Origin of the sequence: Actinocrispum sp. NPDC049592, assembly GCF_040675465.1 — a bacterium.
Classification (GTDB): domain Bacteria; phylum Actinomycetota; class Actinomycetes; order Mycobacteriales; family Pseudonocardiaceae; genus Kibdelosporangium.
The window spans coordinates 225,888-455,982 of sequence record NZ_JBFAPA010000001.1; the positions used below are offsets into that span (position 1 = coordinate 225,888).

At 68.6% G+C, this 230,095-nt stretch carries 213 protein-coding genes, 3 pseudogenes and 2 riboswitches (2 of these 218 only partly in view); of the genes and pseudogenes, 92 read left to right on the forward strand and 124 right to left on the reverse strand.

Annotation, left to right across the window (positions count from 1 at the left end; translation table 11 throughout):
- Positions 1–1,921: the 3' portion of a BTAD domain-containing putative transcriptional regulator gene (locus tag AB0J95_RS01050; RefSeq protein ID WP_364750540.1), read on the forward strand. The gene continues 1,430 nt to the left of window position 1, outside the view; the window shows 1,921 of its 3,351 coding nt (coding positions 1,431–3,351); the start codon falls outside the window, past its left edge; its stop codon occupies positions 1,919–1,921.
- 75 nt (positions 1,922–1,996) lie between these two features.
- On the opposite strand, the gene AB0J95_RS01055 is transcribed toward AB0J95_RS01050, so the two are convergent.
- From AB0J95_RS01055 to AB0J95_RS01075, 5 genes are all read right to left on the reverse strand, one after another.
- Entirely contained in the window at positions 1,997–2,524 is a 528-nt protein-coding gene (locus tag AB0J95_RS01055) for a hypothetical protein (RefSeq protein ID WP_364750542.1), read from the reverse strand.
- 104 nt (positions 2,525–2,628) lie between these two features.
- The gene (locus AB0J95_RS01060) at positions 2,629–3,894 is read right to left on the reverse strand and encodes a sensor domain-containing protein (RefSeq protein ID WP_364750545.1); all 1,266 of its coding nucleotides are present in this window, start codon (positions 3,892–3,894) and stop codon (positions 2,629–2,631) included.
- Positions 3,895–5,003: 1,109 nt separating this feature from the next.
- Complete coding sequence (locus tag AB0J95_RS01065; RefSeq protein WP_364750547.1) at positions 5,004–6,935, reverse strand: biotin carboxylase N-terminal domain-containing protein; 1,932 nt, start codon at positions 6,933–6,935, stop codon at positions 5,004–5,006.
- Positions 6,936–6,940: 5 nt separating this feature from the next.
- A complete protein-coding gene (locus tag AB0J95_RS01070; RefSeq protein ID WP_364750549.1) occupies positions 6,941–8,536 on the reverse strand; it encodes a carboxyl transferase domain-containing protein in 1,596 nt (531 codons plus the stop codon).
- Entirely contained in the window at positions 8,533–10,218 is a 1,686-nt protein-coding gene (locus AB0J95_RS01075) for an acyclic terpene utilization AtuA family protein (RefSeq protein WP_364750552.1), read from the reverse strand. Before AB0J95_RS01075 ends, AB0J95_RS01070 begins: the two co-directional genes overlap by 4 nt.
- Positions 10,219–10,288: 70 nt before the next feature.
- Here AB0J95_RS01075 and AB0J95_RS01080 point away from each other — a divergent pair, with 70 nt between their 5' ends.
- Positions 10,289–10,612, forward strand: coding sequence for a hypothetical protein (locus tag AB0J95_RS01080; protein ID WP_364750553.1), 324 nt, complete (start codon positions 10,289–10,291; stop codon positions 10,610–10,612).
- Here AB0J95_RS01080 and AB0J95_RS01085 read toward each other — a convergent pair.
- On the reverse strand, positions 10,609–11,280 hold the full coding sequence (locus AB0J95_RS01085) for a hypothetical protein (RefSeq protein WP_364750555.1): 672 nt from the start codon (positions 11,278–11,280) through the stop codon (positions 10,609–10,611). The genes AB0J95_RS01080 and AB0J95_RS01085 overlap by 4 nt on opposite strands.
- A gap of 335 nt (positions 11,281–11,615) precedes the next feature.
- Between AB0J95_RS01085 and AB0J95_RS01090 the strand changes: the two genes are divergently transcribed.
- Positions 11,616–12,101 carry a hypothetical protein gene (locus AB0J95_RS01090; protein ID WP_364750558.1) on the forward strand — a complete coding sequence of 162 codons (486 nt, stop codon included), beginning with the start codon at positions 11,616–11,618 and terminating at the stop codon, positions 12,099–12,101.
- Here the strand turns inward: AB0J95_RS01090 and AB0J95_RS01095 are convergent.
- Genes AB0J95_RS01095 through AB0J95_RS01135 form a run of 9 tightly spaced genes read right to left on the reverse strand, consistent with a single transcriptional unit; the run spans position 12,098 to position 21,257 of the window.
- Complete coding sequence (locus AB0J95_RS01095) at positions 12,098–12,883, reverse strand: TIGR03084 family metal-binding protein (protein WP_364750561.1); 786 nt, start codon at positions 12,881–12,883, stop codon at positions 12,098–12,100. The genes AB0J95_RS01090 and AB0J95_RS01095 overlap by 4 nt on opposite strands.
- A 20-nt stretch (positions 12,884–12,903) precedes the next feature.
- Positions 12,904–14,283 (reverse strand): amidase, encoded by a 1,380-nt coding sequence (locus AB0J95_RS01100; RefSeq protein WP_364750564.1) that lies wholly within the window; start codon positions 14,281–14,283, stop codon positions 12,904–12,906.
- Complete coding sequence (locus AB0J95_RS01105) at positions 14,283–15,056, reverse strand: SDR family oxidoreductase (RefSeq protein ID WP_364750566.1); 774 nt, start codon at positions 15,054–15,056, stop codon at positions 14,283–14,285. The genes AB0J95_RS01100 and AB0J95_RS01105 overlap by 1 nt, the downstream gene beginning before the upstream one ends.
- Complete coding sequence (locus tag AB0J95_RS01110; RefSeq protein WP_364753381.1) at positions 15,053–16,486, reverse strand: aldehyde dehydrogenase family protein; 1,434 nt, start codon at positions 16,484–16,486, stop codon at positions 15,053–15,055. The genes AB0J95_RS01105 and AB0J95_RS01110 overlap by 4 nt, the downstream gene beginning before the upstream one ends.
- Positions 16,483–17,247: an ATP-binding cassette domain-containing protein gene (locus AB0J95_RS01115; RefSeq protein WP_364750569.1), complete on the reverse strand. Its 765-nt coding sequence runs from the start codon at positions 17,245–17,247 to the stop codon at positions 16,483–16,485. Before AB0J95_RS01115 ends, AB0J95_RS01110 begins: the two co-directional genes overlap by 4 nt.
- The gene (locus tag AB0J95_RS01120; protein WP_364750572.1) at positions 17,244–18,014 is read right to left on the reverse strand and encodes an ABC transporter ATP-binding protein; all 771 of its coding nucleotides are present in this window, start codon (positions 18,012–18,014) and stop codon (positions 17,244–17,246) included. Before AB0J95_RS01120 ends, AB0J95_RS01115 begins: the two co-directional genes overlap by 4 nt.
- Entirely contained in the window at positions 18,011–18,841 is an 831-nt protein-coding gene (locus AB0J95_RS01125) for an ABC transporter permease (protein ID WP_364750575.1), read from the reverse strand. The genes AB0J95_RS01120 and AB0J95_RS01125 overlap by 4 nt, the downstream gene beginning before the upstream one ends.
- The gene (locus AB0J95_RS01130; RefSeq protein WP_364750578.1) at positions 18,841–19,785 is read right to left on the reverse strand and encodes an ABC transporter permease; all 945 of its coding nucleotides are present in this window, start codon (positions 19,783–19,785) and stop codon (positions 18,841–18,843) included. The genes AB0J95_RS01125 and AB0J95_RS01130 overlap by 1 nt, the downstream gene beginning before the upstream one ends.
- Complete coding sequence (locus AB0J95_RS01135; protein ID WP_364750581.1) at positions 19,785–21,257, reverse strand: ABC transporter substrate-binding protein; 1,473 nt, start codon at positions 21,255–21,257, stop codon at positions 19,785–19,787. Before AB0J95_RS01135 ends, AB0J95_RS01130 begins: the two co-directional genes overlap by 1 nt.
- 72 nt (positions 21,258–21,329) lie before the next feature.
- Here AB0J95_RS01135 and AB0J95_RS01140 point away from each other — a divergent pair, with 72 nt between their 5' ends.
- Entirely contained in the window at positions 21,330–22,067 is a 738-nt protein-coding gene (locus AB0J95_RS01140; RefSeq protein ID WP_364750584.1) for a FadR/GntR family transcriptional regulator, read from the forward strand.
- Here the strand turns inward: AB0J95_RS01140 and AB0J95_RS01145 are convergent.
- From AB0J95_RS01145 to AB0J95_RS01165, 5 genes are all read right to left on the reverse strand, one after another.
- Complete coding sequence (locus AB0J95_RS01145) at positions 22,064–22,669, reverse strand: response regulator transcription factor (protein ID WP_364750586.1); 606 nt, start codon at positions 22,667–22,669, stop codon at positions 22,064–22,066. The genes AB0J95_RS01140 and AB0J95_RS01145 overlap by 4 nt on opposite strands.
- Positions 22,666–23,796: a sensor histidine kinase gene (locus AB0J95_RS01150; RefSeq protein ID WP_364750589.1), complete on the reverse strand. Its 1,131-nt coding sequence runs from the start codon at positions 23,794–23,796 to the stop codon at positions 22,666–22,668. Before AB0J95_RS01150 ends, AB0J95_RS01145 begins: the two co-directional genes overlap by 4 nt.
- A 12-nt stretch (positions 23,797–23,808) precedes the next feature.
- Positions 23,809–24,483 (reverse strand): ABC-2 transporter permease, encoded by a 675-nt coding sequence (locus AB0J95_RS01155; RefSeq protein WP_364750591.1) that lies wholly within the window; start codon positions 24,481–24,483, stop codon positions 23,809–23,811.
- Entirely contained in the window at positions 24,480–25,166 is a 687-nt protein-coding gene (locus tag AB0J95_RS01160; RefSeq protein ID WP_364750594.1) for an ABC transporter ATP-binding protein, read from the reverse strand. The genes AB0J95_RS01155 and AB0J95_RS01160 overlap by 4 nt, the downstream gene beginning before the upstream one ends.
- 70 nt (positions 25,167–25,236) lie before the next feature.
- Positions 25,237–25,974 (reverse strand): SDR family oxidoreductase, encoded by a 738-nt coding sequence (locus AB0J95_RS01165; RefSeq protein ID WP_364750595.1) that lies wholly within the window; start codon positions 25,972–25,974, stop codon positions 25,237–25,239.
- A gap of 38 nt (positions 25,975–26,012) precedes the next feature.
- Here AB0J95_RS01165 and AB0J95_RS01170 point away from each other — a divergent pair, with 38 nt between their 5' ends.
- Positions 26,013–26,462, forward strand: a complete 450-nt coding sequence (locus tag AB0J95_RS01170; RefSeq protein WP_364750598.1) for a hypothetical protein — start codon at positions 26,013–26,015, stop codon at positions 26,460–26,462.
- A gap of 1,144 nt (positions 26,463–27,606) precedes the next feature.
- On the opposite strand, the gene AB0J95_RS01175 is transcribed toward AB0J95_RS01170, so the two are convergent.
- The gene (locus AB0J95_RS01175) at positions 27,607–28,650 is read right to left on the reverse strand and encodes an SGNH/GDSL hydrolase family protein (protein ID WP_364750600.1); all 1,044 of its coding nucleotides are present in this window, start codon (positions 28,648–28,650) and stop codon (positions 27,607–27,609) included.
- A gap of 234 nt (positions 28,651–28,884) precedes the next feature.
- Here AB0J95_RS01175 and AB0J95_RS01180 point away from each other — a divergent pair, with 234 nt between their 5' ends.
- The 3 genes from AB0J95_RS01180 to AB0J95_RS01190 all read left to right on the forward strand — a co-directional run bounded on the left by AB0J95_RS01180 (position 28,885) and on the right by AB0J95_RS01190 (position 33,751).
- Positions 28,885–29,886: an asparaginase gene (locus AB0J95_RS01180; protein ID WP_364750602.1), complete on the forward strand. Its 1,002-nt coding sequence runs from the start codon at positions 28,885–28,887 to the stop codon at positions 29,884–29,886.
- Between the two features lie 181 nt (positions 29,887–30,067).
- Positions 30,068–31,864 carry an AMP-dependent synthetase/ligase gene (locus AB0J95_RS01185; protein WP_364750604.1) on the forward strand — a complete coding sequence of 599 codons (1,797 nt, stop codon included), beginning with the start codon at positions 30,068–30,070 and terminating at the stop codon, positions 31,862–31,864.
- A gap of 213 nt (positions 31,865–32,077) precedes the next feature.
- On the forward strand, positions 32,078–33,751 hold the full coding sequence (locus tag AB0J95_RS01190; RefSeq protein ID WP_364750607.1) for a substrate-binding domain-containing protein: 1,674 nt from the start codon (positions 32,078–32,080) through the stop codon (positions 33,749–33,751).
- A 78-nt stretch (positions 33,752–33,829) separates the two neighbouring features.
- Here the strand turns inward: AB0J95_RS01190 and AB0J95_RS01195 are convergent, their stop codons facing one another.
- From AB0J95_RS01195 to AB0J95_RS01205, 3 genes are all read right to left on the reverse strand, one after another.
- The gene (locus AB0J95_RS01195; protein ID WP_364750609.1) at positions 33,830–34,927 is read right to left on the reverse strand and encodes a helix-turn-helix domain-containing protein; all 1,098 of its coding nucleotides are present in this window, start codon (positions 34,925–34,927) and stop codon (positions 33,830–33,832) included.
- A 50-nt stretch (positions 34,928–34,977) separates the two neighbouring features.
- A complete protein-coding gene (locus tag AB0J95_RS01200) occupies positions 34,978–35,436 on the reverse strand; it encodes a hypothetical protein (protein WP_364750612.1) in 459 nt (152 codons plus the stop codon).
- 83 nt (positions 35,437–35,519) lie between these two features.
- The gene (locus AB0J95_RS01205) at positions 35,520–36,083 is read right to left on the reverse strand and encodes a TIGR03086 family metal-binding protein (protein WP_364750614.1); all 564 of its coding nucleotides are present in this window, start codon (positions 36,081–36,083) and stop codon (positions 35,520–35,522) included.
- 80 nt (positions 36,084–36,163) lie between these two features.
- Between AB0J95_RS01205 and AB0J95_RS01210 the strand changes: the two genes are divergently transcribed.
- Together AB0J95_RS01210 and AB0J95_RS01215 are read left to right on the forward strand one after the other, a co-directional pair.
- Positions 36,164–37,591, forward strand: coding sequence for a PLP-dependent aminotransferase family protein (locus AB0J95_RS01210; protein ID WP_364750617.1), 1,428 nt, complete (start codon positions 36,164–36,166; stop codon positions 37,589–37,591).
- A 9-nt stretch (positions 37,592–37,600) separates the two neighbouring features.
- On the forward strand, positions 37,601–38,224 hold the full coding sequence (locus AB0J95_RS01215) for a hypothetical protein (protein ID WP_364750619.1): 624 nt from the start codon (positions 37,601–37,603) through the stop codon (positions 38,222–38,224).
- Between the two features lie 61 nt (positions 38,225–38,285).
- Here the strand turns inward: AB0J95_RS01215 and AB0J95_RS01220 are convergent, their stop codons facing one another.
- The 3 genes from AB0J95_RS01220 to mihF all read right to left on the reverse strand — a co-directional run bounded on the left by AB0J95_RS01220 (position 38,286) and on the right by mihF (position 40,685).
- On the reverse strand, positions 38,286–39,125 hold the full coding sequence (locus tag AB0J95_RS01220; protein ID WP_364750621.1) for a PhzF family phenazine biosynthesis protein: 840 nt from the start codon (positions 39,123–39,125) through the stop codon (positions 38,286–38,288).
- Positions 39,126–39,135: 10 nt separating this feature from the next.
- Positions 39,136–40,245, reverse strand: coding sequence for an isochorismate synthase (locus tag AB0J95_RS01225; protein WP_364750624.1), 1,110 nt, complete (start codon positions 40,243–40,245; stop codon positions 39,136–39,138).
- A 128-nt stretch (positions 40,246–40,373) separates the two neighbouring features.
- The gene (gene mihF, locus AB0J95_RS01230) at positions 40,374–40,685 is read right to left on the reverse strand and encodes an integration host factor, actinobacterial type (protein WP_364750626.1); all 312 of its coding nucleotides are present in this window, start codon (positions 40,683–40,685) and stop codon (positions 40,374–40,376) included.
- A 419-nt stretch (positions 40,686–41,104) separates the two neighbouring features.
- Between mihF and AB0J95_RS01235 the strand changes: the two genes are divergently transcribed.
- The 9 genes from AB0J95_RS01235 (at position 41,105) to AB0J95_RS01275 (ending at position 50,386) form a co-directional block, all read left to right on the forward strand.
- Complete coding sequence (locus AB0J95_RS01235) at positions 41,105–42,751, forward strand: long-chain fatty acid--CoA ligase (RefSeq protein WP_364750629.1); 1,647 nt, start codon at positions 41,105–41,107, stop codon at positions 42,749–42,751.
- A 117-nt stretch (positions 42,752–42,868) separates the two neighbouring features.
- Positions 42,869–44,587, forward strand: a complete 1,719-nt coding sequence (locus AB0J95_RS01240) for a TIGR03767 family metallophosphoesterase (protein WP_364750632.1) — start codon at positions 42,869–42,871, stop codon at positions 44,585–44,587.
- A 144-nt stretch (positions 44,588–44,731) separates the two neighbouring features.
- Positions 44,732–45,316, forward strand: a complete 585-nt coding sequence (locus tag AB0J95_RS01245; protein WP_364750635.1) for a PadR family transcriptional regulator — start codon at positions 44,732–44,734, stop codon at positions 45,314–45,316.
- Positions 45,317–45,725: 409 nt separating this feature from the next.
- The gene (locus AB0J95_RS01250) at positions 45,726–46,952 is read left to right on the forward strand and encodes a C39 family peptidase (protein WP_364750638.1); all 1,227 of its coding nucleotides are present in this window, start codon (positions 45,726–45,728) and stop codon (positions 46,950–46,952) included.
- 28 nt (positions 46,953–46,980) lie between these two features.
- Positions 46,981–47,358, forward strand: coding sequence for a helix-turn-helix domain-containing protein (locus AB0J95_RS01255; RefSeq protein ID WP_364750641.1), 378 nt, complete (start codon positions 46,981–46,983; stop codon positions 47,356–47,358).
- Positions 47,355–48,329, forward strand: coding sequence for a gamma-glutamylcyclotransferase (locus AB0J95_RS01260; protein WP_364750644.1), 975 nt, complete (start codon positions 47,355–47,357; stop codon positions 48,327–48,329). The genes AB0J95_RS01255 and AB0J95_RS01260 overlap by 4 nt, the downstream gene beginning before the upstream one ends.
- A gap of 83 nt (positions 48,330–48,412) precedes the next feature.
- Positions 48,413–49,045: a DUF4232 domain-containing protein gene (locus AB0J95_RS01265; protein ID WP_364750646.1), complete on the forward strand. Its 633-nt coding sequence runs from the start codon at positions 48,413–48,415 to the stop codon at positions 49,043–49,045.
- Between the two features lie 54 nt (positions 49,046–49,099).
- Complete coding sequence (locus AB0J95_RS01270) at positions 49,100–49,498, forward strand: hypothetical protein (RefSeq protein ID WP_364750649.1); 399 nt, start codon at positions 49,100–49,102, stop codon at positions 49,496–49,498.
- A 30-nt stretch (positions 49,499–49,528) separates the two neighbouring features.
- Entirely contained in the window at positions 49,529–50,386 is an 858-nt protein-coding gene (locus tag AB0J95_RS01275; protein WP_364750651.1) for a hypothetical protein, read from the forward strand.
- A 109-nt stretch (positions 50,387–50,495) separates the two neighbouring features.
- Here the strand turns inward: AB0J95_RS01275 and AB0J95_RS01280 are convergent, their stop codons facing one another.
- On the reverse strand, positions 50,496–52,085 hold the full coding sequence (locus AB0J95_RS01280; RefSeq protein ID WP_364750653.1) for an FAD-binding oxidoreductase: 1,590 nt from the start codon (positions 52,083–52,085) through the stop codon (positions 50,496–50,498).
- Between the two features lie 16 nt (positions 52,086–52,101).
- Here AB0J95_RS01280 and AB0J95_RS01285 point away from each other — a divergent pair, with 16 nt between their 5' ends.
- Positions 52,102–52,686 (forward strand): TetR/AcrR family transcriptional regulator, encoded by a 585-nt coding sequence (locus AB0J95_RS01285; protein ID WP_364750655.1) that lies wholly within the window; start codon positions 52,102–52,104, stop codon positions 52,684–52,686.
- Positions 52,683–54,170, forward strand: coding sequence for a glycerol-3-phosphate dehydrogenase/oxidase (locus AB0J95_RS01290; RefSeq protein ID WP_364750658.1), 1,488 nt, complete (start codon positions 52,683–52,685; stop codon positions 54,168–54,170). The genes AB0J95_RS01285 and AB0J95_RS01290 overlap by 4 nt, the downstream gene beginning before the upstream one ends.
- On the opposite strand, the gene AB0J95_RS01295 is transcribed toward AB0J95_RS01290, so the two are convergent.
- From AB0J95_RS01295 to AB0J95_RS01305, 3 genes are read right to left on the reverse strand one after another with little or no spacing between them, the layout of a single operon-like run.
- Positions 54,112–54,879 carry a hypothetical protein gene (locus tag AB0J95_RS01295; RefSeq protein ID WP_364750661.1) on the reverse strand — a complete coding sequence of 256 codons (768 nt, stop codon included), beginning with the start codon at positions 54,877–54,879 and terminating at the stop codon, positions 54,112–54,114. The two genes, AB0J95_RS01290 and AB0J95_RS01295, sit on opposite strands and share 59 nt — an antisense overlap.
- A complete protein-coding gene (locus tag AB0J95_RS01300) occupies positions 54,876–55,190 on the reverse strand; it encodes a type VII secretion target (protein WP_364750664.1) in 315 nt (104 codons plus the stop codon). Before AB0J95_RS01300 ends, AB0J95_RS01295 begins: the two co-directional genes overlap by 4 nt.
- A gap of 12 nt (positions 55,191–55,202) precedes the next feature.
- Positions 55,203–55,655 (reverse strand): YbaB/EbfC family nucleoid-associated protein, encoded by a 453-nt coding sequence (locus AB0J95_RS01305; protein ID WP_364750665.1) that lies wholly within the window; start codon positions 55,653–55,655, stop codon positions 55,203–55,205.
- 126 nt (positions 55,656–55,781) lie between these two features.
- Here AB0J95_RS01305 and AB0J95_RS01310 point away from each other — a divergent pair, with 126 nt between their 5' ends.
- Positions 55,782–56,693, forward strand: a complete 912-nt coding sequence (locus AB0J95_RS01310; RefSeq protein WP_364750668.1) for an ATP-binding cassette domain-containing protein — start codon at positions 55,782–55,784, stop codon at positions 56,691–56,693.
- Positions 56,690–57,889, forward strand: coding sequence for an ABC transporter permease (locus AB0J95_RS01315; protein ID WP_364750670.1), 1,200 nt, complete (start codon positions 56,690–56,692; stop codon positions 57,887–57,889). The genes AB0J95_RS01310 and AB0J95_RS01315 overlap by 4 nt, the downstream gene beginning before the upstream one ends.
- Before the next feature lie 113 nt (positions 57,890–58,002).
- On the opposite strand, the gene AB0J95_RS01320 is transcribed toward AB0J95_RS01315, so the two are convergent.
- The 3 genes from AB0J95_RS01320 to AB0J95_RS01330 all read right to left on the reverse strand — a co-directional run bounded on the left by AB0J95_RS01320 (position 58,003) and on the right by AB0J95_RS01330 (position 61,784).
- The gene (locus tag AB0J95_RS01320) at positions 58,003–59,295 is read right to left on the reverse strand and encodes a deoxyribodipyrimidine photo-lyase (protein WP_364750673.1); all 1,293 of its coding nucleotides are present in this window, start codon (positions 59,293–59,295) and stop codon (positions 58,003–58,005) included.
- A gap of 64 nt (positions 59,296–59,359) precedes the next feature.
- The gene (locus AB0J95_RS01325) at positions 59,360–60,676 is read right to left on the reverse strand and encodes a citrate synthase (RefSeq protein ID WP_364750676.1); all 1,317 of its coding nucleotides are present in this window, start codon (positions 60,674–60,676) and stop codon (positions 59,360–59,362) included.
- A 205-nt stretch (positions 60,677–60,881) separates the two neighbouring features.
- The gene (locus tag AB0J95_RS01330) at positions 60,882–61,784 is read right to left on the reverse strand and encodes a carbohydrate kinase (protein ID WP_364750679.1); all 903 of its coding nucleotides are present in this window, start codon (positions 61,782–61,784) and stop codon (positions 60,882–60,884) included.
- Between the two features lie 67 nt (positions 61,785–61,851).
- Here AB0J95_RS01330 and AB0J95_RS01335 point away from each other — a divergent pair, with 67 nt between their 5' ends.
- On the forward strand, positions 61,852–62,997 hold the full coding sequence (locus AB0J95_RS01335) for an acyl-CoA dehydrogenase family protein (protein WP_364750682.1): 1,146 nt from the start codon (positions 61,852–61,854) through the stop codon (positions 62,995–62,997).
- Between the two features lie 159 nt (positions 62,998–63,156).
- Here AB0J95_RS01335 and AB0J95_RS01340 read toward each other — a convergent pair whose 3' ends face one another.
- Together AB0J95_RS01340 and AB0J95_RS01345 are read right to left on the reverse strand one after the other, a co-directional pair.
- Positions 63,157–64,368 (reverse strand): amidohydrolase, encoded by a 1,212-nt coding sequence (locus AB0J95_RS01340; protein WP_364750684.1) that lies wholly within the window; start codon positions 64,366–64,368, stop codon positions 63,157–63,159.
- 14 nt (positions 64,369–64,382) lie between these two features.
- Positions 64,383–66,698, reverse strand: coding sequence for a hypothetical protein (locus AB0J95_RS01345; RefSeq protein ID WP_364750686.1), 2,316 nt, complete (start codon positions 66,696–66,698; stop codon positions 64,383–64,385).
- Between the two features lie 94 nt (positions 66,699–66,792).
- On the opposite strand from AB0J95_RS01345, the gene AB0J95_RS01350 reads away from it, so the two are divergent.
- Positions 66,793–67,950: a DUF2786 domain-containing protein gene (locus tag AB0J95_RS01350; RefSeq protein ID WP_364750689.1), complete on the forward strand. Its 1,158-nt coding sequence runs from the start codon at positions 66,793–66,795 to the stop codon at positions 67,948–67,950.
- Here AB0J95_RS01350 and AB0J95_RS01355 read toward each other — a convergent pair.
- The 16 genes from AB0J95_RS01355 to AB0J95_RS01430 form a co-directional block, all read right to left on the reverse strand.
- Positions 67,947–68,480 (reverse strand): TetR/AcrR family transcriptional regulator, encoded by a 534-nt coding sequence (locus AB0J95_RS01355; protein ID WP_364750692.1) that lies wholly within the window; start codon positions 68,478–68,480, stop codon positions 67,947–67,949. The genes AB0J95_RS01350 and AB0J95_RS01355 overlap by 4 nt on opposite strands.
- 78 nt (positions 68,481–68,558) lie before the next feature.
- Positions 68,559–69,362 (reverse strand): serine protease, encoded by an 804-nt coding sequence (locus AB0J95_RS01360; RefSeq protein WP_364750694.1) that lies wholly within the window; start codon positions 69,360–69,362, stop codon positions 68,559–68,561.
- Positions 69,363–69,497: 135 nt separating this feature from the next.
- Positions 69,498–69,899 carry a cytotoxic translational repressor of toxin-antitoxin stability system gene (locus tag AB0J95_RS01365; RefSeq protein ID WP_364750697.1) on the reverse strand — a complete coding sequence of 134 codons (402 nt, stop codon included), beginning with the start codon at positions 69,897–69,899 and terminating at the stop codon, positions 69,498–69,500.
- Complete coding sequence (locus tag AB0J95_RS01370) at positions 69,896–70,303, reverse strand: prevent-host-death protein (protein WP_364750699.1); 408 nt, start codon at positions 70,301–70,303, stop codon at positions 69,896–69,898. The genes AB0J95_RS01365 and AB0J95_RS01370 overlap by 4 nt, the downstream gene beginning before the upstream one ends.
- 69 nt (positions 70,304–70,372) lie before the next feature.
- Positions 70,373–71,260: an aldose 1-epimerase family protein gene (locus tag AB0J95_RS01375; protein WP_364750702.1), complete on the reverse strand. Its 888-nt coding sequence runs from the start codon at positions 71,258–71,260 to the stop codon at positions 70,373–70,375.
- A gap of 113 nt (positions 71,261–71,373) precedes the next feature.
- Entirely contained in the window at positions 71,374–72,735 is a 1,362-nt protein-coding gene (locus AB0J95_RS01380; RefSeq protein WP_364750704.1) for an APC family permease, read from the reverse strand.
- Between the two features lie 140 nt (positions 72,736–72,875).
- A complete protein-coding gene (locus tag AB0J95_RS01385; protein ID WP_364753384.1) occupies positions 72,876–74,144 on the reverse strand; it encodes an MFS transporter in 1,269 nt (422 codons plus the stop codon).
- A gap of 91 nt (positions 74,145–74,235) precedes the next feature.
- Positions 74,236–74,820 carry a lytic polysaccharide monooxygenase gene (locus AB0J95_RS01390; RefSeq protein WP_364750707.1) on the reverse strand — a complete coding sequence of 195 codons (585 nt, stop codon included), beginning with the start codon at positions 74,818–74,820 and terminating at the stop codon, positions 74,236–74,238.
- A gap of 127 nt (positions 74,821–74,947) precedes the next feature.
- Entirely contained in the window at positions 74,948–75,619 is a 672-nt protein-coding gene (gene pdxH, locus AB0J95_RS01395; protein WP_364750710.1) for a pyridoxamine 5'-phosphate oxidase, read from the reverse strand.
- 114 nt (positions 75,620–75,733) lie between these two features.
- Complete coding sequence (locus AB0J95_RS01400) at positions 75,734–76,441, reverse strand: urease accessory protein UreD (RefSeq protein WP_364750713.1); 708 nt, start codon at positions 76,439–76,441, stop codon at positions 75,734–75,736.
- The gene (ureG, locus tag AB0J95_RS01405) at positions 76,438–77,130 is read right to left on the reverse strand and encodes an urease accessory protein UreG (RefSeq protein WP_364750716.1); all 693 of its coding nucleotides are present in this window, start codon (positions 77,128–77,130) and stop codon (positions 76,438–76,440) included. The genes AB0J95_RS01400 and ureG overlap by 4 nt, the downstream gene beginning before the upstream one ends.
- Complete coding sequence (locus AB0J95_RS01410) at positions 77,120–77,785, reverse strand: urease accessory UreF family protein (RefSeq protein WP_364750719.1); 666 nt, start codon at positions 77,783–77,785, stop codon at positions 77,120–77,122. The genes ureG and AB0J95_RS01410 overlap by 11 nt, the downstream gene beginning before the upstream one ends.
- A complete protein-coding gene (locus AB0J95_RS01415; RefSeq protein ID WP_364750722.1) occupies positions 77,785–79,500 on the reverse strand; it encodes an urease subunit alpha in 1,716 nt (571 codons plus the stop codon). Before AB0J95_RS01415 ends, AB0J95_RS01410 begins: the two co-directional genes overlap by 1 nt.
- Positions 79,481–79,795 carry an urease subunit beta gene (locus AB0J95_RS01420; protein WP_364750725.1) on the reverse strand — a complete coding sequence of 105 codons (315 nt, stop codon included), beginning with the start codon at positions 79,793–79,795 and terminating at the stop codon, positions 79,481–79,483. Before AB0J95_RS01420 ends, AB0J95_RS01415 begins: the two co-directional genes overlap by 20 nt.
- Before the next feature lie 8 nt (positions 79,796–79,803).
- The gene (locus AB0J95_RS01425; RefSeq protein ID WP_364750727.1) at positions 79,804–80,106 is read right to left on the reverse strand and encodes an urease subunit gamma; all 303 of its coding nucleotides are present in this window, start codon (positions 80,104–80,106) and stop codon (positions 79,804–79,806) included.
- A 61-nt stretch (positions 80,107–80,167) separates the two neighbouring features.
- The gene (locus AB0J95_RS01430) at positions 80,168–81,112 is read right to left on the reverse strand and encodes an ornithine cyclodeaminase family protein (protein WP_364750730.1); all 945 of its coding nucleotides are present in this window, start codon (positions 81,110–81,112) and stop codon (positions 80,168–80,170) included.
- A gap of 83 nt (positions 81,113–81,195) precedes the next feature.
- Here AB0J95_RS01430 and AB0J95_RS01435 point away from each other — a divergent pair, with 83 nt between their 5' ends.
- From AB0J95_RS01435 to serC, 11 genes are all read left to right on the forward strand, one after another.
- Positions 81,196–81,588: a GntR family transcriptional regulator gene (locus tag AB0J95_RS01435; RefSeq protein ID WP_364750732.1), complete on the forward strand. Its 393-nt coding sequence runs from the start codon at positions 81,196–81,198 to the stop codon at positions 81,586–81,588.
- Complete coding sequence (locus AB0J95_RS01440) at positions 81,585–82,451, forward strand: ABC transporter ATP-binding protein (protein WP_364750735.1); 867 nt, start codon at positions 81,585–81,587, stop codon at positions 82,449–82,451. The genes AB0J95_RS01435 and AB0J95_RS01440 overlap by 4 nt, the downstream gene beginning before the upstream one ends.
- Positions 82,448–83,425 (forward strand): ABC transporter permease subunit, encoded by a 978-nt coding sequence (locus AB0J95_RS01445; RefSeq protein ID WP_364750738.1) that lies wholly within the window; start codon positions 82,448–82,450, stop codon positions 83,423–83,425. The genes AB0J95_RS01440 and AB0J95_RS01445 overlap by 4 nt, the downstream gene beginning before the upstream one ends.
- A gap of 180 nt (positions 83,426–83,605) precedes the next feature.
- Complete coding sequence (locus AB0J95_RS01450) at positions 83,606–84,748, forward strand: citrate synthase 2 (protein WP_364750741.1); 1,143 nt, start codon at positions 83,606–83,608, stop codon at positions 84,746–84,748.
- A gap of 46 nt (positions 84,749–84,794) precedes the next feature.
- A complete protein-coding gene (locus tag AB0J95_RS01455) occupies positions 84,795–86,639 on the forward strand; it encodes a protein-arginine deiminase family protein (RefSeq protein ID WP_364750744.1) in 1,845 nt (614 codons plus the stop codon).
- A 248-nt stretch (positions 86,640–86,887) separates the two neighbouring features.
- Positions 86,888–87,721: an ABC transporter ATP-binding protein gene (locus AB0J95_RS01460; RefSeq protein WP_364750747.1), complete on the forward strand. Its 834-nt coding sequence runs from the start codon at positions 86,888–86,890 to the stop codon at positions 87,719–87,721.
- A complete protein-coding gene (locus tag AB0J95_RS01465; protein WP_364750749.1) occupies positions 87,718–88,512 on the forward strand; it encodes an ABC transporter permease in 795 nt (264 codons plus the stop codon). The genes AB0J95_RS01460 and AB0J95_RS01465 overlap by 4 nt, the downstream gene beginning before the upstream one ends.
- On the forward strand, positions 88,473–89,669 hold the full coding sequence (locus AB0J95_RS01470) for a sensor histidine kinase (RefSeq protein WP_364750751.1): 1,197 nt from the start codon (positions 88,473–88,475) through the stop codon (positions 89,667–89,669). The genes AB0J95_RS01465 and AB0J95_RS01470 overlap by 40 nt, the downstream gene beginning before the upstream one ends.
- Positions 89,666–90,286: a response regulator transcription factor gene (locus tag AB0J95_RS01475; RefSeq protein ID WP_364750754.1), complete on the forward strand. Its 621-nt coding sequence runs from the start codon at positions 89,666–89,668 to the stop codon at positions 90,284–90,286. The genes AB0J95_RS01470 and AB0J95_RS01475 overlap by 4 nt, the downstream gene beginning before the upstream one ends.
- A 59-nt stretch (positions 90,287–90,345) precedes the next feature.
- Complete coding sequence (locus AB0J95_RS01480; protein ID WP_364750757.1) at positions 90,346–91,701, forward strand: serine hydrolase domain-containing protein; 1,356 nt, start codon at positions 90,346–90,348, stop codon at positions 91,699–91,701.
- 64 nt (positions 91,702–91,765) lie between these two features.
- On the forward strand, positions 91,766–92,902 hold the full coding sequence (serC, locus tag AB0J95_RS01485) for a phosphoserine transaminase (protein ID WP_364750759.1): 1,137 nt from the start codon (positions 91,766–91,768) through the stop codon (positions 92,900–92,902).
- A 126-nt stretch (positions 92,903–93,028) separates the two neighbouring features.
- On the opposite strand, the gene AB0J95_RS01490 is transcribed toward serC, so the two are convergent.
- The 4 genes from AB0J95_RS01490 to AB0J95_RS01505 are packed head-to-tail and all read right to left on the reverse strand — an operon-like array spanning position 93,029 to position 96,583.
- Complete coding sequence (locus AB0J95_RS01490) at positions 93,029–94,243, reverse strand: ABC transporter permease (RefSeq protein WP_364753386.1); 1,215 nt, start codon at positions 94,241–94,243, stop codon at positions 93,029–93,031.
- Between the two features lie 8 nt (positions 94,244–94,251).
- Positions 94,252–94,932 (reverse strand): ABC transporter ATP-binding protein, encoded by a 681-nt coding sequence (locus tag AB0J95_RS01495; protein ID WP_364750762.1) that lies wholly within the window; start codon positions 94,930–94,932, stop codon positions 94,252–94,254.
- Positions 94,929–96,023, reverse strand: coding sequence for a peptidoglycan-binding protein (locus AB0J95_RS01500; RefSeq protein WP_364750765.1), 1,095 nt, complete (start codon positions 96,021–96,023; stop codon positions 94,929–94,931). Before AB0J95_RS01500 ends, AB0J95_RS01495 begins: the two co-directional genes overlap by 4 nt.
- A complete protein-coding gene (locus AB0J95_RS01505; protein ID WP_364750768.1) occupies positions 96,020–96,583 on the reverse strand; it encodes a hypothetical protein in 564 nt (187 codons plus the stop codon). The genes AB0J95_RS01500 and AB0J95_RS01505 overlap by 4 nt, the downstream gene beginning before the upstream one ends.
- 89 nt (positions 96,584–96,672) lie before the next feature.
- Between AB0J95_RS01505 and AB0J95_RS01510 the strand changes: the two genes are divergently transcribed.
- A complete protein-coding gene (locus AB0J95_RS01510) occupies positions 96,673–97,329 on the forward strand; it encodes a response regulator transcription factor (RefSeq protein ID WP_364750770.1) in 657 nt (218 codons plus the stop codon).
- Positions 97,326–98,498 carry an ATP-binding protein gene (locus AB0J95_RS01515; RefSeq protein WP_364750772.1) on the forward strand — a complete coding sequence of 391 codons (1,173 nt, stop codon included), beginning with the start codon at positions 97,326–97,328 and terminating at the stop codon, positions 98,496–98,498. Before AB0J95_RS01510 ends, AB0J95_RS01515 begins: the two co-directional genes overlap by 4 nt.
- Positions 98,499–98,704: 206 nt before the next feature.
- Here the strand turns inward: AB0J95_RS01515 and AB0J95_RS01520 are convergent.
- Positions 98,705–99,526, reverse strand: a pseudogene (locus AB0J95_RS01520) (glycosyltransferase 87 family protein); the annotation flags it as partial.
- A gap of 229 nt (positions 99,527–99,755) precedes the next feature.
- Between AB0J95_RS01520 and sepH the strand changes: the two are divergent.
- Positions 99,756–100,844 (forward strand): septation protein SepH, encoded by a 1,089-nt coding sequence (gene sepH, locus AB0J95_RS01525; protein ID WP_364750775.1) that lies wholly within the window; start codon positions 99,756–99,758, stop codon positions 100,842–100,844.
- A 40-nt stretch (positions 100,845–100,884) separates the two neighbouring features.
- Here sepH and AB0J95_RS01530 read toward each other — a convergent pair whose 3' ends face one another.
- From AB0J95_RS01530 to AB0J95_RS01540, 3 genes are read right to left on the reverse strand one after another with little or no spacing between them, the layout of a single operon-like run.
- A complete protein-coding gene (locus AB0J95_RS01530) occupies positions 100,885–101,865 on the reverse strand; it encodes a hypothetical protein (RefSeq protein ID WP_364750778.1) in 981 nt (326 codons plus the stop codon).
- A gap of 5 nt (positions 101,866–101,870) precedes the next feature.
- Positions 101,871–102,455: a SigE family RNA polymerase sigma factor gene (locus AB0J95_RS01535; RefSeq protein ID WP_364750781.1), complete on the reverse strand. Its 585-nt coding sequence runs from the start codon at positions 102,453–102,455 to the stop codon at positions 101,871–101,873.
- A complete protein-coding gene (locus AB0J95_RS01540; RefSeq protein ID WP_364753388.1) occupies positions 102,443–104,077 on the reverse strand; it encodes a glycosyl transferase in 1,635 nt (544 codons plus the stop codon). Before AB0J95_RS01540 ends, AB0J95_RS01535 begins: the two co-directional genes overlap by 13 nt.
- 165 nt (positions 104,078–104,242) lie before the next feature.
- On the opposite strand from AB0J95_RS01540, the gene AB0J95_RS01545 reads away from it, so the two are divergent.
- Together AB0J95_RS01545 and AB0J95_RS01550 are read left to right on the forward strand one after the other, a co-directional pair.
- Positions 104,243–106,015, forward strand: coding sequence for an ABC transporter ATP-binding protein (locus tag AB0J95_RS01545; protein WP_364750782.1), 1,773 nt, complete (start codon positions 104,243–104,245; stop codon positions 106,013–106,015).
- A complete protein-coding gene (locus AB0J95_RS01550; protein ID WP_364750784.1) occupies positions 106,012–107,835 on the forward strand; it encodes an ABC transporter ATP-binding protein in 1,824 nt (607 codons plus the stop codon). Before AB0J95_RS01545 ends, AB0J95_RS01550 begins: the two co-directional genes overlap by 4 nt.
- A gap of 91 nt (positions 107,836–107,926) precedes the next feature.
- Here AB0J95_RS01550 and AB0J95_RS01555 read toward each other — a convergent pair whose 3' ends face one another.
- From AB0J95_RS01555 to AB0J95_RS01565, 3 genes are read right to left on the reverse strand one after another with little or no spacing between them, the layout of a single operon-like run.
- Positions 107,927–108,580, reverse strand: coding sequence for a biliverdin-producing heme oxygenase (locus tag AB0J95_RS01555; protein WP_364750787.1), 654 nt, complete (start codon positions 108,578–108,580; stop codon positions 107,927–107,929).
- Between the two features lie 43 nt (positions 108,581–108,623).
- On the reverse strand, positions 108,624–109,196 hold the full coding sequence (locus AB0J95_RS01560; RefSeq protein ID WP_364750790.1) for a TetR/AcrR family transcriptional regulator: 573 nt from the start codon (positions 109,194–109,196) through the stop codon (positions 108,624–108,626).
- 9 nt (positions 109,197–109,205) lie between these two features.
- The gene (locus tag AB0J95_RS01565) at positions 109,206–110,702 is read right to left on the reverse strand and encodes a glutamate--cysteine ligase (protein WP_364750791.1); all 1,497 of its coding nucleotides are present in this window, start codon (positions 110,700–110,702) and stop codon (positions 109,206–109,208) included.
- Positions 110,703–110,889: 187 nt separating this feature from the next.
- Here AB0J95_RS01565 and AB0J95_RS01570 point away from each other — a divergent pair, with 187 nt between their 5' ends.
- The 3 genes and pseudogenes from AB0J95_RS01570 to AB0J95_RS01580 all read left to right on the forward strand — a co-directional run.
- Entirely contained in the window at positions 110,890–111,684 is a 795-nt protein-coding gene (locus AB0J95_RS01570; RefSeq protein ID WP_364750793.1) for an RNA methyltransferase, read from the forward strand.
- An 8-nt stretch (positions 111,685–111,692) separates the two neighbouring features.
- The gene (locus tag AB0J95_RS01575) at positions 111,693–112,262 is read left to right on the forward strand and encodes a DUF2537 domain-containing protein (protein ID WP_364750796.1); all 570 of its coding nucleotides are present in this window, start codon (positions 111,693–111,695) and stop codon (positions 112,260–112,262) included.
- An 8-nt stretch (positions 112,263–112,270) separates the two neighbouring features.
- Positions 112,271–112,348, forward strand: a pseudogene (locus AB0J95_RS01580) (superoxide dismutase); the annotation flags it as partial.
- A gap of 214 nt (positions 112,349–112,562) precedes the next feature.
- Here the strand turns inward: AB0J95_RS01580 and AB0J95_RS01585 are convergent.
- The 5 genes from AB0J95_RS01585 to AB0J95_RS01605 form a co-directional block, all read right to left on the reverse strand.
- The gene (locus tag AB0J95_RS01585) at positions 112,563–113,450 is read right to left on the reverse strand and encodes a hypothetical protein (RefSeq protein WP_364750799.1); all 888 of its coding nucleotides are present in this window, start codon (positions 113,448–113,450) and stop codon (positions 112,563–112,565) included.
- 13 nt (positions 113,451–113,463) lie between these two features.
- Positions 113,464–114,417 carry a hypothetical protein gene (locus tag AB0J95_RS01590; RefSeq protein WP_364750801.1) on the reverse strand — a complete coding sequence of 318 codons (954 nt, stop codon included), beginning with the start codon at positions 114,415–114,417 and terminating at the stop codon, positions 113,464–113,466.
- The gene (locus AB0J95_RS01595; RefSeq protein ID WP_364753391.1) at positions 114,414–115,682 is read right to left on the reverse strand and encodes an MFS transporter; all 1,269 of its coding nucleotides are present in this window, start codon (positions 115,680–115,682) and stop codon (positions 114,414–114,416) included. The genes AB0J95_RS01590 and AB0J95_RS01595 overlap by 4 nt, the downstream gene beginning before the upstream one ends.
- 87 nt (positions 115,683–115,769) lie before the next feature.
- Entirely contained in the window at positions 115,770–116,219 is a 450-nt protein-coding gene (locus tag AB0J95_RS01600; RefSeq protein ID WP_364750804.1) for a MarR family transcriptional regulator, read from the reverse strand.
- Between the two features lie 32 nt (positions 116,220–116,251).
- Entirely contained in the window at positions 116,252–117,709 is a 1,458-nt protein-coding gene (locus AB0J95_RS01605) for an NCS2 family permease (RefSeq protein WP_364750807.1), read from the reverse strand.
- Between the two features lie 18 nt (positions 117,710–117,727).
- On the opposite strand from AB0J95_RS01605, the gene AB0J95_RS01610 reads away from it, so the two are divergent.
- Positions 117,728–118,006: a DUF2530 domain-containing protein gene (locus AB0J95_RS01610; protein WP_364750809.1), complete on the forward strand. Its 279-nt coding sequence runs from the start codon at positions 117,728–117,730 to the stop codon at positions 118,004–118,006.
- Between the two features lie 217 nt (positions 118,007–118,223).
- Here AB0J95_RS01610 and AB0J95_RS01615 read toward each other — a convergent pair whose 3' ends face one another.
- From AB0J95_RS01615 to AB0J95_RS01630, 4 genes are read right to left on the reverse strand one after another with little or no spacing between them, the layout of a single operon-like run.
- On the reverse strand, positions 118,224–118,982 hold the full coding sequence (locus tag AB0J95_RS01615) for a class I SAM-dependent methyltransferase (protein ID WP_364750812.1): 759 nt from the start codon (positions 118,980–118,982) through the stop codon (positions 118,224–118,226).
- Positions 118,983–119,018: 36 nt separating this feature from the next.
- Positions 119,019–120,896 (reverse strand): ABC transporter ATP-binding protein, encoded by a 1,878-nt coding sequence (locus AB0J95_RS01620; protein WP_364750813.1) that lies wholly within the window; start codon positions 120,894–120,896, stop codon positions 119,019–119,021.
- 38 nt (positions 120,897–120,934) lie between these two features.
- Positions 120,935–123,787 (reverse strand): hypothetical protein, encoded by a 2,853-nt coding sequence (locus AB0J95_RS01625; RefSeq protein ID WP_364750816.1) that lies wholly within the window; start codon positions 123,785–123,787, stop codon positions 120,935–120,937.
- A complete protein-coding gene (locus tag AB0J95_RS01630) occupies positions 123,784–124,533 on the reverse strand; it encodes a DUF3027 domain-containing protein (RefSeq protein WP_364750818.1) in 750 nt (249 codons plus the stop codon). The genes AB0J95_RS01625 and AB0J95_RS01630 overlap by 4 nt, the downstream gene beginning before the upstream one ends.
- Before the next feature lie 43 nt (positions 124,534–124,576).
- On the opposite strand from AB0J95_RS01630, the gene AB0J95_RS01635 reads away from it, so the two are divergent.
- From AB0J95_RS01635 to AB0J95_RS01645, 3 genes are read left to right on the forward strand one after another with little or no spacing between them, the layout of a single operon-like run.
- A complete protein-coding gene (locus AB0J95_RS01635; protein WP_364753393.1) occupies positions 124,577–125,341 on the forward strand; it encodes a glutaminyl-peptide cyclotransferase in 765 nt (254 codons plus the stop codon).
- 45 nt (positions 125,342–125,386) lie between these two features.
- Positions 125,387–127,186 carry an MFS transporter gene (locus AB0J95_RS01640; RefSeq protein WP_364750819.1) on the forward strand — a complete coding sequence of 600 codons (1,800 nt, stop codon included), beginning with the start codon at positions 125,387–125,389 and terminating at the stop codon, positions 127,184–127,186.
- A gap of 30 nt (positions 127,187–127,216) precedes the next feature.
- On the forward strand, positions 127,217–127,669 hold the full coding sequence (locus AB0J95_RS01645; RefSeq protein ID WP_364750822.1) for a DUF2771 family protein: 453 nt from the start codon (positions 127,217–127,219) through the stop codon (positions 127,667–127,669).
- A gap of 150 nt (positions 127,670–127,819) precedes the next feature.
- Here AB0J95_RS01645 and AB0J95_RS01650 read toward each other — a convergent pair whose 3' ends face one another.
- Positions 127,820–128,206, reverse strand: a complete 387-nt coding sequence (locus AB0J95_RS01650; RefSeq protein WP_364753396.1) for a cold-shock protein — start codon at positions 128,204–128,206, stop codon at positions 127,820–127,822.
- 147 nt (positions 128,207–128,353) lie between these two features.
- Between AB0J95_RS01650 and AB0J95_RS01655 the strand changes: the two genes are divergently transcribed.
- Complete coding sequence (locus AB0J95_RS01655; protein WP_364750825.1) at positions 128,354–128,545, forward strand: hypothetical protein; 192 nt, start codon at positions 128,354–128,356, stop codon at positions 128,543–128,545.
- Here the strand turns inward: AB0J95_RS01655 and AB0J95_RS01660 are convergent.
- Positions 128,517–129,134 carry an HAD hydrolase-like protein gene (locus tag AB0J95_RS01660; RefSeq protein ID WP_364750827.1) on the reverse strand — a complete coding sequence of 206 codons (618 nt, stop codon included), beginning with the start codon at positions 129,132–129,134 and terminating at the stop codon, positions 128,517–128,519. The two genes, AB0J95_RS01655 and AB0J95_RS01660, sit on opposite strands and share 29 nt — an antisense overlap.
- A gap of 84 nt (positions 129,135–129,218) precedes the next feature.
- Between AB0J95_RS01660 and AB0J95_RS01665 the strand changes: the two genes are divergently transcribed.
- The 3 genes from AB0J95_RS01665 (at position 129,219) to AB0J95_RS01675 (ending at position 132,114) form a co-directional block, all read left to right on the forward strand.
- Positions 129,219–129,833: a TetR family transcriptional regulator gene (locus AB0J95_RS01665; RefSeq protein WP_364750829.1), complete on the forward strand. Its 615-nt coding sequence runs from the start codon at positions 129,219–129,221 to the stop codon at positions 129,831–129,833.
- Positions 129,830–130,798 carry a R2-like ligand-binding oxidase gene (locus AB0J95_RS01670; RefSeq protein WP_364750832.1) on the forward strand — a complete coding sequence of 323 codons (969 nt, stop codon included), beginning with the start codon at positions 129,830–129,832 and terminating at the stop codon, positions 130,796–130,798. Before AB0J95_RS01665 ends, AB0J95_RS01670 begins: the two co-directional genes overlap by 4 nt.
- A gap of 77 nt (positions 130,799–130,875) precedes the next feature.
- On the forward strand, positions 130,876–132,114 hold the full coding sequence (locus AB0J95_RS01675; protein WP_364750835.1) for an Nramp family divalent metal transporter: 1,239 nt from the start codon (positions 130,876–130,878) through the stop codon (positions 132,112–132,114).
- Here AB0J95_RS01675 and AB0J95_RS01680 read toward each other — a convergent pair.
- Together AB0J95_RS01680 and AB0J95_RS01685 are read right to left on the reverse strand one after the other, a co-directional pair.
- Entirely contained in the window at positions 132,093–133,070 is a 978-nt protein-coding gene (locus AB0J95_RS01680) for a Gfo/Idh/MocA family oxidoreductase (protein ID WP_364750838.1), read from the reverse strand. The genes AB0J95_RS01675 and AB0J95_RS01680 overlap by 22 nt on opposite strands.
- A gap of 9 nt (positions 133,071–133,079) precedes the next feature.
- Positions 133,080–134,726, reverse strand: coding sequence for an AMP-binding protein (locus tag AB0J95_RS01685; protein WP_364750841.1), 1,647 nt, complete (start codon positions 134,724–134,726; stop codon positions 133,080–133,082).
- 72 nt (positions 134,727–134,798) lie between these two features.
- Between AB0J95_RS01685 and AB0J95_RS01690 the strand changes: the two genes are divergently transcribed.
- A complete protein-coding gene (locus tag AB0J95_RS01690) occupies positions 134,799–135,980 on the forward strand; it encodes a DUF1444 family protein (RefSeq protein ID WP_364750843.1) in 1,182 nt (393 codons plus the stop codon).
- Positions 135,981–136,212: 232 nt separating this feature from the next.
- Here AB0J95_RS01690 and AB0J95_RS01695 read toward each other — a convergent pair whose 3' ends face one another.
- On the reverse strand, positions 136,213–137,016 hold the full coding sequence (locus AB0J95_RS01695; protein ID WP_364753399.1) for a metallophosphoesterase family protein: 804 nt from the start codon (positions 137,014–137,016) through the stop codon (positions 136,213–136,215).
- A 26-nt stretch (positions 137,017–137,042) separates the two neighbouring features.
- Positions 137,043–137,822 (reverse strand): HAD-IIA family hydrolase, encoded by a 780-nt coding sequence (locus AB0J95_RS01700; protein ID WP_364750846.1) that lies wholly within the window; start codon positions 137,820–137,822, stop codon positions 137,043–137,045.
- A 136-nt stretch (positions 137,823–137,958) separates the two neighbouring features.
- Between AB0J95_RS01700 and AB0J95_RS01705 the strand changes: the two genes are divergently transcribed.
- Positions 137,959–138,198 carry a hypothetical protein gene (locus AB0J95_RS01705; RefSeq protein WP_364750849.1) on the forward strand — a complete coding sequence of 80 codons (240 nt, stop codon included), beginning with the start codon at positions 137,959–137,961 and terminating at the stop codon, positions 138,196–138,198.
- A 53-nt stretch (positions 138,199–138,251) separates the two neighbouring features.
- On the opposite strand, the gene AB0J95_RS01710 is transcribed toward AB0J95_RS01705, so the two are convergent.
- Positions 138,252–138,650, reverse strand: coding sequence for a TOBE domain-containing protein (locus tag AB0J95_RS01710; protein ID WP_364750852.1), 399 nt, complete (start codon positions 138,648–138,650; stop codon positions 138,252–138,254).
- Entirely contained in the window at positions 138,643–139,140 is a 498-nt protein-coding gene (locus AB0J95_RS01715; RefSeq protein ID WP_364750855.1) for a MarR family transcriptional regulator, read from the reverse strand. The genes AB0J95_RS01710 and AB0J95_RS01715 overlap by 8 nt, the downstream gene beginning before the upstream one ends.
- Before the next feature lie 99 nt (positions 139,141–139,239).
- Between AB0J95_RS01715 and AB0J95_RS01720 the strand changes: the two genes are divergently transcribed.
- Positions 139,240–140,868 carry an MFS transporter gene (locus tag AB0J95_RS01720; RefSeq protein WP_364750858.1) on the forward strand — a complete coding sequence of 543 codons (1,629 nt, stop codon included), beginning with the start codon at positions 139,240–139,242 and terminating at the stop codon, positions 140,866–140,868.
- A 19-nt stretch (positions 140,869–140,887) separates the two neighbouring features.
- Here AB0J95_RS01720 and AB0J95_RS01725 read toward each other — a convergent pair whose 3' ends face one another.
- Both AB0J95_RS01725 and AB0J95_RS01730 read right to left on the reverse strand, forming a co-directional pair.
- A complete protein-coding gene (locus AB0J95_RS01725) occupies positions 140,888–141,472 on the reverse strand; it encodes a TetR/AcrR family transcriptional regulator (protein WP_364750861.1) in 585 nt (194 codons plus the stop codon).
- Between the two features lie 5 nt (positions 141,473–141,477).
- Positions 141,478–142,329, reverse strand: a complete 852-nt coding sequence (locus tag AB0J95_RS01730; protein ID WP_364750864.1) for an alpha/beta hydrolase — start codon at positions 142,327–142,329, stop codon at positions 141,478–141,480.
- 45 nt (positions 142,330–142,374) lie between these two features.
- On the opposite strand from AB0J95_RS01730, the gene AB0J95_RS01735 reads away from it, so the two are divergent.
- Together AB0J95_RS01735 and AB0J95_RS01740 are read left to right on the forward strand one after the other, a co-directional pair.
- Entirely contained in the window at positions 142,375–142,650 is a 276-nt protein-coding gene (locus AB0J95_RS01735; protein ID WP_364750867.1) for a MoaD/ThiS family protein, read from the forward strand.
- 382 nt (positions 142,651–143,032) lie between these two features.
- On the forward strand, positions 143,033–143,662 hold the full coding sequence (locus AB0J95_RS01740; RefSeq protein WP_364750870.1) for a transglycosylase family protein: 630 nt from the start codon (positions 143,033–143,035) through the stop codon (positions 143,660–143,662).
- 203 nt (positions 143,663–143,865) lie between these two features.
- Here the strand turns inward: AB0J95_RS01740 and AB0J95_RS01745 are convergent, their stop codons facing one another.
- Genes AB0J95_RS01745 through AB0J95_RS01755 form a run of 3 tightly spaced genes read right to left on the reverse strand, consistent with a single transcriptional unit; the run spans position 143,866 to position 146,384 of the window.
- Positions 143,866–144,789 carry a molybdenum cofactor biosynthesis protein MoaE gene (locus AB0J95_RS01745; protein ID WP_364750873.1) on the reverse strand — a complete coding sequence of 308 codons (924 nt, stop codon included), beginning with the start codon at positions 144,787–144,789 and terminating at the stop codon, positions 143,866–143,868.
- Positions 144,786–146,171, reverse strand: a complete 1,386-nt coding sequence (locus AB0J95_RS01750; protein WP_364750876.1) for an NAD-dependent malic enzyme — start codon at positions 146,169–146,171, stop codon at positions 144,786–144,788. Before AB0J95_RS01750 ends, AB0J95_RS01745 begins: the two co-directional genes overlap by 4 nt.
- Before the next feature lie 27 nt (positions 146,172–146,198).
- The gene (locus AB0J95_RS01755) at positions 146,199–146,384 is read right to left on the reverse strand and encodes a hypothetical protein (protein WP_364750879.1); all 186 of its coding nucleotides are present in this window, start codon (positions 146,382–146,384) and stop codon (positions 146,199–146,201) included.
- Between the two features lie 83 nt (positions 146,385–146,467).
- On the opposite strand from AB0J95_RS01755, the gene AB0J95_RS01760 reads away from it, so the two are divergent.
- On the forward strand, positions 146,468–148,738 hold the full coding sequence (locus tag AB0J95_RS01760) for a helicase-associated domain-containing protein (RefSeq protein WP_364750882.1): 2,271 nt from the start codon (positions 146,468–146,470) through the stop codon (positions 148,736–148,738).
- A 185-nt stretch (positions 148,739–148,923) separates the two neighbouring features.
- Here the strand turns inward: AB0J95_RS01760 and AB0J95_RS01765 are convergent, their stop codons facing one another.
- Entirely contained in the window at positions 148,924–149,814 is an 891-nt protein-coding gene (locus tag AB0J95_RS01765; protein WP_364750885.1) for a patatin family protein, read from the reverse strand.
- Between the two features lie 158 nt (positions 149,815–149,972).
- On the opposite strand from AB0J95_RS01765, the gene AB0J95_RS01770 reads away from it, so the two are divergent.
- Complete coding sequence (locus tag AB0J95_RS01770) at positions 149,973–150,719, forward strand: patatin-like phospholipase family protein (RefSeq protein ID WP_364750888.1); 747 nt, start codon at positions 149,973–149,975, stop codon at positions 150,717–150,719.
- A 63-nt stretch (positions 150,720–150,782) separates the two neighbouring features.
- Here AB0J95_RS01770 and AB0J95_RS01775 read toward each other — a convergent pair whose 3' ends face one another.
- The 4 genes from AB0J95_RS01775 to AB0J95_RS01790 are packed head-to-tail and all read right to left on the reverse strand — an operon-like array spanning position 150,783 to position 155,723.
- Entirely contained in the window at positions 150,783–151,391 is a 609-nt protein-coding gene (locus AB0J95_RS01775; protein ID WP_364750891.1) for an ATP/GTP-binding protein, read from the reverse strand.
- The gene (locus AB0J95_RS01780) at positions 151,372–152,148 is read right to left on the reverse strand and encodes a DUF742 domain-containing protein (protein ID WP_364750894.1); all 777 of its coding nucleotides are present in this window, start codon (positions 152,146–152,148) and stop codon (positions 151,372–151,374) included. The genes AB0J95_RS01775 and AB0J95_RS01780 overlap by 20 nt, the downstream gene beginning before the upstream one ends.
- A 24-nt stretch (positions 152,149–152,172) precedes the next feature.
- Positions 152,173–152,598, reverse strand: coding sequence for a roadblock/LC7 domain-containing protein (locus AB0J95_RS01785; RefSeq protein WP_033390388.1), 426 nt, complete (start codon positions 152,596–152,598; stop codon positions 152,173–152,175).
- A complete protein-coding gene (locus AB0J95_RS01790) occupies positions 152,595–155,723 on the reverse strand; it encodes a nitrate- and nitrite sensing domain-containing protein (RefSeq protein WP_364750898.1) in 3,129 nt (1,042 codons plus the stop codon). Before AB0J95_RS01790 ends, AB0J95_RS01785 begins: the two co-directional genes overlap by 4 nt.
- Positions 155,724–157,225: 1,502 nt before the next feature.
- Between AB0J95_RS01790 and AB0J95_RS01795 the strand changes: the two are divergent.
- From AB0J95_RS01795 to AB0J95_RS01815, 5 genes and pseudogenes are all read left to right on the forward strand, one after another.
- A pseudogene (locus AB0J95_RS01795) lies at positions 157,226–157,555 on the forward strand (ABC transporter permease subunit); the annotation flags it as partial.
- 340 nt (positions 157,556–157,895) lie between these two features.
- Entirely contained in the window at positions 157,896–158,930 is a 1,035-nt protein-coding gene (locus AB0J95_RS01800) for an ABC transporter substrate-binding protein (RefSeq protein ID WP_364750900.1), read from the forward strand.
- 305 nt (positions 158,931–159,235) lie between these two features.
- The gene (locus tag AB0J95_RS01805) at positions 159,236–160,021 is read left to right on the forward strand and encodes an ABC transporter permease (RefSeq protein ID WP_364750903.1); all 786 of its coding nucleotides are present in this window, start codon (positions 159,236–159,238) and stop codon (positions 160,019–160,021) included.
- Positions 160,018–160,830, forward strand: a complete 813-nt coding sequence (locus AB0J95_RS01810; protein ID WP_364750906.1) for an ABC transporter permease — start codon at positions 160,018–160,020, stop codon at positions 160,828–160,830. The genes AB0J95_RS01805 and AB0J95_RS01810 overlap by 4 nt, the downstream gene beginning before the upstream one ends.
- Before the next feature lie 5 nt (positions 160,831–160,835).
- Positions 160,836–161,711 carry an ABC transporter ATP-binding protein gene (locus AB0J95_RS01815; RefSeq protein ID WP_364750909.1) on the forward strand — a complete coding sequence of 292 codons (876 nt, stop codon included), beginning with the start codon at positions 160,836–160,838 and terminating at the stop codon, positions 161,709–161,711.
- A 24-nt stretch (positions 161,712–161,735) separates the two neighbouring features.
- Here AB0J95_RS01815 and mdlC read toward each other — a convergent pair whose 3' ends face one another.
- Complete coding sequence (mdlC, locus tag AB0J95_RS01820) at positions 161,736–163,319, reverse strand: benzoylformate decarboxylase (RefSeq protein ID WP_364750912.1); 1,584 nt, start codon at positions 163,317–163,319, stop codon at positions 161,736–161,738.
- A gap of 165 nt (positions 163,320–163,484) precedes the next feature.
- Between mdlC and AB0J95_RS01825 the strand changes: the two genes are divergently transcribed.
- Both AB0J95_RS01825 and AB0J95_RS01830 read left to right on the forward strand, forming a co-directional pair.
- Positions 163,485–164,516, forward strand: a complete 1,032-nt coding sequence (locus AB0J95_RS01825; protein ID WP_364750915.1) for an ABC transporter substrate-binding protein — start codon at positions 163,485–163,487, stop codon at positions 164,514–164,516.
- Between the two features lie 206 nt (positions 164,517–164,722).
- The gene (locus AB0J95_RS01830) at positions 164,723–165,724 is read left to right on the forward strand and encodes an ABC transporter substrate-binding protein (protein WP_364750918.1); all 1,002 of its coding nucleotides are present in this window, start codon (positions 164,723–164,725) and stop codon (positions 165,722–165,724) included.
- A gap of 46 nt (positions 165,725–165,770) precedes the next feature.
- Here the strand turns inward: AB0J95_RS01830 and AB0J95_RS01835 are convergent, their stop codons facing one another.
- The gene (locus AB0J95_RS01835; RefSeq protein WP_364750921.1) at positions 165,771–166,310 is read right to left on the reverse strand and encodes a hypothetical protein; all 540 of its coding nucleotides are present in this window, start codon (positions 166,308–166,310) and stop codon (positions 165,771–165,773) included.
- Between the two features lie 134 nt (positions 166,311–166,444).
- Here AB0J95_RS01835 and AB0J95_RS01840 point away from each other — a divergent pair, with 134 nt between their 5' ends.
- From AB0J95_RS01840 to AB0J95_RS01850, 3 genes are all read left to right on the forward strand, one after another.
- Positions 166,445–168,106 (forward strand): DNA repair helicase XPB, encoded by a 1,662-nt coding sequence (locus tag AB0J95_RS01840; protein WP_364750923.1) that lies wholly within the window; start codon positions 166,445–166,447, stop codon positions 168,104–168,106.
- A 167-nt stretch (positions 168,107–168,273) separates the two neighbouring features.
- Positions 168,274–168,846, forward strand: a complete 573-nt coding sequence (locus tag AB0J95_RS01845; protein WP_364750926.1) for a DUF4253 domain-containing protein — start codon at positions 168,274–168,276, stop codon at positions 168,844–168,846.
- Positions 168,847–168,860: 14 nt separating this feature from the next.
- Positions 168,861–169,274 (forward strand): DUF5655 domain-containing protein, encoded by a 414-nt coding sequence (locus tag AB0J95_RS01850; RefSeq protein WP_364750928.1) that lies wholly within the window; start codon positions 168,861–168,863, stop codon positions 169,272–169,274.
- 4 nt (positions 169,275–169,278) lie between these two features.
- Here the strand turns inward: AB0J95_RS01850 and AB0J95_RS01855 are convergent, their stop codons facing one another.
- The 8 genes from AB0J95_RS01855 to AB0J95_RS01890 all read right to left on the reverse strand — a co-directional run bounded on the left by AB0J95_RS01855 (position 169,279) and on the right by AB0J95_RS01890 (position 178,251).
- On the reverse strand, positions 169,279–170,439 hold the full coding sequence (locus AB0J95_RS01855; RefSeq protein WP_364750931.1) for a CapA family protein: 1,161 nt from the start codon (positions 170,437–170,439) through the stop codon (positions 169,279–169,281).
- A 12-nt stretch (positions 170,440–170,451) separates the two neighbouring features.
- On the reverse strand, positions 170,452–171,108 hold the full coding sequence (locus AB0J95_RS01860) for an SRPBCC family protein (protein WP_364750933.1): 657 nt from the start codon (positions 171,106–171,108) through the stop codon (positions 170,452–170,454).
- 21 nt (positions 171,109–171,129) lie between these two features.
- On the reverse strand, positions 171,130–171,981 hold the full coding sequence (locus AB0J95_RS01865) for a xanthine dehydrogenase family protein subunit M (protein ID WP_364750936.1): 852 nt from the start codon (positions 171,979–171,981) through the stop codon (positions 171,130–171,132).
- Positions 171,978–174,350: a xanthine dehydrogenase family protein molybdopterin-binding subunit gene (locus AB0J95_RS01870; RefSeq protein WP_364750939.1), complete on the reverse strand. Its 2,373-nt coding sequence runs from the start codon at positions 174,348–174,350 to the stop codon at positions 171,978–171,980. Before AB0J95_RS01870 ends, AB0J95_RS01865 begins: the two co-directional genes overlap by 4 nt.
- On the reverse strand, positions 174,350–174,886 hold the full coding sequence (locus AB0J95_RS01875; RefSeq protein ID WP_364750941.1) for a (2Fe-2S)-binding protein: 537 nt from the start codon (positions 174,884–174,886) through the stop codon (positions 174,350–174,352). Before AB0J95_RS01875 ends, AB0J95_RS01870 begins: the two co-directional genes overlap by 1 nt.
- A 175-nt stretch (positions 174,887–175,061) precedes the next feature.
- Positions 175,062–176,183 (reverse strand): XdhC/CoxI family protein, encoded by a 1,122-nt coding sequence (locus AB0J95_RS01880; RefSeq protein WP_364750943.1) that lies wholly within the window; start codon positions 176,181–176,183, stop codon positions 175,062–175,064.
- The gene (locus tag AB0J95_RS01885; RefSeq protein WP_364750946.1) at positions 176,176–177,270 is read right to left on the reverse strand and encodes a VWA domain-containing protein; all 1,095 of its coding nucleotides are present in this window, start codon (positions 177,268–177,270) and stop codon (positions 176,176–176,178) included. The genes AB0J95_RS01880 and AB0J95_RS01885 overlap by 8 nt, the downstream gene beginning before the upstream one ends.
- Before the next feature lie 96 nt (positions 177,271–177,366).
- Positions 177,367–178,251 (reverse strand): MoxR family ATPase, encoded by an 885-nt coding sequence (locus AB0J95_RS01890; protein WP_364750949.1) that lies wholly within the window; start codon positions 178,249–178,251, stop codon positions 177,367–177,369.
- A 92-nt stretch (positions 178,252–178,343) separates the two neighbouring features.
- Between AB0J95_RS01890 and AB0J95_RS01895 the strand changes: the two genes are divergently transcribed.
- The 5 genes from AB0J95_RS01895 to AB0J95_RS01915 all read left to right on the forward strand — a co-directional run bounded on the left by AB0J95_RS01895 (position 178,344) and on the right by AB0J95_RS01915 (position 181,942).
- Positions 178,344–178,550: a PspC domain-containing protein gene (locus tag AB0J95_RS01895; protein ID WP_364750952.1), complete on the forward strand. Its 207-nt coding sequence runs from the start codon at positions 178,344–178,346 to the stop codon at positions 178,548–178,550.
- A 76-nt stretch (positions 178,551–178,626) separates the two neighbouring features.
- Positions 178,627–179,676: a C1 family peptidase gene (locus AB0J95_RS01900; RefSeq protein WP_364750955.1), complete on the forward strand. Its 1,050-nt coding sequence runs from the start codon at positions 178,627–178,629 to the stop codon at positions 179,674–179,676.
- Between the two features lie 523 nt (positions 179,677–180,199).
- Positions 180,200–180,805, forward strand: coding sequence for a sigma-70 family RNA polymerase sigma factor (locus AB0J95_RS01905; protein WP_364750958.1), 606 nt, complete (start codon positions 180,200–180,202; stop codon positions 180,803–180,805).
- Positions 180,802–181,278, forward strand: a complete 477-nt coding sequence (locus AB0J95_RS01910; RefSeq protein ID WP_364750960.1) for a carboxypeptidase regulatory-like domain-containing protein — start codon at positions 180,802–180,804, stop codon at positions 181,276–181,278. Before AB0J95_RS01905 ends, AB0J95_RS01910 begins: the two co-directional genes overlap by 4 nt.
- Before the next feature lie 82 nt (positions 181,279–181,360).
- Entirely contained in the window at positions 181,361–181,942 is a 582-nt protein-coding gene (locus tag AB0J95_RS01915) for a hypothetical protein (protein WP_364750962.1), read from the forward strand.
- A 137-nt stretch (positions 181,943–182,079) separates the two neighbouring features.
- Here the strand turns inward: AB0J95_RS01915 and AB0J95_RS01920 are convergent, their stop codons facing one another.
- Positions 182,080–184,254, reverse strand: coding sequence for an AAA family ATPase (locus AB0J95_RS01920; protein WP_364753402.1), 2,175 nt, complete (start codon positions 184,252–184,254; stop codon positions 182,080–182,082).
- A 135-nt stretch (positions 184,255–184,389) separates the two neighbouring features.
- Here AB0J95_RS01920 and AB0J95_RS01925 point away from each other — a divergent pair, with 135 nt between their 5' ends.
- Positions 184,390–184,707 carry a hypothetical protein gene (locus AB0J95_RS01925; protein ID WP_364750965.1) on the forward strand — a complete coding sequence of 106 codons (318 nt, stop codon included), beginning with the start codon at positions 184,390–184,392 and terminating at the stop codon, positions 184,705–184,707.
- Here AB0J95_RS01925 and AB0J95_RS01930 read toward each other — a convergent pair.
- From AB0J95_RS01930 to AB0J95_RS01945, 4 genes are all read right to left on the reverse strand, one after another.
- The gene (locus AB0J95_RS01930; RefSeq protein WP_364750968.1) at positions 184,704–185,276 is read right to left on the reverse strand and encodes a nucleotidyltransferase family protein; all 573 of its coding nucleotides are present in this window, start codon (positions 185,274–185,276) and stop codon (positions 184,704–184,706) included. The two genes, AB0J95_RS01925 and AB0J95_RS01930, sit on opposite strands and share 4 nt — an antisense overlap.
- 226 nt (positions 185,277–185,502) lie before the next feature.
- Positions 185,503–187,125, reverse strand: a complete 1,623-nt coding sequence (gene groL, locus AB0J95_RS01935; RefSeq protein ID WP_364750970.1) for a chaperonin GroEL — start codon at positions 187,123–187,125, stop codon at positions 185,503–185,505.
- A 203-nt stretch (positions 187,126–187,328) separates the two neighbouring features.
- The gene (locus AB0J95_RS01940) at positions 187,329–188,567 is read right to left on the reverse strand and encodes a protein kinase (RefSeq protein WP_364750973.1); all 1,239 of its coding nucleotides are present in this window, start codon (positions 188,565–188,567) and stop codon (positions 187,329–187,331) included.
- 58 nt (positions 188,568–188,625) lie between these two features.
- Positions 188,626–189,258, reverse strand: a complete 633-nt coding sequence (locus AB0J95_RS01945) for an AIM24 family protein (protein ID WP_364753405.1) — start codon at positions 189,256–189,258, stop codon at positions 188,626–188,628.
- A gap of 89 nt (positions 189,259–189,347) precedes the next feature.
- On the opposite strand from AB0J95_RS01945, the gene glp reads away from it, so the two are divergent.
- The 6 genes from glp (at position 189,348) to AB0J95_RS01975 (ending at position 198,226) form a co-directional block, all read left to right on the forward strand.
- Complete coding sequence (gene glp, locus AB0J95_RS01950; RefSeq protein ID WP_364750975.1) at positions 189,348–190,568, forward strand: gephyrin-like molybdotransferase Glp; 1,221 nt, start codon at positions 189,348–189,350, stop codon at positions 190,566–190,568.
- Between the two features lie 186 nt (positions 190,569–190,754).
- Positions 190,755–191,462, forward strand: coding sequence for a phosphatidylserine decarboxylase (locus AB0J95_RS01955; RefSeq protein WP_364750978.1), 708 nt, complete (start codon positions 190,755–190,757; stop codon positions 191,460–191,462).
- A 4-nt stretch (positions 191,463–191,466) separates the two neighbouring features.
- Positions 191,467–192,474: a CDP-diacylglycerol--serine O-phosphatidyltransferase gene (gene pssA / locus AB0J95_RS01960; protein WP_364750980.1), complete on the forward strand. Its 1,008-nt coding sequence runs from the start codon at positions 191,467–191,469 to the stop codon at positions 192,472–192,474.
- Positions 192,475–193,986: 1,512 nt separating this feature from the next.
- Entirely contained in the window at positions 193,987–194,370 is a 384-nt protein-coding gene (locus tag AB0J95_RS01965) for a MarR family transcriptional regulator (protein ID WP_364750983.1), read from the forward strand.
- Complete coding sequence (locus AB0J95_RS01970; RefSeq protein ID WP_364750984.1) at positions 194,367–195,995, forward strand: MFS transporter; 1,629 nt, start codon at positions 194,367–194,369, stop codon at positions 195,993–195,995. The genes AB0J95_RS01965 and AB0J95_RS01970 overlap by 4 nt, the downstream gene beginning before the upstream one ends.
- Positions 195,992–198,226, forward strand: coding sequence for an AAA family ATPase (locus tag AB0J95_RS01975; RefSeq protein ID WP_364750987.1), 2,235 nt, complete (start codon positions 195,992–195,994; stop codon positions 198,224–198,226). Before AB0J95_RS01970 ends, AB0J95_RS01975 begins: the two co-directional genes overlap by 4 nt.
- Positions 198,227–198,602: 376 nt before the next feature.
- On the opposite strand, the gene AB0J95_RS01980 is transcribed toward AB0J95_RS01975, so the two are convergent.
- Complete coding sequence (locus AB0J95_RS01980; RefSeq protein ID WP_364750990.1) at positions 198,603–199,172, reverse strand: peptide deformylase; 570 nt, start codon at positions 199,170–199,172, stop codon at positions 198,603–198,605.
- 143 nt (positions 199,173–199,315) lie between these two features.
- On the opposite strand from AB0J95_RS01980, the gene AB0J95_RS01985 reads away from it, so the two are divergent.
- From AB0J95_RS01985 to AB0J95_RS01995, 3 genes are all read left to right on the forward strand, one after another.
- A complete protein-coding gene (locus tag AB0J95_RS01985) occupies positions 199,316–199,612 on the forward strand; it encodes a DUF3263 domain-containing protein (protein ID WP_364750994.1) in 297 nt (98 codons plus the stop codon).
- A complete protein-coding gene (locus AB0J95_RS01990; RefSeq protein WP_364750996.1) occupies positions 199,609–200,226 on the forward strand; it encodes a LytR C-terminal domain-containing protein in 618 nt (205 codons plus the stop codon). The genes AB0J95_RS01985 and AB0J95_RS01990 overlap by 4 nt, the downstream gene beginning before the upstream one ends.
- A 93-nt stretch (positions 200,227–200,319) precedes the next feature.
- Entirely contained in the window at positions 200,320–201,219 is a 900-nt protein-coding gene (locus AB0J95_RS01995; protein ID WP_364750998.1) for a trypsin-like peptidase domain-containing protein, read from the forward strand.
- A gap of 146 nt (positions 201,220–201,365) precedes the next feature.
- Here the strand turns inward: AB0J95_RS01995 and AB0J95_RS02000 are convergent, their stop codons facing one another.
- Positions 201,366–202,253, reverse strand: coding sequence for a TIGR03619 family F420-dependent LLM class oxidoreductase (locus AB0J95_RS02000; RefSeq protein WP_364751001.1), 888 nt, complete (start codon positions 202,251–202,253; stop codon positions 201,366–201,368).
- 10 nt (positions 202,254–202,263) lie between these two features.
- Positions 202,264–202,869 carry a hypothetical protein gene (locus AB0J95_RS02005; protein WP_364751002.1) on the reverse strand — a complete coding sequence of 202 codons (606 nt, stop codon included), beginning with the start codon at positions 202,867–202,869 and terminating at the stop codon, positions 202,264–202,266.
- Positions 202,870–202,930: 61 nt separating this feature from the next.
- A riboswitch (TPP riboswitch) is annotated at positions 202,931–203,062 on the forward strand.
- Here AB0J95_RS02005 and thiC point away from each other — a divergent pair.
- The 3 genes from thiC to AB0J95_RS02020 all read left to right on the forward strand — a co-directional run bounded on the left by thiC (position 203,056) and on the right by AB0J95_RS02020 (position 206,390).
- A complete protein-coding gene (gene thiC, locus AB0J95_RS02010; RefSeq protein WP_364751005.1) occupies positions 203,056–204,741 on the forward strand; it encodes a phosphomethylpyrimidine synthase ThiC in 1,686 nt (561 codons plus the stop codon). It overlaps the preceding riboswitch by 7 nt.
- On the forward strand, positions 204,738–205,559 hold the full coding sequence (thiD, locus tag AB0J95_RS02015) for a bifunctional hydroxymethylpyrimidine kinase/phosphomethylpyrimidine kinase (RefSeq protein WP_364751008.1): 822 nt from the start codon (positions 204,738–204,740) through the stop codon (positions 205,557–205,559). The genes thiC and thiD overlap by 4 nt, the downstream gene beginning before the upstream one ends.
- A 21-nt stretch (positions 205,560–205,580) precedes the next feature.
- Positions 205,581–206,390 (forward strand): ion transporter, encoded by an 810-nt coding sequence (locus AB0J95_RS02020; protein ID WP_364751011.1) that lies wholly within the window; start codon positions 205,581–205,583, stop codon positions 206,388–206,390.
- A 43-nt stretch (positions 206,391–206,433) separates the two neighbouring features.
- Here AB0J95_RS02020 and AB0J95_RS02025 read toward each other — a convergent pair whose 3' ends face one another.
- The 4 genes from AB0J95_RS02025 to thiO form a co-directional block, all read right to left on the reverse strand.
- On the reverse strand, positions 206,434–206,862 hold the full coding sequence (locus AB0J95_RS02025) for a MarR family transcriptional regulator (RefSeq protein ID WP_364751014.1): 429 nt from the start codon (positions 206,860–206,862) through the stop codon (positions 206,434–206,436).
- Between the two features lie 28 nt (positions 206,863–206,890).
- Positions 206,891–207,646, reverse strand: coding sequence for a thiazole synthase (locus AB0J95_RS02030; protein WP_364751017.1), 756 nt, complete (start codon positions 207,644–207,646; stop codon positions 206,891–206,893).
- A 1-nt stretch (position 207,647) separates the two neighbouring features.
- The gene (gene thiS, locus AB0J95_RS02035; protein WP_364751020.1) at positions 207,648–207,848 is read right to left on the reverse strand and encodes a sulfur carrier protein ThiS; all 201 of its coding nucleotides are present in this window, start codon (positions 207,846–207,848) and stop codon (positions 207,648–207,650) included.
- The gene (gene thiO / locus AB0J95_RS02040; RefSeq protein WP_364751023.1) at positions 207,845–208,906 is read right to left on the reverse strand and encodes a glycine oxidase ThiO; all 1,062 of its coding nucleotides are present in this window, start codon (positions 208,904–208,906) and stop codon (positions 207,845–207,847) included. The genes thiS and thiO overlap by 4 nt, the downstream gene beginning before the upstream one ends.
- Positions 208,900–209,011, reverse strand: a riboswitch (TPP riboswitch). It overlaps the preceding gene by 7 nt.
- Before the next feature lie 26 nt (positions 209,012–209,037).
- Between thiO and thiE the strand changes: the two genes are divergently transcribed.
- A complete protein-coding gene (thiE, locus tag AB0J95_RS02045) occupies positions 209,038–209,682 on the forward strand; it encodes a thiamine phosphate synthase (protein WP_364751025.1) in 645 nt (214 codons plus the stop codon).
- 52 nt (positions 209,683–209,734) lie between these two features.
- Here thiE and AB0J95_RS02050 read toward each other — a convergent pair whose 3' ends face one another.
- Positions 209,735–210,622 carry a S1 family peptidase gene (locus AB0J95_RS02050; RefSeq protein ID WP_364751028.1) on the reverse strand — a complete coding sequence of 296 codons (888 nt, stop codon included), beginning with the start codon at positions 210,620–210,622 and terminating at the stop codon, positions 209,735–209,737.
- 1,157 nt (positions 210,623–211,779) lie between these two features.
- Here AB0J95_RS02050 and AB0J95_RS02055 point away from each other — a divergent pair.
- Positions 211,780–212,733 carry a threonine/serine dehydratase gene (locus tag AB0J95_RS02055; RefSeq protein WP_364751031.1) on the forward strand — a complete coding sequence of 318 codons (954 nt, stop codon included), beginning with the start codon at positions 211,780–211,782 and terminating at the stop codon, positions 212,731–212,733.
- Here AB0J95_RS02055 and AB0J95_RS02060 read toward each other — a convergent pair.
- Both AB0J95_RS02060 and AB0J95_RS02065 read right to left on the reverse strand, forming a co-directional pair.
- Positions 212,690–214,201: an MFS transporter gene (locus AB0J95_RS02060; RefSeq protein ID WP_364751034.1), complete on the reverse strand. Its 1,512-nt coding sequence runs from the start codon at positions 214,199–214,201 to the stop codon at positions 212,690–212,692. The genes AB0J95_RS02055 and AB0J95_RS02060 overlap by 44 nt on opposite strands.
- A 47-nt stretch (positions 214,202–214,248) precedes the next feature.
- Positions 214,249–215,010: a GntR family transcriptional regulator gene (locus AB0J95_RS02065; protein WP_364753406.1), complete on the reverse strand. Its 762-nt coding sequence runs from the start codon at positions 215,008–215,010 to the stop codon at positions 214,249–214,251.
- 167 nt (positions 215,011–215,177) lie between these two features.
- On the opposite strand from AB0J95_RS02065, the gene AB0J95_RS02070 reads away from it, so the two are divergent.
- Positions 215,178–216,221: an SIS domain-containing protein gene (locus AB0J95_RS02070; RefSeq protein ID WP_364751037.1), complete on the forward strand. Its 1,044-nt coding sequence runs from the start codon at positions 215,178–215,180 to the stop codon at positions 216,219–216,221.
- A 1,257-nt stretch (positions 216,222–217,478) separates the two neighbouring features.
- Here AB0J95_RS02070 and nagA read toward each other — a convergent pair.
- Entirely contained in the window at positions 217,479–218,666 is a 1,188-nt protein-coding gene (gene nagA / locus AB0J95_RS02075) for an N-acetylglucosamine-6-phosphate deacetylase (protein WP_364751040.1), read from the reverse strand.
- A 163-nt stretch (positions 218,667–218,829) separates the two neighbouring features.
- On the opposite strand from nagA, the gene AB0J95_RS02080 reads away from it, so the two are divergent.
- On the forward strand, positions 218,830–219,780 hold the full coding sequence (locus AB0J95_RS02080; RefSeq protein WP_364751043.1) for a BadF/BadG/BcrA/BcrD ATPase family protein: 951 nt from the start codon (positions 218,830–218,832) through the stop codon (positions 219,778–219,780).
- Here the strand turns inward: AB0J95_RS02080 and AB0J95_RS02085 are convergent.
- The 5 genes from AB0J95_RS02085 to AB0J95_RS02105 all read right to left on the reverse strand — a co-directional run bounded on the left by AB0J95_RS02085 (position 219,681) and on the right by AB0J95_RS02105 (position 223,452).
- Positions 219,681–220,394 (reverse strand): DUF3159 domain-containing protein, encoded by a 714-nt coding sequence (locus AB0J95_RS02085; protein ID WP_364751046.1) that lies wholly within the window; start codon positions 220,392–220,394, stop codon positions 219,681–219,683. The two genes, AB0J95_RS02080 and AB0J95_RS02085, sit on opposite strands and share 100 nt — an antisense overlap.
- 38 nt (positions 220,395–220,432) lie before the next feature.
- On the reverse strand, positions 220,433–221,173 hold the full coding sequence (locus tag AB0J95_RS02090; RefSeq protein ID WP_364751049.1) for an ESX secretion-associated protein EspG: 741 nt from the start codon (positions 221,171–221,173) through the stop codon (positions 220,433–220,435).
- A complete protein-coding gene (locus tag AB0J95_RS02095) occupies positions 221,170–221,358 on the reverse strand; it encodes a hypothetical protein (protein WP_364751051.1) in 189 nt (62 codons plus the stop codon). The genes AB0J95_RS02090 and AB0J95_RS02095 overlap by 4 nt, the downstream gene beginning before the upstream one ends.
- A 1,060-nt stretch (positions 221,359–222,418) precedes the next feature.
- Entirely contained in the window at positions 222,419–222,976 is a 558-nt protein-coding gene (locus AB0J95_RS02100; protein WP_364751054.1) for a DUF3558 family protein, read from the reverse strand.
- The gene (locus tag AB0J95_RS02105; protein ID WP_364751056.1) at positions 222,973–223,452 is read right to left on the reverse strand and encodes a hypothetical protein; all 480 of its coding nucleotides are present in this window, start codon (positions 223,450–223,452) and stop codon (positions 222,973–222,975) included. Before AB0J95_RS02105 ends, AB0J95_RS02100 begins: the two co-directional genes overlap by 4 nt.
- Before the next feature lie 225 nt (positions 223,453–223,677).
- On the opposite strand from AB0J95_RS02105, the gene AB0J95_RS02110 reads away from it, so the two are divergent.
- Positions 223,678–224,454, forward strand: a complete 777-nt coding sequence (locus AB0J95_RS02110; protein WP_364751058.1) for an SGNH/GDSL hydrolase family protein — start codon at positions 223,678–223,680, stop codon at positions 224,452–224,454.
- A 155-nt stretch (positions 224,455–224,609) separates the two neighbouring features.
- On the opposite strand, the gene AB0J95_RS02115 is transcribed toward AB0J95_RS02110, so the two are convergent.
- From AB0J95_RS02115 to AB0J95_RS02125, 3 genes are all read right to left on the reverse strand, one after another.
- Positions 224,610–227,369 (reverse strand): BTAD domain-containing putative transcriptional regulator, encoded by a 2,760-nt coding sequence (locus AB0J95_RS02115; RefSeq protein ID WP_364751060.1) that lies wholly within the window; start codon positions 227,367–227,369, stop codon positions 224,610–224,612.
- Positions 227,370–227,650: 281 nt separating this feature from the next.
- Entirely contained in the window at positions 227,651–228,679 is a 1,029-nt protein-coding gene (mgrA, locus tag AB0J95_RS02120; RefSeq protein WP_364751063.1) for an L-glyceraldehyde 3-phosphate reductase, read from the reverse strand.
- Positions 228,680–229,637: 958 nt separating this feature from the next.
- On the reverse strand, positions 229,638–230,095 hold the 3' portion of the coding sequence (locus AB0J95_RS02125; RefSeq protein ID WP_364751066.1) for a hypothetical protein. The gene runs 277 nt beyond the window's last position; only the last 458 of its 735 coding nucleotides appear in the window; its start codon lies off the right edge, out of view — the gene reads right to left on this strand; its stop codon occupies positions 229,638–229,640.

Genomic DNA, 230,095 nt, shown 5'->3' on the forward strand with positions numbered 1-230,095 from the left:
CTTGGAGGACGAGGGCCGCAGGCTGGACGAGCTCGCGGTCAGCGACCTGGCGGTGCGGGCCAGCCTGACGATGAGCTACGCCTCGCTCAGCGAGTCCGCGCGGATTGCGTTGCGGCGCTTAGGAAACATCGATACGGTCGACATTCCCGAGTGGCGGGTGGTCACCCTGCTCGGCGCACGGGAGGCCGACGACGCCATGGAGGACCTGGTCGAGTCCGGCCTGGTCGAGCCGATCGGCATCGACGAGACGGGTGAGCCGCGGTACCGGATGCACAGCCTGGTGCGGGTGTTCGCGATGGAGTGCACCCGCGCCGAGGACGACTGGGACGCGCGGATGGCCCAGGCGCAGACGATCATCGACGCGATGCGTGGCATCGCGGACGTCGCCGCGCGCAAACTGCCGTGGACGCTGCCGTTGCCGCGGCTGGGCGAGCTGGACCGGCCACAGCCGTTGCCGCCGGATCTGGTCAAGCGCCTGACCGCAGACCCGCACGCGTGGTTCGCCACGGAACGGACGAACCTGCTCACCGGAATGTCCAAAGTGGCCGCGCACGGCTGGGAGCGCGAAGCCATGCAGCTGATGGACCGGCTGGCGGTCTACTTGTGGCTGCACGGTCAGTACGCGGACATGCGGCTGGGATACCAGTCACTTGCCGAGAGCACGGACGAACGCGTGGCTGCCCAGGCGAGGTCGGCCCTCGCACTGCTGCGGCACGCCCGTGGCCAGTACGAGCGGGCGATCGAGGAGTACCGCGCATCCGCGAAGGAACTCGACGCGCTGGGCGAGCACGAGGCGCTCGGGTGGGTCCAGCACAACCTCGCGTCCTGCCTGATCGCGGTGCGCCAGCCGGAAGAGTCGATCGAACTCGCTGAGGCGGCCCGAACACACCTCAGTAACGACCCATACGCGCTCGGCATGGTGCTGCACACTCTCGCCACCGCGCTGAACCGGCTCGGCCGCACCGAAGAGTCAGCGCGGATCGAGGACGAAGCGCTCACCCTCGCCCGGAAGTCCGGCGAGTCGCGCCAGCTGGCGATCGCCCTCCACGACCGCGCCTGGGGCTTCGTCCTGGCCAACTCCACCTCCAACCGCACCGAGCCCGCGCCCACCGACCACATGGGACACACGGGGGTGGAGCGGCCCGACCTTGCCCACGTACGGGAGTCGGTCGCGGAAGGCCAGCCCACCGCTGATGCAGACAAACGAAGCAGCCTGACGCAGTCGCAGGAATCAGCTGCCGAAGACCGTCTTGTCACTGGCACACCGGACTCGCGGGTAGACAATCGAACCACTGTGACGCGGGAGTCAGCCACAGAAGACCGGCCTCTCGCCAGTACGCCCGAGTCGGGAGCGGACAAGCAAAACAGCCTTACGCAAACGCAGGAATTGGCCCCAGAAGATCGACCTGTCGCCAATGCATCCGAGTCGGGCGCGGATGACCGGGCCGCTCTGGTGCGGGCGCGCGAGCTGGCCGAAGAGGCAATCGCACTGCTGCGCAAGGAGAATTCACGGTCCGCACTGGCAAAGGCGTTACGCACGCTGGGTGCAATTTGCGCGGGGATCGATGATCGCGAGGCGTCGATGGCGGCGTTCCGGGAGGCGCGGGATATCGCCCGGGAACTCAGTGAGCTGCCCCGTGAACTGTCGTGCACCAGGGCGATCGCGGCGGGGTGGATCGGCGAAGGCAAGGCGGTGGAGGCGATCCCGGTGCTGCGTGACTGTCTACGCACGTACCGTGAGATGGGCAGCACTTCGGCGACGGCCATCACGCTTCACCTCCTCGCCGCGGCTTATGAGTCGACCGGGAAGGCGCGTGATGCTGGGTTCGCCCGCGAAGAGGCGGAGCGGCTCGGCGATCCCCGCGACAGCAACACGTCGACGTTGCTGAGGTTGTTGCTCAGCCTCACCAGACCCGGCTGAGTATTTCCTTCTGACTCTAGTGAACCAAGTCGGGCGTACCCCTAGTACGCCCGACTTCGTTCAAGCGGGAACATTTCAGCCCTTCTTGACGACCTTGGCGTACCGGCCGTTCGGGCCGAGCCAGGTCACCACGATGGTGACGATGGCGCCGAGCGCGGCGGCCCAGCCGAGGCCCTTCATCAGCGAGGTCGCGACGTCGAGGGCGACGATGGCCGACGCGCCCAGGGTCAGCACGGCGCCGATGGTGACCATGACGCGCGCCCAGGTGGCGGCCTTGCCCATGGCCAGGCCGAACAGCAGCATCACCGCACCGGCGAAGATCACCAGGTACGCGCGGGTGTGGACGGTGCTCTCGATCTGGTTGAGCTCCGTCTCGAGGAACGAGCCGCCGAGGTCCTTGGCCTGGTCCACGGTGACGCCGGCGAGGTCGGCAACGCCTTGCACGACAAGGTCCTTGGCCAGCTGTGCGCCGCCGGCCAGCATCATGGCGCCGTTGGCGATCGCGGCCGCACCGGACACAACGGCGAGGACGATCGCGGCCATCAGGGTGCCCGGCTTCTTGGCCGGAACGGTGCCCGCCGGGGCGGTCGAATACGTGCTCACGACTGTGGTTCTCCCTCTGATTCGCGTGATTCCGGGCGACTTTGTCGGGGGTCACCCAGGCGCAGGACAGTAGGAATCAGGACCACACGGAAGGAACACACGATTTAAGACGACTGTGTAGAGATCAGTTCACTGGGGACGTTCATCACCACGACGGTCGGCCCGCCCAGCGGACTGGTCACCACCAGAGTGCCATCAAATGCCGACAAGCGCCGCTCGATGCCGCGCAAACCCGTGCCACCGCTGGGATCCGCGCCACCCTTGCCGTCGTCGCCGACGAGGATGTTGAGCTGGCCTTCCTCGTATCCCAGCCGAATCCACGCTTTACTGGCACCGGCGTGTTTGACCACATTGGTCAGCGTCTCGGCGACCGCGAAATATGCGGCGGACTCAACCGGGGCGGACAACCGGCCGGGAATGTCGATCTCCACGTCGATCGGCATCGAGTGCGCCAGCACGAGCGCGTGTATCGCGCCGTCCAGCCCGCGGTCGGCGAGCACCGGCGGGTGGATGCCGCGCACCAGGTCACGCAGTTCGGACAAGGCCTGCGAACTGGCCGCCCTGGCCTCGGCGAGCAGTTCCCGCGCGGCCGCCGGGTCACGCAACACGGTCTCCTCGGCCATCCCGAGGCTCATGCCCAGGGCGACCAGCCGCGCCTGTGCCCCATCGTGCAGGTCTCGTTCGATCCGGCGCAGTTCGGCGGCCTGGGTGTCCACTGTGTCCGCTCTGGACTCGGTCAGCTGCCGCACCCGGTTGGCCAGCCGGGACCGTTCGGTCGGCGCGAGCAGCCATCGGGCCAGCAACGCCTGCGCCCGCATGAGGTGCGGCGCCGCGTACCACCAGAAGGCCAGGTACACGAGCCCCAGGGTGCCGGCGATGTAGACCGCCGACGCCTCGGAGTTGACCGAGAGGAACCCGATGAGGTCGACCTCGGCGTCTTCAGGCAGTGCCCACCACCAGGTCCACAGTGTCAGGTGGCCGATCGCGCCGAGCAGCATGCCGATCTGGGTCACCGCCAGCGTCAGCCCGGCGGTCATCTGCACGAACAGGAATGCCACGTCCCGCCAGGTCGCCGGATCACGGAGGATGTCGAAGACGCGGACGATCAGCCCTCGGTCCGACCGCTGCCGGTAGGGCCGCTCGATCGTGGTCCCGAGGATCCACCCGGCCCGCCGCCTGTGCAAGTTGGTGAACTTCCGGACCAGCGCGACCACACCGAGCACGAGCGGGAACCCGATCCAGATCGGGATGAGCCCGAGGGACAACGCGGTGAACGCGACCAGCAGGTAGTTCGGTACCTCCAGCGGTACCAGCGCGACAGCCCAGCCGAACAGCTGGCGACGGGTCGGTGTCTGGGGCGGTGCGCTCATACCCCCATTCTGTCGTGCGCGTGGCCGTCGGCCAGTGGACCTAACACCACTCCTCCAGGCCCTGACACCACCACACCGAAACTCCCCCGCAAATCTATCCCCACCCACCCCCAACCATCATTCCGAGCCCCACCTGACCAGCCAAAAAAAAGATCAAACCGCCCAGAGCACCCCTCGAAAATCCAAGTTACCAGGCGGGGCGGACGGGGCGGGGCCATGAAGATCGACTTCGGCGGAGTTGTCCACAGGCGCGGCTCGGTTGCTATGGGCGCGACGCTCTGAAGGTTGTGCGCCGAGGTCGGCAAGGAACGGGTCAAAGTGAAGACCCAGGGGCCAAGGCAAACAACGCTCCGAATTCGAGGCCTCTTGGCTGAGGGCCAAACCAGAGCCGCAACAGGCCAATCCGAGACCCACCTGGCCACAAGCAAGGCAATGCCTCGGGGTGGCAAGCCCAGATGGGGGGCACCAAAACCGGCATGGAGCGCGGCGAAACGTAGGTAGGCCAAGACATGCAGCGCCCGGATCTGACCGGCCCTGAAAGGTGACCAGGGACAAAGCTAGCCAAACCGAGACTCCACGGCAGGGTATCGCCCGGGTCCGGCTGGTCTCAGGGCTGAGCGCCAGAGCCTGACGCAAAGGCCCCGCCTCGCCACACGACACGAGAGCGCCCCGGGTCCCACGAGTCCCAGCGCTAAGCGCCACAGCCTGAGACGAACGCTCCGCCTGGCCACACCACACGACAGGGCAGCGCTCCGGGTCCAACCGGTCTCAACGCTAAGCGCCAAAGCCTGACGCAAAGGCCCCGCCTCGCCACACCACACGGCAGCGCTGTGCACCGCCGTCGTCGGGCGCCACGGGCCGGACGGTGTGCGAGGCGAAGGCTCTGTCCGCTTACCGACCAGGTCAGCTCTGGTCCTGGTCAGGGCTGCGCCCAGCAAGCCAGACGGAAACCGGTGGCGAAGACCCACTCCCCTCGTCGGGCCCGCCAGGGCTGGACAACCGCAGGCCGGACCAGCCCGTGGCGAAGACCCCTGGCCACACCGCACGAGAGCGCCCACGCGCGGTCGGGCTGGCACCAGAACCAACGGGCCGACGGCCACGGCGAGGGGTCAGTCGGTGGGGGTTACTACGGCGAGGATTGTGCCTAGGTCTACTTGTTGGCCTGGTTTTACCGGCAGTTCTGTGAGGGTGCCGGGGGTGGGGGCGGTGATTTTGTGTTCCATTTTCATGGCTTCGAGCCAGAGGAGGGGTTGGCCGGCGGTGACGGTGTCGCCTTCGGTGGCGGCTACGCGGATGACGGTGCCGGGCATGGGGGCGAGGAGGCTGCCGGGCGCTACTTGGGTTGAGGGGTCGGTGAAGCGCGGCACCGGGGTCAGAGTGACTGGGCCCAGGGCTGAGTCGACGCAGACGACATCGGGATACCGGGCCACGGTGAAGGTTCGGCGGACTCCCTCGACCGTGAGCGCCACCTCCGTCGCGGTGCCTTCAACCACGGTGACGTCCGGGAAGGCGTCGGCGATCAGGCCCGTGCGGGTGTGGCGGTAGGTGATTTCGTGGTCGCCTTCGCCGGAGCGGTACGCCTTCCGCTGCGGTTGGGATGGGACGTTGCGCCAGCCGCTGGGGAGGTTTGTCTGGCGGCTCGCTGCGTCGGCGAGGGCAGCGGCGAGGGCGCTGAGGTTGACGGCGTCCTTGTCGGCCAACGGGGTTGTGAGGGCGTGGCGGGCCAGGAAGGCCGTGTCGGTATCCCCGGCCAGGAATGAGGGGTGGCGCAGCACGCGCACCAACAGGTCCCGGTTGGTGACCAAGCCATGGATCTCAGCGCCCGCCAACGCGCCCGCAAGGCCCAGGGCGGCCTCGGTGCGGGTCGGTGCGTATGCGATGACCTTGGCGAGCATGGGGTCGTAGTAGACGCCGACCACGGAACCGTCCGAAACGCCGCTGTCCAGGCGGAGTCCGTACCGAGCAGGCACCTCAAAGGCAGCAGCCACACCGGGAATGGACAGCCGGTGCAGGGTTCCGCTCTGCGGCCGCCAGTCCTGGGCCGGGTCCTCCGCGTACAGCCGCACCTCGATGGCGTGCCCCTGCGCGGAAGGAGGTGTGTCGCTCAGCGGAACGCCTTGGGCGACAAGGAGTTGCAGGCGGACCAGGTCCTCACCCGTCGTGCACTCGGTGACGGGGTGCTCCACCTGCAGGCGGGTGTTCATCTCCAGGAAGAAGAACCGGCCCTGCTCGTCGGCGAGGAACTCCACCGTGCCCGCGCCTGTGTAGCCGATCGCGGAGGCGGCTGAGCGGGCAGCCTCGAAAAGGCGTGCACGCATGCCCGGGATCCGGGTCACCAAAGGCGAAGGCGCTTCCTCGATGACCTTCTGGTGCCGCCGCTGGATGGAACACTCGCGCTCGCCCAGCGCCCACACGGTTCCGTGGGTGTCGGCCATGACCTGGACTTCGATGTGCCGGCCGTTCTCCAGGTACGGCTCGCAGAACACCGTCGGGTCGCCGAAAGCCGACGCGGCCTCCGACTGTGCCGCCTCCAGCTCAGCAGGGAGGTCGGCAAGGGTACGCACAACCCGCATGCCCCGACCGCCGCCACCCGCGGAAGCCTTGATCAGCACCGGGAAATCCGCGTCGGACACAGGCTCCACAGAGGACAGCGTGGGCACGCCCGCCGCGGCCATCAGGGACTTCGACTCGATCTTGGACCCCATCTGGGCGATCGCCGACGGCGGCGGGCCGATCCAGACCAGCCCAGCGTCCAGCACTGCCTGCGCGAACGAGGCGTTCTCCGACAGGAACCCATACCCGGGGTGGATCGCGTCCGCGCCCGCCCGCAGAGCGGCCTCGATCAGCAACGATCCCCGCAGGTACGTCTCGCCAGGTGTGTTGCCCGGCAGGCGAACCGCGGCATCCGCCTCGCGGACGTGCGGCGACGAGGCGTCCGCGTCGGAGTACACCGCGACACAGCCGATGCCCAGGGACCGGCAGGTGCGGAACACCCGGCGGGCGATCTCCCCGCGGTTGGCGACCAGAACACTCGTGATCATCGCTCTCACATCCGGAAGACGCCGAAGCCGTCCGCACCCGCGACCGGCTGAGTGTGGATCGCCGACAAGCACAGCCCGAGCACGGTCCGCGTGTCCCGTGGGTCGATCACGCCGTCGTCGTACAGCCTGCCGGACAGGAACATCGGCAGCGACTCGGCCTCGATCTGCGCCTCGACCATCGCGCGCATGCCCGCGTCGTGTTCCTCGTTGTACTCCTGCCCGCGCGACTGCGCCGCCGCTCTGGCCACAATGGACAGCACTCCGGCCAGCTGCTGTGGGCCCATGACCGCCGACTTCGCCGACGGCCAGGCGAACAAGAACCGGGGATCGTAGGCGCGGCCGCACATCCCGTAATGCCCGGCGCCATACGACGCGCCCATCAGGATCGAGATGTGCGGGACCTTCGAGTTGGACACCGCGTTGATCATCATCGCGCCGTGCTTGATGATCCCGCCCTGCTCGAAGTCCTTGCCCACCATGTACCCGGTGGTGTTGTGCAGGAAGATCAACGGGGTGTCGGTCTGGTTGGCCAGCTGGATGAACTGCGCGGCCTTCTGGGATTCCTCGCTGAACAGCACGCCGCGGGTGTTCGCGAGAATCCCGACCGGGTAGCCGTGCACGGACGCCCAGCCGGTCGCCAAACTGGTGCCGTACATGGGTTTGAACTCGTCGAAGTCGGAACCGTCGACCACCCGGGCGATCACGTCACGCGGGTCGAACGGGATCTTGAGGTCCCCGGGCACGATGCCCAGCAGTTCCTCCTCGTCGTACAGCGGCGGCACGACCGGTCCAGGGTGGACACCGCGTTTGCGCCAGTTCAGCCGGGCCACGATCCGCCGGCCGATCCGGATGGCGTCCTGCTCGTCCAGCGCGAAATAGTCGGCCAGGCCGGACTTGCGGGCGTGCATCTCGGCCCCGCCCAGCGACTCGTCGTCGGACTCCTCACCGGTGGCCATCTTCACCAGCGGCGGCCCGCCGAGGAACACTTTGGACTGTTCCTTGACCATCACCACGTGGTCGGACATGCCTGGCACGTAAGCACCACCGGCGGTCGCGTTGCCGAACACGAGAGCGATCGTCGGGATACCGGCGGCCGAAAGCCGGGTGAGATCCCGGAACAGCCGACCGCCCGGGATGAAGATCTCCTTCTGCGAAGGCAGGTCCGCGCCACCCGACTCGCCGAGGTTGATCAGCGGCAGCCGGTTCTCCAGCGCGATGTCCATGGCGCGGAACGTCTTCTTGACCGTCCACGGGTTGCTCGACCCGCCGCGCACGGTCGGGTCGCTGGCCATGATCATGCACTCGACGCCCTCGACCACGCCGATCCCGGTCACCACACTGGCGCCGACCGTGTAGTCGCTGCCCCACGCGGCGAGCGGGGACAGCTCCAGGAACGGCGAGTCCGGGTCGATCAGCAGCTCGATCCGTTCGCGGGCCAGGAGCTTGCCGCGCTTGCGGTGCCGTTCGACGTACTTCGGACCGCCGCCCGCGATCGCCTTGGCGTGCTCGGTGTCCAGCTCCGCGAGCTTGCCGAGCATCGAGTCGCGGTTGGCCGCGTAGTCCGGCGACGATGTGTCCAGTGTGGACTGCAACGTCGTCACAGCAGTACCTCCGGGATGTCCATGTGCCGCGCCCGCAGCCATTCGCCGACCGCCTTGGCCTGCGGGTCGAACCGCGCCTGTGATGCAACGCCGTCGCCGAGCAGCCCGGTGACCACGAAGTTCAGTGCGCGAAGGTTGGGCAGAACATGCCGCGTGACCGGCAGCGAAGCCGTCTCGGGCAGCAACCGCTGGAACTCTTCGACAGTCAAGGCGTTCGCCAGCCAGCGCCAGGCCTCATCGGTCTCGACCCACACGCCGACGTTCGCGTCCCCGCCCTTGTCACCGCTGCGAGCACCGGCAACGAGCCCCAAAGGCGCAAGCCGTGTGGGACCAGTCAAGGGAGCGGGCAAAGGTGGCGACGCAACCGGAGCAAGCTCCAAAGTCTCCGCAGCGGGTGGGATCGCGATCCGGGAACCATCCACAATGGCCACCTGCTCGACCAGCTTGGCGTCCACGAACCCGGGCGTGAACAGGCCGTACGGCGAAGCGTCACCCGGCGGCGCGGTCACGTGGAACCCCGGATACGAAGCCAAAGCGATCTCGACAGCCGCGCTGGAGAACGCCCGGCCGACCACCTTCTGGTCCGGATCCTTGACCGCGCACCGCAAGAGCGCGCTGGCCTCCTCCTCGACCGAGGCGTCCGCGTGGTCGGTCCGCGCCAGCGTCCACCGGACCTCGGCGGGCGGCCGATCGCCGAAAGCGTCCGCCATCTGCTGTTCGACCAAAGCGGCCTTGGCCTCGATGTCCAACCCGGTCAGCACGAACACCATCTCGTTGCGGAAACCACCGAGCGTGTTCAGCGACACTTTCAACGTCGGCGGCGGAGCCTCGCCACGCACACCCGAGATCCGCACCCGGTCAGTGTCCTCTTGCGACAGAGAAAACGAGTCGAACCGGGCGGTCACATCGGGTCCCGCGTACCGGGCGCCGGAGATCTCGTAAAGCAGCTGCGCGGTAACGGTTCCCACGGTCACGGCACCGCCAGTGCCGGGATGCTTGGTGATCACAGAGGACCCGTCGGCCTCGATCTCGGCGATCGGGAATCCCGGACGCCGAATGTCGTGCCGCGAAAAGAAAGCGTAGTTCCCACCAGTGGCCTGGGCACCGCACTCGATCACATGCCCGGCGACAACCGCACCGGCAAGGGCATCGTACGAAGTCGGCGTCCACCCGAAGTGCGCGGCAGCGGGCCCGACAATCACGGAAGCATCCGTGACCCGGCCGGTGACAACGACATCCGCGCCGGCGCGAAGGCATTCCGCGATGCCCCAAGCACCGAGATACGCGTTGGCCGTCAACGGCGTGCCCAGCCCCAGTTCGGCGGCCCGGTCGAGCAGGTCATCGCCCTCGACGTGCGCGATCCTGACCGTCAGACCGAGCCGGGAAGCCAGCTCCCGCAAGGCGTCCGCGAGCCCGGCCGGGTTCAGCCCGCCCGCGTTGGCGACGATCTTGACGCCGCGGTCGAGCGCGAGCCCGAGACCCTCCTCCATCTGCCGCAGGAACGTCTTGGCATACCCCAGCCGCGGGTCCTTCATCCGGTCGCGGCCGAGGATCAGCATGGTCAGCTCGGCGAGGTAGTCGCCGGTGAGCACGTCCAGCGGTCCGTCCGTGAGCATCTCGCGCACCGCGGCGAACCGGTCCCCGTAGAAACCGGACGCGTTGCCGATCCTGATCGCCGACATGGCAGCCAGCATGCCAGCCATCGAGAAAACAAGCAAGCGTGCTTGTTTTCACCTCGGGCAAGATGGCGGCGTGCCCAAACTCCAGCCCCACCACGTCTGGCTGATCGGGATCCCGCTCAACCTGCTGCTGTCCATCCCGGCGTACTACGTCGTCGTGTTCGTCGGGCTGGCCGGCGTGGTGATCGGCGGCGAGTTCGGCTGGACCACGGTGGATCCGACCCTCGTGGACGACGGCGTTGGCATCCCCATCGGCATGGGGGTGGCGGCCCTGGTCTTGGGCACCGCCATCGTCGTGAGCCTGAACGCGTTCGCCTTCCGTTCGGGCGTGAACCACCGCAGCTACTGGCCCGCGGTCTTCGCCCTGGTCGTGGTCCCGAACCTGTTCCTGCTCTAGCGGATCTTCACGACGACCTCGCCGTCGTCATCGGGATCGTCGGGTTCGTCCTCGTCGCCGCGCAGGAAGTCCAGCCGGGTCTGCGGCGTGCGAGGCCGGTCGCGGTCCCACACCTCGGCGCGTTCCTCACCGGTCAGCTCGGCCAGCCCTTCCTCGATCCGGCCGAGGTTGGTGCTCAGCGCCGAGGTGAACTCCAGCGTCCGGAACACCTCACGGACGTTGCGCCGGCCCGCGAGGACGTCGTTGACCAGCCGGTTCACGTGTGGACTGCCGCTACGCCGGGCGAACACCGCCAGGTTCGCACGCAGCTCGCGGGCATCACGCTCGTCGCCGTGCACGAGCCGCGCGATCCCCGACTCCTCATCCTCCTCGCTGGCCGACCAGGCCCAGTTCCAGTAGCCAACCTTGTGGACGGCCTTGATGACCTTGGTGACCCGCCAGGCGCCGATGATGTCCATCAGGATGTCGAGGCCGGGAACCTCCAGCAGGCAACCGGCCGCGGCGATCGCCCCGGTGATCAGCCCCTCAAGCGCGGACGCGCATTGCTGGATACCGACCAGCACGTCGTTGTACTTGTCCGCCAGCTGCCGGAGCGCGAAATTGCGGCCTTCGATGGCGTTGGCCAGCTGGTCGAAGTGGCTACCGGCGCCGTCGGCGGCATTGCCCATCCCATGACATCCAGCCCGCATCGGGGCGTTGTCATCGACTTTGAAATCGAGTTTCGTGATGCCACCGGGATGGTACTTCGAGTCGAGGTTCTGCCCGGTACTCCGGTGGTTGTGCCGATAGACCGGCGCGAGGTGGCCAGCTTCGAGTTTGACCTTTTCTTGAATGCAAAAGGACGCTGAAACCTGCCATTTTGCCCTCCCCTCGCGGGCATAGTGCAAGCCGCAGGCGGTTACCGCCGAGGAATGACGAACAATACCTTTTGGGCGATTCACGAATTGCGGGGCTGTGGCACTATATCGACGTGCAACCGAGCGAGTCGCGAGTTGTCTGGCGTATGCCCACCGCACTGCGAATTCTCGGCGTGACCGGGTGCGTGGTGCTGGAGCTGGCGGCCATCTTCGGGCCCAGCCGGGTGCCTGAGGATCCGGTGAACTGGGCGCCGGTCGCCGGGCTCACCCTGGTCCTGGTGGTCACTGTGGCCTTCGCGCGGCGCAGTTGCGTGCTCGATCACGACAAGCTCATCGCGAAAGGCCGGTTCGCCACGCGCGAGGTGGATCTGAAGGACCTTCGGCAGGCGGCTGTCGGACTGGGGCAGAGCATCTGGGTGCAGACCCACCACCCGCTCGACGACCGCGGCGGGGATGTGCTCTGCCTGCGGACGATCCCGAAGTCGAAATTCACCCTAATGGGTTTACCTGGCGGCGAGGGCGCGGTGCGGTTGATCAGGGCGCGGGCTGAGGAGGCCGGGGCGCGGCTGGATCCGCCGGTGCGCAACCCCACGCGGGCGCCGAGCAAGAAGCCGCTCGTCTTCAGTATCTAGCCGGGCTGACGACCAGGGCCGGGCACACCGGCGAAGGCCTGCGCGATGTCCAGCCAGGCGTCCGCGTCCGCGCCCTCGGCCTTCAGATCGGTGTCGTCGCGGTGGCGTCTTTGGGTTGATACCAGGGAGAAGTCGAGGGCGCTGCCGACGATCCGCTGGACGGCGTCCTCCGGGCCCCATGCCCAGGTGGTGCCGTCCGGTGCGGCCAGTTCGACGCGGAACGGTTCGGCTGGCGGGGTGCGGCCGTTGATGTTGAACGCGAAGTCCCTGGTGCGTACTGAGATGTGCGCGACGTGGCGCAGCCTGGCGGTGGCCGGGCGGGAGATGCCGAGGGCGTCGGCGACGTCGAGGCCGTGCGCCCAGGTCTCCATGATCCGCGCGGTGGCCATGGACATCACGCTCATCGGCGGCCCGAACCACGGCAGCTTGGTGCCCTCCGGCACGGCGGCGAGGACCTCGACGAGACGCACCCGGGTGCCGCGCCACCACTCCAGCAGGTCGGCCGGATCGCGCTGCGCACCGGCTTGAGCGGCGTCGTCGGCGAAGGTCGTGGGCGCTTTGAAGGCCTCGGTGAGCACGGCCTGGAACCCGTCCGCGTCGGTCGCGGCCAGCACCGAGGCCTCGTCCGTCCAGGCCAGGTGCGCGATCTGGTGCGCGATGGTCCAGCCCTCGGCCGGGGTCATCGTGGCCCACTGCTCGGCGGGCAGGTCGGCGACGAGCGCTTCGAGCGAGTCACCCTCGGCGCGCAGATCGTCCAGCAGGCCCTTCAGCTGCGACGGCATGCCGACAGACTGCCACTCGGTCAGGAAGCAAGCAACCGCGCTTGTTTTGGCCTGACCTTCTCGAACAACGCGGCCATCCGCAGCACGCCGAGGTCGTCGAACCGCCGCCCGGTGATCTGCAGCCCGATCGGCTGTCCCTCGGCGGTGAACCCGGCGTTGATCGACACCGACGGCTGGCCGGACATGTTGTACGGCACGGTGAACCCGATGTGCTCGAACGGTCTCGCCGGATCGTTCACCGGCGACGCCCAGTCCGCCGGGAACGCCGAGACCGGGGAGGTCGGCGAAAGCACGAAGTCGAACGGCTCGGTGGCGCGCAAAGCCGCCACCGTCATCGCGTCGATCTGTGAGAACCCGCGGTAGACGTCGACGCCGGAAGTCGAAGCGCCGCCACGGGCCCATTCCAGGATGTACGGCAGCACCCGGGACCGGCGCTCCTCCGGCAGGGCAACGAGATCCGACCACAGACGGGTCCGCCAGAACAGGTCCAGACCGTTGAGCATCTCCCTGGTGACAAAGGGATCCACCGGTTCGACGACCGCGCCCTCGAACAGCTCGGCGGCGTCGGTCACGGCCTTCCTGATCTCCGGCTCGACGTCCAGGCCCACACCGGCGTCGAGGTGCAGCCCGATCCGCACTCCCTCGGCCGAGAAGTCCAAGGACTGCCAAGGGATGTCACTGGGCGGCAGGCTCATGTGGTCGCGACTGTCCGGTTGGGACAGAACGCTCATCAGCAACGCGGTGTCCGCAACGGTTCTGGTCATCGGACCCACGACCCGCCCGATGTACGGCGGGTTCACCGGCACCCGGCCGAAACTCGGCTTCAACCCGACCAGCCCGCAGAAGGCCGCGGGCAACCGGATCGAGCCGCCGATGTCGGTCCCGATGTGCAACGGGCCGTAGCCGGCGGCGGCCGCGGCACCGGCGCCCGCGCTCGAACCGCCGGGGGTTCGGTTGGTGTCCCACGGGTTGCGGGAGGCTTCGTGAAAGCTCGACAGGCCGGAAGTGAGCATTCCGTAGTCGGGCATGGTCGTCTTGCCGAGCAGCACCGCGCCGGACTCCCGGATCCGGGCCGCGGCAGGCGCGTCCTGCGATGCAGGCGTCAGGTCGGTGGCGGCGGTGCCCAGTGGGACGGGCGTGCCCTCGGTGGCCACGTTTTCCTTGATGGTCACCGGAACGCCATCCAAAGTCCCTTGTGGACTTCCGGATCGCCAGCGCTGCTCCGACTCCTTGGCCGCCGACCGCACCTCGGCGGGATCGTGCGTGTAGAACGCCTTGAGCACCGGTTCGCGGGCCTCGATCCGGGCCAGCACGGCCTCGGCCACCTCGACCGGCGACAGGTCACCCGACCGGTACCCGGCGAGCAGCTCCACTGCGGTCAGTTCGGTGAGATCGGTCATCATGCCCCTCCCGGCGGGTCGAACCGGCCGTCCACAGCGGTCCAGCCACCGTCGACGGCCAGCACCGCGCCTGTCACGAAACTCGAGGCGTCCGAGGCGAGGTACACCACCGCGCCGGCCATCTCGGACGGCTGCGCCCACCGGCCGAGCGCGCCCTTGTCCGCATATGCCTGGTACCACTCGGGATCCGACTTGATCTGCGCGGTCAGTGGCGTCTCCACCACCCCGGGCGCGATCGCGTTCACCCGTACCCCGGACGGGCCGAACTCCGCCGCCGCGGTCCGCAACAGTTGCACCAGCCCGGCTTTGGTGGCCGCGTAGACGCTTTGCCCTGGTTCGACCACCGAACCACGAATCGAGGAGAAGCCGATGATGCTGCCCCGGCCGCGCTCGACCATGCCCGCGCCGAACGCCCGCACCACGTCGAAGGTGGCGCCCAGGTTGAGCGCCACCACCTTGTCGAACTCCGCGCGGCTGTAGTCAAGCAGGCGCTTACGCACGTTCATCGCGGCCGTCAGCACGACCACGTCGATCACGCCGAGCCCGGCGGCCAGTTCCTGGACCCCCTCGGTGTCCAGGACGTTGACCTCGCGAGCCTCGGCGTCGATCGCGGACGCCGTTTCCCGCGCAGCGGGAAGGTTCACATCGGCACAGACGACGGTCGCCCCGTGGGCTGCCAACGCGTACGCGGACTCGCGGCCGATCCCACTACCGGCACCGAGCACGATAGCGCGGCGACCGTCCAAACGGAACAGTTCACGGTAGTCGTTCACGGCCGGATCACCGCCATTCTCGTCACCGTCAGCTCCTCGACGGCGAACCGGGGGCCTTCCCGGCCCACACCGGAGTCCTTCACCCCGCCGTAGGGCATCGTGTCCGACCGGAACCCGGGCACCTCGTTCACCACCACACCACCGACTTCCAGCACGTCCAACGCACGGAAAGCGGTCTCCAGCGACCGCGTGAACACCGAGGCGTGCAGGCCATAACGGGAGTTGTTGACCACCGCGAAGGCGTCTTCCACAGTGGACACCGTGCGTATGCAGACCACCGGCCCGAAGACCTCCTCGTCCCAGCAGGGTGCGCCATCCGGCACATCGGCCAGGACGGTTGGCATGATTACGCCACTTTCGCTGCCGCCGCCCGCGATGACCCGCGCCCCAGCGGAAACGGCGTTCTCGACCCACTGCAGCACCCGTGCTGTCGATCTGCCGTCGATCAACGCCGAGACCCGGGTCGCCGGGTCTCGCGGATCCCCAACGACCACTTCCTTCATACGAGTCTTAAGCAGAGTCGTGAATTCCTCGGCGACCGAGTCCACGACGATCACCCGCTGGACCGAGATGCACGCCTGCCCCGAGGCATAGAACCCGCCGCGCAGCACGGCATCGGCCGCTGCCGCGAGATCGGCGTCGGCGGCGACGACGAGCGCCGCGTTGGAACCCAGTTCCAGCAAGGTCTTCCGGGGAGCGGCATCCCGAGCGATCTGGTGACCGACCGCGGCCGAACCGGTGAAGGACACCGCACCCACGCGCGGATCGGTGACGAGCGTCGACCCGACCTCGGCGTCCCCGGTGACCACCTGGACGATCGCTTCCGGCGCGCCGGCCTCGACCGGGGCCTCGCGGAGCAGGTGGGCCAGCCACAGGGTCGCCAAAGGCGTTGCGGGAGCGGGCTTGCACACCACCGGGCAGCCCGCGGCGATCGAGGGCGCGATCTTGTGCGCCGCCAACAGCAACGGGTAGTTGAACCCGGCGATCCCCACCACCACACCGATCGGCCGCCGGGTCCAGAACCCCACCAGCCCATCCCCGGACGGCAGCAGGTCGAGCGGAACGGTCTCCCCGTGCAGCCGCGCCACTTCCTCGGCGGCCGCCTGCAGGGTGACCAGAGTCCGGGCCACCTCGACCTTGCAGTCCACCAGGGGTTTGCCCGTCTCCGCGACCAGGAGTTGTTCGAACTCCTCGCGGTGGGCTGCCAAAGCACGGCCAGCCGACGTCAGGATGTCCCGGCGGATCCGGGAAGGCAGAGCCGCGACCTCGGCCTTGACCGCAACGGCTTCGTCGATCGCCAGCCTGGCCAGTTCTTTCGTGCCGACCGGGGCTTCGGCCACAACGCTGCCGTCGTACGGGAACGTCACGGGCTCGGTGCCGGTCTCGATCCACTTCGGACCGATCGGGAGTCCGGCTGGGTGGGACATCAGGATCCTCCCTGGAACCGCGCGAGCGCGCCCTGCAGCGTCGGCACCGCCGCGATCAGTTCGCGTGTGTAGGGATGGTTCGGGTAGCGGTAGATCTGTTCCACGTCACCGATTTCGACGATCTGTCCACGCCGCATCACGGCGACCGTGTCACACACCCGCCGGACCACCGCGAGGTCGTGCGAGACGAAGACGAGCGTGAGGTCATACCGCTCCACGAGTTCGTCCAGCAGGTTGAGGATCTGCGCCCGGACCGACACATCCAGCGCGCTCACCGGCTCGTCCGCCACGAGAACCTTGGGATACGGCGCCAAAGCCCGCGCGATCGAGATCCGTTGCCGTTGACCGCCGGAGAACTGGTGCGGGTAACGCGTGGCCGCGTTCTGGGGCAGGCCAACGGCATCCAGCAGCTCGCGCAGGCGTTCGCTGCGGTCGTAGTCGCGGTCCAGCGGTTCACAGATGATGTCCTTGACGCGCATCCGCGGGTCCAGCGAGCCCATCGGGTCCTGGAACACGATCTGCAGGTCGTTGCGCAGGAACTTGAGCTTGCGCTCCGGCAGGGTGTCGATCCTGGTGCCACGGAACCGGATCAGGCCGCCGGTCGGGCGGTCCAGCGCGGCCAGCAACCGGACCAAGGTGGACTTCCCGGAGCCGGACTCGCCGACGATCCCGAACCGCTGCCCCGCGTTCACCGTGAAGGTCACGCCTTTCAGGGCGTGCACGTTGCGGCGGTAGGTCCGATGCAGGTTGTTGACCTCGATCATGCCGTCCCCAGTTCCGAGAACGTCAGCAACTGTTGGGTGTAACGGTGTCTGGGTGCGGTGAACACGTCCTGGACGAGCCCGCCTTCGACGATCCGCCCTTCGTACATGACAAGCACGCGGTCACACACCGACGCGACCACCGCCAGATCGTGCGTGATGAACAGCAGCGCCGACCCCCTTGTCCCGGCGACGATCAGCTCCAGGATCTGCTTCTGGACAGTGACATCCAGCGCCGTCGTAGGCTCGTCGCAGATGAGCAAGGACGGGTTGTTCGCCAGGGCCATCGCGAGCATCACCCGCTGCCGCTGACCGCCGGAAAGCTGGTGCGGGTAGGCCTTCGCGGCCCGGCGCGGTTCCGGGAGCCTGACCAGCTCGAGGAGTTCGACCGCGGCGGCCCGGGCCGAACGCCGGTCGCGCTGGGTCCGGTGGATCAGCATGACCTCGGCGACCTGCTTGCCCACCTGCATGGTCGGGTTGAGCGCGGTCATCGGCTCCTGGAACACCATGGCCATGTCCCGGCCGCGCAGCCGCGCCAAATCCCGTTCCCGCGCGCCCAGGATCTCCTTGTTACCGAACAGAACCGAGCCCGACGCGGTCAGTTCATCGGACAGCAGGCCCATCACGGCCGCCGCGGTGAGCGTCTTGCCGGAACCGGACTCGCCGATCAGCCCGACCCGCTCCCCTTGACCGATCTCGAAGGACACATGATCGACCAGGTGGGTGTCCCCACTGGACACTCCCAGGTTCTCCACGGTCAGCACGGTCATCGGCGGCCTGCCAGTTTCGGGTCGAGCCGGTCTCGCAGCCCGTCGCCGAGCAGGTTGAAGCCCAGCACGGCGATCGCGATGGCCACGCCCGGCACGAGCGCCAGCCTTGGTTGCACGGCAAGCAGTTCCTGCGACTCCTGGAGCATCCGGCCCCATGACGGTGTCGGTGGCCGGGTGCCGAAACCGAGGAAAGACAAGGCCGCCTCGGACAGCACGGCGATCGCGAAGGACACCGAGCCCTGGACGATCAGCAGCCCGGAGATGTTCGGCAGCACGTGCCGGACCGCGATCCGCAGACCCCGGCGGCCGGCCGCTCGGGCCGCGAGCACGTACTCGGTGCTCATCACCTGCAGGGTCCCGGATCTGGCGATCCGCGCGAACGACGGCACGGTCGCGATGCCGATCGCGATCATCGCGGTCAGCGTGCTCGCCCCGAACACCGCGCCGAACATGATCGCCAGCAACAGCGCCGGGAACGCCAGCACCAGGTCGTTGACCCGCATGATGAACTCACCGAGCCAGCGGGTCATCCCGGCCAGGATCCCCAACGGCGTCCCGATCAGCGCGGCCACGCCGACCGCGACGATGCCGACATACAGCGTGGTGCGGGCGCCGACCATGATCTGGCTGACCATGTCCCGGCCGAACTTGTCCGTCCCCAGCAGGTAGTCGCCGGACGGGCCCATCAACCGGATCGAGGCGTCGACGCGCAGGGCGTCGTGCGGCGTCCAGATGAACGAAACCAGCGCGGCGAGCACCACCAGCACGACCAGGATCGTTCCCACCACGAGGGTCGGCGTGCGGCGGCGGGTCTCGGTGGTGACCATCAGGACCTCCGCAACCGTGGGTCGATCACCGTGTACAACAGGTCGACCACGAAGTTGACCAGCAACGCGGCCACCACAAGGACCAGCACGATCCCCTGCACTGTCAGCAGATCACGGGCCGCAACCGAGTCCAGCAGCATGCTTCCCAGGCCAGGCAACACGAACACGCGCTCGACCACCACCGCGCCGATGAGCAACGTCGTCAGCTGCAGACCCAGCACAGTCACCACCGGCACAGCGGCATTTCGCAGACCGTGACGCCGTAGCGCCTGGCCAGGTCTGAGACCTTTCGCCCGGGCGGTGCGCAAATAGTCCTCGTTCAACGTGTCCAGCACGGCCGAGCGCACATACCTTGTCAGCACAGCGCCTTGCACCAGACCGAGCGACGACGCGGGCAGGATCAGACCACGGACGAACTCGCCGAAGTTCTGGTTCGGCGGCGTCCAACCGCCGGAAGGCAACAGCTTCCACTGCACGGCGAACAACTGGACGAGCAGGATCCCGGCCAGGAACGCCGGAATGGCAACACCCAGCTGGGACAGGCCGGAGATCAAGGTGCCGCTGGCCTTGCGGTGGCGGACCGCGGCGAACGAACCGAACGGGATCGCCACGATCAGCGCGACCACCATCCCCGCACCGACCAGCCACAACGTCACGCCAAGCCGGTCGACGAGCTGCGGCCCGATCAGGTCACGCGTCACATACGAACGGCCGAAGTCGCCGGTGACCACACCGCGCATCCAGTCCAGGTACTGAGTCGTGAGTGGACGGTCGATGCCGAACTCGTGCCTGGTCTGGGCCAGCAGCTCTGGAGTCGCGTTGACGCCCAACGCGACCTGCGCCGGGTCGCCGGGCAGTACGGCCATGAACAGGAACACGGCGATCGAGGCCACCGCCACGCTGACGACGAAGATCGCGGTCCGGCGGAGGATGCGCAGCGCCATCACGCACGCCCCAGCCCGGTCAGGTCGAACGACTCGGACACCTGGTTCTGGGTCAGTCCGGTGACCTTCTTCTTGGCCGCCACGATGTTCGGGAACAGGAACAGCCAGTCGGCCGCCGCGTCCGCGTTGATCGTGCGCGCGACCTCTTTCATGGCGGTGATCTGCTGGTCCGGCGTGCCGGAGTCGCCCTGGGTGATCAGTTCCTGGACCTTCGGGTTGTTGTACCCCCAGTAGTACTTGGGGTTGCCGAAGGTGACGATGTCCCGGGGCTCGACGTGCTGGATGATCGACATGTCGTAGTCGTGGTCGGTGAACACCTGCTTGAGCCAGACCGCCGGGAAGTCCAGGGGCTCGATGCTCACCGAGACACCGACGTCGTTGAGCTGGGACGCGACGACTTGCGCCGCCGACACGGCGTACTGCAGGTTCGGGATCCGCAGGCGCAGCCGGAGGTTGCGGCCGGCCAGGATCTCCGCGGCCTTGCCCGGGTTGTACGAGTACACAGTGGACAGATCCTCGTACCAGGGATCGGTCGGCGGGACCATGCTGCCGATCAGCGTTCCCCGGTCCGCGGCGACCGTGGACATCACGGCCTTCCGGTCGATCGCGTACATCAGCGCCTGGCGGATGTTCTTGTCGTCCAGCGGCGGCCTGGCGTTGTTGAACGCCAGCGTGACCTCGGAGTTCGTCGTGCCCTGCAGCACGGTGAACCGGGTGTCGGTCTCGAACTGGCCGACCGAGTCCGGGGTGGTGATCGCCGAGATCACGTCGATCCCGTTGCTCAGCAAGGCGTTGTTGAGCGCGGTCGGGTCCTTGAAGTACTTCAGGTACACAGTGGCGTAGGCGGGTTTCCTGCCCCAGTAGTCCGGGTTGGCGCGCAACACGATCGAGTCGCCGCGCTTACGGCTGGAGAACATGTACGGCCCGGTGCCGACCGGCGTGTTCGCCAGATCGGCCACTCCGGACTGGCTGAACATCGCGCCGACCCGGGTGGTCATGTCGAACAGCCAGTTGTTGCTCGGACGCTTGAGGACGACCCGGGCATGCGTGGGATCGACGACCTCCACCCGGTCCACGACGTCCATTTTGGACTTGAGCGAGATCGTCCACGCGGTCTTCACGCGTTCGATGGAGAACTTCACGTCACTCGCGGTGAACGGCTGGTTGTTGGTGAACGTGACGTTCGGTTGCAGCTCGAAGTCGTAGGTCTTCCGGTCCGCGCTGACTGTCCAGCTCTTGGCCAGCAACGGCACGATCCTGCCCTGGGTGTCGAGTTTGACCAGGCCCTCGTACACGTTGGTCAGCAGAGCCTGCGGAATCGCGGCACCATCGGTACGGGTGAAGTCGAGGTTGGCCGGCTCCGCGGTGAACCCGATCGAGATGGCGCTCGTGTCATTGGGCGTGGCGGCCGTCTGACCGGCGGAGCAAGCAGCCACCAGGGCGACTGCCACCAAGAGCACCCGCACTGGCATCACCACCTAGTATGCTGGTCTGACCAGTAGACTGACACCGGTCCGGCGCGTTGGTCAAGAGGAGCGGTCGGGATGTTCTCACCGGTCAGCCCGGTCCGGGCTTATGAGCGGGTGGTCGAGCAGATAGAGGCCGCCGTGTTCGGCGGGCAGCTGCCGCCCGGCTCGCACCTGCCCAGCGAACGGGACCTGATGACCCAGTTCGGCGTGTCGCGGTCCACCGTCCGCGAGGCCCTGCGGGTGCTGCAGTCCAACGGCATGATCCAGTCCCGCGCGGGCGACCCCCGCGGGCCGCTGGTCCTCGCCGCCTCGCCCGTCGCCCTGCACAAGTCGATGACCCGCCTCGCCCGCACCTCGTCGATGAGCCTCGGCGAGTTGCTGCAGTTCCGGATGCTGCTGGAGGGCTCAGCGTATTTACTGGCCGCCCAGCTGCACACCGCTTCCCAGCTGGCGGAAATCTCCGCGGCCCTCGACACCATGACCACCGCCACGGACTACACCGCGTTCAGCGACGCCGACGTCGCCTTCCACGACGCCGTCGCGCGCGCGACCCAGAACACCATGATCATCGTGTGCAGCACTGTCGTGCGTGGGGTTGTCCTGGACCTCATCGAGGACCATCTGGCCCACGCCACTGACCGGCAGGCGCTGATGACTCGGTACCTGAAGCACCACACCGAGGTGTTGGAGGCTTTGCGGGCGCGCAACGGTTCGCTGGCTTCGCAGCTGGCCCGCCGCGCGCTGTACGACAGCTACGCCTCTTACCTCCCGGAGGCCGACCGCGCCATGCTCACCCCACTGCTCGAGAACTAGAGCCAGCCTTTGGATTCGGCGATCTGAAGGGCTTCGGCGCGAGTTCGGGCGCCGAGCTTCTGGATCGCGGCGGACAGGTGGTTGCGGACCGTGCCTGGGGACAGGTGCATGCCTTTGGCCATCTCGGCGATGGTGCCGTGGCCTCGGGCGGCGGCCAGGACCTCGGTCTCGCGTGGGGTCAGCGGGCTGGCGCCTTCGCTCAGCGCGGCCAAGGCCAGGGAGGGGTCGACGACTCGTTCACCTGCGGCGACCCGGCGGATGACGACCGCGAGTTCGGTGACCGGCGCGTCCTTGAGCAGGAAACCCGCGACACCGGCGTCGACGGCCGAGCGGAGGTAACCGGGGCGGCCGAAGGTGGTGAGGATGACGACCTTGGTGGCCGGTACCCGGGTGCGGAGGTGGCGGGCGGCTTCGAGGCCGTCCATGCCCGGCATCTCGATGTCGAGCAGGGCGATGTCCGGGCGGAACGCCTCCGCGGCACCCACGACCTCGTCGCCGCGGCTGAGTTGCACGACGACTTCGAGGTCCGGTTCGAGGTCCAGCAACGTGGCCATCGCCCCCCGGAACATGGTCTGGTCCTCGGCCAGCAGCAACTTGATCATGCGGGAACCTGCACGTGGACGATGAACCCGCCGTCCGGACCGGCAGCACCCGACGACAGCGAGCCGCCGAGGGCCTGCACGCGTTCGGTCAGGCCCACGAGGCCGTTGCCCCGGTGGTCCGGGTCGGTCGGGCCGGTGCCGTCGTCGACGATCTTCAGCGAAGCCGACGCGCCGCCGATGGACAGTTGGATCCGGCAGGTGGCGGCGCGGCTGTGGCGCAGCACGTTGGTCACTCCTTCGCGGACGGTCCAGGCCAGCGCGCCATCGACGGGCAGCGGCAGGGACCAGCTCTCCGGTGAGTCGACACGGCAGTCGATCCCGGCCGAGGCGGCGGCACGCCGGGCGGACGCCAGCTCGCCGGCCAGGGTGGGCTGCCGGTAGTTGGTGACGGCCTGGCGCACCTCGGCGAGGGCGCGCCGGACCACGGTATCGATGTCGGCCAGCTCGTTCTCCGCGCGCTCCGGGTCGGCGGTCACCAGCCTGCGGGCGAGCTCGGTCTTCACCGCGATCACCGACAGGCTGTGCCCGACCAGGTCGTGCAGGTCACGGGCGATCCGGTCGCGTTCGTCGGCGACGGCGAGCCGGGCCCGTTCCCGCCTGCTGGCCTGCAGTTCGGCGAACATGTCGAACTGGGTGCGGGCCTGCGAGGTGAAGAACCCGACAATCACGCCGACCAGCGCGAGCCACAGCACGAGCGCCTTGTCCTGGTGCTGCCACCCGGCGATCAGCCCGAGCACGGTGCCGATGCCGAGCAGCCGCAGGGCGACCCAGCGGCCGCCGAGCCAGCCGGTCGCCGCGCTGAGCCAGGCCGCGTTGAACGCCCACTCCGAACCGGCGACGGCGGGCAAGCCGAGACACAGCACGAGCAACGTGAAGTACGAGGGCCAGAACGGCAGCCGGGACAGCTTGCCGAGGGTGAGGTCGAAGGTCGTGCGCATCCCCAGGATCGCGCTGGCGACCGCGGCGACGACCACGAGCACCATCTGCCAGACCGGGTGGTGACCGGAGAAGTAGATCACCGACGACGATGCCATTCCCAGGTACATCAGGACGAACCGCGACCACAGCCGGCGGTTCCACATCGTCCGTACCCGGTCGTCGTCCGCGAGATCCACTTCCGCCGTCACGTCGCCCATTGTTTACGCCCTGCGCCACCGCAGCAGCACCGCGACGCCGGCCAGCGCAGTCCATCCGCCCAGGTTGAGCAGGTAGCCGCCGCCGATCGGCTGACCCTGCGAGATCTGAATGCCCGCCGCCAGCAGGTTGTAGGTGGGGGTGACCGAGCCGCCGGGGATGGTGGTGTTGCCCGCGATCACGCCGCCGATGAACATCAGCGCGAAGAACACGAGCATCAGCGCGACCGTGGCGGTCTTGCCGCGGAACAACATCCCGAAGAACACGCCGATCAACGCGAACGGCAACGACCCCAGCAGGAACAGCGCCGCGAGCCCCAGCCACTTGGTCGCTGCCAGTTCGACGTGTCCGGTGAAGACGGCGACGACGCTGACGATCAGGACACCGGGGATGACGGTCAGCACGCCTTGGACGATCTTGCCGGTGAGCCAGGCGCGGTCGCTCAACGGCGTGACCCGCAACTGCCGGATCCAGCCGGTGAACCGGTCCTCGGCGATCGTGTTCCCGCTGCCCAGCAACGCTCCCCCGCACGCCGCGTACACCGACATCGCGACCATCGCGGCGGGCCCGCCGGTGCGGCCCCAGAGCAGGTAGAACACCACCGGCATGACCACGAGGAACGCCAGGTAGCGGATGTTGCGCAAGGTCCGGACGACCTCGAAACGCACGAACGCGGTCATCGGCCTTCCTCCGTCAGCTCCAGCAGTGCGTCTTCCAGGTTGGCGTCGCCCTTGATCTGCTCGGGCGTGCCCTCGGCGACCACCCGGCCGCGGTCGATCACGATCACGCGGTCGGCGTACGCGTCCGCCTCGTCGAGGTAGTGCGTGGCGAACACGACGGTCTTGCCCTGCGCCTTCACCGCCTGCCAGAACTGCCGGCGGGCACGGAAATCCATGGCCACCGTGGGTTCGTCGAGGAAGAGCAGGTCCGGCTGGCCGGCCATGGCGACCGCGAACCGCACCCGCTGCTTCTGCCCGCCGGACAAGGCGTCCGTCTTGCGGTTGCCGACCTCGGTAAGACCCGCGAGGTCGAGCAACTCCTTGAGGCTGCGGCGTTTCCCGTACAGCCTTCGGGCGAGGTCCACCACGTCGGTCACGGTCGCGTCCGCCGGGAGGCCACCGGTCTGCAGCATCGCGCCGACGCGTCCTTTCGCGACCGCGTCCTCGGGCCGTCCACCCAGGACGGTGACCTTGCCCTTCGCGGGTTTGCGCAGGCCGAGCATCAGGTCCACTGTTGTCGACTTACCGGCCCCGTTCGAGCCCAGCAGCGCGACTGTCTGTCCCTCGGGCACAGCGAAGCTGACCTCGGTGAGGGCCGGGGTGCGCCCGTAGCTGAAGCTCACCCGCTCGAATACCGTCTCCATGCGTTCAACGGTAGGAATCCGCAGGTCATGGGGTAAGTGTCGGCGATCGCGACTTCACCCATGACGACCGTCACCCCCGGCCGACGAACGGCATGTTCGTGGCCATCACCGTCATGGTCTGCACGTTGGCGTCCAGCGGGAGGTTCGCCATGTAGTGCACCGCCGCGGCCACGTGCTTCACGTCGAACACCGGCTCGGGCATGACCTCACCGTTCGCCTGCGGCACGCCCTTGGCCATGCGGCCGCCCATCTCCGTGGCGGCGTTGCCGATGTCGATCTGTCCACACGCGATGTTGAACTTGCGGCCGTCCAGGGATATCGACTTGGTCAGGCCGGTCATCGCGTGCTTCGACGCTGTGTACGCGGGGCTGTTCGGTCGCGGCGTCATCGCGGAGATCGAGCCGTTGTTGATGATCCGGCCACCCATCGGGTCCTGCTCGCGCATGATGTTGAACGCCTCCTGCGCGCACAGGAACGCGCCGGTGAGGTTGGTGTCGATCACCTTGCGCCACTTGTCGAGGGGCAGGTCACCGACGTTCCCGGCGAGGCTGAGACCCGCGTTGTTGAACAGCAGGTCTAGACGTCCGAATGCTTGTTTCACCTGCTCGAACAGGTTCTTGACCTGCTCCGGTTCCGCGACGTCGGCCGGGACCACCAGCGACCGGCCCTGACTCAGCGCCGCCGTCTCCGCCAACCGGTCCGCGCGCCGCCCCGCCAGCACCACCGACCACCCGGAATCGAGCAGATCGACGGCCACCGCCCGGCCGATCCCCGAACCCGCCCCAGTGATCACAGCAACCTGTTCCATACCTCGATTATCCCCGCTGCTTACCCCACAATGCGGGCATGTACCGCCTCGAAGCGATCATCGCCAGCGACCCCACACTCCGCTCTCTGGCCATCTCCGGAGCCCACATCGTGCCCCTTGACCAGGGCCTGTCGCTGTTACCCATGACCGACGCGTTGTTCTCGGCGATCACCGGGGATGCGAAGCTCGACGGGTTCTGGAAGGCGCCCACTGGTCTCGGCGACGTGCTCGCGGCGTGCCCGGGTCCGGTGGCCTACATCGAGGCGGAGTTCTTCGGCGGTGATGGGATGCAGAGCGCGCAGGTGTGGCACGACGGCGAAGTCGTCCTCGGCCCACTGCACCAGCCGGAGGGCGAACCGCCGGACGAGGCCGGAAGCCCTATCTCCCAAGCACTTCAGCACCTCGGCGTCAGCAGGGGTGACCACTTCGACGAGTTCGACGCCGTCGGCCTGGACCGCCACCGCGAAACCGAAGACTGGCTGGACTGACTCCTGCTGGGCTGCGGTGACCGCAGTGGCCGGACCCTCAGGCGACGTTGAGCGCTCCCGCGAATGTCGGCCCTGGCACGCGATGGTCCAATGTGGAACATGGGTTGGGTCGACGTGGAACCCAGGCTGGGCGGACCTGCTGTGCGGGTGCGGGAGGTCGACCTTCGGTACGAGGGTGATGTCGATCTTCGGCGCGGGGGTAGGTCGCGTGGAGACTTCCGGGTGGCAGAGGCGCGGGCGTGGGTAGGCGGGAAGTGCGGGTGCGCAAGGCCGAGGAGGAGAGCGAGAAGCTCACCCGCAGGTGCTGGCGCACATGGACTTCGTGTCCCTTGTTGCCGCACCGAGCAGCTGCACCGAGGCATCGGCGCCAACCAACCGGCCCTATCGAGTGTGAGGTGATCACGGCCCATCACCGGCACGCCCTGGACGGTCGGGTGGTGTGCGTGGACGAGTTCGGCCCGCTCAACCTCCAGCCCCACAAAGGAAAGCCTGGCGTACCGCGTCCTGACTCAACTGGGTCGAGGCTGAGTTCGCCGCACTGCGCTCCTTCGCGCTCAACGGCACCCGAAAACGTGCGAGCACCCAACGCGGGACACAACCCCCACGAACGTGGGACACGGGGGCGACGAATGTGGAACACGGCCCCCGCGAACGTGGAACACGGGGGCGGCGAACGTGGGACACGGGGGCGGCGAACGTGGGACACGGACACCACGAATGTGGAACACGGCGTCCATGAATTGGGGACACGGCCCCCGCCAGTGTGGAACACAGACCCCGCGAACATGGGACACGCCGCTCCCCCGAGTGGGGCGGGGACGCCCACGTGCGACACGGACCCGTGAGTGTGGAACACAGACCCCGCGAACGTGGGACACGGACACCACGAATGTGGAACACGGCGTCCATGAGTTGGGGACACGACCTCCGCGAGTGTGGAACACGGACACCGTGAGTGTGGAACACGGCCCCGCGGGGGTGGGACACGGCCCTGCGGGGTGGAACACGCTGCTGCCGAGTGGGGCGCGGGCGTCCACGTAAGACACGCCCCCGCCAGTGTGGGACACGACCTCCGTGAGTGTGGGACACGGCCCCCGTGGGTGGGGATACGGGGGCCGTGGGTGTGGGGATGTGTTGGGGTGGGTTAGAGGGTGTGGGTGGGGAGGGTTAGGGCCATTTTGTGGTAGCCGGCGGCGGAGGGGTGGAGGTGGTCGCCGCTGTCGTAGGCGGGGTCGAGGGTGGTGGGGTCGGTGGGTGAGGCGAGGGCGGCGTCGAAGTCGGCGACGGCGTCGTACTCGCCGGAGGTGCGGATCCAGGTGTTGAGCTCGGAGCGGGTCTTCTCGCCCGCGTCGGTGTAGTAGAAGGAACCCTTGAAGGGCGTGAGGGTCCCGCCGATGATGCGCACGCCGGCGGCGTGGGCCTGACGGATCAGCTCACGGTGCCCGGCGATCAGCTGGGCGGTGGTGACGACGGGATTCGGCTGGGCACAAGGGAACGACGAATCGAACTCGGGGAACCCGATGTCGTTGATGCCCTCCATGACGATGACGGTCCGCAGATGCGGCTGGCTCAGCACGTCCGCGCGGAACCGTTTGGTGGCACGGTCGCCCAAGCACTCCGAGTCGTTGAGGACCCGGTTGCCGCCGATCCCGGCGTTGAGCACGGCGAACCGGCCATGCGTCAGCTCCGCCAGCTCATCCGGATAGCGAGCGTTGAGATCGACCCCGGAGAAAGCGCCATCGGTGATGGAATCCCCGAACGCCACAACGACATCCCGCCGCGGCGAAGGATCGAGAACGTCCACACCGGACAGCGCGTACCACGAAGTCGAGGTCTCACCGAACGCCGAACCCGAAGCGTCCGAACGGTGGTCCCCCGCGGCCCGGTACGTGGTCGCTTCGGAGTCGGCGTGCACGGTGACCGAGCCCGTCTTCCCGGCGAAGTACAGGGTTATGGTCACGCTTTCCAACGGCCGCACGGGTAACAGGACGGCGTCCGAGGCGGCCTCCCGGCCCACCGGGATGATCACCGAGCGTGCATGACCGAAAGTCAACGGCCGCAAGCCATTCACCGACGCACCCGAACCCGAGCGGCCGATCGTGCCACCGGTGACCGCCAGAGGAGCCGAGCCGTAGACGTTCGTCAGCCGGACGCGAAGCGCCGCACCGCCCTCGGAAACCCGAACCACTTGACGTACGGACTGGTCGGCGAACCCATCGAGCGACCAGTTCGGTGTGAAAGCCGCGGTCGGCCGCTGCGGCGAGGCCGTCCACGTGCCTTCCCAACCCCCAAGCGGGCTTGCGACAGCGGGAAGCCCAGCTGCCACCAGACCGAGCACTGTTGCCAGTGTGAGAAGAATTTTCCTCATACGGGCACTCAACCACAAGGGTCTGACAATTCCGGGACAGTACCCTCTGACCTCGTGAAACACAGGATCTCGATGCTCACCCTCGGCGGCACGATCGCGATGACCCCGGGCGCCGCGCAGGGCGCGGTCGTGCCCAAGCTGGACGCCGCCGACCTGCTGCGGGCCATCCCCGAGCTGGACCGGCTGGACATCGAGCTGACCGCGTTCGACTTCCGCAGGCTGCCCAGCCCGGACATCGGTTTCGCGGTGCTGGCCGAGCTGGCCGACCTGATCGAGCGCGAGATCCAGGCCGGCGCCACCGGGATCGTCGTCACCCAGGGGACGGACACGATCGAGGAGACGAGCTACTTCCTCGACCGCACCATCGGCGGCGACACCCCGATCGTGGTGACCGGGGCGATGCGGCATCCCAGCCAGGCCAGCGCGGACGGGCCGGCCAACCTGCTGGCCGCGATCCGCGTCGCCGCCGACCCGAAGGCCCGCGGTCTTGGCTGTGTCGTGGTGATGTCCGACGAGATCCACGCGGCCCGCTACGTGCGCAAGTCGCACAGCACCAGCACGGCCGCGTTCACCTCGCCCAACGCCGCCCCGATCGGTCTGATCGTCGAGCAGGAGCTGGTGCTGCTCAGCCGCCCGAGGCCGTGCCCTCCGCTCAGCCGGGGCCCGAAGCTGCCGGACACCTCGATCGGCATGATGCACGCGGCCCTGGGCGACAACGGCGAATGGCTCAAACCGTTCGCCGAGCACACCGACGGGCTCGTGATCGCCGGATTCGGTGGCGGGCATGTGCCGTCGAGACTCGTGCCGACGCTCGCCGAGCTGGCCCGGGCGAAACCAGTTGTGCTGGCCTCCCGCACCGGCTCGGGTGCCGTTCTGCGGAGAACGTACGGATATCCCGGTTCGGAACAGGATCTTCTGTCCCGCGGCCTCATCAACGCGGGATTCCTTGACCCGTTCAAGGCGCGGGTACTGCTGCATGTTCTGGTCGCGGCAGGCGCCAGTCACGCGGAGATCACGAGAGCATTTCACGAGTCCGGTGAGATCCAGGTGAGTTGACCCGGCGACATTCCCGGCGCGCATTTCCGGTGTGACCAGGAAAACGTTTACCAGGCGTCCGGCCAGGTAACGGGAGTGCCCGGAACGTACCGATTCGGCAGCGACCTCTGGTCGTTCCGGCCCTGAAGAGGCAATATGTGTCCCTGGTTACCGTGTAGTAACAGGTCGGAGGAGTAGAGGTATGCGCGAGATCGCAGTCGCCCCCTTGGTGGAGCCCTACGGCGGTGGACTGGCCGACCTCATCTACACCAACGCGGCGGAAGTGCCGAATGCCGTCGTGTTCAGCCGCAAGATCGGCGACAACTGGCAGGACGTGACCGCCAGGCAGTTCCTCGACGAGGTCGTCGCGGTCGGCCGGGGCCTGATCGGCTCGGGCGTCAACCCCGGCGACCGGGTCTCCATCCTGGCCGCGACCCGCTACGAGTGGACCCTGTTCGACTTCGCCGTCTGGGCGGTCGGCGGTGTGCCGGTGCCGATCTACGCGACCTCGTCGAACGAACAGGTCCAGTGGATCCTCTCGGACTCCGGCTCGGTCGCGGTGGTCGTGGAGAACGACGCGCTGCAGGCCAGGGTCGACGCCGTGCGCGCCGGGGTCCCCTCGCTCAAGCACGTCTGGAACCTCGAGCACGGCGCCGTCGAGGAGGTCGTCGCGGCCGGGGCGAACGTGACCGCCGAGGAGGTGGACGCGCGCCGCAAGGCCGTCAAGGCCGGCGACCTCGCCACGATCATCTACACGTCCGGCACCACCGGCCGGCCCAAGGGCTGCATGCTCACCCACGCCAACTTCCACTCCGAGGGCGGCAACGTCGTGGAGATGCTGGCGCCGGTGTTCAAGGGCCTCGGTGTCGAGGAGACCTCGACCCTGCTGTTCCTGCCGCTCGCGCACGTCTTCGGCCGGATGGTCGAGGTCGGCGCGGTGATGGCGCGGGCCCGCCTCGGGCACACCGCCGACATCAAGCAGGTCACCACCGACCTCGCCGGGTTCAAGCCGACGTTCATCCTGTCCGTGCCCTACGTGCTGGAGAAGGTCTACAACGGCGCCCGGCAGAAGGCGCACAGCGAGGGCAAGGGCAAGATCTTCGACATCGCCGCGGCCACCGCGATCGCCTACAGCGAGGCGGGCGGCAAGGCCGGGCTGGGGCTGAAGGTCAAGCACGCCGTGTTCGACCGGCTGGTCTACTCGAAGCTGCGGGCCGCGCTGGGCGGCAAGGCCAAGTACGCCATCTCCGGTGGCGCCGCGCTGGGCCTGCGCCTCACCCACTTCTTCCGCGGCGTCGGGCTGACCGTGTTCGAGGGCTACGGCCTGACCGAGACCTGCGCGGCCGCCACGGTGAACTCGCCGACCCGGTTCAAGCCGGGCACGGTCGGGCACCCGCTGCCCAACACGGCGGTCCGGATCGCCGACGACGGCGAGATCCAGGTCAAGGGCGGCCAGGTGTTCCCCGGCTACTGGCAGAACGCCGAGGCCACCGCGGGCGCGATGACCGAGGACGGCTGGTTCGCCACCGGTGACCTCGGCGAGCTGGACGACGAGGGCTTCCTGAAGATCACCGGCCGGAAGAAGGAGATCCTGGTCACCAACGGCGGCAAGAACGTGGCGCCCGCGGTGATCGAGGACCGGATCGCGGCGCACCCGCTGGTCGGCCAGGCCATGGTGGTCGGCGACGGGCAGAGCTACATCGCCGCGCTGATCACCATCGAGGCCGACTACTTCGCCTACTGGAAGTCCGCCAACGGCAAGCCGGCCACCGCCTCGGTGGCCGACCTGGTGGAGGATCCGCAGCTCAACGCCGAGATCCAGCTCGCGGTGGACGACGGCAACAAGGCGGTGTCCAAGGCCGAGTCGGTACGCCGGTTCCGCATCCTGACCACCGAGTTCAGCCCGGAGTCCGGGCACCTGACCCCGTCGCTGAAGCTCAAGCGGGCGGTGATCATGAAGGACTTCGCCGCCGACGTCGAGGCGCTGTACACCAAGTGACTACGATTTGTGACGGCTTGGCTCCGCGACAATGAACTTTGTCGCGGAGAACAACCCTCCAAATGATAACGATCATGCCGGTTGAAACGACAATCATTGACGAAACCGGTGTTGCTGCACACGGCGTATTCGACAACGCCATTAGAGGCAGTACATTCCAGGTGACTTCGTGATTGGCCGGAAAATGCCGGCGAACTCTTGGAGGGAAGACGGATGGGCCGGCACGGTCTCACACAGCCGAGGTGGCGCAACGCGGTACTGACGCTGGTCGTCGTGCTGATCGGCGGCGCGGTCGCCGGGGTGGCGTGGTTCACAGTGGACCGCCTGCAACAGCCCGAGGCCAAGTGCGCCAACCCCGTGGTGCTCAACGTGGTCGCCGCACCGGACGTCGCTCCGGTGGTGGACAAGGTCGCGGGCAGCCTGAACCCGGAGGACATCAACACCTGCTACCGGGTGGAGATGGTGGTCCGGGACTCCTCGGCCATGGCCGATCAGCTGGCCAGGGCCAACGGCGCCAACATGCCGAACGTGTGGCTGCCGGACTCCTCGGTGTGGCTGCGCCGGGCCAGGGAGAAGGGCGCCACGATGGTGCCGGACACCGGCTCCTCGGTCGCCAGCTCGCCGGTGGTGATGGCGCTGGCCGAGCAGGAGGCGTCCAAGCGGGGCTGGCCGCAGAAGCAGCTGACCTGGTCGGACGTGCTCGGCGCGGGTGGCGCTGACCTCAACGTCGGGATGGCCGACCCCTCGGTGGACTCGGTCGGTGTGTCCGCGCTGATCGCCATCCGCGCGGTCACCACGCTGACCACGGACCCGCCCGCCAACAACGTGGCCATCCTGCGCAAGCTGTCGCCGAATGCGGCATCCGGCGCATCCGAGTTGTTCGAGAAGGCGGACGCCAAGGGGCAGGGGAACACCGCTCCGCTCACCGCGTTCCCCACCTCGGAGCGGGCGCTGCTGGACAACAACGCCAAGCGCAAGGACGAGCCGCTGGTCGCGGTCTACCCGGACCCGCCGGCCCCCTCGCTGGACTACCCGTACGCGGTGCTGCCGTCCGCTGAGGACGCCGCCATCGCCGCGGCCAAGTTCCGCAGCGCGCTGCTGTCGCCGAACATCGGCGACTCCCTGGCCGGCGCCGGTCTGCGGTTCCCCGACGGCCGCGTTCCGGGCACCCCGCCCGCCGACAACCGGACCGTCGTGCGCCTGCTGCGCCCGGTCCCGGCGCCGCGGACGGCCGAGCTGGACCAGGTGCTCAACGTCTGGGCCGGTATCACCCGGTCCTCGCGGATCCAGGCGGTGCTGGACGTGTCCGGCTCGATGAACGGCGTGATCCCCGGTTCCGGCAAGACCCGGATGCAGGTCACGCTGGAGGCCTCCGAGCAGGGCATCAAGCTGATGAACCCACGGACCAAGCTGGGCATCTGGGAGTTCTCCACCGAGCTGGACGGCGACAAGGACTACCGCGAGGTCATCCCGGTCGCCCCGCTCAACGAGGCGATCCCGAACGGCGCGCTGGAGAAGCTGCGGGCGATCAAGGCCACGCCGAACGGCCAGACGGGTCTGTACGACACGACCCTGGCGGCCTACCAGTCGGCGCGGCAGAACTGGGAGCCCGGCCGGATCAACCTGGTGCTGGTCCTCACCGACGGCCGCAACCAGGACAAGAAGAGCATCGACCGGCCCACGCTGATCGCCGAGCTGGCCAAGCTGCAGGACCCGAACCGGCCGCTGCCGATCGTGTTCATCGGTATCGGCCCGGACGTGGACACCTCCGAGCTGGCCGCGATCGCCAAGCCGACCGGTGGCCAGCAGTTCAGCACCGCCGACCCGAACAAGATCAACGAGATCTTCTTCCAGGCCCTGAGCCGGGTCATCTCCGGTAAGTCCTGACGGCAGGGATGGCCGGCGGCACACCCGCTGGCCATACTCCCGGGTAGATATGCCCGCGATGCCGTGTGTCGGAAAAAGTTACAAACCGAGCCGGACCGCCTGCAGCGCCAGATAGAGCTCGGCTACCGACTGTGGACGGTCGAGATCCCGTCCGGTGAGGTCCTCGATCCGCCGCATCCGGTAACGCACGGTGTTCGGGTGTACGTACAGGACCTTGCCCGCGTTCTTGGCCGAACCGCCCTCCGCGTACCAGGCCTCGAGCGTGTTGAGCAGAATGTCCTTTTCGGCCTCTGGCAACGTCAGCACCCGGGCGAACAGCTCCTGCGCCAGCTCGTTGGCCAGTACCGGCGCACCGGCCACGAGGGCCGCCACCGGCATGTCCCCGAACACCACGACACCGCCGGATTCCCTTGGTACACAACGGCGGGCGATCCGGGCGCGGTGCAGTGCGGCCGGTGCCTCGCCGAGGTCGGTGAACGGGGTGCTCACGCCCACCGCGCCGGGGCTCCCGGCCAGTGTGCGCCGGACGAGGTCGAGGGACAGCGCGGTGATCCCCGCATTGCGCCGCCAGACCGCTTGTGTGCCAAGGACATCGGCGACGGCCGGATCATCCGACACGAGGACGACCAGTTTGGCCGGTGCGGGCAGGCCCAGCGCGCGGGCGGCCTCGTCGAGGTCGTCGGCGCGTCCTTCGAGGACCTGATCGAGCACATCGGACCGGTCCAGGCCGTCGACCTCGCGGTAGGCCGCGGTCAGCGCCTCGGAGAAGGCGTCGATGATCCGCCACACGGTCGTGCTGGTCTGCAGCATCTGTTCCGGGGTGAACACCGCGCCGGACACCAGCAGCTCGTACATGTACGTGCCGGCAAGGCGATACCCGCGCAGCGCGTCCGGCAGCGTGATCCCGATCCGCGCCTGGGTGCGCCCGGTCTTGAGCACACCGGCCAGTTCCACGTCCCGGGACTCGATCAGCGAGTCCAGCGCGGTGCGCAGGTGCCGTTCGCAGACCAGCTGCAGCTCGTCGGGGTACTGGTGGGCCACCCGCCGGTAGCACTCGGTGCGGCTGCTGAGCAGCTCGACCAGCGCGACAGCAAGGCGTTTGACCTGGGCCCGCTGGGATCGGGCGAGCGCGAGCAACTCCTCCGGCAGCGGCGTAGCCACCAACCGAGTACCCATGGTGCGCCAGGGTAGTCCGCTAATTGATCGACATATAACCGCCGTTTGCCTCAGTCGGCGGTCTGGGCCCGCTGCGAGCCGCGGAAGGCGAGGAACCCGGTCACCAGCGAGACGATCGCGGCGCCGAGGCCGAGGTACAGCCCGAAACCGGCGACCAGGGCCGGTTCACCGCCGGATTTCGGCACGGTGATCCAGCGCAGCAGGATCATCACCACGCCGAGGACCGCCAGGGTCATCCACAGCGAGGTGAGCATCTGGATCTGCCTGCCGAACAGCTGCGCCATGATTAACACCGACACGGCCAGCAGGGCCACGACCGGGAACCAGCCGAGGAAGTTCATCTGCCAGGCCGTCGTCGAGGTCGGCGCACCCGGCGCGGCCCGGCCGACGAGGTTGTCGGCGAGGCGGTACCACGGCAGGAAGCTCGCCACGAGCGCGACGATCCCGGCATCCACGCCGATCCATTCCACCAGGGTGAACCGGTGCCGAGTGGCCGGCTTGTCAGTCACGGGTTGCCTCCGCTGTCCACGTTTGGCGGACAGTATGCCGGGTGGCGGGCCGCAGCGGACCCCCAACACCGCTGCGGCCGGGTCTACTGTGGATCGCGGCCCACGTACGCGAGGAACTTGTCCAGCTCGGAGGCGTCGTCCGGGATCGGGACCATGACGTCGAACGCCACCGTCGGGCGCTCGCTGGGGAACCGCTTCATCACCTTCAGGGCCATCGCGGCGAGCTGTTCGTCCGGTTCGTACGGAACGCCGATGGTCTTGGCGACGTCCCAGCCGTGCGCGACCGAGTCGACGAAGTGCATGGCCACCGCGGTCGATCCGGGCACGACCCCGAACACGCCGATGCGCATCTCCCGCTCCAGCACCGAGTCCGGCACGAACGAGTCGAGGTACAGGTCGGCGGCACGGTGGTAGTCGGCGACCGGGTCCGGCCCGATCCGGCCCGCGTTCCAGTCCACTTCGGACGGATCCGTGCCCGCGGCCGTCGCGGCGGCGAACCCGAGGTTCTCGCTGATCAGGTGCCGCAGCAGGCCGTGCAGGGTCCAGTCGGCGCACGGTGTCGGCAGACGCAGCTGCTCCGGCCGCACCTGGGAGACCACTTCACCCGTCAGCTTCATGGCCTGCCGGTCCAGTTCACGCAAGTCCACGCAACCGACCCTAGGAAGCCGATTGGCACCCCGGAAGGTCCAATCTCGCCCCAGTTCGACTGGGCCAATACCATGGACCGGTGGAGTTCCACGTCAGCCTGGTCGGCCGGGACGACCTGACCGGTCAGATCTTCCAGCAGGTCAGAGCCGCGATCCTGGACGGGCGGCTGCGGGCGGGCGATGCCCTGCCGCCGACCAGGGAGCTGGCCCAGCGGCTGGCTGTGTCGCGCAACACCGTCAGCGCGGCCTACGACCGGCTCACCGCCGAGGGGTTCCTGGAAGCGCGGACCGGGTCGGGCACCTTCGTGCGGGAGGCCGGGCTGGGCCGCCAGCCGGAGCCGGCCCGCGGCCAGGACCTGCGGGCGCTGCCGGTCTGGGACACCATCTCGCCGCCACGGCCGGAAGACCGGCGGTTCGAGTTCGACTTCCGGATCGGCATCCCGGACATGCGGCTGTTCCCGTTCGCCAGCTGGCGGCGGATCCTCGCGCGGCAGTTCACGCCCGCCGGGATGGAGGTCGTCGTGCACGACAGCGCCGCTTCGCACCCGGCGTTGAGCGCGGCCCTGGCGCGGCACATCGGGGTGTCCCGGGCGGTGCGCGCCTCGGCGGACGACGTGCTCGTGACCAACGGCGCCCAGCAGGCGGTGGACCTGGTGGCGCGGATCCTGCTGGAGCCGGGAACCGTTGCGGCGGTTGAGGATCCCGGGTACATCGGGCCTCGGGACGTGTTCCGTTCGCAGGGCGCGACGGTCGTCGGCGTGCCGGTCGACGACGAGGGGATCGTGGTGTCGGCGCTGCCTTCGGACGCCCGGCTCGTGTATGTCACGCCGTCGCACCAGTTCCCGCTCGGCATGCCGATGTCGTTGTCCCGGCGGACCGCGTTGCTGGACTGGGCCGAGCGGACCGGCGCGGTGATCATCGAGGACGACTACGACAGCGAGTTCCGGTTCGGCGGGCGGCCGATCGAGCCGCTGCAGAACCTCGACCGCAGCGGGCGGGTGGTCTACGTCGGCTCACTGTCCAAAGTGCTCATGCCGCCGCTGCGGATGGGCTTCCTGATCGCGCCGCCGAGCCTGCGGCCCGCGTTGCGCGCGGCCAAGTACGTCAACGACTGGCACTCCACCCGGCCGATGCAGGCCACACTCGCGGAGTTCATCGACGAGGGCCTGCTGGCCCGGCACATCCGCCGCACCCGCAGCGAGTACCGGGCCCGGCACGAGCTGATCACCGCGATCTTCCGGCGGGACTTCGCCGACGTGCTCACCCCGGTCCCGGTCGTCGCGGGCATGCACGTGTCCGCGTACCTGACCGACGGACCGGACGATGTGGACATAGTGAAGGCGGCCCGCCGGGCCGGGGTCGCGGTGCATGCCTTGTCCCCCTTCAGCCATCAGCTGCCCGGCCGGACCGGGCTCGCGCTCGGCTACGGCGGCATCCAGCGCGACTCGATCGAGGAGGGGCTGCGCCGGTTGAGGGCCTGTATCTCCAGTGTCCGGCGGGCTGGCTAATATTCGCCGGTGATCCGTCGCCCGGTGTTGATCGCCGCCGCCTTCTTGCTGGCCGGATGCTCCTCTTCCGGCACCCCCGCGCCCGCCGCGTCCACTCCCGTCCCTTCCCCGGAGTCCGACACGCCCGTCGCCGAGCAGGTGAAGGCGGAGCCGCTGACCCCGGAGAAGCTGCAGACCCTGTGGTGGAGCTGGGCCAGTTCGGCCGAGCCGGGCCAGAACCCGGTCGAGGACCAGACCGGCCAGTACTGCGGTGACAGCCAGCCGTTCGGCGTGTGGCTGGTGGCGGGCACCAAGGGCGGGACCGCGGACCGGCACTGCCAGGTGCCGTCCACGCTGCCGCTGGCCGGCCCCGCGGTCAACATGATCGCGCCGGATGCCGCTGCCTGTAACAAGTTCCTGAACGCGGCCAAGGGCGAGGCGCTCGTGGACGACAAGCCGCAGCAGCTCGAGAAGATCGAGCCGATGAAGATCACCTACGACTCGGAACAGGGCCCCCAGCAAGGGTTCGGCTGCGGCCTCTGGGTCCGGGTGAACCCGCTGGCGCCGGGCGAGCACACGCTGACCTTGCGCGGCAGCAGCGGATCCATGACCACAGAAGCGAACTACGACCTCACCGTCGTCAAACTCCCGTGACCCCTTCGTGAGTGGTTTCGGCCGTCAGGACGGCCGAAACCACTCACGAGGGCGAAAGTCCTTACAGGGCAAGGGTTCCCTGGGAGACGATGACGGCTGCGCCGGCGACCTCGACGGACTCGATCGCGTCGATGGAGCCGTTCACGCGGGCGTGCAGGGTGCTGGGGCGGTTGATCTCCTCGCCCTGGCTGATCTCTATCTCCTGTCCGAACTGGACTTTGCCGTGCCTGGCCAGGTGCACCACCAGCAGGCCCGCGGCCGAGCCGGTGGCCGGATCCTCCGGCACGCCAAGGGAAGGACCGAACATCCGGGTCTTCCAGCGCTCCCCGGACCCGGCGAAGCAGCTCACCCCGATCCCCGGCAGGTCGGCCAGCAGGCTCAGGTCCGGCTTGAGGCGGCTCACCACGTCGAAGTTGTCCAGCATCACGAAGCAGTGCCTGGCCCCGTTGTCGTAGACCTCCACCGGCAGCACCGAGTAGCGCACACCCAGCGCGTCGAGCAGGTCCTCGGCGCCGATGAACTCGCGCCAGGTGGGGATCGGCTGCGACATCCGGCCCGACACGATCGCGCCGTCGGCGGACCGCTCCAGCGCGACCGGCACCACACCCTTGCGGGTCTCCAGCCGGATCACGTCCGCCGTCGACGACTGGCCGAGCACGTACGCCGTACCGAGGATCGGATGCCCGGCGAACGGGAGCTCCACGGCCGGGGTGAAGATCCGGACAGCGGCGTCGGCGTCGCCCTCGGGCGGCGACACGAACACGGTCTCGGACAGGTTCATCTCGCGCGCGATGGCCTGCATGAGGTCGGCCGGCACGTCCTGGCCCGCGGTGAACACCGCGACGGGGTTGCCCTTCAGCGGCCGCGAGGTGAAGACGTCGGCCACGACATACGGATGCATGTGGGAGAACCTACAGCTTCAGGTCGAGCCCCATGCCACGCAACAAGGTCTGGAACTTCGCCGAGGTCTCGGCGAGCTCGAGGGCCGGTTCGGAGGCGGAGACGATCCCCGCTCCCGCGTACAGCCGCACCGACTGGTCGGTGACCTCGGCGGACCGCACCGCGACCACCCACTCGCCGTCCCCGGCCGCGTCCACCCAGCCGACCGCGCCGGTGTAGAAGCCCCGGTCGAACGACTCGATCTGGGCGATCGCGTCCCGGGCCGCCCGGGTCGGCGACCCGCAGACCGCCGGGGTCGGGTGCAGGGCCGCGGCCAGGGTCAGCGCGGTCACGCTGGGGTCGATCAGCTCGCCGGTGATCCGGGTGCACAGGTGCCACATGCTGGGCGTAGAGGCCAGGGTGGGCGCCGGGGAGACGTCCAGGCGGCGGCAGAACGGCCGCAGCGCCGCCACCTCGGCCTCGACCACCCAGCGGTGCTCGTCGTGGTCCTTGCGGGAGGCGAGCAGCTCCTGGGCGTTGGCGCGGTCACCGGCCGGCTCCTTGCCGCGCGGCCGGGACCCGGCCAGCGGCTGGGACAGGAACTTCGACCCGCTCCGGCGGACCAGCAGCTCCGGGCTGGCCGACACCAGGGTCGTGCCGGGCGACGGCAACGGCGTGGCGAACGTGTACCCGTGGCTGTTGATCGCGGTCAGGTTGCGCAGCATCCGGCGCATGTCGGCGGGCGCGTCGAGGTCCAGCAGCAGCGTCCTGGCCAGCACCACCTTGCCCAGGTCACCGGTCCGCAGCAGCGGCAGCGCCCGGGCGACCTGCGCCTCGTACTCCTCCGGCGCCGGGGACTGGGTCACCCGGTAGCCCGGCAGGAACGGCTCCTGCGTCCCCGCCCGCGCGGCCCCGCCCCACAGCACCGACCGGGGCAGCAGGACGTGCGCCTCACCCGTGTCGTCGTAGGGCAAGGCACCGACCGCGATCCCGCCGTGCTCGGCCAAAGCGTCGCTGACCTGCACGGACAGCGCGTCGGTGTTCTTCTCGGAGAGCACCTGGCGGGGGTCGCTCGCCAGCAGGGTGTGTTCGGGGGTGGCGAAGTAGAACGAACCGGGTTTGTAGTCGGTCAGCAGCTCCACACCATCGCCTCTCGTCGGCCCGCCCCTTCAATCGTGCACCCTCGGGTACCCCGAAACTGCGGAAGGTGGCCCTCATCATGTGAGGACCACCTTCGGCAAACGTTCCAGCCCCGGCTAGCGGGACCCTGTCACTTGAGCGCGTCGATCAGGGCACCGCGCTGACGGTCGCCCAGGCCCGCGGCGCGGCGCTCGGCGTCGATGCCGGCCTTCTCCAGCAGCGCGGAGACCTTCACGGCACCCAGACCGGGCACGGCCATCAGCAGCTGCTTGACCTTGGTCTTGCCAATGGTCTTGTCTTCCTTGGCCTTGGCCAGCACCTTGTCGATGGTGGTCTTGCCGGCCTTGATCGAGGCGAGCAGTTCCGAACGCGCCTTGCGCGCCTCGGCTGCCTTGGCCAACGCTTCAGCGCGCTGCTCGGGAGTCAACGTAGGCAGAGCCAACGTGCTGTCCTTCCTATGTCGAGGTCTGGTGTCGCCGACGCGATTTCCCGCACCGCCCCTTTTTGGGACTCGGCCACGCCTCACGACGCGCCCAGTAAACGACACCCACCTGCGGAACATACCCCCGACACGCGGGACTTTCCGCCGGACATCCCGCGTTCGACCAGCGACAACCCTCAGTAATTCACCCTCTCGGGGTGTTTTCGGCACGACACGCCGGGCAATCCGGGGCGACACTCCGGTGAATCCCATCCATGTTTTTTGGCCTCTTCCTGCCGATCCTTCGAAAATCCCCGGCTACCCCGAGTTATCGCCGATCGCAACCCGTGGCCCCGATCCGGAGACTCACCTACTCGGGGTAAGACCATCTACTGTGCAGTCAGGTGCACGGTGCGGTGACGCAGGACACAGGAGCGGCCATGTTCAGCACGATGCAAGACGTCCCCCTCACGATCGGCCGGATCGTCCGGCACGGGACCGGCCTCCACGCCGCCAGCGAGGTCGTCACGTGGATGGGGACCGAGGCGCGGCGGGAGAGCTTCGGCCAGGCCGGGCGCAAGGCCGCGCAGCTCGCGCACGCCCTGCGGGACCTGGGCGTCACCGGGGACCAGCGGGTCGGCACGCTGATGTGGAACAACGCCGAGCACCTGCACGCCTACCTCGCCGTGCCGGCCATGGGCGCGGTGCTGCACACCCTCAACCTGCGGCTGTTCCCCGAGCAGCTGACCTACGTCACCAACCACGCGGCCGACCACGTGGTGATCGTCGATGCGACCGTCGCCCCGCTGCTGGCCCGCGTGCTGCCGGACCTGACCACGATCAAGCACATCGTGGTGGCCAACGGCCCGAAGGAGGCCATCGAGGTCCCGGCCGGGATCGAGCTGCACTCCTACGACGAGCTGCTGGCCGGGCGGCCGGAGGAGTACGACTGGCCGGAAGTGGACGAACGCACCGCCGCGGCCATGTGCTACACGTCCGGGACCACCGGCAACCCCAAGGGCGTCGTCTACTCGCACCGGTCGATCTACCTGCACTCGATGCAGGTCTGCATGTCCGACTCGATGAGCCTGGCCACCACCGACAAGTCGCTGCTGATCGTGCCGATGTTCCACGCCATGTCGTGGGGCCTGCCGTACGCGTCGATGATGGTCGGCGCCTCGCTGGTGATGCCGGACCGGTTCCTGCAGCCCGAGCCGCTGGCCGCGATCATGGCCGCCGAGAAGCCGACCTTCGCCGGGGCGGTGCCGACGATCTGGCAGGGCCTGCTGGCGCACCTGGACGCGCACCCGCAGGACATCTCGTCGCTGCGGGACGTGGTCGTCGGCGGCTCGGCCTGCCCGCCCGCCTTGATGCGCGCGTTCAACGACCGTTATGGCGTGCACATCACGCACGCGTGGGGCATGACCGAGACGTCCCCGCTGGGCAGCGTGTCGCGGCCGCCCGGCGGGCTCACGCCTGAGCAGGAATGGGAGTACCGGTTCACCCAGGGCCGCCCGCCCGCGTCGGTGCGGGCGCGGCTGATCAACGACGCCGGCGAGGAGGTGCCGTGGGACGGCGAGAGCGTCGGCGAGCTGGAGGTCAGCGGGCCGTGGATCACGGCGTCGTACTACCGCCAGGACGAGGACACGACCGGGGACAGCGGAGCCGAGAAGTTCCACGACGGCTGGCTGCGGACCGGTGACGTGGGCGCGTTCACCCAGGACGGGTTCCTCAAGCTGACCGACCGGTCCAAGGACGTGATCAAGTCCGGCGGCGAGTGGATCTCCTCGGTGGAGCTGGAAAACCAGGTCATGTCGCACCCGGCGGTGGCCGAGGCGGCGGTCGTCGGCATCCCGGACGAGAAGTGGGACGAGCGGCCGCTGGTCGCCGTCGTGTTGCGTGCGGGACAAGAGGTTTCGCCGACCGAGCTGCGGGAGTTCCTGGAGGGCAAGGTCGCGCACTGGCAGGTGCCGGAGAACTTCACCTATATCGATGAAGTGCCCAAGACCAGCGTGGGCAAGTTCGACAAGAAGCGGATCCGGGCCGCGTTCGCCGAGGGCAAGCTCGATGTGACACATCTCGCGTAACAGTGTGGAGTGACGCTGTTATGTCCTAAGTAGACAGCCAACGGCGGCGGAAATGGGAAGTGAACAGAACTTCCGGAGTAGTGACTTTTCTTCACGCCCTCCGGCAGGATCGCGTTCATGGTCAACCTCAGCCGCCGCCGTCTGCTGCAAGCCACCGGGGTCGCCGGTGCACTGGGTCTGCTGCCGGGAACTCCGGCACAGGCGCTCGACCGGGCCCTGCGCGAGACCATCAAGCGCACCGTCAGCCCGCTCGGCACGACGCTGGAAACCGTAGGCGTCGCAACGGGAACGGGGTACCGCAGACTCACCGCCGGCCCGGGGTGGCCACTCGTCGTCCGCGGCGACCTCGCCGCCGCGCAGAGCGGGCGGGACGACCGGCGCACCGCGCTCACCTCGTTCGTCCAGTTCACCGACTTACACCTGATCGACGCGCAGAGCCCGGCCCGGGTGGAGTACCTGCACCCGTTCATCTCCTCGGCGCACCGTCCACACGAAACACTGTCCACCCAGGGCGCGACCGCGCTTGTCAACCGGGTCAACAGGTTGACCGGCCCGTACACCGGCCGCGCGTTCGACTTCGTGCTGTGCACCGGGGACAACACCGACAACCACGAGACGATCGAGCTCGAGTGGTTCATGCGGATCCTCAACGGCGGCACCATCACCCCGAACACCGGTGACGCGTCGGCGTTCGAGGGCGTGCAGAACTCACGGGCGACGCTGTACTGGAACCCGGGCGACAGCACCGCGGACATGTACAAGGCCAAGGGGTTCCCGCAGATGCCGGACCTGCTTGCCAACGCCATCAAGCCGTTCAGCAGCCCGGGCCTCAACCGGCCGTGGTTCAGCGTGTTCGGCAACCACGACGACAGCGTGCAGGGCACCATTCCCAGCGGCCTGCCGCTGGTCGACGACCTGTACACGAGCGGGATCAAGATCGAGGGCTTCTCCTCCCCCGCGGCCGCCGAGAAACTGGCCAGGGCCATGCGGACCTCGCCGCTGTCCGCGGTGAAGCAGCTGCTGGAGTTCTCCGGCCCGATCCGCCACGTCACCCCGGACTCGCGGCGCAAGCCGTTCTCCCCCAAGCAGTACGTGGCCGCGCACCGCGACCCGGCGAACACCGGTCCCGGACCGGTGGGGCACGGCTTCGGCCCGGCCAACGCCGCGGGCAAGGACCTGTACTACACGTTCCAGGTCGCGCCCGGCATCGTCGGCATCGGCATGGACACCACCAACCGCGCCGGTCTCGCGGACGGATCACTGGGCGACGGTCAGTTCAAGTGGATCGAGAGGACCCTGCAGGCGGGCAGTTCGCGGTACTACGACAGCAAAGGCACGCTGGTCCGCACGAGTGCGGCCGACACGTTGTTCATCCTGTTCAGCCACCACACCAGCGACTCGATGGGCAACACCGTTCCGGATCCGGCGAACATCTTCGAGAAGCGGCACGACGGGCCCGCGCTGGTCGCGTTGCTGAACCGGTTCCCCAACGTCGTCGCGTGGGTGAACGGGCACACGCACCACAACGCCATCACCGCGCACCGCGGCGCCACCCCCGCGCAGAGCTTCTGGGAGATCAACACCGCCTCGCACACCGACTACCCGCACCACGCGCGGGTGATCGAGCTGACCGACAACGGCGACGGCACGCTGTCGCTGTTCACCACATTGATCGAATCAGACAGTCCTTACGCGACGGACTTCGGCGCGTCCAGCCCGACCGGCCTGGCGTCGCTGTACCGGGAGATCGCGGTGAACGACATCCACGCCGACCCGGCCCGGCTGGGCGGCCCGGCCGACCTGAACACCGAGCTGGTGCTGGCGAAACCCTTCTGAGGCCGGGCAAGGGAATCACCGACACCGGCGGCTTCGGGCAAGCTCACCCATTAGCGGTCTGCCCGCTCCCCCACGGACCTAGTATTGGTCCGGGGGGAACAGCAGAACCGCACGGTGATCGCTATGGTCGAGTAGCGATGACCAATGGGGAGGTGCCCGCTGCCCACCGACCAGGCCGAGCCGCTCGACGGCCGGTCCCGCAAGCTGAACGCGACGTCGTACGTCGTGCTCGGCATGCTGTCCTACGGCCCGGCCACCAGTTATCAGCTCAAACAGCGGATCGGCAGCACGATCGGCAACTTCTGGGCGTTCGCGCACTCACAGCTGTACGACGAGCCGGCCCGGCTGGTGACCGCGGGCCTGGTGAGCCAGTCGATCGAGACCGGCGGCAGGCGCAAGCGCACCTACTCGATCACCGAGGAGGGCCGGCGGGCGCTGGCCGAGTGGCTGGCCGAGCCCACCCTGGAGCAGACCGAGGTGCGTGACACCGGTCTGCTCAAGCTGTTCTTCGGCTTCGGCGCGGCCCCGGGGGACATCCGCCAGCTGGCCAAGGACCGCTACGAGTCGCATCGCGCCCGCGCCGACGGGTACGACGAGCAGCGGACCGAGATCGAGGGCCGCGCCGACCGCTGGCAGCTCAAGACCCTGGAGCTGGGCCTGCGCTACGAGCGCACCGTGGAGCAGTTCTGGAAGGACTTCCTCGACGAGCTCGACACCAACCCGCCCTGACCCCCGCCGCGCGGAACCTGCGATCCGCACTGCCCGGCCCGCACCAGGTACCGCCCCGCCCCCACGATCGGCACCGCCCGGATCCACCATCGGCACTGCCTCGGACCCAGGGTGGGCACCGCCCGGATCCGCACTGGTCACCGGCTCGGACCTGCGCTGAGCACCCGCCCGGACCTGCCCGGACTTGCGATGGCACCCCCGGATCCGCCGGATTTTGTGCGGGGTGGCGGCGCACATACGCTTTCCGGCGAGGCAGGGCGCCAGCCCTGACCGCGCCTTTCCTCCTGCCTGTGCGCGCAGGGGCCCCGCACCAATTCCGGCAGATCCGCGCACACGCACCTCGGACAGCGGTTTACACGATCATGCGTCATGGTGAAAATATCTCCCGACACGTCACTAGGGAGTTGCCATGCCCCGGATCGCCCTGCTCGTCCTAGCCACCCTGCTCGTGTTACCCGCGACCCCCGCCGCCGCGGCCACCACCGCTCCCGTCGACTTCCACTCGTGGCGGGGCACGGACTTCCTGGTCAAGGGGACCCGGGACGGCACGTTCCCGACCCTGCGCGGCCTGCGGATCGGCCGGCCCGCTGGCACGGTCGAGCACACCGAGCCGTCCGGCACCCGCACGTATGAGTACGGCACCTGGACCTCGCCGTTCTACCGCCAGGGGTTCGACGCCACCCAGCTCGTGGCCTCCTGGAACGCGACCACGCCGAAGGGCACGTGGCTGCGCGTGGACATGCGCGGCACGACGACGACCGGCGACCAGACCATCTGGTACGGCATGGGCCAGTGGGCGTTCGGCGACGAGGACGTCACCCGGACCAGCCTGCCCAACCAGAGCGACGCCAACGGATACATCGACGTCGACACGTTCGTGGCCGGCAAACCCATCGTCGGCTACCAGCTCCGGGTGACGCTGTACCGGTTGCAGGGCACCAGGGCGACGCCGAATTTGACCATGCTCGGTGCGATGACGTCCAACATCCCGGACCGGTTCACCGTGCCCATCAGCGCGGGGAATGGCGCGTGGGGCAAGGAGCTCCCGGTCAAGCCGTACGCCCAAAACATCCACATTGGACAGTACCCGCAGTACGGCGGCGGCGGGGAGGCGTGGTGCAGCCCGACGTCCACCGAGATGGTCGTCGAGTACTGGGGAAAGCGGCCCTCGCACCAGGACCTGTCCTGGATCGATCCGTCCTATGCGGACCCGACGGTCGACTACGCGGCCCGGTTCATGTACGACAAGGACTACGACGGCACCGGCAACTGGCCGTTCAACACCGCGTACGCGGCGAGTTTCGGGCTCAAGGCGCATGTGACGCGGCTGCACTCGCTGGCCGAGCTGGAGACGTACATCAGCCGGGGCATCCCGGTGATCACCTCGCAGTCGTTCCTGGCCAGTGAGCTGGACGGGGCCGGGTACGGCACGTCCGGGCACATCATGGTGGTCATCGGGTTCACCAAGGACGGCGACGTGATCGTCAACGACCCGGCCGCGAGCAGCAACGACCGGGTCCGCAACGTCTACAAGCGGGCCCAGTTCGAGACCATCTGGCAGCGGACCAAGCGGCACCGCGCGGACGGTTCGGTGGCCGGTGGCCCGGGCGGCGTCGTCTACATCATCACGCCCTAAAACTAACCAGGCGACTTATACTGGCGAAATGGAAAGTACTGCCCAGGTCATCCTGTTCGACCCGAACTGCCCCCAGCGGGCGGTGATGGAGCACCTGGCCAGTCGCTGGGGCGTGCTCGTGCAGATCGTGCTGCTGCGCGGCACGCACCGGTTCAACGAGCTTCGCCGCGAGGTCGGCGGCGTCAGCGAGAAGATGCTGTCGCAGACGTTGCAGGCGCTGGAGCGGGACGGCGTGGTGCACCGGCTGGTGCACCCGGTGATCCCGCCGCACGTCGACTACAGCCTCACCGAGCTGGGCGTTCAGGCCGCGACGGCGATGCAGGCGCTGTTCGAGCTGATCGGGGCGCGCTGGGAGGACTTCGCTGCCGCCCAGCGGGCCTACGACGAGCGCAAGGGTCGTGCGTGAGCACGTTCCCCGACGCGGACTACCCGGATCGGCCTTACCCCGGGACGCGCCCGCCCCGTTCGTACGTCCACCTCGACGGCAAGGGGCATGAGCTGGAGCCTGCCTGGACGGTCGACGGCGAGGACCTGGACGACTGGCTGATCGCCAACCAGGCGGCTCCGTTGTCCGAACGTGTGCCGGTGCTGACCTACGGCTCCAACGCCAACCCGAGCAAGATCACCTGGTTGCGCGAGAACCTGGGCCTGACCGGACCCGTTCCGGTGATGCGTGCCCAGTGCGCGGGTCTCGCCGCGGTGTGGGCGTCCGGGTTCCGGGTCGTCGACACGCAGCGGCCGGTGACGCTCGCCGCGATGAACGGCACCGAGACGCACGCCCTCTGGTTCGCCGACGCGGCGCAGGTCAAGGTGCTGGACGTGTGCGAGGGCCGCGGTGACCGCTACCACCTCGCCAGAGTCCACACCGGACACGTCTCGCTGGAGGACGGTTCGGTGTGGGACGCGCCGCTGGCGTACACCGCCCATGCCCAGATCCGCCTGCCACTCCACATAAACGGACAACCCGTGCGAGCGGCCACAGTGGACCAGGCGGCAGCACGGGAACTGGTGGGCACCCCTGGGCCAACCGGGCTGTCAGTGTCCGTTGTAGACGGCTCACCGCGCCCGGAAGACTTCCCTGCAAGGGTTTTCGTGTACGGCACACTCCGGCCTGGGTCCTCCGCATGGGAGCTGGTCGCCCCGCACGTGCTCGGCGAGCCCTACCCGGCGACGATCAGGGGCACGGTATTCGACACCGGGTTCGGTTACCCGGGTCTATTGAACGGCGCTGGCGAAGTGTCCGGATGGGTTCTGCCACTGCGGGATCCGGCCATCGCACTGGCCACTTTGGATTCTTATGAAGGCGGGGAGTACCGCCGGGTCCGCGTGGTCACCTCCGGTTCCACTGTGTGCTGGGCGTATCGCTGGATCGCCTGACCAGGTGAGCGGACGCAACCCACCGGGCGGCCATCCGTCTTTCCTGATAGGACCCTGGGGGACGACGTTCGAAGGGTGGATCCATGGTTCGGCACAGGCTTTTGCTGGCGGGGGCCGCGATCGCTGCACTGGGCACGGTTGCCGCGTGTGGCAACAGTTCGCCAACCGCACAGTCCCCGCAGACGGTCACGGTGACCAGCACTCCCAGCGCCCCGGCCACATCGGCGAACTCGGGCAACGGCGCCGGCGAGTCCGGGCCGACCAGTGCGGAACGCCCGGAAAGCGTGAAGAGCGACGCCACCCCAAGGTGTACTGCCGCCACACTCAAGGGTGAGATCACCGGTCAGGACGCGGGCGCGGGCAACCGGTACGCCAAGCTCGTCGTCACCAACACCGGCAAGGCGAACTGCACCCTCTACGGCTACGGCGGTCTCGCGCTGGCCAACGCCAGCGGCGCCGACCAGCCGACCAAGCTGAGCCGCTCACTCGACCCCAAGCCCTCGTTGATCACCCTCGCGCCCGGCCAGAAGGCGTCCAAGAACCTGCACTGGGGCGCGGTGCCGGACGGCACCGAGCCGACCACCGGACCGTGCGAGCCGGCCTCCGCGGGCATCAACGTGATCCCGCCGGACGAGAAGCAGCCGTTCGCTGTCAAGTACGACTTCGGCTCGGTCTGTGAGCACGGCTCGGTCGACGGCAGCGCGTACTACAAGTAGCGAATTCGCCGGTTCGTTACCCACAAGCCGGGAAAAAGAGGGACGCTTGCGCGCATGTCGCAGACGTCCCTCGAACCCGCTCCGCGGCCCGCTGACCAGGCGGATCCGCTCGCGAAGGTGACCATCGCGCCGCGCGCGTACGTCGCGTTCCTGTTCGTGGCCGCGCTGGTCGTCGGCCTGGTCCTGGTGCTGGTCCCGCTGCGGGTCTCCACCCTGGACACCACCAAGACCGTGAAGGTCAGCTGCGGCAACATCCTCGGCGGCGTCGAGACCCCGCAGCTCGCCGAGGCCCTCGGCCATCCGTCCGACGAGGTCGTGCTGGCCCAGTACGTGCACATGTGCGAGGACTCCATCAACGCCCGCACCTACCCCGCCTGGGGCCTGTTCTTCACCGGTCTGCTGGGCATTGTGTGGCTGGGCGCGGGTCAGCGCCGGAAATCAAGGCTCGAATAGGTATAGACCACTGCCGTAGCATCACGGTGTATGAGGATACGACTGCACTCTGTGATTGTCGCCCTGCTCCTCATAGCTGGCTGTAGTTCGTCCGACAACCAGCCGGAGACCAGCGGCACCGCGGCCGCGACACCGGACGAGTGGGCGTCGATGCGTGCCATCGACGCCTGCGCGATCCTCGACGAGTCCGCGCTGGCCGCGCTGGGCAAGACCGGGGACCGGAAGTACGCGGGCGCCAACAGCCACACCTGCGTCACCACGATCACCGCCCCCGACGGGACCGCGACCGTCGCCCGCGCGTATGTGGGCGAACGGGTTCAGGAGGGTGCGAAGAAGATCGACCTTGGCGGCGTGGACGGGTTCCAGGACACGTCCTGCGCGGTGACGGTGAAGATCGCCGGGGACAGCGGGATCAGCATCTCGGTGGAGGGCTACGAGTTCGAGAAACAGTGCGGCCAGGCCGAACAGATAGCCAGAGCCGTGCACACCCAGCTCAAGTCCCCACCGCAGAACCCCTACGCGTCGCCGTTCCACAACAAGGACCCCTGCCAGCCCACCGACCAGTTCGCCGCGCAGATCGGCACCCTGAAGTCGATCCGCCGGCCGACGATCATCAACTGCGAGATGACCGGCACCCAGGGCACCCTCCTGGTCAGCCAGGAGATCGAGTCGATGACCACCCACGTGCACGGCGAACCGGTGACCGTGGCGGGCAAGGAGGCCATGCGCCACCAGGAACCCGACCAGAAGGACCGCTGCATGATCATGGTCCTGCTCAAGGAGGCCCCCGAGGACGCCTGGTTCACCATGCACTACGAAGTGGCGTCCCCATCCGACCCCTGCGGAAAGGCCAGCAAAGCCGCCAACGCCTCCACCACCGCCAGCTGACCCGCACACACCGAGCTCGTCCGCGGGGCAGGTCACCAGACCTGCCCCCGTTTCGGCCTGCCCGTGCGCCGCAGGGGTCCCCGCACAAAATCCGGCAGATCCACTCACGTCACGACAGGAGTTTGGCGGGGTTGAGAATGCCGGTGGGGTCAAGCACCTTTTTGGCCGCCGCCAACACCTCCACCCCCAGATCGCCGATTTCGCCGGGCAGGTAGGGCGCATGGTCGACGCCGACGGCGTGGTGGTGGGAGATCGTGCCGAGCTTGGCGATCGCCTCGCTGGCGGCCTTCTTCGCCCGCTTCCACTGCCCCATCGGGTCCCGCAGGTCACGCGGCACAATTGCCGTGAAGTACAGCGAGGCCCCGGTCTCGTAAGCGTGCGAAATGTGGCACATCACAATGGGTTTGCGGCCCTCAGCGGTCAGAGTCCGAGTCAACGCCGCCCGCACCGCCGACCGCAACTGGCTCAGCGAAGACCAATGCGTCGCGGTCTCAATGGTCTCAACACAGACACCCATCGCCATCAACGCATCCCGTTGCCGAGGACCGTTGAATCGCCCATGCCGCCAGACCTCCCCCAACGGAGTCCCCAGCCGCACGGCGCCCTGCAGCGCCTTGAGGGTCGCCGACCGGTCCCGGCCCTCCCAGCCGAGGATCAACAGGCACGGCTCCTTGATCCCTCGTGCCTTCAGATATCCCTTCAAAGCCGCCGTCTTCAGCCCACCAGCCAACGAGAACGACACCCGGGTCTCGTCCATATCGGACAGACGGGTGATGTCGGCAAGCACGCGGCGCTGCGCGAGTTCCCGCACCACAGCGACACCGCGGTCCCACCCATCCACCACAAAGCCTTCATACCGGCGAACCTCAGGCAACGGCCGAACCCGAACGGTCACCTCCGTGATGACCCCGAGAACCCCTTCGCTCCCAACGACAAGCTGCCGCAAGTCCGGCCCCGCAGCGGAAGCGGGCGCGACCCCAAGCCGCCACTCACCACGAGGAGTAGCGACCCGAACCGCCTCGACCATGTCCTCGAACCGCCCATATCCCGACGAAGCCTGCCCAGCAGACCGCGTCGCGGCGAACCCGCCAATAGTGGCCCGCTCAAAGGACTGCGGCACGTGCCCAAGCGTGAACCCGTGCTCCGCCAATGCCTTCTCCGCATCCGGCCCCCGCACCCCCGCCTCGAACACGGCCAGATGTGACACGGGGTCCACCGAAACCAGCCGGTCCAGCCGAACCAGGTCCAGCGCGATCACGGACTCCTTGTCCCCGCGCATCGCCGCGACCCCGCCGACCACGGAAGTCCCACCGCCGAACGGAATGACCGCGATCCCCCACTCCGCACACACCCGCAGCACGGCGGTGACCTCATCCGGCGACGCGGGCACGACGACCGCGTCCGGCGCCGGGATCAGCCCAGGCTGGTAGCGCGCCAACAGGTCCAGGTACGACAGCCCGCCCGCGCGCCCCAGCCGCGCCTCGTCGGAGGTCAGCACGTAGCTGTCGCCGACGACCTCGGCGAGCAGGTCGCGCGCCTTGTCGGTCAGCGTCGACTCGGTCGGGCGGGCCTCGCGCGGGTGGGTCACGACCTCGGTCAGGCCGGTCTCCGCCTGCAGCCAGCGCAGCGCGTGCGCGGGCAGTTCGGCCTGGTCAGCGGTCCATGCGGTGCGCAGGAGGTGGTCTTCCCGGTTCGCCATGGGTACAGTGTGACACATGACGTCACAACGTCACACCAATCGCGTGGACGACGACCTGCTCCTCGACGCGGCACGCGCCTGCGTGCTGACCATCGGGGTGAGCCGCACCACACTGACCGAGGTCGCCCGCCGCGCGGAGGTCAGCCGGATGACCCTCTACCGGCGGTTCCCGGATGTCCGCAGCCTGATCGCGGCCCTGATGACCAGGGAGTTCGGCGGCCTGCTGACCACCACGCCGGTCGACGCGCCCACCGCGCGCGAGCGGCTGGTGCGCACGGTCATCGCGGGCATCCGCGCGCTCACCGAGAACCCGATCATGCGCGGCATCCTCGACACCGAGCCGGAACTGCTGCTGCCGTACATCGTGCAGCGCCTGGGCAGCACCCAGCGGTTCGCCGAGGAGTACCTGCGCGAAGAGGTGAAGGCCGGTCACGCGGACGGCTCGATCCGCGCCGGCGACGTGCCCACGCAGGCTCGCGCGCTGCTGCTCGTGCTGCAGTCGTTCGTGCTGTCGCTGCGACCCGCTTCGTCCGATGTGGACAGTGAAGACCTGCTGGCCGAGCTGGCCGGTCTGCTCGACAGGGCCTTGGAGGTCCGGTGAACACCTCGCTCAACGCCCGCCGCCGCGCCCGGGACATCGAAGCTCTGCCGAACGAGATCGTCGATGTGCTTGTCGTCGGCGGTGGGGTGACCGGCGCCGGAGTCGCCCTGGACGCGGCCTCCCGCGGCCTGTCCGTCACCCTGGTCGAGGCCCATGACCTGGCCTTCGGCACGTCCCGCTGGTCCAGCAAGCTGATCCACGGCGGCCTGCGCTACCTCGCGCACGGCGATGTCGGCCTGGCCTACGAGAGCGCGGTCGAGCGCGGGATCGCGATGACCAGGACCGCCCCGCACCTCACCCGCACGCTCCCCCAGCTGGTTCCGTTGCACGACAGCCTGTCCGGCGGGCAGGCCGCGTTCACCCTGACCGGCCTGCACGCCGGCGACCTGCTCCGGCGGTTCGCCCGGACCCCGTCGACACTGCTCCCCCGTCCCCGTCGCATACCCGCGGCCGAAGCACTCGCGCTGGCTCCGGGACTGAAACGCGAAGGCCTGCGCGGAGGCCTGCTGTCCTACGACGGTCAACTCGTTGACGACGCAAGGTTTGTCGTCGCGCTGGCCCGGACCGCCGCGGGCCTCGGCGCCCGGATCATCACGCGTGCCAGGGCAATCGACGTCGATCGCACCAGCGCAAGGATTCTGGACACACTGGCGAACCAGGAGTTCGAGATCCGCGCCCGCCGGGTGATCAACGCGACCGGCGTCTGGGCCGGAAAGCTTGTGCCGTCGGTGAAACTCCGGCCTTCTCGGGGCTCACATGTGGTGATCGACGGCACGGGGTTCACCGACACCGCTTTGACCGTACCGATTCCCGGTGAGCGCAGCCGGTTCGTCATCGTCCTGCCGCAGCTCGACGGTCGCGTGTACATCGGCCTCACCGACGAACCCGTCGACGAGATCGAGGACGTGCCAACCGCACCCGAGTCCGATGTGGACTTCCTGTTGGAGGTCGCTTCCTCTGTGCTGGCACGGAAACTCAGTCGCGCGGACGTCCTTGGCTCGTATGCGGGTCTGCGCCCGTTGCTCGACGCGGAAGGTTCGAGCGCGGACCTGTCCCGCAAACACGCCGTTCTCACCGCGCCCAACGGCGTTCTCACGGTCGTCGGCGGCAAGCTCACCACCTACCGGCGGATGGCCGAGGACGCCGTCGACGCCACCGGTCTGGCGTCGGCTCCCAGCCGTACCAAGGGCCTTCCGCTCGTCGGCGCCGCGTCCCGGCAGGAACTCGCCAGGATCAACGCTCCCGCTCGGCTCGTGGCCAAGTACGGGACGGAAGCCGCCGAGGTCGCCAAGGGCGACCCCGAGCAGCTCCATCCGCAGCTCACCGCGGCCGAGGTGGCCTGGGCGATCGAGCACGAGGGCGCACTGGACGCCGACGACATCCTGCACCGCCGTACCCGCATCGGCCTGGTCCCCGCCGAAGCAGTCAGGCTTTCGCCGGAGCGGTTGTGGCCTGGTTCCCCAACTGCTCGATCATCGCCTTGACGGTCTTGAAGATCTGCACCAGCTTGACCACCAGCTGAAAGACCTTCTGCAAGGACTGCAGCAGCTTGACGAGTTTGCCGAGCAGTTTCGTCGCGGTCGAGACAGCGGTTTGCACGATCTGCACGATCGCGGTGGCGATGCTGGCGCCGAAGGTCGCCCAGGACGCGGCCAGCGCCTGGATGATCTGCATGATGATCTTGTTCACCGCTTGCGAGATCAGGTCCATCACGACCTTGCGGATCTCGGCCACCAGCTGGCCCGCGCCGGTCATGGCGGCGGACAGTCCCTGACTGGCTTGTGCGAACCCCTCGATGCCGTTCGCGTGGTTCTGGCTGACCGCGCGGTAGCCGTCGGCGGCCGCGCCGGTCCAGGTCGTCGTCTCGCGAACGGACGCGTCGCGGTACTGCTGGGCCACGTTCGTCAGCTGGGCGCCCGCGCTGGTCCAGCTGGCGGCGTTCGAGGTGATCGACTGCGGGTTCCCGAACAGCATGTCGAACGGCTCCCGGAGGAACGAAACGTGCTGTACCGCCCAGCCGAATCCGGCGCCCGAGATCGCGGCCAGCGGATCGGCCGAGATCCCGATCACATCCAGCGCGGTCTTGGCGATCCCGCCGGCCGCGCCCATCCAGTCGCCGCTCTCGATCGCCGAGACGGCCGACTTCACGTCGCCCAGTAAGGCGGCGCCCGATTTGTCAGCTGTGGTGGTCACTCGGCCTCCCTCTGGATGGCGCGCAGGAAGGACGCGTGCCGGGTGTCGGTGGTCTGGTAGGCCCGCGCGGTGGTCCGCAGGCCGGTGTTGACCTCGGAGACCGTCTGGGCGGCCTTCTCCAGGCCCTGTTTGGCCTCCCCGGTGGCCTGCAGCAGCAGCATGGCCAGGAACTGGCCTATGACGCCGAACGAGTCGCCGCTGAGCGCCGCCTGCGCCGTGGCCGCCGCGTTGCGCGCGTCGTTGGCCAGCTTGAGGACATGGTCGGCGTGCGCCAACAGCTTGTCGATCTCCACATCGAACGAACCGGACATGGCACCCCTTGCTTAGCTGATCACGTCGGGCGGGTTGTCGAAGTAGTCGTCATCGGCCCTGGTGTCCCGCCGTTGCGGCGCCGGAGGTGCCTCCTCGGCCACGGGCACGGGCCGCGGCAGGTGGCTCTTGACGAACTCGAGCCCCTCACCCTCGCCCATGAACTCCCGCATGGTCTCGACCACCTTCGTGCCGACGTCACCCTGGGCCTGCTGGGTCGTGCGCAGGATCAGCCGGGCGAGTTCCTCGGGGTCCATGCCGCGGGCACCCGCCCGCAGCTCCAGCCCCGTGGTCGCGCCGCTGGCGTTGACCCGCACGGTCACCAGACCGTCTGGCGAGCTGGCCTCGCCACCGATCTGACGCAGCGCCTGGTCGGTTCGTTCCGCGCTGGCCGCGGCCTGTTTCAGCGTCTCGCCGTACCGGGCCAGCAGCTGCTCCGGGTTGACCGATGGTCCGTCCTGGATCATTGCTCGAACATATCCGCGCCACCGGCATTTCGTGCCAAAGTGACCGAGTCGAGACCTCCACTGCGCGGAGTTCACAGACCAGCCTGGATACTCGTGGCAGACACGTCCAGCGAGGAAGGATCGATGGTGCCTCAGGCGGGACTGGAGATCGACAACGTCTCCAAGCGCTATGGCGATGTCGTCGCCCTGTCGGACATGACATTCGAGGTGCGGCCGGGTGAATTGTTCGGGTTCGTCGGCAGCAACGGCGCGGGCAAGACGACCACCATGCGGATAGCCCTGGGTGTGCTGGCCGCCGACTCCGGCGAGGTGCGCTGGGCAGGCGAGCCGATCACGCTCAGCACCCGCCGCAGGTTCGGTTACATGCCTGAGGAACGCGGCCTCTACCCGAAGATGAAGGTGCTCGACCAGCTGGTCTATCTGGCCCGGCTGCACGGGTTATCGGTGAACGAGGCGCACCGGTCCGCGGAGGACTGGATCGCCCGGCTGGGCCTCAAGGCCCGGCGCGAGGACGAGGTGCAGAAGCTCAGCCTGGGCAACCAGCAACGCGTGCAGCTGGCCGCGGCGCTGATCCACGACCCCTCGGTGCTGGTGCTCGACGAGCCGTTCTCCGGGCTGGACCCGGTGGCGGTGGACGTGATGAGCCAGGTGCTCAAGGAGAAGACGGCGGCGGGCATCCCGGTGGTGTTCTCCAGCCACCAGCTCGACCTGGTGCAACGGTTGTGCGACCGGGTCGGGATCGTCGACAAGGGCCGGATGGTCGCTTGTGGAACGGTCGACGAGCTGCGGGCCGGTGCCCCGGCGGACCTGATCGTGCACGCACCCCAGGCCCCACCCGGATGGGCCGCGGGCATCCCGGGCGTTTCCGTTGTGTCCGAAGAGGACGGCCGAACCGTGCTGCGCGCAGGCGACGATGTGGACGACCAGGCGGTGCTGAAGGCAGCACTGGCCACCGGGCCGGTGCACGAGTTCAGCAGGCGCCGCCCCGCGCTGACCGAACTGTTCCGCAACGTGGTGACCGAGGAGGGCGTCCGTTGAGCACCACCGAACTGAAGCCCGTCCAGGCCGTGCTGCTGGTGGCCGGCCGCGAGCTGAACACCCGGCTGCGCACCCGCGCATTCCTGGTCAGCACGGTGATCTCGATCGTCGTGCTGGGCGGGTTCCTGCTGCTGCAGGGCGGATCGTTCGGCGGCGAGGCCAAGGCCAAGGTCGGCCTGAGCGGCCAGGCGACCGCGTTGAGCACCCAGATCGTCCAGGCATCCAAGGCGCTGGGACTGGAAGTCACCATCTCGGACGTGAACGACCAGGACTCGGGCGAGGCGCAGGTACGCAACGGGGATCTGGATGCGTTCGTCACCGGGCCGGTGGGCGCGCTTCAGGTGCAGGTCAAGGACAAGCTCGCGCCCGAGTTGCAGAGCGTGTTGAACGGCCTGATGCGCCAACAGGTTCTGACCTCGCAACTGGCGGCGAACGACCTGGACGCCAAGCAGATCCTGGCAACCGCCGAGCAGAGCCACATCACCCTGACGCAGCTGGAGCCGCGAAGTGGCGACGACGGTCAGCGGCTCGCGATCGGGCTTGTGGTGGCTTTCCTGCTGTACATGGCTTTGATGATCTACGGGCAGACCGTGGCGCAGGGCGTGATCGAGGAGAAGTCCAGCCGGGTGGTCGAGATCCTGCTGGCTACCGTCCGGCCTTGGCAGTTGCTTGGCGGGAAGGTGTTGGGGCTTGGGCTGGTTGGGTTGATCCAGTTCGCTGCGATTGCGTGCGTGGGTCTCATCGCGGGGCTTGCTACTGGTGCGTTGACTGTGTCTGGGGCTGCTGTTGGTGGTGTGCTGATGGGGTTGCTGTGGTATCTGCTTGGGTTCTTCTTTTATGCCACCATCTTCGCTGCTGTTGGGTCGCTGGTTTCGCGGCAGGAGGATGCTCAGGGGGTGTTGACTCCCGTGACGCTCGTCATCGTGATCGGGTTCATCTTCAGTATCAACCTGTTGGTGAGCAATGATTCTGGGACGTTGACGACCGTTATGGCTGTGCTGCCTCCGTTTGCGCCCATCTTGATGCCTGGGTTGACTGCCCTCGGGGTGGCTTCGATCTGGTTGCAGGTTTTGGCGATCGTGTTGACGCTGGGCGGGATTGCTTTGGTGGCTTGGGTTGGGGGGCGGATTTATCGCAATGCCGTGTTGCGGACGGGGAGCCGGGTGAAGTTGAAGGACGCTTTCCGGGCTGCTTGAGTGGGGCGGCGCCTTGATGTGGGCTGGGGTGGTTCGACTTGGTTTCCCGGCCCCTGCGGCACACGGGCCGGGAAACAGCGGGCAGGGCTCCGCGAGCCCCGAGGCCCGGGTCCCTAAGCCTTGATGGCGTTGTAGCGGGCGAGGGCTACTTCGCGTTCGTCGGCGTGGTCGACGATCGGCGGGGCGAAGCCGTGGTCCCAGGGGCGGTGGGCTTTCTTGCCGGGGAGGTCACGGAGTTCGGGAACCCAGCGGCGCACGTAGTCCCCGTCGGGGTCGAACTTCTCGCCTTGGGTGGTGGGGTTGAAGACGCGGAAGTAGGGGGCTGCGTCGGTGCCGGTGCCTGCGACCCATTGCCAGCCGTGTTGGTTGGATGCGAGGTCGCCGTCGACGAGGTGTTTCATGAAGTGCCGGGCGCCCCACCACCAGGGGAGGTGGAGGTCCTTGACGAGGAAGCTCGCGACGATCATGCGCACTCTGTTGTGCATCCAGCCGGTGGCCTGGAGTTGGCGCATGCCCGCGTCGACGATGGGGTAGCCCGTCTTTCCTTGGCACCAGAGGTCGAAGGTGTCCTGGTCGTGGTCCAGTTCGATCTTGTCGAACTTGCGGTCCAGGTTCTCCCGGGCGCTTGATGGGTTGTGCCACAACACATCCGCGTAGAACTCGCGCCAGGCCAACTCGGTGCGGTAGGCGCCGGGTTTGAGGTCCGCGAGCATTGTGCGGGGGTGGATGCAGCCCCATCTGAGGTAGGGGGACATCCAGCTGGTGCCTGGTTTGTCGGGGCGGTCGCGGAGGTCCGGGTAGGTGGCCAGGCGCTCGTCACGGAAGGCTGCCCAGGCGTGGAGGGCGGCCTGTTCGCCCGCCGCGGGGAGGTCACAAGAGAAAGGGTCCGCGGGGATGTGGCTCTTCCGGTGTGGGGCGATCCAGTCCACAGTGGACGCGTTGGTGTCCGCGGGTTTGCGCCAGCCGTGGTCGGCCCAGGCGCGGGAGAATGGGGTGAAGACCTTGTACGGGGTGCCGTCCGGTTTTGTCACCCGTCCGGGTGCGACGGCGTATGGCGAGCCGGAGCGGACGAAGTCGATGTCCCCCAACGCCTTCTCGACGTCGGCGTCCCGGGAACGGCCGTAGGGACCGGCATCCGCGGACACGTGCACGCTGGAGGCCCCGACCTGTGCGGCGATCCGCGGCACCAGTGCGACCGGATCACCTTGGACGACGAGCAACCGGTCGTCCAACTGCTCGTTCAGCTCCCGCAGGCACCGGTACAGGAACGCCAGTCTGGGCGCGCCCGCCGGTTCGGTGAGGCGCTTGTCGAGCACGAACAGACCGAGCGCCTGGGGATCCGCGGACAGCAGCGTGGGGAGGTCCCTGGTTCGCAGGTCGCGCCGGAACCAGACGACGGAGACCATCCCCGGACGCTACCGCCTGAGGGGCACGCGTGCCGGACACGCACCCCTCAGCGGCAGCGATGGCTCAGCGACCGTCCATCGGGACGTAGTCGCGCTCCTTCGGTCCGATGTAGACCTGGCGCGGGCGGCCGATCTTGGTGGCCGGGTCGTGGGTCATCTCGCGCCAGTGCGCGATCCAGCCGGGCAGCCGGCCGATGGCGAACAGCACGGTGAAGAACTTCGTCGGGAAGCCCATCGCCCGGTAGATCAGGCCCGTGTAGAAGTCCACGTTCGGGTACAGCTTGCGCTGGACGAAGTAGTCGTCGGCGAGCGCGTGCTCCTCCAGCTGCTTGGCGATGTCCAGCAGGCTGTCGTCGCCGCCCAGCTTGCCGAGGATCTCGTCGGCGGTCTTCTTGATGATCGCGGCGCGCGGGTCGTAGTTCTTGTAGACCCGGTGGCCGAAGCCCATCAGTTTGACGCCGTCCTCCTTGTTCTTCACCTTCTTGACGAAGGAGTCGACGTCGCCGCCGGAGTCCCGGATGCCCTCCAGCATGTCCAGCACCGCGCTGTTCGCGCCGCCGTGCAGCGGGCCGAACAGGGCGTTGATGCCCGCGGAGATGGACGCGAACAGGTTGGCCTCGGACGAGCCGACCAGCCGCACGGTCGAGGTGGAGCAGTTCTGCTCGTGGTCGGCGTGCAGGATGAACAGCAGGTCCAGCGCGCGGGCCAGGTCCGGGTCCACGTCGTAGGGCTCGGCCGGGAAGCCGAAGGTCATCCGCAGGAAGTTCTCCACCAGGCCCAGCGAGTTGTCCGGGTAGAGGAACGGCTGGCCCACCGACTTCTTGTAGGCGTAGGCCGCGATGGTGGGCAGCTTGGCCAGCAGGCGGATGGTGGAGATCTCGGTCAGCTCGTCGGTGACCGGCCGGAGCGTCTCCGGGTAGAACGTGCCCAGCGCGGAGACCGCGGAGGACAGCACCGGCATCGGGTGCGCGTCCCGCGGGAAGCCGTCGAAGAACCGCTTGAGGTCCTCGTGCAGCAGCGTGTGCCGGCTGATCTTCTGGGTGAAGTCGGCGAGCTGGGCCTGGGTGGGCAGCTCACCGTAGATCAGCAGGTAGCTGACCTCGATGAAGGTGGAGCGCTCGGCCAGCTGCTCGATCGGGTAACCGCGATAGCGCAGAATGCCGGCGTCGCCGTCGATGTAGGTGATTTCCGAAGAGCATGCGGCGGTGTTCACGAAGCCGGGGTCCAGCGTGACCAGTCCGGTCTTCGCCAGCAGCTTGCCGAGCTCGATGCCGTTGGAGCCCTCGGTGGCGGGTACTACCGCCATTTCGAGCTCTCCGCCGTCGTGGTGAAGCGCGACGGTACGAGTACCGGATTGCGGCGCGGTCGTCGCGTCGGGCATGAACGTCCCTCTCCCGATCGGTCTGGGCGGTGTTTGGCGAATCAGGCCACGTGCGTGCCGGTCGAAACTCCTCGCCGCACCGCAGCACCGCCCCATTGGGGTCCTGTCAACCCCCAACGCTAGTGCTCCGGCGGCGAATCTCCCAGTGCGCCGTTACGTAGGACACGGCTGGTGGGACGCTTCTCACATCGATTCACAGAACGATTCAGTTGTTCAAGGCCAGCTCGGCCGCAAAGGGCGGCTCGGCACCAGCCCGCGACACCGTTATCGCCGCCGCGGCACCCGCGAAACTCAATGCCTCCCGCCAGTCATTCGCAGCAAGGCCGCGCAATTGTTCGACGGTTCGGATGTCTTTTGTATACAACCAAGCGAGCAGTGCGCCGTGCACGGTGTCGCCCGCACCGATCGTGTCCACCACCGTCGCGGCGGTCGCGGGGACTTCGACAAGTTCACCCGCATCGGTGACAACAGCGAGCCCATTGCTGCCCCTGGTGAGCACCACCGGACCCGGCCAGGCACGCGCGGCCTCGATCGGGTCGCCCTGCGCGATCCAGGCGGCGTCCTCCTCGGACAGCTTCAGCAGGCTCACGTACGGCAGCCAGCTCGCGAAGCGCGCCCGGTAGGCGGCCGGGTCGGCGATCAGCACCGGCCGGATGTTCGGGTCGAGCACGGTCAGCACGTCCGAGCGGCGCATCAGCTCCTCGTACGCGCTCGCCCCTGGCTCCAGGACCAGCGACAACGTACCCAGCGAGAGGATCGTCGTCTCGGGCAGCTCGGCGGGCACCTCGAACAGCCGGTCCGCGGTGCCCTCGACGTAGAAGGTGTACTTCGCCGAGCCGTCCGCCGCCACACTGGTCAGCGCGAGCGTCGTCGGCTCGGGACCGCGCTGCAGCCACCTTGTGTCCACATTGGACTCTCGCAGCCGCTGGACCAATGCCTCACCGAACTCGTCGGCCGAGATCCGGGACAGGAACGCGGTGGGCACGCCGAGCCGACCGGCCGCCACGGCCACGTTGTAGGGACCACCGCCCAGCCGAGGCAGCAACGCGCCAGGTTCGCTCTTCGAGGGCACCAGGTCGACCAGGGCCTCACCACCGACAACGATCACCGGCACAACCTACCCCGGCTAGTAGTGTGAGCAGGTCCAATGCACTGTTTATAACGGAGAACCCGCGATGGCAGTCGAACGTTTGCTCCCGGACACCGAAGCTGAGGACCTCATCGCTCTGGTCCGGGAGATCGCCACTGATGAACTGAAGCCGCTGGCCGCCGAGTACGAGGAGAAGGAGCGCTTCCCGCGCGAACAGTTCCGCCTGCTTGGCCGAAGCGGCCTGCTGGGACTGCCTTATCCCGAGGAGTACGGCGGCGGGGGCCTGAGCTACGAGGTGTACCTGCAGGCGCTGGAGGAGATCGCGGCGGCCTGGCTGACCATCGGCGTCGGCCTTTCTGTCCACACCATGTCCTGCTACGCCCTGGCCAACCACGGCACCGATGAGCAGCGGTCGACCTGGCTGCCGGACATGCTGGGCGGCGACCTGCTCGGGGCGTACGCGCTGTCCGAGACCAACGCCGGGTCGGACGCGGCCGCGCTGTCCACCCGCGCGGTGCTGGACGGCGCCGACTACGTGATCACCGGGACGAAGGCGTGGATCACCCACGGTGGCGAGGCGGACTTCTACACGACCATGGTCCGCACCTCCCCTGACGGCAGCCGCGGTATCAGCTGCCTGCTGGTTCCGGCGGACACCCCCGGGCTGTCGGCGGGCGCGCCCGAACGCAAGATGGGCATGACCGGGTCGACCACCGCGCAGATGATCTTCGACGGCGCCCGGGTGCCCGCGACCCGGCTGGTGGGCGCGGAGGGCGACGGGCTCAAGCTCGCGTTGACCGCGTTGAACTCCGGCCGGCTCGGCATCGCTGCGTGCGCGGTCGGCCTGGCGCAGGCGGCGTTGGACGAAGCCGTGGCGTACACCAAGCAGCGCACCCAGTTCGGGCGTCCGGTGATCGACTTCCAGGGCATGGAGTTCCTGCTGGCGGACATGGCCTCGGCCGTGGACTCCGCTCGGGCGACGTACCTCGATGCGGCGCGCCGGCGCGACCGCGGGCTGCCTTTCAAGCGCCAGGCGTCGATCGCGAAGCTCGTGGCGACAGACGCGGCGATGAAGGTGACGACGGACGCGGTGCAGGCTTTGGGCGGGGCCGGTTACACCAAGGACTTCCCGGTGGAGCGGTACATGCGCGAGGCCAAGGTGCCGCAGATCTTCGAAGGCACGAACCAGATCCAGCGAATGGTCATCGCCCGCGAACTCAAGAACGCGTAGTTCCGGGGCGCCGTCCTTGGGGGCGGCGCCTTCCCGGCTTTGCCTCCGGCCCCCCGAAATCCAGCCTACCGATGGGCACCGACAAAACCGGGCCGCAGCGGCCCGGTTGTCCACAGTCGCCGTCCAGCCGGGGAGGGCCGGTTGTCCACAGCTGGGTGTTTACTCCGCGTACCAGGGGGATTTGGTGATTCCCTCGTTGGTTTCGTCGTCGTAGTGGTAGACCTCTTCGCCGTTGACCCAGACTCGCAGCGCGCGGCTCATCACGTCCAGCGGGTCGCCGGACCACAGCACGATGTCCGCGTCCATACCGGGGGCGAGGGCGCCGACACGGTCGTCGAGGCCGAGGATTTCGGCGGGGTTGATGGTGATGGCTTTCAGGGCGGTGTCGGTGTCGAGGCCTTCTTTCACCGACAATGTGGCTTGGTGCACCAGGAAATCGATGGGGACGACCGGGTGGTCGGTGGTGATGGCGATTTTCACGCCCGCGCGGGCGAGGATTCCCGGGTTGCGCAGCGAACGGCGGTTCACCTCGACCTTGCTGCGGCTGGTGAACAACGGGCCGATGATCACCGGGATATCCCGTGCCGCCAGGGTGTCCGCCATCAGGTGGCCTTCGGTGCCGTGGTTGACGACCAGGCGGTAGCCGAACTCGTCGGCCAGGCGGATGGCGGTGGCGATGTCGTCGGCGCGGTGGGTGTGCTGGCACCACGGCACTTCGCCGCTGAGCACGCGCGCGAGGACCTCGTAGGTCGGGTCGCGGTCGAACGGCTTGTCCTCGGCCGCCGCGTGATCACGCTTCTTGACGTAGTCCTGGGTCTTGACGAACGCGTCGCGGATGACCGCGGCGACACCCAGCCGCGTCGACGGGAGCTTCTTCTGGTCCCCGTACACGCGTTTCGGGTTCTCGCCGAGCGCGCTCTTCACGCTCGCCGGCGTCTTGATCAGGATGTCCTCGACCGTGCGGCCCCACATCTTCACCGCGGCGGTCTGGCCGCCGATCGGGTTGCCGGACCCCGGCTTGCACACCATGGTCGTGACGCCGCCGGCCAGCGCGTCGCGGAAGCCCTGGTCGTCCGGGTTGATGCCGTCGATGGCCCGCAGCCGCGCGCCGTTCGGGTCGGTCATCTCGTTGTAGTCCCGGCCCTCCCAGCCGATCCCCTCCTCGCCGACGCCCGCGTGCCCGTGCGCCTCGACGAACCCGGGCAGCACCCACGTGCCGGCGGCGTCGACGATCTCGGCGTCGTCCGGCACCTCGACGTCCGCGTCGGCCCCCACAGCGACGATCTTCCCGTTCTCGATCAGCACGATGCCGTTCTCGACGGCCTCACCCTTGATCGGAACGACGTACCCACCAGTGATAGCGACTGTCACAGTTGGACACCGTACTAGGGCAGACCCCACGGTGTGGTGATGGTTTCCGCCGCAACGTCCCGGGGGCGCAGGTCAGGGCTGGTCCCGGCGCTGGTCACGACGGCGGCCGAGCCGCGCGGCAGGTCCACCGCGATGGTGTCCGCGGCGAGGATCCGCCAGGGCAGGGTCCTGCCGTGATCGTCCCGGACGTCCAGGTCGCCGGTCATCCCGTGGCGCAGCACGAGCGGTTCGCCCGCCTCGCTGCGGACCTTGATCCACTCGGTGCGGCCGTCCCGCCGGGACGCGTCGACGAGGAACGCGCCCTGGGTGCGCAGCCCGGCGATCGAGGCGTCCGGCCACGGGATCGCGGGGAACACCTTGACCACGTTGGGATCGCTGTCGATGAGCATGTCCAAAACGGACTGTGCCGCGGTCAGCGGGCTCTCGATGGCGAGGTTCGAGCCCTCCTTGTACATGGTGTTCGGCATGATCTGGGCCACGCCGATCACGTTGCGGTCCAACAGGAACCGCAGGAAGCTCAGCGCCTGCGCGGGCTGGCCCATCAGCGAGCTCATCGACGAGGCAGCCGGGTAGCTGTACCCGGCCCATGCCGAGCGCATGCCGGACCAGTGCTCGAAGCTGCGCCGCATGATGTCCCGGTCGGCCGGGTTGTCCCAGGTCCGCTCGCGCAACGGATGCATCCACAGCAGGTGCGAGAAGTGCCGGTGCGACTCGGTGAGCGCCACCCCGTCGCCGATCATCACCCCGTCGGCGTTCTCGTGGTACGGCGTCAGCCTGGCCGCGACATCCCGCCACCGCGGGATGTTCGGGTCGTTCGCGGGTGCGATCCGCGGCAGCAGCGTGCTGGCCCAACGGATCAGTGACAGGTCGTACGTGCAGTCGGCCGCGTCGGCGTATTCCGGCGAGCGCGTCAACGGCAGGTGCAGCTTGCCGTCGTTGCCCTCGACCAGGAACTTCAGGTAGAAGTTCAGCGCCTTGGACAGGATCGGGTAGAGGACCTCGTCCCGGACCCGGCGATCCATCGTGTGCCGGTACGAGACCCACACGCTGTGTATGGCCCACAACAGGTTCCCGGTCTGATCGGTCTTTGTGGACGTTCCCGGCACGCCGACCGTCGCGTTGCCCGGGATCGACGACCCCAGCTTGGGACCGCCGGACCTCAGCGTGCGATCGCCCGGGTGCGAGAGGGCGTAGGTGTTGCCGTCGCGGTAGTCGGGCGGGACGGACAGCGCCAGGTTTTCGTGGTAGCGCTGGAAAGTCGCGGTCACGGCATCGAGCTCGGGATGGTTCGAGCCGTTGATGAACGGGTACGCGACCTGCACGTTGAGGTTCCACCAGACCGCGGTCCAGCTGCCGCCGCCGTCCGGGAACCACGGGCCCCACTCGGTCACGACCGGCGCGTTCATCCTGGTGGCGCAGGCCATCTTGTACAGCTGGATCCAGTAGAACCGCTGAACCAGCTTGTCCGGCACGGACACCAGGCTGCGCGTGTAGAACTGGTTCCACCAGGCGCGGTGGCCGCGGACGAGCATCTGCAGCGGGGCCGCCAGCACACGCCGGATCGTCGTGATCGCGTCGGACAATCCAGTGTCGTCCGGGTATCCATAGGAGACGGTCGCGGCCAGGAGCCTCTGTGTGCCAACCTGTTTGGTCTGCCACACCGTGCTGTAGCCACCGCCTGCCACCAGCGGTTGTTCGGTGAAGTGGGCGTCGCCCGCGGTGCCTGTGTTCGGCGTGGGGTTGGCCGTGTACTCCGGTGGGACGCGGATGGTTCTCGTTGTGCGCGAGGGCATCGGGTGGAAGCCCCAGTCCGCGTCGCCGGTCGTGGACACGAGCAGGGTACTGCGGTCGTTGTGCACCAACGCGGTGAACCTCAGGCTGCCCTGGGTGGTGGTGACCGTGCCGGTGAGCTCGGCGTTCCACAGGTCCAGGGTCCAGTCCACGGCCGTGATCGCGCCCGGGAAGCTCAGCGTGAGGTAACCGATCGGCAGCCGGGACAGGCCGACCGCGGCCTCCCACTGCGCTCTTTGGTCCTGCACAAGGCTGTGGCTGAGCATGAACCGCAGGACGTTGGGCTCGGCGCCCTTGTAGACCTGCACACCCAGGAAACCGTTGCCCAGGAAGGGACTGTTGTCCCAGCCGGTCGGGATCCGGCGCCAGACCAGGTTCGCGTCCCGCACGATCCGCTCGTGCAGGCTCTCGTTCCCGGCCGGATCCGCCAGATCCGCCGTGTCCGCCCACGCGACCGGAGACCCGGCCACCCACGTGCCGCCCAGCGCCGCCACCGTCGAGGTGCCGCGCAGAAATGTCCGCCTCGACAAGTCCGCCACGAGGCAAACATACGATGTATACGTCTTCAGCGCCAGCAGTTCATGGATGGAAACCGGCCATACATCCGATGACTCGGCACTCTAGGCTTTTGTCATGCGCCTCCCCGAGGTCGCCCGCGTGATCCGAGAAGCGTCGACGGCGACCCCACACACCAGCGCTCAGCTCGTCACGGCGCTGGGCGCGCTGCCCCCGTCCGTGGTCGACGCCGCGATGGGCCTGGCGCTGTGCGAGGAGCTGACCTTCGCCTGGGAACGCGGCTGGCTGCCCTACGACATCACCAGGATCGTCCGTTACCGTTGGGACGACACGGCTTTGTCCCTGGTGGTCGACGCGATCGCCGCGGAGTCCGAGGCGTACGCACCGTCCACAATGCACCACCGCTGGCGCGCCCAGCTCGACGAGATCGGCGCAGTAGTCTGGTGGGACAAGGGAAAGCCGCATCTGCCCCAGTGGGCTACGCGCAACTCGCTGTCCTCGGCCGAGGCGTTCAAGTGCGCGCTGGGCGTGTTGCGGCGGTTGATCCGTCTGCACCGGGTGCCGTTGATCCTGCCGTTGCCAGGTTCGACCGCCCAGCCCGAGCGTGCGGTCGACGCCGGTGTGGATCACAAGGTGCTCGCGCGAGTGCGGGCGTTGCTGGCCAAGGCCGAGTCGACGCAGTTCCCGGACGAGGCGGATGCGTTGTCCGCCAAGGCACAGGAGCTGATGAACCGGCACGCCTTCGACCGCGCGCTGCTGCACGTCTCGGAGCACGTGCCGGAATCCGCCGAGTCGCGCCGGCTCTGGCTGGACAGTCCGTACCTGCGCGCGAAGTTCCAGCTGGTGAACGTCGTCGCGCACGCCAACCGTTGCCGCGCGGTGTTCTATCCCGACCACGGGTTCGTGGGTCTCGTCGGCGACTCCCTCGACCTGGAGATCACCGAGCTGCTGTCGACATCGTTGCTGGTGCAGGCGACCAAGGCGATGGTCGTGGAGAAACCGTTGCCGTCGCGGGTGAAGTCCTACCGCCAGGCGTTCCTCGTGGCCTACGCGGGCCGGATCGGCGAACGCCTGCGCGCCGCCGTTCCCGCCTCCGAGAAGGCCCTCGTCCCGGTTCTGGCCGAACGGTCCGAAGTGGTCAATCGCCTCTTCGACACCTTGTTCCAGAACACGGTGACCAAGTCGGTGTCGGTCAGCAACTCGGCCGGCTGGGGCGCGGGCCGGGCCGCCGCCGACCGAGCCAACCTCACCGTCGACCGCGCCGCGATCCGTTAGCCCAAGGACTTCAGGTACGCGCCGACCTGCTGCAGCGGCGCGGTCGAGCGCTGGGTTCGGGCACGCAGCAAGGCGCCTTCGATCATCGCCAGGATGACCGGGGCGAGATCGTTGGCGTTGGGCACGTTCCGGGCCGTGAGCGCGTCCGCGATCATCCGTTCCCACATGGCGTACGCGGACTCGCAGGCCGCGCGGATCTGGTCGCTCTCGCTGGCGACGTCGAGCGCGACCGTGGCGACCGGGCAGCCGTCCCGGAACCCGGACGCCTCGAGCCGGTCGCCGAGGACTTTCAGGGCCCCGTCCAGGCTTCCCGCGGTGCGCAGCTCCTGGCCGAACTCGGCGGCGGACAGCTGCAGCGCCTCGACGGCCAGCTGTTCCTTGCCGCCGGGGAAGTGGAAGTACAGGGAGCCTTTGGGCGCGCCACCTTCGGCCAGGACCTGGTTCAGGCCGGTGGCGTGGTAGCCCTGGGCGCGGAACAGGGTCGCGGCGGTGCGCAGGACCCGGTCGCGCGTGTCGGTCTTCTTGGGCACTCGCCAACTGTACAGACTGGTCTACTAGACCCCGGCACGATTGGGCCCCCTCGTGCGTCACGAGGGGGCCTCTCGTTTCTACCTGGGCAGGGTGCATCCCGGCAAGGTCAGCGTGAACTGGTTGCCGGTGCCGATGCAGGCGGAGATGTTGTAGATCTCCTGGGCGTAGTTGATGCCCTGGCGCACGGTCACCTGACCGGTCTGGCTGACCTCACACGGGTTGTTCAGCGTGCAGCGGCCGCCGTCCTCGTTGCCGGTGTTGTTGATCGCCACGACCTTGCCCGTGCCGTCCAGCACCGGGGAGCCCGAGGTGCCGCCGATGGTCTGGCAGGCGGAGGTGTAGCGGACCGAGTCCTTCCAGGTCCAGGACGACTCCTTGAGCTGGTAGACGAACCCGTCGATGTTGCAGGAGTAGATCGTCTTCCAGTAACCGGAGACGACCTGGATGGCCGTGCCCTGGGTCGGGTGGGTCGTGGACAGCTGCAGGGCGCGGGCGCCGAAGCGCGACTGGATCTGCGCGTAGGTCTGGGTGAGCTGGTAGAAGGAGACGTCGGTGTCCTTCATCGTGGCGTACGCGATCTTCGAGGCCCGCAGGGTGCCGAGCGACGCGCCGTTCGGCCCGCTGAGCAGGGTGAAGGTCCGGCTGGACGCCTGGTTGCGGATCACCTCGTTGGCGCCCATCAGCTTGACGCAGTGCCCGTTCGACATGACCAGCGCCGGATCGGTGTCCTTGGCCTGCGGCGGCCGCACAACCGAGCCCGAGCAGTTGCTCAACGCCACAATCCCGGTGAAATCGGCCTGCACCGCCTGGGCCGCCGGCGCCGCGAACACCGAGCCGGCCAGCAACGCGGCGAACAGCGTGCCGACTACACGCTTGATCATCATCCGGATCCTTCCAATCGCAGGGCCCCCACCCCAGCGTCTGCGGTGGCGGTCGCGCACACCACCCGCCGTTCGACGGCTTTGCTTCCCATGTTTCAGCGGGCACCCCGAGCCCAGCTAACAGCCGCGTGCAACCTAGGTGGGGTCTTGCGTCCAGTAAGTGGTGAGGTGGGTGATGGCTTCTTTGCGGGTGAGGGTGGCGATGGTGGACTTGGGCAGGCCGAGGCGGTGGATGAGGAGGTAGACGAGGTCGAGGGGGAGGGCGTCGGGGCGGGCCTGGGGGATGCCGCGATCCGGCTTTTCGCCGTCCTTGACGCACGACCAGAACGCCTTCTGGTCGACCTCCAGTTCGTCGTGGAGGATGTGCTGCCAGAGGTCGGGGCCGTAGGCGGGGCGGTCGGAGATGCGGGTGCGCAGCACGCGGCCATCGGGCAGGCCCAGCTCGTAGGTGACCCGGGGGCCGGCGCCGCGGACTTCCGTCCAGCCCTCGGCCTGGCAGAACCGGTCGTGGTCGGCGGGGGTGGGCTCGTCGCTCACTCGGCCGCTCCTACGAGCCACTCGCGCAGCTGGGTGTCGTCGCTCAGGCCGATCAACTGGACGAGCCCCCAGTTGTCGCGGTGGTTGGGTGTGTCGAGCAAGTGCTCCTGCCAGTCCTCGGCGTACTCGCGTAACGAGGTGATCATCCCGGCGACCGCCTCGTCGAAGGTGGGCCCGTCGGCCGAGACGGGCAGCCCCGGGATGAACACCGACCAGCCATCCGCCTCGGCGACCACGTGCGCGCGCGGCCGGGTCATGGTGACCAGAACATGTTGCAGGCGAACGACATCCACGACCGCGGTGCGCGCGTGGTCGCGCCGGATCGTGGCCACCCGCCCCTTCTCGGCCGCGTCCAGGATGTCCTTGAGATGGGTGCGGGCGTCGGTGTAACTGTCGAAATGCATGACGTCCCCTCTTGCTGGCTCCGGTCCAGTTTCCCGGAGATTCAAGAGTACGTCAAGTACTTCACGTACTTATCGTGGGGTGATGCCCCACCGGCCCGCCCAGGACTCCCCTGGCTGCAACACGATCAGGTCGACGCCGGAGTTCAACGCGTCCGGCGGGCAGGTCATCGGCTCGATCGCGATCGCCCGCCCACGGCCGGGGAACTCCCCGGGCGTGAACACCTGGACCCACTTGAAGTCCGGATCGGCCCACAGTTCTACGCCGCCCGAAGGGGCAGCCAGCACGTGCCTCACCAAACCGTCCTCGCCCGGCTCGCACCCACCGAACGGCGTGTCCAGCTGAACCTCCGAGAGCGGCCGGGCCGAGGTGAAGTCGAACTCGGTCCCCGCAACGGGAATGGCGGGACCGCTGGGGGTCATCGACGTCGGATCCAGTGGCAGCACAGTGGTCGCGGCCAGCCGCAACGAGCACGAGTCGGTCGAAGCCTTGCCGGCCCGGGGATACGGGTGGGTGCCCACCCCGAACGGCACCGGTTGCTCGCCGAGGTTCTGCACGCCGTGCGTCACGGTCAGCCCCGAGTCGTCCAACGCATAAGTGACCGTCGTACGCACCGGCACCGGCCACCCCGGCTGCGGCACGATGTCGACCGTCAACGAAACCGAGGACGTCGTGTGCTCCAGAACTGTCCACTGCAGACGTCGGACCAGCCCGTGGATGGCGTTGCCCCGGGCCGGTTCGGTCGGCTCGAGCTCCTGCACCGCGCCGTCGAACGTCCAGCGGGCCCCGGCGGTCCGGTTGGGCCACGGGATCAGCACCATGCCCGCGCCCAGCGGCGGCGTCTCGCCCTCCCCGAAGGTCTCGACGTACGGCGCCCCGTCGACCGCGTAGGCCCGCAGACCGGCACCGGTCTGCGTGATCAGGGCCCGTGCGGCGCCGTGCGTGATCTCCAGGCTCATCTGAACTCCGATCCAGCGACGTGTGCAGTGCGGCGATTATCCCGGTCGGCCGAAGCCGGCCTCAGTCAGCCAGAACTCGGACAGCCGCGCATCCCCCTCGACATCACGTCTGGCTAGTCGCTCTTGGTCAGCGCCTCCGGATCGAGCTCGGTCCGCTCGCCGATCGCCCGGCTGACGAAGTGGTTGATCACCCACAGCACCAGGCCCGCGCCGAGCAGGACGGCCGCGACGACGTAGTCCCGCGCCGGACGCCCGGACAACGGGCTGGCCAGGTACAGGCACAGGAACGCGGCGACCACCGGGATCGCGGTCGGCGTCCGGAAGTGCTTGTGCTCAACCTTGTCCTTGCGCAACACCAGCAAGGCGATGTTCACCACGGCGAACACCACGAGCAACAGCAGCGCCGTCGTCCCGCCGAGGACGCTGATGTCAACAGTGGACACGAGAATGACCGCGATCAGCGTGGTGAACACGATCGACACCCATGGCGTGCGGCGGAACGGATGCACGGTGCCTAGCTGACGCGGGATGATCCGCTCGTTGGCCATGCCGTAGAGCAGCCGGCTGGCCATCATCATGTTGATCAGCGCCGAGTTGATCACCGCGAACAGCCCGATCGCGGAGAACACCACGTGCGGGAACCCGGGCGCGCCCACGTCCAGCACCTTCAGCAGCGCCGAGCTCCCGGCCTCGCGCAGTTCGTCCGCGGGAACCAGCAGGGACGACGTGACCGACACCAGGATGTAGATGGTCGCGGCCACGACCATGCCCCACAGCATCGCGCGCGGGAAGATCCGCACCGGGTCGTGGCACTCCTCGGCCATGTTCACCGAGTCCTCGAACCCGACCATCGCGAAGAACGCCAGCGAGGTCGCCGAAGTGATGGCCACCAGCCAGGTCTGGTCCTGCGTGTCCACCTGCGTCAGCCGGCCGGGGTCGCCGTCGCCGCCTGCCACCGCGAACACCCCTACGCCGATGATGATCACCAGACCGGACAGCTCGATGCAGGTCAGCACCACGTTGGCCTTGACCGACTCGCTCACGCCCCGGAAGTTGATCGCCGCGATGAGCAGCACGAACGCGATGGCGATCGGCGTGACCGGCACCGAGGACGCGCCGATCAGCGACTTCAGGTACGTCCCGCCGAACGCGATGGCCGCCGACGACGCGGACGTGATGCCCGAGCACATCACCGCGAACGCCACCATGAACGTCAGGAACTGGATCCGGAACGCGCGGTGCGTGTACAGCGCCGCCCCGGCCGCGCGCGGATACTTCCCGACGAGCTCCAGGTACGAGAACGCGGTCATGAACGCGACCACGAACGCGATCAGGAACGGCACCCACAACGCACCGCCGACTCGCCCGGCGACCTGGCCGGTGAGGGCGTAGATCCCGGTGCCGAGGATGTCGCCCACCACGAAGAACAGCAGCAACTTCGGGCCGATCGCCCGCTTCAGTTCCGGTTGGGTCATACATCCGGAGTGTGCCTGATCACACCCGTTGTCCGAAACCGCTCGGGTGGATTATTTCTCAGCCGAGACCGAACCCGTGGCACGGCAACCAGTCGGGTGCTCGTGGGCCATCGAGCCTGTCCAGAAGACCCACCCGGCGGTCAGGCGGTGTCGGGAACCTTGTCTTCGGTGATGGGTGGGGAGTCCGCGGGGGAGACGGCGGCGCGGTAACGCCAGAAGACGGGGATCATCAGGGCCGCGACGACCGTGAGGATCACGACGAGGATGCCGCCGCCGGTGGCTGCGACGGCGGTACCCGCGGCTGCGGCGGTCCAGCCGTGGGCGAGGTCGGCGAGGCGGGGGCCGCCGGCGACGACGACGGTGAAGACGCCCTGCATCCGGCCGCGCATCTCGTCGGTGGCAGCGGTTTGCAGGATCGACATCCGCCAGATCGCGCTCACCATGTCGGCCGCGCCCGCGATGGCCAGGAAGATCGCGGCCCACAGGATGGAGGTGGACAGGCCGAAGCCCGCCACCGCGACACCCCAGACGATGACGGCGATGATCACGCCCGCGCCGTGCCGGTGGATCCGCGAGATCCAGCCCGAGGACAGCCCGCACAGCATGGCGCCCAACGGGATCGCCGCGTACAACCAGCCCAGCGCGAGGCCGCCGCCGGGTGGGTCGCCGAAGGTCCGCTCGGCCATCTCCGGGAACAACGCCCGCGGCATCCCGGCGACCATCGCGATGATGTCCGCCAGGTACGAGGCCAGCAGGACCTTCTGGGTCAGCAGGTAGGAGAACCCGTCGACCACATCCCGCAGACCGGCCTTGCGGACCACGCCGTCCAGTGGCGGCAACGGTGGCAGCCGCCAGACCGAGTACAGCGCGACCACCAACGCGACCGAGTCGATCAAGTACAAAGTGGACAGTCCGAGCACCGGCAGCAGCGCACCGGCCAGCAGCGGCCCGAGCACCGAACCGAACGTGAACACGGTGGACCCCAGCGCGGCCGCGGCCGGGAGCAGGTCGGCCGGGACGAGCCGGGAGATCACCGCGCTGCGGGTGGGCATGTTCACCGCGAAGAACGACTGCTGCACCCCGAGCAGCACCAGCACGGCCCACACCGAGTGCAGGCCGACGAAAGCCTGCAGCCACAGCAGAACCGAGCTCACCGCGATGCCGATGTTGCTGATCAGCAGCAGCTTGCGGCGGTCCATCACGTCCGCGATGGCCCCGCCCCACAGCCCGAACACCAGCAGCGGCACCAGGGCGACGATGCCGGTCAGCCCGACGAAGCCGGACGAGCCGGTCAGGTCGAACACCTGCTTGGGCACCGCGACGGCGGTCAGCTGGCTGCCGATGGCCGTGATCGCGGTGGTCGCCCAGAGCCGGCGGAACGGCGCCACGCGCAGCGGCCGGACGTCCATCACCAGGTCACGGATACCCACAGTTGGTTAGCTTAGGTCAAGTAACGATCGGCCGGGACCGGTTTTCGCGGTCCCGGCCGACGTCACACGCCTAGTAGGTCACGTCGATGCACGAGTAGAAGGCATTGCCCGTGTCGGCGATGTCCCACACGGCCAGGATCAGCGCCTTGCCGCTGCCCGCCGGGATGCTCACGTTGTGCGTTTCGGTCGCACCCGGGCGGGCACCATTCTTCTTGATGTCCGTGATGGGCGTCAGGTTCAACGCGGACCTGGTCAGTTTCTGCGTGCCGGTCCACCCCGGTTTGGTGATGAAATACCGGTAGGACGTGGTGGCGTGCATGGCGGTGAAGTTCCAGGTGAACTGCCGGGTGCCCTGGCTGATCTTCGCGCGTGGCCACGCATAACCCGTCGGGTTGTCCAGCTCGGCGAACTGCGACAACCCGCCGGAGCAGATCTTGCCGTCGGCCGGGCCGCCGTTGGGGAAGTTCTTGGGCCCTTCGACGCTCTGCGGCTCCCACTGGATGGCGCCGCACGTGTGGTTGTTCTTGCACCAGATCTGACGGCTGGACGGCGAGTTCACGTAACCGTGCGCCGACGCGACAATTGTCGAGGAGAAAATGGAAACGAGGGCAAGAGCGAGGATTCCGATTCCCCGCTTTGTCCGGGTAGCAAGCATTGCTGCCCCTTCCACGAATTTTGGCCTAATGCAGGGTTTGGCCGTCGTGGACGATGCAGTCGCGCCCCCGCCGCGTCACGACCTTTCGGACATTAACACGGCGGGTAGTTGTGGTCTAGACCTCCGATCACGGGCCGAGACGCTCGACCTTCCAGCCGTCCCGGACCTGGCGGTAGCGCAGCCGGTCGTGCATGCGGTTGCGCCGGCCCTGCCAGAACTCGACCACCTCGGGCCGGATCCGCCAGCCACCCCAGTGCGGCGGAACGGGTACCACGTCCGCGTCGGCGAACTGCCGCTGGATGTTCGCGAGGGAGGCGTCGAGGGACGCCCGGCCGGACACGACCACGGACTGCGGCGAGGCCCACGCGCCCAGCTGCGACTCACGCGGCCGGCTCGCCCAGTAGGCCGCGGTCTCGGCGGCGTCGACCTTCTCGACCGTGCCGCGGACGTGTGCCTGGCGCTGCAAGGAGTACCAGGGGAACGTGGCGGAGGCGTACCGGGTGGCGGACAGCTCGTGGCTCTTGGAGGACGTGTAGTTGGTGAAGAACACCACCCCACGGGAGTCCAGGCCCTTGGCGAGCACTGTGCGTGACGACGGGCGGCCCTCGGGGTCCGCGGTTGCCAGCACCATCGCGTTCGGCTCGATCACACCCAGCCGCGCGGCCTGGTCCAGCCAGTACTGCAGCTGCTCGTGCCAGGTCGGCAGCAGCTCCGACGCGTCCAGGGTGCCGCCCTCGTAGGAGGCCCGCATGGTCGGCAGGTCGAGCGTGATGTTGGACGTGATGTTGGCGTCCGTCATGCCAGTCACCCTCCGCGGCTGAATTCTGTGGGGTCCCAAGGACGTTACGGGCTGCCAACGCACGGGGAAACAGCGTGGAAGGTGATTACACCCACGCGGAGTCACATAGATCGATCAACCAGATCGATCAAGTTGATCCAGCAGCCGCTGCGCCGTGACCGCGTCATGGGCCAGGGCGGTACTCAGTGAGCCGCCCGCGGCCAGCGGAACCAGCGAGGCCCAGTCCGTTGTGACCGGTTCCGGCGGATCTTGTTGGCCCACACGGAGTTCCGTGGCCAGTACACGCCGCCCGGCGAGCACGGCCGGACTCGGTTGCACACCTCCGATGTCCAGCCGCTGGTTGAGCACCGGGCGGCCGTCCCGGCGCACAATCGTTGAGGTGCAAAGACGTCCGGGCGTCTCGCCGGCCCGGCCGAAGACGAGCACCTCGCGGGCGACCAACCGCGAACCGGATGCGAGCGACGCATGCAAAGCGGCCTCGTGGTCGGCACGTCCGGTCACGATGGCCGCCTCGGGCCGGTACTCCACAGTGGACTCCGCGGCCGCCTCGACGCGGACGGTGAACCTGCTCACGGCGGGCCGGTGACCAGGCAGGATCAGGCTCGCCGCCACCCCGATGACCCGCAGCACCGCACCGGGCCCGGCGACCAGAGTGAGCTCCAGCTCATCGCCGCCGAGCGGGGCCGTCGCCGACGAGACCAGGTGCACGGTGCCGGGGTTGCGGCGTTGCGGGACGAGGATGAGCGGGGCCACGGATCGCAGCTCCCGCAACACAGTCTGCCCATCACGCAACTCCGCGACGACCCGGGCGTGCGCCTTCACCCGGCGCGCACCGGCAACTGAGCCCGCACCCATCCGGCGACCGCGGGGGCATCTGGGGTCTCGGTAAGGGATTGGGCGATCACCGGGAGCGCGCCGCGCATGCGGGCCGCGTCCGAGGTCATCACCCCGAGGTCCGCGCCGACGAGCGGGGCGAGGTCGGTTTTGTTGATGACCAACAGATCCGCGGTCGTCACGCCCGGGCCGCCCTTGCGCGGTACCTTGTCTCCCCCGGCCACGTCGACCACGAAGATCTGCCGGTCGACCAGGCCTCGGCTGAACACGGCGGTCAGGTTGTCGCCGCCGCTCTCGATGATCACCAGATCCAGCCCGGGATAACGGTGTTCCAGGGTCTCCACCGCGTCCAGGTTGGCCGTGATGTCGTCCCGGATCGCGGTGTGCGGGCAGCACCCGGTCTGCACGGCCTCGATGCGCGAAGCGTCCAGGACCCCGGCCCGGCGCAGAAAATCGGCATCCTCGGTGGTGTAGATGTCGTTGGTCACCACCGCGAGGTTGATCTCGGTGCCCAGGGCCCGGCAGAGGGCCGCGACCAACGCGGTCTTGCCGCTGCCGACCGGACCGCCGATCCCGATCCGGAACGCCCTGCCGTCCTCGGGAGCCGACTCGAAATGATCATGGCTCGTCACCGTCGGGTCGAAGCTGATCGGATGGGTATGAGGCTCAGCTGGCAAAGAGACGCACCTCTTCCTTGTGATGACGCACATGCGCCTCGGCGAGCAGGTCCAGGCCCGGCGATCCGGGCGCGGGCAGGTCGGCGGGCGGCAGGCCGGACGACGCCACCGCACGCGCGGCGACCGCCTCGATCGCGGCCGCCAGTGAGGTGACCGAAGCGTTGACGGCGAAGGGATCCAGGCCCAGCAGCCGGATCGCCGCGCTCGCCGGTCCGCTCACCGAGAGGTAGGCCGCGGTGATCGCGGCATCGCCGGATGATCCCCCGGCGATCCCGGTCAACGCGCCCAGAACCACGGCGTGGTGCGGTCTTGGCGTCGCCGCGAGCAAGTCGTCGAGCACCGGCGAGGGCCAGGCCCGCCTGCCCGCCCGCGCGGTCGCCCGGCCCTGGGCCCGAGAGGCTTCCCGCTGAGCGGGTGACGGCGTCCTGGCGTCCAGCTCACTGTCCAATTCGGACCACTCATGGCATTTCACCGCGGCAGCGGCGAAGACCGCGGCCAGCTCCCCCGCCGTGCTGAGCCGCCCGGACAGGAACAAGTGCAGGCTGGCCACATCGGTCACCAGCCCACGCGCGGCGGCCTCCTCGAGGCCGCCGGAGTGCACGTGCCCGCCGCCCGGGAACCGGGAGTCGGCCAGGACCAGCGCGATGACGTCCATCAGAACAGGAAGTACCGCTGGGCCATGGGCAGGGTGTCGACCGGTTGCGGCTCAACGAGTTCACCGTCGATGTGCACGGCGAAGCTGTCCGAGTCCACCTGGACGTCCGGCACGGCGTCGTTCAACACCATGTCCGCCTTGCCTCGCTGACGTGTGTCCGCCACCGGAACGAGCTTGCGCGCGATGCCGAACCGCTCCGCCACATCGGGATCCATCTGCGGGGACACGAAATGCAGGCTGCTGTCGACCGCGACCGAAGGCGCGGCGCCGTACATCGGCCGCATGAACACCGGCTGCGGCGTGGGAATCGACGCGTTCGCGTCCCCCATCTGCGCCCACGCCACGAACCCGGCCTTGAGCACCACGGACGGCTTGACACCGAAGAACTTCGGCTCCCACAACACCAGGTCGGCCAGCTTGCCGACCTCGACCGAACCGACGTACGAGTCGATGCCGTGCGCGATCGCCGGGTTGATCGTGTACTTCGCGACATACCGGCGGGCGCGCAGGTTGTCCGCGTGCGAGTCGCCGGGCAGCGCTCCCCTGCGGTCCTTCATCACGTGCGCGGTCTGCCAGGTCCGGATGATCACCTCGCCGATCCGGCCCATCGCCTGCGAGTCCGAGCTGATCATCGAGATCGCGCCCATGTCGTGCAGGACGTCCTCGGCCGCGATGGTGGTCGGCCGGATCCGGCTCTCGGCGAACGCCAGGTCCTCGGGCACGGACGGGTTCAGGTGGTGGCACACCATGAGCATGTCCAGGTGCTCGGCCAGGGTGTTGGCGGTGTGCGGGCGGGTCGGGTTCGTCGACGACGGGAGGATATGGCTCAGCGAAACGACTTTGATGATGTCCGGCGCGTGCCCGCCGCCCGCGCCCTCGGTGTGGTACGCGTTGATCGACCGCCCGGCAATCGCGTCCACAGTGGACTCAAGGAACCCGGCCTCGTTCAACGTGTCGGTGTGGATGGCGACCTGAACGCCGGACGAGTCGGCCACCGTCAGGCACGCGTCGATGGCCGCGGGCGTGGTGCCCCAGTCCTCGTGCAGCTTGAACCCGCCCGCGCCACCGCGCAGCTGCTCCCAGAGCGCCTCCTGGCTGACCGTGTTCCCCTTGCCCAGCAACAGAACGTTCACCGGCTGAGCGTCCATGGCCTGCAGCATGCGGCCCAGGTTCCAGGCACCCGGAGTGACCGTCGTGGCCTTGGTCCCGTCGACCGGGCCCGTGCCGCCACCGATCAACGTGGTCAGCCCGGCGGCCAGGGCGGTGTCCGTCAACTGTGGACAGATGAAGTGCACGTGACAGTCGATCCCGCCCGCGGTCAGGATCTTCCCGTTGCCGCCCAGCACCTCCGTCGATGGGCCGATGACCAGAGCCGGGTCCACGCCGTCCATCACGTCCGGGTTGCCCGCCTTGCCAATGCCGACGATCCTGCCGTCCCGCACACCGACGTCGGCCTTGACCACGCCCCAGTGGTCCAGGATCACCACACCCGTGATGATCAAGTCCGGCGCGCCCTCGGCCCGGGTGGCCATGCCCTGGCCCATGGACTCGCGGATCACCTTGCCGCCGCCGAAGATCACCTCATCGCCCGCGCCGGTACCACGGCTGCGGTCCTCGGTGACCTCGATCAGCAGGTTCGTGTCGGCCAGCCGGACCCGGTCGCCGACCGTCGGCCCGAACAGCTCGGCATAGCGCTCACGGTCGATCGAGGTCACCGGACCACTCCTTCCGCAACCCCGGAACCACCCGGCGGCCCGCAAGAGGCACCAACGAGACTTCTCTTTCGACACCAGGCTCGAACCGCACCGATGTCCCGGCGGGAATGTCCAACCTGTGTCCCCACGCGGCTTCCCGGTCGAACTCCAGGCCCGGGTTGACGGCCGCGAAGTGGTAGTGCGAACCGACCTGCACCGGCCGGTCGGCAGTGTTGCGAACGACCAGCCGCACGCGCGGCCGGCCCGGGTTCAGCTCGACCGGCTCGCCGGCCGGGATGATCTCGCCTGGACGCATCGCGCACCTCACACGATCGGGTCATGCACGGTGACGAGCTTCGTGCCGTCCGGAAACGTGGCCTCGACCTGCACCGCGTCCACCATCTCGGGGACACCGTCCATGACCTGTTCCCGGGTCAGCACGTGCCGCCCGGTGGACACCAGCTCGGCGACCGTCCGGCCGTCCCGCGCACCCTCCAGCACGTGGTCGGTGATCAGCGCGACGGCCTCCGGGTAGTTCAGCCGCACGCCGCGCTCCAGCCGCTTGCGGGCGACGTCGGCGGCCACGTGGACGAGCAGCTTGTCCCGTTCCTGCGGGGTCAGGTGCATGACACGAAGGTCTACCACCTCGGGGCGGTCCGGCCTGGTCAGGAAACACAGGTGTAACCCGTCAGATGGGTGCCTCCACGCCGATGCCCAGCTCGATGGCCCGCCGCACGGCGCTCTCGGCGGCGTAGAGGTCCTCGGCCGCGATGCCGAGCGACCGGAACACCGTCAGCGCGCCGGCCGAGCTGCGGCCGGACGCCTTGCCGACGAGGACCTCGCCCAGCTCGCCGCGCAGGTGCTCGGGCCGGACGTCACCGGACTCGGCCTCGACCGACTCCCGCGCGTCCGCGTAGACCTCAGCGTTGGCAACGGTTTCGTCGTCCAGCTCGCGGTCGGTGGGGATGCTCGACCCGATCGCGTTGACGTGCGCGCCCGGCTTCAGCCAGCCGAACGAGAGCACCGGGGTCTTCGAGGTCGTCGCGGTCACCACGATGTCCGCATCCCGCACGGCTTCCTCCGCCGAGGCGGCCGCCGACAACGAGAACGGAACGTCCATCCGGTCCACCAAAGCCTGCGCGGACCGGGGCGAGTACACCTTCGCCGACGCGATCTCGCGCACGAGCGGGATGGCCTGGAGGTGCGCCTCCGCCTGGACGCCCGCGCCGATGATCGCCAGGGTCGAGGCGTTCTCGTTGGCCAGCACACGGGTTGCCAACGCCGACACCGCGGCCGTGCGGATGGACGTGATCGCGGAGGCGTCGAGGATCGCGCGCGGCTCCCCCGTGACACCGTCGTACAACGCGGTGATGCCCTGGTGCGTGTCCAGGCCGCGCGATGGGTTGTCCGGCACCAGGAACAGCAGCTTGGTACCGAGCATCGGCCGGTCCCCGCCGCGGTAGACCGGCATCCACACGCTCAGCCGTCCGCCGGCGGTCGGCGGGGCGTACGCGGTGCGCAGCGGCTGTTCCACGTCTCCGGTGGCGCGGGCGGCGAGCGCCTCGGCCATCACGTCGATGCAGTCACTCATGGGCAGCGCCCGGGCCACGTCGGCCGCCGACAGGATCCTCATGACCGCCATCGAACCAGGGCCGCGCGCTTCCCTATCTAGCTATGACCCTATAGTGCTATGGAACTAGATAAATGGAGAAAGTCATGATCGAGTTCCAGCTGAGCAGCAGGTCGGCGGTGTCGCCGTACCAGCAGCTGGTCCAGCAGGTCCGGCACGCGCTGCGGCTGCGGGTACTGCGGCCGGGCGACCAGTTGCCCAAGGTCAAGGACGTGGTGGCACGGCTCGCGATCAACCCGAACACCGTGCTCAAGGCCTACCGGGAGCTCGAGCACGACGGGCTGGTGGCCGCGCGGCCGGGCGTCGGCACGTTCGTGGTCGCGACCCTGCCCGGCGTCTCGCTGGCCGCGCTCGGGCCGCTGAGCCACGAGCTGCGGCAGTGGCTGGCCAAAGCTCGCCGCGCCGGGCTCGACGAAGAGGGGATCGAGGCGTTGTTCATGACCACCTTCCGGACCGCCCCCGAGGAGGACACCGCGTGACGACGGTGCTGAGCGCCCAGGACCTGGGCAGGAGATACGGCCGCCACCGGGCGCTGGCCGGGTGCACGCTGGACGTCCCGGCCGGGCAGGTGACCGGCCTGGTCGGCCCGAACGGCGCGGGCAAGACCACGTTGCTCACCATCGCCGCCGGGATCCTGCCGCCGTCCGAGGGCCGGATCGAGGTGTGCGGCGGCGTGCCGGGCAGCGGCCCGGCACAGCTGGCCAAGGTCGGGTTCGTCGCCCAGGACACCCCGGTCTACGCGGGCCTGACGGTCGCCGAGCACCTGCGCATGGGCGCCCGGCTCAACCCGGGCTGGGACGAGGCCATGGCCCGCAAGCGGATCGAGCACCTCGGCCTGGACCCCGCGCAGCGCGCCGGGAAGCTCTCCGGCGGGCAGCGAGCCCAGCTCGCGCTGACCATCGCCATCGCCAAGCACCCGGAGCTGCTGCTGCTCGACGAGCCGGTGGCCGCGCTGGACCCGTTGGCACGCCGGGAGTTCCTGGGCGACCTGATGCAGTTCGTCGCCGAGTACGGCACGAGCGTCGTGCTGTCCTCGCACCTGATCACCGACCTGGAACGGGTCTGCGACGAGCTGGTCGTCCTGGTCGGCGGGCAGGTGCGGCTCGCCGGTGAGGTGGAGAGGCTGCTGGCCACCCACCACCGGCTGACCGGCCCGCGCCGCGAGGCCCCGCTGCCGCCCGGCCAGCACGTCGTGTCCGCCAGTCACACCGAACGGCAGACCACCCTGCTGGTGCGGACCGAGACGCCCATCATCGATCCACAGTGGACTGTGGACTCCCTCGGCCTGGAGGACCTCGTGCTGGCCTATCTGAGCCGTCCGGCCCTGGAGGTGCTGCGGTGATCTGGTTGACCTGGCGCCAGTTGCGCGCCTCCGCCGTGGCGGTCTACGCGCTGGTCGCCGCCCTGTGCGTGGCCTTCCTGGTCACCGCCAGGCCCAGCGAGCCGGTGCTCGACGGGTTGCAGGACCTGTTGTACAACCAGGGCACGATCTCGGCGGTGTACCTGCTGCCCGCGCTGATCGGCGTCTTCTGGGGTGCGCCGATGGTCGCGCGGGAGCTGGAGGCAGGCACCCACCGTCTGGTGTGGAACCAGTCGGTGACCCGGTCGCGGTGGCTGGCCACGAAACTGGCCGTCGCCGGGCTGGCCGCTGCCGCCGCGGCGGGCCTGTACAGCCTGGTCGTCACCTGGTGGACGGCGCCGGGCGAGGGGAAGGGCCTGACCATGGCCCTCAACTCCACCGGCCGCATCACGCCGTTCCTGTTCAGCGTCCGCGGCTTGGTCCCGGTCGGCTACGCGGTCTTCGCCCTCGTCCTCGGCGTGGTCATCGGGGTCCTGCTGCGGCGCACGGTGGCCGCGATGGCCGCCGCCCTGGCGATCTACATCGCCGTGCAGATCCTGATGCCGTTGTTCGTGCGACCGCACCTGATTCCCCCGGTTCAGCAGACCGTCGCCATCACGGCCGAGAACACGGTGTCCGTCGGATTCACCGGCCCGGAGGCGACGCAGGTGACCTCGATCAAAGTGCGCGAGCCCGAAGGCGCCTGGATCCTGACCGACGAAACCGTCGACGCCACCGGCGCCAAGGTCGATTCCCTGGCGGCCGGGCTCGGAAACTGCCCACCGCCGAGTCCGGGCGTGAACATGATGGACTGTTATGCGAAAGCCGCGAGCGATCATGGTTACCGGCAGCTGCTGGAATATCAGCCGGCCGGCCGGTTCTGGGCCCTGCAAACGCTGGAGACCGCGATCTTCCTGGCCCTGTCCGGCCTGCTGACCTGGCTCTGCTTCCGGCTGGTGCGCCACCGGGTGTCATGAACCAGACGAATCGCTAGCATACTGAATCGTTCACGGAATCGTGACCGAAGCCACGGCGCGGGCTCGTTGCGATGCGGATAAATGGGGTGAACGCTTGCACCAAGCCCGCGCAGTGCCGCCTGGCTGATCCGCCGTGTTCTGCGCGATGTCGGGGTTGATTTTCGAAAGAGGCGATCGCGCATGTCGACACCCACGGTGAACCCGCCGGAGTCGCAGTTGGACGACGGTTACAAACCAGGCCTGGAGGGCGTGGTCGCGTTTCGTACGCAGATCGCCGAACCGGACCGGGACGGCGGTGCGCTGCGTTACCGCGGCGTGGACATCGAGGATCTGGTCGGCCACGCCACCTTCGGCAACGTCTGGAGCCTGCTGGTGGACGGCCGGTTCGGGCCGGGGCTGCCGCCCGCCGAGCCGTTCCCGATCCCGGTGCACACCGGCAACGTCCGGGTCGACGTGCAGGCCGGGCTGGCCATGCTCGCGCCGATCTGGGGTTTCGAGCCGCTGCTGGACATCACCGACCTCGAGGCCCGCGCGCAGCTGGCCCGCGCCTCGGTGATGGCACTGTCCTATGTGGCGCAGTCCGCTCGCGGCATCCACCGGCCCGCCGTGCCGGAGACCCGGATCAACGAGGCCCGCACGATCACCGAGCGGTTCATGACCCGCTGGCGCGGTGAGCCGGATCCCGCGCACATCAAGGCGATCGACGCCTACTGGGTGTCCGCCGCCGAGCACGGCCTCAACGCGTCCACCTTCACCGCCCGCGTGATCGCGTCGACCGGTGCGGACGTGGCGGCGGCGCTGTCGGGCGCGGTCGGTGCGATGTCCGGCCCGTTGCACGGCGGCGCGCCCGCCCGGGTGCTGCCGATGATCGAGGCGGTGGAACGGGACGGCGACGCGCGCAAGTACGTCAAGGGCATCCTGGACCGGCACGAGCGGCTGATGGGCTTCGGCCACCGGGTCTACCGGGCCGAGGACCCACGGGCGCGAGTCCTGCGCCGCACCTGCCGGGAGCTGGGCGCGTCCCGGTACGAAGCCGCCGCGGCACTGGAAGAGGCCGCCCTGGCCGAGCTGCGGGAGCGCCGCCCGGACCGCGCGATCGAGACCAACGTGGAGTTCTGGGCCGCGGTGATCCTGGACTTCGCCGAGGTGCCGCCGCACATGATGCCCGCGATGTTCACCTGCGCGCGGACCGCCGGCTGGTGCGCGCACATCCTGGAGCAGAAGCAGACCGGCAAGCTGGTCCGGCCGTCCGCCAAGTACGTCGGCCCCGCGCCCCGCCGTCCCGAAGAGGTCGAGGGCTGGGACACCATTAACCACTACTGACCGGACGCACACAGGAATCTGACATGTTCCTGTGAGTGTGCGGCCCATGACAGGACGCACACTGTTCGTTCTCGCTGCCGTGTCGGCGGGCGTGACCGGTTTCGCACCGGCCGCGTCCGCCGACATCGTGCAGTTCCGCGCCGACGCGCCGGTCTTCCTGGCCAACATCGACGACGACGCCGGGGTCTGCAAGGCGCGCGCGGTGCAGGCCGCCGCCGACGCGATCCCGCGTGAGCAGGCCGACGACGAGGCGTTCAACAAGCGCCGGGAGGAGCTCGTCGAGCTGGCCAAGACCGACCCGGTCGGCGCCGAGCAACAGTTCCAGGAGCTGCAGCGGACCCACCGGTTGTCGGAGTACCAGGCCGAACGGGAGATGGCCGCCTGCAACGACGCCGCCGACACGGTCGTCAACGGACCGCAGGACGAGAAGGACCTCACCCGGCTGCACGCCTGGTCTCCTTGGGGCGCAGGGAAGATCGCCGTTCCGCCGCAGGTGCACGTGTTCGTCAAACGGCAGACCTGGGAACTGGTCAAACCTTCCACGCAGCTGTCGGCGGACGAACTCCGCCATGGCGTCACGCTGGGTGTCGAGGGCGTGGACGTCATCCGCGATACGAAGGTCTGGGACGGCAAGGTCACCCTCAAGCTGACCGTCGGCGACCAGACGTCCACAGTGGACCTTCGGGAAGCCCCTGTGGTCATGCAGAACAACACCCAACGCGTGCAGGACGTGCTGATCGCCGACCAGCGGTCGTCGGACGCGGCGTTCGACAAAGCCATGGCGGGCGCAGTGAACCAGCCACTGCACCGGGTGAACACCAGCGGCGACGACTGGATGCAGGACGTCTTCGAACCCGCGTACATGAGCATCCCGGGCAGCAGCATGCGCGTGCTGATCCCGTCGGTGAACAACTCGCGGCGGATCGGCGCGCGCACGGCGTGGACCGAGTTCGCCGGGCCGGACGTGGCCGCGATCCACGTGCCGCACGCGTTCACCCTCAACGAGCACGAAAGCCTGGACTCCATGGGGAACCTGGAGACCGTGCCGCCGCGGCCGGGGTCGCCGCTCGGGCGGATCATCGTCGGCGAAGGCGAACCTGGCGAGGGCCCGGCCCCGGAGATGCTGACTTTCCTGCGGTCCCAAGGGGTGCAGAACCCGCTCGTGCTGGACACCTCGTGGCTGGACGTGGGACACGTGGACGAGTTCATCCAGTTCCTGCCCGCGCCCGGCAGCCGGCTCGGCTGGAAGGCGGCCGTCGCCGACCCCCGGTTGGGCCTGCAGCTGCTGCGCAACGCCGGTCACCGGGACCAGATCATGCACGGTGACCTGCCGCCGCTGGAGTGGCCGTACGACCTGCACATCGAGACGCGCACGATCGGCGAGTTCCTGGCCGACGAACAGTTCGTGCGCACCAACGAGAACGCGGCCGCCAAGATCGACGCGAACGTGGCCAAGCTCGGTCTCACCGAGGCGGACATCGTCCGGGTGCCGGGGCTGTTCTCGTACAAGTCACTGGACTGGAACTTCCTCAAGCAGGACATCGACCAGATGCAGCCGGGCCCGGAGCGGGACAAGAAACTGGCCGAGCTGCACGCGATGACAACCGCGATCGCCGAGATCCCCAACGCCGTCAACGGCCTCGTCCTCAACGGTGCCGAATCCAAGAGTGCCGAATCCAAGAGTGCCGACTCCAAGAATGGCCGCTACATCGCCCCGAAACCATACGGCCCGATCATCAACGGCAAGGACATCTTCGCCGACGCGATCAGCAAAGCCTTCCAGGGCATCGGCTTGCAGGTGAAGTACGTCGACGACCTGCTGGGCGCCCACTTCTCCGGCGGCGACATCCACTGCGTCACCAACACCCTCCGCACACTCCCCACCCCCTAACCCCCGTGTCCCACATTCGTGGCCCCCGTGTCCCACGTTCAAGCACCCCGAGTTCCACATTCGTCCGGGACGAATGTGGAACACACCCTGCGCGAACGTGGGACACGGGGTACGCGAATGTGGGACACGGGGGCCGTGAGTGTGGGACACGCGGGGGTGGGGTGTAAGCCGTGTCCACCGTTCGGTGGACAGCCGGGTTCAGTCGCGCGGTCGTCCCGGTAGGCGGCCGCGCGGCTGAGTATTGGGGCATGACCGCGATACAAGTCAGGGGCTTGCGAAAGAGCTACCAGGATCACGTGGCGGTGGCCGGGATCGACCTGGAGGTCGCCCAGGGGGAGGTCTTCGCGCTGCTGGGGCCGAACGGGGCGGGCAAGACCACCACCGTGGAGATCCTGGAGGGCCACCGCGGCCGCGACGCCGGTGAGGTCGCCGTGCTCGGCCAGGACCCCGCCACCGGGACCAGCGCGTGGCGCGCGCGGCTGGGGATCGTGCTACAGACCGCGACCGACGCCGCCCAGTTGTCCGTTCTCGAAACCGTCCGGCACTTCGCCAAGTACTACCCCAGGCCCCGCAACGTCGACGACGTGATCGACCTTTGTGGACTCACCGAGAAGGCCAACGCCCGCGTCAAAAGCCTGTCCGGGGGTCAACGGCGAAGGCTCGACGTGGCGCTGGGCATCATCGGCACCCCCGACCTGGTCTTCCTGGACGAGCCGACCACCGGGTTCGACCCCGAGGCGCGCCGCCAGTTCTGGGGCCTGATCGAGAAACTCGCCGCCGACGGCACGACCGTCCTGCTCACCACGCACTACCTGGACGAGGCCGAGGCGCTGGCCAACCGGGTGGCGGTGCTGGCCCGCGGCCGGATCGTCGCCGAGGGCACGCCCGGCACGCTCGGTGGCCGCGCGACCGCCGAGGCGATCGTGCGCTGGACCGACCACAACGGCCCGCATGAGGTGCGCACGGCCACCCCGACCGCTCTGGTCCGGGAGATGTCCGGCAACGGCGAGCTCAACGGGCTCACGGTGACCCGTCCGTCCCTTGAGGACGTTTACCTCAACCTGGTGGGAGACGAGAAATGAGCACGGTGGCACTGGGTCTGGCCCGTGGCGGGATCGAGGTCAAACAGTTCTTCCGGTCCCGCGAGCAGGCGGTGTTCACGTTCGCCTTCCCGCTGCTGATCCTGACGCTGCTGGGGTCGATCTTCAACCGCGCCTACGAGGGCACCGGCGTGACGGCGGCCCAGGTGTTCACGGCCAGCATGGTCGGCGCGGGCATCATCTCCACCTCGTTCGTGAACCTGACCATCAGCGTGGCCGCCGACCGTGAGAACGGCACGCTGATGCGGCTGCGCGGCACGCCCCTCTCGGCGGTGTCCTACTTCATGGGCAAGATCGTGCTGGTCGCGGTGGCCAGCCTGGGTCAGGCGATCCTGGTGTTGGGCATCGGCGCGCTGCTCTACGACGTGCACCTGCCGACCAGCCTGGACAAGTGGCTGACGTTCGGGTGGGTGTTCGTGCTCGCCGTGGTGAGCTGTTCGATGCTGGGCATCGCCACCAGCGCGATCGCCCGTTCCGGCCAGGGCGCCGCGGCGGTGGCGAACGTGCCGTACGTGGGCCTGCAGTTCATCTCGGGCGTCTACGTCGGACCGATCACCACGCTGCCCGTGGGTATGGTCACGGTGGCGTCGTTCTTCCCGATCAAGTGGGTGTGTCAGGGGTTCCGGTCGGTGTTCCTGCCGGACGCGATGGCGAAGTGGGAGATGGCCGGGACATGGGAACTGGGCAGGACCGCGGCCGTGCTCGGCGCCTGGTCCGTCGCTGGGCTGGTGCTGTGCCTGCTGACCTTCCGGTGGACCAGCAACCGCACGTGACCGACCGGGCCTTCTGGTACTGGGACGTCTACTTCGCGGTGGTCTACCTCGCGGTGACCTACCTGATCCTGTCCCCGATCGGCCCGGACTCCGCGGCCCGCCGGTTTGGCGCGGCCGCGGCGTTCGCGGTGATCGCCCTGCTGTACGTGTTCATCGGCCGCCGCCTGCTCGTCGGCAACCACCACGACTGGCGGGCCATCACGTACGCCGCGGCGAACATCGTCCTGGTCACGGTCGCGATGTGGCTCGCGCCGGTGAGCCAGTGGTCGCTGTTCGGGGTCTCGCCGATCCTGTTCATGAGCGTGCGGCTGCTGCCGGGGATGTTCATGGTGGCCACCACCATGTTCGCCCCGGTGATCCTGACCATGGTGCAGGACGGCCCCACCCCGGCCCTGTTGCGGACGGTGCTCCCGGTGGCCGCCATCGGCACCGGGTTCTCGGTGCTGATCGGTGTCTGGATCACCCGGGTGGTCGCGCAGAGCTTCGAACGGGCCGAGCTGATCACCAGGCTGGAGGCCAGCCAGGCCGAGGTCGGGCGGCTCTCGCACGAGGCGGGCGTGACCGCCGAACGGGAACGGCTGGCCGGCGAGATCCACGACACCCTGGCGCAGGGGTTCACCAGCATCGTCACGCTGGTCCAGGCCGCCGAGTCGGAGCTGGGCCGCGACGAGGCCCAGGTCCGCAAGCACCTCTCGCTCGCGTTGCGCACGGCCCGCGAGAACCTCGCCGAGTCAAGGGCTTTGGTCGCCGCACTGGCGCCAGAGGAGCTGACCGAGAGCTCGTTGACCGACGCCATCCGCCGTCAGGCCGCCCGGTTGACCGAGGAGACCGGCGTTGCCGCGGATTTCGACGTTCAGGGCGACAAACGGCCGTTACCGACCGGCGTCGAGGTGGTGCTGCTGCGAACCGTGCAGGAGTCGTTGTCCAACGTCCGCAAGCACGCCCAGGCCTCGTCCGTCGAGATTGTACTGTCCTATCAGGACTCATCGGTGGTGCTGCTGGTGACCGACGACGGCGTGGGGTTCGACACCGCCGGGCCGGCTTCCGGCTTCGGGCTGCGGGGAATGCGGTCGCGGGTCGAGCACATCGGCGGGTCGGTGTCGGTCTCCAGTTCGCCGGGCGCGGGCACCACGGTAGAACTGGAGGTGTGGGCGTGATCCGGGTGATGCTGGTGGACGACCATCCCGTGGTGCGCGAAGGCCTGCGCGGGATGCTGGAGGCCGAGCCGGACCTGACCGTGGTCGGCGAGGCCGGGTCGGGCGCCGAGGCGGTCGCGCTCGCCCAGGCCGCCAAGCCGGACGTGATCCTGATGGACCTGCGCATGCCGGGCCTGGACGGGGCCGGCGCGACCGAGAAGATCATGGCCGCCTCCCGGGAGATCCGGGTGATCGTTCTGACCACGTACGAGTCGGACGCGGACATCCTGCGCGCGGTCGAGGCCGGCGCGGCCGGGTACCTGCTCAAGGACGCCTCGCGGACCGAGTTGGCCGGCGCCATCCGGGCCGCTACCCGCGGTGAGACCGTGCTGGCGCCGTCGGTGGCCGGCCGGCTGGTCCGCCGGATGCGTGAACCTGTGGCGCAATCGTTGTCCGCGCGCGAGGTGGAGGTGTTGCGGCTGGTCGGGCGCGGCATGACCAATGCCGAGGTCGGCGCCGCCTTGCACATCAGCGAGGCCACGGTGAAGACGCACCTGCTGCGGGTGTTCAACAAGCTCGGCGTGTCCGACCGAACGGCCGCAGTGACTACTGCGATGGAGCGTGGCCTGCTCACATAGCGGTGAGTGATAGCAGACGTCACCGCACACTGGTCTAGCGGACAAGACAGAATCTGAGCATGCTGCCTACCACTGAGCTGGCCCTGCTCCGCCGACTCGCCCACGAGCAAGCAGTCGGCCGCGCCCCCTCGTTAGTCGCCGCCGTCGTGCGTCCCGAGGGGATCGTGTGGTCTGGCGGCCGCGGTCAGGTCGACGGCGCCGTGCCGAGCGACGACACCCAGTACCGGATCGGCTCGATCACCAAGACGTTCGTGGCCACGATGGTCATGAAGCTGCGCGACGAGGGCAAGCTGGACCTGAGCGACCCGCTGGACAAGCACCTGCCCGGCACGGTCGTCGGCGACCGCACCATCGCGCAGCTGCTCTCGCACACCAGCGGCCTGACCTCCGAGTCGCCGGGCGTGTGGTGGGAGCGTTCTCCCGGCGCGGACTGGACGGCTTTGAAGGACAGCCTCGTGCCGTCGACGGTGGTGCTGCGGGCGGGCAGCCGGTTCCACTACTCCAACCCGGGGTTCGGGGTGCTGGGCGAGCTGGTCGCGCGGCTGCGGGGAGCGTCCTGGTTGGACGTTGTGGGCGCGGAACTGTTGGTACCGCTGGGGATGTCCCGCACGACGCCGATGCCGTCGGCGCCGCACGCGTTGGGCTGGGCGGTGCACCCGCATGCCGACGTGCTGCTGCCCGAGCCGGCTCCGGACGCGGGGGCGATGGCGCCCGCGGGCCAGTTGTGGTCGACGCAGAACGACATGTCCCGGTGGCTGCGGTTCATCGGCGGTGACACCGGAGACGTGCTGCGGGCCGACACGATGGCCGAGATGCGGGCTCCGGCGGTCGTGGACGACGGGGACAACTGGACGATGGGGTTCGGGCTGGGGCTGCAGCTGTTCCGCGACTCCGGGATGCGGCTGGCCGGGCACACCGGGTCGATGCCCGGGTTCGTGGCCACGGTGATGACCACGCCGGGCGGCACGGGCGCGATCGTGATGGCCAACAGCACCGCTGGTGTCGGGATTGTCGGGCTCGGGCTGGACCTGATCAAGACCGCGGATTCACTCGAACCGGTGCTTCCCACCGAGTGGAAGCCACTAACGAGCGTTAACCAGGACCTTTTGGACTTGACGGGCACCTGGCACTGGGGTCCGACCCCTTACACTCTGCGACTGCAGTCGTCCGATTGGCTGGAGTTGGTTCCAACGAACGGAGTAGGCCGCGCCTCGCGGTTCCGGCCGTCCGGCACGGACACCTGGACCGGCGTGGATGCCTACTACGCTGGGGAAACACTGCGGGTCTGCCGGGATGCGGCGGGTGCGGTGACGCATCTGGACCTGGCCACGTTCATCTTCACCCGGTTGCCGTACGCACCCGCGGGCCCGGTACCCGGAGGTGTCGACCCTCACGGCTGGCGTGGTGTCTCTTGATGCGAGACTTGTAACGTCCCGGCAACGTCGCCGTTCACCTCCTGTCTACTTCTGAGGATGCGCCATGACGCAGACAGTTGACCCGACCACGCTCCAGTTGCCGGCCGACCTCAAGCCGTCCGACGGCCGGTTCGGTTCCGGCCCGTCCAAGATCCGGCCGGAGCAGCTCGCTCACCTGGCCACCTCCGGCGCGGCGCTGATGGGGACCTCGCACCGGCAGAAGCCGGTGAAGAACCTGGTCGCGCAGATCCGGGCGGGGCTGCGGTCGCTGTTCACGTTGCCGGACGACTACGAGATCGTGCTGGGCAACGGCGGGACCACGGCGTTCTGGGACGCCGCCGCGTTCGGCCTGGTCCGGTCGAAGGCCCAGCACTTCACGTTCGGCGAGTTCTCCTCGAAGTTCGCCACGGTGACCCAGAAGGCGCCGTTCCTCGAGGACTCGATCGTGGTGAGTTCCTCGCCAGGCACCGCGCCCGCCCTGGACTACGCGGAGGGCGCCGACTTCGTCGCCTGGGCGCACAACGAGACGTCCACCGGCGTGGCCCTGCCGGTGCTGCGTCCCGCGGGTTCGGGTGACGCGCTGATCGCCATCGACGCCACCAGCGGCGCGGCCGGCCTCCCGGTCGCGGCCGCGGACTACGACGTGTACTACTTCGCGCCGCAGAAGAGCTTCGCCTCCGACGGCGGCCTGTGGATCGCCCTGATGTCCCCCGCCGCGCTCGCGCGCGTGTCGGAGATCCACAACAGCGGCCGCTGGATCCCCGAGTTCCTCTCGCTGAACACCGCGCTGGACAACTCGGTGAAGGACCAGACGTACAACACCCCCGCTCTGGCCACGTTGTTCCTGCTCAACGACCAGATCGAGTGGATGAACAGCAACGGCGGCCTGGACTGGACCGTCGCGCGGACCCTCGACTCCTCCACCCGCCTCTACACCTGGGCCGAGAAGACCGCGTACACCACCCCGTTCGTCACCGACCCGGCGCACCGTTCCCAGGTGGTCGGCACCATCGACTTCGACTCCTCGGTCGACGCGGCCTCCATCGCGAAGGCCTTGCGCGCCAACGGGATCGTTGACGTTGAGCCGTACCGCAAGCTGGGCCGCAACCAGCTGCGCGTGGCCATGTACCCCGCCATCGACCCCGAGGACGTCACCGCGTTGACGAACTGCATCGACTGGGTCGTCGAAAAGCTGAGCTGAGTTTTGGCGAAGAGGCCGTGCACCCCCGACGGTGCACGGTCTCTTCGCGACCAAACCCCACTAGAGCGTCCCCTCAGCCAAGCGCCCCTAAACGTCCAGCCCGGAGATCACCGTCCTCCAACGACATCACGCCAGAGCCTCCGTGGGTGTGAGGCGGGCGGCGCGCATGGCGGGGTAGGCGCCGGCGATGGCGCCGACGACGGCGGCCACGGCGACGCCGCCGAGGAGGGCTTCCGGGGGAATGACGGCGGGCCAGTGTTGGCTGAGGGCGTAGATGGCGGTGACGCCGACGCCGAGGACCACTCCGACGAGGCCGCCGAGGCCCGAGAGGATGACGGACTCGGCGAGGAACTGGCCGCGGATCTGGCGGCGCGTGGAGCCCAGGGCGCGGCGGAGGCCGATCTCCCTTCGGCGCTCCAACACCGAGATCACCATGGTGTTCGCCACGCCGACACCGCCGACCAACAGGGCCACGCCGCCGAGCGCGAGGAACAAGGCGCTGTAGGACTGCTGCGCAAGGCGTTGCGCCTTCAGGGCTTCCGAGGGCAGCTGCACCTCGACCTCGTTGGGGTGCTCCGGGCTCGCGGTCGCGGCGAGGACGCTGCGGACCTTCTCCACCTGGGAGTCGACGGCCCGCACGTACACGGTGCCCGGGTGGCCGCCGAAGCCGAGGTGGTCGGCCGCCGCCTGCCAGCCGACGAGGGCCGAACGTTCGATCTCCGGTGCCAGCGGCATGGCGTCGAGCACTCCGATCACGGTGAACCACTGCCCGCCGATCCACACCTGGCGCGGCGACGAAGGATCGACGGAGGTGATCCCCAATCGTTGAGCCGCGACAGAACCCAGGACCACCGTCGGGAAGCCGGCCGAGGCCTGGTCGAACCACTTTCCACTGTGGACAGTCCCGTGCAACACCGACAGCAGGGTGTTCTCCGCCGCGTACACAGCGAGCCCGGAGGTCTCGCTCGCGTCCACGTGATCATTCCGGCGAACCGAGGCGTCGACCACCCCGGTGGCCGCGGCACCCGTGACCGGCTTGATCCGCGACACCATGGGCACCGCGGACTTGGGCAGCGGCGCGTCATCCCCGAACAACGTCTTGCCCGGCTTGACAACCAGCAGGTTCGGCCCCAGAGCCGCCAACTGGTCGGCCAGTGCCTTGGACGAGGACGCGGGGATGCTCACCACGGCGATCATCGCCGCGATGCCGATCGCGATCCCCAACGCCGACAACACCGCCCGCAACGGACGAGTCCGCATCCCATGCGCACCAAGGCGAAGCACGTCACCAGGCCCGAACCGCCGCGGGGTCGGCAGTGGCTCGGCGGCTGGGCGATCCATCAACACGGTCATGCCGCCACCCCGGTGTCCAAACGCAACAGCCCGTCCCGCATCTCCACCCGCCGCGGCATGGACCCGGCGATGTCGTTGTCGTGCGTGATGACCACGACGGTGGTCCCCGCGCTGTTCAACTCCCCCAGCAGCCGCAGGATCCCCGCCCCCGTGGAGGTGTCGAGGTTTCCGGTCGGCTCGTCGGCCAGCAGGATCGCCGGGCGGTTCACGACAGCGCGGGCTATGGCCACGCGCTGCCGCTCACCACCCGAGAGTTCCGAAGGCAGGTGCCAGGCCCGTGACCCGAGCCCCACCTGCTCCAACGCACCCAACGCGATGCGCTGGCGGCGACGGGCCGACACCCCCGCGTACATCAGCCCGGTCGCCACATTGTCCACTGCGGACAGTCCCTCGGTGAGGAAGAACTGCTGGAACACGAACCCGATCCAGCGCGACCGCAACGCCGACAACCGCCGGTCGTTGAGCTGCGACACGTCGTGCCCGCGGACCTCGACCACCCCGGTCGACGGCTTGTCCAGCGTCCCCATCAGGTGCAGCAACGTGGACTTGCCCGATCCCGATGGCCCTACGATCGCCAGGATCTCCCCCTGCTCGACGAAAAGCGAGACGTCACGAAGGGCATGCACGCCACCGGGGTAGGTCTTGCCCGCGTTGCGCACCGCGAGAACCGGAGTCACGACGTGGTCACCACCTGCATGCCCGCCCGCACGTCCGGCCCGCTGATCTCCACCTTGCCGTCCGAGAACAGCCCGGTCTTCACCGCCACCAGCCGGTGCTTGTCCCCTTCGACGACCTCGACCGCGTACCCGCCCTCGGCCAGCGCGAGCAACGCCCCCACCGGCACGGCGAGCACGCCGCTGCGGCTGTCCGCGGTGAACCGGACGTCCACCGAGGTGGCGTCCGCGGCGGTGATCGCGGCCGGATCGTCCAGCGCGATCGACACGTTGATCTTGGTCTCGTCGGACTGTCCCGGCATCGGGTTGCTGTCCGGCGGGGCCTCGGCCTGTGCCGTCACCGTCCCGGTCGCGGTCTGGCCACCGACGCTGACCGATACCTTGTTGCCCACCTTGGCCATTTCCCGCTGCGAGGCCTTCACCTGCACAGTCACCCCACGGTTCACGCCGGTGTACTTGAACAGGTCGCCGCTGCCCGGGGCGCCGAGCTGAGCCGTCACCGACGAGACCCGCAGCGAGCCGGTGGTGATGATGACATCACCGACGTTGACCGTGCTGTTCTCCTCCAGCTTCAACGACTTCTGCCACTTCTTGATCGCGGCCGCGGTGGCGTTGGTGAACTTCTCGTCCGGCGTGCCGAACCCGCCGAACCCCAGCGCCTTCAGGTTCTCCTCGATCACCTTCACGTCCGGGCCGTCGGTCACCCCGGGCCCGACCGGCCGGTACAGCGGGATGTCCCCGTAGAACAGGGGAACCGGCTTGGCGTCCACTTTGTACACAACGCCGCCGCGTGAGATCACCGTTCCCGACGCGGGAAGCCAGGTGATGGTGCCCTGTTTGTGCCCGGCGAGCGAGGTTTCCGTGCCATACCCCAGCTTCCCGCTCACGCTCCGCCGGTCCGCCAGGTCGGTCTTGACGACCGGGGTCGTCTCCGCGGGTGCGGGGCCCTGCGGCGGGGCGGCCACCGAACCCGAGCTGACCCGGGTCAGCACCACGACCGTCCCCACCGCCGCGGCCACGATCACGGCCGTCCCGGCGATCACCCATCGTGCGCGGCGCCGCCGGTGCAGCCGCTGTGGTCCCGCATCGGTCACTTGCCACCGCCGGTCGTGCCACTGTCGCCGCCGTTGACGGCGGCCCGGCCGGGCATCATGTCGCCCATCCCGCATTCCTTCATGGCCTTGTCCATCTTGTCCTTGTCACCGTCGGCGCCGAGCGTGATGGCCATGCCGGGGTTGTTCGGGTCCGGGTCGGGCATGTCGACGCCGTGGTCGCGCATGCACTTGGCGATCTTGCGCTGCTTGTCCAGCTCCTCCGGGCTCAACGGCTTGGGCTTGCCACCGTTGGGCAGCAGCGACCGGCACGCCTCGTCGGCCTTCTGCATCTTGTCGCCGTCCCCCGGCCCACCCGCGGCCCTCGCCTCGATCCGGCCCTCCGGCCCCGGGTCGGGCATGTCGACGCCGTGGTCCCGCATGCACTTGGCGAAGTCGCGCATCTTGTCCTCATCGGACTTGTTGTCCGACGCCTGTGCCTGGTTCGACTGCTTGTCGCTGCCGTTCAGCGACGCGACGCCGTCGTCTCCAGAACCGTTGTTCGAGCCACAGGCCGCGAGCATCAGCAGTGCTCCAGCGACCATCGTGAGTCGTAGTCTCATGCCGGTCAGTTGTAGACATCGGGCGATTCGGACCCGCTAAGCGAAAGCGCTTATGCGGCGCTTATCCGTTCGTGCGGGACACTGGGGTCATGCGGGTTCTCGTCGTGGAAGACGAACGGTTGCTCGCCGACACCCTGGCCGAGGGGCTGCGTCGGCTGTCCATGGCCGTGGACGTCTGCTACGACGGCGCCGCCGCGCTCGAACGCGTCGGTGTGCACGGGTACGACGTGGTCGTGCTGGACCGCGACCTGCCGGAGGTGCACGGCGACGACGTGTGCCGGGCCGTGCTGGACGCGGGCGGTGAAGCGCGGGTGCTGATGCTCACCGCTGCCGGGGAAGTCACCGACCGGGTCGCGGGACTGCGCCTCGGCGCGGACGATTACCTCACCAAGCCGTTCGCGTTCGACGAGCTCGTGGCCCGGGTCCAGGCGCTGGGCCGGCGGGCCCGGCCCGCCCTGCCGCCGGTGCTCGAACGCTCCGGGGTGGTCCTCGACCTGCCCCGGCACCAGGCGTCGCGGGACGGCCGGCACCTGGCGTTGTCACCGAAGGAGTTCGCCGTGCTGGAGGTGCTGATGCGGGCCGAGGGAGCGGTGGTGAGCGCCGAGGTGCTGCTGGAGAAGGCCTGGGACGAGCACGCGGACCCGTTCACCAACGCGGTCCGCGTGGCGGTGATGACCCTGCGGCGCAAGCTCGGTGACCCTCCGGTGATCGACACGCTGCCCGGCGCCGGCTACCGGCTCGCGTGATGCGCTGGTCCGCGCGCGGCAAGATGACCGCCATGTACGGCGGGGTGTTCCTCGCCATCGGCCTGGTCCTGCTGCTGATCAACTACCTGATCGTGCTGGCCATCCTGCCCAGCCCGGCGGCGGCCGTCGCCCGGGCCGTACCGGCCCTCCCCGGCGACGCGTTCCCGCTTCCGCAGGGGAACACGACGTTGATGTACACCGCCGGGGAGATCGCCGACGACTTCCGGTCCACCACGGTCAGCACCGTGCTGTGGGCGTCCGGTGTCGCGCTGCTGATCGGCGGGGTGATCGCCACGTTCGCGTCCTGGTACATGGCCGGCCGGGTGCTCCAGCCGGTGCACACGATCACCGCGACCGCGCGGCGGCTCGGCGCGGAGAACCTGACCCGGCGGATCAACATGGACGGCCCGGACGACGAGCTCAAGGAGCTCGCCAACACGTTCGACGGCATGCTCGACCGGCTGGCGTCCGCGTTCGACAGCCAGACCCGGTTCGTCGCCAACGCCTCACACGAGCTGCGCACGCCGTTGGCCGTCCAGCGGACCCTGGTCGAGGTCGCGATGGCCGACCCCGCGGCCACCCCGGAGCTGAAGAAGCTCGGCCAGCAGCTGCTGATGACCAACGAACGCAGCGAACGGCTGATCGAGGGCCTGCTCGTGCTCGCCCGCAGCGACCGCGGCCTGCAGGGCCGGGTGGCTGTGCGGCTGGACGAGGTGGCCGAGACCGTGCTGACCTCGAGCGCGGGCCTGGCCAAGGAACACGAGGTGAGCGTGCACAAGGTGATCCGGCCGCGCACGGTGTTCGGCGACCCGGTGCTGCTGGAGCGGCTGATCACCAACCTCGTGCAGAACGCGATCCGCTACAACTACGGCGGCGGCTCCGTGCTGGTCGAGGTCGGCGGTTCACCCGCGGTGCGCGTGGTGAACACCGGGCCGGTCGTGCCGGTCGAGGCGCTGCCCGGGTTGTTCGAACCGTTCCGGCGCCTGGAACGCACGTCCACGTCCGGCGGTTCGGGTTTGGGGCTGTCGATTGTGCGTTCGGTGGTCCGCGCGCACGACGGGTCGGTCGGCGCGAGCGTGCGGGCCGAGGGCGGGCTGGACATCCGGGTCGACTTCCCGCCCGCGTACAGCGTCATGACCACCAGCAACACGATCCCGGCGAGCACGTAGCTGTCGCTGACCGCCTGCTGCCACACGCCGTCGCTCCAGCCGCCGAACTCGAACCGCCAGATCGGTGTGCTGATCGCCACCGCGGCCGCGAGCACCACAGCGAGCCCCATCCCGATCCGCCGTTCGGTGACTGCGATCCAGCCCATCACGACCAGCACCGCAACCAGCCAGACCCAGTGGTGCACCCACGAGACCGGCGACACGACCAACCCGCACAACGCCGTTACGGCCACCCCGGTGGGCAGGTTCACCCGCCGGATCACGAAGACTGTCAAGGCAAGCACGACGACCGCGACCAAGATCCACAGCGACTCGTGGGAAAGCCGCGCGAACGCCCCGCGCAACGACTGGTTGCCAACGTGTGCGGGCGGCCCGATTCGGTCCCCGGCGAACACGAGCTTCGTCCAGTACTCGGCCGAGGGCCCTGGTAGTACCACAAACGCCAACGCGGTCGCGGCGACGAAGGTCACACCGGCCCCGGCCGCCGCGCGATAGTTCTTGCGTATCAAGAAGAACAGGACGAACACGGCAGGCGTGAGCTTGATCGCCGCCGCGAGTCCCACCAGGATCCCGCGGGGTTTGCGGCTCAGGCAGTCCAGCGCGACCATCGCCATCAGCACCATGTTGATCTGCCCGTAACCGAGCGTGGAGCGCACCGGATCGCTGCCGGCGGCCAGCAGCTGGACGCCGATCGCCACCAGCGCGGGCAGCACCAGCCCGTTTTCCCGGCCCCGCAAGGCGACCAGGAAGCCGAACACCACCGCGAACAGCAACAACGTGGAGATCACTGTCAGTACAAGGAAACCGGCGCGGGCGGACAGCAAAGCCGTGGGCACGAAAGCGAGGACCGCGAACGGCGGATAGGTGAACGGCAGGTGTTCGCCACGACTGGTGGCGGGCAATACTCCATATGGGTCGTCTCCGCGCAACCACGCCAGAGTGCCCAGCCGGTAGATCTCGAAATCCAGGCCGTCCAACACCTTCAGCCCGACGATGAGCGCCACCGCGGCCAGCTCGGCCAGCACCACCAGGACGACCGTCCGCTTCCGCAGCAACCTGTTTCCCTTCTGTCGCGTCTGACAAACTACCTATTAGGGAGTGCGGATCGGCTTGGGATGCGGGAAGATCAAGGCTGGATCTCGCTGAGGCGCGGCGAGCCTCCCTCGTCAAGGAGGCGCGCCGTAATAACGTCAGTTGGGTGGGGGCCGTGTCGGCCTTCAACCAGTCAGTGAGGTGACTCAGTTCGGGAGGCTTGCGGTGCGCGCGCTCAGGGTGGTGGGACTCGGCGAGGACGGGACGACCGTCATCCTCGAGGACCCGATCCGCGGCGAGCGTTTCCAGCTGCCGGCGGACGAGCGGCTGCGAGCGGCCGCCCGTGGCGACGTCACCAGACTCGGCCAGATCGAAATCGAGCTGGAGAGCCAGATGCGCCCACGTGAAATCCAGGCCCGCATCCGCGCGGGAGAGTCGGTCGAGCAGGTCGCCGCGGCCTCCGGGCTGCCGGCCGACAAGGTCGACCGGTTCGCCTACCCGGTGCTGCTCGAGCGGTCGCGCACGGCCGACCTGGCCCAGCGGGCTCACCCGGTCCGTGAGGACGGCCCGGACGTGCAGACCCTCGGCGAGGTGGTGGCGCACGCGTTCGGCCTGCGCGGCCAGGAGTACGCCGAGGCGTCCTGGGACTCGTGGAAGGGCGAGGACGGCAAGTGGGTGGTGCAGCTGCGCTGGACCGCGGGCCGTTCGGACAACCACGCGCACTGGTCGTTCCACCCGGGTGCGCACGGCGGCACCGTGACCCCGCTCGACGACCACGCCCACGACCTGCTGGACCCCAACCCCCAGCGGTCGCTGCGGACCGTGCGCCCGGTGACGGAACTGGCCAGGCAAGCGCTTGCGGTCGAGGCTCCGGCCCGCCCGCAACCGGTCGCCCAGCCGCAGCCGCAGCCCGAGCCGGTGCACCAGCCAGAACCCGCGTACCGCCAGCCCGAGCCGGTCTACCGGCAGCCGGAACCGGTGTACGCGGAGCCGCCGGTGTACGTGCGGCCCGAGCCGCCCATGCAGCCGGTCCCGCAGCAGGCGCCGCCGCCACCCCCGGCACCGGAGCCCGAGCCTGAGCCCGTCGTGGCCCAGGAGCCCGCTCCGGCACCCGAGCCCGAGCCGGAACCCGTCCCCGAGCCCGCTCCCGCGGCCGCGACGGTGACCGAGCCGGTGCAGGAGTCGCTGGTGGAGGCGGAGGAGCCGAAGCCGGAGAAGCCGGCCCCGGCCCGCCGGGGCAAGGGCAAGAAGAATCACCCGATCGTGCCCTCCTGGGAGGACGTCTTGCTCGGCGTCCGCTCCAACCGAGGCTGAATCCCCTCGTGGGTGGTTGGGCACCACTCACGAGGGGCGATCACCTGACTGGGGCGTTGGTCCAGCCGCCGGGGACCAGGTCGATGGTCGCGGCCAGGGCCTTGAGCCGGTCCGCGCCGAAGTCCTCCAGCGGGGTGTCCACGTGCAGCTTGAAGCTGTACCCCTCGACGTCCCGCAGGATGATCTCGCCGGGGGACACCGCCGCCGCGTGACCGTTGATGACCTCGTTGGTCGTGATGCTGGGCGCCTGGGGCGTCGCGGTGATGGTGACCTGCGGGGTGCGGCCCAACGGCTCGAAGGACAGCTTCACCACGCTGGTCTCCGGCGGCGACAGCGGCACGGTGTTCTGGATCTCCAGCAGGTTCGACGGGAGCCCCGCCTCGGTGGGCGAGATGGTGAACGGCAGCTGCACGTCGGCCGAGGTGAACGCGACGCTCTCGGCGACGTGGTACACCCGGTTCCGCAGGTCGGGCTGGTCGTCCTCGATCGTGACCTGTACCCAGCGGTCCGTTCCGTACTCCATGACCAGGGTCGGCGTGGCCTCACCGGGCATCCAGAACACGCGGCGCCCCTCGATCGGCGGCTGGGCCGCCGGGAAACCGGCCGCCGCCGGATCGGGCTGGAAGCGGGTTCGCGGGTACATGCTCACCTCGCCCGTGCCGGGCCTGCCGTCCGTGCGCACCAGGCTCACGGACGCCTTGACCCGCATCACCGAGTACATCAGCGGCTTGTAGCCACCGGCCGTGCCGACCTGCAGCGGGAACGAGCGCATGTCGAACAGGGTCGGGTCGGCCAGGCCGGTCGCCGGCGGGTTCTCCCGCAGCCCGCTGACCAGGCCCGGCGCGACCAGCGCGGACAACCCCAGCACGGCCACCACGCCCACGGCCGCGACCACCAGGCGGCTGCGCCGGCGGCGCCGTCCGGTCTTCACCGCGCGGGTGACGTCGACGCCGGACCGCAGATCCGGATCCACGTCCCGCAGGGGCGCCAGCAGCCGGGCGCCGTCCTCGAAGTGGTCCATCCTCGTCACCTCCCGCCCAACAGGCTCAGATTGTGTTCACCCAGATGTTTTCGCAGGGCCGCGAGGCCATGCGAGGTCTGGGACTTCACGTTCCCGGACGAGCAGCCGAGGATGCCGGCCACGTCGGCCACCGGCAGGTCGTACAGGAACCGCAGCACCAGCACGGCCCGTTGCTTCGGAGGGACGCGGGCGAGGGCGGCGTGCAGGACCTCGGTCGTCTCCACGTCCGGCCCTGCGGGAATGGGCTGGTCAGGGGTCTCCCGTACCAGCCGGACCCGGGACAGCCAGCCGGTGCGCTGTTCGTTGAGGAACGTGCGGACCACGATCGTGCGCACGTAGGCGTCGATGTTGTCGGCGGCCTTCGCCCTGGCCCAGTGGATGTACAGGCGGGTGATCGCGTTCTGCACGATGTCGTCGGCCCGGTGGCTGTCGCCGCAGAGCAGGTAGGCGATCCTGCGCAGGGTGGGCAGCCTCGCGGTGACGTACTCGGTGTACTGCTCCTCGTCGGTCGCGCGCACGGCCCACCCCCTTCGCCCTGGAGACAGTCCCAGCAGGGCGACCGGTTGTGTGACGGTAGTCACATAGTCCACAGCCAGACTCCTTCAACATAACGACCGGGCCCGAACAGCGCCTCGCAGGCGGCCAGCAGCACGTCCTGGTGCTCATGCGGGCCCAGGACCACCGCTCCGGCGTTCCAGAACTCCAGGTCACGCTGGGCCTGGTCGCGTTCGGCCGGGCCGATGGCCGGGAGCTCGCCGGTCTTGGCAGCGTTTGCAAGCAGGGCGGAGGTGGGCGTGCGGACCGCGCCGTACTGGCCACGACCGGACCGGCCGGGGCCGACGAAGTACCCCTCGGCCAGCGGGAACCGCAGACCGCCGTCGACCTGCCAGTGCAGCGGCAGCGAGTTCTCCGAGGACGCCAACGGCACCGTCACCACGGTCTTCCCGGCGGTCACGTAGTTCTGCCAGTGGGTGAAGAACCTGGGGGTGTCGGGACGGGTGACGACGTCCTTGGGGATCGGCACGATCGGCAGCAAGGCGGCGGTGAGCGCGCCGAACCACAACAGCCGCAGCGGCACGTGGGTGGCGTGCGCGGCCAGTGTCAAGATCCGTTCAGACCCCATGGCCAGCAGGATCCCGATCACCGGGACACAGGCCATGGACAGCCGCGAACCGATCACCGAGTCGTACAACGGCAGCTTCGACACGACCAGCCAGGGCAACGGGATCCAGGTGTGCACGCCCGCAACGGTCAGCTCCCAGCCCAGGGACAGCACGGCCAGCACAGCGGCGGTGATCGTGAGCGCCCGTGCGGCCGCCACCCGCCACAGCCAGATTCCCAGCACCACCACCAGAATCACCAGCGGCCAGCCGAGATACGCGTTCACCTCGGTCGGGTTGGCCGTGAACTCATCCGGCACAACGAAAGCGGCGAGGTCGTTGCGCGCGGGCCCGTGTTCCATTCGGGAATAGCTCTGCGGCCCGAAGAACTGCATCCACAGCGGATAGGCGACCAACGGCAGCGCGACCAGAGCGGCCACGCCCAATCCGCGGAACAACTCCCTGGTGAACACCTCACGCCGGACCAGACCGTAGACGAGCAAAGCGGTTCCCGCGATCAGCAACGGCTCCTCACCCAGGAAAACCTGGTACGCCAGCAGAAACCCGAGCACGATCCCGCTGCCGCCGTGCCGGATCCGGATGAGCTGAGCGATGATCAGCGGTAGCACGAACAACGAGACGAAGTTCGGATGCGACCAGCCGTGCGAGACCATCGGGGGTGCGAACGCGCAGAACGCGCCGCCGATCACCGCGCCGGCGCGAGAAGTCGTTATATGCCGGGAAATCAGCCAGTACCAGGCGAATGCGCTGCCCGCGGTACCACCGGTGAGCACGAGCGCCCAGGTGAACGTCGGACCGAACAGCCAGGTGACCGGCGCGAGCGGAATGCCCAGGCCGAGCACCGAGGTGTTGGCCATCATGTTCACCCCGGCCGGGCTGTTCTGCAGTGTGCTGAACAACACGTCCCGCGGTGATTTCGCGGCCACCGCGAAGAACCACTCGAACAGGTTCTGGTCGTAGCCGTTACGCAGGTACGCGTGCCGCAAGTCTGTCCACAACAGACAGTAGAGCAGCAGCGCGGCCAGCACGTAGCCACCGGCCACCAGCGCGTCGGTCCGCGCCGTTCGCTTTGTCCCCCTGGTCAGCACCATCACGCCCGAAGGACACGGGCGTGCGCGCGGATGGTTGCAATCAGCGCGAAATTTGACCTCAAGCTCGCTTGAGGTCGCATCCTTGGCAGAGAAAATCGGGTGCGCCGGGGGCGTGCGGTCTCTACCGTCTCCGGTACCGGAACCCAACCAGCAAAGGGGCGAGGTATGAGCACGGCCAGGCAGGGTTCGGCCTTCGGAGCTCTCCGTCGCCTCGGCCCCTACCTGAGACCGGTGCGGCTGCCGCTGACCGCGGCGGTGGTCGCGACGATCGGCGCGATGACGGCCGGCCTGCTGATCCCGTTGATGATTCAGGACATCCTGGACGGGCCGGTGGCACGGCACGACACCGGTGCGTTGTTCTGGCCCGTGTTCACGGTGGCGCTACTGGGGACCGCCGAGGCGAGTCTGTTCTACACGCGGCGAAAGCTCGGCGCCGGGCCGACGACCCGCGTCGAGGCCCGGATGCGCGAGACCCTCTACCGGCATCTGCAGCGGCTGCCGATCGCGTTCCACGACCGATGGCAGTCCGGGCAGCTGCTGTCCCGCGCGGTGACCGACCTGTCCACCATCCGCCGGTGGATCGCGTTCGTCGGCATCTTCCTGGTGGTCAACAGCCTCACCCTGCTGGCCGGGCTGACCGTGTTGTTCTTCCTGGACTTCTGGCTCGGCCTGGTGGTGCTGCTCGGCGCGGCGCCGCTGGTGGCCATCTCCACGGTGTTCGAGTCCCGCTACAAGGTGGCCGCGCGGCTGGCCCAGGACCAGGGCGGCGACCTGGCCACCACGGTCGAGGAGTCGGTGCTCGGCATCCGCGTGCTCAAGGCGTTCGGCCGCGGCCCGCACCTGGCCGCGAAGTTCATGCGGCAGGCCGTCGAGCTGCGCGGCACCGAGCTGCGCAAGGTCCGGATCCTGTCGCTGCTGTGGGGCGCGATCGTGCTGCTGCCCGAGCTGGGCATCGCCGGTCAGCTGCTGGTGGGCACGTTCGCCATCAGCGACGGGACGATGACCATCGGCACGCTGGTGGCCGCGGTTGCTGTGGCGGCGTACCTGCGCTGGCCGACCGACTCGATCGGCTGGCTGCTGGCCGAGACGAACCAGACCGCGTCCGCGATCGAACGGTTCTTCGAGGTGATCGACGAGCCCGAGACAATCGCTGACCCGCCCGCTCCTGTTGCGCCGGTGCAGCCTGCGCGGGGGCATTTGCGGTTCGAGGACGTTTCGTTCCGGTACTCCGAGCACGGCCGGGATGTGTTGCGGGGCGTGGATTTGGACATCCGGCCGGGTGAGACCGTCGCTCTGGTGGGCGCGACCGGGAGCGGGAAGACGACGTTGACCGCTTTGGTGGCGCGGCTCGCGGATGTGACCGGTGGGCGGATCACGGTCGATGGGGTGGACGTTGCCTCGATGGCTTTGGACGACCTGCGGACGTTGGTGTCGACGGCTTTTGAGGAGCCGGTGCTGTTCTCGGCGAGTGTTCGGGAGAACATCGCGCTGGGGACGCCGGATGCGACCGATGAGGATGTCCGGTCCGCGCTGCGGGTGGCGCAGGCGGAGACGTTCGTTGACGCTTTGCCCTGGGGGCTGGACACGCGGATCGGTGAGCAGGGGTTGTCGCTGTCGGGTGGGCAGCGGCAGCGGCTCGCTTTGGCTCGGGCGATCGTGGGGCGGCCCTCTGTGCTGGTGCTGGACGATCCACTGTCTGCTTTGGACGTTCATACTGAGGCCGAGGTGGAGCGGGCGTTGCGCGAGGTTTTGAGTGATGTGACGGCTTTGGTGGTGGCGCACCGGCCTAGCACTGTTCAGCTTGCCGATCGGGTGGCGATGCTTGCCGATGGACGGATTGCCGCGGTTGGGTCGCATTCGGAGTTGCTGGCGACGAATCCGGCTTACCGGTCGCTGTTGTCTACTTTGGATGCTGATGAGGAGGTGCGGGCTTCGTGAGCGTCGACGAGTCGTGGCGGGGGGTTGCGGCCGAGGAGGTCGATGAGGTCGACACCAAGATCAGCGCTTTGCTGCAGGCTCGGTCGCGTCGGTTGCTGGGGTCGCTGACGCGGCCTTATGTGTGGGCTTGTGTGCTGGCTTTGGCGATTGTGATCTTGCAGAACGCGGCTTCGATGGCTGGGCCGTTGTTGATCGCGGCCGCGATTGATGATGGTATTCCGGCGGCTATGCGCGGAGACGCGAGCACGCTGGCCTGGTGCATTGGTGCGTATGTCTTCTCGTCGTTGGCCAACTCCGTGTTGCTGGTGACGTTCCAGCGGTTGTCCGGCCGGATTGGGCAGGACATCCTGCGGGACCTGCGGGAGCGGGTTTTTCATCACACACAGCGGCTCTCGCTGTCGTTTCATGAGTCGTACACGTCTGGGAAGGTCATCTCGCGGCTGACCGCGGATGTCGACGCCATCGCGGAGCTGCTCGATGACGGGCTGAACCAGCTGTTGAACGCGGTGCTTTCGTTGGTGGGCATCGGGGTGCTGTTGATGATCCTCGATGTGCCGTTGGCGCTGCTGGTGTTGGCCGGGTTTGTGCCGCTGGTTCTGATGACGCGGTGGTTCCAGCGGCGGTCGAAGCGGTCCTACCGGCGGACGCGGGCGGCGATTGCGAAGATCATCGTTCAGTTCGTCGAGACCATGAATGGGATGCGGGCGGTTCAGGCCTTTCGGCGTGAGCGGCGCAATGAGTCCATTATGGATGGTCTGAACGATGACTATCGTGAGGCGAGTTACCACGCTCTCAGTGCCGTAGCGGCGTACACAGCCTCGGTTCGGTTCGTGGGGAACATCTCGCTGGCGCTGATTCTGGGTGTCGGTGCGTGGCGGGTTACTGGTGGGAGTCTTGAACTCGGTGTGCTGACTGCGTTCACGCTGTACCTGCGCCGCTTCTATGACCCCCTCGACCAGCTCGCCATGGTCACGAACTCCTACTCGTCCGCGAGTGCCGCGCTGGAGAAGATCTCCGGGGTTTTGGAGGAGGCTCCCTCCGTTCCGGAGCCTTTGCGGCCGCAGGCTCTTCCGGATCGCGGCGGCGCGATCACCTTCTCGCAGGTGGAGTTCCGGTACTCGGCTGACAGCCCTCTGGTTCTACCCACCTTCGATCTGGTGATTCCGGCTGGGCAGACCGTTGCCTTGGTTGGGGCCACTGGTGCGGGGAAGTCCACGATCGCCAAGCTTGTTGGCCGCTTCTACGACCCGAGTTCTGGTTCCGTGCGGCTGTCCGGTGTGGACCTTCGTGACGTCGCTGACACCGATCTCCGGCGTCATGTGGTGACTGTGACTCAGGAGAACTTCCTGTTCTCTGGGTCGGTTGCGGACAACATCGCTTTGGGCAGGCCTTCCGCCACTCGGGGCGAGGTCGAGTCCGCGGCGGCTGCGGTGGGTGCGCATGAGTTCATTGCCGCGCTGCCCGATGGGTATGACACTGATGTGCGGAAGCGCGGTGGGCGGTTGTCTGCCGGGCAGCGTCAGCTGGTGGCTTTCGCTCGCGCTTTCCTCGCCGACCCCGCTGTGCTTGTGCTCGACGAAGCCACCTCGAGCCTGGATGTGCCCAGCGAGCGGGCCGTTCAGTCTGCTCTGGAGACTGTTCTGGCTGATCGGACTGCGCTCATCATTGCTCACCGGCTGTCCACTGTGCTCATTGCTGATCGCGTGCTTGTGGTTGATGGTGGGCGGATTGTTGAGGACGGGTCTCCCGATGAGCTTGTTGCCGATGGGCGGGGTGAGTTCGCCGCTCTTCATCGGGCTTGGCTGGATTCTCTGGTGTAGCCAGTCGAACACGGGGTGGCGCTTAAAGACTTCGCTCGCCGCTGTGCGGCTCTTCACCAGCTACGCCTACCCCTTGAAGTGCAGCGGTCAGTCAGTCCACCGATGGGGATAGTTGGTAGGCCGGCATGTTGCCTGCGAGGGCGGTGAAGATGGCGACGTTGTGTTCGTAGGCGCGGATGCTTTCGAGGATCAGGGATTTCTGTTCTGCCGGGGTCCACACTGTGTTCAGCAGTTCCCTGTAGTTGTCTCGGAACTTGGGTGGGCTGGGGATTCGGTCGAAGACGTAGAAGAGGCTGCCGGGGCCGGTGATGTTGTGCAGGTTCTTGAGTTTGACGCGGATTGCTTGGCCGCCTGCGATGTCGCCGAGGTAGCGGGTGTAGTGGTGGGCGACGAATTGCTCTGGGGAGGTGGCGGCGACCTCGCGGATTCTGGCGCAGTAGGCCTCGGTAGCGGGGAGTGGGCGGATCTCTTTTTCCCAGGCAGGGCCGAAGTAGAACTCCATGTCCTGACGCAGTGCGGGGATTCTGGTGAGTTCGTCGAACACGAACTGGCCTGCGGTGGGGTGGTTTCGCATGGTCTCGGCGGCTTCCTCAAGAGCGCCGTAGACGAAGTAGAGCTGGCTCGACAGGGCCGCGAAGGCGTCGACGGACAGCTCGCCGCCGAGCAGGGCCGTGATGAACGGGGAGTGGTTGGCCTGCTCGTGGGCCGGCATCGTCGCAGCTCGGAGGCTCTCCGCGAAGGTCATGCCACGCTCCTTTTCTGACACCGCTGTCAGAAAAGGATAACCGTTAGGGTCGCCTAACTCCAGTGGCACGGAGGATGAACCCCACGGCGGCCTCGACGTCGATGTCTCCGGCGGCCGCGAGAGCGCCCATGATCATCGGGATCAGCGCGTTGATGTCCGCTGACGTCATCTGACCTGCGGACATGCCCTGCGCCAAGATCGTGCGAAGTTCCGATGTGATGGGCGCGACGTGGTCGGACATCTGGGAGTAGGCCTCGGGTGAGAGGACCGCGTTCAGCTTTTCGCCTGGGGGCATGTGGCGGGCGGCGAGGACTTCGAGGTGCATGCGCACGAAGACGGCCAGTGCCTCGACTGGGTCGGTCACGCCGGACAGGGCGGATTGGAGGCGTTGGACGTACAGGGATGTTTCGTGCTCGACGAACGCGACCAGCAGGGCCTCGCGGTCTGGGAAATGGTTGTAGATCGCGGTCCGGCCCACGCCCGCGGCTGTGGCGACGCTCGTGAGGGTAATCCCGTCGAAGCCGCGGGTGTACAGCAACGTCCGCATCGCCTCGAACACCTTGGCGCGCACCTGTTCGCGGTGCGCGGCCAAGGACTCACCGAGAATCTTCGGCATCCTGGAAGGTTAGCCCACGGGCCAGGTGTGCACGGGTTCGCCGGTGTGCATCAGTTCGATGTAGGCGCGGAGCATGCCGGTCAGCGCGGCGTCGCGAGTGGCACCTCGCTCTTCCAGGCGCGCCACGGTGTCACGTTGCCAGGTCGCGCCGTTGCGCCGGGCCACACACCGCTGCTCGATGATGTCGAGGTACCGTTCCCGCGCGGTGTCCGACACCCCGCAGTCGCGCAAACCCTCGTGCGCCATGGGAAGCAGCCGCCGGAGTACCAGCTCGTCGGGTGGGATCCAGCCGATCCCGGGCCAGTACAACTGGGACGACAGCCCGTGCTTGGCCGCCGCGTACAGGTTCTCCTCGGCCGCTTGGAACGACATCTGTGTCCAGAGTGGACGATCTTCCAGCACCAGGGCCCGTTGTGCGCCATAGAAGAACGCCGCGTTCGCCACGAGGTCCACCACGGTCGGCCCGGCGGGCAGCACCCGGTTCTCCACCCGGAGGTGCGGCACGCCGTCCACCACGTCGTACACCGGCCGGTTCCAGCGCCACACGGTTCCATTGTGCAGCCGCAGTTCCCGCAGCTCCGGGGTCCGCCCGGCGGCCAGCGCCTCCATCGGGTCCTCATCGTGCGTGTCGGGCAGCAGGCTTGGGAAGTACCGGACGTTCTCCTCGAACAGGTCGAAGATCGACGTGATCCACCGCTCGCCGAACCACACCCGCGGCCGCACGCCCTGGTTCTTCAGCTCGTCCGGGCGGGTGTCCGTGGCCTGCTCGAACAGCGGGATCCGGGTCTCGTGCCAGAGTGCCTTGCCCAGCAGGAAAGGCGAGTTCGCGGCGAGCGCGACCTGCGGCCCGGCCAGGCACTGCGCCGCGTTCCAGTGCGCGGCGAACCCCTCCGGCTCGACCTGCAGGTGCAGCTGCGCGGAGGTGCACGCGGCCTCCGGCAAGATCGACTCGGCGTAGCTGCGCAACCGGTCCGGCGGGCGGCCGGGCATCGGCTGACCCTCCATGTTGAGCAGCATCTCCTCGCCCCGCGCGGCGAAGATCTGCTCGTTGAGCACGGAATACCGGCTGTTCGGCGACAGCCAGCGGGCGTCGAAGTGCTCCTCCCGGATGGTGGGCAGGATGCCGATCATCACCATGTCCGTGCCGGCGTCGTGCGCCTTGGCATTCGCCTTGGTCAGCAGGCAGCGCACGTCGTGCTCGAGCTCGATCGCCTCGTTGCCGTCCAACGGGCGCGGCGCCACGTTCAGCTCGATGTTGTGCTGCCCCAGTTCGGTGGTGAACATCGGGTCGTCGATCTTCTCCAGCACGACCGTGTTCGTCATGGCCGGCTGCAGCCGGTCGTCCACCAGGTTGAGTTCGATCTCCAGGCCCATCTGCCTGCGGTGAAAGGCGAAACTGTCACTGTTGAGCATCGACGCCAACGCGTCCAGGCAACGCTGGATCTTGCGGCGATACCTCTGGCGATCCTCCCGGGTGTAGGCCCCGGTCGTCACGTCCCTTCCCATGCCGCCTCCCCTTCGCTCGGCTCGGCTGCACCAGCGGGAGAAATAACGTTGACACAGCAATTGTCCGGATAGCTAGCGGCCAAATCGGTGCTGTAAGTCACCTCTGGATGACGCTCCGCGAAAAGTGGTTGGTCCGTACCGGGGATTCCCATCAGCCGGAATTCCTATACATGGGAAGATCCGCGCCATGGCCAGCGTGATCCGGGTGGACGACCCCGCAGACCCCCGGGTGGACGATTTCCGGGACCTCTCGACGGCCGACCGGCGACCCGACCGCCCGGGTGGAAAAGGCCTGGTCATCGCGGAAGGCGTAGTCGTCGTGCGGCGAATGCTCGCGTCGCCCTACCCCGTGCGGGCGCTGCTCGGGGTCGAACGCCGCATCGCCGAAGTCGCGGGTGAAGTCGGCCACACTGTCCCGGCCTATGTGACCTCCGCCGAGGTTATGGCGGAGGTCGTCGGATTTCACCTGAATCGCGGCGTGCTCGCCGTGGCCGATCGCGCCAAGCCGTGGACGCTGGACGATCTGACCGGTTCCCGGCGGCTCGCGGTGCTCGAAGGCGTGGGTGACCACGAAAACCTCGGCGCTTTGTTCCGAAATGTCGCCGCGCTCGGGGTGGACGGGGTTGTCATTGGCCCGGGGTGCAGCGACCCGTTGTACCGGCGCAGCGTGCGGGTCTCCATGGGACACGTTCTCGCCGTGCCGTTCACCACCGTCACGGAATGGCCGGACGCGTTGAAGTACCTGCAAGACAAGGGTTTCCAAGTGCTCGCGTTGACGCCTAGAGCCGATGCCGTCCCACTGAATGAGATCAGGATCGACGGGCCGGTCGCCGTGCTGCTCGGCTCCGAAGGCCCGGGGCTCACCGACGGGGCGATCAAGGCGGCGTCACACGCCGTACGCATCCCCATGGCGGGTGGAGTTGACTCGCTGAACGTCGCCACTGCTGGTGCCGTCGCGTTTTACGCCATCGCAACTGGTTAGCTATGCCCGTGGAGCTGCACACGAACGGTGAGCGAGTCGTGCTCACCGGGCCGGACGCGACGGAGGTCGAGCCCGGCACGATCCCCGGCGAGCTGTCCACCGCGCTGGACGAGTGGGCGCAGGTCGTCGCCGCCATGCAACGCGCCGACGCGCCCGAGGACCCGACCGCGGCCGTGGTCGTGTCCAGACGTGGCCGTCAGCTCGCGGACCGCGTGTCGGCCGCGTTGGGGACCACAGTGCGGTACCACGACCCGTTGACCGGTGAGGTGCTCGTGGTCGACGCCACCGTGACACGGCCCGCGCCGGAGCCCCGGCCACCCGAGCTCACGCCGTGGCTGACCGGGCTGACCGTCAGCGGCATGGTCGGGCTGATCACGTTGGCGGCCGTGGTCACCCTGGCGCTCACGTTGAACGAGACCAGCGCGTTGCTGGCGGTCGGCGCGAATGTCGTGGTGACCGCGGGGCTGGCGCCTTCGGTGTGGCTGGCGCGCAAGGTCCTGGTCTGGCGGTGGGTCGCGCTGGGAGTCGCGGCGGGCCTGGCCCTGGGCTGGGTCGCGCTCATCGTCGTGCTGATCTAACCCCTTGCGTCAAGGGCGCGAACGACACCCTGGAGAAGATCGACGAGGCCCGCGACAAGGGCGACTTCGGCTCGATCGTCGGCCTGCGTGCCCAGCTCAACGCGGCGGCGCCGACGATCCACACCACCCCGCGGATGCTCCGACAAGCGAAGCCACCCAGGTAGAGATGAAGGCCCCGGTCGCCTCAACCGGGGCCTTCACTGTTCCCGAACTGACTGCCGCTCCCACCACGAAGCGGACGTGCTGAGGTTAGCCTACCCTCACTTCCCTTCGCAACCCGACCTCCCGATCGGGCGACGGTCATGCACGGGACGTGAACTTGGCGGTCAGGCGGTAGAAGGCCTCGGTGGGGTCGGTGTCCAGAAGGGACCAGGGCCAGGGGTGGAGGCGGTCGCGCATGGCGTGGAGGTGGGTGGTGGCGGTGGGGCGGTCGTTGGTGAGGGTGCCGGCGGCGGCGAAGATGTTGTGGGCCTCGAAGGCGCGGGGGTGGGGTGCGGTGTCGGTGAGGTACTTGCGGGAAGCGGCGGTGATCAGCGGGGTCGCGGGGCGCAACGCCTGACGCCACGGCTTCGCGCTGCCGGAGTCCAAAGACTGGGCGAGGAAATGGGCGGCGGGCACCACTGCGGTCACCGGATCGCCGGAAGGCGCCGAGGCAAGGGTGTCCATCGCGAACTGCTGCCGCTCCTCGGGTGGGAGCGAGTGCAGGCGGGTCATGAACGCCGGATACAGGGTCGGCGCGCGGGTGATGATCTCCGCCCAGATCGAGTCCTGCTCATCCCGGCCGAAGTCCAGCCCCTGCGCCACGACCAGCAACAACGCCCACACCACGGGGTCGTCTGGGAGTTGCTCGGACGCGGTCATCAGTGGAGCGAGAGCCAGCTGCAACGTCGCCCCGGCCTTCAGGGCACGTGGGATCGACCGCGCCTCCACGATGTACGCCTGAGCCGCGGCCAGCAGCAGGTCGGGGTCGTTGTGGTCCCGCCCCACCTTCGCGACCTGGTCACCGCGGCCCGCGAGCGAGTCTCCGAGCACCTCGACCCGCAACATCCGGGTCTCCGGATCCGGTCGGCACTCCCACAGCACCGTCGACACCGCGCCGAGGTGCCCCTCGGTCAGGGCGGCGTCCAGCTGCGAGTCCTCGTAGCAGTGACCGAGAACCAGCGGGCGCCGAGCGCCGAACAACTTCACACCGGCAGCGTAGTCACGAATACCGGCCGCTCAGCCGGTGGAAAGCCTCGGCCGGGTCGTCCTCCAGGTAGCACCACGGCCAAGGGTTCAGCCGGTCGCCCATGCCGCGCAGGTGTTCGGCCGCGCCTTCGCGGTCACCGGCCAGCGCGCACGCCGCGAAGAACATGTTGTGCGCCTGGTACGAGCGGGGATGCGGCTTCGCGCCGGTCCGCCACTTGCGGCTGGCCTCGGCGATCGGGCCCGCGGCGTCGTGGAACATCCGCTCGGCGAGCCGCCACGGTTTCAGCCGGGACTCCGCCGCCGCGAACAGCTCGAAGTAGGCGATCGGCAGCATCGTCGTCAACGGGCTACCGGGCCGCGCCGAAGCCACGGTGTCCACGGCGAACTCCAGCATCTCCTCGCTTGAGCCGTACCACTTCTCGCACAAGGCCTGCAGTCTGGCCGAGTGGGCCGCGTACAGGTCCGGGGCGCGGTCGACGGCCTGCGTCCAGATCGAGTCCTGCTCGGCGCGGGTGAAACCGAGCCCGCGCGACACCGTCTGCAGCAAGGCCCACGGGACCGCGTCGTCCGGGAGCAGCTCGGACGCCGTCATCAACGGACTCAGCGCCAGCTGCAGCGTCGCACCGAACTTGAGCTTCTGCTGGTGGCTCATCGTCGACGCGGGACCGATGCCCCGGATCCGCCACGCCTCCTCGATGTAGGACGCCCCGGCGACGAGCAGCAGCTCGGGATCCCGGCGGTCGTGCCCGAGCTTGGCGATCTGGTCGCCGTACCCGAACAGGCACGTGCCCAGCCGGTCGGCACGCAACATCCGGGTCTCCGGATCGTGGCGGCACTCCCGCAGGACCGTCATCGACGCGCCGACGTGGCCGTCCCGCGCCTCGGCAAGAGCGGCATCGAGGATTTCGTCCTTGTAGCAGTGATCCAGGATCAGCGAGCGCCGAGTGCTCCTGCCGAACAGCTTCACACGGGCAGGGTATCGAGCCGTTTGGTCCGCCACCGCAGGACGGCGCCGCAGACCACCGCGGCGAGCATGGCCGCGATCCCGCCCACGATCAACGGCGACCGGCCGCCGAACTGGTCGGCGAGCCACCCGGTCATCGGCCCGGCGATCGGGTTTCCGCCCAGGAACACCAGCATGTACAAGCCCATCACGCGGCCGCGCATCTCCGGGCTCACCGACAACTGCACGGTTGTGTTGGCGGAGTTCATGAACGTCATCAGCACGACGCCGACCGGGACCAGCGCGACCGCGAAAGCCAGGTATGTCGGCATAAGCCCGGCAGTCATCTCCAGGAACCCGAAGACCAGCGCCGATCCGAAGAGCATCTTCAGCCCCGGCTTGCTGCGCACCGACCGGCGGGCGGCCAGCAGCGCACCCGTCAACGTCCCGACCGCCAAAGCACTGGACAGCAAGCCATAACCGTCGGCTTCCTTGTGGAACACGTTGGCGGCCACCACAGCCAGGGTCGTGAAGAACGTGATGGCGAACGTGCTCACGCAGAACATCAGGGTCAGCACGACAACCAGGTCGATGCGGCCGCGCACGTACCGGAGTCCTTCGCGCAGCTGGCCTTTGGCGCGTTTCACGGCCGGGCCGCGGTGCAGCTCGGCGGGGTTCATCATGATCAGCCCCGCGATCACCGCGATCGTGCTGACCGCGTTGATCAGGAACACCGGACCGGTGGACACCCACGTGATCATCAGGCCCGCGATCGCCGGCCCGACAACGCGAGCGAGGTTGAAGGAGGAGGAGTTCAGCGCCACCGCGTTGGTCAGCTGGGTGGAACCGACCATCTCACCGACGAACGACTGCCGCGTCGGCGTCTCCACCGCGACGAAACACCCGAACACCAGGCAAAGCAGGTACACCTGCCAGATCCGCACCAGCCCGGTGACGTCCAGAATCCCCAGAACCAAAGCACAAGCGGCCATCCCGGACTGCAGGAAGACCAGCAGCTTGCGCTTGTCCAGCCGGTCCGCCCACACCCCGGCCCACAGCGACAACAACAGCGTCGGCGCGAACTGCAGCGCGGCGGCGATACCGAGGGCGACCGGGTTGTTGCCGGTCAACGTGAACACGAGCCAGTCCTGCGCGATCCGGTTCATCCAGGTGCCGACGTTGGAGATGACCTGGCCGGAGAAGAACAACCGGTAGTTGCGGATGCGCAAGGAGGAGAAGGTGCCGGTGGGCGGTGCCGCTGGTGGCGGTGGTAGGTCTGAGTCGCTGATCGTCTGCTTCTCTCGGGTCCTACCCGCCCCCGCTGTCACCGCTGCATGCCTCCCGAAGGATCCAGGACAGGACCGGCGGGCAAGTTGTTACTGTCCCGCCATTCTGTCGATGATCTCGGCCGCGCGGGACAGGGTCGCCCGCTCGGCTTCGTCCAGTTCGGACAGTCGCGCGTCCAGCCAGGCCTCCCGCGCGGAGATGTCGGCGTCGATGTAGCCGAGGCCCTGCGCGGTGAGTTCGACGATCACCTGCCTGCCGTCGTTCGGGTGCGCGCTCTTGGAGATGTAGCCCATGTCCTCGAGGGCACCGATGACCCGGGTCATGGACGGTGGTTGCACGCCTTCCCGCGCGGCCAGCTCGCCCGGCGTCATCGGGCCGCACTTGTGCAGGCTCGACAGGGCCGAGATCTGGCTCAGCGTGACGGACGCGTTGGTCCGCTGCGCCCGGAGCCGCCGGTTGAGACGCATCACGGCCAGCCGAAGCCGGCTGGTCAGTGCGTGCTCGCCAGCGGTACCGGACACTTGCTTAGCATACCTCATGATTTACATGCAGTTTTGCACGTAACTGCCGGTCAGCCGAGCGCGGCCTCGATCGGGCCGATCGCGAAGTACCCGACGAACGCCACCGCGACCACCCACATCAGCGGGTGGATCGTGCGGACGCGGCCGGAAACGGTGCGCAGCAGGACGAAGCTGATGAAGCCCGCGCCGATGCCGTTGGCGATCGAGTACGTGAACGGCATCACCACGATGGTCAGGAACGCCGGCAGCGCGATCGAGAAGTCGTCGAAGTCGATCTCCCGGACCTGCGCCATCATCAGCACACCCACGACGACCAGCGCCGGAGCCGCGGCCTCGACCGGCACGATCTGGTACAGCGGGGTGAAGAACATCGCCACGATGAACAACAGGCCGGTGACCACGTTCGCCAGGCCCGTCCGCGCGCCTTCCGCGATCCCGGCCGCGGACTCGATGTAGACCGTGTTGGAACTGCTGGAGGCCGCACCACCGGCGACCGCGCCCAGCGAGTCGACCAGCAGTGCCTTGCCGACGCCCGGAAGCTGCCCATCCGCGCCGACGAGTCCGGCCTCCTTGCCCAGACCGGTCAACGTGCCCACCGAGTCGAAGAAGTCGGTCAGCACCAACGTGAACACCAGCAGCGCGGCGGTGATCGCGGGCACGCGGGTCCACGCGCCGAACGAGAAGTCCCCGATCAGCGAGAGGTCCGGCAGCGAGAACACGCTGTCCGGCATGCCCGGGTAGCCCAGGTTCCAGCCCTTCGGGTTCGTGCCCAGCGACGGGCCCGCCTTGGCGATCGCCTCGACCACGATGGCCAGCACGGTCGAGAACAGCACGCCGAGCAGGATCGCGCCCTTGACCCGTTTCACCACGAGGATGCCGGTGACCAGCAGGCCGACCACGAAGACGAACGTCGGCCAGGACGCGATCGACCCGCCGATGCCCAGCCCGACCGGCACCGTGGTGTTGGCGGCGTCCGGGATGCGGCGGACGAACCCGGCGTCGACCAGGCCGATCAGCGTGATGAACAGGCCGATGCCCACCGCGATCGCGGCCTTGAGCTGGGCGGGGACCGCGTTGAACACGGCCGTGCGCACGCCGGTGAGCACCAGCGCGGTCACGATCAGGCCGTTGAGCAGGACCAGGCCCATCGCCTCCGGCCAGGTCATCTGCGGCGCGATGGTGACCGCGACCAGGCTGTTGATGCCCAGGCCGGTGGCCAGCGCGAACGGGTAGTTCGCGATCATCCCGAACAGGATCGTCATCACGCCCGCGACCAGCGCGGTGACCGCGGCGACCTGCCCGACCGGGAGGATGTTGCCGAGCACGTCCCGGTGCGCGGACGGTCCGTCGGCCGTGAAACTGCCGATGATCAGCGGGTTCAGCACGACGATGTACGCCATCGTCACGAAGGTCACCAGCCCGCCGCGGATCTCCCGCGACACGCTGGAGCCGCGCTCGCCGATCTTGAAGAACCGGTCGAGGGCGGTGCGGGAGCGTGTGTCGGCCATACGGGTAGCCTCCCTGACGTGGCGTCCACAGAGGAACCCGAAACGGGAGAAGAAACCGGAAAGTCACTTCCGGCGCCCCCGCCGCCCCCGGCGGTCCTGGTCGATCTCTACAAGATCGTGATCCTGGGCACGGCGGTGTGGCTCGGCGTGCTCGTGGTCGCCCTGTTCACCGGCCCTCACATCCTCGCCTGGACCGCGTTCGCCGGGGCGGTGCTCGGCGGCATCGGCATGGGGATCATGACCTGGCAGCGCGCGGCGGCCCGCCGAGGCTCGAAAACCGCCCAACAAGGCATCTAACCCCCACCCACCCCACCCCACCCCAGCCCACTCGCCCCGCGTGTCCCACACTCACGGCGGCCGTGTCCCACATTCGCCGCCGCGGTGTCCCACATTCGCCGCCCCTGAAGATCCCGCCCGGACTTTCGGTCCGGACGAATGTGGAACACACCCCGCCTGAACGTGGGACACGGGGGCGGCGAATGTGGGACACGCGGGGCGGGTGGGCTGGGGTGGGTTAGGGGAGTTTGCGGGCGATGGCGAGTTGGGCCATGTACCGCTTGGTGATGCGGCCGTTGTAGCGGGTGTCGATCAGGGCCGCGATGTCCGCCAGGAGGTTCTCGCGGGTGGGCAGGGCCCGGTGGCCGGAGTAGGTGGACAGCACGCCGAGGTAGTCCTCGGTCGAGTACAGCTCGTCCCATTCGTAGCGGTGGAACCGCACCTCGCCGAACCGGTCGGACACGTCGAACTCGCGCGGGATCTCGGCCGCGGGCTGCAGGCGCAGGCCGGGCGGGGTCGCCGGATCCCAGCGTTCGTAGATGTCCTGCACCTCCGCGAAGAACTGCTCGGTGCCACCAAGGATGTGCTCGGTCGAGATCACCGCGAGCGTGCCGCCGGGCCGCAGCGCGTTGGCGCACTTGTCCATCCGGATCTCCGGGTCGAGCCAGTGGAACGCGGTCGCGGCCATGACCAGGTCGAACTTCTCGACGGGCAGCGGCCAGTCCTCGAACGCGGACACGATGACCTCGACGTCCATCGAGGCCAGCTTGTGCCTCGCGACCGCCGCCAGCTCCGCGCCGAGCTCGACCGCGACGACCGAACACCCCAGCCGGGCCACCGGCGCGGTGGCCTGGCCGGTCCCGCACCCGATCTCGAGCACGCGCGTGCCCGGGCCGGCCGGTAGCTCCCCGAACAACGCCAGGGGGTATTCCGGCCGGTACCGGTCGTACAGCTGCGCGTCCTCGTTGAATGTCCGCCGCAAGCGCTCTCGGGTCACCCGACCAGTCTGGCGAACTCCCGCAACTCGTGATCGCTAGTCCACCAAGAACATCGAGGCTTGCAGGGAGAAAAGGCTTGCGTAGGTGCCATCAAGGGCCATCAGCTCGCCATGGGTGCCCTGCTCCACGACCTTGCCGTGGTCCAGCACGATGATCACGTCGGCGTGCTGGACGTTGGCGAGCCGGTGGGTGATCAGGATGGTCGTCCGGCCGTTCTGCTCGCTCAACCGGCGCAGCGACTCGAACACCGCGTGCTCGGCCCGGGCGTCCATCGCCGCGGTCGGCTCGTCGACGACCAAGATCGGCGAGTCGCGGTAGATCCCCCGGGCCACGCTGATCCGCTGCCACTGCCCACCGGAAAGATCACGGCCTTCCTTGAACAGCTTGGACAACAGTGTGTCGTACCCCTTCGGCAGCTCCTCGATCACCTTGTCCGCGCCGGACTCCATGGCCGCCGCTTCCACCGAAAGGCCGCCGGCCCGGTCGATCCGGCCCATCCGGATGTTGTCGTACGCGGTCATCGGCCAGCGCGCCGGATCCTGCAGGACAAGCGAGATCTGCTGGTAGATCGACTCTTCCGCGACGGAGGCCAGATCAACACCGTCCCACCGCACCTTCCCGGCGGTGGGCAGGTACAGCCCGGTGATCAGCTTGGCGAGGGTGCTCTTACCCGATCCGTTCTCCCCGACCAGTGCCACGACCTGTCCTTTGTGGATAGTCAGCGAGACGTCGTCCAGCGCGGGCGAGTCCTGGTCCGGGTAGCTGAAGGTGACGCTCTCGATGTCGATCCGGTCCGGATCCGGCGCCCGCAGCGGGACATCCGGTCGGGTGCGGTCAACCGTCAGGTTGATCAGCCTGGTGTACAGCTCCAGGTACAACGTCTGTTCGTAGAGCATGTTGACGTTCATCATCGTTCCGCCCAAAGCCGTTGTGGCCAACCGCATGGCCACAGCCGCGGTACCGGCCAACGGCAACGCGAGCCAGCCCGCGTGCAGCAGCAACCCGAGGACCGTGTACCCGGCGCCGGTGCCGATCCCGGCGATGGCCCGGCCGACCAGCCGCACCCGGGTCTTGCCCAGTTCGACCTCCGCGGCCTCCGCGGTCAACGCCTCGCTGACCCGCCGGTACTCGTCGAGCAGCGCGTTACCCGCCGTGCTGGCTCGCATCTCGGCCGCGGTCTCGCGTTCGGTGAGCAGCTCGCTGGCCACGTGCTGCCGCCGGAACCGGGAGACCATCCGCAGGTAGGAGCCGTACACGAGCTTGGCCGCCCGGGCCGACGCCCACACGTTCGGCCCGACCGCGAGCAGCACCACCGGGGCGAGCATCGGATGCAGCACGCCGGCCGAGAACACCGCGGCGGCGAGGTTGAACACCGAACCGCTGATGCTCGCGATCGCGATGATGCTCACCTCGACCGCCCGCATGCCGTAGGACAGGCACTGCCGCAACAGGTCGGCGTAGTCGCTGTCCTCGAACGCGATCAGCTCGACCCGGGCGACCGCCTCGTGCACCTTCTGCTGTGCCGCGTGCTCCACCCGGGGCTGCAGCATCGCCTGCGCGGACCCGCTCGCCGTCTCCAGCAAGGCCCGCAACGAGTACGACAGGACCACCAGCCCGACCGCGGGCAGCGAGGCGACCACCCGGTCCGCCGTTGGTCCCTGTGCCAGCAGGGTGGTGAGTACATCTGCCGTCGCCAGAAGTCCGAACGCAGTAACGCATCCGGCCGCCACCGACAGCAGTCCGGTCAGCAGCGTGAGCTTTTTCGAGGTCTGCCAGGCAAGTCCGACCACGATCCGAATCCCGGCCGGGAGCGCGCGCAACGTCCGCCACAGCCCGGCTTTGACCACTTGCTGGTCAACTTCTGTCCACTTCGGAAGTTCCAGTTCATCGACGCCAACCAGTGCGGCTGCCATGTCGTCGAATGTACGTCAGGAAATCCGGAAGTTATGTGTTACGACAGCACAGTCCTGGGGTCGGGATCGTCGAGCAGCGCGTGGATCACGTGCCGGTCCACCCAGCGGTCCGAGGCCCACGCGAGGGCGCGGGCCAGTCCATCTGGCGTGTCCTCGGCGTGCACCCGGCGCTCACGGTCGACCCACCAGTGCACCGGCTGGCCATCGGCGGTCAGCTTGTCGTGAACGATCACGCCTTCCAGCGGCAGATCGAACCCGAGCAGCTCGGCGGCCACCACGACGGCGCCGAGTTCGCTCCACGGCACCAGCTCACCACCGCTGACATCACCGGCGGACTCGGAAGCCAACGGCAGGTCCAGCAACTCGGCGAGCGGTTCAGCGGCGTCGTCATCCAATGCGGCCACAACGCGTTCCGCCCGAAGCACGGCCAGAAGCCAAGGCGCGTCAAGGACAACACAGTCATCGGCGACAACGGCCTCACCGGACAGCACCCGGACCCGGTCCGGCGCGTCCAACTCGGCCAGGTCCACCGTGTCCGCCAAGGCCAACGCGGTATGAGCCCGCAGGGTCACGCCATGCGGCACGGTCCGCGCCGGATCGCCGAGCCGCTCCAGCAGATCCGCCGCGTCCGAAGCGTCCTTGATCGCCAGCCCGGTCCGGACTCCGGCGGCGGACGCGAGCTCGTCGCCCAGCTCGAGATCGAGCGGGTCGTACAGGCCGACCAGATCGGACGCCCCGGCCGTGCGCCACTCGCGCGGCGGGCGGCCGTTGAGCAGGGCGTACCGCGAGATCCACCAGGCGGTGTACCCGCCGGGCTCGCGCAGCGCACGCCAGGTGGCCGGTTCCATGGCCAGCAGCCGCAGGGCGTCCGGCCACTTGTCGTCCGCGACCAGGTCCAGGTCCCGTACGGCGACAACGGTCTTGGGCTCCTCGGTGAGCGAGGCCCACCAGTCGTCCTCGTCGGCCAGGTCGTGCTCGGGGCCGATCGGCTCGTCGTCGACGATCACCGCGAACCCGGTCAGCACGCCCACCGCGGACAGCACGTCGGCCGACCAGCGCTCGGCGAACTCCGGGTCGAGCAGCCCCAGCGGGGACTCCTCGTCGAGCACCTCGAGGAACCGCGAGCCCGGCACGGCCAGCTCGTCCGCGGCCCGCCAGTCGCCCTCGGTGTCCGGCAGCGCCAACGACTTCAGCCACGGCCGTCCACCCGCCTGACCGACGAGCCCCAGCACGGCGTTCGCCAGCCCGGACACCATCAGCCCGGCGGCCGCATCGGCCACACTGCGCTCAACGGCGTCCTGCAAGGCATCCAGCAGTTCGGACGCACCGGCGTGCTTGGCACCCAGACGTTCCAGCAACGGGTGCGCGGCCTCCGGGTGCACCAGCCGCAGCCCGGGCACGTCCAGCTCGGACAGGAACTCCGGGTCGTCGGCGAGCAGCGTGCCGCGCGGACCGGGCAGGGTTCGCCCGTCCGCCAACGGAACCGGCAGCCCGGTCAGATTGTCCCGGATCGAGCCGTCCTGCTCGGCGAACGGCGAGATGGCCGCGTAGACCCGGTGCCACCAGGACGGGTCCTGGTCGATACCGGTGATCGCGGCGACGATCTCCGGGGTGCGCAGCCACGAGATCTCCAGCGCCGCCAAGGCGGGCGCGTGCCGCGGCTCGGCCAGCCGGGCATCGGCCAGGTTCGGGATGACGTCCGACAGCAGGTCGGCCAGTTCGACCGACGGGAAGTCCAGAACGCGCGCCACGGAAGGCGCGAGCGACTCGGTCACCCCGGGAAGCCAGGCGCTGGAGCGGAGTTCGGCGATGATCAGGTCCCGCAGAGTGGCGTCCACATCGGACCGTGGGAACCCGGGCACCGGCACCAACGCGGTGCGGTCCAACGGTTGGACGCCGAACACCAGGGCGGGGTAGAGCTTCGCGGCCTCGGCGAGTACCTCGGTCGCGCCGGGGCTGGACATCACCCGGCGCCGGGACGGTTCGATCGGCAGGCTCGCGATCAGCCTGGCCGGCAACGAAAGCTTCTCGTCGGTGGGCGTCGGCGCGTGCAACACATCTTCACGCAACGGTTGCGGCACACCGGTTTGAGACACCGGCACGGCCCAGCAGACGGTCCACTCGGTGCTGACTTCGAGGCCAAGACCGGCGGTGTCGGCAAGCTTCCCGGACGACCGCCGCAGCAGCCAGCGAGTCGTCCCCGATGGCCCGGCCAGCTCGACGACGTCCTCGGAAACGTCGGTGCGGAGCCATTCCTCGCCCTCGACCTCGATCGAGACCAGGCCGGGTAACGCCAGCAGCAGGTCCGGGATCTGCTCCCGGAAGTCGGCGAGCAGCGCGGCCGCGTCGACGTCCGAACGTAACGGCAGCCGGACCTCGGTCGCGTACCCGGCGGGCGGCTCGGCTTCGAGCGGCCAGACCAGCCGCAGCACCGGCACCTGCCCGGACCGTTCGGCGACCTGCGCGGCCAGCTCAGGGATGTCGCGGGTGCGCTGCGCGGAGAACTGCACGGCGCCGGTGGCCGAGACCACCGCGGGCTCGTCGGTCACCGACAGGACGGCGGAGAACCCCACCCCGAACTGCCCGACCGTGCCGCCATCGCGTTTCGCGGATGCCCGCAGCGAAGCCAAAGCCGCCACACCGTCGGCGTCCAGCGGCGTTCCGGTGTTCGCGGCACGGAGCTCGTTGCCGACAAGAGACAGCCGAAGTCGTCCGCCGGTCCCGGCCGCGTCGGCCGCGTTCTGGGCCAGCTCGACCAGCAGCCGGTCGGAGTACGCGCCGAGCCGCAGGTCCTCCTCGGCGTTCGCGTCTTCCCGGAAGCGCGTCGGGGACGTGCTCCAGGCCGACAGCACAGCCTCTCGTAACCGCTGCGTGCCGAACGGATCGGTCATTCGGCCGGCGCCCGCTCAACGTCCAGCAGCGAGTCGTCGTAGATCAGGTCGGCCACCAGCACCGGCGAGCCCTGCTCGATGCGCAGCTCGGAGTGCGCACCGCAGCCGTACTCGACGTGCACGACGTGCCCGTCGGCCGGGGAGATCTCGTTGCCGCAGGCGCCGAACGCGGCCCGCAGCGAACCGGCGACCGGCAGGTAGAACCCGCAGGTCCCGCAGTGTTCGGGGGCGCTGCGAGCCATGTCGGACCGGGGCCCGAACTCGCCGCCCTTCCAGCGGTCGGCCGCGTCCAGCCGCGCGCCGCGGGACATCACCCGGACCCGGCCGAGGCCGAGCTCCATGGCGACTTCCTCGACGGCCTCGTCGTCGGACTGGATGTACGCGGGCACGACCCGCGGGTCGTCCGGCGCGGTGGGCAGCAGGTCGCCAACGCCCAGGTCGCCCGCCTGCACCCGCTGCTGCCACGGCACCCAGTGCGGCGCGACGAGCGCGTCCGGGCCGGGCAGCAACACGACCTCACTGACCGTGACCGGGGTGCCCGGGCCGGCGAAGGCGACCGTGACAGCCCAGCGCCAGCCGCGGTAGCCGGTCTTGTCCGCCTCGAACAGGTGAGTCAGCGCCGCGGCGTCCTCGGGCAGCACGCCCACATGCTCGCCGACCTCGTCGCCGGCCTCTTCCACCGCCGCTGCGCGCGCCAGTTCGAGCGCGCCGGCGAGGGCGGGATCTGGTTCAAGGCTCGTGCTCATCACGAAGATTGTGCACCACCCGTGTCACGCTTCTGCCGTGAAGGTGCTTCTCACTCTTTGTGCATGCGTTCTGCTCGCCGCGTGCACCGGCAGCGACACCCCGTCGGCCCCGCCCGCGAACCTGCGCGCGGAGGTGCTGGCCACGCTGCCGCACGACACGTCCGCCTTCACCGAGGGCCTGGAGTTCGACGGGACGACGCTGTACGAGGGCACCGGCCTGGAGGGTCAGTCCCAGATCCGGATCACCGACGTGTCCACCGGAGCGGTCACCAAGAAAGCGGACCTGCCGGATCCGATGTTCGGTGAGGGCATCACGATCGTCGGCGACAAGCTCTGGCAGCTGACCTACAAGGACGGCGTGGCCATCCAGCGCGACAAGAACACCCTGGCCGAGCTCAAGCGCGCGACCTACACCGGCGAGGGCTGGGGCCTTTGCCACGACGGTAAGCGCCTGGTGATGAGCAACGGCACCGACGAGCTGACCTTCCGCGACCCGGACACGTTCGCGCAGGTGGGGAGCGTGCAGGTGCGGTCCGGCGGCAAGAGCGTGGTCGATGTCAACGAACTGGAGTGCACGCCACAGGGCGTTTACGCGAACATCTGGAAGACCGACCGGATCGTGCGGATCGACCCACAATCAGGTGAAGTCACCGCCACCGTCACGCTGACCGGTTTGCTCACCGAACAGGAACGGGCGAACACGGACGTGCTCAACGGGATCGCCGCCGTCCCCGGAACGGACCAGTTCCTGGTCACGGGCAAGAACTGGCCCAAGTCGTTCCGGGTGAGGTTCGTCACGGCCCAATAGGTATGTGCGTGTGTGACCTTGCCGGCTTTACGGCAGGATGGAGGTGTGCTCCGTTCCGGTTCCCAAGATCACGGCAAGGATGACCGTGGTGCTTCGGCGAGCCGGAAAAAGGGCCGCAAGTGGACCGCGAAGCAGCCGCAGCAGTTCGGGCAGAGCAGGCAGGCACCTCCGCCGCCCCGCCAGTACCCGCCAACCCGGCCGCAGTACCCACCCCAGGAGTACCAGCAGCCCCAACCACCACCACCGCCGCCGCCACCTCCACCACCGCCGCCCAGGCAGGTGCCCGTGGAGTACCGCGAGACGGCCCCGGTCCGGCGTGAACCTCCACCGCCCCCATCCGCCCGTTACGGCCCTGACGGGTACCCAGTAGCCCGTACAGGCGACAGCGGCCAGTACGACTACTACCCCGAGCCGGAGGAGCCCGCCGAGGCTCAGCACGGCCTTGAGGCGGCCCCAGCGCGGCCCGGCGGCATGCCGATGCCCAAGAAGCTGACCGTCACCCGCGTCGCCGCCCTGCGCAGCAAGCAGCTGACCCAGCAGGCCGTGCACGCGTTCAAACGGGCCGCGAACGCCGACGGGGCCGACAAGTCCGGCCTCACCTCGCTGACCTACGCCACGATGCTCAACTACGCCAGCGACGCCGCCATGGCCGTCGCCCTGGCGAACACCCTGTTCTTCGCCGCGGCGAGCGCGGACAGCAGCAAGGGCAAGATCGCCCTCTACCTGTTGATCACGGTGGCGCCGTTCGCGCTGGTCGCGCCGGTCATCGGCCCCGCCCTGGACCGCATCCAGCGCGGACGACGGCTCGCCATGTGCGTGGCCTCGGCCGGTCAGGCGCTGATGTGCATCGTGATGGCCACGAACTTCGACACCTGGCTGCTCTACCCCGCGGCGCTGGGCAAGATGGTGCTGTCCAAGTCCTTCACGGTGTTGAAGGCCGCCGTCACCCCCAGGGTCCTGCCCCCGGACATCACCCTGTCCAAAACCAACGCCAGGCTGACCATCTTCGGCCTGGCCGCGGGCGCTGTGTTCGGCGGCCTGGCAGCAGGCCTGCTGCAGCTTTTCGGCTCCCCCGGCGCCCTCTGGTTCACCGCGTTGATCTGCGTCGTCGGCGCCGTCCAGGGCATGCGGATCCCCGCCTGGGTCGAGGTCACCGAGGGCGAGGTCCCGGCGACCCTGTCGGCCACCCCGGTGAAGACCAAACGCCAGCCCATGGGCCAGCACGTCGTGGTGTCCTTGTGGGCCAACGGAACCATCAAGGTGCTCACCGGGTTCCTGCTGATGTTCTCGGCCTTCGCCATCCGCGCGGAGACCCAGGGCAAACCCATCCAGCAGCTGCTGTTGCTCGGCCTCATCGCCGGCGCCGCGGGCCTCGGCAGCTTCGGCGGCAACGCCATCGGCACCCGGCTGCAAGTCACCCGCGCAGACCAGATGGTGCTCGCCTGCCTGATCGCATGCCTGTCGGCAACGGTCGTGGCCACGATCATGCCCGGCATCGGCACCATGACCGTCGTCAGCCTGATCGCCTCCACCGCCGCCGCATTGGCGAAAAACAGCCTCGACGCCGTCATCCAGGACGACCTCCCCGAAGAGAGCCGGGCATCCGCCTTCGGCCGGTCCGAGACAGTCCTGCAGCTGGGCTGGGTCTTCGGCGGCGCCCTGGGGGTTTTACTCCCCGCCACCTTCTGGGTCGGCTTCCTGATCATCTCGCTGATCCTGGCCCTCGGCCTGGTGCAGACCATCCTCGCGAACCGCGGCGCCTCCCTGCTGAACGTCATCCGCAACCGCGTCCGCACCGTCCGCACCACCCCCGCCCCGGCCCCAGGCCCTGGCCCGACCCAATAACCGCCCCGTCACCCCCGTACCCTCACCGACGTGCGCCGACTCGCCCTGACCACGCTCGCCGCCCTCGGGTTGACCCTGACGGCCTGCACCCCGGAACCCCCAGAGGTGACGTTCTTCGCCGCGGGCGAGACAGTGCGCCTGTCCCCCACAGACACGTGCAACGGGGAGATCGAGGAGTGCAAGCCCACGGGAAACCTCGCGGTCCCGGGCGGCAAACCGCTGAACATCAGCGTCCCCAGCCAGGTAGCCAAGAGCCCCTGGGTGGTCGTGTTCAAGTTCCGCGCAGCGGACGGCAGTGAGCAGAAGGCCCGCTCAACGATCTTCAAAGCAAACGAGCGCTACGCCTACACCCTCACACTGCCCACCGCAGGAGACCAACTGCTGCACGTGGAAGTCCAACGCATAGAGGGAATCGCAGCCGACCCCACCCAAGGCCTCACGTACCAAACCAACCCGGTCTGGTCCCTCAACATCAGCCAGTAGCCCGCGTGTCCCACGTTCGCAGCCCCCGTGTCCCCCGTTCGTAGCCCCCGAAATCCCCATTGAGCGGAGAATTCGGGGTCCGTGAATGTGGGACACGGGGGCTGTGAACGTGGGACACGCGTGTGCCCCGCCTTCGCGTCCGGCCCAGGTTTACGGGTCGAGCTCCCGTGCGACGGCGCGGACGACTTCGGCGATCCGCTTGGTGGCCTTGCGATCCGGATACCGCCCCCGCCGCAAGTCAGGCTGAACCTTCGCCTCCAGCAGCTTGATCATGTCCTCGACGAGCCCGTGAAGTTCCTCAGCCGGCCGGCGCCGAGCCTCGACCACCGAAGGCACAGGATCCACGAGTCGAACGGAAAGCGCCTGCGGGCCGCGCCGCCCATCGGCCACCCCGAACTCGATGCGTTGTCCCGCTTTGAGTCCCTGGACGCCAGGCGGCAGCGCGGAGGCTCGGACGTACACGTCCTCCCCGCCGTCCTGCGTGACGAACCCGAAGCCCTTCTCCGAGTCGTACCATTTGACCCGTCCGGTCGGCACAGCTCTCACCGTTCCCTCGTCGCTTCCACAGCCGCGCGGCCCGTTCGCCCACCCCGCCGCACAGCTAACGCGCCCCGGGCACGCCCGGGACGCGTCGTACAAGCCTATGCCAAACCGAGGTCAAGGCGTAGCGCATAGGCTCTGGTCGTGACCGGATCCAAACTGATGCCAGCGGCGATTACGCTGTTCGGGGTCGGCCTGCTCGCGATCATCGCGGTGTTCGGCCTCTACGCCGCGGGCGAACGCAACCTCACTGTGTGGCTGTACATCGCGGCGATGATGCTGCCGCTGGGGTTGGCGCTGGCGGTTTTCAGCGTTGTGCGGCGACGTGGCCGCTGAGCCAGGCGGGGAACTGCTCGAGGCTCGGCAACACGATGTGTGCCCCTGCCGCAACCAGTTCCGCTGACGTACAAGGCCCCGTGGCGACGCCGACCGCGACCGCGTCGGCCGCCAGCGCGCCGTTGATGTCGCCGATGTGATCACCGACATAGACGCCGGCGCCGTGTGTCCGCAACGCATCCGCCTTGCCGGTGGCCCAAAGGTCGCCGATCAGGTGGTCGACATCCCAGCCCAGCGCGGTGATGTGCCGCTCCGCGTTCGGCTGGTACTTCGCGGTGACGATCATCGTGTGGCCGCCCATCGCCCGCACTGCCGCCAAAGCCTCGACCGCGCCGGGCATCGGTGAGCTGAACTCGATGGCGATGTCCTTGTACAGCTGGCGGAACCGGGCGACGACCTGATCCACGTCGTCGACGGCCACGCCGATCGCGCGCAGCACGTCCGGCAGCGGCGGGCCCATCATCCCGGCGGCCGTCTCACCGTCCAGTTCCACGCCCATCTCGGCGGACAGCGCCGCCATCGTCTTGATGAAACCGGGCCGCGCGTCGATCAGGGTCAGGTCCAGGTCAAAGCCGACGGTGAGGGTCACGGCTCCCACTCTAGGGGGCTTGACGAAAGGGTTATTTCCGTCCAGCCGGTTGACACCAAGGCCATCCATGTAAACACTCGGAACATGACCGAGATCACACCGTTCGCCGCCCGGGTCCGGCTCTCGTTACGCGAGACGCTGCTCGACTCGGCGGCGGAACTGCTGGCCGAGCATGGTTTCGCGGGCCTGCGGATGGCCGACGTGGCCGCGGCGGCCGGGGTGAGCAGGCAGACGGTCTACAACGAGTTCGGCAACAAGTCCGCGCTGGTCGACGCGGTGGCCCTGCGCACGCTCGCGGAGTTCCTCGAGGCCGCCGAGCGGCTCTGGCAGAACTCGCACGACCTGCGGGGCGCGCTGCACGCGCTGGTCGCGTACACGGTCCGGCACGGCCGGGAGAACCGCCTGGTCGCGTCGGTCATCGGCGGCGCGGAGGCCGAGGACCTGTTGCCGCTGCTGACCACCCGCGGCGAACCGGTGCTGCGCCCGGCCGTCGAGCAGGCCGCCCATCACCTCAGACGGTGGGAACCCACGCTGCCGCAGGTGATGGCCGAGCGGATCGCCGAGGCCGCGGTCCGCCTGTCCATCAGCCACATGTTGCTGCCCACCGGAGACCCAGGCCAGGCCGCCGACGCCGTGTGCGCGGTGATCGTGCCGGCCATCCAATCGTCCACATCAGACGCAAAGGAGCGTTCGCGATGAGCACGACCGAGTACCGGCAGGGCTTCGGCTCGCTACGCAAAGGCGGCCTGAACTGGGACTCCTTCCCGCTGCGGTTGTTCGTGAAGGGCAACGCCCGGTTCTGGAACCCGGCGGACATCGACTTCAGCCAGGACGCCGCCGACTGGCAGACGCTGACCAGCGAGGAGAAGCGGTCGGCGACTTTCCTTGTCGCACAGTTCATCGCGGGCGAGGAAGCGGTGACCGAGGACATCCAGCCGTTCATGAAGGCGATGACCGCCGAAGGCCGCCTCGCCGACGGGATGTACCTGAGCCAGTTCTGCTACGAGGAGGCCAAGCACTGCGAGGTGTTCCGGCGCTGGATGGACGCGGTCGGCCTGACCGACGACCTCCACCCGTTCGTCGGCGACAACCCCTACTACCGCAAGCTTTTCTACGAGGAACTACCCGGCTCGCTGCGCACCCTGGAGACGGATCCCAGCCCGGTCAACCAAATCCGCGCGAGCGTCACCTACAACCACGTCATCGAGGGAACCCTCGCGCTGACGGGGTACTACGCCTGGCAGAAGATCTGCACCAGCCGCGGGATCCTGCCCGGCATGCAGGAACTGGTCCGGCGGATCGGCGACGACGAACGACGGCACATGGCATGGGGCACCTTCACCTGCCGCCGCCACGTGGCCGCGGACGACTCCCTGTTCGACGTGGTCACCCAACGGATGGGCGAGTTGCTGCCGATCGCGCTGAACATGATCGAGTGGGTGAACGCCCAGTTCGAAGAGCCACGCCCATTCGAGACCGATCCCCAGGAGTTCGTGAACTACGCCGCCGACCGCGCCCAACGCCGCCTCGGCGCCATTTCGTCCGCCCGCGGCACCCCCGTCGGCCAGATCGACCTGGACTACTCCCCGGAGACGCTGGAAGACCAGTTCGGCGAAGAGGACGCCAAGGTCTTCGCCGAAGTCATCGCCAGCAAGTCCTCGTGAGTGGTTTCGGTCGTTAGAACGGCCGAAACCACTCACGACACGCTTACCTCACGGAGAACCCCGAGTTGGGAGGGGAGTTGTCGATCGGGAGTGCCATCCGGCCTCGGCTGACCAAGGTTCGCGCCGGGGCCGCGCTGCTCGGGCCCGCGTTCGTGGCGGCCATCGCCTACGTCGACCCGGGCAACGTCGCCACCAACACGGCCGCGGGCGCCAGGTTCGGCTACCTGCTCGTGTGGGTCGTCGTGACGGCCAACGTGATGGCGGGCCTGGTCCAGTACCTCTCCGCGAAACTCGGTCTGGTCACGGGGTTGTCGTTGCCGGAGGCGGTTCGCGACCGGCTTTCCACACCGGCGCGGCTGACGTACTGGGCGCAGGCGGAGATCGTCGCGATGGCGACCGACCTGGCCGAGGTGCTCGGTGGCGCGATCGCGCTGAACCTGTTGTTCGGCTTGCCTTTGCTGGTGGGTGGGTTGATCACCGGCGGGGTGTCCACGGCGTTGCTCATCGTGCAGGACCGGGCCGGGCAGCGGCCGTTCGAGCGGGTGATCACCGGGCTGTTGCTGGTGATCGCGATCGGGTTCGCCGCGGGGTTGTTCGTGTCGCCGCCGTCCGGCGAGGGTGTGGTCGGTGGGCTCGTGCCGAGGTTCGCCGGGCCGGAAAGCGTGCTGCTGGCCGCCGGAATGCTTGGGGCGACGGTGATGCCGCACGCGGTGTACCTGCATTCGGCGCTGGCCCGGGACCGGCACGGCCGCCAGACCGGGAGACCGTTGGGGCGCCTGCTGTTCGCGACCCGGTTCGATGTCGGCATCGCGATGGTGTTCGCCGGGGCGGTGAACCTGGCCATGCTGCTGCTCGCCACGACCGCACTGTCCGGAATGGACGACGTGGACACGTTGGCGGGCGTGCATTCCGCGATCAGCGACCACCTCGGCGCCGGGACCGCGCTGCTGTTCGCGATCGGCCTGCTGGCGTCCGGGTTCGCGTCGACCTCGGTCGGCTGTTACGCGGGCGCAGTGGTGATGGGCGGACTGTTGAAACGACAGATCCCGTTGCTGGCACGGCGTTTGCTCACACTCGTCCCCGCGGTGGCGTTGCTGGCCGCGGGCGTGAACCCGACGTGGGCGCTGGTCTTGTCCCAGGTGGTGCTGTCGTTCGGGATCCCGTTCGCGCTGGTCCCGTTGGTACGCCTGACCTCTCGCCGCAGCCTGATGGGCGAGAACGTCAACCGCCGCGCCACCACTGTGTTCGCGTGGGTGATCGCGGGCGCGGTGATCGCGCTCAACCTCGCGCTGGTCTACCTGACCGTGGCCGGGTAGACCACGCCGACCTGGCGCAGCGCCTCGGTCAGGATCCGCATCACGGCGAGCGTGTCGTCCAGCGGCATCTCCGGGCTTTCGGTGTCCCCGGCCAGGATCCGCTGGGTGACCTCGGCGATCTCGAACTCGTAGCCGTTGCCCTCGAGCTGCAGGGACTCGATCACCGGCTCGCGGCCGGGCCGGCGCAGGATCAGGTCGGTGGGCCGGTAGAAGAACGGCGGCAGCTCGAGCTGCCCGTCCGTGCCGACCACGGTCGCGCCTACGTCCTTCAGCGTGACCAGCGACGAGTACAGGTGAGCGAACACACCGTTCTCGTACTTCAGCAGCAGCCCCGCCTCCGAGTCCACGCCGTTGCGCAGTGTCCCGTTCGCCACAACGGTTTCCGGCTCGCCGAGGAGCATCTGGGCGAACGCCACCGGGTACACCCCGAGGTCCAGCAGCGACCCGCCGCCCAGCTCGAGGTTCCACAGCCGGTGCTCCGGGTCGTACGGGAACTGCACGCCGAAGTCCGCGTGCACGCTGTGGATCTGGCCGATCGCGCCGTCCCTGACCAGCCGGCGCAGCCGCCGCACCAACGGGTTGAACCGCGTCCACATGGCCTCCATCAGGAACACGCCCTGCTTGCGAGCGAGCGCGACGAGTTCCTCGGCGGCGGCCAGCGACACGGTGAGCGGTTTCTCGCACAGCACTGCCTTGCCGGCCAGCAAGGCATCCCTGGTGACCTCGAAGTGCCCGCTGTGCGGGGTGGCCACGTACACGACATCGACCGACGGATCATCGATCACGCCGTGATGATCACCATAACTGCTCGGAATGGCGTGCTCGCGCGCGAACGACTCGGCGCGGGCGGTGTCCCGTGAGGACACTGCCCGCACATCCACGCCGTCCACCAGCCGCATGTCCGAGACGACGATCTCGGCGATGCCGCCCGTCGCGACAATTCCCCAACCGACCACGCCGTAAGACTAGCCGCCGAGGATGTCCTTGGCTGCGGCCCGCATCTCAACTTTGCGGACCTTGCCAGTAACGGTCATCGGGAACTCGTCCACAACGTGGACATAGCGGGGAATCTTGTAGTGCGCGAGCTTGCCCTGGCAGTACTCGCGTAGTGACTCAGCGGTGAGCGGCGCCGCGCCCTCGCGCATCCGCACCCAGGCCATCAGCTCCTCGCCGTACTTCTCGTCCGGCACGCCGATCACTTGTGCGTCAAGGACGTCCGGGTGGGTGTAGAGGAACTCCTCGATCTCGCGCGGGTAGATGTTCTCGCCGCCGCGGATCACCATGTCCTTGATGCGCCCGGTGATGTTCAGGTATCCCTCGTCGTCCATCACCGCGAGGTCGCCGGTGTGCATCCACCTGGCCGAGTCGATTGCTTCCGCTGTCTTGTCCGGTTCCTCCCAGTAGCCCAGCATCACCGAGTAACCACGTGTGCACAGCTCGCCAGGTTCACCTCTCTGAACGGTGAGGCCCGTTTCCGGGTCGACGACCTTGACCTCCAGGTGCGGGTGCACCCTGCCCACAGTGGACACCCGGCGGTCCAGCGAGTCCTGCGCGGTGGTCTGGGTGGACACGGGCGAGGTCTCGGTCATGCCGTAGCAGATGGTCACCTCGGTCATGCCCATCCGCTCGATGACCTGTTTCATCACCTCGACGGGGCACGGCGACCCGGCCATGATCCCGGTCCGCAGGCTTGTCAGGTCGTGGGCCTCGAACTCCGGCTGGGCCAGCATGGCGATGAACATCGTTGGTACGCCGTACAAAGACGTGCACCGCTCGTCGGCGACCGCGGCGAGCGTGGCCGCCGGGTCGAACGCGGGCGCGGGGATCACCATGCACGAGCCGTGCGACGTGCAGGCCAGGTTGCCCATCACCATGCCGAAACAGTGGTAGAACGGCACCGGGATGCACACCTTGTCGCTCTCGGTGTATCCGCACGTCTCGCCGACGAAGTAGCCGTTGTTGAGGATGTTGTGGTGGGAAAGCGTGGCGCCCTTGGGGAAACCGGTGGTGCCTGAGGTGTACTGGATGTTGATCGGGTCATCCGGCGAGAGCGGGATGCCGTTGAGCGCCGCGGGATCCGCGGCCCGGCCGCGCTCGACCAGGTTCGTCCACTCCGGACTGTCCAACAGCAGCACGTCGACCAGCGCGGGGCACTCCGGCCGCGCCTCGGCGATCATCGCCGCGTAGTCCGAGGTCTTGAACTGCGCCGCGGCCACCAGGGTCCGGATTCCGGACTGGTTGAGCACATAGGTCAGTTCGTGCACCCGGTAGGCGGGGTTGATGTTGACCAGGATCGCGCCGATCTTGGCCGTCGCGTACTGGACGAACGTCCACTCCGCCCGGTTCGGCGACCAGATCCCGACCCGGTCGCCCTTGCGCACCCCCAGCGCGAGCAGTCCCAAGGCGACCGCGTCCACCTCGGCCGCCAGCTCGCGGTAGGTCCACCTGCGGCCGGCGGCCCGGTCGACCAGCGCGTCCCGGTCACCGAAGACTGCCACGGTGCGGTCGAAGTTCTCCCCGATCGTGTCCCCCAGCAGCGGCTTGGCGGACACTCCGGACACGTAGCTCGACTGCACGGCGGCCTCCTTCACAGATGTGGTGCACCTCACCATCTTGCCCTGTTAGAACGCTCCATCCGAGACGAGAGAAGATGGGGTATGGGTTTCCTGGGGAGAGCGCGCCGGGTGTTCGGCAGAACGCGCACGCCGGAGGAACGGTTCACCGACGACTTCGTGACCACGATCAACCGGCTGCCGGGCATCGTCCGGATCACCCGCACCGACCATTTCGGCATCGACGTGCAGCGTGCGGGCGAGACCGGCTCGCACTCGATCTTCCTGGGCAACCTGTTCGCCGAGGTGAAGCACCTGTCGCCGGCCGAGCGCAAGGACGCCGTGCACCAGTTCGTCGCGGCCATGTTCAACCAGCCGGACGAGCCGGAGAACTGGGAGGCGGCCGCCCCACGGCTGCGCCCGGTGCTGCGGACCGCCTCGTACGCGCAGGCGGGCCAGGTCGGCGGCATCGCCGTGGCCAGCCGCCCGTCGCTGCGGCACCTGGTGGAGATGCTGGTCATCGACCACGAGCACCGGATGAGCCTGGTCAACTCGGAGAGCCTCGAACAGTGGGGCGTGACCTTCGACGAGGCCAACGAGCGGGCGGCGCACAACCTGATGGCCGAGGGCACCAACCTGGCCAGGCTGGACAACGGCGTGTTCGCGGTGGCCAGCGAGGACACCTACGAGTCGTCCAGGCTGATGGTGCCCGGCTGGCTGGCCGGCCTCGGGGAAGAGGTCGGCATCAAGCCGGTGGCGGTGGTCCCGGCCCGGGACATGATGCTCATCGGGGACGAACGGGACGAAAACGCCCTGCGCTGGATGTTCAACGAGGCGCTGCAGATCTTCAACGACCACCCCCGCTGGCTCTCACCGGTGCCCTACCACGCGGACGACGACGGCGAGGTCGTCGCCTGGAAACCGGGCCGCAAGCACCCCCTGTACAACGCCGTGCGGATGGCCGAGCGGTCGCTGGAGCTGTACGAGTACCGCGAGCAGTCCGAGCGGATGGAGAAACTGTTCCGCCAGGCCGGCGAGGACCTCGTGGTCGCGGACTACACGGTGGAACTCCTACCCGGTGGGATGGCGCAGAGCTACACAACGTGGCCGCGCGACGCCGACGCCCTGCTCCCCTACGCCGACGTGATCGAGTTCCCCGCCGAATCGGGCCCCTTCCGGGTGAGCTGGCAACGCGCAGAGCAACTGCTCACCACCGAATGGGAAGAAGCCCTCACCACACCCGCACGCCGCCGCACCCTCACCTGGCCCACCGAACCCACCCTCACCAAACTCCGCACCCCCACCCCAACCTAACCACTCGCCCACCCGAGTGATCCCCGTGCGAACGGCCGACTCGCACAAGCTTGTCGGCGGGGCCGGTCGCAGACCTGCACCTTTGTTTCCTGCCCGTGCGCCGCAGGGGGTCCCCGCACAAAATCGAACCGCCCCACGCCCCAGCCACCAACTAGGCGCCGCCCAGCCACGCACTGGCGCCGCCCCAGCCACAGGCATGCGCGAGCCGACCCGCTGCCATGTGGAGGTGGGCTCAGTCCTCGGGGGTGTATGGCAGGGGAACGATCAGGCAGGGCCCACCAACGAACAGTCCCCCGTCCACGCCGAGAACTTTCCCGCCCGCGTACTCGTAAGGCGCCTCGACCTGCGCGGGCAGGATTCCCAGCTGGTCGGCGATCACGCTGTGGCCGTGCACGATCTGCTTGCCGCCGAGGATCTCCAGCACCTGCGTGGCGATCTCGGGTCCTTCCGGGCCGCGGAACGAGTACCGGGTGGTCATCCGCCGCCAGCACTCCCACCAGTCCGCGAGGTTGTCGCCCTTCAGCACTTCCCGAACCGCGGTGTTGATCAGCTCCACCGTCTCGCCGTACTGCAGGTACTCCAGGGTGTCCGAGTGCATCAGCAGGTGGTCGTCCACCACTGCCAGGACGTTTCGGGAGGTCAGCCAGTCCAGGTGGGCGTCGGTGAGGGCGTCTTGGTCGGTGGCTTGGCCGCCGTTGATCTCCCAGCTGCGGGCGAAACTGCGCGGGCCGAAGTCGGACGGCACGTCGGTGTCGCCGAACCGGTGCATGCCCAGCAGCAGGATCTCGTGGTTGCCCAGCAGGGAGTCGACCACGCCGCCCGCGTCGGGGGCCTGCTCGGCCAGCCGCATCACCAGGTCGATCACGCCCACGCCGTCGGGGCCGCGGTCGACGAAGTCGCCGAGGAACCACAACCGGGCGTCCCCGCCCGACCAGTCGCCGTCCTCGCTGACCAGGCCGGCGTCGAGCAGGGCGTCCGCGAGCTCGGCGCGGTGCCCGTGCACGTCCCCGACCACGAAGGTCCGTTGCTCATCCACCACGAGGACAGACGATACGAGCATCCTCAGCCGAACGGTTGCAAGGTGTGCCCAATGAGGTCCGCGATCGAGGTCAGCACCCTGGTCGGGCGGTACGGGAACTGCTCGGCCGTGGCCTCCGTCGAAATGCCCGTGAGCACGAGGATCGTCCGCAGCCCGGCCTCCAGACCGGCCTTGACGTCGGTGTCCATCCGGTCACCGATCATCAGCGTGTTCTCCGAGTGCGCGCCCAGCGAGCGCAGCGCGGACCGCATCATCAGCGGGTTCGGCTTGCCGACGAAGTACGGCTGGAACCCGGTGGCGCGTTCGATCAGCGCGGCGACCGCGCCGGTGGCGGGCAGCGAGCCCTCCCGGCTCGGGCCGGTGGCGTCCGGGTTGGTCGCGATGAACTTCGCGCCCTCCTCCACCAGCCGGATCGCACGCGTGATGGCGGTGAAGCTGTATGTGCGGGTCTCACCCAGCACCACGTAGTCCGGGTCGCGGTCGGTCAGCACGTAGCCGACCTCGTGCAACGCGGTGGTCAGGCCGGCCTCGCCGATCACGAACGCCGACCCGCCCGGCCGCTGCGAGTCGAGGAACTTCGCGGTCGCGAGCGCCGACGTCCAGATCGACTGCTCGGGAACGTCCAGCCCGGTACGGGCGAGCCGGGCCCGCAAGTCACGCGGTGTATAGATCGAGTTGTTGGTCAGCACGAGGAACTTGATCTCGTTGGCGCGCAGCTCCGTGAGGAACTCGTCCACCCCGGGCACCAGGTGTTCCTCGTGAACGAGAACACCGTCCATGTCCATCAGGTAGTTCCAGGTCATTGCCCAATGATCGCAAGCCACCCTTAGTACCGCCCCGATGGGCTTGACCCGCCAACCGGGCGAACGATAGTAATGGCGACTGGAGTAACGGCGAGGAGTCGAGTTGGGTCGCAGACGGAAACCGAGTCAAGGGCCGGTGAACTGGACCGTCGTCATCGTCGCCGCCGTTCTCACCCTGGGCATCGGCATCACAGTAGCGCTGCTCAGCAGCGACAAACCCGGCCGGATCGTGGTCCCCCAGCCGAGCTCCACTGCGGTCCCCGTACGCCCCACCAGCAGCAGCGCCCAGCTGGACCCCGCCGTCGGCCAAACGACCACCAAAGCGACGACCAAGGCCTCCACGCTCCCTGGCCTCGCCACCAACTCCCAAGACTGACTGTTCTCTCGGGCTCGGTCGGCTCGCGAGGCGGCGTGTGCTGTGGTGGGCGACTAGGACTGTGGGGTCTCGACCATCACGGTGGTGGCTTTGACGACGGCTACGGCCAGGGAGCCGGGTTCGAGGCCGAGTTCGTGAACGGCCTCGGTGGACATCAGCGACACGACCTTGTGCGGGCCGCACTGGATCTCGACCTGGGCCATCACCTTGTCGGTGACGATGGAGGTCACGAGGCCGACGAAGCGGTTGCGGGCCGACCTGCCCACTCCGGAGGGGTCGGGGACCTCGTTGGCGTGGGCGCTGGCGAAGGCGGCCAGCTCGGCTCCGTCGACGACTTTGCGGCCGGCGGCGTCGAGGCTGGCGGTCAGCTCGCCGGCGTCGGCCCAGCGGCGGACGGTGTCGTCGCTGACGCCCAGGAGTTTGGCGGCCTCGGCGAAGCGGAACTTAGGCATCGGGGCTCTCCATGCCGGTGAAGGCCTCCTCACGGAACTTGGCGATGATCATGCGCTGGTAGCGCTCGATGATCGCACGTTCCTCCGGCGAGAACTGTTCCAGCACTTCGGTCATGCCGGTCGCCAGGTGCTCGAAGTGGTGGTCGAACTTGCCCGCGTCGAACCTGGTGACCTCGACCAGCACCTTGCGGCGGTCGTGGGGGTCGCGCACGCGGCGGACGAACCCCCGCTTCTCCAGCCGGTCGATCACGCCGGTCACCGCCCCGGTGGACAGCCCGCTCATCTTGGCGATCTGCCCGGCGGTCAGCGGCTCGGTGCCCTGCATGACGATGTCCAGGCACTTGTAGTCGGTGGCGGACACACCCATCTTGTCGGCGATGCGGGAGTGCGCGAGCACGGTCAGCCCGCTCATCTCCCGGCCCATGTTCCCGAACCGCTGCAGCTCGTCCGGAGGCACCGGGTACGTGCCGCTCTCGGTTTCGGTTGACATGACCCCACCACTCCTCTTACTCTCTCATCATCTTAGCAACTAAGAGACTTAGCTACTAGCTAGCTTTCCACTAGAGACATCATAACCCTGGAGATTCTCGTGAGCACGATCGAAGCGGTCCCCGAGACTGACGCAACCGGACATCCACGCAGGTGGGCCGCGCTCGCCGTGCTGATGATCGCCGGGTTCATGGACCTGCTGGACACCACCATCGTCAACGTCGCCCTCCCCGCCATCCGCGGCGACCTCGGCGCCGGGTACTCCGCCGTCCAGTGGATCGCCGCCGGGTACACCCTGGCCTTCGCGGTCGGCATGATCACCGGCGGCCGGCTGGGCGACCTGTACGGCCGCAAGCGGATGTTCCTGCTCGGGATGGCCGGGTTCACCGTGTTCTCCTTGCTGTGCGGGGTGGCCGGGTCGCCGGAGATGCTGATCGCCGCCCGCGTCCTGCAGGGCCTGTCGGCGTCCATCATGATCCCGCAGATCCTCAGCACGATGTACGCCACATTCCCGCCGGCCGAACGGGCTTCCGCGGGCGGGATGTTCGGCGGTATCGCCGGGCTGGCCGCGGTGGCCGGGCCGCTGCTGTCCGGCGTGCTGGTCGAGCACTCGCTGTTCGGCCTCGGCTGGCGGGCGATCTTCCTGGTCAACGTGCCGGTCGGGATCGCGGCGCTGGTCGCCGCCTGGATCGTGGTGCCCGAAACCCGCTCCAGCCACGCGCTCAAGCCCGACCTGCGCGGCATGACGCTGGTGACGATCGCGCTGCTGCTGGTGCTGGTGCCGTTGGTGCAGGGCCGCGAGCTGGGCTGGCCACTGTGGACGTTCATCTCGATGGGGCTCTCGGTGCCGTTCTTCGCACTGTTCGTCTTCAGCTCCCGCGTCCGCGGGATCGGCGCGCTGGTGCCGATGCGGCTGTTCCGGTCGCGCGGGTTCACCGCGGGCACCGGCATGCTGATGGTGTTCTTCGCCGGGATGTCCGCGTTCTTCCTGGCGTACACCCTCACGTTGCAGGTCGGGCTCGGGTTCTCGCCGCTGGAGTCCGGGCTGACCTCACTGCCGTTCTCGATCGGCACCATGATCACCATCATCCCGGGCAACGCGCTGGTCAACCGGTTCAGCCGGTACGTCGGCACGGCGGGAGCGCTGATGTTCGCCACCGCGCTGGTCTGCATGCTGTCCACTGTGGACGCCACGACCGGGTTCTGGGACATGGTGCCGTGGCTGCTGCTGGCCGGGCTGGGCATGGGCGCGGTGATCGGGCCGGTGTTCGCGATGGCCGGGGCGAAGGTGCGGGCCGAGGACGCGGGCGCGGCGTCCGGCACGCTCAACGCGGGCGACCAGCTCGGCGGCGCGATCGGCATCTCCGTGCTGGGCGTGCTGTTCTTCAACACGCTCAGCTCGAACGCGGGCACGGCGTTCGACGACCACGCCGGTCAGCTGCAGGCCGCCGGGATTCCGGGCCAGGCCCTGACCGCGGTCAAGAACTGCTACGTCGACATGGTCGGCCTGTCCGACCCCGCCACCGTTCCGGCCAGCTGCCAGGCCGCGGGACCGGGACCGAGCGGCCCGGGGATCGGCCCGGTGCTGGACACCGTCCGCGCGGAGACGTTCACCCACACGTTCAGCTCGATGTCCTGGTACATCGTGGGCGCGCTGGGTGTCGTCGCACTGCTGAGCTTCTTCCTCCCCCGCCGGATGCCGTCCGACGCGACGCAGCTCCAGCACTGACACCTCTATATAGGGACACCTATTTACTAGTGAGCAGTCCAGCGAACAGCGCGCCGAGGGAGAGTTCCACCTCGGCGCGCGTCGCCGTGCCGTGGGCGATCAGCAACGCGGACTCGATCACCACGCTGAGCACGAACCTTGCCAGCACGGGAGAAGCGGGCTGGTTGAGGATGCCCTCCTCGGCCGCGCCGGCGAGCAGGTTCTCGATCAGGCCGAGGGCGTGCTGGGCCTCGATCGCCCGCCAGGTCTCCCAGCCGAGCACGGTCGGCGCGTCCAGCAGGCCGATCCGGACCACCTCGGGCCGTTCGCAGATGTCCAGAAACGACGCGATGCCAACGCCCATCCGGGTCGGCACGTCGTCGACCCGGCCCATCGCCGCGCCCAGCTCGTCGTCCAGCTCCTGCTCGATCTGCTCGAACACGGCTTGGAAGAGGCCTTGCTTGTCCTTGTAGTGGTGGTGCAACGCGCCGCGGGTCAGGCCCGCGGCCGCCACGATCTCATCGGCCGACACGTTCGCGTACCCGCGTTCGGCGAACAACCGGCGTCCGGCGGCGAGCAGAGCGGAGCGCGTCGAGCGCCGCCGGTCCTCCTGAGTCCGTGGCATACCTCTTAGTCTGCAACGAACCCGGCGATCGCCTTCGCCAGCTCCGCCGGCTGGTCCTCGGGCACGAAGGTGTAGCTGTCATCGATGGCGGTGACGGTCGCGTTCGGGAGGACCTCGGCGAGCCGGTGCGCGAGGCTCATCGGGAACACCTTGTCCTGCGCCGCCCATGCGATCAGCACCGGCTTGCCGAAGTTCTTCAGCTCCTCGGCGGCCTGGATCGTGTATCGCTTGTGGACGGTCGTGGTGAACGCGCGGGCGTCCCGGCGGATGGCCCGGCGCAGCGCCGGCCGCAGGTACGAATCGGTGATCTCCTTGGGAATCGGGCGTTTCGTCAGCCAGCCGAGCGCGATCGGCAGCCGCTGGACCCGGCGCGAGCGCAGCGCCTGGGCCAGCAGCCAGGTCGCACCCGGCACCTTGGTGATCTTGGCGAGCGGCGCGAACAGGTCGGGCATGAACTGGTCGAAGCAGTCCGACGGGGTGAGCACCACCCGCGCGATCCGCTCCGGATGACGGGTCATCAGCAGCTGGGTGAGCGCGCCCCCGGTGTCGTTGGCGACGATCGTGACCTCGCGAAGGTCCAAAGTGGCCAGAAACTCGGCGATCAGGCCGGCGAGCCCGGGCGGGGTCAGGTCCGCGTCCGGCACCGGCGTCGAGTGGCTGCCAAGCGGCCAGTCCGGGGCGATGCAACGGTGCCCCGCCTCCGCGAGCGGAGGCACGACATGCCGCCACAAGTCTGCGTTTACTAGTAGACCGTGCACGAACACGATGGGTGACCCCTCGCCGCGTTCGCGGTAGTCGATGGTCGCCCGGCCGAGCCGGACCGATTTCGCGGTGCCAAGTGAGTCGCTTAGTGCCATGCGTCCATAGAAACATACATACCGTATGTATGTCGATTGCATACTATGCTTGCGCAGGTGAGTGACAAGGTCACCGTTCAGGTTCGCTATTTCGCCGGCGCCCGTGCCGCCTCCGGGGTCGACGAGGAAATGCTGCCGCTACCTGCGGGTTCGACCGTGGCGGACGCCGCCAGGGCCATCTCGGACCGGCACGGGGAGAAGCTCGCCAACGTCCTGACCGCGTGCAGCTTCCTGCTCGACGGTGTCGCGGTGCGCGCGCAGAGCCTCCGGCTGTCGGACGGGACTCAGCTGGACGTGCTGCCGCCCTTCGCGGGGGGCTGATCGGGTGTTCACGAACGGCCCAACCGGGCTGCGATCAGCATGACCCAGGTCTCACTCAGCGTGAAAAATCCCGGCTAGGAAACGGACTGATAACGACGCTCCTACCTGCGGTTACATCTGAGATCGCGCCAGGTTTCGTGACGTTACGGTGACCTAGGTCACACCCCGATAAATTTCCGATCTCGGTTGTGGTTACGTACGGTCGCTCTCGGCGCTGGACCCGACCAGCTCCACGGCAAGACCCCCGAGAGCTCGCAGCACCGAACCCCGACCGGTGAGCTCCCGGGACCCGAACCCCGAGTGAAAGCCAAACTTCCGGGCGGGAGCGGGAGGGTGAACCCCGAGTGACCCCTCTGCGGCAGGTGCTGAAGCTGAGATCGAAATGACCAACCCCGGCAAGCACCGCAAGTCCACCGTCGCCACCCGCACCATCGCCCGCGTCGCCCTTGCCGGCCTCGCGGTTGGTGCCCCGCTGGCGCTGGCGGCAGGCCCGGCGCAGGCTGAAGGCAGCGTCAACTGGGATGCCATCGCCCAGTGTGAGAGTGGTGGCAACTGGCAAATCAGCACCGGCAACGGCTACTACGGCGGTCTGCAGTTCACCCAGGGCACCTGGCGCGCCAACGGCGGCTCCGGCAGCCCGCAGAACGCCTCCCGCGAGGAGCAGATCCGCGTCGCCGAGAACGTCCTGAAGACTCAGGGCATCCGCGCGTGGCCGGTCTGCGGCGCGCATGGCGGCAGCCACGGCGCTCCGGTGAAGAAGGCCACCCCGAAGGCCAAGGTGCAGAAGAAGGCCGCCCCCAAGCAGGCCGCCGCCCCGAAGGCTGCCCCCGTGCAGCAGGCGGCCCCCCAGGTGGGCACCGGCGACTACGTGGTCAAGGCCGGCGACACCCTGTCGCGCATTGCCGAGCAGCTCAACATCCCGGGCGGCTGGCAGGCCCTGTACCAGAAGAACACCAGCATCATCAAGGACGCGAACCTGATCTTCCCGGGTCAGAAGCTGGTCACCAAGTGACCGTTCGCTAGATGCGGCACAAAGCCCGGATTCCGTGACACGACGGAATCCGGGCTTTAGCCATTTCCCGCCGTGTCCCCCGTTGAAGAAGGCCGTGTCCCACATTCGTCGCCCCCGTGTTCCACATTGGTTCCGGGTCGAACGTGGAACACACCCCGCGCGAATGTGGGACACGGGGGCCGTGAATGTGGGACACGCGGGGGCTAGGGGCAGTTGACCCATTCGTCGGTGCCGTCGGTGAAGACCTGGTGTTTCCAGATGGGGAGCTGGCGTTTGACTTCGTCGACGAGGTCGGAGCAGGCGGCGAAGGCCTCGGCGCGGTGTTCGGCGGAGACGGCGCAGGCGAGGGCGACGTCGCCGATCTGGAGTTCGCCGATGCGGTGGCTGACGGCGATTCCGCGCAGGCCGGGGCGGGATCCCGCTATTTCGCCGGCGACGCGGGTGATCACGTCGGCGGCGCTGGGGTGGCCGCTGTAGGACATCTCGCGGACGGTGCGGCCCCGGTCGTGGTCGCGCACAACACCCGAAAAGGTGACCACAGCGCCCGCGGCCCGGTCCTGGACCAGGTCGGAGTGCTCCTCCACCGACAACGGTTTGTCCGTGACCTCGGCCTTGTGCACGCGCGCGGGGGTGATCTGGCCCGTCTGCCGCTTGTGGTCCCCGCCCTGCAGCTGGTCGACGGCGTGGTCGAGAACGCCCTCCAACACGCCCAGGCCGTCCCGCACGCCCCCGGTGCTGCCCGGGAGGTTGACGATGAGGGTCTGTCCGGCCACCCCCGCCAAACCACGCGAAAGGGCCGCAGTGGGCACCTCAGGCAGCCCGGCGGCCCGTACGGCGTCCGCCAGGCCCGGGATCTCGTAGTCGAGGACCGTCTTGGTGGCCTCAGGGGTCCGGTCGGTCGGCGTGATGCCCGTGCCGCCCGTCGTGATGATGACGTGCGTGCCTTCGGCGATGGCCTCCCGCAGCGCGGCGGCCACCGGGGCCCCGTCGGGAACGACGACGGGGCTCGGCACCTCATAGCCACGGGTCCGCAGCCAGTCCACGATCAGCGGGCCGGTGCGGTCCTCGTACACGCCCGCGGCCGCCCGGTTGGACGCAGTGATGACGCGCGCGGTGGTGGCGGTCATGACTTGGTCGCAGCCTTGCGGACGGCCTCGGCGACGGCCGGGGCCACGGCCGCGTCGAACACGCTGGGCACGATGAACGAGGCGTTGATCCGGTCGCCGTCGGCCACGTCCGCGATCGCGTCCGCCGCCGCCAGCAGCAACTCGTCGGTGATGGTGTTCGCGTGCGCGTCCAGCAGACCGCGGAACACACCCGGGAACGCCAGCACGTTGTTGATCTGGTTCGGGTAGTCGCTGCGCCCGGTGGCCACGACCGCGGCGTACTGCTGCGCCTCCAGCGGGTCGATCTCCGGGTCCGGGTTGGCCAGCGCGAACACGACCGCGTCCTTGGCCATGGTCTTCACCTGCTCCGCGCCGAACAGGTTGGGCGCCGAGACACCGATGAACACGTCCGCGCCGACGAGCGCGTCGTGCAGGTTGCCCGCCATGCCGTCCTTGTTCGTGTGCGCGGCGATGTTCTCCAGGTTCGAGTCCAGGTCACCGCGGTTGGCGTGCACGATCCCGTTGATGTCGACCGCGATGATGTCCGCGGGCTTGCGGTGCAGCAGCAGGCGGATGATCGCCGAACCGGCCGCGCCCACCCCGCAGACCACGATCTTGCACTGCTCCAACGGCTTGCCGACGACCTTGAGCGCGTTGTGCAGCGCCGCGACCACCACGATGGCGGTGCCGTGCTGGTCGTCGTGGAACACCGGGATGTCCAGCTTCTCGCGCAGCCGGGCCTCGATCTCGAAGCACCGCGGCGCCGCGATGTCCTCCAGGTTGATGCCCGCGTAGGCCGGGGCGATCAGCTCGACGGTCCGGATGATCTCGTCGGTGTCCTGGGTGTCCAGCACGATCGGCCAGGCGTCGACGTCCGCGAACTTCTTGAACAGCACCGCCTTGCCCTCCATCACCGGCAGGGCGGCGGCCGGGCCGATGTTGCCAAGGCCCAGCACGGCCGAGCCGTCGGTGACCACGGCGACGGTGTTGCGCTTGATGGTCAGGCGGCGCGCGTCCTCGGGGTTCGCGGCGATCGCCTGGCAGACCCGCGCCACACCGGGGGTGTAGGCGCGGGACAGGTCGTCACGGTTGCGCAGCGCGACCTTGGAGTGCACCTCGAGCTTGCCGCCGAGGTGGATCAGGAACGTCCGGTCGGACACCTTGCGCACGGCGACCCCGGGCAGCTGCCCCAGCGCGCCGGTGATCTCGTTGGCGTGTTCAGCCGAAGTGGCGTTGCAGGTGATGTCCACGACCACGCGGTCGCCATGCGACTCGACGACGTCGAACGCGGTGATGACACCCCCTACCCGGCCGACGGCCGAGGTCAGGTCGCCGGCCGCACTGGCCGACGGCGGGGCCTCGACCCGGATGGTGATCGAATAACCAGGACCGGGTACCGGCATTATTCTTTTCTCCCGCTGTAAGACGACTTACTTGTTGATCTCCGTCACCGGGTGTTCGTAACCCAGGTCCTCGACGGGCAGCGGGAAGGTCACGTCACCGAACGGGGACAAGGCGCCCTGCCGGTCCGCCGCAAGCTCGCTCACCGGGTGTCCGCCCTCGGCCGGGGGTTCCGGCCAGGTGGGGTCGATCCGGTCCGGGTTGCCCTTGGCCACCGATCCTCCTCGAAGACTGCGGAATTGCTCGTACGGTACCCGACCCGGCACACCCCTGTGCAGGCACGTATACCGTGGTCAGAGTGTCGGGTCTCACGCTGACGGAGTGGCTGCGCGAACGGGATGACGCCGCGCTGGCGCGGATGCTCACCGCACGCCCTGACCTGGCCACACCCGTGCCAGGCGATACCTCGGTGCTCGCCACCAGGGCCGGCAGCCGCGCGTCGGTGGTCCGGGCCGCGGAGGGCCTGGACACCTTCACCCTCGCGGTGCTGGACGCGTTGCTGTTGTGCGACGCGGACACCAGGGCGGTCAGGACCGAGGAGGTCGCCGCCATGGTGGGCACGAAGGTGCCACGCAAACGGGTCCGCGAGGCCATCGCGACCCTGCTGGACCTGGGGCTGGCCTGGGGTGCCGAGGACGAGCTGCGGATCGTGCCGGCCGCGCGGGAGGCCGCGGGGCCGTTCCCTGGCGGGCTCGGCCGGTACTCCCCCGCACTGGACGGCCAGGACATCGGCGCGCTGATCGCCGGGCTCGACGAGCCGGAACGCAAGGTGCTGACGGCGTTGGCGGACGGCCAGCCGACCGGGCGCACCAAGGACGCCGACTCGCTGCTTCCGTTGGCGGAGGCCAAGACCCCGATCCAGCGCCTGCTCGCGCGCGGGCTGCTGATGCGCCGCGACTCCGAGACGGTGGAGCTGCCCCGTCAGGTCGGTCTCGCGCTGCGCGGCGGGACGCCGATGGGCCAGATCCGGGTCAGCCCGCCGCCCGTGCAGACCACCGCCCACAACGCGGCCACTGTGGACGGCACCGGCGCCGGTGAGGCAATGGAACTGTTGCGGCACACCGAAACGCTGATCTCACTGTGGTCGGACGAGCCGCCACCCGTGCTGCGCACCGGCGGTCTGGGCATCCGTGAACTGCGCCGGGTCGGCCGCGAGATGGGCAGCGCGGACGAGCAACGCGTCACCCTCATCGCCGAGATCGCCTATGGCGCGGGCATGGTCGTCGACACCGACACGACCAGTCCACAGTGGGCACCGACGACCCACGCCGACGTCTGGCTCGCCGCGCCGCCCGCCCAGCAGTGGGCGACTCTGGCGGTGGCGTGGCTCGAACTGCCGCGGCTGCCCGGGCTGGCGGGCGCGAAGGACGCCAAGGACAAGCCGATGTCCCCGCTGTCCGAGGAACTCCGGCGGCCACTCGCGCCCGCCGGACGCCGCCGGGTGCTGGCCGCGCTCGCAGAACTCCCGCCAGGGACCGGAATGGACTCACCCGAGGAGGTCGCCGGGCTGCTCGCGTGGCGCGCGCCGCGGCGCGGTGGACGGGTCCGCGACGACGTCGTGATCTGGACCTTGCGCGAGGCCACGGCGCTGGGCCTGGTCGCGTTGGGGGCGTTGACATCCGCGGGCCGAGCGTTGCTCGAGGACGGTCCGGCCGCGGCGGCCAAGCGGATGGCCGAGGCGATGCCCGCGCCGGTGGACCACGTGCTCGTCCAGGCAGACCTGACCATCGTGGCGCCCGGGCCGTTGGAACCCGTGCTGCGGCAGGAGATCGAGCTCGTCGCGGACGTCGAGTCCGCCGGTGGCGCAACGGTGTACCGGGTCAGCGAGGGATCGATCCGGCGCGCGCTCGACGCCGGCCGCACCTCCACCGACCTGCACGAGATGTTCCGCACGCGCTCACGAACCCCTGTCCCGCAGGCGTTGACGTACATGATCGACGACGTGGCACGGCGGCACGGGTTGTTGCGCGGCGGCGCGGCGATGTCGTTCCTGCGGTGTGACGACGATGTGCTGCTGGCGCAGGTCGCCGGGAGTCCCGCGGGTGTCCGGCTGGAGCTGCGCAAGATCGCCCCGGGCGTGCTGGTCAGTCCGGTACCGCTGGCCGATGTGCTGGAGGAGCTGCGGCATGCCGGGTTCGCGCCTTCGGCCGAGGGCGCCGACGGTCAGTTGCTTGACTTGCGCCCCAAGGGTTTGCGGGTTCCGGTCCGGCAGCGGCCACGGTCGGGCACCTTGCCCAAAGCACCGACCGAAGAGCAGTTGGCGGACCTGATCAGCGCGATCCGGGCGGGCGACCGGGCGGCAGGGACTCGGCGTGGCCGCACGGTTTCGCCCGCCGCGGGCGCGGGCGCGGACACCTCGGCGACGCTGGCTTTGTTGCAGGAGGCAGTGAACGCCCGGCGGAGCGTGTTCATCGGGTACGTCGACGCGCATGGAACCGCTTCGCAGCGCGTGATCGAGCCGACCCGGGTGGGCGCGGGCGTGCTGGAAGGCCTCGACTCGTCGCGGTCGGAGCTGCACCGGTTCGCGCTGCACCGGATCACCTCGGTGTCGCTCGTTGACGAGGAATGACGTCAATCCGCCAGTTCCCGCCCGCACTCTTGTCGCAGGTCAACGCGGTTTCGCACACTCGCAAGGCGTGGGTCCGGCGCGCGGGGTGGCCCTGGCCGCCGTCCGGTCGCCGGCGTCCAGGCGTTTCCGGCGCCCACGCGGACCGGCCGGGTCCGGGCGTCCCCCCGGACCCGCCACCGGTCTCCTTAGGACGCCAGGGCCGCGTGCACGGCCTGGCGGCCGGACATCACCGCGCGGCGCAACACCTTCGGGTCACGTTCGGTCGCGGTGATGTCCGGGCCATCGGTGGGCGGGCGCACTGACATCACCGCGGGCAGCTCCTTGAGCAGCTGCTCGTCCGACATGTCGCGTTCGTACTGCTCGTCCCACACCTTGCGCAGGCCCGGGTAGTACCGCGGCACGATCATTCCCTGACCGCGCGAGGGTTTCGCGGGGCGCTCGGTCGCCCTTCTGGTACGCAGCATCAACACATGCGTCGCGCCCTGGTTGAGCGCCGTGCGGAACGGCAGCGGCTCGGCCACCCCCGCGTCGACGAACCGGCGGCCGCCCAGCTTGATCGACCGGCCGGCCAGGATCGGCAGGCATGTGCTGGCGCGCAAGGCGTTCTGCAGGTCCTCGACGTGGTGGATGAACGGCCGCAGGTCGACCGAGTCGCCGGTGTCCGCGTCGGTGGCCAGCGGGTGGTAGCTCACCGGGTTGGCCAGGATCGCCGGGAAGTCCATTGGGGTCAGTTCCTGGTACACCGTGTTGACGAGGTAGTCGGTGTCGAACACCGGACGGCCGCGCAGGAACCGCCACGGGTTGATCACCTTCCGCATGATCTCCGGGTCCCACCACCCCCGCATGCCCGTCAACGCCCGCCCGGACAACAGCCACGCGCCGTTCAGCGCCCCCGCCGACGACCCGTAGACCGCGTCGAAGCACCTGGTGAGGCCGAGTTCCTCCAGCGCCATCACCATGCCGCTGGAGTACGTGCCCCGGCTGCTGCCGCCCTCGATCGCGAGCGCTATCCGGTGACCGTCCGAACGGAACCCCGGACGGCTGCCGTCCGCATGCCGGCGTGAGATCAAGCGCATAACCTGGTGCACAGGGAAAGTTTCGCACCGGCCAACACACGGTCACGACACGGTACGTGTGTTACAGCTCACCATTCACTGGACGTTGATCGCCGACAGCGCGATCACCGGCATTTCCATAGACTGGACCACACTGTCGAGCGGTCAGGAGGACCTCCGTGCGCGCATTGGTACTCGGTGGTGGCGGGATCGCTGGAATCGCCTGGGAGACCGGGATTCTCCACGGTCTGGGCCCGTCCGCGCTGGACGTCGACATCGTCATCGGCACGTCCGCCGGGTCGGCCGTCGCCGCGGCGCTGACCAGCGGTGTGTCCCTTGAGGACGCGTTCGCGCAGCAGACCACCCCGGCGCCGGCCACGGCTCCCGCGCCGTCGCTGGAGAAGATCATCGCGCTGTTCACGACCATGCAGTCGTTCCCGCCGGACGAGGCCCGCCGCAAGCTCGGCGAGCTGGCGGTCGCCGCGGAGACAATGCCAGAGGACCAATGGAAACGCCTGATCGGCGCGGGCCTGCCGTCGCACGAGTGGCCGGAGCGCAAGATCGGTGTGGTCGCGTGCGAGGTGACCACCGGTGAGACCCGGGTCTTCGACAAGGAGTCCGGAGTGGACCTGCTGTCCGCGGTGAGCGCGAGTTGTGCGGTGCCAGGGGTTTTCCCACCGGTCACGATCGACGGGAAGCGCTACATGGACGGCGGGGTCCGCACGACCACCAACGCCGACCTCGTCCAGGACTACGACGAAATCCTTGTCATAGCGCCGATTCCGGACGCACTGCGCATTCCGCACGCCCGGGTCATCACGCCCGACGAGGCGTCGTTGGCCGCGATGACAACGAATGTGCTCGACCCGGCGACGCGGGTACCGAGCGCCCACGCGGGGCTCGCCCAAGGAAAAGCGTTGCGCTGACTGAACCGGGAACGCGGTTTTCCTCGTGCGTACTTGTGTGGCCACAAGCACGCACGAGGGGTCTCAGACCGCCCGGGCGGACATCCGCTGGTGCATGGCGTGCTCCACCAGGGTGATCAGGCTTTCCTTGGTGGACTCGCGGTCACGCGCGTCGCAGGTGACCACCGGCACGGAGGGCTCGATGGTCAGCGCGTCGCGGACGTCCTCGACGCGGTGGTGCAGCACGCGCTCGAAGCAGTTGATCGCCACGATGTACGGCAGCTGGCGGTCCTCGAAGAAGTCGATCGCCGCGAACGCGTCGGCCAGTCGCCGGGTGTCGACCAGCACGATCGCGCCGATGGCGCCGCGGACCAGGTCGTCCCACATGAACCAGAACCGGTGCTGGCCGGGGGTGCCGAACAGGTACAGGATCAGGTCCGAGTCCAGGGAGACACGGCCGAAGTCCATCGCGACCGTGGTCGTGGTCTTGTTGGGCGTGGCCGAAAGATCGTCGACGTCCTGACTCGCCTCGGTCATCACGGCCTCGGTCGTCAACGGGACGATTTCCGAGACCGCTCCGACGAACGTGGTCTTGCCGACGCCGAAGCCTCCGGCGACGACGATCTTCGCGGACGTCGTCGCCTGACGCGCCACGGCCCGCGGGGAGTGAGGACTAGAGCCTGCGGAGCCCACTGAGCACCCTTTCCATGAACTCGATCGACGGCCGGTCGCCCACGACCATGCCGCTCTGGTGGATCAGCACGAGCCCCATGCCCGCCATATCGCCGATCAGCACCCGCGCCACCCCGAGCGGAAGTCTCAGGTGCGCGGCCACCTCGGCGACCGAACGCGTGTCCAGGCACAGACCGCAGATGGACCGGTGCTCGGGGAGCACGGCGGCCTCCGGCATGCGGCCGCGGTCGCTGGTGGACACCAAGGCCTCGATGGCCAGGTCGTAGTCGGATCTGGTCCGTCCGCCCGTCTTGGTGTAGGGCCGGACTAACGAACCGGTCTCGGCGACCGGCTCGGCGCGGACCGGGTCCTCCCACTCCGTGACGGCCGGGACGGCCGGGAGCTGGTCGGAGTTCCAGTCGTTCTGCCTGGGCACCCCGGGATCCCCGTACAGGCTCGCCCCCGGGCCACCGAACAGTCGTGCTCGGTAACCGTCCAGGTCGATCCGGTTCGGTGGATCCCCCAGTCCGTGCTCGGGCAGGTCCTCCCAACCTCGCTCCGGCATTTGCTCTTGCCTCCGCTCCGGCCGGCTTGGCAGCCGTTGGTCGTGCTCCTCCAGCGCCTCATCGGGCTCGTGATAGGACGCCTCGTCGGGCGCGTCCTCATCGTCGGGGCCACCCGCGTCCGGCTCTTCGAAGCGGAACCCGGTCTGCGCCCAATCCCGATAGGAAAAGTCCGCGCCGAACCGGCCACCCGAGGCTCGGTGACCTCTAGCCATCTGCTCTCACCCCGTCAAACCCGCTTATCTTCGCTGCGCGCCTTGCAGCTGCGCCCGCAGTTCGGGCGTCATCTGCTGGCCGACCCGCTCGACCAGAAGCGTCATCTCGTAGGCGACCAAGCCTATGTCGCAGTTGGGCGCGGCAAGAACGGCGAGACAAGATCCGTCCGAGATTGACATGAGGAAGAGATATCCCCGGTCCATCTCGACGACGGTCTGGTTCACCCCGCCGGCCTCGAAGCACCGTGCGGCACCCTGGGTCAGGCTCACCAACCCGGACGCCACCGCGGAGAGCTGCTCGGCCCGGTCGCGTGGGAGGCCCTGCGAGCCAGCCAGCAGCAGACCGTCTGCCGAGACCACCACCGCGTGTGCGACTCCGGGCACCTGCCGAACGAAATCGGTGATGAGCCAGCCAAAACTACCTGGCTGGTTTGTCGTCGCGGTCGTCACTCCTGCTCCTCGTCTTGACGGCTCTCGACTGAATCCTGGTCCCCAGCGTAAGCGTCCACCATGGCGTGGCGGCCCCGCCGGATGCCCTGCTGGAAGCTCGACATCCGGCCGCGCACCGCGTCAGCCGAGCGCGGTGGCAGCGCGGGTGTGCGCTGTGTCGCCGCCGGTCCGCCGGCACCCGGCCGGGACGGCGCCGATCCGGGGATCAGCTGGGCCTTCGGCACCCGCTTGGGCAGACCGGCCGAGGTGATCACCTCGGGGGCGGCCTTGCCCAGGTTCTGCGCGGCCTGCCAGCCCTCGTCACCCGGCGACTGCCAGGCCGACAGCGAGGCGGAGGCGCGCACGGACTGCTGCGGCTGCGCCGGCTGCTCCTCGGCGGCCGGTGCCGCGGGCTCCTCGTGGACCACCGGCTGGGCCGGCGGCTCCTCGTGGTGCGGCGCGTCGCCGTTGCCGTTGCTGTGGCCGTTCACACCGTTGGTCCCGTTGATCGCATGCGATGCCGGGGCCGGAACGACGGGCGGGGCCACGAGCGGTGCGGCCGGAACGTCTTCACCGGACGGTCTGCCCCGCTCGGAGGCAGGCGGCCGCTTGTCGCTGTCGCCTTCCTCGAACCACTGGGACAGCACTGCCTCGTAGATCGGCAGCCGCTCGGTGGGGGCGTCGACGTCGTGGTTGACCTCCTGGCGTGCTGGGGCAGGCCGCGGCGGCTCCTGGGCGGCCCTGGCGGCCTTCTCGGCGGCGAACGGGTCGCCGAACAGCGAGAGGGAGCCGGGGTCGCCGGACGCCTGGGCCGGGGGCTGGTCGAGCGGGGTGACCTGGGTGTGCGCCTCAGGTTCGCGCTCCGGTGCCCAGCGTACGTTCGGATCGGCCATCCCGTTTGTGGTGTTCTCCACGGGCGGCGGGTATCCGGCTGGTGTATACGGCGGCAGCGAGGTGACGTCCGAGTCCTCCGGCGTGCCGTCCGGCCGCAGCCGCGGCAGGCTCCCGGTGAACGCGCTGGCGATGCCGCCCGCGGGCCGCGGCGGGACCGGGCGCTGGCCGCCGGTGGTCGCACCCGCGCCGGTGGCGGTGATGCCGCCGGTCATCTCGTTCGGCGTGATGGTCGGGATGCCGCCGGTCGGCGTCAGGTTGGTCGGCTGGACGCCGCGCGAGGACTGGATCAGGTTCGACGGGACGATGATCCGGGCGATCAGGCCGCCGTCGATGTCCTCGTTGTCCCGCAGCCGGACCTGGATGTTGTGCCGCTGCGCCAGGCGCGCGACCACGTAGAGGCCCATTCGCCGGGTCACCGACACGTCCATGTCGGGCGGGTCGGCCAGGCGGCGGTTGGCGGCGTCGATCTCGTCCGCCGACATGCCCACACCCTGGTCGGTGATCTGGATGGCCAGTTCCTTCTTGCGGGTGGCGGCCATCCGCACGGTGACCTTCTTCTCCGGCTCGGAGAACGAGGTCGCGTTGTCCAGCAGCTCGGCGATCAGGTGCACGAGGTCGTTGACCGCGCGGCCCTGGACGGCCACCTCGGGCGCGGACAGCACGTCGATGCGGGCGTACTGCTCGACCTCGGAAACGGCGGCACCGACGACGTCAGCGGCCGGGACGGGCCGGGTCAGCTGACGCGACAGACCGGTGCCGGAGAGCACCAGCAGGCTTTCCGAGTTGCGCCGCATCCGGGTGGCCAGGTGGTCCAGCTCGAACAGGCTGGCCAGCTGGTCGGGGTCCTGCTCGTCCTGCTCCAGCCGGTCGATCAGGTTCAGCTGGCGTTCCACCAGGGCCTGCGAGCGGCGGGACAGGTTGACGAAGATCGAGTTGACGTTGTCGCGCAACAGCGCCTGCTCGGCGGCCATCCGGACGGCCTGTTCGTGAACGGCGTCGAACGACCGCGCGACTTCACCGGTCTCCTCACGGGTGAACACCGGCATGGGTTCGACCGCGTGCTTGGAGGCCGCGACGGGGTCCGGGTCGGCCAGGATGCGCTGCACCGTCTCCGGCAGCCTGGTGTAGGCGACGTCCAGAGCGTTGGTCCGCAGGGTCCGCAGCGGCTTCAGGATCGAGCGGGTGACCAGGGTCATCAGGATCAGCGCGAGGATCAGCAGGGCGAGCACGATGCCGGCGTTGGTCCACGCGGAGTTGGTCTTGGCGACCGCGAGCTGGTCGGCGCGGGCCCGCAGGGCACCCAGCAGGTCGGCCTCGACCTTGCGCAGCTTGTCGACCGTGGCGTTGCCGTCGGCGGTCAGGTGCGGCAGGTCGATCTGCAGGCTCGGCTGGTTGGCGTCGGCGCGGTTGAACGCGGTCGACTTGATCCGCTCCCGGTCGTCGACCTCGGGGCCGGACACGGTGTCGGAGTAGAACTGCAGCTCCTGCGGGGTGGCGTTGGCGCGGAAACCGGCCTGCGCGGCACCGAAGGAGGCCTGGGCGGCGCGGGTCTCGTCCAGCAGGCCGGACGGGAACTGGTCGACCACCGCGGCGATCTGCAGCGCGGCGTTCTCCTGCGAGGCGAACTCCTTGGCCTCGGACAACGCCTGCACCGTGGTGGCCTGGCGGAGCAGGTCCCGGTCGGTGACCGCGGTGTTGACCTCACGGCCCAGCTGCACCAGCGCCTGGATGATCGAGGTGTACGCCGCCTTCACCGCGAGGGCGGGGTACTCGGTGTTGGTGGCCGCCTGGCGCAGCGCGTCCAGACCGGCGAGGCGCTGCAGGCCCTGGTTGTAGCGGGCTCGCGCGCTCTCGTCGTCGGTGCGCACCAGGTTGGCCGCCTCGGACAACGCCGCACGCGCCCGCTCGACCCGGTTGATCTGCTGGTCGAGCTGGGCACGGTCGTTGGTCCGGTTGCGCGCCACGTTCTCGACCGCGAGCGTGCGTTCCTTCTGCAGCTCGTGGACGACCCCGGTGACGTTGCGGGCCAGGTCGACCTGGTTGACGGTCTGGCGGAACTCGTCGGCGCTCTTGAGGTCCTCCTCGGCGCGCAAGCCGCCGAGTACGAGGGCGGTCAGCGTCGGGATGATGAGGACGGCGAGGATCTTGGTGCGCAGGCGCCAGTTGCGGACCCGCCAAGGCGAGCCGGCGCGGGCGGACGTGCCACCTGCGGGGCGGGCCGCCTGCGGCGGCCGGGCTCCTCCGTCGGTCATGTCGCCGCCTGGCGCCATCGCCATGCGACTGTTCCCCGAGCTACCTGCGACCCCAGCGTTCTGGTCGGGCACTCCCAGCACACTCCCTGCGTTTGAGCCAGTAGCCCGGTACCCGGAAGGCCAGCTCGAACGGACAAATACCGCAATGAGTAGGACACCGAACGCGCCCACGGGGGCACGCTCTTCGCCGAAACGTCAGGTCACATAGCTTTCCGTCCTCACAACCTGCAGTTTCAGCGCGCGGCACCCATCCGCGTCGCCTCGTGTCGGAAATCGCCCGATCGGACGACGCCCGGCAGAAGCATCGCGGCCCAAGGCCACCTTGGTCAACCCATCCCGACCTGGGCTGGCCAAAGCGACCACGGTGTTCCCCTCGAACCTGCCCATCTACCCGGCGACGGCGGTGGCCGTCAACCCGGCATCCGGGCAGCCTCCTCACTACATCGGTGGCGCTCCACCTCACTGTGGGCACAGAAGGTAGCGAAAAGTATGCCGAGATGTAAGCCTATCGGGGAGGTTTGCCGAAGGTTCGGGTTCAACCAGCGGCGGAACACCTGCAGCGTGACGATCATTTTCTCGGCGGATACATCCTTTTGACCGGCAGATACGTCCGTTCGAGGGATATGCGCGTTAGTCCTGTGACCGTGCGTATTCACGTTGTGACAACCGGTACAGACTCGCTGGAGTGGGAGGCCGGTGGCCTTGCCCACCAGCACCCAGAGCAGGGGTCAGCGCATTCGCGCATTGGTGTCCGTTCTCACAATCATCGGCTGCATATCCGGTTGCGGCGCCCTGGAGTCGGCGGAGCCGTCGGCGCTTCGCGTGTCGGTGGCGAAGATGGTCTCCGGCATCGAGATCATCGCGGACGGGTCGGCGGCGGGGCCGTCGACCATATCGGCGTTACGCGACGAAGGCCTGGACTACAAGTCGATCAAATGGGTGACCATGCCGTTTCCCGATATGGCCGCGCGATCGCAGCGGGGCGACATCGACGCGGCATTCCTGACCGAGCCGTTCATCACCCAGGCGCGCGGTGCCGGTGTTCGACACCGCGACGGGCACGACCGCAGCAAGATCGAACGGCTGACGATGGAGTTCGCCAAAGTCAACAAAGACACCACCACCAGCACAAACCTCCTCAACTCCGCTCCGCACACGACCCACGGAAGCGAGCCGCAGCTGGGTGCCGGCGGGCAAGCCGCGGCCGGGCCCGATCGGCGGCGCGATCGGCGCGGGCGGGCCGGTGGGCACGGGTGGATGGCCGGGTCTGGACATCTCGCTGCGCACTCTTCGCGAGAACGGCGCTCTCATCGAAGAGCAGCGGAGAGCGGCGATCGCAGCCCCAACGCCGTCCCGCCTGGCAGGACACGCGGGTATGCGGGAGGGGCTCGGGGCAGGGCACCGGGACTGCCGGCCGCTGGACGACGAGAGCGACGCTTGGCCGAGAGCCTTGGCGGAGCTGGGAAACAGGCCACTGCCGCCCGCGTCAGCGTGCTTGCGTGGCGATCGCGCCTGCCATTGCGATAGGGATCGCGGTTCCGGCTGGGTTGTTGTTGGGGAGCGTTCCGTTTCTGCGCGTCGCGACTCAGACTTTTGTTGAGTTTCTGCGGCCGATCCCGTCGGTGGCCCTGATTCCGCGCCATCGTGGCGATGGGCGGCGGTCCGCCACCAAGATCGCGCTCGCCGTCTATGCCGCGGTGTGGCCGGTTCTGTTCAACACGATCTACGCCCTCGCCGAGATCGACCCGCTCCTGCTCGGCACCGCAAGGTCTTCCGGCCTCGGCAAGACCCGCACGATGGTCACCGTCTCGCTGCCGAAGATCTTCAGCGGCTGAGCCTCAGCAGCGCGCAGCTGCTGATGGTCGTCTCGCGTCCGGGACCAGTTCAGCTTTCCCCGGATGTGGGCATGGGTGGTGCTTCTCGGACTGCTCGGCTACGTCCTCACCATGGCGCTGCTCGCGGCCGAGCGAAAAGTTCTTCGGTGGCAACCGAACTGAACGTCACCAGGCACTACTCCATTCGTGGGGTGACCCGATCGAGCGACTTGTGCAGCGAAGAGAAACCACTTCGCAACCCGTTGTGACGGGCATTGGCGGGTCGCTAGCGTGTCGCCGGTACGTCGGGGATCGAAGTTGTAAAAGATTCACATCGACTCAGTACCGAGGAGAGGCAATGCCTAGACGCGGCGACACCGGCCAGGTGTACCGGTCGCGCGTGCGGATCCCGATCATCGCCGCCACCCTTGCCCTGCTGACCGCGGCCTCCGGCTGCGGGCTGATGGGCGGCAGCAGCGGTGACTCGACCACCAAGCCCAGCGCCACCGGTGGCGCGGTCGAGAAGCAGAAGATCAGAGTGGGCGTCCTGCCAGTCGTGGACGTCGCGCCGCTGTACCGGGCGATCGATCAGGGTTACTTCAGGCAGCAAGGCCTCGAGGTCGAACCGGTCTCCGTGCAGAGCGGGCCGAAGGCCGTCGAGGGGATCATCGGCGGCGACCTGGACATCGCGTTCACCAGCTACCCGGGCGCGTTCGCGGCGCAGGCCAAGGGCGCGGCCAACCTCAAGATCGTCGCGGACGCGTACGCGGCCCGGCCGGGGCACCTCGTGCTAGTCGCGACCAAGAACTCGCCGATGCAGAAACCCGAGGACGCCGGCGGCAAGAAGATCGCGGTGACCAGCAAGGGCTCCATCTCCGACCTGGGCGCGATGTCGGTGCTGAAGACCAAGGGCGTGGACGTCACCAAGATCAACTGGGTGCCGATGGGCTTCCCCGACATGGGTCCGGCCATGCAGCAGGGCACCATCGACGGCGCGGTGGTGGCCGAGCCGTTCGTGACCACGACGGAGAAGCAGTACGGCGCCTCCCCGGTGCTGGACGTCTCGTCCGGCCCGACGGCGGACATCTCGATGTCCGGCTGGGCCGCCACGGACAAGCTGGCCACGGCGAACCCGAACACCATGGCGGCCTTCCAGCGGGGGCTGGCGCAGGGTGTCTCGGACGTCAAGAGCGACCGCTCGAAGCTGGAGCCGATCCTGGTGAAGTACGTCAAGATCGACGCGGCCACGGCCTCGCTGGTGCACATCGCGGACTACCCGGAGTCGCTCGACCCGGTCCGGCTGCAGCGTGTGGCCGACCTGATGTCGGAGTTCAAGGTGATCCCGGAGAAGCTCAACGTGCAGCCGATGCTGCTCTCGTCGGCCTCCAAGTAGGACGCGCGTAACACAGACCCGGGGGCCGGCCGCCCTCGGGTCTGTCCGTTTCTCACCCACTGATCAACTTCGGCTGTGGCTCGGTCGCACTAGCCGGGTGCCGCCAGTTGGCGTACCTGGCTACTCCTCGGCCATTAACCCGATCGGGGTGTTTCGATACGTGGCCAGTGGCCGGTAAGCGGCCATTTGTCCCGACCCCGTATCGCTCACTAGAGTGACCACCTGGCGTTCGGCCGGGTGAAGCCCGTTTTCCAACCGCTCATGGAGTTCGGTGTGCTGACCAACTCGGTCGCCGGTGAGCCGGCGTGATCCGGTTCATTCGCGGCCTGCTGGGGATCCTGTTCGTCCTCGCCCTGTGGCAGCTCGGTTCGGCCACCGGGCTGTTCCCCGAGACCTACATCCCGCCGCCCACCACCGTGCTGCCCACGATGGTGGATCTGTTCTCGCAGCAGTTCAACAACGACACCGACACGTTCATCCGGGACCTGATCGCCACCATGCTGGCCTGGGGGCTGTCGCTGCTGATCGCCATCGGCATCGCGGTACCCGCCGGGCTGCTGCTGGGCAGCGTGCCCTCGGTGCGGGTGGCCACCCGGGTGATCATCGAGTTCCTCCGGCCGATCCCGTCGGTAGCGCTGATCCCGCTGGTGCTGATCCTGATCGGCTCGGGGCCGGACGCCAAGATCAGCCTCGCGGTCTACGCGGCGATCTGGCCGATCCTGTTCAACACGATCTACGCGCTGGACGAGATCGACCCGCTGCAGCTGGACACCGCCCGCTCGTTCGGCCTGGGCAAGACCCGCACGATGGCCACGGTGTCGCTGCCGCACGCGGCGCCGTTCGTGTTCACCGGCGTGCGGCTGGCCAGCGCGGTCATCCTGATCGTCGTGATCAGCACCGAGTACCTGGCCACCTCGGACATCGGCCTCGGCCGGTTCCTCACCCAGTACGCCAGCGGTTCCGGCCGCCAGGACGTGATCCTGGCCGTCACGGTGCTGTCCGGGGTGATCGGCTACGCGCTCGACAGCGGGTTCCTGAAGCTCAGCCGGGTGCTGTTCAAGTGGAGCAACCAGACGGAGGCGGCGAAATGACCCGGTTCAGGGGCTTCGCGCAGCGCTGGATCGTCTTCGTCTGCGTGCTCGTGGTCTGGGAGCTGGCCACGCTGGCCGCCCAGTCGAAGTTCTTCCCGCCGCCCACCGAGATCGCGCCGGCCATCCTGGGCATCTGGTTCAGCGGCCCGGCCTCGCAGCTGTTCCTCAGCGACGCGGTGTTCATCCACGTCCTGCCCAGCCTGGGCCGGCTGCTCACCGGCTGGCTCGGCGCCGCGGTGATCGGCATCACCGCCGGGCTCGCGCTCGGCCGGTCCAAGCACGGCCTGGAGTACTTCGGGCCGGTGCTGGCGTTCCTGCGGTCCATCCCGCCGGTGCTGCTGCTGCCGTTCTTCATGGTGCTGCTGGGCATCGAGGCGCCGCAGAAGATCGCGCTGATCGCGTTCGGCACGTTGTGGCCGATCCTGCTCAACTCGGCCGACGGGGCCCGCTCGGTCGACCAGGTCAAGGTGGACACCGCGAAGTCGTTCGGCGTGCCGCGCCGCCAGTGGATCCTGATGGTCGTGCTGCCCGCGGCGCTGCCCAAGATCTTCGCCGGGCTGCGCGTCTCGCTGTCGCTCGCCCTGGTGCTGATGGTGATCTCCGAGCTGGTCGGGGCGGTCACCGGGCTGGGCACCCAGCTCACGGACTTCCAGCGCCAGTATGACTACGCGAACATGTGGGCGCTGATCATCCTGCTCGGCGTCCTCGGCTACGGCCTCAACAGCCTGCTGCTCCTGGTGGAACGCCGGGTGCTGTCCTGGCAACCCACTCGTAACGTCCAAGCAAGTACCGTGAAAGCCGGAGGCTGAAGACCATGACGGCAATGCTGGACGTCGCCGAGCTGCGCCACACGTACGGCTCGGGACCATCCGCACACACCGCGGTACAGAACCTGACGTTCACGGTGGGCACCGGCGAGCTGGCCTGCATCGTGGGCCCGTCCGGGTGCGGCAAGACGACGCTGCTGCGCTGCATCGCCGGGCTGATCCGGCCGTCGGCGGGCACGGTGTCGCTGCACGGCGACCTGATCGACCGCACCCCGTCCGACCTGGCGGTGGTGTTCCAGGACTACAGCCGCTCGCTGTTCCCGTGGCTGTCGGTGCGCGGGAACGTGGAGTTCCCGTTGCGGTCCAGGAACATCTCCAAGTCCGAGCGCCGGCGCCGGTCGGCCGAGGCGCTGGAGTCGGTGGGCCTGTCCGCGGCGGCCGCCAAATACCCGTGGCAGCTGTCCGGCGGCATGCAGCAGCGCGTGTCCATCGCGCGGGCGCTGGCCTGCCAGCCGTCGCTGCTGCTGATGGACGAGCCGTTCGCCTCGGTGGACGCGCAGACCCGGTTCGAGCTGGAGGACCTGCTGCTGCGGGTGCGCCGCGAGCACGAGAGCACGGTCCTGCTGGTCACCCACGACATCGACGAGAGCGTCTACCTGGGCGACCGCGTGCTGGTGCTGTCCAAGTCGCCCGCGTCGATCGTCGCGGACCTGACCGTGGACCTGCCCGCGAACCGCGACCAGATCACCACCAGGGAGTCCAAGAACTTCGTCGCGCTGCGCGGTGAGGTGGCGCGGCTGCTGCACAACACGCCCGCGCCGGAGACGACCGTGCACCGCCCGACCGCGGCCGAGGAAGAGGCGGCGGCCCAGCGGTTCCTGGCAGCCGAACGCTCCCAGCGCAGCGAGGTCACCAAGAGCTGAGCGCGCCCCGGCCCTGCCCACCCCTCAATAGAGGGTGTGGGCAGGGTCGGTGACGCGGACGTGGACGACGGTCGGGCGGTCCTCGATGAGGGACCGTTTCAAGGCCGTCCGGAAGTCCGCAATGGACTCGACTGTGATCCCGTAGCAGCCCAGACTCGTTGCCAGGGCGGCGAAGTCTATGCCGCCGAGGTCGGTGCCCGGGATCTTCTGCTCAGCCGATGACAGGAGCTTCAGGGCCGCGTACTCGGCGTTGTCCAGGATCACGAACGTCATCGGCAGGTTCTCGCGGGCGGCGGTCCACAACGCCTGGATGCCGTACATGCTGGAGCCATCGCCCAGGATCGCCACCACGCGGCGGTCAGGGCGACCCAACGCGGCGCCGACGGCCGCAGGCAGTCCCCAGCCGAGCGTGCCGCTGGCCATCGTGAGGAAACCCGTGTGGCGCGCCCGAATCGGCAGGTAGTCGTGCATGAGGTTGCGGTGGCTCGGCGCCTCCTCGACCACCAGCGCGTTGTCCGGCAGCAAATTCGCCAGAGCAGCGAGCACGTGCACCGGTGAGACCGGGTCACTGTCCGCGGGAATTGCTGGTCGTACCAGTGGTTTCGGCGTCACCCGGTCCACTGGGACGACCATTTCGGACAGCCGGCGAACCGCTGGCCCGATCATCGACCGAATGCCGACGCCTGCCTTGGCGCGCGCGAGCACGTCCGGGTCGTCGTTGATCAGGAACAACGGTGGCAACGGCGTGGCAGCATTACCGCGGAACACATGCAGGGTGAACACCGGCGCGCCCAGCACCAGTGCGAGGTCGTACGGTTCGAGCGCGGCCGCGATGGACCGTTCCTCCGGGTCGAGAAATCCCTGGAACAACGGGTGATCCTCGGGGAACGAGCACCGCGACGACATCGGCGCCACGAACACCCCCGCCCGGATCCGTTCCGCCAAGGCGACGACATCCGCAACGGCGTCCTCAGCGTCCACAGCGGCCCCAACGACGATCACCGGACGCTCGGCCCCGTCCACAGCGGACGCGAGCCCTGACAACGCCTCTGGGGCCGCGACCGGGCCGAGGATCCGGGGCCGCACGGGCACGGCACCTTCACTGGGCGCATCCCAGTCGTCGGCGGGAACGGAAATGAACGCCGGACCGGTCGGCGGCTGGACCGCGAGGTGGTAGGCGTGCGCGAGCGCGGCCGCAACGTCCTGCGCCCGCGCGGGTTCGCAGCTCCACTTCACATATGGCCGCGGGAACACGGTCGGATCCGACGCTCCGAGGAACGGCTCCCCCGGCAGCAGCGAGCGGACCTGCTGACCGGCCAGCACCAGCATCGGCGTCCGGTTGCGGTACGCGGTGAACACGTGCCCCAGGCCGTGCCCGAGACCGCCCGCGGAGTGCAGGTTCACCAGAACGGGCTGGTCAGCTGCCTGCGCGTAACCGTCGGCCATCGCGACCACTGCAGCTTCCTGCAGACCGAGGACGTACCGGAAGCCGGCCGGCCAGTCCACCAGGAAGGGAATTTCCGTCGTCCCGGGGTTCCCGAACACCGTGGTGAGCCCGAAGTCGCGCAACAGGTCGCGGGCGACGTCCCGCACACTCGGGGTGGTCATGTGATTCTTTCACCTTTCGATCTTGTGACAGCACTCACTGCGGCCCACCTGTTTGGTGTATAAAACACCGCGAACGCCACGCATCGTGACTGATCGTGCCCCCCGTGTCAGCCGGTCGTGTCACAGCGTGACCGGAACAATCCTCGCGCAGATAAGGCATCTTCAATGCTTCGACGAGCAAGTGGTTCCGTACGATCGAGAAGAGCCGGCCGGGCGGTCGCAGCAATTCTGGGGACAGCGGGCATCCTCGCCGCCGTCTCCGGCTGCGGTCTGCTGGGTGGCTCGAGCAACGACTCCGGCGGCGGGGGCAACGGACAGCTCGAGCGCACCACCCTCAAGATCGGCGCGATGCCGATCCTCGACTCGGCGCCGGTGCACATCGCGTCGCTGAAGGGCTACTTCAAGGACGAGGGCCTGGACGTCACGCTGGAGCCCGTCACGGGCGCCGCCACGGCCATCCCCAAGCTGCTCTCCGGTGATCTTCAGCTCACGTATGGCGCGTACGTGCCCGTTCTGCAGGCCCAGGCGAAGGGCACCGGCGACTTCAAGTTCGTCGCCGACAGCTACCAGACCGCCGACAACATCTTCGTGATCATGGTCAAGGCGAACTCGCCGATCAAGTCGCCGAAGGACCTCACCGGCAAGACCATCGCGACCAACACCAAGAACAGCATCACCGACCTGCTCGCCAAGTCCGCGCTGGACACCGCCGGGGTGGACTCCAAGACGATCAAGTGGGTGGAGTTCCCGTTCCCGGACATGGGCGCCAAGCTGCAGGCGGGCGACATCGACGCGGCGGTCGTGCTCGAGCCGTACGTCACGCTCGCCCAGCGCAGCACCGGCGCGACGTCCATCCTGGACACCTCGTCCGGCCCGACGGCCAACTTCCCGATCTCCGGCTACACCACCACGGCGAAGTTCGCCCAGGAGAACCCGAAGACGGTCGAGGCCGTCCGGCGGGCGCTGACCAGGGCCTCCGAGGAGGCCCGCAACCGCACGACGGTCGAGGACGCGGTGGTGAAGTACGCGAAGATCGACAAGGAGGTGGCGGCCCTGGTGCGCATCGGCACGTACCCGACCAGCCTGGACCGCACCCGCCTGCAGCGGACCGTCGACCTGATGAAGAAGTACGACATGCTGCCCAAGGACGTGAACGTGGACAGCATGATCATCGACTCGGCGAAGACGGCCAAGTAACCAGCGGAAAAACTTGAGAAGTTGATCACGAAAACCCCGGCTTGCCCGGGGTTTTCCCATGTAGACGAACCGGGGCCATCACTCTACACTCCGCAATCGCTACGAGAACGTAGTGTGGCGCGAGGCGGAGCGCGTCACTCGGCGTGTCCGCCGCGGACACATCAGTGTCAGATGAGGCCTCACACATGTTTCGACTGTCACGCCGCTTGACGACCAGACGGGCCGTCGCCGCGATCCTGGGCGCCGCGGGCATCCTCGCCTCGGTGGCCGGCTGCGGGATGCTCGGTGGCTCGAGCGACGACAACAAAGCCGGCGGGAACGGCGCGGGCGGGCTGGAGCTCACCCACCTCAAGATCGGCGCCATGCCGATCCTGGACGACGCTCCGCTGCAGATCGCGGCCCAGAAGGGCTACTTCAAGGACGAGGGCCTGGACGTCACGCTGGAGCCCGTCACGGGTGCCGCGACGGCCATCCCGAAGCTGATCTCCGGCGACCTGCAGGTCACCTTCGGCGCCTACGTCCCGATCCTGCAGGCACAGGCCAAGGGCACCGGCGACTTCAAGTTCGTCGCCGACAGCTACCAGACCGCCGACAACATCTTCGTGATCATGGTCAAGGCCGGGTCGGCGATCAAGTCGCCGAAGGACCTGGCGGGCAGGACCATCGCCACGAACACCAAGAACAGCATCACCGACCTGCTGGCCAAGTCCGCGATGGACACCGCCGGCGTGGACTCGAAAACCGTCAAGTGGGTCGAGTTCCCGTTCCCGGACATGGCCGCGAAGTTGCAGGCGGGCGACATCGACGCCGCGGTGATCAACGAGCCGTTCATCACCGCGGCCCAGCGCAACAACGGCGCGGTGTCGCTGCTGGACATCGCCACCGGCCCGACCGCGAACTTCCCGCTGTCCGGGTACACCACGACCGCGAAGTTCGCGCAGGACAACCCGAAGACCGTCGAGGCCGTCCGCAGGGCGATCGTCCGCGCCGCGGGTGAGGCCGCCAACCGCGCGGTGGTCGAGGAGTCGGTCATCAAGTACGCCAAGATCGACAAGGACATCGCCGCGCTGGTCCGGCTGGGCACGTTCCCGACCAGCCTGGACCGCAACCGGCTGCAGCGCACGGTCGACCTGATGAAGAAGTACGACCTGCTGACCAAGGACATCAACATCGACTCGATGATCATCGCGCCGGCGACGACCGGCTAGTCTGTTTCGTACGAGAGCCCCGGCCGGTCGGCCGGGGCTTTTCGTTTCAGGGCTTGGTGGTCAGGCAGATCGTGGTCGGTGGCTCGAGGTAGGTGGCCACCACGTTGCCCGGTTCGCACGCTTTTGTGTCCACTGTGCCCGGTAAGACCTTCACGATCCGGTACTCCGCCGAGGGTCCGCAGGGCACGCGCTCGTGTGTCCTATTGCGACCGACGGTCTCGGTGCGCAGGCAGTCGCCCTCCTTGGCGTTGAGCATCAGGCACAGTTTCATCGAACTGCCGCTGGTCAGCTGCGTGTACTCCCCTGCCGGGCACAGACCCGTTGCGCTGTCGAGCTTTTTGGCGACCTTGTAGACCGCGTCGGTGGATCCGCAGTCGACCCGGTCGATCTGGGCGTCCGCCGCGGACACGATCTTGATGCAGTCGCCCTCGCCGACGTCGATCGTGCCGCGGTCGTCACTGGACACCGCGTACACGATCAGGCCGGTGATCGCCGCGACCACAACGCCCAGAACGATCTTCGACACGGCACTGCCGCGCGCGGGCCGGTCGCCCGGCTCGGCCGCTGGCGTGGTTGGCTCCGTCATCGAACACCCTTTTCCCCGGTCAGCCTGGGAAACGGTAAGCGACTGCGGGCTGTAACCCTTCGTGGGGTCTTTCGTGTTTTTTGTGTTCCATCCGGGTGTTGGCACACTGGGTGGGAACGACCAGAGGAGTGTTAGTGACCGACGGCCCACTCATCGTGCAGTCCGACAAGACGCTGCTGCTCGAGATCGATCACCCCCAGTCCGACCAGGCCAGGATGGCCATCGCGCCGTTCGCCGAGCTGGAGCGCGCCCCGGAGCACGTGCACACCTATCGGGTGACGCCGTTGGCGCTGTGGAACGCACGCGCGGCCGGTCACGACGCGGAGCAGGTCGTCGACGCGCTGTCGCGGTTCTCCCGGTACCCGGTGCCGCAGCCGTTGCTGATCGACGTCGTGGACACGATGGGCCGGTTCGGGCGGCTGCAGCTGATGCAGAACCCGGCGCACGGCCTGGTGCTCAACGCGCTGGACCGCGCGGTGCTGGAAGAGGTGCTGCGCAACAAGAAGATCGCGCCGATGCTGGGTACCCGGATCGACGACGACACCGTGATCGTGCACCCGAGCGAGCGGGGGCGGCTCAAGCAGGCGCTGCTGAAGGTCGGCTGGCCGGCCGAGGACCTCGCCGGGTACGTCGACGGCGAGCACCACCCGATCGCGCTGGACGAGAAGGACTGGCAGCTGCGCGACTACCAGCGCCAGGCCGCGCAGACGTTCTGGGCCGGCGGGTCCGGTGTGGTGGTTCTGCCTTGTGGCGCGGGCAAGACGCTGGTGGGCGCGGCCGCGATGGCCGAGGCGCAGGCGACCACGTTGATCCTGGTGACGAACACCGTGGCCGGGCGGCAGTGGAAGCGTGAGCTGATCGCGCGGACGTCGCTGACCGAGGAGGAGATCGGCGAGTACTCGGGTGAGCGCAAGGAGATCCGGCCGGTCACCATCGCGACCTACCAGGTGATCACCCGCAAGACCCGCGGCGAGTACCGGCATCTGGAGCTGTTCGACTCCCGGGACTGGGGCCTGATCGTCTACGACGAGGTGCACCTGTTGCCCGCGCCGGTGTTCCGGATGACCGCCGACCTCCAGTCACGGCGCCGCTTGGGGCTGACTGCGACGCTGGTGCGCGAGGACGGGCGCGAGGGTGATGTGTTCTCGCTGATCGGCCCGAAGCGCTACGACGTGCCGTGGCGGGACATCGAGGCCCAGGGCTGGATCGCGCCCGCCGAGTGCGTCGAGGTCCGCGTGACCCTCACGGACAGCGAGCGGCTGCAGTACGCCACCGCCGAACCCGAGGAGCGCTACAAGATCTGCTCCACCGCGCACACCAAAGCGGCCGTGGTCCGTGGCATCCTCGCAAAACACCCAGGCGAACCCGCGCTGGTGATCGGCGCATACCTCGACCAGCTGCACGAACTGGGCGAGGAGCTGAACGCGCCGATCGTCGAGGGCTCGACCAAGACCAGGGAACGCGAGCAGCTGTTCGACGCGTTCCGCAACGGCGAACTGCCGACCCTCGTGGTGTCCAAGGTCGCGAACTTCTCGATCGACCTGCCCGAGGCCTCGGTGGCGGTGCAGGTGTCGGGCACGTTCGGGTCACGCCAGGAAGAAGCTCAGCGCCTCGGCAGGCTGTTGCGCCCCAAGGGCGACGGCCGCCAAGCGCACTTCTACTCGGTCGTCTCCCGCGACACCCTCGACACCGAATACGCCGCCCACCGCCAGCGTTTCCTGGCCGAACAGGGCTATGCCTACACGATCGTCGACGCCGACGACCTCCTCGGCCCGCCCATCCCCGAGGTGAGCTGACACCAGGCATCCGGACGGTGTGGGGGCCGAAGGCGAGCATCTGCCACACCTCCTGACGGCCACCAGCACCGCTCGTCCCGCGCGACGCCCCGAAGGGTGAATCGTGGTTGTCAGACCCCTCCGCTAGGGTTATCTTCGAACACACGTTCGAACGGTGAGGGGTACTCATGACCGCGTTGTCGATCGAGCCGGCGGCCTCCCTGGGGTACTGGCACGGCGAGATTTGGTTGACCGACCAGGTGCTGACCGACCCGCACGCGTATCTCGACCGGGTCGCCGAGTACCCGCGCACCCATCTGTGGCCGGTGCTCGTGCCGCAGGACGGCCTGGGCCTGCCGCCCGAGGCCGCGTTCCAGCCCGAGCCGGCCCGCCGCGCCGTCGACCGGCACGACCCCCAGGCCGAGGCCGGTATCTCCGGCGCGGTGCTGGTGGCCAACAAGCGTCCGTCCTACCGCCTCGGCCTGGTCGAGGCGGGCCGCCCTGCCGACGTTCCGGCCCGCCTCGGCCGTCCTGGCCTGTCCGCGATCCTGCGCAGCTGGGAGGACCGGTTCGGCGCCACCCTCGTGGTGCTGGGCGCTCGCGAGATGATGCTGTCGGTGTCGGCGCCGCCGACCGAGCTGCACCACGCGCTGGTGGTGGCGAACGAGCACCGGTCGTTCTGCCCGCGCCTGCCCGGCACGCTGCCGCAGCTGTCGCGGGGGCTGATCCGGATGCGCCGCTGGCACTTCCGCTGGCGCTGACCCACACTGCCGGAGTGTCTCGATGGACCTGCCCCGCCTGTGACCGGGAGTTCGGCCGCGCCAACCAGTCGCACGTCTGTGTTCCCGGTTGCACCCCCGCGGAGACCTTCGCGGGCCACAACCCGGTGTACCCCGAGATCTACGCGGAGATCATGGCTCACCTGGAGTCCCTTGGACCGGTGCACGCGGACGCGGTGAAGGTCGGCGTCTTCCTGAAGTCCACCCGCAAACTCGCCGAGATCCGGCCGAAAGCGCGCTCCCTCACGATGTGGCTCGCTCTCCCGCACGCGGTCGTCAGTCCGCGGATCACCCGTCAGGAACGGACCTCCGCGGACACCGTGTACCACGTCCTCAAGCTGCACTCAGTATCCGATGTGGACGAAGAGCTCCGCGAATGGCTCACCATCGCCTACGACTTCGCCACCTGAGAACTCAGCCGCCGGGCCGGGTGAGGCCCTGGGCGCTGGCGCCGCGGCTGAGCACGATCTCGTCGGTGCGCTGCAGAGTCTCCGCGCGGCGGGCGGGCGGGCCGACATTCGGCTGCGACAAATCGAGCAGGCGAATGGGCGGACCCAGATCGATCAGGATCGGCAGATAGTCCGCCTTGTCGACCGACCAGGCATTTCCGTTGCGGGTGAAGTGGAAACGGGCGATCACGCCTTCCTCGGTGATGCCTTTCGGCTCGGAGTGGCGGGCGATCTCGTTGCCCATCCCGTAGGCGACCCATTTGCCGTTGATCTTCTCGAACGGCTGCACGACGTGCGCGTGGTGGCCGATGATCAGGTCGATGTTGGGGTCGTTCAGCAGTTTCTTGGCCAGGTTCTTCTGCTCGGTGGTCGGTTCCTGGACGTACTCGGTGCCCCAGTGCAGGCTGGCGATCACGACCTGGGCGCCGGCCGCGCGGGCGGCTTTCGCGGCCGCGATGATGTCCTCGGCGTCGATGGTGTTGGCGAGCCAGGGTTTGTCGGCGGGCAGTTTCTTGCCGTTGAAGCCGAAGGCGAACGAGATGTGGCCGACCTTCACGCCGTGCACCTCGATGATCAGCGGCCTTTTCGCCTCCTGTTCGGAACGCGCCGAACCGGTGTGTTTGATGCCCGCCGCGTCGAGTGCGTCCAGCGTCCGTTTCACACCGTCCGAGCCCTGGTCGATCGTGTGATTGGACGCGGTCGAACAATCGTCGTAACCGATGTCCTTCAGCGCGTCGACGATCTCCGGCGGCGCACTGAACTCCGGATAGCCCTTGAACGGGCCGGCGGCGTCCGCCAATGGCGTTTCCAGGTGACAGATCGCCAGATCGGCGGCGCCGACCGTGGCCTTCACCCCGGCCAGGATCTTGCGGTAGTCCCGCTTCCCGCCGCCATCCTCCGTCGCCTGGTCGGTCAACGCGGGATGGATCAGCACATCGCCGCTCGCGACCACGGTGAACCCGTTGTCGGACGCGGGCGGCGGCGAGTTGAGCTGCTGCTGTGCCGGCGGCGGGGCGAGCCCGGTCGGCACGGAGATAGGCGGTTGCGAACCGTCACTCGTCGCGCACCCAGCGACAAGTGTGGCCGCGGACAAACTCGCGAGCAGGAGCCGGCGCATGCGCGTCATCCTGCCAGGAGGTTATTTCCGCTTGCGGCGGGATAGGAATATCACCAGCAAAAGTCCGAGGATGATCAGCGGCGCGACCCGTTTGACCACCGAGGAACCGGCGTACTCCAGCAAATCGATCTCGGGCGCCGAAGACACTGGAACAACATGTGGCGCCTTGGCCACAGGCTCCTCCGCGGGCTCTTCAGTAGCGGGTGCATCATCGGCAGCAGAAGGCGAATCCTGCTCGGGTTCCAGCTGCGCGGCCAGGTTCTGCGCGAAGGTGTCCAGGATCTTGCCGCCCACCTCGGCGATCAGCCCCCGCCCGAACTGCGCGGGCTTGCCGGTCACCGCGAGCTCCGTGACGACATCGCCGACCGTCGTTCCGTCCGAAGTGGACAGTGTGACCGTGACGTCCGCGGACGCCGTGCCGTTGCCCCGGGAGTCCTTGCCCGAGGCGTTGATCTTCAGCACGCGGGTGTCTTGATCGGTCGAGACGAACTCACCAGAACCCTTGTACTGCAACGAGATGGGCCCCATCTTCACTTTCACCGTACCGGCGAACTTGGGGCCGTCGACGCTGGTCAGGGTGGCGCCGGGCATGCACGGCGCCACCCTTTCCGGATCCAGCAGGGCCTGCCAGACATCGTCGACAGGTGCGTTGACGGTGAACTTGTGTTCCAGCTGCACAGGCCCAGTCTCCTCGACGACTCAGCCGATGGCGGCGGTGACGGCCCGCCCGGTGAGCACCCGCGCCAAGTGGCTGCGGAACTCGGGACTGGCATCACCGTCCGTCGTCGGGTTCGTGTTCTCCGCGGCGTGGGCGGCGGCCGCCTTGATGTTCTCGGCCGTCGCCCGCTGGCCCACCAGGGCCTCCTCCACGGTACGCGCCCGCACGGGGGTGGACGCCATGTTTGTCAGCCCGATCCTGGCCTCGGCGATGGTGTCGCCGTCGGTGCGGACCGCCGCCGCGACCGAGACCACCGACCAGGCCTGCGCCGAGATGCTGAACTTCTCATAGTGCGCGTGCCACCCGGTGTACTTGGGCAGCCGGATCTCCACGAGCAGCTCGGCCGGGGACAGCGCCGTGGTGAAGTAGTCGGTGAAGAACTCGGCCGCCGGCACGGTCCGCCTGCCGTCCATCCCGGCCACCACCATCTCCGCGTCCAGCGCCAGCGCCGGGGCGAGCAGGTCGCCCGCGGGGTCGGCGTGTGCGAGCGACCCACCGAACGTGCCGCGATGACGCACCTGCGGGTCGGCCACGGTGGCCGTCGCCAGGCTGATCAGCTGCAGGTGGGTCTGCACCAGCGGGTCACGCTGGACGTCGTAGTGCGTGGTCATCGCGCCGATCACGATGGCGTCGCCGTCCTCGCGGATCCCGCGCAGCTCGGCGATCCGGCCGATGTCGATGACCTTGGCGGGCGCGGCGAGCCGCATCCGCAGCACCGGCAGCAGGCTCTGGCCGCCGGCCAGCACCTTGCCGTCGTCGCCGGCGTCCGCCAGCTCCCGCACCGCATCGTCCACTGTGGCCGGTGCGACGTAGTCGAACTGCGCCGGGATCACCGCGCACCTCCCTGCTGGATCGCCTGCCACACGCGCTTTGGCGTGCAAGGCATCTCGACTTCGTGCACACCCAGATGACGCAGCGCGTCGACGATGGCGTTGACCACGGCCGGGGTCGAGGCGATCGTGCCGGCCTCACCGACACCCTTGACACCCAACGGGTTGGTGGTCGACGCCGTCTCGGTCCGGTCCGTGGTGAACGACGGCATGTCCGCCGCCGACGGGACGTGGTAGTCGGCGAACGTGCCGTTGGTCAGCGTCCCGGTCTCGTCGTGCACGGCTTCTTCGTACAGCGCCTGGGAAATCCCCTGCACGAGTCCACCGTGGACCTGACCCTCGACGATGAGCGGGTTGACGACCTTGCCCACATCGTCGACGCAGACGTACGAACGGATCGTCACGCGGCCGGTCTCAGTGTCCACTTCGGTCGCACACAGGTGCGTGCCGTGCGGGAACGAGAAGTTCTGCGGGTCATACACGGCCTCGGCGTCCAGGTGCGGCTCCATGCCCTCGGGCAGGTCGTGCGCCAGGAACACGGTCAGCGCGATGTCCTGGATGGTCACGGCCTTGTCGGTACCGCGAACGGAGAACTTGCCGCCGCTGAACTCCAGGTCGTCCTCCGAGCACTCGAGCATGTGCGCGGCGACCGGTTTCGCTTTGGCCACAACCTTTTCCGCGGCCATCACGACCGCCGTCCCGCCGACCGCGAGCGACCGCGACCCGTAGGTGTCCATGCCCCGCACCGAGGACTGCGTGTCGCCGTGCAGGACCTCGATGTCCTCGAAGGGAACGCCGAGCTGGTCGGACACGATCTGGCTCCACGCCGTCTCATGCCCCTGCCCGTGCGCGGACGAACCGGTGAGCACCTCGACCTTGCCGGTGGGCAGCATGCGGATCGCCGCGTGCTCCCAACCGCCCGCGCCGTAGGACAACGAGCCCAGCACGCGGGACGGCGCCAGGCCGCACATCTCGGTGTACGTCGAGATCCCGATGCCCAGCTGGACGACGTCACCGCGGTCACGGCGTTCCTGCTGTTCCCGCCGCAGGCCGTCGTAGTCGAACAACTGCTTCGCGCGGTCGGTCGCGGCCTCGTAGTTGCCGGAGTCGTAGGTCAGCCCGCACACGGTGGTGAACGGGAACTCCTCGTGCTTGATCCAGTTCTTCTCGCGCAACGCCATCGGGTCCATGCCGAGCTCGACGGCCAGCTCGTCCATGATCCGCTCGACCGCGAACGTGGCCTCCGGGCGGCCCGCGCCGCGGTAGGCGTCGGTCAGGGTCTTGTTGGTGAACACGTTCGTGCACGCGAACCGGTAGGCCGGGAACTTGTAGATGGCGTTGAACATGAACGCGCCCAGGATCGGCACGCCCGGCCCGACCAGGCCGAGGTAGGCGCCCATGTCGGCGATCAGGTCGACCTTCAGGCCGGTGACCGTGCCGTCCCGGTTCGCCGAGATGGTGATGTCCTGGATCTGGTCGCGGCCGTGGTGCGCGGCGAGCATGCACTCCGAGCGCGTCTCGGTCCACTTCACCGGGCGGCCGACCTTCTGCGCGACCACGACGGCCATCAGTTCCTCGGGCAGCACACCGATCTTGCCGCCGAACCCGCCGCCGACGTCGGGCGCGACCACGCGCAGCTTGTGCTCGGGCAGCCCAAGGGTGAGCGCGGTCATCGTCTTGAGGATGTGCGGGATCTGGGTTGCCGACCAGACGGTCAGCTGCGCCGCGGTCGGGTCGACGACCACCGAGCGGGGTTCCATGAACGCCGGGACCAGGCGCTGCTGGCGGAACCGGCGGGTCACGGTGACCTCGGCGTCCCGGATGGCGTCCTCGACGTTGCCGCCGGTCCCGGCCTCGCCGGAGTCGAACACCCACAACGCGTTGCGGTTGGTGCCCAGCTCCTCGTGCACCAGCGGGTAGCCGTCGGTCAGCGCGGCTTCCATGTCGAGCACGACCGGCAGGTCGGAGTAGTCGACGTCGATCGCCTCGAGCGCGTCCTGGGCCTCGGCGGCGCTGCGCGCGACGACGACCGCCACGCCCTCACCGGCGAAGTTCACCTTGTCGGCGGCCAGCATCGGCCGGCGCGGCGACTTCATGTCGGGGGTGATCGGCCACGCGCACGGCGCCCCGACCGCGCCTTCGGCGTCCAGGTCGGCGGCGGTGAACACGGCGATCACGCCGGGCATCGTGCGCGCCGCGGACGTGTCGATGTTGAGGATCTTGGCGTGTGCCATCGGGCTGCGCTTGATCGCGAGGTGCAGCATCCCGGGCAGGGTGATGTTGTCGGTCCAGCGGGTCCGGCCGGTGATCAGCCGCGCGTCCTCCTTGCGCAGCCGGGCCTTGCCGACCTCAGGCTCTGCTGTGGCGGTCATCAGTTGCCTGCCGTGTGGCTCGGGGCGCGGGTGACCTCGGTGTCGCTGACCTGCTCAGCGGACGGGCCTGCGCCGGGGCGCATGTGATGTGCGGCGTCGCGCACGGCGCGCACGATGTTCTGGTAACCGGTGCAGCGGCAGAGGTTTCCCTCCAGACCGTGCCGCACGGCCTGTTCGTCCGGGTCGGGGTTGTCGGCCAGCAGGTCGATCGCCTGCATGATCATCCCCGGCGTGCAGAACCCGCACTGCAACGCGTGGTTGTCGTGGAACGCCTGCTGGACGGGGTGCAACTGGCCGTCACGTTCGAGTCCCTCAATCGTGGTGACTTCGGCACCGTCGGCCTGCACCGCGAGCACGGAGCATGACTTCACACTGTGACCATCGAGATGGACCGTGCAGGCTCCGCAGTTGCTGGTGTCGCAACCGACCACGGTGCCGGTCTTGCCAAGCCGCTCGCGCAGATACTGCACCAGCAGCATTCGAGGCTCGACATCGTCCGTGTACGTGGTTCCGTCGACGTTGACGTTGATCCGCATCGCGCCTCCAACGCTGACTTCGTGGCGGGGCTCGGGAACGTGATCGTGCTCACGCGTACCCGAGCTTGCTACCGGTTGTGGAGGCAATCAACCCCCATGAAATCAGCCTTGGCAGGTGCGGAACTATCGACAGAATCGTTCCGCACCTGCGGCCCAATGTCTCAAATTGAGGCAGTCAGTGGATCTCCGGATGGATCGGCCCGGCGGTGGTCATCAACCGGTCGCCGCGGCCGCCCCAGCGCAGCGAGATGATCTCCGCGGCGATCGACACCGCGGTCTCCTCCGGAGTCCGGGCACCGAGGTCCAAACCGATCGGTGAGGACAATGTGGACAGTTCGGCCTCGGTCATCCCGGCCTCGCGCAACCGGTCCAGCCGATCTTCGTGGGTCCGCCTGGAGCCCATCGCGCCGACGTAGCCGAGGTTCAGCCGCAGCGCGACCTGGAGCACCGGGACGTCGAACTTGGGGTCGTGGGTGAGAACGGCGACCACGGTCCGTGCATCGACCCGGCCCGCTTCGGCCTCCGCGCTCAGGTACCGGTGCGGCCAGTCGACGATGACCTCGTCGGCCTCCGGGAACCGGCTCTTGGTGGCGAACACCGGCCGCGCGTCGCAGACCGTCACGCGGTAGCCGAGGTAGCTGCCCAGGCGCGCCATCGCGGAGGCGAAGTCGATCGCGCCGAACACGAGCATGCGCGGCGGCGGTTCGAAGGAGGCGACGAACACCGCCATGCCTTCGCCGCGGCGCTGGCCTTCCGGTCCGTAGTGCATGGTCCCGGTGCGGCCGGTCGCGAGCATTCCGCGCGCGTCATCGGCCACCGCGTCATTCACCCGGGCGGATCCCAGGTCGCCGATCACCCGATCGGGCCACACCACCAGGCGCTGACCGATGCGGTCCGCATCCGGGTGTTCCACGATCGTGGCCAACGCGACGGCTTGTTCGTGCCGGATCGCGTCGGCGAGCTCGCCGAACTCGGGGAAACTCTCCTGGCTGACCGACTCCACGTACACGTCGAGGATCCCGCCGCAGGTCAGGCCGACCGCGAAGGCGTCGTCGTCGCTCACGCCGTAACGCTGCAACACCGGCCGGCCGTCCTGGATCACCGTCTGGCCCAGGTCGTACACGGCGCCTTCCACGCATCCACCGGACACGCTGCCGAACACCTCGTCGGTCTCGGTCACCATCATGGCCGCGCCCGGCGATCGCGGGGCCGAGCTGAACGTCGCGACGACCGTCGCCAGCCCCACCTTCTCACCGGCGTCGTAGCGTTTGACCAGCTCATCGAGCACGTCACGCACGGCGCACCTCCACTAGCAGCTCCTCGAGTGTCTCCATGCTGTGCCCGGCCAGCAGCTTCTGCACATGCCGCTGCGCCACGACAATCCCTGACTGCACGGGTTGATAGCCCGCACGTCCCGCGTGTGGGTTGACCCACAGGATCTTGTGAGCCAAACGCCGCAGCCGCGCCATTTGCTCCCCGAGCAACCCCGGGTCACCCCGTTCCCACCCATCCGAGAACAGAACGACAACCGCTTGCCGCGCCACCCCACGCTGACCCCACCGGTCCAGGAACGCCTTCAGCGTGTCGCCGAGCCTGGTCCCGCCCGCGAAGTCCGGTACGGCCCTGGCGGCCGCGTTGAGTGCTCGCTCCGGGTCGCGCTGCCTGAGCTGCCGCGAGATCCTGGTCAGCCGTGTGCCGAGCGTGAACACCTCCGCGGGCATCCGGCGGGCCACCGCGTGCGCGAACCGCAGCAGCGAGTCCGCGTACGGGCTCATCGAGCCGGATACATCCACGAGAAGTACAACCCGCCGGGGGCGCTTTCCCTTCCTTCGGTACTTGAGCCGGATGGGTTCGCCACCCGCCGTGCGCATCTCCCGCATCGTCGCGCGGGGGTCGAGCTCGCCTCTGCGGTGCTTCCGCTTCCTGAGCGCGGCTCTGGTCGGCGGGTCCGGCTTGAGCAACTCCATGAGCTGCCTCAAGTGTGCTCGTTCCGCGGGCGTGAGATCGCTGATATCCCTACGGCGCAGGACTTCCGTGTCGCTGGCGGCGACACCCAGCTGGTCGGCGTCCTCGCCTTCGCCGTTCGCCTGGGGAGCGGGCGTCATCGCGGCGATCATGCTCACCTTGGGGCGGGCCTGGTTGTCCGTCTTCGCCTTGCGCACCGGGCGGTTGGTGAACCAGGCGGCGAAGGCGTCGTCGTAGCGGGGCAGGTCATCGGGCTCGCCGCACAACGTGAGCCGCCCCGCCCAGTACAACTCGTCGGGCACGGACACATCCACATGCCCCACCGCCTGCAGATACGCCTGGACCCGCTCCGGCTCGCACGCCAGCCCCGCAGCCCGCAGCGCCGCCGCGAACCCCACCAGCCCCGGTACCGGATCCACCTCCGGATTGTGCGCCACGATCACCCCACCAAGCGAATCCCACCCCAACCCCGTCACATCTCAGCCAATCCCCACATAGGTCCGGGGTCTACGACCTCAGCCGGCCAGCAGCGCGTCCAGGTCCACCCGCACGCGGTCGGCGTCCTCGCGGTACTTCAACACCGCGCCCAAAGTGACCGCGGCGGACTCGGCATCCAGCTCGGTACGCCCCAGCGCCAGCAGAGCCTCGGCCCAGTCGATGGTCTCCGCGACCCCGGGTGGCTTCAGCAACTCGGCGGTCCGCAGGCGGCGCACGGCATTGGCGACCTGGTGGGCAAGGCGCTCGCTGATGGTGGGGAGGCGGCGGCGCAGGATCTGGATCTCGCGGGTGAGGTCGGGGTGCTCGAGCCAGTGGTAGAGGCAGCGGCGCTTCAGGGCGTCGTGGACCTCGCGCGTGCGGTTGGAGGTCAACACGACGAGCGGGGCGACGGAGGCACGGACCTCGCCCAGTTCGGGCACGGTCACGGCGTTCTCCCCCAGTACCTCCAGCAGGAACGCCTCGAACTCGTCGTCCGCCCGGTCGATCTCGTCGACGAGCAGTACGCAGGGGGCTTCCCGAAGGGCGCGCAGCAGGGGGCGGGCCAGCAGGAACCGCTCGGTGTACAGCGACTGCTCCGCCGCGTCGACGTCCAACGCACCGCCGGAGGCCGCCTCCAGCGCCCGGAGGTGCAGCAGTTGCCGCGGGAAGTCCCAGTCGTAGAGCGCCTGGCTCGCGTCCAGACCCTCGTGGCACTGCAGGCGGATCAGGGGAACCCCGAGGGCCTGGGCCAGGGATGTCGCCAGGGAGGTCTTCCCCGTGCCCGGTTCGCCTTCGCAGAACAGAGGCCTGCGCATCCGCAGCGCCAGGTACGCCGCCGTCGCCACCCCGGTGTCGGCCAGGTACCCCACCGCGTCCAACTCCGCCGCCAGTTCCTGTGGGGTCGGCACCGACTTCCAGTCCATGGTCACGAGCGTAAGTCAGGGTCGGTGATTCCGGGGTACGCCAGGGCCCGCCCCTGATGTATCCAGACCTCGCAATCCGCACCCTTGTAGCCATGATGAACAGCGACAACACCCAGGTTCGCAAGCTCCGGCGCAGCCGCACCGACCGGATGGTGGCCGGGGTGTGCGGCGGGTGGGCACAGATGCTCGGCGTGGACGCGGCCCTGCTGCGGATCCTGCTGGTCGGTGCCACCATCCTCGGCTTCGGCACCGGCGCCATCCTGTACCTGATCTGCTGGATCGTGATGCCCGAAGACTAATTTCGCGGGCGGATGTATCCAGGCGCCGGGTCTGCGCTCTTGTGACAGCGAAGACCCGTTCAGCCTGGAGGAAACGATGAGCCGACCGCACGAGCCGGAGACCGCGGGGGAGCGCGTCTCGATGGCTGCGGACGGGTCTGGGCGGGTCCGGGTGAGCGGGCCCGCGCCGCGGATGGAGGAGGTCGCGGCGCGGGCCGGCCAGTCCCAGCGGATGGCCGCCGAGGCACGGGGGGCCTCGGGCCGTACGGTGGTCGCCGCAACCGCGCCGGCAGCAACCCTGCCGGCGCGGTTCGACCTCCGCGACGTCAACGGCCGCGACTTCGTCACCGCCGTGCGGGACCAGGGTGACGCCGACACGGGCGCCGCGTTCGCCGTGCTCGCCGCCCTGGAGACCACCGCCGCGTACACCCGCGGTGTGCCCAGCCTGACCCTCGACCTGTCCGAAGCGCACCTCTTGCAGGGCAACGCGCACGCCCCGGTCGAGGAACTGTTCGACCACGTGGCCTCCGAAGGCGTCACGTTCGAGGACTACTTCCCTTACGCCGACCGGGAATCCGGGGCACCCAACCCGGACTGGCCCAACCGGATGGCCAAGGCCGTCGGCGTCACCGACCTGACCGGCGACCCGGCCGCCATCAAGCAGCACCTGTTCTCCTACGGTGCGCTCGCCGCCCGCCTCATCGTTCACGAGGACTTCCCGGCCCACGGCCAAGGCGTCTACCGGGCCACGACGGACGTCCTCGGCAGCCAGTGCGTGAGCCTGATCGGCTGGGACGAGGACTCCTGGATCATCAAGAACTCGTGGGGCACCGACTGGGGCGAGGGCGGGTTCGCCCGCATCGCGTACGGCGAGTGCCACATCGAGGCCTACCCCGGCGGACGGCCGAGCGTGCTCGGCTGCACCTCGGTCTACCTGCGCGCCTGGCTGCCCGCCCAGCGGGCGCTGCGCCTGTTCGCCACCGCCAACGACGCCAACGGCTGGGCCTACCTGGAGCACCTCGGCTGGACGCACCTGTCCGGCGGCCCGCACAAGCTGGACGTGCTCACCCGCGCGCAGGCCACCGGCCGCCCGGTGACGCCGTTCGTCAATGGCGATGAGTTGTCAACAGTGCGGGTGGCCGAATGAACAATCTCCGGCCCCGGGTGGTCCGAAGACCTGGATAAGACCGAACAGCGAGAACACCACCACAGTCCGGCCGAGGGGGGCCGCACAAGACGGGGGTGGTGGCCGGCAGCACGAGGGGGGTTGCCGGCCACCACCCCCGACCGAAGGGAACGAGCCAGATGGCGACGGAGAAGCCGCGGTACACGGGCACTGTTGTGCTGCCGGCCGACGAGTTTGCCGAGGGGAACACGGGGGCACCGGGGGGTGGGGGGCACCGCCGGCCGGCTGAAGATCGACACGCAGCCGGCCGGCGCGAGCTGAGGGCGACGACTGCCGCCCGTTCATTTCACCGCAACCCCCAAGTGAGCGACTTGTCATGACCGCCGCGATCACGCTCAGTCCACTTCCGGTCATGAGACCATCCTGGCTAGGCCATTCGAGTGAGTTATGTATCCAGAGGGGCTCTCGCCGTTCATGTACTTCACGATGGTCGCGATACTTCCGTCGCCAGCTGATGGACGACACCCGGGATGGGGTGGCAGTGGTGACCGACGTTCGAACCGCGGAAGCTGATCCTCCGTGGGAGGGCCTGCACGGCTCTGAGCGGTATGCGATGTGCCTGCATGCGGCCAGAACCGGGAACCGCCGTGCCCTGGCGACGCTGGTCGAGGACCTGACTCCGCTGGTCTGGCACGTGGCCCGGGGCAACGGGCTGAACAAGACCGCCGCCGAGGACGTGGTGCAGACGGTCTGGCTGGCGTTGTTCAGCCACATGGACTCCCTCACCGAGCCGAGGGCGCTGGCCAGCTGGCTGATCACCACCACCCGCCGCGAGGCCCAGCGCGTGCGCACCAAGGGCACCGCCCAGCTGCCGCTGACCGACGAGATGGCCGAGACCCTGCCGAGCAACCACCCGCAGCCCGAGGACGAGGCGCTGCGGGCCGACCGCGACGACCGGCTGTGGAAGGCCTTCGCCGGCCTGCCCGAGCGCTGCCAGGAACTGCTCAGGCTGACCGTGCTGGCCGGCCGCACCGAATATCGCCTGGTGGCCGAGGCGATGCACATGCCGCGTGGCAGCATCGGTCCCACCAGGGGTCGCTGCCTCAACACGCTGAGGGAGCTCTTGGACACCGAAGGGGGCGGCGGATGACGAAGACGGAACCGTCAGGAGGCCAGGCGCATCCCGACGACGAGGCATTGCTGGCCGAGCTCGACCGGATGATCGACGAGTTCGACGGCCCGCCGCCCGGCCTGGTCGAGCGCATCCAGTTCGCCATCGCGCTGGAGGACCTCGACGTCGAGGTCGCGCGCTGGGAACACGCCGACTCCCTCGCGGGGGTGCGCGGCGGCGACCAGGGCACCATCACGTTCACCGTGAGCGACCTGACCGTGATGATCAACCTCACCCGGATCGGCGAGAACAACCGCATCGACGGCTGGCTGGTGCCCGCCGGCGAGCACGCGGTCGAGGTCCGCGTGGCCGAGTTCGGCTCGACCGCGACCACGTCCGACGAGGGTGGCCGCTTCGTGCTGGACGCCGTCCCGCGCGGCACCACGCAGATCATCATCCAGCTGGACGGCCCGCCGGCCCGAACCGTTGTCACTCCTACCGTTCTGCTGTAAAGCCTAGCGGTTCGCCTGCGTCGCCTCGTGAGTACTTCTACTCAATACTGGAACGGAAGCTACTCACGAGGGACACGGCATCGTGGCGAACCGGTCGGGCAGGCTCATCGCGGCGGTCGCGCTCGGCTGCGGCCTGCTCGCCTCGGTCGTCCTGATCCAGGCAACTCCTGACGCGCCAACGGTAGCCGAGCCCAGCCCGCCGCAACCCAGTGAGGGTCTCCAGTTCGACCCGCCGCCTCGCGCGCCCCGCCCAGCGCCCGAGGAGATCGGTGGGCCGCAAGGGATCCACTGCGTGCTGCCGAGCGGTTGGGAACCCACTTCGTCGGCGGCGCAGTTCGTTCAGGCGTCGCGGTCGGACGCGCCGGGCACGTTCTTCCGGCTCGGCGGCCGCCGCGCCGGGCATGCGGACCTGATGTCGATGCGGCTCGCCGAGGAGAAGGCGTACCGGCGTGACTACCAACGGCTGCAACTGGAACAGCTGACCTACCGGTCGGCTTCGGCCGTGCTGTGGGAGTTCCAGCTGCGCGACCGCCGCATCCGGGTCCTGGCCTGGCGCGAAGGCGGCGCCGAGTACTTCATCTACCTGTCGGCCGCGGCCACGTCCTGGAGCATCCCCCTCGACGTGGCCTTCGCCGACCTGATGACCCACACCCGAGTCGACTAACCCGCGTGTCCCCCGTTCCTCCCCCGCGTGTCCCCCGTTCCTCCGGGCCGTGTCCCCCGTTCCTCCGGGGTGTGTCCCCCGTTCGTCGACCCCGTGTCCCCCGTTCGTCGACCCCGAGTTCCACTTTCGCCCGGCGGTCAGGCCACCTCCACCAGCCTGGACAGGTTCCGCGGGAGGTCGCCGGGGTGGACCACGCCGAGGCGCTGGGTGGCGCGGGTCAGGGCGACGTAGAGATCGTTGGTGCCCCTGGGCGATTCGGCCAGGATCCGGGCCGGGTCGACCACCAGCACCGAGTCGAACTCCAGGCCTTTCGCCTGCCACACCGTCAGAATCGACACCTGGCTGTCCAGGTCGAGCTGGGTGCGCGGGAACCCGGCCGGCACGATCACGCCGAGGCGGCCGTCGCCGATCGCCGCGACCTCCTTGGCGATGATCTCGTCCAGCCGCGCCTCGATGTCCGGCACGCGGGCGTGCCACGGCTCGATTCCGGAGTCCCGCACGGATTTCGGCGCGTCCAGGTCCGGGCCTAGCACGTCCGCGGCGACCGCCATGATCTCCGACGGGGTGCGGTAGTTGACCGTCAGATGCTCCATCCGCCAACGGTCTTCCACGTACGGCGCCAGCACGGTGTCCCAGGATGTCGTGCCCGCCGGGTCACCGGTCTGCGCCACGTCGCCGACGAGCGTCATGGACCGGCTCGGGCAGCGGCGCATGATCATCCGCCAGGCCATCGCCGAAAGCTCCTGCGCCTCATCGACGATCACGTGTCCGAACGTCCATTCCCGGTCCACCGCGGCACGTTCGGCCGCGGTCCGGTAGTCGGTCTCCTCCTGGCGCCCGGCCAGCCGGCCCGCGTCGATCAAGTCGTTGGCCAGCAACAGTTCCGGGTCGACGAGCTCCTCGTCGACATCAAGGATGTCCAGCACGCCGCTGGCGTAGTCGATCTCCGCCTGGCGTTGCGCGGCCTCGGCCTTCCTGGACTGGGTGTCGTCGACGCCGAGCAGTTCGGCGGCCTCGTCGAGCAGGGCCGCGTCCGCCGGGGTCCAGCCGCCGGGTTCGCGCAGCAGCAGGTCGCGCTCGTGCTGCGACAGCTTGGGCGCCGCGGTCTTCAGCCGTTCCTCTGACTCGAAGAGTTCCTCGAGCAGCTCGACCGGGGTCACCTTGGGCCACAACCAGTCCAGCGCGGCCTGGACGTTGTCGTCCTGGCGCAGCTCCTCTTTGATGTCCTCCAGGTCGCCCGGGTCGAGCAGATTGCGGCCGCCCAACGGGTCCGCGCCGATCCGCTCGGCGTACTGGGCGGCCAGCGCGTCGATGATGATCGGCGCGAACAACGGCTGGGCCTTGTTGTGCACCCGCCGCGACCGGCGGGCCTTGGTGCGTGCCTGGACGCAGGTCTGCCGGTCCAGCTTGAGGATCTCGCGTTCGAACGGGATCTCGATGTAGTCCTCAGGCACGCGCTGGCGGTCGCGCACCGCCGCGGCGATCACGTCGGTCATCGCGATCCGGCCCTTGATCTCCGCCACCGCAACGGGTTCCGTGCGGTCGGGGACGACACCGGGGAACAGTTCACCCACAGTGGACAGCAGGACACCGGTCTCGCCCAGCGACGGCAGGACCTGGCCGATGTAGCGCAGGAACGTGTTGTTCGGCCCGACCACCAGCACACCGCGGCGGGCGAGCTGGGCGCGGTAGGTGTAGAGCAGGTAGGCGGCCCGGTGCAGCGCGACCGCGGTCTTGCCGGTGCCCGGACCTCCTTGCACGACAAGGACTCCGTTGAGTCCCGAGCGGATGATCCGGTCCTGCTCGGCCTGGATGGTCTGGACGATGTCGTTCATCCGGCCGGTGCGGCTCGCGTTGACCGCGGCCAGCAGCGCGGCCTCGCCGGTCAGGCCCTCGTGCCGCGCGGTGTCGGCCTCGTCAAGATCGAGCACCTCGTCGTCGACCGCGGTGACCTTGCGCATACTCGTCCGGATATGCCTGCGCCTTTTCACCCCGTCGGGCGAGGCCGCGGTGGCGAGATAGAACGGGCGCGCGGCGGGCGCGCGCCAGTCCATCAACAACGGCTCATAATCGTGTTCTTCATCGAAAATGCCGATACGGCCGATGTGCTGCGCGGTTTCGTCCTGGAAATCGAGGCGGCCGAAAACCAGGCCGTTCTCCACCGCGCTGTACTGCGCCAGCTGTTCGGTGTACATCGCCGTCGACGCATCGCGCTCGGTCCTGGCCTGCGGCGTTCCGCCGGTTTCGCGCAGCACCCTGGCCAGTCGCTCGGCGGAGCCGGCCCGCAGATCGTCCAGCCGGCCATAGAGCATCGTCACGACCCGCTGTTCGCGATCGATTTCCTCGCTTGACAACCGGCTTTCCTTTCGCTAAAATCCACGCTAGTAGCGCAATTGCTGGTCGTCTTTGTCGTGTCTGTACGATCGTCGAATATAGCATTTTCTCCCATGGATGACGAAGGTCCTTCGCCGAACTCCGGCCCCGCCCGCCTGATCGTGTTGCTGTGCGCCTTCGCGCTGGCCACAATCGGGGCCTTCACGGCGTTCTTCGCCACCGAGATCCTGGCGGCCTTCCTCCAGCGCCCCACCCGCCCGTCCACGATCGTGCTGATCCTGTGCGCGCTGGTGCCGATCGTCGCGGCCGTCGGGGCTTCATGGGTCACCGTGCGCGTGCACGGCCCGGGCAAGATCCTCGGCCTCGGCTGCGGGGTGCTGGTGCTGGGCGCGTTGGTCACCGCGATCGTGATGTTCGCCGCCGCGGTCTAGTCTTTGCCGGGCCATGGCAGGACCGTCAGTTCGGGCCAGAATTCCAGCCACCGCTTGGTTTTCGCCGCGTAGACACTCTCCGGCGCCAGCACCGGATTCGGCCGGATCACCAGGTTGAAGACATCATCGAGCCCATGCGGGGCATAAACCCGCCACTGCCCCCGCTCGGCCCGAACACCTACACAACACGTTGTGGCGGCAAAGGAATCAATCGCATTCTCGGTCGAGGTATAGGGCGGGCAAGGCACGCCGAAACGCTCCTCGTACCAGAGGTGAACGCGGGCCTCGTTGCGGATCTCCACCGGCACCGCCCCGAAAACCTCAGCGCCCACCCGGATCACCGCATCCTCGGCCGCCCAGCCGAGATCCGCCGCGTCGAAGTAGAACAGGTCATAGTCCTTGATCCCATACGTCAACGGACGACCAGTGACGTGGTTCCACACCGTCTGCACAACACACCCCGCCGTCAGATACCACTGCGGCAACCCAAGCCCTTCCGCCCCAGCCACAACCCCCATGAAAACCTCATTACGCCCCAACACATCCACCAGCCCACGCACATCGCTCATCCCGCAACGCTAGGGGCTGGGGCGCGGTTCGGTTTGACATGGGTGGCGGCGGCTCTGTCGCTCTCCAGCGCGGCAGGTCCAGAGGCAGCCACCATCGGGCGCGAACCTAAGGCGGAGCCCCAACATGGACCTGCAAGCGCCCCGAGCCCCCGCAACGACAAGACAAAAAACACCGCAGCCCCAAGGCGAACCTTGGGGCTGCGGTGTGTCTGGAGAGGGGCTGGACTCAGAAGTCCATGCCGCCCGCCTCCGGGCCGGCCGGGGCGGCCGGGGTCTTCTCCGGCTTGTCCGCCACGACGGCTTCGGTGGTCAGGAACAGCGCGGCGATGGAGGCCGCGTTCTGCAGCGCGGAGCGGGTCACCTTGGCGGGGTCGATGATGCCGGCCTCGATCAGGTTGCGGTACTGACCGGTGGCCGCGTCCAGGCCCTCGCCTTCCTTGAGGCCCTTGACGCGCTCGACCACGACGCCGCCCTCGAGGCCGGCGTTCACGGCGATCTGCTTCAGCGGCGCCTCGACGGCGACGCGGACGATGTTGGCACCAGTGGCCTCGTCGCCCGACAGCTTCAGGCCCGCGAAGGCCTCCTCGGCGGCCTGCAGCAGGGCCACGCCACCACCAGCGACGATGCCCTCCTCGACGGCGGCCTTGGCGTTGCGCACGGCGTCCTCGATGCGGTGCTTGCGCTCCTTGAGCTCGACCTCGGTGGCCGCGCCCGCCTTGATCACCGCGACACCGCCGGCCAGCTTGGCCAGGCGCTCCTGCAGCTTCTCGCGGTCGTAGTCCGAGTCGCTCTTCTCGATCTCGGCGCGGATCTGGTTGACCCGGCCCTGGATCTGCTCGGCGTCGCCGGCACCCTCGACGATGGTGGTCTCGTCCTTGGTCACGACGACCTTGCGGGCCTTGCCCAGCAGCGTGATGTCGGCGTTGTCCAGCTTGAGGCCCACGTCCTCGCTGATGACCTGGCCGCCGGTGAGGGTGGCCATGTCCTGCAGCATCGCCTTGCGGCGGTCACCGAAGCCAGGGGCCTTCACGGCGACGGACTTGAAGGTGCCGCGGATCTTGTTCACGACCAGGGTCGCCAGGGCCTCGCCCTCGACGTCCTCGGCGATGATCAGCAGCGGCTTGCCGGCCTGCATGACCTTCTCCAGCAGCGGGAGCAGGTCCTTGACCGACGAGATCTTCGAACCGAACAGCAGGATGTACGGGTCCTCGAGGACCGCTTCCTGACGCTCGGGGTCGGTCACGAAGTAACCGGAGATGAAGCCCTTGTCGAAGCGCATACCTTCGGTGAGCTCCAGCTCGAGCCCGAGGGTGTTCGACTCCTCGACGGTGATGACGCCTTCCTTGCCGACCTTGTCCAGCGCCTCGGCGATCAGCTCGCCGATCGTGGTGTCGGCGGCGGAGATGGAGGCCGTGGCAGCGATCTGCTCCTTGGTCTCGATCTCCTTGGCGACCTTGTGCAGCTGCTCGGTGACGGCCTCGACGGCCTGCTCGATGCCGCGCTTGAGCGACAGCGGGTCGGCACCGGCGGCCACGTTGCGCAGGCCCTCGCGAACGAGCGCCTGGGCGAGCACGGTGGCGGTGGTGGTGCCGTCGCCGGCTACGTCATCGGTCTTCTTGGCGACCTCTTTGACGAGCTCGGCCCCGATCTTCTCCCACGGGTCCTCGAGCTCGATCTCCTTGGCGATGGAGACGCCGTCGTTGGTGATGGTCGGCGCGCCCCACTTCTTCTCGAGCACGACGTTCCGGCCCCTCGGACCGAGCGTCACCTTGACGGCGTCGGCGAGGGTGTTCAGGCCGCGCTCGAGTCCGCGGCGCGCGTCCTCGTCAAACGCGATCAGTTTGGCCATTGCGGTGTGTCCTCCGCCTGCTTATCTACGTTTTGGCGCCATGAGGCCATGCCTCACAGCGGAACACTGTGCTCAGCCAGGTGCGGTGCCCGCGACGGACGACCAGGAGGTAACCGGATCTCACCGTCCCGACCTAGCACTCCACTCTAGTGAGTGCTAACACGTGTTTAGCACTCGACCCCGGCGAGTGCAAGAAACGCAGGTCAGCCGGTTGGCAGACCGGTCAAGTTGGACGGCAGGGTCTTGTGCGAGGTCGTCGAGTGTGGTGCGGACCCCGAGGACCCGGAGCCGCCGGTGCGCGGCTCGACCGAGATCCCCGGGTTCGGCGTGCTGGGCGACTGGCCGGGGTCGTTGCCGCCGCCGTTGGCGAACACCAGGATCACCACGACGATCACGGCGATGGCGAGCACGCCGACGATCACCGGCACCAGCCAGCGCTTGCCTGCCGACGTGCTTGTCTTCTCCGCGGTGAACGCGCTCGACCCGACCGGGACCGGCGGCCGCACCCGGTGGAACTCGCCGGGACCGGACGGCGGCGGGACCATCGGACGCTGCTGGGGGTGCTGCTGCGCGTACGCCACCGGCGCCGGCCGGGGCGTCTCCTGGCGGGGCGCCTGGGACAACGCCTGCCGCGCGGCGGCGACCAGCTCCTTGCAGGTGGCGTACCGGACCTTGGGGTCCTTGGCCATGCCGCGCCGGATCACCTCGTCGATCCCGCCGGGCAGCGCCACCAGGCCGGTGACCGCGGGCGGGTCGAGGTTCAGGTGGCCCTGGATGACCTCGGGCACCTTGCCCTGGAACGGCGGGCGCCCGGTCAGGCACGCGAACAGCACGCACGCCAGCGAGTACGCGTCGGTCCGCGCGTCCACCGGCTCGCCGCGCAGGTGCTCGGGGGCCGCGTAGGTGGGCGAACCGAGGAAGTCGCCGCTGCGGGTCCGGTGCCCGGTCGCGCCGCGGCGGGTGAGGCCGAAATCCGCCAGATAGACGTGCTCGGTGGAGGTCTCCCGGGAGGTCACCAGCACGTTCGCCGGCTTGACGTCCAGGTGCACCAGGCCGCGGTCGTGCAGTGTGTCCAGCGCCTCGGCGACCTGCCCGAGCAGCGACAACGTCCGCTCGACGGTCAGCGGGCCGTCCTTGATCAACGAGGCCATGTCGGCGCCGTCCACCAGCCGCATGGCGATGTACAGCAGGCCGTCGACCTCACCGAAGTCGTACAGCGGCACGACGTTGGCGTGGTCGATCGCCGAGGTGTTGCGGGCCTCGTCGACGAACCGTTCGCGGAACTCCGCGTCCTCACCGAGGTGCTCGCCGATGACCTTGAGCGCGACCTTCCGGCCCAGCCGGACATCGGTCGCCTTGTACATGACGCTCATGCCACCCCGGCCGAGCACACCGTCGATGCGGTAATGCCCGAGGCGACGCCCGGTGAGGTCCTCCGACACGCAGCGCAGCCTAACGTTCGCCGCGCGGCCCGCGCCGCCGGTTCCACCGAACCTGTGCTTAAGCCAACGCCGCGGCCATCACCGACGGCTTGCGGGTCTGGGTCAGCACCTGGCCGGGCCCGGCCACGTCCATCAGCAGGCCTTCACCCGTTCGCAGGGACTGCGGCAGGGACTGGTTGACCGCCCGCAGCCGGGTCTGCACACCTTCGGAGTACGCCACCAGCCCAGCGGGCGAGACGGTGATCGCGGCCCCGGCCTCCAGGTTCACCACATCCAGCGCTCCGACCGAGGTCAGCACCAGGGAGCCCTGCCCGTTGATGTACTCGAGGAAGCCCTGTTCGGTGCCGAACATCGGCCGGAACCCGGGCCAGGCCGGGTCCATCCGGATCATGCTCGACGCGGCCAGCCAGTTGCCCCGGGCCACGCACCAGCCGGCCATGCCCTCCAGCTCCAGCGTGTACACCTCGCCGGGCAGCGACGGCGCCACGTCCACCCAGCCGCCCTCGGCGGGCGCGGTGAACGTCGCCGGCTGGCTCCTGCGCACCCGGCCGCCGCCCCTGGGCCGCACGTCGATGAGCACGCCGAAGCTGGCCGCGAGCATCGCCTCGTAGTTGGCCTGGACCACCTCGCCGGGGGCCAGAACCAGCCTGGCGACCCCGAATGCCGGTGTGTGACGGGTTCGGACCTGCAACGTTCCCCCAGGCGTCGTCAACTCGTGCGGCCGGGTGCAGTGTCCCATGCGATATGTCATCACCCGGTCAGACGAGGCAGGATGCATGCGTGCCGAACACAGCGACCAGACTCCGCAGCGTCGAGGACTACCGGGCGACCGTCGCCGCGCTCGTGGGTGAGCTGCCCAGCAGGCAAGTCCCGGTGGCCGAGTGCCTCGGGCTGGTGCTCACCGACGACGTGACGGCGCCGGTCTCGCTGCCGCCGTTCGACAACTCCGCCATGGACGGGTACGCCGTGCGGTCGGTGGACGTGGTCGGCGCGAGCGAGGACACGCCCGTCGACCTGCCCGTTCCCGAGGACATCCCGGCCGGCCGCCAGGACGTGGTGCCGCTGCTGCCGGGCACCGCGCACCGGATCATGACCGGCGCGCCGCTGCCGCCCGGCGCGGACTCGGTGGTGCAGGTGGAGCTGACCGACTCGGGCGTGCAGCAGGTGCGCGTGTTCGCCCCGGTCGGCGTCGGCACGCACATCCGGCGGACCGGCGAGGACGTCGGCGAGGGCGCGACCGTGCTGGCCAAGGGCACCGTGCTGGGTCCCCAGCAGCTGACGTTAGCGGCGGCGCTGGGCATCACCACGCTGCCGGTCCGGCCACGGCCGCGCGTGCTGATCCTGTCCACCGGGTCGGAGTTGGTCGCGGCCGGCGAGCCGCTCGCGCCCGGCCAGATCTACGAGTCGAACAGCACGTACATCGCCGCGGCCGTGCAGGAGATCGGCGGGATCGCGCACGCGCTGCGGTTCGTGCCGGACGACGTTGATGCATTGCATGCCGCCCTCGCGCCACATGTCGGGGATCACGATCTGCTCATCACGTCCGGCGGGGTGAGCGCGGGCGCGTACGAGGTCGTGAAGGACGCGCTGCGCGGTGAGGGCGTCGAGTTCGTACGGGTCGCGGTGCAGCCCGGCGGGCCGCAGGGCTACGGCCGCTACCGGGGCATCCCGGTGCTCACGCTGCCCGGCAACCCGGTCAGCGCGGCGCTCTCGTTCGAGATCTTCGTCCGGCCCGCTTTGCTTGCCGCGCTTGGACATCCACAGGCCGACCGCAAGCGCTTGCGGGCCCAGGTGGCCGGGGCGATGAAGTCTCCTGCGGGTCGCCGTCAGTACCGTCGCGGCTACTACGACGAGGGGTCGGTACAGGCCGTGCCGGTCGGCGGCGCGGGGTCGCACCTGCTGGCCGCGTTCGCCCAGTCGAACTGCCTGATCGAGATCCCCGAGGACGTCACCGAGGTGGCGGAGGGTGACGAGGTCGAGCTGGTCATGCTCACTGCGTGACGGCCCGCACACAAAGAGCCATTGATCCCACCTTTGCCTGGTCATAGAATCGCAGGTAGCGGGAATTTCACGTGGGTAAACCGATCGGTGCCGGTGCATCAGTCGGGGGATGCACCGGCACCGGTGTGCGGGGAATCGGGCAGACTTGATGCGCACCACCCGTCGTGGATCCAAGAAAAGGCTGCAGTGACTTCATCCCCTGAGCGCCAAGGCGCTCACCTCGTCGAGTTGGCCCGCGGCATCGTGCCGCCGATGAACCCGGCCGGCCGGCCGTTCGTGCTCGCCGCCGCGGTCCTCACGCTGCTGCTGCGCCGGATCGCCCGGCCGCTGGGCGTGGCAGGGGCCGTGCTGACCGGCTGGACCGCGTGGTTCTTCCGCGAGCCCAAGCGGGTCACGCCGTCGCGCGCCGGCATCGCGGTCGCGCCCGCCGACGGGACGGTCTCGCACGTCGCGCAGGCCGTGCCCCCCGCCGAGCTCGAGCTGGGCGACGAGCCGATGACCAGGGTCAGCGTGTTCCTGTCCATCTTCGACGTGCACGTCCAGCGGGTTCCGGCCACCGGCGAGATCCTCCGCAAGGTGTACCGGCCGGGCAAGTTCCTGTCCGCCGACCTGGACAAGGCCAGCGAGGACAACGAGCGCAACACCCTGCTGCTGCGCACGGTCGACGGGCACCAGCTGGTGGTCGTGCAGATCGCCGGGCTGGTCGCGCGGCGGATCGTGTGCCACGTGGACGAGGGCGAGAAGGTCACCGCGGGAGCGACCTACGGGCTGATCAGGTTCGGCTCGCGGGTGGACCTGTACGTGCCGCGCGGCAGCCGGATCCTGGTCGAGGCCGGGCAGAAGACCATCGGCGGCGAGACCGTCCTCGCCGAGCTGCCGGGCACGGAGGGCTGAGGCGATGGCGGCGCGCACCGCGCCTGGCGTCCGGCTGCTGCCCAACGCCATCACCGTTCTCGCGATGTGCGCGGGCCTGTCGGCCGTGCAGTTCGCGTTGAACGACAACTACCCGGCCGTGCTCGCGTCCCTGGTGGCAGCGGCCATTTTGGACAGTCTTGACGGCCGGATCGCGCGGTTGCTGGACGCCACCAGCAAGATGGGCGCGGAGCTGGACTCGCTGTCCGACGCGATCGCGTTCGGCGTGGCCCCCGCGCTCGTGCTGTACCACTGGAAGCTCGGCGAGGACGGCAACCGCCTCGGCTGGCTGTTCGCGCTGGTGTTCGCGGTGTGCATGATCCTCCGCCTGGCCCGGTTCAACACCCTTCTGGAGGACACCGACCAGCCGCCGTACGCCAAGGAGTTCTTCGTCGGCGTGCCGGCCCCGGCGGGCGGGTTGCTGGCGTTGCTGCCGCTGATCGCCTCCCTGGAGTTCGCGGGGGACGGCTGGTGGAACAGCCAAGCGGTCGTGATGGTGTGGACGGTCCTGGTGGCGGCGCTGCTGATCAGCCGGATCCCGACGCTGTCGGTGAAGAACGTCCGGGTGTCGCAACGGATGATCGTGCCGCTCTTGGTGGGAACGACGCTGCTGGCCGCCGTCGTGGTGACGTATCCCGTTGCGGCCCTTGGCATCGCCCTTGTGCTCTACTTGGGACACGTGCCGTATGCCGTGCGCCGCAAACACTGGCTCGCCAACCATCCCGAAGCCTGGGACGTGCCACCGCGCGAGCGCCGGGCGATCCGCAGCCAAGCACGCCGCTTCGGCCTCCGGTCCCCGCAACTGAGCCGACGCGTGGCCGGTGTCGCGCGCCGAGTCCGCCTCCAGCGGCGGCCGACCTCCGACGCGCATGTTCCGTGGCAGTCGTACCTGCCGCCGGAGCAGCCGCCGCGGGTCATCGGCCCGCTGCCCAAGCGGCGGAGCTGGCGCCGAATCGGCCTGCGCCGCCAACCCCGGCCCCCTCGCGACAGGTAGTCATCGCACCTCGACGGATCCCGTCGAGGTGCTTTTTGTTAGGCGCCCAGGACTCGCTGCTCACGCACCCCTGCCGCCGCATTCGCCTCTTGCAGGTCGCCCAACCCCGCGAATCCGCCGGGAGTGGGGTCGGTTCCCGGAGGCCTGGCGTGCGGTGTGGAGACCGGCCACGGGTCGCCTTGCGGCTCTCGACGGCTCGTTCCCGCCCGCAGCACTACTCCTGCCCTCTCGCCGATCCGCCCGACACCACCACTCTCACCCCTCACCGATCCCGCCCAGCACCACCGCGCCACCCCCTCGCCAATCCGCCCCCGGCGACTCCATTTCTGCCCCGCCCTTCACCAATCCGGCCCGCAACAACGCTCCAACCCTTTTCCGCGGCACGGCCCCTGCCCCGCGCTGATACGCCTAGCACCACCACTCCAGCCCTCTCACCAATCCGCCCCACAGCACTGCTCCTGCCCCTCGCTGAACCAGCCCCGCGACACCCCCAGTCCCCTGGCCGATCCGGCCCCGTCACACCACTCCAGCCAGCTGGCTGATTCGGCCCGCAGCACCACTCCGGTCCCCTCACCGATCCAACCCCGCGACACCGCCCCTGCCCTCGCCGATCCGCCCAGCACTACTGCTGTTGTCCCCTCGCCGATCCGGCCCCGTCACACCACTCCAGCCCCGCGCTGATCCACCAAGCACCACCGCCCCTGCCCTCTCGCTGATCCGCCCCGCAGCACTGCTCCTGCCCCTCGCTGATCCAGCCCCGCTGCGCCACCCTGCCCTCTCGCCGATCCGACCCCGCAACAACGCTCCAGCCCCTCGCTGATCCAGCCCCGCGGCGCCACCCTGCCCTCTCGCCAATCCGCCCAGCACCACCACTCCCGCCCTCTCGCTGATCCGGCCCAGCGACACCGCCCCTGTCCCCTCCCCAATCCGCCCGTCACTCCCTGCTCTTGTCCCCGCGCGGATGCGGCCGGCAGCACTGCTCCTGCCTCCACGCTGATCCGCGCAGCGGCACCACTCCCGTCCCCTCGGCCAATCCGGCCCCGCGACACCACTCCAGCCCCGCGCTGATCCACCAAGCACCACCGCCCCTGCCCTCTCGCTGCTCCGGCCCGCAGCGCACTCCAGTCCCCTCGCTGATCCGGCCCGCAGCACTGCTCCACCCCCCGCGCGGATTCGGCCCGCGGCTCCCCCCACTCCCCGTGGAGCGCCCACTCAGCTCCCACCCGGCCGCCGGAAACGCCGCCGGGACAAGGGATCCACCCCACCGGTCAGCAGCCCGGCGGCCTCCGGCCCCCGGTTACCAGCCTACGGACGAGCACCGACAGCCCCTGCCCGCGACCACGCCAAACCGCCCGTCCATCCACAGGCGGGACTTATCCACAGGAAGCCCACGGACACCCTTGACGAGTGGCAAATGACACCCTAAGGAATACATAAGTGTGTGATACAACTATGAGGGTGGATGTGAATGTGGTTTCGGTGGGGGAGCTTGTGGGGGCGTTGGAGAGTGTGATGCGGCTGGTGCGGAAGCTCAGTCCGCCGACGGGGCTGTCGTTGACGGCGGCGGGGGTGTTGGCGGCGTTGGAGCGGGGTGGGCCGCGGCGGTTGACCGAGTTGGCCGCGGCTGAGGGGGTGACTCAGCCAGCGATGACGCAGCTCATCTCCCGGTTGCAGGAGTCCGGGCTTGTCGAGCGCAAGCCCGATGCCGTGGACCGCCGTGTTGTCACCGTTCACATCACGCGGAAGGGCCGGGACGAACTGGCGTATCGCCGGGGTGTCCGCGCCGAACGACTCGAGGGGCTGCTCACCGACATCAGCCCGGAACACCACGCCGCGCTGGCCGCCGCGATCCCGGCGATCACCGCGCTCACCGAACTCGCGGGGGTGACGTCATGAACCCGTTGCGCCAGCCGAAGGCCGTCTTCGCGGTGGCCTTCGCCTGTGTCGTGTCCTTCATGGGCATCGGTCTGGTCGACCCGATCCTGCCGGCCATCTCGCACGACCTGAACGCCACGCCGAGCCAGGTGACGCTGCTGTTCACCAGCTACCTGGTGATCACGGCCGTCGCCATGCTCATCACCGGGTGGGTGTCCAGCCGGATCGGCGCCAAGCGCACGCTCATCGCGGGGCTGGTTCTCATCGTCATCTTCAGCGCGCTCGCTGGGATGTCCGACAGCATCGGCGGGATCGTGGGGTTCCGGGCCGGGTGGGGTGTCGGGAACGCCCTGTTCATCGCGACCTCGCTCGCGGTGATCGTGGCCTCGGCGACCGGCGGGTTCGTCGGCGCGATCATCCTGTACGAGTCGGCGCTCGGCCTGGGCATCGCGGTCGGGCCGCTGCTCGGCGGCCTGCTCGGGAACATCAGCTGGCGCGGCCCGTTCTTCGGTGTCGCCGTGCTGATGGCCATCGCGCTGCTCGCGACCATCGTGCTGGTCGAGCCGATGCCCAAGCCAGCGCACAAGACCTCGATCGCCGACCCGCTGAAAGCGTTGAAGCACAGGGGTTTGCTGATCATGTCGCTGACCGCGCTGTGCTACAACTGGGCGTTCTTCACGGTTCTGGGGTACGCGCCGTTCCCGATGAAGCTCGGCGCGATCCAGCTCGGCCTGGTGTTCTTCGGCTGGGGTGTGCTGGTGGCGATCTTCTCCGTGTTCGGCGCGCCGTGGCTGCAGCGCCGCCTCGGCATCGCCCGCACGCTCTACCTCAACCTCGCGCTGTTCGCCGTGGTCGTGCTGGCCATCGCGATCTGGACGAACGACCCGCCGGTGCTGATCGTGTCGGTGATCGTGGCCGGCATCTTCATCGGCATCAACAACACCGTCACCACCCAGGCCGTGATGAGCGTGTCGCCGGTCGAGCGACCGATCGCCTCGGCGGCGTACGGGTTCGTCCGGTTCATCGGCGGCGGTCTGGCCCCGTTCGCGGCGGGCAAGCTGGTCGAGGCCACGAACATCCACGTCCCGTTCTTCATCGGCGCCGCCGCCCTGCTGGTCGGCATCGGGATCCTCTCGTTGGCGCGCAAGGAACTCGCCGCAGCCGAGAAGGTACAGGCCGAGTCGCACAGCGAAGAGCCCAAGGACGACTACGGCAACGTGGTCGTGGCCGCGATCGACAACTCCCCGCACGCCGAGGCCGTGGTCGACATGGCCGCGCGCCTGGCCGCCCGCAACAACCGGATCGTCCACGTCGTGCACGTCCGCGAGGACACGGCCGAGATCGGCGAGGACCCACAGCAGGCCGAAGCCCTGGTCCAAGCCCAGGTGGCCGCCCTCAAGAACGCCGTCGGCAAGGTCCTCACCGGCACCACCGCGCACGGTGATGTCGGCCTGTTGCTCGCCGAGTACGCCAACGAACGCGGCGCCCGCGTGATCGTGATCGGCGCGCCCAGCCACGGCGGACTGCCCGCCCTGATGGACGCGAGCGCCAGCCAGGAGCTCTGGCGGCATGCCAAGGCGCACATCATGATCGTCAACCCAGCCTGCCACACGGCCGAGCCGCAACCCGTAGGCTCGCATGCGTGACGTCGCCACAGATCACGTTGACCGCCCGGTTGTCACCGTCCGCCCTGGACACCCGACGGGGAGTCGTCCGGCTGCACCCTGAGGTGCTCGACGCCCTGGGCCTGCGGCAATGGGACGCCGTCCGGCTGACCGGCGCGCGGATCAGCGCCGCGCTGGCCGCCGAGAGCGACAACCTGCCGGGTGTGGTGCTGATGGACGACATCACGCTGACCAACATCGGCATCGTCGAGGGCTCCGAGGTGGTGATCACGCCGGTGGACGTGGCCGCGGCGCGGTCGATCACGGTCGCCGGGTCGCGGCTGGCGTCGACGTCGCTCACCCCGCAGACGCTGCGGCTGGCCTTGATGGGCAAGGTGTTCACCGTCGGTGACGCGGTCTCGCTGCTGCCCCAGGACCTGGCTCCGCCGCCCGGCGCGGACGTGATCGCCGCCCGCCAGCGGCTGTCCACCGCGATCGGCATGACCTGGACGAACGAGCTGATCACCATCACCGGGGCCGACCCGGGCGGGACGGTGGCGATCGCACCGTCCACAGTGGTCAACTGGCGCGAGGGCGCGACCAGCGCCGCCCAGCCCGAGCAGGTCCCGGCCGGCGGCGGAACCGTTGCGGTACAAGCACAGGCGGCCCCGGTCACGATGGAGATCGACACCGCGCCGGTCGAGGCACCGATCCCGGTCACCGACCTGGTGGGTGCCCTCGACTCGGCCCGCAAGCTGACGGAATGGCTGGAACTCGCCTTCCAGCGCCCCGAGCTGCTGGAGAAACTCGGCGCCGCACCCCGGCTGGGCGCCCTGGTCAGCGGGCCCGAAGGCGTCGGCAAGGCCACGCTGGTCCGGTCGGTCGCCAAGGCCGTGAACGCCCGGATCGTCGAGGTCGCGGCGCCCACGATCGCCGCTCTGGAAGCGAACGCGGCCGCGGCCCAGTTCCGCGCGGTCGTCTCCGAGGCGACCCGCGAGACACCGAGCGTGCTCCTGGTGACCGATGTGGACGCTCTCCTGCCCGGCACCACTCCGCCCCCGATCGCCACCGTTGTGCTGGATTCGTTGCGTGCCGCGGTGAACACGCCCCGCCTGGCGATCGTCGCGACCACCGCGCACCCCGAGGCCCTCGACCCACGGCTGCGCTCGGTCGAGCTCCTGGACCGCGAACTGGCGTTGGGCCAGCCCAACGAGCAGACCCGAACCGAGCTGCTGCGCGTGCTGATGCGCGACGTGCCAACGGAGTCCGATGTGGACTTCGGCGCGATCGCCGCCCGCACACCGGCTTTCGTCGTCGCGGACCTGGTCGCCCTGCGCCGCGAGGCGTCCGTCCGCGCTGCCTTGCGCCAGAAGGACTCCAACGAGCCGCGGATCTCCTCGGACGACCTTTTCGGCGCCCTGGAGACGGTCCGGCCGACCTCGATGTCCACTTCGGACAACCTGCAGACCGGCGGGCTGACGTTGGAGGACGTCGGCGACATGACCGAGGTGAAGCAGTCGCTCACCGAGGCCGTGCTGTGGCCGTTGCAGTACCCGGACTCCTTTGCGCGCCTTGGGGTTCAGCCGCCGCGCGGGGTCCTGCTGTACGGGCCGCCCGGGTGCGGCAAGACGTTCCTGATCCGTGCGCTGGCCGGTACCGGGCGGCTCAACGTGCTGGCCATCAAGGGCGCGGAGCTGCTGGACAAGTGGGTCGGCGAGTCCGAGCGGGCGGTGCGGGAACTGTTCCGCCGCGCAGCGGAGGCCGCCCCCGCCATGATCTTCCTCGACGAGGTCGACGCCCTGGCCCCGCGCCGCGGGCAGTCCTCCGACTCCGGCGTGGCCGACCGCGTGGTCGCCGCCCTGCTCACCGAACTCGACGGCGTGGAGCCACTCCGGGACGTCATCGTCGTCGGCGCCACCAACCGGCCGGAACTCATCGACCCCGCGTTGCTGCGCCCAGGCCGGCTGGAACGCGTCATCTACGTGCCGCCGCCCGACGGCGAGGCCCGCGCGGCGATCCTGAAAGCCTCCTCGCGCAACACTCCCCTGGCCGACGACGTCAGCATCGACGAACTGGCCCAGAGCCTCGACGGGTACTCGGCGGCGGACTGCGCGGCCCTGATCCGCGAGGCCGCGCTGACCGCCATGCGCGAGTCCCTCGAAGCCCGCCAGGTCACCGCCGCGCACCTGGCCAAGGCACGCGAGGCCGTCCGCCCCTCGCTGGACCCCGTCCAGCTCGCGACGCTGGAGGCCTACGCCCAGTCCCGCCGCTGAGGTCAGCCGTCCAGGCCGCCCATGGTCAGGTTGACGGTCGTGCCGCCTCCTTGGCGGCCATCGCCGGACCGTAACCGCCCGCCAACGGCAGGCCGGTCCGCGAGCCGAGCCGCCGTCCCGCGATCGGGTGGAACGTCCCGGGCGTGGAGCCGCCCGAACCCACACGATGGGGTGAAGTCGTCTGGCTCGAACCGTTCCCGGCCACCCTGCTCGACGCCCGGAACCCGGGTACGAACAGATCGAGCGCTCAAATGAGGCGCGTACGTATAGGGGGAGGCCGCAGGCCTGTTCGTCCTCGCCGCCTCGGGCGACCGGATCAGCGCGATGACCCGGTTCGAGAGCAGCGTGCTGCCGTGGTTCGGGCTGCCCCCAACGCTTACTTGAACGGGTCGGGCTCGACCGCCGGGTCCCACTCGAGGCCGGGCACGCCCCAGCCATTGCCCTTGACCATCCGCTTGGCCTGTTTGGCGTACCGGCCGACGAGGCGGTTGAGGTAGAGCAGGCCGTCCAAATGGTCCGTCTCGTGCTGCAGGCAGCGCGCGAAGAACCCGGTGCCCTCGACCTCGATCGGGTCGCCGTTCTTGTCCTGACCGGTCACCCGCGCCCAGGAGGCGCGGCCGGTGGGGTACGACTCGCCGGGCACGGACAGGCAGCCCTCGTAGTCGTTGTCCGGGTCGGGCATGGTCTCCGGCCGGTCAGATGTCTCGATGACCGGGTTCACCACGAGACCTTTGTGCTGAACGCCGTCGTCGTCCGGACAGTCGTACACGAACAGGCGAAGCGGGACGCCGATCTGGTTGGCTGCGAGGCCGACACCGTTCGCCGCCGCCATCGTGTCGAACATATCTTCGATGAGTTGGTGAAGTTCGGCGTCGAATGTGGCAACTTTGTCGGTGGGGTTGTGTAGAACAGGGTCACCGACGATCCGGATGGGGTGCACGGCCATGGCGGCCACTCTAGCCAGCACCTTCGGCGCGCCGGGTGACATGGCGCACGAGGCAGAGAGGGGGCGTGATGTAATGGCAGGGCGGAAATCACACTCGTGTGATTCCCTGGTGGGCACGGATTTCCAGAGAGGCGAGGAGCCGGATGGACGCCGCAGAGGCACTGGTGCCGGAAGGTGAGCCGGCCGACGGCTTGACCGACCGGGAACGGGTGATCCTCGCCTTCGAGCGCCAGTGGTGGAAGTACGCCGGCGCCAAGGACCAGGCGATCAAGGAGATCTTCGGGATCTCGCCGACCCGCTACTACCAGTTGGTCAATGACCTGATCGAGAAGAACGAGGCCCTGATGGCCGACCCGTTGCTGGTCAAGCGGCTCCGCCGGTTGCGCAGCGGACGGGCCAGGCTGCGTGGGGCACGGAAGCTGGGTGTCGAGCCGCAATGAGCACCCCGGACCAGGCAGGACCCGGTCGGCCAGCCCGTCTGGCCGGACTGGGACTGCTTGCGCTCGCCGCAATCGCGCTGGTGATCGGCCTGATCTCGTGGATCGGGGGTGGATCGCCGGACAACAACGCGGGCCAGCCGCCCGCCTCGTCCGGCTCGAACACACCGCCGCCGGCGTCGACCCAGCCGTCGCCGGGTTCGTCGTCTTCGCCTTCGTCCTCGTCGGAGACACCGCCGCCCGCGCCGCCGAGCAGCTCGGTCCAACCGCCCGCGCCGACCTCCAGCGTGGCCCCGCCGCCGCAGCCACCCCAGCAGCCCGCGCACACCCAGCCGGTGCGGGTGCTGAACAACAGCTTCATCGAGAAGCTCGCCGACCGCGCGGCCGCCGACTTCCGCAACGCGGGGTACAACGTCACCGAGGTCGGCAACTACCCGGGCGGCAAGATCGCCGTGCCGACCGTGTACTTCCGGCCGGGCACCGACGAGGAGGGCGACGCCCGCGCGCTGGGCAAGGACTTCGGCATGCGCGTCGAGCCACGGTTCGAGGGCATCAAGGACGCCAGCCCGGGCATCATCGTGATCGTCACCAAGGACTACTCCCCCCGCTCCAAGTAGCAATTCCGCTTTCGGCGGACACCTGGAACACGCACGCCCACATATCGTTGTAGTACCTGCAACGGTGTAATCAGGCACGGGTGGTGGTGTCGGGTGGACGACTACTCCAAGACGGTGATCGCCGTCGCGAACGCGGTGACCCCGCACGTCGCGAGCGTGCGCCTGGAGGCGGGCAGCGGCTCCGCGGTGGTGTTCGAGAACGGCCGGATGCTGACAAACGCCCACGTCGTCGGCACCGCCCGAGGCGGCAAGGCGACATTCGCCGACGGCAGCGAGACGACCTTCGAGGTGGTCGGCTCCGATCCCCTGTCCGACCTCGCGGTGTTGAACGTCTACGGATCCGCGCCGCCGCCCGTCACGTTGGGCAACGCGGAGGACCTCGCCGTCGGCCAGTTGGTGGTGGCCGTTGGGAACCCGTTGGGGCTCAACGGTTCCGTGACCGCTGGCGTGGTGAGCGCCCTCGGCCGGTCCTTGCCGGTGCGGCAGGGCAAGGCGGGCCGGATGATCGAGGACGTCATCCAGACCGACGCGGCCCTCAACCCCGGCAACTCCGGCGGTGCGCTCGCCGAGTCCTCCGGCAAGGTCATCGGCATCAACACCGCCGTGGCCGGTTTCGGCCTCGGCCTCGCCGTTCCCATCAACGTGACCACCATGCGGATCGTGCAGACCCTCATCGCGGATGGGCGGGTGCGGCGGGCTTACCTCGGGTTGGTGAGTACCCCGGCCCCGCTGCCTGATGATGTTGCTGCGCGGACTGGGCAGAAGGCTGGGTTGCGGGTGGTTGAGGTTGTGCCTGGGAGTCCCGCGGCGCGGGCGGGGCTGCACGCGGGCGATTTGGTGCTGACTGTCGGGCGGACTGAGGTCAACGATGCTCAGGGCATTCAGCGGCAACTGTTCGCCGATGCGATTGGGACTGAGTTGCCTGTGACGGTGTTGCGGGGTGGGGCGATGGTTGACGTTTTCGCTACGCCCACGGAGTTGTCTGTTCGCTGAGGCGTCGGGCGCTTCCCTTGGGGTTGGGGTGGCGCCCAGTTGGTGGCTGTGGCGGTTCGAACCGCAACGTGCCTACTGGGCGCCGCATGCGGGCCCAGCGGTGCGGCGATGGTGCGTGCCCTACGGGCACTCTCTCTGTGGGTGGATCAGGGTTTGAGGGCGTTCATCAGGTCTTCGGCGCGGGCGGTGGCTGACTCGACGGTGACGTCGGGGTTGCCGATTTGTTTGTCCCAGTTGAGGTCGTAGAAGACTTCGGTCACGCCCTGGGCTTCGAGCCACTCGATGTCCGCGCGGATCTGTTCGATCGAACCCGACAGGCGGGGGCCGCGGTCGCCGAGGCGGACGACGCCGCGCAGGATGATCCGGAGGGTGGCCGGGTCGCGGCCCGCTTCCTCTGCACCCGATCGGATGACCGCGATGGTGTCGGCGATGTGGGTGAGGTCCGCGGCGCTGGGGGAGAGCCAGCCGTCGGCGATGCGGCCGGCGCGTTTGAGGGCAGCGGGGGCCATGCCGCCCAGCAGGATGGGCGGGGCAGCCGGGGGTTTGGGGTTCATCCGGGACGGCACGACGGTGTAGTGCTTGCCCTCGAACGTGCTGATGTCCGACGACCAGAAGTCGCGCAGCACCGACACGTACTCCGCCAGCCGTGCGCCACGGTGCTCGGTGGAAGCGCCGGAGGCCACGAACTCCTCGTGCTGCCATCCCGAGCCCAGGCCGAGGTCGAAGCGCCCGCCCGACAACAGGGCGAGGGTCGAGGCCTGTTTGGCCAGGTAGGCCGGGGAGACGAACGGGAAGTTGATGACCGCCACGCCCAGACGCATGCGGGTGGTGAGCGCCGCCGCATACGACAACGCCGTGATGGGGTCGAGGACGCTCTGGTAGACCGGGTCGAGCGGGTAGGCAGTGGGTGTGAGCAGGCGCTGGAAGGTCCAGAAGGACTCGTAGCCCAGCTCCTCGGCCTTGACTGCGAACCTGCTGAGGTTGTCCGGGGTGGCCCAGGCGCCGGAGATGGGGGCACCGAATCCAATACGCATACCTGCGAACTTAGGTGGACAGCGACACCTCACGCCACGGCAGGTCCGGCAGCGACGCCATCTCCTCGTAAGAGGTGAACGCACTCAGCTCTTGGTAGCGGCCCGCGATCAGGAACGACCGCAGCCGCTGCGCCTGCCTGGCCGAAAACACGTCGCCGACCAGTAAAAACGGCAGCACGAGCCGCCAGTACGCGACCTGGGAGGCGCGGTGGCGGTGGGGTGCGCGCAGGACAATGCGGGCCTGCCGTAACGAGTGCTCGTTCGGCGACATCGTGCCGCCCGCCATCCAGCGCTTCTCGTCGGCGATGGCGCAGTAGGCGCACTCGATCTCGCCGGTGGTGGCCTCGCGCCCGCAGCCGGCGCAGTTCGACAGCCGCAACGCCCAGTCCAGGCAGGTCCACGGGTAGGTGCCGCCGTCGTCGGACAGCACCGCGGCGATCAGGTCCGACGGGGTGCCGGCCAGGGCCGCGAGCCAGTCGGCCGCCCAGAACCGGTCCACCGCGTCCTCGCACGCGGAGCACTCAGGGTAACCACGGCCCGACAGTTCGCCGCAGTCCGCGCACGGCGCGACCGCGTCGGGTCTGGCCAGCTGACGCAAGCCCGGTGCGGAGGTCACAGCGAAACGGTACGCCGATCGTCTTGGCATTGCGCGGTCATGCTGGTTATGGTCGACAAGACTGTTACGTCGCGGGAGCTCGCGCCATGGCGGGCTGAGAGGGCGGCTTGGTGTCCATTGAGGACCCGGTGCCGCCGACCGCATGAACCTGACCGGGTAATGCCGGCGTAGGGAAGGAAGGCGTTCATGACGGCGCTCGAAGACCGCACTGTCCAGCCGACCATCACCACCGGGCCGATCTCCGGCTCGCACAAGCAGTACCGCGACATCGGCGACGGCATCCAGGTGCCGTTCCGCAGGGTGGAACTGACCAACGGCGAACACGTTGACCTGTATGACACATCCGGCCCGTACACCGACCTGCACGCCACCATCGACGTCCACAGTGGACTATCGAAGCTCAGGGCACAGTGGATCGCCGACCGTAAACCGGTAAACGGCGCTGTCACCCAGTTGGCGTACGCGAAAGCTGGGATCATCACCAACGAGATGCGGTTCGTGGCCGCCCGGGAGAACATGGACCCGGAGTTCGTCCGCCAGGAGGTGGCGATCGGCCGCGCGGTCATCCCGGTCAACCGGTGCCACCCCGAGTCCGAGCCCGCGATCATCGGCAAACGCTTCCTGGTCAAGGTGAACGCCAACATCGGCAACTCGGCGGTGTCCTCGTCCATCGAGGACGAGGTGGACAAGATGGTCTGGGCCACCCGGTGGGGCGCGGACACCATCATGGATCTCTCGACGGGCAAACGGATCCACGAGACCCGTGAGTGGATCATGCGCAACTCCCCCGTCCCGGTCGGCACCGTGCCGATCTACCAGGCGCTGGAGAAGGTCAACGGCGATCCGGCCGCGCTGACCTGGGAGATCTACCGTGACACCGTGATCGAACAGTGCGAGCAGGGCGTGGACTACATGACCGTGCACGCCGGCGTGCTGCTGCGGTACGTGCCGCTGACCGCCAAGCGGGTCACCGGGATCGTCTCCCGCGGCGGGTCGATCATGGCCGCCTGGTGCCTGGCGCACCACAAGGAGAGCTTCCTCTACACGAACTTCGAGGAACTGTGCGACATTCTGCGCACGTATGACGTGACTTTCTCACTGGGCGACGGTTTGCGGCCCGGCTCGATCGCGGATGCCAATGACGAGGCGCAGTTCGCCGAGCTGCGCACGCTCGGCGAGCTGACGCACATCGCCCGCGCCAAGGACGTCCAGGTGATGATCGAGGGCCCCGGGCACGTGCCGATGCACAAGATCATCGAGAACGTCAGGCTCGAAGAGGAATGGTGCGGCGAGGCGCCGTTCTACACCCTCGGCCCGCTCGCGACCGACATCGCGCCCGCGTACGACCACATCACGTCGGCCATCGGCGCCGCGCAGATCGGCTGGGCAGGTACGGCAATGCTCTGCTATGTCACGCCGAAGGAGCACCTCGGCCTGCCCAACCGGGACGACGTGAAGACCGGTGTGATCACGTACAAGATCGCCGCGCACTCCGCCGACCTGGCCAAGGGCCACCCGGGCGCGCAGGACTGGGACGACGCGCTGTCCAAGGCGCGCTTCGAGTTCCGCTGGGTGGACCAGTTCAACCTGTCGCTCGACCCGGACACCGCCCGCTCGTTCCACGACGAGACGCTGCCCGCAGAACCGGCCAAGACCGCGCACTTCTGCTCGATGTGCGGGCCGAAGTTCTGTTCTATGAAGATCACCCAGGACGTGCGCAAGTACGCCGAGGAACACAACCTGTCCACTGTGGATGCCATCGAGGCCGGGATGCAGGAGATGTCACAGGAATTCCACGACCATGGCAACAAGGTCTATCTGCCTACCGAAGACCTGCTTGCAGGGTCGAGAATCAACACGGTGGATGAATGACTCCGCCCACTGTGCTCACCATCGCCGGAAGCGATTCCGGCGGTGGTGCCGGCCTGCAGGCCGATCTACGAACGTTCTTTGCCTGCGGTGTCCACGGAATGACAGCTGTCACCGCGGTGACCGTGCAGAATTCCGTTGGGGTCAGCGGGATCGTGGAGATCCCGCCGGACGTGGTGGCCGCCCAGATCGAGGCGGTCGCGGTCGATATCGGTGTCCAGGCAGCGAAAACCGGCATGCTCGCGAACGCGGACATCATCGTCGCGGTGGCCGGAGCGTGCGACCGCGTGGGCATCGGCAAAGAGGGCGCGATCCCGTTCGTCGTGGACCCGGTGTGCGCGTCGATGGGCGGCGACCAACTGTTGCGCGACGATGCACTCGACGCATTACGCGCCGAACTGTTCGCCCGCGCAACGCTTGTCACGCCGAACCTGGACGAAGTCCGCCTGCTGACCGGGATCGACGTGACGAACCTGGACGAACAGAAGCAGGCCGCCGAAGCCCTCCTGGCCTACGGACCGCAATGGGCACTGGTCAAGGGCGGCCACATGCGCAACGTCGAGGACTGCGTGGACTTGCTCTACGACGGCACGGAGTTCCACGAGCTGCCCGGACCGCGGTTCGACACCGGCAACACGCACGGCAGCGGCGACACGCTCGCCTCGGCGATCACGTCCCAGCTGGCGCAGGGCGTGCCGGTGCCGGACGCGGTCGCGTTCGGCAAGCGGTTCATCGTCCGGTCGGTCCGCGACTCGTACCCGCTGGGCAAAGGACACGGCCCGGTGTCACCCTTCTGGCGGTTGTCCACCGACGAAGTTTGATCGCCCTTTACGATTTCCGGCGTGATCTCACGCGAGCGGGTACGCGTCTTCGTGGCGCGCACGGGGTTCCAGCGGTTCATCATCGGCGTGATCGTGTTCAACGCGGTCACGCTGGGACTGGAGACCTCGCAGGGCATCGTGGCCGAGTTCGGCGGGGTGCTGCACGTCGCCGACCGGGCCGCGCTGGCGATCTTCGTCGTCGAGTTGCTGCTGCGCATCTACGCGCACGGCTGGAGTTTCTTCTCCGACTCCTGGAACATCTTCGACCTGATCATCATCGCCATCGCGGTGGTCCCGGCGACCGGTGAGTTCTCGGTCCTGCGGGCGTTGCGGATCCTGCGGGTGCTGCGGCTGATCTCGGTGGTGCCGTCGATGCGGCGGGTGGTCGGCGGGCTGCTGGCCGCGGTGCCGGGCATGGCGTCCATCGCGGCGCTGCTCGCGCTCGTGCTCTACGTGGCCGGGGTGATGGCCACGAAACTGTTCCAGAACCTGCAGCCGGAGCACTTCTCCGACCTTGGCACCACGCTGTTCACCCTGTTCCAGGTGATGACCGGCGAGGGCTGGCCGGACATCGCCCGCGAGCTGATGACCAAGGCGCCGCTGGCGTGGATCTTCTTCGTCACCTACATCATCGTGTCCAGCTTCGCGGTGCTGAACATGTTCATCGCCGTCGTGGTCAACGGCATGGACCGCGGCCTCGCCGAGGACCTGGCCGAAGCCGAGGAGAAACACGCCGCCGAGCAGGCAGCCTCGGACGCGGTGCTGCTGAGCGAGATCCGCGCACTGCGCGAGGAGATCGCCGAACTGCGTCAGACCCGCGACCCCTCATGAGTGGTTCTACTGGTTGGAACCAGTACAAACCCTCACGAGGGGATTAGTCCTCGGAGAGGAGTTCTTCGAGGATGGGGAGGGCTTTGATCAATTCCTCTTGTTTGTCGTCGGCCAGCCGGTCGATTCGGCGGCGCAGTTCCTGTACGCGGGTCGACCGCAGTCCTAGGACCATCCGCTCACCCTCTGGTGTGGCTTTCACCAGCCAGGCCCGGCGGTCGGCCGGATCCGGTTCACGCTGCACGTACTTGGCCTCTACCAGGGCCGCCACGATGCGCGACATGGTCGGCGCCGCAACGCCTTCCTTTGCCGCCAGGTCACCGAGTCGCATCTCTCCGCACCCGATCAGCGTGGACAGGGCCGATATCGACCCATGTCCCAGTCCGGGGGAACCGCTGCGGCGCAGCGACCGAGACAGACGCCCGATCGCGAGATAAAGCCGCGCGGGCACGTCGTCAGCTGTCGAAGGCTCCATCTGTCAATGATGGCTTCTTATTCCGGGGTCACCGAGGAGGGCTGGATGCCTGGGCCCAGAACCGTTGCGGTATACGTCCCGCCGAGCGCGCCAATCTACCTGCGGTAACGGCGTTGCGCATGGCCGCCGCCATTTTCTCCGGGTCGCTCGCGCGGGTGACCGCGGTGGCCAGCATCACGGCGTCGCAGCCCAGTTCCATCGCCAAAGCGGCATCGGATGCCGTCCCAATACCGGCGTCCAGCACCACCGGCACGGAAGCCCTGGCAACAATCAACTCGATGTTGTGCGGGTTGCGAATTCCCAACCCAGTGCCAATTGGGGAACCTAGTGGCATCACCGCGGCGGCCCCGGTTTCCTCCAGCCGCAACGCCAGCACCGGATCGTCGTTCGTGTAGGCCAGCACGACGAACCCGTCCGCGACCAGTTGCCGCACCGCGTCCAGCAGCTCAACGGGGTCGGGCAACAAGGTCCGGTCGTCGGCGACCACCTCGACCTTGATCCAGTTCGTGTCCAACGCCTCCCGCGCCATCCGTGCGGTGAGAACGGCTTCCGCGGCGGTCCGGCAGCCCGCGGTGTTGGGCAGCGGGTCAATTCCCAGCCGCCGCAACGTCTCCAGCACACCCGTTCCGCCGCCCGCGTCGACCCGGCGCATCGCGACCGTGGTCAGTTCGGTGCCGGACGCGACCAGCGCGCGTTCCATGATCGCGAGGTTGGCCACCCCGCCGGTGCCCATGATCAGCCGGGAGGAGTACTCCCGGCCGCCGATGACGAACGGATCGTCCACGTCAGCCTCCCTGCACAGCCGTGAGCACCTCGATGTCGGCGCCGTCGGCCAGCACCGTGCCGGCGTGCGCAGCGCGCGGCACGACCTCGCCGTCGACCGCCACGGCCACCCCGTTCGACGGGATCTCCAGCAGCCGCAACACATCCAGGACGGTGGCCCCGGCGGCCAGCTCGTGCTCGACACCGTTGACGCGTGCTCTCATCGTGCTTCCAATCTGGCAGCGCTCGCTGCTTCCGGAACCGGCTCGCCGTTCAGCATCGCGACGACCGCCTCGGCGGTGATCGGGGCCAGCAGTAGTCCATTGCGGTGGTGGCCGGTCGCGGCGAGCACGCCCGGCTCCAGCCAGTCGATCAGCGGCAGGTTGTCCGGGCTGGACGCCCGCACCCCAGCCGCGCTTTCCACCAAGCGGTACTCCGACAGGCCCGGGACCACGCTTTGCGCGTCCCGCAACAGGTCGTGCACCCCTCTGACCATCACGTCGGTGTCGTACCCGGCCTCGTACTGGGTCGCGCCGAGCACCACCTCCCCGTCCTCCCGGGGAACCAGGTACACCGGCCGCGACTCGACCAGTGCCCGGACCGTCCGGCCCAACGGCAGCGACCCCGGCCGCGACCGCAGCCGCAGGATCTCACCCTTTACCGGTCGTACCAACGAGTTCAGCCGCGGATGCAGCCCCCGGCTCCACGCTCCCGCGGCGATCACCACGACATCCGCGCGTTCGGTCGACCCGTCGGCCAGCTCGACCTCACCGGTTCGCACCGCACGCGCGGACTGCTGGACGAAAGTCGCCTTGGAGCGCAACACGGTGAGCAGTTTCCGGTTGTCCACGGCCAGATCCCCGGGCACCGACAGTCCACTTCGGACCGAAGTGGCGATCACCGGTTCCAGCCGGCGCAGCTCGGGACCGGTCAGCCGGTCCACGTCCCGGCCGACCGACGCGAGGTGCTCGGCCAGGATGTCCAGCTGCCGCGCGTCCGCCGAGTCGAACGCGGCCACCACGGTTCCCTCGGTCCGCAGACCGACGTCACCCAGCTCAGCAGCGAACTCGGGCCACGCCCGTAAGGATGCCTCACCCAGCTCGAGCAGCGGTTCCTCGCCAGGCCAGGCCTCGGTCACCGGCGCCAGCATCCCGCCGGCCACCCAGGACGCACCCGAACAGGGCGAAGGATCGATCACCACCGGCAGCCAGCCGTGCTGCAGCGCACGCCAAGCAACGGACAGGCCGATCACGCCCGCCCCGACGACTGCCAGCTTTCCCATGACACCACGCTCCCTGCGCCGGCATGACCCGGATCAGGTTCGACGGTCGGGACTCTCGAAAGTCCCCTCTCAGCCCGGTTTCGCCAGGCTCCCGTGCGGACCGAGACTCACTCTAGCGTAGAAATCAGGGTATGCCCGGACTCAATGGCTCACAGCTGCGCGCGAAGCTCGCCGCCGCCCGGCTGTACCTGTGCATGGACATCCGCGACGACCTGGCCGAGTTCGTCGGCGAGGCGCTGGCCGGCGGCGTGGACATCGTGCAGCTGCGTGCGAAGTCACTGGAGGCGCGCCAGGAGCTGGCCGCGCTGGAGGTGATGGCCGAGGTGTGCGCGAAACACGACGCGCTGCTCTCGGTGAACGACCGCGCGGACATCGCCGCGACGATCGGGGCGGATGTGCTGCACCTGGGTCAGGACGACCTGCCGGTCGCGGCCGCGCGCCGGATCGTCGGCGAGGAGGTGATCATCGGCCGGTCCACCCACGACATCGACCAGGCTCGCGCGGCCGCCGTGGAACCGGGAGTCGACTACTTCTGCACCGGCCCCTGCTGGCCGACCCCCACCAAGCCAGGCCGTCCGGCGCCCGGTTTGGAGCTGGTACGCGAAACCGCCGATGCCAACCCGGGAAGGCCCTGGTTCGCCATCGGCGGTATCGACGCCGGCCGGATGCCGGAGGTGCTGGCCGCCGGCGCGAACCGGGCGGTGGTCGTGCGCGCGATCACCGAGTCGGAGGATCCTCGCGCCGCGGCCAGCCAGCTCAGGAGCCTCCTGAACTGAGGATTCCGGGATGGCGCCGGAGGGGGTGCGACGCCATCCCGGACCGGGGTGGTCAACCCCGGAGCAGGCTCAATCCGAAAGCGCTCAGGATCTCGCCCAGCGGCTGGAAGTAGCAGGTGGCGGTGTTGCCACCGGACACCACACCCTGACCCTGGCCGGCGTTGGTGATGAAGCCGCCGCCCGAGTCACCCGGCTGGCAGAGCACGTTCGTCGCGGTCAGGCCGGACACGGTGCCCTGCGGGTAACGGACGGTCTGGTTCTTGGCACCGACCGTGCCGCAAGTCCACCCGGTCGTGGAACCCGCCTTGCACACAGCGGCACCGGTGGCGGCCGCGGTCGACCCCTTCACGGTCACCGAACCCACCTGCGGCGACAGCGCGATACCGGTCCGGGTGCGGACCCACGCGTAGTCGTTGCCCGGGAAGGACGAACCGCCCCAGGTGCCGACGTTCGGCTGGGCGCTGCCGGTCAGCGCGTCACAGTGCCCGGCGGTGACGAAGCCACCTTGGACAGTGAGACCGACGGAACAGCGGGAACTACCGATCGTGTAGGCGTCGCCACCGCGCAGGAACGGCTGCGGGGCCTCGGCTTCCACAACGCGGACATCCCGGCCGGCGAACGACTTCGCCGCGGCGGTCGCGCCCGGCAGTGCGGTCACGACGACCTCGTTGGCCTTCGTGTCGACGTACCACCCCGTCACCGAACGCGGGGCCGAGGCCTCGCGGGCGTTCAGCGCGGCGACCTGAGAGTCCAGTTGGGCCGCCGAACGGGTGACAACTCGCGCGGATGCACCGGCTGCCGTCGCCTGAGCGATTTTGCTCACATCCGTCACGCCGACGACGAGCCGGCCCGCGGACATGTCGAACCAGGCGCCGCCAAAGGTGTCGCCAAGGGCCGTACGCAGGGCTTCTTCTGTTGTAGCCGCCGCTTCTTGCTTCACGCCGAGCGTTCGAGCGGCATCTGCCGACAGCCCCAGATCACGTTGCATTGCCGCGAGCAGTCCCGGATTGGCCGCAACGAACTCATCAATTGCCGAAGCTGTTGCGGAACTGCCCTCCGAAGAAGCGGCAAATGCGGGTAGACTCGACGGCACAGCCATGGCGGCGGCAATGAGGACGGCAGCGCCTAAGCGCGCCGTTTTCCTTGGGTTCATGTCGTCTCCTTGGGTGCAGGGACCCGAGAGTTGGATGCAGGGCCAACTCTCGGGCTTTCAGGAGAATGGGTGACGGGGTGGTCGACTCACCCCGTCACCTGTTCGAGCGTCACTCTTCTGGGTCACCCTCCGCGCATGAGCGTATGAATCGCGTGTGCGTTACACAATCCCCCGCTCAGGGCGAAAATGTGTTCCAAATCACACTGCCCTCCTACCGTCTGTAATCGGCCCAGTACAAGGCGCTCTAGCTGCTCGGCGGGGGTTCGACAGCAGAAGTCGACTGAACCGGGTCAGTAGTCGTGGTCGAGGGCGGGGTCGTCGTGCTGGGGCTCGTTCCGGACGTCTCCGGTGGCGGTGCGGTGGTGGTAGCCGGTGGATCCGAGGGCGTCGAGGTGACCGTCACGGTGCTCGGCGGTGAGCTCTTCGGTACGGGACGTTTCTGGATCGGATCAGAGGGGGTGAGAACACCACCGATTGTGGTCTTCTGGTCACCCGAAAGGGGGGATCCGCGCACCCATTCCACGCCCGTGATGAGCAGCATCCCGAGAACGAATGCGGCGACGCTGACACCGGCAAGTAATTGCCACCGCACGCGGTGTGACGGTTTGGATTCTTTGTCGGCTTGATCCTTCGTTACCCGCGACCGTACGCGTTGGAAAGATCGCAGATACAGCTCCGCCGCGATGGTTGTCACAATGGCGCCAATCGCTGCACCGAGTACCGTTCCCGCGACACCGAGTGTCGATCCGAGGACGGCCGCGGTCACCGCCGCGAGTGCCGACGCGCCCACCTGGCCCAGATGCGATCCGCTCTTGTGTTCCGTACTCATCTCACTCCGGTGGACGCGACCAGGACCGATCCGGTTGCCCGCGAGTGAGCAGGACCACCACCTTAGTCCATAGTGGACAGTGGAGACCGGCGGAAACTTAAGACAGACTTGACGTGTGGAATTCGTGACAATCGATGACATCCGCGCGGCGGCCGACCGGGTCCGGGACGCGGTGGTGCGAACCCCGCTGATCCCAGCGGGTTGGGCCGACCCCGACCGTCCACTGTGGATCAAGCCGGAGAACCTGCAGCCGATCGGCGCGTTCAAGATCCGGGGCGCGTTCAACGCGCTGGGCCGGCTGGACGAACCGGTGCGGGCGCGCGGCGTCGTCTCGTACTCCAGCGGCAACCACGCCCAGGCGGTGGCCTACGCGGCCGCGGCGTTCGGCGTCCCGGCGCACATCGTGATGCCCGAGGAGACACCGAGCATCAAGATCGACGCGACCCGCGCGTACGGCGCCGAGGTGGTCATCTGCGGCCCCGGCCAGCGCGAGAAGGTCGCCGACGAGGTGGTGGCGCAGACCGGTGGCGTGCTGGTCCCGCCGTTCGACCACCCGGACATCATCGCCGGCCAGGGCACCATCGGCCTGGAGATCGCACGCGACCTGCCCGAGGTGGAGAACGTGCTGGTCCCGGTCAGCGGCGGCGGCCTGGCCTCCGGCATCGGCACCGCGATCAAGGCGCTGTGCCCGGACGCCCGCGTCTACGGCGTCGAACCCGAGCTGGCCGCGGACACGGCCGAGGGCATGAGCCTCGGCCACCGCGTCGACTGGCCGGTCGAGGACCGCAACCGGACCATCGCGGACGGCCTGCGCTCGCAGCCGTCCGAGCTGACGTTCGCGCACCTGGAGAAGGTGCTGGACGGGATGATCACGGTCTCTGAGGAGCAGATCCGCGCGGCCGTGCGTGAGCTGGCGTTCAAGGCGCACCTGGTGGCCGAACCGAGCGGGGCGACCGCGCTGGCGGGCTACCGGCTCGGCTCGGTCCCGCCGGGGCGGACCGTGGTGGTCCTGTCCGGCGGGAACGTCAACCGCGAGCTGCTCCTTGAGATCCTCGGGTCGCCGGCTTGATGTGAGTGGGCGGCCCCTCGACGCCGCAGTGGATGCAGTCACCGGGCGCGGGGGCCTCAGCCGGCGTGACACTGGCAGGCGCCTTGAGCACATCGTTCCGCACGCCCAGGGCGATCAGGCCACCGGCAACAGCGAGAGTGGCACAGATCATCAGCGACGTGCGCCAGGCGCTCGTGAGCGCAGCGGGGTCGGTGTACGCCTCACCTGTCAGCCCCGCGACCGCGGGCAGCACCGCGACGGCCAGCAGACCGCCGGTCCGGGCGATGGCGTTGTTCACCCCGGAGGCCACACCCGCGTGCCGGTCCTCGGCGGCGGCCAGCACCGTCGCCGTGACCGGGGCGACGACGCAGGTCAGGCCGATGCCGAAGACGATCACCGCGGGCAGCACCTCGGTCAGGTACGAGGCACCCGGTGCGATGCGCATGTACAGCAGCATCGCGACGGCGATGATCATCGGCCCGATCACCAGCTGCAGCTTCGGCCCGATCCTGGAGGCGAGCTTGCCGGACCACGATGAGGTCAGCAGCATGATGATGGTGATCGGCAGCCCGGAGATGCCCGCCGCGGTCGGCGAGTAGCCCAGGGACACCTGCAGCTGCAGGACCATCAGCATCATCACGCCGCCGAGCGCGGTGTAGACCACGAACGTCAGGCCGTTGGCCAGGGTAAACGTTCGATCCCTGAACATATCCGGCGGAACCAGCGGGTCGGTCGAACGGTGTTGCAGCCAAACGAAACCAGCCAGCCCGGCCACGCCGAGCACCCCGGCGACGAGCACGACCGGATCGGCCGCGCCCCGGACCGGGCCCTCGACCAGCGCGGCCGTCAGACCGGCCAGACCAATCGCGCCGAGCGCGGACGACACGACGTCCGGGTGGCCCCGCATCTGGTCGTCGCGTGACTCCGGAACGTACTTGAGCGACAGCCAAACCGTGACGACCGCGATGGGCAGGTTGATCAGGAACGCCAGCCGCCACGACCACGCCTGGACCAGCAGACCACCCACCAGGGGGCCGATCGCGGCCGCGATACCGCCCAAACCGGACCATGCGCCGATCGCGCGGGCCCGGTCGGCACGGTCGAAAGAGGACTGGAGGATCGCCAGCGACCCCGGCGTGAGCAGCGCTCCCCCGATGCCCTGAAGCACCCGCGCCGCCACGAGCAGCCCGGTCGTCGGCGCCACACCGCAGAGCAGCGACGCGAGACCGAACCAGATGACCCCGATGATGTAGACCCGTCGGCGGCCGTACCGGTCGCCGAGCGAGCCGGCGATGAGGATCAGCGACGCCAGCGAAAGCATGTACCCGTCGAGGATCCACTGCAGTCCCGCGACGGACGCGCCGAGCTCCTTGCCGATGGTCGGCAGGGCGACGTTGACGACGGTGCCGTCGAGCATCGCCATTCCCGAGCCGATGATCGTGGTCGCCAGCACCCCCCGGGCGACCGGCGTTCCCCACTGGATGCTCACCGGGCGTCCAGCGGGTGAACACGATCGGGTGCAGTCACTGCGCTCCTTCAGCCATTGGGCCGGTTCAGGGTCGCGACGAACTTGTACCGGTCACCGCGATAGACCGACCGTACCCACTCCACCGGGCGTCCGTCGGTGCCGAACGAGTGCCGCGACAGCAGCAGCATCGGCATGCCCACGTCGGCGCCGAGCAGCTCGGCCTCCTGCGGCCCGGCCAGCCCGGTCTCGATGGTCTCCTCGGCGTGCCCCAGTTCGACGCCGAACCGTTCGCGCAGCACCTGGTAGAGCGAACCGCCGCTGGTGATGTAGCGGCGCAGGCCGCGGAACCGGCCCAGCGGCAGGTGCGTGGTCTCCAGTGCCATCGGTTCCCCGTCGGCGAACCGCAGGCGGTGCAGCCGCAGGATTTTGGCGCCGGCCCGGATTCCCAGCAGCCGCGCCATTTCGGCCTCCACCGGGAGTTCGGACACGTCCAGCAAACGTGAAGAAGGCTCACGTCCTTGGGCGCGCATGTCCTCGGTGTAGGACGACAGGTGCAGCCGCTGCGCCACCTTGGGCTCGGCGGCGAAGGTTCCCTTGCCCTGCACGCGAAGTAGCCGGCCCTCCACGGTCAGCTCCGCGAGCGCTTGGCGCACGGTGGTACGCGACACGTCGAACTCGGCGGCGAGCGAACGCTCGGTGGGGATGGGCGAGCCTGGGGGCAGCGCGCTCAGCAGGTCAAGCAGATGCCGCTTCAGCCCCCAGTACTTCGGCTCCCGCTGCAGGCGCGCGGCAGCTGAGTCCGGCGTGGCGGCGGACGATGTCTCCAGCATGGCCTCCTCCTCAAGGCGTACCCCGTACAGCATGCCCTGCCACCCGCTCAGATGCGATCAAACCCCTCCGAGTTGCCCGTTGGAGTGACAAACTGGCACCACTTCGTCTCAGCCGCCGGACACCGTTGCCAGTCACGATACGATTGGTCTAGACCTAAGGAGGGACGATGAACGACGACGCGCCCGGCCGCCACATGCGTGCCGAGATCGCAGCGCAGCCCGAGGTGTTCGCCGCCGTCACCGCACGCCAGGCCGAAATCGCGCAGGTCGGCGCCGTGCTGGCGGACCGCGCACCCCGGTTCGTGCTGCTGGCGGCACGGGGTTCCAGCGACCACGCGGCCCTGTACGCCAAGTACCTCATCGAAGTCCTGCTGGAGCTGCCCGCGGGTCTGGTGTCCGCATCGACGACGACGCTGTACGGCGCGAAGCCGGATCTGTCCGATGTGCTGTATCTGGCGGTGAGCCAGAGCGGCGGGTCACCGGACCTGATCGAGGCGACCCGCCACGCCAGGTGGCAGGGCGCGCTGACCGTGGCGGTGACCAACAACCCCGGTTCACCGCTGAACGAAGCCGCCGAGTTGTCGGTGAACATCGGCGCGGGCACCGAGTTGGCCGTGGCGGCGACCAAGACCTACTCGGCCACGTTGCTGACGCTGTACCTGCTGATCGACTCCGTCCGGGGTGGACACGGGGAGTCGGTAAAGGATCTTGCCGAACTCGCCGCCACGGCGCTGTCCGCTGCCTCGGACCCGGTCGCCGAAGCGGTCGCGCGGTACCGCTATGTGGAACGCATGGTGACCACCGGCCGCGGCTACTCCTCAGCGACCGCAGCCGAAGGAGCCCTCAAACTCGCGGAGACCACATATCTGTCGGCGCGTGCCTACAGCGGCGCGGACCTCCTGCACGGCCCCGTGGCGGCGATCGACGCGGACACCGGCGTCGTGGCGATCACCAGCGCGGGCAAGGGCGGGGAGGCGATGCGTGACGTGGTGAACACCGTGCGGCAGCGGGGCGCGGACGTGCTCGCGGTGGGTTCGGCCGCGGCGGACATGCCGGCGAGCTCCCGCATCGTCCTGCCCGAGACGGCGGAGGAAGTCGCGCCGATCCTCGAAGTCCTGCCCCTCCAAAGCCTGGCGCTGGGCCTGTCCCTCGCCCGAGGCGGCGACCCGGACAACCCCCGAGGCCTCTCCAAAGTAACCAAAACCCTCTGAACCACTGATCCCGGTGAGCCCCCGTCGAAGCGCGACGGGGGCTCACCCGCATCTGCCCCGCCCGCCCACCCACGCGCCAGACCAGGTTCGCCCCTTACCTCGTCACCCAACCCAGCAGGGTTCGGTCCTGGTCAGGTTCGGCGGTCCACCTCAGCCTCAATCTGGTCCCTCTCGCCCGGTCACCAAGGTCGAACCGGCTCCCAATCGCAGCGACGGTTCGGCTCCTGCACGCCGGCGAGGCCGCCTCCTCCAGCGATGGGCCGCACTCGTCGGGCTGGGTGGTGCGGCCGGCCCACTGGCCAATTCCGCCCGGTGAAGTCCGGCCCAGCGAGCCCCCCGCTCCGGCCAGCGAAGGTCAGCCGCAGGAGCTGGCCATCGCCCTACCAGCCGTCGCGAGGTTCAGCTGTCCCCTCAGCGAATCCCGCCTATCTCCAGCAAGTTCGGCCCAGTCATGAAGGCTTTGACCATCCCCACGAGCCCAACAACATCCGGCCACCACCCCAGCGAACTTCAGCCGCCCACCAAGCCCGGCAGCCTTCACCCTCGCCCATCCACCACCAGCAAGGTCCGGCCACCCATCCCAACAGATCCCACCCTCCCAGCCAGCTCAGCCACCCACCCAACTCCTCAACGTCCACCCTCACCCCACCCAACAGCAAGATCCGGCCACCCACCCCAACAGATCCCACCCTCCCAGCCAGCTCAGCCACCCACCCAACTCCTCAACGTCCACCCTCACCCCACCCAACAGCAAGATCCGGCCACCCACCCCAACAGATCCCACCCTCCCAGCCAGCTCAACCACCCACCCATCCCTGAAGCACTCACCCTCGCCCACCCACGCCCGGCAACCCACCCCAGCAGATCCGCCCTCCCGGCTAAGTTCCAGCCGCCCGCCAAGCCCAACGCGTTGGCCAGCGCTCCAACGATGGACTCACCCACCGGCCCAGCCCAACCCATCCCACCTCGATCAGCCGTCGCCACCCACCCAGGTGATCCCCGCGCGAACGGCCCACTCGCACGACAAAACCCCTGATCACCACCCCCACCCTCGATAGACTGGCATCGGGGTCGGCCCCCTGGGAGGGTGGGGCTATGCGAGGGGTTGCAGCATCGGCTGACGGTGGGCCGTGATGGTGGGGACAGCGATCATGGTGGAGCCGCATCCTGTCCCAGTCGTGAACCGGGGCGGGATGGTCTAGGCCGGCTGTAGGTCGAGGCGGCGGGTCAGATGCGCGAAGCGTCGAAGGGGCGGGCTCAGATGGGTTGGCCTGCGGCTTCGCGTTGTGGCGGCAGCGGGGTGTCCGGTTCGGCGGTGGCCTTGTCGTAGACGAGGTTGCCTTCGACCCACACCTTGCTTGGGTGCAGAGTTTCGTCCCACAGCACGAGGTCTGCGAGGGCGCCGACTTCGAGGCGGCCCACCGTCGGCTCGCCGATGGTGTCGGCGGGGATGATCGTCGCCGAGCGGAACGCGGTCACGGGGTCGACGCCGATCGAGATGATGTTGCGGATCGCGCGGTCGAGGGTGAGGGCCGAGCCGGCGATGGTGCCTTCGGCGGAACGCGGGACGCCGTCGTCGGACAGCAGCACGTCCGCGCCGCCCAACCGGTACACGCCCGGGGGCATGCCTGCCGCGGCAACGGCATCGGTGACCAGCGCGACCCGGTCCCCCGCCGCCTTGAAGACCAGCCGGCAGGCGTCCGCGCCGACGTGCGCGAGGTCCGCGATGAGGCCCAACGTGTAGCGCTCGTCGACCAGTGCCACGCCGGGAACGCCCGGTTCGCGGTGGCCCAGACCACGCTGGGCGTTGAACAGGTGGGTGATCATGCCCGCGCCCGCGTCGGCGGCCGCGGTGGTCTGAACCCCGGTGGCGTCGGTGTGACCGACCGCGACGAGGACGCCCGCTTCGGTGAGACGGCGCACGGCTTCCAACCCGCCCGGGAGTTCCGGCGCGAGGGTCACCATGCGCAGTGCCTGGTGCAGTTCGAGTACCGCGTCGATCCGTTCGGGGGTCGGCGCGACCATCAGTGCGGGGTCGTGCACGCCCGGCCGTTTGGTCGACAGGAATGGGCCTTCCAGGTGCACGCCAAGGGATCGCGCGCCGGAACCGTTCACTGTGGACACTGCGGCGAGGACGACCCGCGCCTGGTCGAGCAGCTGCCCGAGGTCCGCCGTGATGAGGGTGGGCAGGAACCGGGTGACGCCGGTCCGGGGCAAGCCGGTGACGATGCGGCGCATGCCCTCGTCGTCGATCTCGGCGAAGTCGGCGCCGAACGCGCCGTTCACCTGGATGTCGACCAGACCGGGGGTGAGCAGGCCACTTGGGGCGTCGGCGGTCGCCCCCTCGGCGACCTCGGCGATCCGGCCATCCTCGATGCGAACAGACACAGGGCCGGTGATGCCGCGACCGATCAAGGCCTTCTCCGCGGCGAGGACAGTGCTCAAACTTCCCCTCCAATTGGTCCAGACCAGTGCTAGCGTATCGGCGAACAGTCCGTCGAGTCTAGTTACTTTTCAACCAGATTCCGAGTCACGATGTGAGAAACCCGCTTCGCCGAGGGGGTGAGGCGAAGCGGGCGACGCGCATACTACTCCGAATGGAGCAGCAGTGAGCTACGTGGTCGGCGTGGACGCGGGCGGCACCGGAACCCGGGCACTGGCCGTCGATCTGGACGGGTTCCGGCTGGGCCGGGGCGCGTCCGGTGGCGCGAACCCCAACTCGCACCCCTTCGAAGTGGCCGCGGCCCGCATCGCCGAGGCGATCACCGAGGCCATCCGCGACCTGGACCCGGCGGGCTGCCAGGCGTGCGTGGTGGGCATGGCCGGTTCGTCGAAGCTCACCGACCCCGAAGTGGCCGCTGTGTTCCATGACACATGGGCGAAGATCGGCCTCGGCTGCACGCCACGCGTGATCACCGACCAGGAGGCCGCGTTCGCGTCGATGACCAGCGAACCCGCCGGCACGATCCTGGTCGCGGGCACCGGCTCGATCGCGTCGCGGATCGAGAACTGGAAGGCGGCCAAGGTCGTCGGCGGCACGGGCTGGCTGCTGGGCGACGAGGGTTCCGCGTACTGGATGGGCCGCGAGGCCGTGCGCGCGGTGCTCAAACTGCTGGAGACACACGTTCCGGACGGTCCGCTCGCGCAGGCCGTGCTCGCCGAGGCGCTGGGGACGTTCACCGAGGACCGGGAGACGTTGCGGGCGCGGTTGATCACCGCCGCCAACGCCGAGCAGCCGATCCGGCTCGCCCGGTTCGCGCCGCTGGTCAGCGCCGCGTTCGAGGTGGACGACCCGGTCGCGGTCGACATCGTCTACCGCACGGTCGACGTGCTGGTGGAGATGATCGAGGCGACCCGGTCAGCCGAGGAGCGCACCCCGGTCGTCCTGATCGGCAGCGTGGCCGGACCGGACAGCCCGGTCGGAGTCCTTCTGCGGCAACGACTTGAGGGCTTGCCGATTCACTTCTCCACCGAGGGCGCGACCGGCGCGGTCTGGCTGGCCGCGGTGGACGTGCTCGGCCCGTCGGCGCCGAGGCCGTCCGAGCTCGTGCGCGGGTGACGCAGACCCGGATGGTCCTTGGGCAGTGACCGGAAGAGCGCCACACCGCTGACCGCGACCGTAGCCGCCACCAGCGGCCACGAAAGCACCACCGTGACCACGCCCAGCGCGACGACTTCCCCTGCCCACCAAAGCAATCCCCACACCACGACGCGCAACGTGTACTGCAGCAGCACCCACACCCAGCTCGCCCGGCTGTAGGCGCGGACGAGGTCGGGATCCTTGCGCCACTTGGTTTTCTGGCCGATGACGAACCCGACGACCACGCCGAGCAGCGGCCAGCGCACCACGATGCTCGCCGCCCACAGCAACGCGCTGGCGCCGTTGGACATCAGCCGGATGAGGAAGAAGTCCTGCGCTCTTCCGGTGTGCAGGGCGATCAGCGCGGCCGCCGACACCCCGGCGACGCTCACCACGAGCGCGGTGATCTTGCCGCCCCGGATGACCCGGAACACGCCCAGTAGCGCGCTCACCACCACAGCCGCGGCCGCGCCGATCCCGATCGACTGGTTCGCCGCCAGCCAGCCCGCCACGAAGGCCAGCGGCGGGATGCTCGCGTCCACCGCTCCCCTCCGCCCGCCGAGAACCTCGGCGAGCGACTCCCGCTTCGTCACCCCTCCAGCCTGCCTGATCGAAGTGAGCTTAGGCAGGCCTAACGGCGTAGAGCTTGCAGGAGTTCTTCGGACAAACGGTGCGCAATGCGCGAACCGTCGGCGGGAGTGAGCGTCAGCCACTCCTCTCCGTCACCGGACCGGCGCACGATGTTCATGAACCGGCCGGCGTCGGTGTCGAACCAGCTGATCCCCGGCTGCCGCCGCGGACGGCCTTGTGGATCACGCACAGTGACCCCAAATTCGCCCGCTCGTGTGATGGGCCGCTGCATGATCGTCTGGATGCGTTGCAGCTTCAGCTTGTCCTCGGGGTCGGGGCGGCGGTGCGCGCCCGGGTTGAGCTCGCTGACCGGCATGCTCACCGGGACGCCGGGCCCGGGGCGGACCGCGGGCAGCACACCGACGATTTCCGCGGCCAGCGCGGTCTCGCGGATCGGCAGCAGGGCGAGCTTGAGGTCCTGCTGGACGACCTTGAGCGCCTGCCGGCCGGTCGCGACCACCATCGCCTTCAGCGGGGTGCCGTTCATGTCGAGCATGGCGACCGCGTCGATGCTGACCGCGGGACGGGCCAGCAGGTGCAGCATGTCCTCCAGCTCGGGTTCGGCGCGGCGGTTGCGGACCAGGCCGCGGCGTTCCAGGTCGGTGTAGACCGCGGCCTTGATCCGGCCACGTTCCTCCAGCGTCTCGCCGTGCGAGGGGATCTCCAGCGGGAACGGCACGCTGCCGAGCCGCAGGTCCTCCCAGAGGGTGTCCACCGCGGGCAGGGACAGCTCCGAGATCATCCGCCGATCACCGGCGGCGCGGTCAGCTGGTCGGTGCCGAACATCGCATCCGGGTCGGGCTCAACGAGGTACGAGGGCCGCTGGTGCTCCCCATCCTCACCGCCCTCCCCCTTGTGCCCACCAGCCCCACCAGCGCCCATCCCACCGCGACCACCGGCGCCGCCCATCGCCCCGCCACGGCCCATCCCACCAGCACCGGGACCACCGGCCCCAGAGCCGGCGCCCTGACCCGTCGGCCCGAAAGACCCAGGCTTCGCCCCAGTCCCGGTCCCACTCCCAGCGCCACCGCCCCCAGGCCCGAACCCACCCGGGCCATAAGGCCCACCAAAGGGCCCACCACCCCCATAAGGACCACCGCCACCAGTAGGTCCATTGGTAGGCGTCTGCGTGAAGTTGTTGTTGGTATTCGGCGGAAGATCCGCAGGCGGCAAATACCCGGACGTGCCCGTCGAGCCATTCCCCGACTGGCCGGGGGTGGCCGGATTGAAACCAGGTCCCGGCCCCGGGGTGGGACCATTTCCAGGACCCCGCCCGGGCCCATTCCCCGGACCATTCCCAGGATGGAAACCAGGACCCGGATTCCCCGGATTCCCAGGGACGGGCTGATTCGACCCACTGTGCCCCGACGACCCCGGGAACTGCTGTTCCCCAGACCCAGGCTGCTTCCCGTCATCCCCGCTCAACGTGGGCGGAGCTTCGAAAGGCGGAATGGACGCAGCCGCCAACGCCAGCTGCTCGTCCCGCTTAGCCACAACCGACGCCGCTTGTTGCTGGGCCTCTTTCGACGCCTCCGCCTGTTTGTGCATCGAATACGGCAACATGGCAATCTTGATCGGATTCCCGCTGGTCGCCGCATCCTTGATCATCTGCCCCGGGTCGTAGTTCACAACCTCCGGCATCGACGACTTGGCCGTCCCGACAGCCTCAGCCTGCTGCTCGAACGCCTGGCTGGCCGTTTGGTAGCCCTGGCCGGTAGTTTGGCTCCACTCAGCGACTTTTTGCAGCTGAGCCCGCATCGCGTTGGCCGCCTGCCCAGTCCACCCGGACTCCGAGCCGTACACCGCGATCATGAGCCCCTCAGCCGCTTCCTTCAGCGAGTTGCCCATTTTCTTCCAGGTGTCACTGTAGTCAGTGGCATCCGCCGGAACTCCGGCGTCTGTCCATGCCTTCAGTTCACTGTGCGGTTTTCCGGCGTAGTGCGTGTCCGGTTTAGGAATATCTCGATCGCCAGTCATGTCGCCCCCCTTAAGGCAACTTCGCGTCGATGACTTTGATGACCTGGTTAACCGTGGGGCACGCTGTGTCGTCAGGTTTTCCGCTACGCGAGGTGCCAACGGCGAGTACCGAGGTCTGATCCGGCAGTTCCAGTGCGACCGCACACCCACCGGCTGGAATTCCCGGTTGTGACTTGGCGGCCACTTTCGCGGCCTTGTGTTTGGTGCCGATGTCGACACTGGTGCCGCCCATACTCGAAATCGTCTTGGGCAGGACCCCGATCAGCATGGCGATGTCTGCATTGGTCCCGTGCAGCAGGCAGAACGACGTTTTCGAGTCGACCTTGTGCGGCTCCAGGCTGTCCCATCCCAAGGTGGCGGCATCACTCTTGGGCAGGAGCGCGCATGGATCGGACACGGCTGGGGATCCGGTGGAAGGATTCGTGGTGCTCGACGAAGACGTGGGCGGCTTGCCGGCCGTGTCACCCGAGCTGGCCTGTGGTGACCCGGGCGTCGTCTGTGAGCACGCCGTGAGAACGGCGGCCAGGGCGCATGCGCCAGCGACGATGGTCGACCTGGTTCGCTTCACAGTCCGTCCCCCGCGGAGTTGATCTGCTGGCTGTTGGCGCCGTCGGTAGCGGTGTACCGGCCGAGGCTCTTGGACACAGCCGTCTTGAGCTGCTCCAGCTCCTGCGCGAACTTCTTCAGGTTGGTGGCGATCTCGTCCTTCGTCACCTGCGTGTTGAACGCGGCGATGTCGGTCGCGTACCCACCACCGAGCTGCAGGTTGCTGGTCCCCGCGAACGTCCCCACCAGCTGCATGTCGGCGATGCGGTTCTGCACCTCGCTCAGCTGTTTGAGGATGGCCTGGGCCGTGTCCGGATTGACCGCCAGCTGGCCGGCTTCGGCGGCCGCGACCAGGCCGTCGACAGTGGAGATCACGTTGCCGAACCAGCCACCACCGGAGTTGGGGTCCTGGTGTTGTTGTTTCCACTGGCGCATCTGCTCTTGTGCTCGCTGGGCAGCCGGGTCGAGTGGCTGCTGCTGCGGCGCACCGTCTGGCATCGGTGTCCCCCGGATAGGCGATCGCGTTCCAACTTCGCATCGTAACTGGGATGTGCGGACGGCGTGATTGGTTCCGGGAAGGCTCTGGAGTCGTGATGGGACGGTGACAATAACAGTGTGTAACCCGGGCCACTGGTGGCGAACCTTCGGTGGCGTAACCAGCGGGTCGTTAGGCATCCTGGGTTGTTGGTTGGGGGTGGCAACGATTTTGGCGGGAGGGATGTCGTGGGCTGGGGCAGCTGGGTGGCCATTGGGGACAGCTTCACCGAAGGGTTGAGCGATCCCGGCCAGGATGGGGGATATCGGGGGTGGGCCGACCGGTTGGCCGAACTGATGGCCAGTCGCGACCCGGACTTCCGGTACGCGAACCTGGCCATCCGCGGGAAGATGATGGACGAGATCGTCGCCGAGCAGGTGCCGCAGGCGATCGCCGCGGCGCCGGACCTGGTGACGATCTGCGCCGGTGGCAACGACCTGATCGTGCCCGGCAGCGACGTGGACGAGCTGGCGGCCAAGATGGACCAGGCCATTGTGGAGCTTCAGCGGGCGGGCAGCGAGGTGCTGCTGTTCGCCGGCCCGGACCCCAAGGCGATGCCGATGGTGCGCCGGGTTCGCGCCAAAGTGGCCATCTACAACGAGCACCTGCACGCGATCGCGGACCGGCACGCCGCGCGCATCGTGGACCTGTGGGCGATGCACGTTCTCGGTGACGCACGGGCGTGGAGCGACGACCGGCTGCACTTCTCACCGGAGGGTCACCGCCGGATCGCGCTGCGCACAGCGGAAGTGCTCGACATCCCGATCGACCAGGACTGGCGCGAGCCGTGGCCGGAGATCAATGGCGAGACCAACTGGCTGAGCCTGCGCAAGGCCGATCTGCTGTGGACGAAGACCCACCTGGTGCCGTGGATCCGGCGTCACCTGCGCGGAGAGTCCATGGGGGACGGCATCTCCGCCAAGCGCCCGGAGCTGCGTCCGTTGGGGGACATGCTGAAGGACTGAGGGGTTCAAGCACTGGCGCCGGCCGGCACTCCCCCTCGGCGTGCCGGCCGGCGCGGGATGCCCGCCGTCCCCGTGCGGTCACCCCGGCGCTTCGCCTCCCCGGCCCGCGCCGCGGGTAGCCTGCCAGTTCGGCCGGACCGGTCACTAACAGTGCGCTAAACGCTCTTGCCGACTTCGTCGATCAAAACCCGCACCTGGTCCGCGCGAGTGGATCTGACCTGCGTGTACAGCTCCAGAGCGCGTTCCCATTGTTGGAGCGCGGCAAAGTTCGCGTTACGCGAACGATGCACACGGCCGAGGATCTCCCGGCCGAACGCCTCGGACAGCACGAGTCCAGACCTGACGGAAAGCTCGATCGCCTCGCGCGCCCGGGCTTCGGCCTCGTCGGCCAGTCCGAGGTCCGCGTACAGCTCGGCGAGGTTGCCGACGGCCAGCGCGGCAAAGCCCGTCTCGCCCACTTCCTGGTACAGCGCAACAGCTCTGCGTTGCGGCTCGACCGCGTCCCGCGACCGGCCAAGCTCCCGCAACACCTGCGCGACGTTGTTGCGGACATGCGCCTCGATCGCCGGATGCGCGTCCAGCGACAACGCTTTCTCATACTCGCCAAGCGCTTCCTCGAACCGCTTCTGTCCGAAGTAGGCACTCGCGAGCGCGTCATGCCCGACCGCGGCGAGGCGCGTGTCGCCCAGTTCGGCGGCGATCTCCAGCACCCGCTCGGCGTCCTCGGCGGTCTCCCCGGCGCGCCCGAACCGCGCGTACACCGCGCATCGGCTCTGCAGCATCCACGCCTCGCCGACCGTCTCACCGGCGGCAACGGCTCCTTGAAGTCCTCTTTGGACAATTGAGATCCAGTCGTCCCATGTGGATCGGACAGCCCGGAAGTCGTGCGCCATCCGCGCAAGCCGCCAGTCGCCGGTCTCCTCGACGAGGGCGACGATGTTCGGCCACTCCTCCTCGAACCACGCCAGCGCGTCCACTTCCACCGCGTCATCGGCGAACGACAGCGCATCCACGACCGGCCGCAGCTGTCGGCGCGCAGAATCGGCTACCCGCAAGTAATACGTGACGAGCCGGTCGAGCGCGGCCGCACGTTCCTCGCCGCGCAATGCGGATTCCCTGGCGTGTAAGCGAACCAGGTCGTGCATCACGAAGACATCGCGCCGTGTCTCGGTCACCAGGAACGCGTCCGCCAGTACCCGCAGGCTCCGCCGGGCATCGGCCAGATCACCAGGCGGCGACCGTAAAGCGGCCAGCACCGACGCCCCCAGCCACGGCCCGGGTATCACGCCGAGTAACCGGAACGTCGCCGCGGCGGACTCACCGAGCCGCCGGTAGGTGACGTCCAAAGCGGCCCGCACGCTCAGGTTCGACCGTTCGATGTCCAGCGCCGACAACCGGGTCCGCTCGTCCGCGAGTTCCGCGATCAGCTCGTCGGCGAGCCAATCCTGCCGCGCTGCGAGCCGTGCGCCGACAATGCGCAACGCCAGCGGTAGGCACCCGCACAGCATCGCGAGCCGTTCCAGCCGCTCACGGTCGATCCGCCCCGGCCCGGCCATCGCGTCGATGATCCGCACCGCCGCCGAAACCGCCAGCATGTCCAGCTCCAGCAGCCGCGCCCCGCTGCGCGCGACCATGCCCTCCAGCCGGACCCGGCTCGTGATCAGCACGAACGCCCGCGATCCGCCCGGCAGCAGCAGCCGCACCTGCTCGGAGTCGCGCGCGTCGTCGAGCATCACGAGCACCCGCCGGTGCGCTAGCAGCGACCGGTACAGCGCCGCCCGGTCGTCGCGGTCGACCGGCACCTCACCGGGCGGAACGCCGAGGGTGAGCAGGAACTGCGTGAGCACCTCGCCCGGGTCCAGCGGCGCGTGCTGCGGGTGGAACCCGCGCAGCCCGGCGAAGAGCTGGCCGTCCGGGAACTGCGCCGCGACCCGGCGGCCCCACAGCGTGGCCAGCGCGGTCTTGCCGATCCCGGCCGGTCCGGAGATCACCGCGACCGGCGTCGCCTCGCCGACGTCCTCCGCGAGCAACCCGTCCAGCCAGGCCAGTTCCCGTTCCCGGCCGTCGAACCCGCCCGGCGCGGGCGGGAGCTGGGCCGGGGTCAGCACGCCGACCTTGGGCGGCACAACGGGAACGGACGCGGGCACCAGCAACGTCGAGTCGTCCTGCAGCACGCGCTCGTGCAGCTCACGCAGGGCCGGACCGGCGTCGATGCCGAGGTCCTCGGCCGCGCGGCGGGCAAACCGTTGGTACGCCTCAAGAGCGTCCGCGCGCCTGCCGGTCCGGTACAGCGCGAGCACGTAGTGCGCGATCATCTGCTCGCGGAACGGGTACGCCTCGGCGTACGTCGACAGCTCGCCGATCAGCTCCGCGTGCCGGCCGAGTTCGAGGTCGGCCTCGATGCGCGCCTCCAGCACCGCGAACCGCAGGTCCTCCAGCTCCGGCGCGCTGATCCGGTGCGACACGTCGGCGAGCACCGGCCCGCGCCACAACGACAACGCCTCGCGCAGCATCTCCGCGCGCCGCACCGGGTGTTCGTGGCGCGAGCGGGTCAGCAGCGAGGTCGCGCGGCTGACGTCGATCAGGCCTTCGTCGACCGTCAGCTGGTAGCCCGGCAGCCGCGTGTCGATCCACACCGAGCCGCTGGGGTCTACTAACCGTAACTGCCTGCGCAAACGCGACACGTAGTTCTGCACGATGGTCCGCGCGGTCAGCGGCGGGTCCTCGCCCCAAAGCCCGTCGAGGATGTCCTCGACCGGCACGACTTCGTTGGGGCGTAACAAAAGCATGGCCAGCAGGCCGCGTACGCCGGGGCCACCGAGCGGCACCGGTTCACCGTTGACCACTGCCTGGACCGGTCCGAGCACCCCGAACCGGATGACGGCAGGGTCGTCCTCATCAGTCTCCCCCGACACTTCGTTCCTCCCCCGTCCCCTACTGCTAGTGACCAAGGTAAGACGAACAAGGGGGTGCAAGTAAAGGATTACCGCGTAATCGGCCAGTTGGCCCAATGTGAAAGTGCCCCTGCCAGCCGGTCCCGATCCGGTTGGCAGGGGCGAAACCTCACACGGCCCTGGCTCCGCGTCCGCAGGCCCCACCCCGAGTGGAAGACCTGGGGAGCAGTGACCACATCCCGGCTGGGCGAGATCAACGCATGGTAAAGGTAACAGACAGCGTGTGATCCACTACAACCGGGTCAGCCCGCTTCGCGGGACCCGCGCCAAAGGTCCAAACCGGACTCAACGGCATATTTGTCTATTTCGGCCAGTTCATCGTCGGTCAGCCTGGGTGCGTCCAGCGCGGCCAGGTTCTGCTCGAGCTGGGCGACCGAGCTGACGCCGATCAGCGCGGACGTGATCCGCTCGTCGCGCAGCGCCCAGGTCAGCGCGAGCTGCGCGAGGCTCTGGCCGCGGCGCTGGGCGATCTCGTTCAGGCCCCGCACGCGGGCCAGGTTGCTCTCCGACAGGTGGTCCTGTTCGAGCGAACCATGTTGTGCCGCACGGGAATCCTCGGGGATGCCGTTGAGGTACTTGTCGGTGAGCAGGCCCTGGGCGAGCGGCGAGAACGCGATGCAGCCGGCGCCGAGGTCCTCGAGCGTGTCGAGCAGCTCGGGCTCGATCCACCGGTTGAGCATCGAGTACGACGGCTGGTGGATGAGCAGCGGCACCCCGGCGTCCTTGAGGATCGCCGCGGCCTCCCGGGTCTTCTCCGGCGAGTAGCTGGAAATCCCTACATAGAGGGCTTTTCCGGAGTGGACGGCGCTGACCAGGGCGCCCATCGTCTCCTCGAGCGGGGTGTCCGGGTCGAACCGGTGCGAGTAGAAGATGTCGACGTAGTCCAGGCCCATCCGGGTGAGGGACTGGTCCAGCGAGGCCAGCAGGTACTTGCGGGAGCCGTGGTCGCCATACGGGCCGGGCCACATGTCGTAGCCGGCCTTGGTGGAGATGACCAGCTCGTCGCGGTAGGGGCGCAGGTCGTCGGCCATGATCCGGCCGAAGTTCTCCTCCGCCGAGCCGTAGGGCGGCCCGTAGTTGTTCGCGAGGTCGAAGTGGGTGACCCCCAGGTCGAACGCCCGCCGGGCGATCTGCCGGCCGACCTCGTAAGGCCGCGACCCACCGAAGTTCTGCCACAACCCCAACGAGATCAGCGGCAGCTTGAGACCACTGCGCCCACTCCGCCGGAATTCGGCCCTGTCATATCGCCGCTCATCGGCCAGATACACCACGACCCAACCCTAAGCCCCCAAACCCACCCAAGCCCGCCCCCAGCGATACAGAAACCAGATGACACCAATCCACCCCACCGATCACCCACCAAGACCACAATGGACACCCACCCGGACCGAGCAGGGACCACTGAACGGTGGCCGATGCGGCCTGCGGGAGGGACCGCCGGATCCGGGGAGGTTGGGGCGCGGCCGCGGGACCGATGCGGCCTGCGGGAGGGACCGCCGAATCGGGGCAGGTTGGGGGCACGGCTGCTGGATCGATGCCAGAACCAACGAGTGAGCCGGGCCAGAAGGAGCGCCCAGAAGGACGCCGCTCGACCGATCAGCCCACCCGGCGCCTCGCCCAGACCACCAGGGCTTAGCTCCCGGCCAAAAGATCCAACCGACGGCATCGGCCACCAGACCGCAGAGGCCACCTCAACCCAGTGCTGGAGGCGGCTGATGCGCGGACTGTGGGAGAAGCTGGGCAGGTTCAGAGGCACGACCAGCGGGACCAAGGCTGGGCTGGAAGCAGCATCCTGAGGGCGAGGCTTGCCGCTCGGCGAATGAGATTTTACGACCGCGCGGCGACGACTGCCTCGAACGATGCTGCGCCCAGCCCAGCGGGAGCCAACCCGCTCCGAAGCGGGGCGTCGACGCGGTGCGGCTTGGCCGATGAGACTCGATGGGATTGGCGACCGCGGAGCGGCGGCGACCCCAGACAGGCAGCTCGTGACGGCTGGCCCAGCAGTGGACCTGTTTGGCGAAGCGGCTCGGCCGCCGAGGCCCGGCAACTGCCTCGGGGGCGCCCACCATCGCCCCAGCCACAGCGGCAACCAGCCGCAGAGCGATGGTGGATGCGTGGCGCGGGCCGTGAATGACCGGCTTCCGGCGACCAAGCCCGTCCGAGCGAAGCGAGGACAAACTAAACACAGTCGGAGTGGCCGGGCGTTGGGGTCCAGGCCACTCCGAACTGCTATCCGCCGATGAAACCGCGGTGTACGGCTGCCCGGTGCCGCCCTCGGACGACAACTTCGGACACCTCTTCGGCACGGACAACGTATGGCCGCGCTTGGACACCGGCGGAGTCCCATCTTGGCACGACCGGCCGGCTGAACATGTCGGCCGTGTCGCCCAGGCCCGGCAGCCACAGCCACCCGTAGCCCTTGAACTCCTTCTCCCGCACGGCGAGCCGCCGGAACTGGTCGGCTCGCAGCGAGGTGTGGCCCGCCTCGACCACCGAGTGGTAGACCAGTTCGCTCACCATCACCGCGAGGTTGACCTGGGGCCACTGTTCGAGGACCCCGCGCAGTGGTTTGGAGTCCAGCAGCCTGCTGACCACCACCGCGTCGCGGCATGGGTAGCCGTTGGGGCCGTCCACCACGACGCCGTGGTGGACCGCCATCCGCAGGCGCATCCTGGCCCACGGCATGA

Bases quoted from the DNA above. Each gene is read 5' to 3' on its own strand.
- AB0J95_RS01190 (WP_364750607.1), top strand. From the start codon at position 32,078: ATGGGCCGGCACGGTCTCACACAGCCGAGGTGGCGCAACGCGGTACTG.
- AB0J95_RS02065 (WP_364753406.1), bottom strand. From the start codon at position 215,010: ATGCTGGAGACATCGTCCGCCGCCACGCCGGACTCAGCTGCCGCGCGC.
- AB0J95_RS01115 (WP_364750569.1), bottom strand. From the start codon at position 17,247: ATGATCGAGGTCAACAACCTGCATCGGACCTACCGCCGCAACGTGCAC.
- AB0J95_RS01370 (WP_364750699.1), bottom strand. From the start codon at position 70,303: ATGCATTTCGACAGTTACACCGACGCCCGCACCCATCTCAAGGACATC.
- AB0J95_RS01425 (WP_364750727.1), bottom strand. From the start codon at position 80,106: ATGCACCTGACCCCGCAGGAACGGGACAAGCTGCTCGTCCACGTGGCC.
- AB0J95_RS01670 (WP_364750832.1), top strand. From the start codon at position 129,830: ATGAGCACGACCGAGTACCGGCAGGGCTTCGGCTCGCTACGCAAAGGC.
- AB0J95_RS01165 (WP_364750595.1), bottom strand. From the start codon at position 25,974: ATGGAACAGGTTGCTGTGATCACTGGGGCGGGTTCGGGGATCGGCCGG.
- AB0J95_RS02105 (WP_364751056.1), bottom strand. From the start codon at position 223,452: ATGCCAGACGGTGCGCCGCAGCAGCAGCCACTCGACCCGGCTGCCCAG.
- AB0J95_RS01100 (WP_364750564.1), bottom strand. From the start codon at position 14,283: ATGACCGATCTCACCGAACTGACCGCAGTGGAGCTGCTCGCCGGGTAC.
- AB0J95_RS01480 (WP_364750757.1), top strand. From the start codon at position 90,346: ATGCTGCCTACCACTGAGCTGGCCCTGCTCCGCCGACTCGCCCACGAG.
- AB0J95_RS01800 (WP_364750900.1), top strand. From the start codon at position 157,896: ATGCCTAGACGCGGCGACACCGGCCAGGTGTACCGGTCGCGCGTGCGG.
- AB0J95_RS01790 (WP_364750898.1), bottom strand. From the start codon at position 155,723: ATGACCGACGGAGGAGCCCGGCCGCCGCAGGCGGCCCGCCCCGCAGGT.
- AB0J95_RS01125 (WP_364750575.1), bottom strand. From the start codon at position 18,841: ATGGTCACCACCGAGACCCGCCGCCGCACGCCGACCCTCGTGGTGGGA.
- thiS (WP_364751020.1), bottom strand. From the start codon at position 207,848: ATGAGAGCACGCGTCAACGGTGTCGAGCACGAGCTGGCCGCCGGGGCC.
- AB0J95_RS01605 (WP_364750807.1), bottom strand. From the start codon at position 117,709: ATGGCCGACACACGCTCCCGCACCGCCCTCGACCGGTTCTTCAAGATC.
- AB0J95_RS01275 (WP_364750651.1), top strand. From the start codon at position 49,529: ATGAGGATACGACTGCACTCTGTGATTGTCGCCCTGCTCCTCATAGCT.
- AB0J95_RS01810 (WP_364750906.1), top strand. From the start codon at position 160,018: ATGACCCGGTTCAGGGGCTTCGCGCAGCGCTGGATCGTCTTCGTCTGC.
- AB0J95_RS01920 (WP_364753402.1), bottom strand. From the start codon at position 184,254: ATGCTCTATGGCCGGCTGGACGATCTGCGGGCCGGCTCCGCCGAGCGA.
- AB0J95_RS01410 (WP_364750719.1), bottom strand. From the start codon at position 77,785: ATGGACGTCATCGCGCTGGTCCTGGCCGACTCCCGGTTCCCGGGCGGC.
- AB0J95_RS01740 (WP_364750870.1), top strand. From the start codon at position 143,033: ATGACCAACCCCGGCAAGCACCGCAAGTCCACCGTCGCCACCCGCACC.
- AB0J95_RS01170 (WP_364750598.1), top strand. From the start codon at position 26,013: ATGTACCGCCTCGAAGCGATCATCGCCAGCGACCCCACACTCCGCTCT.
- AB0J95_RS01090 (WP_364750558.1), top strand. From the start codon at position 11,616: ATGCCCACCGCACTGCGAATTCTCGGCGTGACCGGGTGCGTGGTGCTG.
- AB0J95_RS01130 (WP_364750578.1), bottom strand. From the start codon at position 19,785: ATGGCGCTGCGCATCCTCCGCCGGACCGCGATCTTCGTCGTCAGCGTG.
- AB0J95_RS01305 (WP_364750665.1), bottom strand. From the start codon at position 55,655: ATGATCCAGGACGGACCATCGGTCAACCCGGAGCAGCTGCTGGCCCGG.
- AB0J95_RS01540 (WP_364753388.1), bottom strand. From the start codon at position 104,077: ATGGTGCTGACCAGGGGGACAAAGCGAACGGCGCGGACCGACGCGCTG.
- AB0J95_RS01375 (WP_364750702.1), bottom strand. From the start codon at position 71,260: ATGAGCCTGGAGATCACGCACGGCGCCGCACGGGCCCTGATCACGCAG.
- AB0J95_RS01560 (WP_364750790.1), bottom strand. From the start codon at position 109,196: ATGCCGAAGATTCTCGGTGAGTCCTTGGCCGCGCACCGCGAACAGGTG.
- AB0J95_RS01620 (WP_364750813.1), bottom strand. From the start codon at position 120,896: ATGGCAGCCGCACTGGTTGGCGTCGATGAACTGGAACTTCCGAAGTGG.
- mdlC (WP_364750912.1), bottom strand. From the start codon at position 163,319: ATGACCACCCCGAGTGTGCGGGACGTCGCCCGCGACCTGTTGCGCGAC.
- AB0J95_RS01665 (WP_364750829.1), top strand. From the start codon at position 129,219: ATGACCGAGATCACACCGTTCGCCGCCCGGGTCCGGCTCTCGTTACGC.
- AB0J95_RS01085 (WP_364750555.1), bottom strand. From the start codon at position 11,280: ATGGGCAATGCCGCCGACGGCGCCGGTAGCCACTTCGACCAGCTGGCC.
- AB0J95_RS01155 (WP_364750591.1), bottom strand. From the start codon at position 24,483: ATGACCGCGTTCGTGCGTTTCGAGGTCGTCCGGACCTTGCGCAACATC.
- AB0J95_RS01725 (WP_364750861.1), bottom strand. From the start codon at position 141,472: ATGCCACGGACTCAGGAGGACCGGCGGCGCTCGACGCGCTCCGCTCTG.
- AB0J95_RS01250 (WP_364750638.1), top strand. From the start codon at position 45,726: ATGCCCCGGATCGCCCTGCTCGTCCTAGCCACCCTGCTCGTGTTACCC.
- AB0J95_RS01325 (WP_364750676.1), bottom strand. From the start codon at position 60,676: ATGCCCGACGCGACGACCGCGCCGCAATCCGGTACTCGTACCGTCGCG.
- AB0J95_RS01750 (WP_364750876.1), bottom strand. From the start codon at position 146,171: ATGCCGGTACCCGGTCCTGGTTATTCGATCACCATCCGGGTCGAGGCC.
- AB0J95_RS01745 (WP_364750873.1), bottom strand. From the start codon at position 144,789: ATGACCGCCACCACCGCGCGCGTCATCACTGCGTCCAACCGGGCGGCC.
- AB0J95_RS01870 (WP_364750939.1), bottom strand. From the start codon at position 174,350: ATGACCGCCACAGCAGAGCCTGAGGTCGGCAAGGCCCGGCTGCGCAAG.
- AB0J95_RS01990 (WP_364750996.1), top strand. From the start codon at position 199,609: ATGAGCACCCCGGACCAGGCAGGACCCGGTCGGCCAGCCCGTCTGGCC.
- AB0J95_RS01715 (WP_364750855.1), bottom strand. From the start codon at position 139,140: ATGTCAACCGAAACCGAGAGCGGCACGTACCCGGTGCCTCCGGACGAG.
- AB0J95_RS01625 (WP_364750816.1), bottom strand. From the start codon at position 123,787: ATGACCGATCCGTTCGGCACGCAGCGGTTACGAGAGGCTGTGCTGTCG.
- AB0J95_RS01685 (WP_364750841.1), bottom strand. From the start codon at position 134,726: ATGGTGAGGTGCACCACATCTGTGAAGGAGGCCGCCGTGCAGTCGAGC.
- AB0J95_RS01890 (WP_364750949.1), bottom strand. From the start codon at position 178,251: ATGGACTGGAAGTCGGTGCCGACCCCACAGGAACTGGCGGCGGAGTTG.
- AB0J95_RS01490 (WP_364753386.1), bottom strand. From the start codon at position 94,243: ATGGATCGCCCAGCCGCCGAGCCACTGCCGACCCCGCGGCGGTTCGGG.
- AB0J95_RS01460 (WP_364750747.1), top strand. From the start codon at position 86,888: ATGACCGCGATACAAGTCAGGGGCTTGCGAAAGAGCTACCAGGATCAC.
- AB0J95_RS01270 (WP_364750649.1), top strand. From the start codon at position 49,100: ATGTCGCAGACGTCCCTCGAACCCGCTCCGCGGCCCGCTGACCAGGCG.
- AB0J95_RS01505 (WP_364750768.1), bottom strand. From the start codon at position 96,583: ATGAGACTACGACTCACGATGGTCGCTGGAGCACTGCTGATGCTCGCG.
- AB0J95_RS01245 (WP_364750635.1), top strand. From the start codon at position 44,732: ATGGGGAGGTGCCCGCTGCCCACCGACCAGGCCGAGCCGCTCGACGGC.
- AB0J95_RS01930 (WP_364750968.1), bottom strand. From the start codon at position 185,276: ATGAGCGATGTGCGTGGGCTGGTGGATGTGTTGGGGCGTAATGAGGTT.
- AB0J95_RS01385 (WP_364753384.1), bottom strand. From the start codon at position 74,144: ATGGACGTCCGGCCGCTGCGCGTGGCGCCGTTCCGCCGGCTCTGGGCG.
- AB0J95_RS01875 (WP_364750941.1), bottom strand. From the start codon at position 174,886: ATGCGGATCAACGTCAACGTCGACGGAACCACGTACACGGACGATGTC.
- AB0J95_RS01465 (WP_364750749.1), top strand. From the start codon at position 87,718: ATGAGCACGGTGGCACTGGGTCTGGCCCGTGGCGGGATCGAGGTCAAA.
- AB0J95_RS01140 (WP_364750584.1), top strand. From the start codon at position 21,330: ATGTTCTCACCGGTCAGCCCGGTCCGGGCTTATGAGCGGGTGGTCGAG.
- AB0J95_RS01455 (WP_364750744.1), top strand. From the start codon at position 84,795: ATGACAGGACGCACACTGTTCGTTCTCGCTGCCGTGTCGGCGGGCGTG.
- AB0J95_RS01710 (WP_364750852.1), bottom strand. From the start codon at position 138,650: ATGCCTAAGTTCCGCTTCGCCGAGGCCGCCAAACTCCTGGGCGTCAGC.
- pdxH (WP_364750710.1), bottom strand. From the start codon at position 75,619: ATGACGGACGCCAACATCACGTCCAACATCACGCTCGACCTGCCGACC.
- AB0J95_RS01390 (WP_364750707.1), bottom strand. From the start codon at position 74,820: ATGCTTGCTACCCGGACAAAGCGGGGAATCGGAATCCTCGCTCTTGCC.
- AB0J95_RS01630 (WP_364750818.1), bottom strand. From the start codon at position 124,533: ATGAGCACGAGCCTTGAACCAGATCCCGCCCTCGCCGGCGCGCTCGAA.
- AB0J95_RS01855 (WP_364750931.1), bottom strand. From the start codon at position 170,439: ATGACGCGCATGCGCCGGCTCCTGCTCGCGAGTTTGTCCGCGGCCACA.
- thiO (WP_364751023.1), bottom strand. From the start codon at position 208,906: ATGGGAAAGCTGGCAGTCGTCGGGGCGGGCGTGATCGGCCTGTCCGTT.
- AB0J95_RS01285 (WP_364750655.1), top strand. From the start codon at position 52,102: ATGACGTCACAACGTCACACCAATCGCGTGGACGACGACCTGCTCCTC.
- AB0J95_RS01195 (WP_364750609.1), bottom strand. From the start codon at position 34,927: ATGGGTACTCGGTTGGTGGCTACGCCGCTGCCGGAGGAGTTGCTCGCG.
- AB0J95_RS01765 (WP_364750885.1), bottom strand. From the start codon at position 149,814: ATGCGCTTGATCTCACGCCGGCATGCGGACGGCAGCCGTCCGGGGTTC.
- AB0J95_RS01430 (WP_364750730.1), bottom strand. From the start codon at position 81,112: ATGAGGATCCTGTCGGCGGCCGACGTGGCCCGGGCGCTGCCCATGAGT.
- pssA (WP_364750980.1), top strand. From the start codon at position 191,467: ATGGCGGCGCGCACCGCGCCTGGCGTCCGGCTGCTGCCCAACGCCATC.
- AB0J95_RS01435 (WP_364750732.1), top strand. From the start codon at position 81,196: ATGATCGAGTTCCAGCTGAGCAGCAGGTCGGCGGTGTCGCCGTACCAG.
- thiD (WP_364751008.1), top strand. From the start codon at position 204,738: ATGACTCCGCCCACTGTGCTCACCATCGCCGGAAGCGATTCCGGCGGT.
- AB0J95_RS01780 (WP_364750894.1), bottom strand. From the start codon at position 152,148: ATGGCTAGAGGTCACCGAGCCTCGGGTGGCCGGTTCGGCGCGGACTTT.
- AB0J95_RS01735 (WP_364750867.1), top strand. From the start codon at position 142,375: ATGCTTGCGCAGGTGAGTGACAAGGTCACCGTTCAGGTTCGCTATTTC.
- AB0J95_RS01985 (WP_364750994.1), top strand. From the start codon at position 199,316: ATGGACGCCGCAGAGGCACTGGTGCCGGAAGGTGAGCCGGCCGACGGC.
- AB0J95_RS02090 (WP_364751049.1), bottom strand. From the start codon at position 221,173: ATGATCTCGGAGCTGTCCCTGCCCGCGGTGGACACCCTCTGGGAGGAC.
- AB0J95_RS01555 (WP_364750787.1), bottom strand. From the start codon at position 108,580: ATGACCTTCGCGGAGAGCCTCCGAGCTGCGACGATGCCGGCCCACGAG.
- AB0J95_RS01510 (WP_364750770.1), top strand. From the start codon at position 96,673: ATGCGGGTTCTCGTCGTGGAAGACGAACGGTTGCTCGCCGACACCCTG.
- AB0J95_RS01120 (WP_364750572.1), bottom strand. From the start codon at position 18,014: ATGACCGTGCTGACCGTGGAGAACCTGGGAGTGTCCAGTGGGGACACC.
- AB0J95_RS01450 (WP_364750741.1), top strand. From the start codon at position 83,606: ATGTCGACACCCACGGTGAACCCGCCGGAGTCGCAGTTGGACGACGGT.
- AB0J95_RS01570 (WP_364750793.1), top strand. From the start codon at position 110,890: ATGGCCAGCGTGATCCGGGTGGACGACCCCGCAGACCCCCGGGTGGAC.
- AB0J95_RS01320 (WP_364750673.1), bottom strand. From the start codon at position 59,295: ATGGTCTCCGTCGTCTGGTTCCGGCGCGACCTGCGAACCAGGGACCTC.
- AB0J95_RS01970 (WP_364750984.1), top strand. From the start codon at position 194,367: ATGAACCCGTTGCGCCAGCCGAAGGCCGTCTTCGCGGTGGCCTTCGCC.
- AB0J95_RS01565 (WP_364750791.1), bottom strand. From the start codon at position 110,702: ATGGGAAGGGACGTGACGACCGGGGCCTACACCCGGGAGGATCGCCAG.
- AB0J95_RS01530 (WP_364750778.1), bottom strand. From the start codon at position 101,865: ATGGACCACTTCGAGGACGGCGCCCGGCTGCTGGCGCCCCTGCGGGAC.
- AB0J95_RS01135 (WP_364750581.1), bottom strand. From the start codon at position 21,257: ATGCCAGTGCGGGTGCTCTTGGTGGCAGTCGCCCTGGTGGCTGCTTGC.
- AB0J95_RS01835 (WP_364750921.1), bottom strand. From the start codon at position 166,310: ATGACGGAGCCAACCACGCCAGCGGCCGAGCCGGGCGACCGGCCCGCG.
- AB0J95_RS01965 (WP_364750983.1), top strand. From the start codon at position 193,987: ATGCGGCTGGTGCGGAAGCTCAGTCCGCCGACGGGGCTGTCGTTGACG.
- AB0J95_RS01335 (WP_364750682.1), top strand. From the start codon at position 61,852: ATGGCAGTCGAACGTTTGCTCCCGGACACCGAAGCTGAGGACCTCATC.
- AB0J95_RS01280 (WP_364750653.1), bottom strand. From the start codon at position 52,085: ATGGCGAACCGGGAAGACCACCTCCTGCGCACCGCATGGACCGCTGAC.
- AB0J95_RS01065 (WP_364750547.1), bottom strand. From the start codon at position 6,935: ATGATCACGAGTGTTCTGGTCGCCAACCGCGGGGAGATCGCCCGCCGG.
- AB0J95_RS01060 (WP_364750545.1), bottom strand. From the start codon at position 3,894: ATGAGCGCACCGCCCCAGACACCGACCCGTCGCCAGCTGTTCGGCTGG.
- AB0J95_RS01895 (WP_364750952.1), top strand. From the start codon at position 178,344: ATGATGAACAGCGACAACACCCAGGTTCGCAAGCTCCGGCGCAGCCGC.
- AB0J95_RS01235 (WP_364750629.1), top strand. From the start codon at position 41,105: ATGTTCAGCACGATGCAAGACGTCCCCCTCACGATCGGCCGGATCGTC.
- AB0J95_RS01700 (WP_364750846.1), bottom strand. From the start codon at position 137,822: ATGACCTGGAACTACCTGATGGACATGGACGGTGTTCTCGTTCACGAG.
- AB0J95_RS02025 (WP_364751014.1), bottom strand. From the start codon at position 206,862: ATGGAGCCTTCGACAGCTGACGACGTGCCCGCGCGGCTTTATCTCGCG.
- AB0J95_RS01730 (WP_364750864.1), bottom strand. From the start codon at position 142,329: ATGGCACTAAGCGACTCACTTGGCACCGCGAAATCGGTCCGGCTCGGC.
- AB0J95_RS01185 (WP_364750604.1), top strand. From the start codon at position 30,068: ATGCGCGAGATCGCAGTCGCCCCCTTGGTGGAGCCCTACGGCGGTGGA.
- AB0J95_RS01350 (WP_364750689.1), top strand. From the start codon at position 66,793: ATGCGCCTCCCCGAGGTCGCCCGCGTGATCCGAGAAGCGTCGACGGCG.
- AB0J95_RS01980 (WP_364750990.1), bottom strand. From the start codon at position 199,172: ATGGCCGTGCACCCCATCCGGATCGTCGGTGACCCTGTTCTACACAAC.
- AB0J95_RS01265 (WP_364750646.1), top strand. From the start codon at position 48,413: ATGGTTCGGCACAGGCTTTTGCTGGCGGGGGCCGCGATCGCTGCACTG.
- AB0J95_RS01075 (WP_364750552.1), bottom strand. From the start codon at position 10,218: ATGTCGGCGATCAGGATCGGCAACGCGTCCGGTTTCTACGGGGACCGG.
- serC (WP_364750759.1), top strand. From the start codon at position 91,766: ATGACGCAGACAGTTGACCCGACCACGCTCCAGTTGCCGGCCGACCTC.
- AB0J95_RS01600 (WP_364750804.1), bottom strand. From the start codon at position 116,219: ATGAGGTATGCTAAGCAAGTGTCCGGTACCGCTGGCGAGCACGCACTG.
- AB0J95_RS01900 (WP_364750955.1), top strand. From the start codon at position 178,627: ATGAGCCGACCGCACGAGCCGGAGACCGCGGGGGAGCGCGTCTCGATG.
- thiC (WP_364751005.1), top strand. From the start codon at position 203,056: ATGACGGCGCTCGAAGACCGCACTGTCCAGCCGACCATCACCACCGGG.
- groL (WP_364750970.1), bottom strand. From the start codon at position 187,125: ATGGCCAAACTGATCGCGTTTGACGAGGACGCGCGCCGCGGACTCGAG.
- AB0J95_RS01240 (WP_364750632.1), top strand. From the start codon at position 42,869: ATGGTCAACCTCAGCCGCCGCCGTCTGCTGCAAGCCACCGGGGTCGCC.
- AB0J95_RS02070 (WP_364751037.1), top strand. From the start codon at position 215,178: ATGAACGACGACGCGCCCGGCCGCCACATGCGTGCCGAGATCGCAGCG.
- thiE (WP_364751025.1), top strand. From the start codon at position 209,038: ATGCCCGGACTCAATGGCTCACAGCTGCGCGCGAAGCTCGCCGCCGCC.
- AB0J95_RS01420 (WP_364750725.1), bottom strand. From the start codon at position 79,795: ATGCGTCCAGGCGAGATCATCCCGGCCGGCGAGCCGGTCGAGCTGAAC.
- AB0J95_RS01095 (WP_364750561.1), bottom strand. From the start codon at position 12,883: ATGCCGTCGCAGCTGAAGGGCCTGCTGGACGATCTGCGCGCCGAGGGT.
- AB0J95_RS01160 (WP_364750594.1), bottom strand. From the start codon at position 25,166: ATGGAGACGGTATTCGAGCGGGTGAGCTTCAGCTACGGGCGCACCCCG.
- AB0J95_RS01360 (WP_364750694.1), bottom strand. From the start codon at position 69,362: ATGATCAAGCGTGTAGTCGGCACGCTGTTCGCCGCGTTGCTGGCCGGC.
- AB0J95_RS01925 (WP_364750965.1), top strand. From the start codon at position 184,390: ATGGATGACGAAGGTCCTTCGCCGAACTCCGGCCCCGCCCGCCTGATC.
- AB0J95_RS01825 (WP_364750915.1), top strand. From the start codon at position 163,485: ATGCTTCGACGAGCAAGTGGTTCCGTACGATCGAGAAGAGCCGGCCGG.
- AB0J95_RS01845 (WP_364750926.1), top strand. From the start codon at position 168,274: ATGACCGCGTTGTCGATCGAGCCGGCGGCCTCCCTGGGGTACTGGCAC.
- AB0J95_RS01380 (WP_364750704.1), bottom strand. From the start codon at position 72,735: ATGACCCAACCGGAACTGAAGCGGGCGATCGGCCCGAAGTTGCTGCTG.
- AB0J95_RS02000 (WP_364751001.1), bottom strand. From the start codon at position 202,253: ATGCGTATTGGATTCGGTGCCCCCATCTCCGGCGCCTGGGCCACCCCG.
- AB0J95_RS01815 (WP_364750909.1), top strand. From the start codon at position 160,836: ATGACGGCAATGCTGGACGTCGCCGAGCTGCGCCACACGTACGGCTCG.
- AB0J95_RS01145 (WP_364750586.1), bottom strand. From the start codon at position 22,669: ATGATCAAGTTGCTGCTGGCCGAGGACCAGACCATGTTCCGGGGGGCG.
- AB0J95_RS01910 (WP_364750960.1), top strand. From the start codon at position 180,802: ATGACGAAGACGGAACCGTCAGGAGGCCAGGCGCATCCCGACGACGAG.
- AB0J95_RS01545 (WP_364750782.1), top strand. From the start codon at position 104,243: ATGAGCACGGCCAGGCAGGGTTCGGCCTTCGGAGCTCTCCGTCGCCTC.
- AB0J95_RS01220 (WP_364750621.1), bottom strand. From the start codon at position 39,125: ATGCATCCGTATGTCGTGGCCGACGTCTTCACCTCGCGGCCGCTGAAG.
- AB0J95_RS01300 (WP_364750664.1), bottom strand. From the start codon at position 55,190: ATGTCCGGTTCGTTCGATGTGGAGATCGACAAGCTGTTGGCGCACGCC.
- AB0J95_RS02095 (WP_364751051.1), bottom strand. From the start codon at position 221,358: ATGGGCCGTGGCGGGGCGATGGGCGGCGCCGGTGGTCGCGGTGGGATG.
- AB0J95_RS01255 (WP_364750641.1), top strand. From the start codon at position 46,981: ATGGAAAGTACTGCCCAGGTCATCCTGTTCGACCCGAACTGCCCCCAG.